The 230,686-nt window shown below is 53.5% G+C and carries 204 protein-coding genes, 3 tRNA genes, 1 other RNA gene, 9 pseudogenes and 1 other annotated feature (2 of these 218 only partly in view); of the genes and pseudogenes, 105 read left to right on the top strand and 112 right to left on the bottom strand.

Annotated features, from left to right (window positions below):
- A protein-coding gene (locus tag C1N64_RS10830; RefSeq protein WP_394514785.1) for an RHS repeat-associated core domain-containing protein crosses the window boundary here: on the top strand, nt 1–1,810 show its end. 2,768 nt of this gene lie to the left of the window's left edge; only the last 1,810 of its 4,578 coding nucleotides appear in the window; its start codon lies off the left edge, out of view; the stop codon is at nt 1,808–1,810.
- Nucleotides 1,810–2,352: a HEAT repeat domain-containing protein gene (locus tag C1N64_RS10835; RefSeq protein ID WP_164481812.1), complete on the top strand. Its 543-nt coding sequence runs from the start codon at nt 1,810–1,812 to the stop codon at nt 2,350–2,352. The genes C1N64_RS10830 and C1N64_RS10835 overlap by 1 nt, the downstream gene beginning before the upstream one ends.
- 32 nt (nt 2,353–2,384) lie before the next feature.
- On the opposite strand, the gene C1N64_RS10840 is transcribed toward C1N64_RS10835, so the two are convergent.
- Nucleotides 2,385–2,972, bottom strand: a complete 588-nt coding sequence (locus tag C1N64_RS10840; protein WP_325991004.1) for a DUF4291 domain-containing protein — start codon at nt 2,970–2,972, stop codon at nt 2,385–2,387.
- A gap of 191 nt (nt 2,973–3,163) precedes the next feature.
- Here C1N64_RS10840 and C1N64_RS10845 point away from each other — a divergent pair.
- Nucleotides 3,164–3,522, top strand: a pseudogene (locus C1N64_RS10845) (Rhs-family protein); the annotation flags it as partial.
- 515 nt (nt 3,523–4,037) lie between these two features.
- Here C1N64_RS10845 and attM read toward each other — a convergent pair.
- From attM to C1N64_RS10860, 3 genes are all read right to left on the bottom strand, one after another.
- The gene (attM, locus tag C1N64_RS10850; RefSeq protein ID WP_394514786.1) at nt 4,038–4,829 is read right to left on the bottom strand and encodes an AttM family quorum-quenching N-acyl homoserine lactonase; all 792 of its coding nucleotides are present in this window, start codon (nt 4,827–4,829) and stop codon (nt 4,038–4,040) included.
- A gap of 61 nt (nt 4,830–4,890) precedes the next feature.
- Nucleotides 4,891–6,051, bottom strand: a complete 1,161-nt coding sequence (locus C1N64_RS10855; protein ID WP_394514787.1) for an iron-containing alcohol dehydrogenase — start codon at nt 6,049–6,051, stop codon at nt 4,891–4,893.
- Nucleotides 6,052–6,079: 28 nt separating this feature from the next.
- A complete protein-coding gene (locus C1N64_RS10860) occupies nt 6,080–7,534 on the bottom strand; it encodes an NAD-dependent succinate-semialdehyde dehydrogenase (protein ID WP_064366685.1) in 1,455 nt (484 codons plus the stop codon).
- A gap of 69 nt (nt 7,535–7,603) precedes the next feature.
- On the opposite strand from C1N64_RS10860, the gene C1N64_RS10865 reads away from it, so the two are divergent.
- From C1N64_RS10865 to C1N64_RS10875, 3 genes are all read left to right on the top strand, one after another.
- The gene (locus tag C1N64_RS10865) at nt 7,604–8,407 is read left to right on the top strand and encodes an IclR family transcriptional regulator (protein ID WP_028722796.1); all 804 of its coding nucleotides are present in this window, start codon (nt 7,604–7,606) and stop codon (nt 8,405–8,407) included.
- Between the two features lie 831 nt (nt 8,408–9,238).
- On the top strand, nt 9,239–9,709 hold the full coding sequence (locus tag C1N64_RS10870; protein WP_394514788.1) for a DUF1203 domain-containing protein: 471 nt from the start codon (nt 9,239–9,241) through the stop codon (nt 9,707–9,709).
- 37 nt (nt 9,710–9,746) lie between these two features.
- Nucleotides 9,747–10,643, top strand: a complete 897-nt coding sequence (locus C1N64_RS10875; RefSeq protein WP_394514789.1) for a DMT family transporter — start codon at nt 9,747–9,749, stop codon at nt 10,641–10,643.
- Between the two features lie 151 nt (nt 10,644–10,794).
- On the opposite strand, the gene C1N64_RS10880 is transcribed toward C1N64_RS10875, so the two are convergent.
- Nucleotides 10,795–11,391, bottom strand: a complete 597-nt coding sequence (locus tag C1N64_RS10880) for a TetR/AcrR family transcriptional regulator (protein WP_375096216.1) — start codon at nt 11,389–11,391, stop codon at nt 10,795–10,797.
- A gap of 97 nt (nt 11,392–11,488) precedes the next feature.
- Between C1N64_RS10880 and C1N64_RS10885 the strand changes: the two genes are divergently transcribed.
- Nucleotides 11,489–12,340, top strand: coding sequence for a DMT family transporter (locus C1N64_RS10885; protein ID WP_394515507.1), 852 nt, complete (start codon nt 11,489–11,491; stop codon nt 12,338–12,340).
- A 193-nt stretch (nt 12,341–12,533) separates the two neighbouring features.
- Here the strand turns inward: C1N64_RS10885 and C1N64_RS10890 are convergent, their stop codons facing one another.
- The gene (locus C1N64_RS10890) at nt 12,534–13,367 is read right to left on the bottom strand and encodes an oxidoreductase (RefSeq protein WP_058702770.1); all 834 of its coding nucleotides are present in this window, start codon (nt 13,365–13,367) and stop codon (nt 12,534–12,536) included.
- Between the two features lie 102 nt (nt 13,368–13,469).
- Between C1N64_RS10890 and C1N64_RS10895 the strand changes: the two genes are divergently transcribed.
- The gene (locus C1N64_RS10895; protein ID WP_054633979.1) at nt 13,470–14,390 is read left to right on the top strand and encodes an AraC family transcriptional regulator; all 921 of its coding nucleotides are present in this window, start codon (nt 13,470–13,472) and stop codon (nt 14,388–14,390) included.
- A gap of 86 nt (nt 14,391–14,476) precedes the next feature.
- Here the strand turns inward: C1N64_RS10895 and C1N64_RS10900 are convergent, their stop codons facing one another.
- On the bottom strand, nt 14,477–15,028 hold the full coding sequence (locus tag C1N64_RS10900; protein WP_033738408.1) for a GNAT family N-acetyltransferase: 552 nt from the start codon (nt 15,026–15,028) through the stop codon (nt 14,477–14,479).
- 308 nt (nt 15,029–15,336) lie between these two features.
- Between C1N64_RS10900 and C1N64_RS10905 the strand changes: the two genes are divergently transcribed.
- Nucleotides 15,337–15,912 (top strand): YceI family protein, encoded by a 576-nt coding sequence (locus C1N64_RS10905; protein ID WP_394514790.1) that lies wholly within the window; start codon nt 15,337–15,339, stop codon nt 15,910–15,912.
- 29 nt (nt 15,913–15,941) lie between these two features.
- On the opposite strand, the gene C1N64_RS10910 is transcribed toward C1N64_RS10905, so the two are convergent.
- From C1N64_RS10910 to C1N64_RS10925, 4 genes are read right to left on the bottom strand one after another with little or no spacing between them, the layout of a single operon-like run.
- On the bottom strand, nt 15,942–16,748 hold the full coding sequence (locus tag C1N64_RS10910) for an anti-sigma factor family protein (RefSeq protein ID WP_058702771.1): 807 nt from the start codon (nt 16,746–16,748) through the stop codon (nt 15,942–15,944).
- Entirely contained in the window at nt 16,745–17,302 is a 558-nt protein-coding gene (locus C1N64_RS10915) for a sigma-70 family RNA polymerase sigma factor (protein WP_164483174.1), read from the bottom strand. Before C1N64_RS10915 ends, C1N64_RS10910 begins: the two co-directional genes overlap by 4 nt.
- On the bottom strand, nt 17,283–17,837 hold the full coding sequence (locus tag C1N64_RS10920; RefSeq protein WP_394514791.1) for a tetratricopeptide repeat protein: 555 nt from the start codon (nt 17,835–17,837) through the stop codon (nt 17,283–17,285). The genes C1N64_RS10915 and C1N64_RS10920 overlap by 20 nt, the downstream gene beginning before the upstream one ends.
- A 13-nt stretch (nt 17,838–17,850) precedes the next feature.
- Nucleotides 17,851–18,435: a cytochrome b gene (locus tag C1N64_RS10925; protein ID WP_284181312.1), complete on the bottom strand. Its 585-nt coding sequence runs from the start codon at nt 18,433–18,435 to the stop codon at nt 17,851–17,853.
- 220 nt (nt 18,436–18,655) lie between these two features.
- Here C1N64_RS10925 and C1N64_RS10930 point away from each other — a divergent pair, with 220 nt between their 5' ends.
- The 4 genes from C1N64_RS10930 to C1N64_RS10945 all read left to right on the top strand — a co-directional run bounded on the left by C1N64_RS10930 (nt 18,656) and on the right by C1N64_RS10945 (nt 21,901).
- Complete coding sequence (locus C1N64_RS10930) at nt 18,656–19,624, top strand: D-2-hydroxyacid dehydrogenase family protein (protein WP_394514792.1); 969 nt, start codon at nt 18,656–18,658, stop codon at nt 19,622–19,624.
- A 318-nt stretch (nt 19,625–19,942) separates the two neighbouring features.
- Nucleotides 19,943–20,272 carry a DHCW motif cupin fold protein gene (locus C1N64_RS10935; protein WP_039340834.1) on the top strand — a complete coding sequence of 110 codons (330 nt, stop codon included), beginning with the start codon at nt 19,943–19,945 and terminating at the stop codon, nt 20,270–20,272.
- Nucleotides 20,273–20,486: 214 nt separating this feature from the next.
- A complete protein-coding gene (locus C1N64_RS10940) occupies nt 20,487–20,942 on the top strand; it encodes a GNAT family N-acetyltransferase (protein ID WP_033738395.1) in 456 nt (151 codons plus the stop codon).
- A gap of 392 nt (nt 20,943–21,334) precedes the next feature.
- Entirely contained in the window at nt 21,335–21,901 is a 567-nt protein-coding gene (locus C1N64_RS10945; RefSeq protein WP_058702773.1) for a hypothetical protein, read from the top strand.
- A gap of 775 nt (nt 21,902–22,676) precedes the next feature.
- On the opposite strand, the gene C1N64_RS10950 is transcribed toward C1N64_RS10945, so the two are convergent.
- From C1N64_RS10950 to C1N64_RS10970, 5 genes and pseudogenes are all read right to left on the bottom strand, one after another.
- A complete protein-coding gene (locus C1N64_RS10950; protein ID WP_367143115.1) occupies nt 22,677–23,009 on the bottom strand; it encodes a hypothetical protein in 333 nt (110 codons plus the stop codon).
- Nucleotides 23,002–24,546: a methyl-accepting chemotaxis protein gene (locus tag C1N64_RS10955; RefSeq protein WP_394514793.1), complete on the bottom strand. Its 1,545-nt coding sequence runs from the start codon at nt 24,544–24,546 to the stop codon at nt 23,002–23,004. The genes C1N64_RS10950 and C1N64_RS10955 overlap by 8 nt, the downstream gene beginning before the upstream one ends.
- A 1,154-nt stretch (nt 24,547–25,700) precedes the next feature.
- A complete protein-coding gene (locus C1N64_RS10960) occupies nt 25,701–26,108 on the bottom strand; it encodes a hypothetical protein (RefSeq protein WP_394514794.1) in 408 nt (135 codons plus the stop codon).
- Between the two features lie 751 nt (nt 26,109–26,859).
- Nucleotides 26,860–27,351 (bottom strand): annotated as a pseudogene (locus C1N64_RS10965) (methyl-accepting chemotaxis protein); the annotation flags it as partial.
- Nucleotides 27,352–27,449: 98 nt separating this feature from the next.
- Nucleotides 27,450–28,327, bottom strand: a pseudogene (locus C1N64_RS10970) (dihydrodipicolinate synthase family protein); the annotation flags it as partial.
- A 1-nt stretch (nt 28,328) separates the two neighbouring features.
- Between C1N64_RS10970 and C1N64_RS10975 the strand changes: the two are divergent.
- A pseudogene (locus tag C1N64_RS10975) lies at nt 28,329–28,710 on the top strand (methyl-accepting chemotaxis protein); the annotation flags it as partial.
- 481 nt (nt 28,711–29,191) lie between these two features.
- On the opposite strand, the gene C1N64_RS10980 reads toward C1N64_RS10975, so the two are convergent.
- On the bottom strand, nt 29,192–29,629 hold the full coding sequence (locus C1N64_RS10980) for a VOC family protein (RefSeq protein ID WP_283787104.1): 438 nt from the start codon (nt 29,627–29,629) through the stop codon (nt 29,192–29,194).
- A gap of 335 nt (nt 29,630–29,964) precedes the next feature.
- Nucleotides 29,965–30,888, bottom strand: coding sequence for an alpha/beta hydrolase (locus C1N64_RS10985; RefSeq protein WP_375092641.1), 924 nt, complete (start codon nt 30,886–30,888; stop codon nt 29,965–29,967).
- 70 nt (nt 30,889–30,958) lie between these two features.
- Here C1N64_RS10985 and C1N64_RS10990 point away from each other — a divergent pair, with 70 nt between their 5' ends.
- Complete coding sequence (locus C1N64_RS10990) at nt 30,959–31,915, top strand: LysR family transcriptional regulator (protein WP_324028526.1); 957 nt, start codon at nt 30,959–30,961, stop codon at nt 31,913–31,915.
- A 174-nt stretch (nt 31,916–32,089) separates the two neighbouring features.
- A complete protein-coding gene (locus C1N64_RS10995; protein ID WP_394514795.1) occupies nt 32,090–33,019 on the top strand; it encodes a flagellin N-terminal helical domain-containing protein in 930 nt (309 codons plus the stop codon).
- A gap of 319 nt (nt 33,020–33,338) precedes the next feature.
- Here C1N64_RS10995 and C1N64_RS11000 read toward each other — a convergent pair whose 3' ends face one another.
- The gene (locus C1N64_RS11000; protein ID WP_162285599.1) at nt 33,339–34,505 is read right to left on the bottom strand and encodes a methyl-accepting chemotaxis protein; all 1,167 of its coding nucleotides are present in this window, start codon (nt 34,503–34,505) and stop codon (nt 33,339–33,341) included.
- A 392-nt stretch (nt 34,506–34,897) separates the two neighbouring features.
- Here C1N64_RS11000 and C1N64_RS11005 point away from each other — a divergent pair, with 392 nt between their 5' ends.
- A complete protein-coding gene (locus tag C1N64_RS11005) occupies nt 34,898–35,473 on the top strand; it encodes a histidine phosphatase family protein (protein ID WP_205951782.1) in 576 nt (191 codons plus the stop codon).
- 152 nt (nt 35,474–35,625) lie between these two features.
- Here C1N64_RS11005 and C1N64_RS11010 read toward each other — a convergent pair whose 3' ends face one another.
- Nucleotides 35,626–37,200, bottom strand: a complete 1,575-nt coding sequence (locus C1N64_RS11010; RefSeq protein WP_394514796.1) for a methyl-accepting chemotaxis protein — start codon at nt 37,198–37,200, stop codon at nt 35,626–35,628.
- A gap of 658 nt (nt 37,201–37,858) precedes the next feature.
- Here C1N64_RS11010 and C1N64_RS11015 point away from each other — a divergent pair.
- The 5 genes from C1N64_RS11015 (at nt 37,859) to C1N64_RS11035 (ending at nt 47,731) form a co-directional block, all read left to right on the top strand.
- The gene (locus C1N64_RS11015) at nt 37,859–39,103 is read left to right on the top strand and encodes a sensor domain-containing phosphodiesterase (protein WP_058701691.1); all 1,245 of its coding nucleotides are present in this window, start codon (nt 37,859–37,861) and stop codon (nt 39,101–39,103) included.
- A 933-nt stretch (nt 39,104–40,036) separates the two neighbouring features.
- Nucleotides 40,037–41,170, top strand: coding sequence for a glutathione-independent formaldehyde dehydrogenase (locus C1N64_RS11020; protein ID WP_039340758.1), 1,134 nt, complete (start codon nt 40,037–40,039; stop codon nt 41,168–41,170).
- A 714-nt stretch (nt 41,171–41,884) separates the two neighbouring features.
- Nucleotides 41,885–44,851, top strand: a complete 2,967-nt coding sequence (gene fdhF, locus C1N64_RS11025; protein ID WP_394514797.1) for a formate dehydrogenase subunit alpha — start codon at nt 41,885–41,887, stop codon at nt 44,849–44,851.
- Nucleotides 44,851–45,333, top strand: coding sequence for a DUF1641 domain-containing protein (locus tag C1N64_RS11030; protein WP_039340755.1), 483 nt, complete (start codon nt 44,851–44,853; stop codon nt 45,331–45,333). Before fdhF ends, C1N64_RS11030 begins: the two co-directional genes overlap by 1 nt.
- 814 nt (nt 45,334–46,147) lie before the next feature.
- Nucleotides 46,148–47,731: an APC family permease gene (locus C1N64_RS11035; protein WP_039340752.1), complete on the top strand. Its 1,584-nt coding sequence runs from the start codon at nt 46,148–46,150 to the stop codon at nt 47,729–47,731.
- A 231-nt stretch (nt 47,732–47,962) separates the two neighbouring features.
- Here the strand turns inward: C1N64_RS11035 and C1N64_RS11040 are convergent, their stop codons facing one another.
- From C1N64_RS11040 to C1N64_RS11055, 4 genes are all read right to left on the bottom strand, one after another.
- A complete protein-coding gene (locus C1N64_RS11040) occupies nt 47,963–48,211 on the bottom strand; it encodes a DUF2543 family protein (RefSeq protein ID WP_367143111.1) in 249 nt (82 codons plus the stop codon).
- 108 nt (nt 48,212–48,319) lie between these two features.
- Nucleotides 48,320–49,012 carry a haloacid dehalogenase type II gene (locus C1N64_RS11045; protein WP_039340748.1) on the bottom strand — a complete coding sequence of 231 codons (693 nt, stop codon included), beginning with the start codon at nt 49,010–49,012 and terminating at the stop codon, nt 48,320–48,322.
- Nucleotides 49,013–49,172: 160 nt separating this feature from the next.
- Nucleotides 49,173–50,651, bottom strand: coding sequence for a SulP family inorganic anion transporter (locus tag C1N64_RS11050; RefSeq protein WP_058708732.1), 1,479 nt, complete (start codon nt 50,649–50,651; stop codon nt 49,173–49,175).
- A gap of 640 nt (nt 50,652–51,291) precedes the next feature.
- Nucleotides 51,292–51,552 (bottom strand): hypothetical protein, encoded by a 261-nt coding sequence (locus tag C1N64_RS11055; protein ID WP_006119675.1) that lies wholly within the window; start codon nt 51,550–51,552, stop codon nt 51,292–51,294.
- A 355-nt stretch (nt 51,553–51,907) separates the two neighbouring features.
- Between C1N64_RS11055 and C1N64_RS11060 the strand changes: the two genes are divergently transcribed.
- Complete coding sequence (locus C1N64_RS11060) at nt 51,908–52,111, top strand: hypothetical protein (protein WP_072209174.1); 204 nt, start codon at nt 51,908–51,910, stop codon at nt 52,109–52,111.
- A gap of 257 nt (nt 52,112–52,368) precedes the next feature.
- On the opposite strand, the gene C1N64_RS11065 is transcribed toward C1N64_RS11060, so the two are convergent.
- The gene (locus C1N64_RS11065; RefSeq protein WP_039340736.1) at nt 52,369–52,644 is read right to left on the bottom strand and encodes a hypothetical protein; all 276 of its coding nucleotides are present in this window, start codon (nt 52,642–52,644) and stop codon (nt 52,369–52,371) included.
- A gap of 90 nt (nt 52,645–52,734) precedes the next feature.
- Nucleotides 52,735–52,968 (bottom strand): regulatory protein YcgZ, encoded by a 234-nt coding sequence (ycgZ, locus tag C1N64_RS11070; RefSeq protein WP_006119672.1) that lies wholly within the window; start codon nt 52,966–52,968, stop codon nt 52,735–52,737.
- A 499-nt stretch (nt 52,969–53,467) separates the two neighbouring features.
- On the opposite strand from ycgZ, the gene C1N64_RS11075 reads away from it, so the two are divergent.
- Nucleotides 53,468–53,965: a glutathione peroxidase gene (locus tag C1N64_RS11075; RefSeq protein WP_394514798.1), complete on the top strand. Its 498-nt coding sequence runs from the start codon at nt 53,468–53,470 to the stop codon at nt 53,963–53,965.
- A gap of 104 nt (nt 53,966–54,069) precedes the next feature.
- Here C1N64_RS11075 and C1N64_RS11080 read toward each other — a convergent pair whose 3' ends face one another.
- Both C1N64_RS11080 and C1N64_RS11085 read right to left on the bottom strand, forming a co-directional pair.
- Complete coding sequence (locus C1N64_RS11080; RefSeq protein WP_394514799.1) at nt 54,070–55,494, bottom strand: alpha,alpha-trehalose-phosphate synthase (UDP-forming); 1,425 nt, start codon at nt 55,492–55,494, stop codon at nt 54,070–54,072.
- Nucleotides 55,495–55,612: 118 nt separating this feature from the next.
- Nucleotides 55,613–56,164: a GNAT family N-acetyltransferase gene (locus C1N64_RS11085; protein WP_054633930.1), complete on the bottom strand. Its 552-nt coding sequence runs from the start codon at nt 56,162–56,164 to the stop codon at nt 55,613–55,615.
- Between the two features lie 686 nt (nt 56,165–56,850).
- Here C1N64_RS11085 and C1N64_RS11090 point away from each other — a divergent pair.
- Entirely contained in the window at nt 56,851–57,969 is a 1,119-nt protein-coding gene (locus C1N64_RS11090) for an alkene reductase (protein WP_367143110.1), read from the top strand.
- A 14-nt stretch (nt 57,970–57,983) separates the two neighbouring features.
- Nucleotides 57,984–58,298 (top strand): ArsR/SmtB family transcription factor, encoded by a 315-nt coding sequence (locus C1N64_RS11095; protein ID WP_058701698.1) that lies wholly within the window; start codon nt 57,984–57,986, stop codon nt 58,296–58,298.
- Between the two features lie 308 nt (nt 58,299–58,606).
- Here C1N64_RS11095 and C1N64_RS11100 read toward each other — a convergent pair whose 3' ends face one another.
- Nucleotides 58,607–60,151 carry a methyl-accepting chemotaxis protein gene (locus C1N64_RS11100; RefSeq protein ID WP_033741048.1) on the bottom strand — a complete coding sequence of 515 codons (1,545 nt, stop codon included), beginning with the start codon at nt 60,149–60,151 and terminating at the stop codon, nt 58,607–58,609.
- A gap of 586 nt (nt 60,152–60,737) precedes the next feature.
- On the opposite strand from C1N64_RS11100, the gene C1N64_RS11105 reads away from it, so the two are divergent.
- Nucleotides 60,738–62,702 (top strand): methyl-accepting chemotaxis protein, encoded by a 1,965-nt coding sequence (locus tag C1N64_RS11105; protein WP_367143108.1) that lies wholly within the window; start codon nt 60,738–60,740, stop codon nt 62,700–62,702.
- A 454-nt stretch (nt 62,703–63,156) separates the two neighbouring features.
- Here the strand turns inward: C1N64_RS11105 and C1N64_RS11110 are convergent, their stop codons facing one another.
- Nucleotides 63,157–65,214, bottom strand: a complete 2,058-nt coding sequence (locus tag C1N64_RS11110) for a UvrD-helicase domain-containing protein (protein WP_394514800.1) — start codon at nt 65,212–65,214, stop codon at nt 63,157–63,159.
- Between the two features lie 165 nt (nt 65,215–65,379).
- Between C1N64_RS11110 and radC (C1N64_RS11115) the strand changes: the two are divergent.
- Nucleotides 65,380–65,751 (top strand): annotated as a pseudogene (gene radC, locus C1N64_RS11115) (DNA repair protein RadC); the annotation flags it as partial.
- A 182-nt stretch (nt 65,752–65,933) separates the two neighbouring features.
- On the opposite strand, the gene C1N64_RS11120 reads toward radC (C1N64_RS11115), so the two are convergent.
- On the bottom strand, nt 65,934–66,479 hold the full coding sequence (locus C1N64_RS11120) for a helix-turn-helix domain-containing protein (RefSeq protein ID WP_263758397.1): 546 nt from the start codon (nt 66,477–66,479) through the stop codon (nt 65,934–65,936).
- 425 nt (nt 66,480–66,904) lie between these two features.
- Between C1N64_RS11120 and C1N64_RS11125 the strand changes: the two genes are divergently transcribed.
- From C1N64_RS11125 to C1N64_RS11150, 6 genes are read left to right on the top strand one after another with little or no spacing between them, the layout of a single operon-like run.
- Nucleotides 66,905–68,155, top strand: coding sequence for an efflux RND transporter periplasmic adaptor subunit (locus C1N64_RS11125; RefSeq protein ID WP_263758395.1), 1,251 nt, complete (start codon nt 66,905–66,907; stop codon nt 68,153–68,155).
- A gap of 53 nt (nt 68,156–68,208) precedes the next feature.
- Nucleotides 68,209–68,925, top strand: a complete 717-nt coding sequence (locus tag C1N64_RS11130) for an ABC transporter ATP-binding protein (RefSeq protein ID WP_209502252.1) — start codon at nt 68,209–68,211, stop codon at nt 68,923–68,925.
- A gap of 1 nt (nt 68,926) precedes the next feature.
- On the top strand, nt 68,927–71,356 hold the full coding sequence (locus tag C1N64_RS11135) for an ADOP family duplicated permease (protein WP_263758393.1): 2,430 nt from the start codon (nt 68,927–68,929) through the stop codon (nt 71,354–71,356).
- A 47-nt stretch (nt 71,357–71,403) separates the two neighbouring features.
- Nucleotides 71,404–72,813: a sigma-54-dependent transcriptional regulator gene (locus tag C1N64_RS11140; RefSeq protein ID WP_394514801.1), complete on the top strand. Its 1,410-nt coding sequence runs from the start codon at nt 71,404–71,406 to the stop codon at nt 72,811–72,813.
- Nucleotides 72,806–74,119, top strand: a complete 1,314-nt coding sequence (locus C1N64_RS11145) for a sensor histidine kinase (protein ID WP_263758389.1) — start codon at nt 72,806–72,808, stop codon at nt 74,117–74,119. Before C1N64_RS11140 ends, C1N64_RS11145 begins: the two co-directional genes overlap by 8 nt.
- Complete coding sequence (locus tag C1N64_RS11150) at nt 74,094–74,756, top strand: 4'-phosphopantetheinyl transferase family protein (RefSeq protein ID WP_394514802.1); 663 nt, start codon at nt 74,094–74,096, stop codon at nt 74,754–74,756. The genes C1N64_RS11145 and C1N64_RS11150 overlap by 26 nt, the downstream gene beginning before the upstream one ends.
- Before the next feature lie 22 nt (nt 74,757–74,778).
- Here C1N64_RS11150 and C1N64_RS11155 read toward each other — a convergent pair whose 3' ends face one another.
- The 25 genes and pseudogenes from C1N64_RS11155 to C1N64_RS11275 all read right to left on the bottom strand — a co-directional run bounded on the left by C1N64_RS11155 (nt 74,779) and on the right by C1N64_RS11275 (nt 98,725).
- Nucleotides 74,779–75,435 (bottom strand): DUF2807 domain-containing protein, encoded by a 657-nt coding sequence (locus C1N64_RS11155; protein WP_263758385.1) that lies wholly within the window; start codon nt 75,433–75,435, stop codon nt 74,779–74,781.
- Nucleotides 75,432–76,505: a MupA/Atu3671 family FMN-dependent luciferase-like monooxygenase gene (locus tag C1N64_RS11160; protein ID WP_394514803.1), complete on the bottom strand. Its 1,074-nt coding sequence runs from the start codon at nt 76,503–76,505 to the stop codon at nt 75,432–75,434. The genes C1N64_RS11155 and C1N64_RS11160 overlap by 4 nt, the downstream gene beginning before the upstream one ends.
- Before the next feature lies 1 nt (nt 76,506).
- A complete protein-coding gene (locus C1N64_RS11165; RefSeq protein WP_263758381.1) occupies nt 76,507–77,820 on the bottom strand; it encodes a cytochrome P450 in 1,314 nt (437 codons plus the stop codon).
- A complete protein-coding gene (locus tag C1N64_RS11170; protein ID WP_394514804.1) occupies nt 77,807–78,763 on the bottom strand; it encodes a beta-ketoacyl-[acyl-carrier-protein] synthase family protein in 957 nt (318 codons plus the stop codon). The genes C1N64_RS11165 and C1N64_RS11170 overlap by 14 nt, the downstream gene beginning before the upstream one ends.
- On the bottom strand, nt 78,754–79,473 hold the full coding sequence (locus C1N64_RS11175) for a hypothetical protein (RefSeq protein WP_263758378.1): 720 nt from the start codon (nt 79,471–79,473) through the stop codon (nt 78,754–78,756). Before C1N64_RS11175 ends, C1N64_RS11170 begins: the two co-directional genes overlap by 10 nt.
- A gap of 143 nt (nt 79,474–79,616) precedes the next feature.
- Nucleotides 79,617–80,726: an acyl-CoA dehydrogenase family protein gene (locus tag C1N64_RS11180; RefSeq protein WP_263758376.1), complete on the bottom strand. Its 1,110-nt coding sequence runs from the start codon at nt 80,724–80,726 to the stop codon at nt 79,617–79,619.
- Between the two features lie 67 nt (nt 80,727–80,793).
- Nucleotides 80,794–81,750, bottom strand: coding sequence for a 3-oxoacyl-[acyl-carrier-protein] synthase III C-terminal domain-containing protein (locus C1N64_RS11185; RefSeq protein WP_263758374.1), 957 nt, complete (start codon nt 81,748–81,750; stop codon nt 80,794–80,796).
- Nucleotides 81,734–82,555: an alpha/beta fold hydrolase gene (locus tag C1N64_RS11190; RefSeq protein ID WP_394514805.1), complete on the bottom strand. Its 822-nt coding sequence runs from the start codon at nt 82,553–82,555 to the stop codon at nt 81,734–81,736. The genes C1N64_RS11185 and C1N64_RS11190 overlap by 17 nt, the downstream gene beginning before the upstream one ends.
- 2 nt (nt 82,556–82,557) lie before the next feature.
- The gene (locus C1N64_RS11195) at nt 82,558–83,049 is read right to left on the bottom strand and encodes a hypothetical protein (protein WP_263758370.1); all 492 of its coding nucleotides are present in this window, start codon (nt 83,047–83,049) and stop codon (nt 82,558–82,560) included.
- The gene (locus tag C1N64_RS11200) at nt 83,049–84,188 is read right to left on the bottom strand and encodes an acyl-CoA dehydrogenase family protein (RefSeq protein WP_263758368.1); all 1,140 of its coding nucleotides are present in this window, start codon (nt 84,186–84,188) and stop codon (nt 83,049–83,051) included. Before C1N64_RS11200 ends, C1N64_RS11195 begins: the two co-directional genes overlap by 1 nt.
- Nucleotides 84,185–84,589 (bottom strand): VOC family protein, encoded by a 405-nt coding sequence (locus tag C1N64_RS11205; protein WP_263758366.1) that lies wholly within the window; start codon nt 84,587–84,589, stop codon nt 84,185–84,187. Before C1N64_RS11205 ends, C1N64_RS11200 begins: the two co-directional genes overlap by 4 nt.
- A gap of 110 nt (nt 84,590–84,699) precedes the next feature.
- A complete protein-coding gene (locus C1N64_RS11210; RefSeq protein WP_394514806.1) occupies nt 84,700–86,217 on the bottom strand; it encodes an AMP-binding protein in 1,518 nt (505 codons plus the stop codon).
- Nucleotides 86,174–87,727 carry an AMP-binding protein gene (locus C1N64_RS11215; protein ID WP_394514807.1) on the bottom strand — a complete coding sequence of 518 codons (1,554 nt, stop codon included), beginning with the start codon at nt 87,725–87,727 and terminating at the stop codon, nt 86,174–86,176. Before C1N64_RS11215 ends, C1N64_RS11210 begins: the two co-directional genes overlap by 44 nt.
- Nucleotides 87,727–87,981, bottom strand: a complete 255-nt coding sequence (locus C1N64_RS11220; RefSeq protein WP_394514808.1) for an acyl carrier protein — start codon at nt 87,979–87,981, stop codon at nt 87,727–87,729. The genes C1N64_RS11215 and C1N64_RS11220 overlap by 1 nt, the downstream gene beginning before the upstream one ends.
- Nucleotides 87,982–88,002: 21 nt before the next feature.
- Nucleotides 88,003–89,583: a class I adenylate-forming enzyme family protein gene (locus C1N64_RS11225; protein ID WP_263758360.1), complete on the bottom strand. Its 1,581-nt coding sequence runs from the start codon at nt 89,581–89,583 to the stop codon at nt 88,003–88,005.
- A complete protein-coding gene (locus C1N64_RS11230; RefSeq protein WP_394514809.1) occupies nt 89,580–90,545 on the bottom strand; it encodes a beta-ketoacyl-[acyl-carrier-protein] synthase family protein in 966 nt (321 codons plus the stop codon). Before C1N64_RS11230 ends, C1N64_RS11225 begins: the two co-directional genes overlap by 4 nt.
- Complete coding sequence (locus tag C1N64_RS11235; RefSeq protein ID WP_394514810.1) at nt 90,536–91,474, bottom strand: hypothetical protein; 939 nt, start codon at nt 91,472–91,474, stop codon at nt 90,536–90,538. The genes C1N64_RS11230 and C1N64_RS11235 overlap by 10 nt, the downstream gene beginning before the upstream one ends.
- On the bottom strand, nt 91,465–92,784 hold the full coding sequence (locus C1N64_RS11240; RefSeq protein ID WP_394514811.1) for a type III PLP-dependent enzyme: 1,320 nt from the start codon (nt 92,782–92,784) through the stop codon (nt 91,465–91,467). Before C1N64_RS11240 ends, C1N64_RS11235 begins: the two co-directional genes overlap by 10 nt.
- Nucleotides 92,765–93,070, bottom strand: a complete 306-nt coding sequence (locus C1N64_RS11245; protein ID WP_263758352.1) for a hypothetical protein — start codon at nt 93,068–93,070, stop codon at nt 92,765–92,767. Before C1N64_RS11245 ends, C1N64_RS11240 begins: the two co-directional genes overlap by 20 nt.
- A gap of 115 nt (nt 93,071–93,185) precedes the next feature.
- Nucleotides 93,186–94,241 (bottom strand): alpha/beta fold hydrolase, encoded by a 1,056-nt coding sequence (locus C1N64_RS11250; RefSeq protein ID WP_263758350.1) that lies wholly within the window; start codon nt 94,239–94,241, stop codon nt 93,186–93,188.
- Nucleotides 94,231–95,583 carry an MATE family efflux transporter gene (locus tag C1N64_RS11255; RefSeq protein ID WP_263758349.1) on the bottom strand — a complete coding sequence of 451 codons (1,353 nt, stop codon included), beginning with the start codon at nt 95,581–95,583 and terminating at the stop codon, nt 94,231–94,233. The genes C1N64_RS11250 and C1N64_RS11255 overlap by 11 nt, the downstream gene beginning before the upstream one ends.
- Entirely contained in the window at nt 95,580–96,209 is a 630-nt protein-coding gene (locus C1N64_RS11260; RefSeq protein ID WP_394514812.1) for an acyl-CoA dehydrogenase family protein, read from the bottom strand. The genes C1N64_RS11255 and C1N64_RS11260 overlap by 4 nt, the downstream gene beginning before the upstream one ends.
- Nucleotides 96,202–96,462, bottom strand: a complete 261-nt coding sequence (locus tag C1N64_RS11265) for a phosphopantetheine-binding protein (RefSeq protein ID WP_394514813.1) — start codon at nt 96,460–96,462, stop codon at nt 96,202–96,204. The genes C1N64_RS11260 and C1N64_RS11265 overlap by 8 nt, the downstream gene beginning before the upstream one ends.
- Nucleotides 96,437–97,390 carry a 3-oxoacyl-[acyl-carrier-protein] synthase III C-terminal domain-containing protein gene (locus C1N64_RS11270; RefSeq protein ID WP_263758343.1) on the bottom strand — a complete coding sequence of 318 codons (954 nt, stop codon included), beginning with the start codon at nt 97,388–97,390 and terminating at the stop codon, nt 96,437–96,439. The genes C1N64_RS11265 and C1N64_RS11270 overlap by 26 nt, the downstream gene beginning before the upstream one ends.
- 237 nt (nt 97,391–97,627) lie before the next feature.
- Nucleotides 97,628–98,725 (bottom strand): annotated as a pseudogene (locus C1N64_RS11275) (IS3 family transposase).
- A gap of 483 nt (nt 98,726–99,208) precedes the next feature.
- Here C1N64_RS11275 and radC (C1N64_RS11280) point away from each other — a divergent pair.
- The 3 genes and pseudogenes from radC (C1N64_RS11280) to C1N64_RS11290 all read left to right on the top strand — a co-directional run.
- Nucleotides 99,209–99,661 (top strand): RadC family protein, encoded by a 453-nt coding sequence (gene radC, locus C1N64_RS11280; RefSeq protein WP_263758341.1) that lies wholly within the window; start codon nt 99,209–99,211, stop codon nt 99,659–99,661.
- Between the two features lie 46 nt (nt 99,662–99,707).
- Nucleotides 99,708–99,959, top strand: a pseudogene (locus C1N64_RS11285) (site-specific integrase); the annotation flags it as partial.
- Nucleotides 99,960–99,985: 26 nt separating this feature from the next.
- Nucleotides 99,986–100,886: pseudogene (locus C1N64_RS11290) on the top strand (IS3 family transposase); the annotation flags it as partial.
- 337 nt (nt 100,887–101,223) lie between these two features.
- Here the strand turns inward: C1N64_RS11290 and C1N64_RS11295 are convergent.
- The 3 genes from C1N64_RS11295 to pth form a co-directional block, all read right to left on the bottom strand.
- The gene (locus C1N64_RS11295; RefSeq protein ID WP_263758339.1) at nt 101,224–102,405 is read right to left on the bottom strand and encodes a tyrosine-type recombinase/integrase; all 1,182 of its coding nucleotides are present in this window, start codon (nt 102,403–102,405) and stop codon (nt 101,224–101,226) included.
- Nucleotides 102,406–102,619: 214 nt separating this feature from the next.
- Entirely contained in the window at nt 102,620–103,711 is a 1,092-nt protein-coding gene (gene ychF, locus C1N64_RS11300) for a redox-regulated ATPase YchF (protein ID WP_033741049.1), read from the bottom strand.
- 107 nt (nt 103,712–103,818) lie between these two features.
- Nucleotides 103,819–104,406, bottom strand: a complete 588-nt coding sequence (pth, locus tag C1N64_RS11305) for an aminoacyl-tRNA hydrolase (RefSeq protein WP_033741051.1) — start codon at nt 104,404–104,406, stop codon at nt 103,819–103,821.
- Between the two features lie 258 nt (nt 104,407–104,664).
- On the opposite strand from pth, the gene ychH reads away from it, so the two are divergent.
- Nucleotides 104,665–104,940 carry a stress-induced protein YchH gene (gene ychH, locus C1N64_RS11310; RefSeq protein ID WP_033741052.1) on the top strand — a complete coding sequence of 92 codons (276 nt, stop codon included), beginning with the start codon at nt 104,665–104,667 and terminating at the stop codon, nt 104,938–104,940.
- Here ychH and C1N64_RS11315 read toward each other — a convergent pair whose 3' ends face one another.
- The 4 genes from C1N64_RS11315 to lolB form a co-directional block, all read right to left on the bottom strand.
- Nucleotides 104,941–106,089, bottom strand: coding sequence for a GGDEF domain-containing protein (locus C1N64_RS11315; protein ID WP_058701701.1), 1,149 nt, complete (start codon nt 106,087–106,089; stop codon nt 104,941–104,943). It abuts the gene before it with no gap.
- Between the two features lie 220 nt (nt 106,090–106,309).
- A complete protein-coding gene (gene prs / locus C1N64_RS11320) occupies nt 106,310–107,257 on the bottom strand; it encodes a ribose-phosphate diphosphokinase (protein ID WP_006118899.1) in 948 nt (315 codons plus the stop codon).
- A gap of 136 nt (nt 107,258–107,393) precedes the next feature.
- Nucleotides 107,394–108,251, bottom strand: a complete 858-nt coding sequence (gene ispE / locus C1N64_RS11325) for a 4-(cytidine 5'-diphospho)-2-C-methyl-D-erythritol kinase (RefSeq protein WP_324028501.1) — start codon at nt 108,249–108,251, stop codon at nt 107,394–107,396.
- Nucleotides 108,248–108,874, bottom strand: a complete 627-nt coding sequence (gene lolB, locus C1N64_RS11330) for a lipoprotein insertase outer membrane protein LolB (RefSeq protein WP_006118901.1) — start codon at nt 108,872–108,874, stop codon at nt 108,248–108,250. The genes ispE and lolB overlap by 4 nt, the downstream gene beginning before the upstream one ends.
- Nucleotides 108,875–109,090: 216 nt before the next feature.
- Here lolB and hemA point away from each other — a divergent pair, with 216 nt between their 5' ends.
- From hemA to kdsA, 6 genes are read left to right on the top strand one after another with little or no spacing between them, the layout of a single operon-like run.
- Nucleotides 109,091–110,347 (top strand): glutamyl-tRNA reductase, encoded by a 1,257-nt coding sequence (gene hemA, locus C1N64_RS11335; protein WP_033741057.1) that lies wholly within the window; start codon nt 109,091–109,093, stop codon nt 110,345–110,347.
- 42 nt (nt 110,348–110,389) lie between these two features.
- Complete coding sequence (gene prfA, locus C1N64_RS11340) at nt 110,390–111,472, top strand: peptide chain release factor 1 (RefSeq protein ID WP_006118903.1); 1,083 nt, start codon at nt 110,390–110,392, stop codon at nt 111,470–111,472.
- Complete coding sequence (gene prmC, locus C1N64_RS11345) at nt 111,472–112,314, top strand: peptide chain release factor N(5)-glutamine methyltransferase (RefSeq protein ID WP_394514814.1); 843 nt, start codon at nt 111,472–111,474, stop codon at nt 112,312–112,314. The genes prfA and prmC overlap by 1 nt, the downstream gene beginning before the upstream one ends.
- A 30-nt stretch (nt 112,315–112,344) precedes the next feature.
- A complete protein-coding gene (locus C1N64_RS11350) occupies nt 112,345–112,743 on the top strand; it encodes a SirB2 family protein (protein ID WP_039340706.1) in 399 nt (132 codons plus the stop codon).
- Complete coding sequence (sirB1, locus tag C1N64_RS11355; RefSeq protein WP_033741062.1) at nt 112,740–113,549, top strand: invasion regulator SirB1; 810 nt, start codon at nt 112,740–112,742, stop codon at nt 113,547–113,549. Before C1N64_RS11350 ends, sirB1 begins: the two co-directional genes overlap by 4 nt.
- A 25-nt stretch (nt 113,550–113,574) precedes the next feature.
- Entirely contained in the window at nt 113,575–114,429 is an 855-nt protein-coding gene (gene kdsA / locus C1N64_RS11360; protein WP_394514815.1) for a 3-deoxy-8-phosphooctulonate synthase, read from the top strand.
- A gap of 63 nt (nt 114,430–114,492) precedes the next feature.
- Here kdsA and chaA read toward each other — a convergent pair whose 3' ends face one another.
- Nucleotides 114,493–115,584: a sodium-potassium/proton antiporter ChaA gene (gene chaA / locus C1N64_RS11365; RefSeq protein ID WP_006118908.1), complete on the bottom strand. Its 1,092-nt coding sequence runs from the start codon at nt 115,582–115,584 to the stop codon at nt 114,493–114,495.
- A 365-nt stretch (nt 115,585–115,949) separates the two neighbouring features.
- On the opposite strand from chaA, the gene chaB reads away from it, so the two are divergent.
- Together chaB and C1N64_RS11375 are read left to right on the top strand one after the other, a co-directional pair.
- Nucleotides 115,950–116,180, top strand: a complete 231-nt coding sequence (chaB, locus tag C1N64_RS11370; protein ID WP_006118909.1) for a putative cation transport regulator ChaB — start codon at nt 115,950–115,952, stop codon at nt 116,178–116,180.
- 427 nt (nt 116,181–116,607) lie between these two features.
- Nucleotides 116,608–117,282: a gamma-glutamylcyclotransferase gene (locus tag C1N64_RS11375; protein WP_162835475.1), complete on the top strand. Its 675-nt coding sequence runs from the start codon at nt 116,608–116,610 to the stop codon at nt 117,280–117,282.
- 29 nt (nt 117,283–117,311) lie between these two features.
- Here the strand turns inward: C1N64_RS11375 and C1N64_RS11380 are convergent, their stop codons facing one another.
- The 7 genes from C1N64_RS11380 to icmH are packed head-to-tail and all read right to left on the bottom strand — an operon-like array spanning nt 117,312 to nt 125,690.
- The gene (locus tag C1N64_RS11380; protein WP_375092620.1) at nt 117,312–118,718 is read right to left on the bottom strand and encodes a serine/threonine protein kinase; all 1,407 of its coding nucleotides are present in this window, start codon (nt 118,716–118,718) and stop codon (nt 117,312–117,314) included.
- Between the two features lie 44 nt (nt 118,719–118,762).
- Entirely contained in the window at nt 118,763–119,704 is a 942-nt protein-coding gene (locus C1N64_RS11385) for a hypothetical protein (RefSeq protein WP_033741071.1), read from the bottom strand.
- Between the two features lie 10 nt (nt 119,705–119,714).
- A complete protein-coding gene (locus C1N64_RS11390) occupies nt 119,715–120,494 on the bottom strand; it encodes a PP2C family protein-serine/threonine phosphatase (protein WP_006118913.1) in 780 nt (259 codons plus the stop codon).
- Nucleotides 120,491–121,618: a type VI secretion system-associated FHA domain protein TagH gene (gene tagH, locus C1N64_RS11395; protein WP_033741076.1), complete on the bottom strand. Its 1,128-nt coding sequence runs from the start codon at nt 121,616–121,618 to the stop codon at nt 120,491–120,493. Before tagH ends, C1N64_RS11390 begins: the two co-directional genes overlap by 4 nt.
- A gap of 34 nt (nt 121,619–121,652) precedes the next feature.
- The gene (gene tagF, locus C1N64_RS11400; RefSeq protein ID WP_006118915.1) at nt 121,653–122,351 is read right to left on the bottom strand and encodes a type VI secretion system-associated protein TagF; all 699 of its coding nucleotides are present in this window, start codon (nt 122,349–122,351) and stop codon (nt 121,653–121,655) included.
- Between the two features lie 13 nt (nt 122,352–122,364).
- Nucleotides 122,365–124,473, bottom strand: coding sequence for a type VI secretion system membrane subunit TssM (gene tssM / locus C1N64_RS11405; RefSeq protein WP_033741079.1), 2,109 nt, complete (start codon nt 124,471–124,473; stop codon nt 122,365–122,367).
- Nucleotides 124,473–125,690 carry a type IVB secretion system protein IcmH/DotU gene (gene icmH, locus C1N64_RS11410; RefSeq protein WP_033741082.1) on the bottom strand — a complete coding sequence of 406 codons (1,218 nt, stop codon included), beginning with the start codon at nt 125,688–125,690 and terminating at the stop codon, nt 124,473–124,475. Before icmH ends, tssM begins: the two co-directional genes overlap by 1 nt.
- Nucleotides 125,691–125,799: 109 nt before the next feature.
- On the opposite strand from icmH, the gene C1N64_RS11415 reads away from it, so the two are divergent.
- From C1N64_RS11415 to cobA, 8 genes are all read left to right on the top strand, one after another.
- Nucleotides 125,800–125,997 (top strand): hypothetical protein, encoded by a 198-nt coding sequence (locus C1N64_RS11415; protein ID WP_155489648.1) that lies wholly within the window; start codon nt 125,800–125,802, stop codon nt 125,995–125,997.
- 633 nt (nt 125,998–126,630) lie between these two features.
- A complete protein-coding gene (locus C1N64_RS11420) occupies nt 126,631–127,854 on the top strand; it encodes a nitrate- and nitrite sensing domain-containing protein (protein WP_375123974.1) in 1,224 nt (407 codons plus the stop codon).
- A gap of 260 nt (nt 127,855–128,114) precedes the next feature.
- Nucleotides 128,115–129,377, top strand: coding sequence for a CmpA/NrtA family ABC transporter substrate-binding protein (locus tag C1N64_RS11425; RefSeq protein WP_375123975.1), 1,263 nt, complete (start codon nt 128,115–128,117; stop codon nt 129,375–129,377).
- Entirely contained in the window at nt 129,377–130,249 is an 873-nt protein-coding gene (gene ntrB / locus C1N64_RS11430) for a nitrate ABC transporter permease (RefSeq protein ID WP_006118920.1), read from the top strand. Before C1N64_RS11425 ends, ntrB begins: the two co-directional genes overlap by 1 nt.
- A 10-nt stretch (nt 130,250–130,259) precedes the next feature.
- Nucleotides 130,260–131,048 carry an ABC transporter ATP-binding protein gene (locus C1N64_RS11435; protein WP_375092608.1) on the top strand — a complete coding sequence of 263 codons (789 nt, stop codon included), beginning with the start codon at nt 130,260–130,262 and terminating at the stop codon, nt 131,046–131,048.
- 10 nt (nt 131,049–131,058) lie between these two features.
- Complete coding sequence (gene nirB / locus C1N64_RS11440) at nt 131,059–135,132, top strand: nitrite reductase large subunit NirB (RefSeq protein WP_394514816.1); 4,074 nt, start codon at nt 131,059–131,061, stop codon at nt 135,130–135,132.
- On the top strand, nt 135,129–137,750 hold the full coding sequence (locus C1N64_RS11445) for a nitrate reductase (protein ID WP_375123977.1): 2,622 nt from the start codon (nt 135,129–135,131) through the stop codon (nt 137,748–137,750). Before nirB ends, C1N64_RS11445 begins: the two co-directional genes overlap by 4 nt.
- Complete coding sequence (gene cobA / locus C1N64_RS11450) at nt 137,747–138,577, top strand: uroporphyrinogen-III C-methyltransferase (RefSeq protein WP_282498713.1); 831 nt, start codon at nt 137,747–137,749, stop codon at nt 138,575–138,577. Before C1N64_RS11445 ends, cobA begins: the two co-directional genes overlap by 4 nt.
- A gap of 34 nt (nt 138,578–138,611) precedes the next feature.
- Here cobA and C1N64_RS11455 read toward each other — a convergent pair whose 3' ends face one another.
- Nucleotides 138,612–139,424: a DeoR/GlpR family DNA-binding transcription regulator gene (locus tag C1N64_RS11455; RefSeq protein WP_033741089.1), complete on the bottom strand. Its 813-nt coding sequence runs from the start codon at nt 139,422–139,424 to the stop codon at nt 138,612–138,614.
- Nucleotides 139,425–139,767: 343 nt separating this feature from the next.
- Here C1N64_RS11455 and C1N64_RS11460 point away from each other — a divergent pair, with 343 nt between their 5' ends.
- From C1N64_RS11460 to C1N64_RS11495, 8 genes are all read left to right on the top strand, one after another.
- Nucleotides 139,768–140,565, top strand: coding sequence for a GolD/DthD family dehydrogenase (locus C1N64_RS11460; RefSeq protein WP_367143101.1), 798 nt, complete (start codon nt 139,768–139,770; stop codon nt 140,563–140,565).
- 55 nt (nt 140,566–140,620) lie between these two features.
- Entirely contained in the window at nt 140,621–141,556 is a 936-nt protein-coding gene (locus C1N64_RS11465) for a D-ribose ABC transporter substrate-binding protein (protein ID WP_033741095.1), read from the top strand.
- A 44-nt stretch (nt 141,557–141,600) separates the two neighbouring features.
- Complete coding sequence (locus C1N64_RS11470; RefSeq protein WP_110267593.1) at nt 141,601–142,212, top strand: DUF2291 family protein; 612 nt, start codon at nt 141,601–141,603, stop codon at nt 142,210–142,212.
- A gap of 10 nt (nt 142,213–142,222) precedes the next feature.
- Entirely contained in the window at nt 142,223–143,749 is a 1,527-nt protein-coding gene (locus C1N64_RS11475; RefSeq protein WP_162285620.1) for a sugar ABC transporter ATP-binding protein, read from the top strand.
- Nucleotides 143,750–143,765: 16 nt separating this feature from the next.
- On the top strand, nt 143,766–144,833 hold the full coding sequence (locus tag C1N64_RS11480; RefSeq protein ID WP_394514817.1) for an ABC transporter permease: 1,068 nt from the start codon (nt 143,766–143,768) through the stop codon (nt 144,831–144,833).
- A 12-nt stretch (nt 144,834–144,845) separates the two neighbouring features.
- The gene (locus C1N64_RS11485; RefSeq protein ID WP_033741098.1) at nt 144,846–145,640 is read left to right on the top strand and encodes a glucose 1-dehydrogenase; all 795 of its coding nucleotides are present in this window, start codon (nt 144,846–144,848) and stop codon (nt 145,638–145,640) included.
- Between the two features lie 164 nt (nt 145,641–145,804).
- Nucleotides 145,805–147,277, top strand: coding sequence for a YchO/YchP family invasin (locus C1N64_RS11490; protein ID WP_133745311.1), 1,473 nt, complete (start codon nt 145,805–145,807; stop codon nt 147,275–147,277).
- 96 nt (nt 147,278–147,373) lie between these two features.
- Nucleotides 147,374–148,279 (top strand): bestrophin family protein, encoded by a 906-nt coding sequence (locus C1N64_RS11495; protein ID WP_394514818.1) that lies wholly within the window; start codon nt 147,374–147,376, stop codon nt 148,277–148,279.
- Nucleotides 148,280–148,347: 68 nt separating this feature from the next.
- Here the strand turns inward: C1N64_RS11495 and C1N64_RS11500 are convergent, their stop codons facing one another.
- Nucleotides 148,348–149,439 carry a porin gene (locus C1N64_RS11500; protein WP_033741100.1) on the bottom strand — a complete coding sequence of 364 codons (1,092 nt, stop codon included), beginning with the start codon at nt 149,437–149,439 and terminating at the stop codon, nt 148,348–148,350.
- Nucleotides 149,440–150,316: 877 nt separating this feature from the next.
- Between C1N64_RS11500 and C1N64_RS11505 the strand changes: the two genes are divergently transcribed.
- The 6 genes from C1N64_RS11505 to spy all read left to right on the top strand — a co-directional run bounded on the left by C1N64_RS11505 (nt 150,317) and on the right by spy (nt 157,183).
- Nucleotides 150,317–151,537, top strand: a complete 1,221-nt coding sequence (locus tag C1N64_RS11505; RefSeq protein ID WP_394514819.1) for an aspartate aminotransferase family protein — start codon at nt 150,317–150,319, stop codon at nt 151,535–151,537.
- Nucleotides 151,534–152,565, top strand: a complete 1,032-nt coding sequence (gene astA, locus C1N64_RS11510; RefSeq protein WP_394514820.1) for an arginine N-succinyltransferase — start codon at nt 151,534–151,536, stop codon at nt 152,563–152,565. Before C1N64_RS11505 ends, astA begins: the two co-directional genes overlap by 4 nt.
- Complete coding sequence (gene astD, locus C1N64_RS11515; RefSeq protein ID WP_394514821.1) at nt 152,562–154,031, top strand: succinylglutamate-semialdehyde dehydrogenase; 1,470 nt, start codon at nt 152,562–152,564, stop codon at nt 154,029–154,031. The genes astA and astD overlap by 4 nt, the downstream gene beginning before the upstream one ends.
- Nucleotides 154,028–155,353: an N-succinylarginine dihydrolase gene (astB, locus tag C1N64_RS11520; protein ID WP_394514822.1), complete on the top strand. Its 1,326-nt coding sequence runs from the start codon at nt 154,028–154,030 to the stop codon at nt 155,351–155,353. The genes astD and astB overlap by 4 nt, the downstream gene beginning before the upstream one ends.
- A gap of 49 nt (nt 155,354–155,402) precedes the next feature.
- A complete protein-coding gene (astE, locus tag C1N64_RS11525) occupies nt 155,403–156,398 on the top strand; it encodes a succinylglutamate desuccinylase (protein WP_375123982.1) in 996 nt (331 codons plus the stop codon).
- Nucleotides 156,399–156,688: 290 nt separating this feature from the next.
- Nucleotides 156,689–157,183: an ATP-independent periplasmic protein-refolding chaperone Spy gene (gene spy / locus C1N64_RS11530; protein WP_058701720.1), complete on the top strand. Its 495-nt coding sequence runs from the start codon at nt 156,689–156,691 to the stop codon at nt 157,181–157,183.
- A 199-nt stretch (nt 157,184–157,382) separates the two neighbouring features.
- On the opposite strand, the gene cho is transcribed toward spy, so the two are convergent.
- The 4 genes and pseudogenes from cho to C1N64_RS11550 form a co-directional block, all read right to left on the bottom strand.
- Entirely contained in the window at nt 157,383–158,246 is an 864-nt protein-coding gene (gene cho, locus C1N64_RS11535; RefSeq protein ID WP_375123983.1) for an excinuclease Cho, read from the bottom strand.
- Nucleotides 158,247–158,313: 67 nt separating this feature from the next.
- A pseudogene (locus C1N64_RS11540) lies at nt 158,314–158,890 on the bottom strand (EamA family transporter).
- A gap of 79 nt (nt 158,891–158,969) precedes the next feature.
- Nucleotides 158,970–159,794, bottom strand: a complete 825-nt coding sequence (gene nadE / locus C1N64_RS11545) for an ammonia-dependent NAD(+) synthetase (RefSeq protein ID WP_033741113.1) — start codon at nt 159,792–159,794, stop codon at nt 158,970–158,972.
- A gap of 128 nt (nt 159,795–159,922) precedes the next feature.
- Complete coding sequence (locus tag C1N64_RS11550) at nt 159,923–161,113, bottom strand: multidrug effflux MFS transporter (RefSeq protein ID WP_006118943.1); 1,191 nt, start codon at nt 161,111–161,113, stop codon at nt 159,923–159,925.
- Between the two features lie 244 nt (nt 161,114–161,357).
- On the opposite strand from C1N64_RS11550, the gene osmE reads away from it, so the two are divergent.
- Nucleotides 161,358–161,693 carry an osmotically-inducible lipoprotein OsmE gene (osmE, locus tag C1N64_RS11555; RefSeq protein ID WP_006118944.1) on the top strand — a complete coding sequence of 112 codons (336 nt, stop codon included), beginning with the start codon at nt 161,358–161,360 and terminating at the stop codon, nt 161,691–161,693.
- Nucleotides 161,694–161,746: 53 nt separating this feature from the next.
- Here osmE and C1N64_RS11560 read toward each other — a convergent pair whose 3' ends face one another.
- From C1N64_RS11560 to hxpB, 4 genes are all read right to left on the bottom strand, one after another.
- Complete coding sequence (locus C1N64_RS11560) at nt 161,747–162,157, bottom strand: DUF6515 family protein (protein ID WP_006118945.1); 411 nt, start codon at nt 162,155–162,157, stop codon at nt 161,747–161,749.
- 193 nt (nt 162,158–162,350) lie between these two features.
- A complete protein-coding gene (locus C1N64_RS11565) occupies nt 162,351–163,742 on the bottom strand; it encodes an L-cystine transporter (protein ID WP_006118946.1) in 1,392 nt (463 codons plus the stop codon).
- A gap of 149 nt (nt 163,743–163,891) precedes the next feature.
- Entirely contained in the window at nt 163,892–164,482 is a 591-nt protein-coding gene (locus C1N64_RS11570; protein ID WP_375123985.1) for a metal-dependent hydrolase, read from the bottom strand.
- A gap of 131 nt (nt 164,483–164,613) precedes the next feature.
- Nucleotides 164,614–165,282, bottom strand: a complete 669-nt coding sequence (hxpB, locus tag C1N64_RS11575) for a hexitol phosphatase HxpB (protein ID WP_205956386.1) — start codon at nt 165,280–165,282, stop codon at nt 164,614–164,616.
- Nucleotides 165,283–165,435: 153 nt separating this feature from the next.
- Between hxpB and C1N64_RS11580 the strand changes: the two genes are divergently transcribed.
- Complete coding sequence (locus C1N64_RS11580) at nt 165,436–165,972, top strand: YniB family protein (RefSeq protein WP_006118949.1); 537 nt, start codon at nt 165,436–165,438, stop codon at nt 165,970–165,972.
- Between the two features lie 4 nt (nt 165,973–165,976).
- Here C1N64_RS11580 and C1N64_RS11585 read toward each other — a convergent pair whose 3' ends face one another.
- On the bottom strand, nt 165,977–166,870 hold the full coding sequence (locus C1N64_RS11585; RefSeq protein ID WP_033741121.1) for a fructosamine kinase family protein: 894 nt from the start codon (nt 166,868–166,870) through the stop codon (nt 165,977–165,979).
- Between the two features lie 79 nt (nt 166,871–166,949).
- Nucleotides 166,950–167,252, bottom strand: a complete 303-nt coding sequence (gene ghoS / locus C1N64_RS11590; RefSeq protein ID WP_394514823.1) for a type V toxin-antitoxin system endoribonuclease antitoxin GhoS — start codon at nt 167,250–167,252, stop codon at nt 166,950–166,952.
- Between the two features lie 351 nt (nt 167,253–167,603).
- Here ghoS and C1N64_RS11595 point away from each other — a divergent pair, with 351 nt between their 5' ends.
- The 15 genes from C1N64_RS11595 to C1N64_RS11665 all read left to right on the top strand — a co-directional run bounded on the left by C1N64_RS11595 (nt 167,604) and on the right by C1N64_RS11665 (nt 181,298).
- Nucleotides 167,604–168,365: a DUF481 domain-containing protein gene (locus C1N64_RS11595; RefSeq protein WP_006118952.1), complete on the top strand. Its 762-nt coding sequence runs from the start codon at nt 167,604–167,606 to the stop codon at nt 168,363–168,365.
- Between the two features lie 247 nt (nt 168,366–168,612).
- On the top strand, nt 168,613–170,541 hold the full coding sequence (gene thrS / locus C1N64_RS11600) for a threonine--tRNA ligase (RefSeq protein ID WP_006118953.1): 1,929 nt from the start codon (nt 168,613–168,615) through the stop codon (nt 170,539–170,541).
- Between the two features lie 3 nt (nt 170,542–170,544).
- A complete protein-coding gene (gene infC, locus C1N64_RS11605; protein ID WP_006118954.1) occupies nt 170,545–171,096 on the top strand; it encodes a translation initiation factor IF-3 in 552 nt (183 codons plus the stop codon).
- A 100-nt stretch (nt 171,097–171,196) separates the two neighbouring features.
- On the top strand, nt 171,197–171,394 hold the full coding sequence (gene rpmI, locus C1N64_RS11610) for a 50S ribosomal protein L35 (RefSeq protein WP_006118955.1): 198 nt from the start codon (nt 171,197–171,199) through the stop codon (nt 171,392–171,394).
- A 44-nt stretch (nt 171,395–171,438) separates the two neighbouring features.
- Nucleotides 171,439–171,795 (top strand): 50S ribosomal protein L20, encoded by a 357-nt coding sequence (gene rplT, locus C1N64_RS11615; protein ID WP_006118956.1) that lies wholly within the window; start codon nt 171,439–171,441, stop codon nt 171,793–171,795.
- Between the two features lie 116 nt (nt 171,796–171,911).
- Nucleotides 171,912–172,037 (top strand) — a sequence feature (Phe leader region).
- Nucleotides 171,917–171,961: a pheST operon leader peptide PheM gene (pheM, locus tag C1N64_RS11620; protein WP_106120997.1), complete on the top strand. Its 45-nt coding sequence runs from the start codon at nt 171,917–171,919 to the stop codon at nt 171,959–171,961. (Overlaps the previous feature by 45 nt.)
- A 71-nt stretch (nt 172,038–172,108) precedes the next feature.
- The gene (pheS, locus tag C1N64_RS11625; RefSeq protein ID WP_033741123.1) at nt 172,109–173,092 is read left to right on the top strand and encodes a phenylalanine--tRNA ligase subunit alpha; all 984 of its coding nucleotides are present in this window, start codon (nt 172,109–172,111) and stop codon (nt 173,090–173,092) included.
- Nucleotides 173,093–173,106: 14 nt separating this feature from the next.
- Complete coding sequence (gene pheT, locus C1N64_RS11630; protein ID WP_058708702.1) at nt 173,107–175,494, top strand: phenylalanine--tRNA ligase subunit beta; 2,388 nt, start codon at nt 173,107–173,109, stop codon at nt 175,492–175,494.
- 4 nt (nt 175,495–175,498) lie between these two features.
- Entirely contained in the window at nt 175,499–175,801 is a 303-nt protein-coding gene (ihfA, locus tag C1N64_RS11635) for an integration host factor subunit alpha (RefSeq protein ID WP_006118960.1), read from the top strand.
- A gap of 99 nt (nt 175,802–175,900) precedes the next feature.
- On the top strand, nt 175,901–176,908 hold the full coding sequence (gene btuC, locus C1N64_RS11640; protein ID WP_033741127.1) for a vitamin B12 ABC transporter permease BtuC: 1,008 nt from the start codon (nt 175,901–175,903) through the stop codon (nt 176,906–176,908).
- A gap of 15 nt (nt 176,909–176,923) precedes the next feature.
- The gene (locus tag C1N64_RS11645; protein ID WP_039340642.1) at nt 176,924–177,469 is read left to right on the top strand and encodes a glutathione peroxidase; all 546 of its coding nucleotides are present in this window, start codon (nt 176,924–176,926) and stop codon (nt 177,467–177,469) included.
- Complete coding sequence (btuD, locus tag C1N64_RS11650; RefSeq protein ID WP_058701725.1) at nt 177,470–178,219, top strand: vitamin B12 ABC transporter ATP-binding protein BtuD; 750 nt, start codon at nt 177,470–177,472, stop codon at nt 178,217–178,219. It abuts the gene before it with no gap.
- Between the two features lie 66 nt (nt 178,220–178,285).
- Entirely contained in the window at nt 178,286–178,744 is a 459-nt protein-coding gene (locus C1N64_RS11655; protein WP_205950383.1) for an NlpC/P60 family protein, read from the top strand.
- Between the two features lie 291 nt (nt 178,745–179,035).
- Complete coding sequence (locus tag C1N64_RS11660; protein WP_006118964.1) at nt 179,036–179,770, top strand: EAL domain-containing protein; 735 nt, start codon at nt 179,036–179,038, stop codon at nt 179,768–179,770.
- A gap of 91 nt (nt 179,771–179,861) precedes the next feature.
- Complete coding sequence (locus tag C1N64_RS11665) at nt 179,862–181,298, top strand: protein adenylyltransferase SelO (protein WP_375123986.1); 1,437 nt, start codon at nt 179,862–179,864, stop codon at nt 181,296–181,298.
- Nucleotide 181,299: 1 nt separating this feature from the next.
- Here the strand turns inward: C1N64_RS11665 and C1N64_RS11670 are convergent, their stop codons facing one another.
- Together C1N64_RS11670 and C1N64_RS11675 are read right to left on the bottom strand one after the other, a co-directional pair.
- The gene (locus C1N64_RS11670) at nt 181,300–182,346 is read right to left on the bottom strand and encodes a 3-deoxy-7-phosphoheptulonate synthase (protein WP_058708700.1); all 1,047 of its coding nucleotides are present in this window, start codon (nt 182,344–182,346) and stop codon (nt 181,300–181,302) included.
- 151 nt (nt 182,347–182,497) lie between these two features.
- Complete coding sequence (locus C1N64_RS11675) at nt 182,498–183,325, bottom strand: posphoenolpyruvate synthetase regulatory kinase/phosphorylase PpsR (protein WP_006118966.1); 828 nt, start codon at nt 183,323–183,325, stop codon at nt 182,498–182,500.
- A 439-nt stretch (nt 183,326–183,764) separates the two neighbouring features.
- Between C1N64_RS11675 and ppsA the strand changes: the two genes are divergently transcribed.
- On the top strand, nt 183,765–186,149 hold the full coding sequence (ppsA, locus tag C1N64_RS11680) for a phosphoenolpyruvate synthase (RefSeq protein ID WP_033741141.1): 2,385 nt from the start codon (nt 183,765–183,767) through the stop codon (nt 186,147–186,149).
- A gap of 204 nt (nt 186,150–186,353) precedes the next feature.
- Here ppsA and rprA read toward each other — a convergent pair.
- Together rprA and ydiK are read right to left on the bottom strand one after the other, a co-directional pair.
- Nucleotides 186,354–186,463: antisense sRNA RprA (gene rprA / locus C1N64_RS11685), an RNA gene on the bottom strand.
- Nucleotides 186,464–186,722: 259 nt separating this feature from the next.
- Nucleotides 186,723–187,817, bottom strand: coding sequence for an AI-2E family transporter YdiK (gene ydiK / locus C1N64_RS11690; protein ID WP_006118968.1), 1,095 nt, complete (start codon nt 187,815–187,817; stop codon nt 186,723–186,725).
- Nucleotides 187,818–188,024: 207 nt separating this feature from the next.
- Here ydiK and C1N64_RS11695 point away from each other — a divergent pair, with 207 nt between their 5' ends.
- On the top strand, nt 188,025–191,078 hold the full coding sequence (locus C1N64_RS11695) for a D-2-hydroxyglutarate dehydrogenase YdiJ (RefSeq protein ID WP_058708699.1): 3,054 nt from the start codon (nt 188,025–188,027) through the stop codon (nt 191,076–191,078).
- A 30-nt stretch (nt 191,079–191,108) separates the two neighbouring features.
- Here C1N64_RS11695 and C1N64_RS11700 read toward each other — a convergent pair whose 3' ends face one another.
- Entirely contained in the window at nt 191,109–191,513 is a 405-nt protein-coding gene (locus C1N64_RS11700; RefSeq protein WP_006118970.1) for a hypothetical protein, read from the bottom strand.
- Nucleotides 191,514–191,904: 391 nt separating this feature from the next.
- Between C1N64_RS11700 and sufA the strand changes: the two genes are divergently transcribed.
- Genes sufA through C1N64_RS11735 form a run of 7 tightly spaced genes read left to right on the top strand, consistent with a single transcriptional unit; the run spans nt 191,905 to nt 198,504 of the window.
- A complete protein-coding gene (gene sufA / locus C1N64_RS11705) occupies nt 191,905–192,279 on the top strand; it encodes a Fe-S cluster assembly scaffold SufA (protein ID WP_006118971.1) in 375 nt (124 codons plus the stop codon).
- Nucleotides 192,280–192,286: 7 nt separating this feature from the next.
- Nucleotides 192,287–193,780, top strand: a complete 1,494-nt coding sequence (gene sufB, locus C1N64_RS11710; protein WP_033741147.1) for a Fe-S cluster assembly protein SufB — start codon at nt 192,287–192,289, stop codon at nt 193,778–193,780.
- 46 nt (nt 193,781–193,826) lie between these two features.
- Nucleotides 193,827–194,573: a Fe-S cluster assembly ATPase SufC gene (gene sufC / locus C1N64_RS11715; RefSeq protein WP_006118973.1), complete on the top strand. Its 747-nt coding sequence runs from the start codon at nt 193,827–193,829 to the stop codon at nt 194,571–194,573.
- Nucleotides 194,548–195,825, top strand: a complete 1,278-nt coding sequence (sufD, locus tag C1N64_RS11720) for a Fe-S cluster assembly protein SufD (RefSeq protein ID WP_205958343.1) — start codon at nt 194,548–194,550, stop codon at nt 195,823–195,825. The genes sufC and sufD overlap by 26 nt, the downstream gene beginning before the upstream one ends.
- Nucleotides 195,825–197,048: a cysteine desulfurase SufS gene (sufS, locus tag C1N64_RS11725; RefSeq protein ID WP_394515508.1), complete on the top strand. Its 1,224-nt coding sequence runs from the start codon at nt 195,825–195,827 to the stop codon at nt 197,046–197,048. The genes sufD and sufS overlap by 1 nt, the downstream gene beginning before the upstream one ends.
- Nucleotides 197,049–197,069: 21 nt before the next feature.
- Nucleotides 197,070–197,486: a cysteine desulfuration protein SufE gene (sufE, locus tag C1N64_RS11730; RefSeq protein WP_006118976.1), complete on the top strand. Its 417-nt coding sequence runs from the start codon at nt 197,070–197,072 to the stop codon at nt 197,484–197,486.
- Between the two features lie 55 nt (nt 197,487–197,541).
- Nucleotides 197,542–198,504 (top strand): L,D-transpeptidase family protein, encoded by a 963-nt coding sequence (locus C1N64_RS11735; RefSeq protein WP_367143090.1) that lies wholly within the window; start codon nt 197,542–197,544, stop codon nt 198,502–198,504.
- A 243-nt stretch (nt 198,505–198,747) separates the two neighbouring features.
- Here C1N64_RS11735 and C1N64_RS11740 read toward each other — a convergent pair whose 3' ends face one another.
- The 6 genes from C1N64_RS11740 to C1N64_RS11765 form a co-directional block, all read right to left on the bottom strand.
- Entirely contained in the window at nt 198,748–198,984 is a 237-nt protein-coding gene (locus C1N64_RS11740; RefSeq protein WP_006118977.1) for a major outer membrane lipoprotein, read from the bottom strand.
- A gap of 306 nt (nt 198,985–199,290) precedes the next feature.
- The gene (gene pykF, locus C1N64_RS11745) at nt 199,291–200,703 is read right to left on the bottom strand and encodes a pyruvate kinase PykF (RefSeq protein WP_110267579.1); all 1,413 of its coding nucleotides are present in this window, start codon (nt 200,701–200,703) and stop codon (nt 199,291–199,293) included.
- 344 nt (nt 200,704–201,047) lie between these two features.
- Nucleotides 201,048–201,124, bottom strand: a tRNA-Val gene (locus C1N64_RS11750).
- 10 nt (nt 201,125–201,134) lie between these two features.
- Nucleotides 201,135–201,211 (bottom strand) — tRNA-Val (locus C1N64_RS11755).
- Between the two features lie 3 nt (nt 201,212–201,214).
- Nucleotides 201,215–201,291 (bottom strand) — tRNA-Val (locus C1N64_RS11760).
- A 152-nt stretch (nt 201,292–201,443) separates the two neighbouring features.
- A complete protein-coding gene (locus C1N64_RS11765) occupies nt 201,444–202,817 on the bottom strand; it encodes an MATE family efflux transporter (protein WP_006118979.1) in 1,374 nt (457 codons plus the stop codon).
- 193 nt (nt 202,818–203,010) lie between these two features.
- Between C1N64_RS11765 and C1N64_RS11770 the strand changes: the two genes are divergently transcribed.
- Complete coding sequence (locus C1N64_RS11770; RefSeq protein WP_033741155.1) at nt 203,011–203,679, top strand: riboflavin synthase; 669 nt, start codon at nt 203,011–203,013, stop codon at nt 203,677–203,679.
- Nucleotides 203,680–203,856: 177 nt separating this feature from the next.
- On the opposite strand, the gene cfa is transcribed toward C1N64_RS11770, so the two are convergent.
- Together cfa and punC are read right to left on the bottom strand one after the other, a co-directional pair.
- The gene (gene cfa / locus C1N64_RS11775) at nt 203,857–205,005 is read right to left on the bottom strand and encodes a cyclopropane fatty acyl phospholipid synthase (protein WP_033741158.1); all 1,149 of its coding nucleotides are present in this window, start codon (nt 205,003–205,005) and stop codon (nt 203,857–203,859) included.
- 284 nt (nt 205,006–205,289) lie between these two features.
- On the bottom strand, nt 205,290–206,492 hold the full coding sequence (gene punC, locus C1N64_RS11780; RefSeq protein ID WP_324019824.1) for a purine nucleoside transporter PunC: 1,203 nt from the start codon (nt 206,490–206,492) through the stop codon (nt 205,290–205,292).
- 108 nt (nt 206,493–206,600) lie between these two features.
- On the opposite strand from punC, the gene punR reads away from it, so the two are divergent.
- A complete protein-coding gene (gene punR / locus C1N64_RS11785) occupies nt 206,601–207,506 on the top strand; it encodes a DNA-binding transcriptional activator PunR (RefSeq protein ID WP_367143089.1) in 906 nt (301 codons plus the stop codon).
- On the opposite strand, the gene purR is transcribed toward punR, so the two are convergent.
- Nucleotides 207,503–208,528 (bottom strand): HTH-type transcriptional repressor PurR, encoded by a 1,026-nt coding sequence (gene purR, locus C1N64_RS11790; RefSeq protein ID WP_006118983.1) that lies wholly within the window; start codon nt 208,526–208,528, stop codon nt 207,503–207,505. The genes punR and purR overlap by 4 nt on opposite strands.
- A 282-nt stretch (nt 208,529–208,810) precedes the next feature.
- Between purR and C1N64_RS11795 the strand changes: the two genes are divergently transcribed.
- Nucleotides 208,811–208,900, top strand: a complete 90-nt coding sequence (locus tag C1N64_RS11795) for a cytochrome bd-I oxidase subunit CydH (RefSeq protein ID WP_100208612.1) — start codon at nt 208,811–208,813, stop codon at nt 208,898–208,900.
- 278 nt (nt 208,901–209,178) lie between these two features.
- Here C1N64_RS11795 and C1N64_RS11800 read toward each other — a convergent pair whose 3' ends face one another.
- Entirely contained in the window at nt 209,179–209,997 is an 819-nt protein-coding gene (locus C1N64_RS11800) for a C40 family peptidase (RefSeq protein WP_394514824.1), read from the bottom strand.
- 364 nt (nt 209,998–210,361) lie between these two features.
- Between C1N64_RS11800 and C1N64_RS11805 the strand changes: the two genes are divergently transcribed.
- On the top strand, nt 210,362–210,697 hold the full coding sequence (locus C1N64_RS11805; RefSeq protein ID WP_170317969.1) for a Grx4 family monothiol glutaredoxin: 336 nt from the start codon (nt 210,362–210,364) through the stop codon (nt 210,695–210,697).
- A 38-nt stretch (nt 210,698–210,735) separates the two neighbouring features.
- Here the strand turns inward: C1N64_RS11805 and rnt are convergent, their stop codons facing one another.
- From rnt to C1N64_RS11825, 4 genes are all read right to left on the bottom strand, one after another.
- Complete coding sequence (gene rnt / locus C1N64_RS11810; RefSeq protein WP_006118986.1) at nt 210,736–211,407, bottom strand: ribonuclease T; 672 nt, start codon at nt 211,405–211,407, stop codon at nt 210,736–210,738.
- A gap of 122 nt (nt 211,408–211,529) precedes the next feature.
- On the bottom strand, nt 211,530–211,937 hold the full coding sequence (gene gloA / locus C1N64_RS11815; protein WP_033741163.1) for a lactoylglutathione lyase: 408 nt from the start codon (nt 211,935–211,937) through the stop codon (nt 211,530–211,532).
- Nucleotides 211,938–212,050: 113 nt separating this feature from the next.
- A complete protein-coding gene (locus tag C1N64_RS11820; RefSeq protein ID WP_039340582.1) occupies nt 212,051–213,148 on the bottom strand; it encodes an alkene reductase in 1,098 nt (365 codons plus the stop codon).
- A 45-nt stretch (nt 213,149–213,193) separates the two neighbouring features.
- On the bottom strand, nt 213,194–213,796 hold the full coding sequence (locus C1N64_RS11825; protein WP_058702005.1) for a TetR/AcrR family transcriptional regulator: 603 nt from the start codon (nt 213,794–213,796) through the stop codon (nt 213,194–213,196).
- 124 nt (nt 213,797–213,920) lie between these two features.
- Here C1N64_RS11825 and C1N64_RS11830 point away from each other — a divergent pair, with 124 nt between their 5' ends.
- From C1N64_RS11830 to C1N64_RS11845, 4 genes are all read left to right on the top strand, one after another.
- Complete coding sequence (locus C1N64_RS11830; RefSeq protein WP_191091045.1) at nt 213,921–214,211, top strand: DUF1289 domain-containing protein; 291 nt, start codon at nt 213,921–213,923, stop codon at nt 214,209–214,211.
- Nucleotides 214,212–214,276: 65 nt separating this feature from the next.
- A complete protein-coding gene (locus C1N64_RS11835; protein WP_033741168.1) occupies nt 214,277–215,173 on the top strand; it encodes an aldo/keto reductase in 897 nt (298 codons plus the stop codon).
- A gap of 82 nt (nt 215,174–215,255) precedes the next feature.
- Complete coding sequence (gene sodC / locus C1N64_RS11840) at nt 215,256–215,774, top strand: superoxide dismutase family protein (RefSeq protein WP_054633889.1); 519 nt, start codon at nt 215,256–215,258, stop codon at nt 215,772–215,774.
- 142 nt (nt 215,775–215,916) lie between these two features.
- Nucleotides 215,917–216,384 (top strand): hypothetical protein, encoded by a 468-nt coding sequence (locus C1N64_RS11845; RefSeq protein WP_039340576.1) that lies wholly within the window; start codon nt 215,917–215,919, stop codon nt 216,382–216,384.
- Here C1N64_RS11845 and C1N64_RS11850 read toward each other — a convergent pair whose 3' ends face one another.
- Genes C1N64_RS11850 through C1N64_RS11860 form a run of 3 tightly spaced genes read right to left on the bottom strand, consistent with a single transcriptional unit; the run spans nt 216,385 to nt 219,487 of the window.
- Nucleotides 216,385–218,385 carry an FUSC family protein gene (locus tag C1N64_RS11850; RefSeq protein WP_394514825.1) on the bottom strand — a complete coding sequence of 667 codons (2,001 nt, stop codon included), beginning with the start codon at nt 218,383–218,385 and terminating at the stop codon, nt 216,385–216,387.
- A complete protein-coding gene (locus C1N64_RS11855) occupies nt 218,382–219,239 on the bottom strand; it encodes an efflux RND transporter periplasmic adaptor subunit (protein WP_203232187.1) in 858 nt (285 codons plus the stop codon). The genes C1N64_RS11850 and C1N64_RS11855 overlap by 4 nt, the downstream gene beginning before the upstream one ends.
- A gap of 5 nt (nt 219,240–219,244) precedes the next feature.
- Nucleotides 219,245–219,487 (bottom strand): DUF1656 domain-containing protein, encoded by a 243-nt coding sequence (locus tag C1N64_RS11860; RefSeq protein ID WP_006118996.1) that lies wholly within the window; start codon nt 219,485–219,487, stop codon nt 219,245–219,247.
- A 143-nt stretch (nt 219,488–219,630) separates the two neighbouring features.
- Here C1N64_RS11860 and slyA point away from each other — a divergent pair, with 143 nt between their 5' ends.
- Nucleotides 219,631–220,068, top strand: coding sequence for a transcriptional regulator SlyA (gene slyA / locus C1N64_RS11865; protein WP_006118997.1), 438 nt, complete (start codon nt 219,631–219,633; stop codon nt 220,066–220,068).
- A 46-nt stretch (nt 220,069–220,114) separates the two neighbouring features.
- Here slyA and slyB read toward each other — a convergent pair whose 3' ends face one another.
- Nucleotides 220,115–220,582, bottom strand: a complete 468-nt coding sequence (gene slyB / locus C1N64_RS11870; protein WP_006118998.1) for an outer membrane lipoprotein SlyB — start codon at nt 220,580–220,582, stop codon at nt 220,115–220,117.
- 282 nt (nt 220,583–220,864) lie between these two features.
- Here slyB and anmK point away from each other — a divergent pair, with 282 nt between their 5' ends.
- Complete coding sequence (anmK, locus tag C1N64_RS11875; protein WP_394514826.1) at nt 220,865–221,986, top strand: anhydro-N-acetylmuramic acid kinase; 1,122 nt, start codon at nt 220,865–220,867, stop codon at nt 221,984–221,986.
- Nucleotides 221,987–222,035: 49 nt separating this feature from the next.
- Here the strand turns inward: anmK and C1N64_RS11880 are convergent, their stop codons facing one another.
- Together C1N64_RS11880 and C1N64_RS11885 are read right to left on the bottom strand one after the other, a co-directional pair.
- Nucleotides 222,036–222,269, bottom strand: coding sequence for a DUF4060 family protein (locus C1N64_RS11880; protein ID WP_006119000.1), 234 nt, complete (start codon nt 222,267–222,269; stop codon nt 222,036–222,038).
- Between the two features lie 228 nt (nt 222,270–222,497).
- Nucleotides 222,498–223,709 carry a diguanylate phosphodiesterase gene (locus C1N64_RS11885; RefSeq protein WP_006119001.1) on the bottom strand — a complete coding sequence of 404 codons (1,212 nt, stop codon included), beginning with the start codon at nt 223,707–223,709 and terminating at the stop codon, nt 222,498–222,500.
- A 702-nt stretch (nt 223,710–224,411) separates the two neighbouring features.
- Here C1N64_RS11885 and C1N64_RS11890 point away from each other — a divergent pair.
- Entirely contained in the window at nt 224,412–224,687 is a 276-nt protein-coding gene (locus tag C1N64_RS11890; RefSeq protein WP_033741176.1) for a hypothetical protein, read from the top strand.
- Between the two features lie 168 nt (nt 224,688–224,855).
- Here the strand turns inward: C1N64_RS11890 and C1N64_RS11895 are convergent, their stop codons facing one another.
- The 4 genes from C1N64_RS11895 to treZ all read right to left on the bottom strand — a co-directional run.
- Nucleotides 224,856–225,620, bottom strand: coding sequence for a meso-2,3-butanediol dehydrogenase (locus C1N64_RS11895; protein WP_033741178.1), 765 nt, complete (start codon nt 225,618–225,620; stop codon nt 224,856–224,858).
- A 138-nt stretch (nt 225,621–225,758) separates the two neighbouring features.
- The gene (gene glgX / locus C1N64_RS11900) at nt 225,759–227,831 is read right to left on the bottom strand and encodes a glycogen debranching protein GlgX (RefSeq protein ID WP_033741181.1); all 2,073 of its coding nucleotides are present in this window, start codon (nt 227,829–227,831) and stop codon (nt 225,759–225,761) included.
- A gap of 59 nt (nt 227,832–227,890) precedes the next feature.
- Nucleotides 227,891–230,422 (bottom strand): malto-oligosyltrehalose synthase, encoded by a 2,532-nt coding sequence (treY, locus tag C1N64_RS11905; protein ID WP_394514827.1) that lies wholly within the window; start codon nt 230,420–230,422, stop codon nt 227,891–227,893.
- On the bottom strand, nt 230,419–230,686 hold the end of the coding sequence (treZ, locus tag C1N64_RS11910) for a malto-oligosyltrehalose trehalohydrolase (protein ID WP_394514828.1). It continues 1,520 nt past the right edge of the window; only the last 268 of its 1,788 coding nucleotides appear in the window; the start codon falls outside the window, past its right edge; it ends in the stop codon at nt 230,419–230,421. The genes treY and treZ overlap by 4 nt, the downstream gene beginning before the upstream one ends.

The raw sequence follows: 230,686 nt of genomic DNA on the forward strand, positions 1-230,686 counted from the left end.
GTTTGAGTATGACGTGCTGGGGCGTCTGACGGCGCGGGAAACCGCTGACCACCGCACCGAATACCGCCACGACACGCTGTCGCTGGAAATCCGCCGGGCCACCCGCGCCGAGTGGCGTCGCGCGCTGCTGGAAGAGCGAGAGCCCGAGTGGGACGCGGTGCTCATCTTCACCCGCAATGCCGCGGGCGAGCTGGTGAGCGAGGAAAACCACGGCGGGACGTTTGAGTATGAGTACGACGCGCTGGGCAACCTCAGCAGCACGCGATACCCGGACGGGCGCGAGCTGGCCAGCCTTCGCTACGGCACCGGGCACCTGCTGGAGATGCAGCTGCGTCATGGCGGGGCGACGCACACGCTGGCGGCATACGGCCGCGACCGCCTGCACCGGGAAATCTCCCGCAGCCAGGGGGTGCTCTCGCAGGAGACTCACTACGATACCGTGGGACGCATCACCCAGCGTACGGTGCTGGATGCGCGCCGGGAGCTGGTGTTCGAACGCCGCTACCGCTGGGACCGTACCGACCAGATAGTCCAGCAGATACACACCGACGCGACACCGACAACTCCCGGTGAAAAATACAGCCAGTATCTGTGGGGCTACGACGCCGCCGGCCAGGTCACAAAGGCCGTCGAACCGCAGAAGGAAGAGCGCTTCTTCTGGGACCCGGCGGGCAACCGCACCGAAGAACACCGTAACCCGGTGTGGCACAACCTGCTGCTGCGCCTCGACGGGCTGAAGCTCGATTATGACGGGTTCGGGCGGCTTGTTAAGCGGCGGGACAGGTCTGGCGTTATCCAGCATTTTGCGTATGACGATGAGCAGCGTGTAAAAGAAATCACCTTCACCGGTCATGCCGAATTCATAAAGGTGGAATACCGCTACGACCCGCTGGGGCGCAGGACGCACAAGATTCTCTGGCGCTACGGTGAAAAAGACCCGGAAACCATCCGCTTCGACTGGCAGGGGTTACAGCTCGCCGGTGAACAGAGCGACCGCGAGCCGGACCACTACGTCCAGTACGTCTATACCGAGGGCAGCTACGAGCCGCTGGCGCGCGTCGACAGCGTCTTCGACGACTGCGAAATTTACTGGTACCACACCGAACTTAACGGCCTGCCGGAGCGGGTAACGGACGCTGACGGCCATACCGTCTGGCGCGGACAGTTCAGCACCTGGGGCAAAACGGAGCGCGAACTCAGCGTACCGCAGTGGCAGGTGCCGCAGAACCTGCGTTTCCAGGGGCAGTATCTCGACCGCGAAAGCGGGCTGCACTACAACCTGTTCCGCTACTACGACCCGGTCGCCGGGCGTTACACGCAGATGGACCCGATTGGTTTAACGGGCGGTATGAATACCTACAGCTATGTGCGTGATCCACTGGTGTGGGTGGATCCGTTGGGGTTGGTTGCATGTTATAAGCCACCGCATGAGAATGTTTTTTACAGGACCATGTCAAAAGAAGATTTTGCTGTTTTACAAAAAACAGGACGGATGCCAGGTACAACCGAAACAACAATATCTCCTACCCGTGAGTTTTCAGAAGACTATGACGGGATATTGGTACAATTCAATCTAAAACCAGGTACACGAGCACAGTTAGAAGGTATTGGCATTAGAGATAAGTCTGATCTGGCTGCTGTAACCCATCCTGATATGCCAAGCCCAATAAAATCAAAAGGTTGGGGATTGATAAATGCTCGATTTAAAGGCGAAAATGACCAGATAAATATTGGTCTTGGTAGGGAAGGGGGCGCTGCTTTAAAAATCTTTAACGATGGTATCGATTCTTTTAATGTGTTGAGGCAATAATGAATTCAGAGCAAAAGAACTTAGTGCTTTCTGTGGTTAATAATCAGCCACTTCGAGCCGGAAAAATAACAGATGAAGAATTTCTAAAACTTTTTCCATGTACTCAGGAAAATGTTGAGGATTTTATAGATGACATTTTAAAAAATGCGCATTCTTCTAAAGACCTGAAAGAAGTTGAATACGCTTTATATATTGGATTTCATTTTGGATTTACAAGCAAGCATGAAGATATCTTGATACATATTTTGGGTGATGATTTTCATTATAAACATGATGATGTTGTGAGGGCTTTAGTTAAAATAAAGGCTAAAAGCGACGATGCAGTAAATGCCCTATATAACTGTGCTTTGTCTGAATATGATTATTTGGCTGATGAAAGAGAGGATGATAATTACATGTTGGCATGGAACTGTATATACGCTTTAGCGAAAATAGGTTCAAAACACGCTGTTGAGAAATTAAAAGCATTATCAAGAAACTCCATTCCTGAAATAAAAAACAAAGCAGTACAGGTTGGGAAATCTTACGGTATTTTAGATTAAAAAATAAATTTATATTTAAGCCGGTTTCCGGCTTAAATTTTATAAGGCCGTTCTAGAGGGAGAAGGGAAATTGCTAAATGTATGTCCCCAGCATCTATACACCCTTTTATTTTTTCGACAAGGCTGGTTACATCTGAAATATTGACAATCCATTTTTTGCAATAATTTTCAACGGCTTGATTACGTAATCCTATTTGTATGGTGCGATAGTTTAGTTTATTTAGATATAAGTCCCTTTCTGGATCCCATTGTATTATTACATCTGATTTTTTTATATCGGTGCGCCAACTGTCTAAGCTATTATGAAGAGACTCGCCATGACTGCTAAGTACGCCGTTTTTTAGTATTTCACGGAATCCTGTGTGGCTTATATCTATTGCCAGAATTCTTTTTTGTCTTGAGTCTTTTTTTGCCCATCCTGAACGGTACATCATCCATAAAAAAGAAGGCTTAATCCATGTCATTCTGCTCATACTGAACGGTGGAGATACGAAGGTTTTGTTCTCAAGAGCGCTTTCTGCTATTTCATCAGAAAACGCCTGATAGACTCGAATGAAATCATCAGTATAATATGCTCTAATTTCATTTGTTGGAGTTAAAGAAGTGGTTATTTTATTCATGATTTTCAATTATAGATTGTAGATATCATTATTTATTATAAGCAATATCCAGTGATAATACCATGTCCCACATTGATACTTCGGGCTGTATTCTGGTAAAAATCAAGAGTAAACCAGACCCTTAAATATTTTGCTGACGGCAGCAACTGGTAATACGGCTACGACGAGCACGGCAACCGGAGCCTCCGGCTGTACGCCACGGCGGGGCCACGCACACGCTGGCGGCATACGGCCGCGACCGCCTGCACCGGGAAATCTCCCGCAGCCAGGGGTGCTCTCGCAGGAGACTCACTACGATACCGTGGGACGCATCACCCAGCGTACGGTGCTGGATGCGCGCCGGGAGCTGGTGTTCGAACGCCGCTACCGCTGGGACCGTACCGACCAGATAGTCCAGCAGATACACACCGACGCGACACCGACAACTCCCGGTGAAAAATACAGCCAGTATCTGTGGGACTACGACGCCGCCGGTCAGGTCACAAAGGCCGTCGAACCGCAGAAGGAAGAGCGCTTCTTCTGGGACGCCGCAGGCAACCGCACGGAAGAGCAGTTGTGTTTGATGTCAACCAAAGAGGGTGTTTCAACGAGGTGTAGTGTTTGCAGATGATGAACGTCCGCTATGAGCGAGGAGCGGACCTTTACAATTTCTGCAGCAGATAGCGATTTTGCTGAGGTAGTTGAAAATTGATTGAGCTGAAGTTGCTCATTTCATGCCCTTCGCATAAGGCAGCAACCTCAAGAAGGGGGGACTTAACTTCACGGGTCATACGATGAAATGAGTCATTGGCACGTCAGTCTCCGGACCATAACTGTTACCAATTCACCAGCAACTACTCGTTGCTCTTGCCGTACCCATCCTGAATTTCTATATGATCTTTAATCTGCAGGCTTTTTCCAAAGGAACGACGCATTACTCTCAGTTATCAGCGCTGTGAGGTGACTCACCCCCCCGGCAACCTTGTCATCAGGGCCATAGAATAAAAATCGAAGCAGTATAAACCCGCCTCGATTTTTGAGAGTGGCTTAACCCACGTGGTTACTGCCCCAACCGGACGGCATTATTCAGGAATAGTATTCAGGGGCTTTTTTGAATTCAGACCAGGCGTCAGGATCGTGACCGGTCACCACCAGCGCACCGGCACGTTCGGCCACGGCACGCAGTTTCTGCACGGAACGCACGGAATCCACCGCTGAGGCCAGAAAACCCGGCAGCGCTTTTTGTTCCCAGTGATCGCGGGTATAGGCCGCATCGATAGTCAGTAACAGCGGCTGGCTGTTGGGTAACCGCACCAGAAAAGACTGATGGCCGGGCGAGTGACCTGGTGAAAATACCGTTGTCAGCGTGCCGTCATCATAGATGTCATAAAAGTCATCGTCGGTGCCGTTCAAAAACTGCCACTCCAATCCGGGGCGATCGTAATCTTTGCGGATGTAGCCGCCGGCCGCGAACCAGTCCGGGGTAAAGGCATATTCATATTCGATGCGCTGGACAATATGGCGTGCATTTGGGAAGCGACCAATCGCACCAGTGTGGTCAAGATGCAGGTGAGACTGCACCACGTATTTAACATCGGCCGGGTCAATGCCCAGTGCTTTGACCTGATCGACACAGCCCTGATCTTTACCGAGTACCGGCCAGTAAACATCACAGATGCCTCCCCAGTAGGCTCTGGGATCGGTTGCCACTTCAACGGCATTGCCACCATCAATAATGGTATGTCCGTCAGGATGGGTGATCAGGAAAAAGGGAACCGGGATTTCATAGTCTGCTCCCGCGCCCTGATTCATCTTAATGTTATGCACCTTACACTTCAGCGTACCGGACTGGAGCATGTAGAGACGGATATCTTTCATACTGAATATTCCTCTGGTCGTTAGCGTGGTTAAAGTGATGCGTTATTTTTAATTATTGAAATCAGAATGCTTCGCGATACAGATTTAGCGCGTCGTGCTCATGAACCTCGACAGGATTGTTGGTCAGTAAACGCGTCTGCAGCATGGCATCCGCAGCCAGACGTGGTAGACTCGCTTCCGTTACCCCGACATCCCGTAACCGGCGAGGCGCGCCACTTTGCTCCATCAGATGCAGCATAAAGTCGACAAATGCGGTTGAGCGAGTTGCTGCATCACCGCTACCGGGTACGTTGAGCACGTCAGCCAGTTCGGCATACAGCGGCGCGGCCGCAGTGGCATTAAAACGAAGCACCGGGCCGAGCATCAGCGCGTTAGAAAGACCATGCGCGATGTGATAATGCCCACCCAACGGATAGGCCAGAGCATGGACGGCAGCGACCGGCGAGTTGGAAAACGCCTGCCCGGCCAGTGTAGCACCCAGTAACATCCCTTCTCGTGCGGCGCGATGGCTCCCATTCTGACAGGCGTGAAGCAGATTCGCGCCCAGCAGGCGTAATGCCTCACGGGCCAGCGCATCAGAAAGCGGGTTTTTCTTGTGCTTACTGGTGTAGGCTTCAATGGCGTGAACCATTGCATCAATACCGGTTGCGGCGGTGTGAATTTGCGGCAGTCCTAGCGTCAGTCCCGCATCAAGCAGCACAAAATCTGCGTAAAGCTGAGGTGAAACAACGCCCATCTTGGTGGTTTCGCCAGTAGTGATAATGGCAATATTGGTGACTTCAGAGCCGGTCCCGGCTGTGGTTGGTATCAGCACCATTGGCAGACGCGACCCGGTGACCTTGCCGATGCCGTACATCTCCGCCAGCGGCTGATCGCTGTGCGCCAGCACCGCGGTGACTTTAGCAATATCAAGCGAAGATCCCCCTCCCAGCCCGATAATAATATCGGCCCCGACCTGTTTAACGACCTCGACACAACGGTACACGACGGCTTCAGGCGGATCGGCCACAACCTCATCAAAAACGGTGACGCTAAAGCCCGCCTCTTCAAGATTTTTTGTGATGGGTGCAATCAGTCCCGCTTTGATTAATCCGGCATCGGTAATCAGCAATGCGTTACGCTGAGTGAACCGTGCCGTCAGATTGGTGCCCAGTTGCTGTGCTCCTCCCCATTTCATTTCAATGGAAGACACCGTACGAAACTCAAATGTATTGATCGTCATATCGCCTCCTGTCAGTCACGTGTGGTTATCAGGCAATCTCTGAGCACAGATATTTAATTTCCAGATACTCATCAATGCCGTGATGCGATCCTTCCCGGCCAAGACCGGATTGTTTAACGCCGCCAAAAGGCGCGACTTCGTTAGAAATCAGTCCCGTGTTATGACCTACCATGCCGTATTCCAGCGCTTCAGTAACTCGCCAGGTACGGCGCACATTTTCGGTGTAAAAATAGGCTGCCAGGCCAAATTCTGTATCGTTCGCCATCGCAATCACCTCATCTTCCGTGGTGAAGCGAAAAAGCGGTGCCACCGGGCCAAAAGTCTCTTCACGGGCGACTTTCATCTGCTGAGTGGCACCAGTCAGTATCGTGGGTTCAAAAAACGTACCGCCCAGCGCGTGTCGTTTTCCGCCCGTAAGCAGCGTTGCCCCTTTTTTCAGCGCATCGGCGATATGCTCCTCCACCTTACTCACCGCAGTGTCATCGATAAGCGGGCCGATCGTCACATCAGGCTGTTGTCCGTCGCCCACTTTCAGGGCCGCCACCCGTTCTGCAAATCGGCTGGTAAACGCCTCATAGATTCCAGACTGAACGTAGATACGATTGGAACAGACACAGGTCTGTCCGGCGTTGCGGTATTTTGAGGCCAGAGCCCCCTCAACGGCGGCATTGATATCGGCGTCATCAAAAACGATAAACGGGGCATTACCGCCCAGTTCGAGCGAAAGTTTTTTAATGGTCGGAGCCGACTGCGCCATCAAAATACGTCCGACTTCTGTTGAACCGGTAAAGGAGAGCTTACTAACAACATGACTGCCGGTAAGTACACCGCCAATCTCGTGCGCATCGCCGGTAATCACCTGAAAGACCCCTGGCGGAATGCCCGCCTGCATCGCCAGCCAGCCAAGTGCCAGCGCAGTGAGCGGCGTCTGTTCTGCCGGTTTGACAATCATGGTGCAGCCAGCAGCCAGCGCCGGTGCGGCTTTACGGGTGATCATCGCGGCAGGGAAATTCCAGGGTGTAATCGCTGCACATACGCCGACAGGCTGCTTGATCACCACAATGCGTTTGTTGGTTGCTGGAGCAGGAATGGTTTCGCCGTAAACACGTTTGGCTTCTTCGGCAAACCACTCAACAAAGGAGGCGGCATACAGCGCTTCGCCACGGGCTTCCGCCAGCGGTTTGCCCTGTTCAGCCGTCATCAGCAACGCAAGATCGTCTACATGGGAAACGATGAGATCAAACCAGCGGCGCAAAAGTGCAGTGCGTTCTTTGGCCGCAAGTTGACGCCAGCCGATGAATGCCGTCTGTGCAGACTTAATAGCGTTGGTGGTATCCAGCGCCGACATCGCGGGCACGGAAGCAATAATGTCACCCGTAGCCGGATTATTGACTTCAATTACGCCACGATCCTGAGCCTGAACCCATTCGCCATTGATCAGACAACGTGTCTGAAGCAGGTCTGGATTTTTCAGTTGAATCATTTACACTCCCCTTTATCTGGTTCAATATATTGAACTGATATCTTGATACTGAACTTTCTACGAGGAATTATGTCAGGGGATTCTTTAACAAAAAGCGATCAACCACACAAAAAAATTGACACAGTTCCTGCTTTGCGTCGTGCGGTTAATATCCTTGATTTGGTCGCTGCGTCAGGTGGCGTGATGTCGGCCACCGACATCACGCGCACATTGTCTCTGCCCAAAAGCACCGTCCACGGGCAACTGCATGCCCTGACAGGTTTGGGTTTGCTGGTAAAGACAGCAGAAGGCACTTACCGCCTCGGCCCTCATCTGATGCGCTGGGCGGAAGGGTTTCTTTCACAGATGGATATCATTTCGTTGTTTCGCGATTATTTTGCTGCGGACACTCTGCTGGCGGGTTACACCATCACCCTTACGGTGCTGGACCTCTACGAAGTGGTTTATGTCGGCTGCCGCGATGCAGAGAAAGCACTCGGTCATACCTTTCGCATCGGCATGCGTCTGCCCGCGCCTTTCACCGCGACAGGTAAAATGATGCTTTCACGGCTTTCTGATGATGAGCTCGATGCACTTTTTACCGCGCACTTCCCTGTACCCATGACAGTGAACAGCGTGGACAGCCTCGAAGCGCTGAAGGAGGAACTGGCTGTTATCCGCAAACGTGGTTTTTCAATCGATAACGGCCAGGTTCATGCCGCCATGACCTGCGTTGGCGCAGCCATATACGATCATTCAGGACGTGCTATTGCGGGTATCGCCACAAGCTTCCTGAGCAACGAGGCGGAAGATGGCTTGCTGGAAAGTCTGGGCCAGAAGATTTGCCATGCTGCTACAGTGCTCTCTGCACGTTGCGGTTACGCGTCAGTCTGATTATCAGGGCGCACACTTAACCCGAATGTCAGCAATGTCCGTTCCTGGCACAAATCTGACTTATGACAGACTAAGGTCCGCTGTGAGCGAATAGCGGACACGCGCAGTTAGCCGAGAGTAGCTGAAGAATTTGTGAATGAAGCCGCGTATTCATTTACAGGAAGCAGGTCACGGTGATTCTGCAATAGAGACATAATCCTTTCTTTTTTAAGGAGTAACTGAGGGAACAGGCTTCAGATCTGATACGGGGTTGTTGCCCGACGAAGCAAAATACATTTTAAACGTTCGCTTCTGACGCCGTGCGGACCACACAGGTGAATGCACAAAGGGCAGGACTTATCTGAATTTTACCCGATTCAAAGGGGATAGTGAGTCACCTTACAGAGAAGAACTCACCTTATCGAAAGCACAAAGCCTCATCGCATCAACTGCGCCTTTGTCAGTTCATGGAGGATTTTTGCGTGTTCAAACAAATTCAGGATGTCAGCTGACCGTACCGACAATGCGTTTTCATACTCCGGGGGGCATTACCACGCTTTCGACCTGGCGGACAGTAGCAATCACTGTGAGCCTGCAAGGCGGCTGCCTGCACTTGATGATGTCGCTTGTGATGCGTCAGGTTACCTACCGGCTGACCGGGCCGACCTGTGAGTGGTTTGTAGCAGACACATGCGTTTGAATGCCAGCATTCCCTCTGATTCCTTCGCCTTTTACCACGGCTTTAACGTAACCCTTTCTCAATCCTGTATGCAGTATTTCCCTGTCCGAAAACAGCGAGCAGTTCCCGTCAATAAAAAGGTACTGTCATTCTGACCAACACGGGAGGCGAAAATGAACTACAAAATTTCGGGGCTTGATGCGGGACAGTTCGTCCATCTTTTTGGCCAGGACGAACACTATTTAACTTTCCACGGTGCTGTAAGAGTCAAGGTCGAGAGTTGCCCGGGGTATCCCGACAGAATCTCGCTGCGCGATATTCCTGCCGGTGAAACAGCGATTCTGATCAACCATACCTATCAGCTCGCAAATACACCTTACCATGGCTCTCATGCCATCTATTTGTGGGAGGGATGTACGGAGCAGGGCATATATCTCAATAACATACCGGAAGTGATGAGCCACAGACTTCTTTCCCTCAGAGCCTATAGTGAAAACCATCTCATGGTAAAAGCTGAAATCTGTCAGGGCGATGCAGCGGAACAATGGCTGAATCATTTTTTCGACGATCCTGCCGTAAGTTATATTCATTTCCACTACGCAAAACGGGGATGTTTCGCCTGTCTTGCCGAACGTGTTCTGTAAATGAGCATGCCGTTTGGGATCGGTCAGGAAAAACCAGATGAAGATTTCTGATGTTGTCAGGCTTGTTTTACTGGCCGCGGTGTGGGGTTCAAGTTTTCTGTTTATGAGAATAGCTGTGCCCGCCTTTGGGTCCATTAACGTGGCTTTTTTACGCGTACTATTAGGATTTACGGGGCTTGCCGCCGTCGTCCTGTTCAACATGCAATTACAGACGTTCAATGGGAAACTGAGGGCAACGCTGGTGCTCGGCATCATCAATTCCGGTCTTCCTTTTCTGATGTACTGTATTGCGGCGAGATGGCTCCCGACGGGCTACTCCGCACTGTTTAACGCGACAGCGCCGATGATGGGAGCACTTATCGGGTACTGCTTTTTTGGGGAAGTCATCACCGTAAGAAAATTGATGGGAATATTAACGGGTCTGGCGGGAATAATGCTTATAAGCAGTCCTGCTTTCTCTGGTTTAGGCGGAATGTTTATAGCAGGCGCGCTGGCCTGTCTGGTGGCGACAACCTGTTACGGACTTGCGGGTTATCTTACCAGACGATGGATTATCGAGCGGGGAGGGCTCGATCCGCTTCTGGTCGCACCTGGAAGTCAGGCTGGGGCATCCGTTTTTCTGTTCCCCTTTTTTGGCTGGAACCTGTTTTCAGCAGGTACCGTTAACGGGTTTCAGCCCTGGGTATGGAGCAGCGTAGTCGCGCTGGGCTTAATCTGTACTGCGCTGGCGTACATTTTGTATTTCAGGCTTATTGCAGATACGGGGCCTCTGAAATCTCTTACGGTCACATTTATTATCCCTCCCTTTGCCTGCTTGTGGGGCTATCTTGCGCTTGACGAGAAAATTGGAGAGAAATTTATTGCAGGCGCCTGCCTCATCGGCATTGCGGTCTGGATGGTGGCGTATTCGGGCAGAAAGAGGCAGACCTCATAACGGGAATATTTCTGCAATGCCGTACAAAGTGCCTGGCGGCGTAAACTGGCTTTTACCGCAAGGTGCCTTTTGTGAGAGTCCGCCCTGTATCAGGCCCGGCGATGCGGTTAGCCATACTATCCCGTCAGCCGTTTTGACGGACTGTAATGCTTTAAACAGCGTCAGGTTCAGCAAAAAGAAGGTCTGGTAGCGTTTGCATCAAGAAAGCATAAGGAGAAAGGCTACGTTCTATGCGAATACGGATCATTACGCCTTCATAACTGTGAATAACCAGCCTTGCCGCGCTTTCCGGAGACATGCGTGGCGATAATGTCTGAGACTGCTGAGCGTCAGTAAAGATGTTAATCAGATCGCGCTCCCAGGCGCTAAAAATTGCCAGCAGCTTCTGACGCATTTTTTCACTGTGTACAGCGCCCGTCTGCCCTATAATTCCTGCCAGACAGCCGCCTGCTTCGGGTTCACGCTCAATATATTCCCTGTGTCCGCTCAGCCAGTTTATCAGACGCTGGCGGGGAACAAGCGCTGTATTCAGCAGTGTATTTTCCCGGAGTGCGTCAAACGTCTTGATATAGACGTCAAGGGCGGCACAGGCAAATTCTTCTTTGCTGGAGAAGAGATTATAAAATGATCCTTTAGGCATTCCTGCTTCACCAAGAATAGTGGTAATACCACTACCTTCATATCCTTCCCTCATGAAAACCCTTACACCGGCATTTAAAAGACGTTTGCGCGTATCACTCTTTGCCATAATAATTAGACCGTTCTACTTTTTTTAAAACTATAGCGAACAAGGATAAGAGATGCCACTGTTTAAAACCGCCAGCAGGCACAGTCTGGGGATAAGCATGGTGTGCCTTTCAGCCGTCATGTGGAGTTCAGCAGGTTTCTTCGTGAGAATGCTCGATATGAACACGTGGGCAATGGTCGCATGGCGGTCACTGTTTGCTTTTCTGTCACTGGTTCTTCTGCTGGCGCTGGGTGGGTATTTGCGCCGTTTTGCATTTCGTCATGATATGGGTATAAAAGGTCTGATCACGGCTGCCGTCATGGCGGTTTCTATGTTTTGTTACGTAGCGGCATTGAAACTCACCAGTGTTGCTGGTGTGATGACGGTTTATGCCACCATTCCCTTTTTTGCCATGGGGCTGGGCTGGCTGATACAGAAGAAAAAAATAACAAAGCGCGCGCTTATCTCGGCGGCACTGAGTCTCGTGGGGGTTATTGTTATGGCGACCTCTGCCTCAGGTACGGGCGATATGGCGGGTAACGCACTGGCACTCATGATGACGGCCGGTTTTGCCGCCAGCATCGTGATGTCCGGGACATGGCCGGATATGAATCTGCCGGCAGTTACGGCACTGGCGTGCGCACTCTGCGGTGCATTCTGTTTTATAATGATGCCGCAGGGCCTTCCACTTCCCGGTTTACATGACATGGTATGGTTATGTGCTTTTGCGCTGGCCACGCAGAGTCTGAGTTATCTCCTTTTCATGGCAGGTAGTCGGTATATTAACCCCGCTGAAGCCAGCCTTATTGCGCAAACTGATATTGTGCTGGGGCCTTTATGGGTCTGGCTCTTCTTCAGTGAATTACCGCCCAGCAATACATTACTGGGCGGGGCAATAACCTTCATTGCGGTAACGGGTTACCTTGCAGGTGAGTATTACCTGAAGACAAGAGCAGCTTCGAAAAACTAATCGTTTTCGTATTTAACAGCGCCTCATTTTGGATTCCAGGTCTGATTCTGGCACAAAGCTATAGAACAATTTCAACGCCCGGGAATAATGGAAATTATCTTCACTCCCGGGTAACCCCTTTATCATACGCACCATCCATCTGTGATGGCTGACCGTCTCAACAGCCACCACAGGGATGTGTTTCAGCAACGAATTAGCCATCTGTTGAAAGTGTCAGAGATTCCCACTGTTCGATTTCATGATGTAAAGCGGCGAGCTTTTGCCGCACCAACGTTAATGCATCACTGCCTAACAACAAGTGCGCGGGTGGGCTCTGGCTTTCAATCAACGTCAGAATCGCCTGCGCTGCTTTTACGGGATCGCCGGGCTGATTTCCGCTTTTTTCCTGGCGCGCCTGGCGAATGGGGTCAAATAACGCGTCATAGTCCGGGAGGGTGCGGGCACTGCGTGACATTGAGCGACCGGCCCAGTCGGTGCGAAACGAGCCGGGTGCGACCGCGGTGACTTTTACATTAAGCGGGGCCAGTTCCTTACCTAAGGTTTCTGATATGCCTTCCAGCGCAAATTTGCTGCCGCAGTAATAGCTGATACCGGGCAGGGTGATAAAACCACCCATTGACGTGATATTGATGATGTGACCGCAGCGTCGCTGACGCATCTCTGGCAGGACGGCTTTTATCATCGCCACTGCGCCAAACACATTTACGTCAAACTGGCGGCGCATTTCTTCCAGCGAGGATTCTTCCAGAATGCCTTCATGACCATAACCAGCATTGTTCACCAGAACATCAACAGGACCAACGGTAGCGACTATCTCCTTAACGGTCTCAGCAATTCGCTCAACGTCTGTCACGTCAAGCAGGCGACCAAATGCCCGCTGCGCATCAAGCGCTTCAAATGCCTGTAATGCGTCAGGGTTGCGCACGGTTCCTATGACCCGATGGCCCGCGAGCAGGGCTTCCTTCGCCAGGGCAAGACCAAAGCCACTACTTACACCGGTGATAAAAATCGTTTTTGCAGATGTCATAATTTATTCCCATGCAGTAAAAGCTGCATGATATTCTCTGCACCGATAGATTTTCAGGCCATATCTTCTGGTTTTATTGCCTGATTTTATGAGGGTGCGATAATGTCCGACATGATTACACGGGTAAAAACACTGGCCGTTCAGGAAGGGTACAACCTTACTGCGCTGCCCGATGTGAGAATTTTGCGCGCCAACCGCCCGCTTGCCAGAACCCCTGTGCTCTATGATCCCGGCCTTGTCATTGTCTGCCAGGGCCGTAAACGCGGTTATTTCGGTCAAAAGACCTATCTGTACGATGAACAGCACTATCTTGCCGTCTCAGTCCCCGTGCCCTTTACCATGGAAACTGACGCATCGGCAGACCATCCGCTACTGGCTATATATATTCATCTGGATTTTCAGCTTGCTGCGGAACTGATGCTGCAGATTGAGCAGCATGGTGCACCGCAACTTTCCGCCGCGCCTGAGAGCATGATATCGAGCCCGATGGATGACACGATAAAAACGGCTGTGTTACGTGTGCTTGACGTGCTGGAGAATCCCGCAGAAGCCGCCATTCTGGGGCACGGGAGGATGCGCGAACTCTATTTTCGTGTATTAACCGGCGCGCAGGGCAACGCAATGCGCGCGGCGCTGGCTTTACAAGGTCAGTTCGGCAAAATCGGCAAAGCCTTACGGCGTATCCATGCTACTTATGCTGATCCTTTAACGCTCACGCAACTGGCGGCGGAAAGCGGTATGAGCGTGCCGACCTTTCATCACCACTTTAAAGCCATAACCCAGCTGCCGCCGATGCAGTATGTAAAATCAGTTCGCCTGCATCAGGCGCGAATGCTGATGGTCCGTCAGCAGCTCACTGCCGCCGCCGCGAGCTACGCCGTTGGCTACGAGAGCCCGTCGCAGTTTAATCGCGAGTTCAAACGGCTGTTTGGCCTGCCACCGGCAGAAGAGATAAAGCGTATGCAACGTAATTTCGCCTTTCCGCCTTTGCAGCAAAACTCTGCATTTGTGTCATCGCACTGAAGCTGTGATGGCATCGCTGACGAGATGCAAAATGAGCAGGTAGAAAACCGCTCTTTTTCTGATTTATCAGTCACATTTAAGCCGTGCTAATACCGGTAGATAACCGTATCATCAATCCGCCCCAGACTATCGAGGCGTTCGTTAACCAGTCTGGCTTCGGGTTTGAAACCGCACTTTAACGCAACAGACTGACTGCGTACGTTACGTCCTGCCGTACGAATTTCGATTCGCTTTGCCTGAAAAAAATCGGCGGCCATGTTTGTGACCAGCTTACAAGCTTCAGACATAATGCCTTTACCCCACATATCAGTGGCGAGCCAGTAGCCGATTTCATAATAAGGAATCGCGCGATTCCTGATAAATAAGCTAATACAGCCTGAGAGGTCATCTGACTGACGATCAATGATCAAAAACTTATATTCAACGTTGTCATTCAGGAAATTCCCGGCCGCCTCCGCCATATTTTTCTCAACAGCATTCAGAGAGTGAAAACCGGGAGACCAGAGCAGGAATTCATGATGAAGGGAACTAAATGCATTCAGTTTTTGCTGCATTTCTTCCGTACGACTCATGTCCGGGGCGATCAGATAAAAGGTTTCATGCTGCCGAAAATTAAGGGGAATATCATCCAGGTACATAACTCATCTCCTGAACTCCGATTAATTTTCTTTCTTATCACAAGCGATGAAAATCTGCATCCGCTTCAGATAACAGGTTGGGCAACCTCCACGCCGGACGCCGCGCCAACAACCCACTCACAGCGGAAAGACGCTCGCGCATCGCCAAAAACCACCGCACTATCCTGCATCCACCTCATATAACCGTGCCGCTTCCCCATCCAAATGCGATCTCCGGCCTCACGAATGTTATATAACTGTAAGTATCAATCGAATAACGTTGTCACCTGGCGCGTTAACGCGTTGTCTGTTTACTGGAGAAGCCTGCTATGACGCGCGCTGTTTCTTTTTTGGTTGCTGGAGTGCTGCTGAGTCCGTTCGCCCATGCGGCCCTGCTTTACTACACGATTTCCACGCCTGACACGGCAATAGGGCTGTCATGGCGTGCCTTTGGCGGGATGTCGCATGCGAAACTGACGGGCGTGACCGGCGAGGTGACGCTGAACCCGGAGAATGAGCTGGATAATCATGTCCGGGTCACCATTCCGGTTTCCACGCTAATCGCCTCAAACAATCTGCTGACCTATCAGCTTAAAAGCAGCATGTTTTTTGATGCGCCGCGCTATCCCAACATCGTCTTTACCAGCACCCGCATCGTGGCGCGCGGCAACGGTAAATACCGGCTTTTTGGTGCGTTAGCGGTGAAGGACGTCCAGCGACCGGTGATCCTTGACGCGACGATGGAAGAGCATGATCGCACCGCAGAGACTGGCGACAGGATCTCGCTGCATGCGATGACCACGATCTCGCGCTCGGCCTACCATATGGATCGCTTTACCTCGCTGGTGGATGACAGGGTGACCATTACTATCGATATTCAGGCAGAGGCCAGCCATGTTCCCTGAACGCGCCTGGCCTAACTGCCGCGTGGTGGTCAGGCGTTAAGCGCGGTTTTCAGGGCACTGGCGCTGGCGGATAACTCCCCGGCCGGATTGCGGCCAATCAGAACAAACTGGTAGCCGCGATGATGCCACCACACCAGGCGCATATCATGGCGCTGTTCGCGCTCAAGCCCGGTTGAGGTCGGATGCGCATCGGGGGAAATGCACAGCGCCATCGGGCCATATTCCGCATGGATCCAGGCAATCTGCGCAATTGACGTACTGTCATAGCGTAGCATGCGCACCATTTTTAACTCTGCGTCGGGCAGCGTGAGCTGCTGCGTATTCAGATGCAGACCGATATCCTGTGCCGTGCGGGCCAGGCCATGCTGCAAGGCGGCAGGGGAGTTATCGGCATCCAGCAGGGTTTCTGCGCTGTAGAGCGACATGTACTGCGCTTCAAGATCGCGAATCTTCTCACTCTCACTCAGCGCGGTTTTGCCGGGGCGCGCCAGATAACCCAGTCCCGAGCCGATCAGCAGAAAACTCAGCGAGGCGGCGATCAGTGAACGACGACTGACGCCCGTAGTGGACGTCATTTTGGGTTCAGGCGTGGGGGGAGCTGAGAGCGCATCCAGCTGGCGCCGCATGTTGGCTTCCGGGGCTTTGTCCAGTAGCGGCGCAAAGGCCGCCTCAAAGTCGAGCTGGCTTTTCATCAGTTCATCAATGCGCTCAGCCAGATCAGAATCCGTCTCCAGCAGCGCTTCGAGCCTGCGCGCGTCAGCCGGATCCATCTCGCCATCCAGCCAGGCGACCAGGGCTTCGTCGCTGTACGGAGGCGTAAATTGCGACGTGTTCATGAGCGTTTCTCCTTTGCGGCATCCCTATCATCAAACGACCTGGCCAGCGCCGAACGCGCGGTGGCCAGCCTGCTCATGATGGTGCCGACAGGCACGACCAGCGTCTCTGCGGCTTCCTGATAGGTAAAGCCTTCTACATAGACCAGAAACACGGTATTACGCTGGGCTTCCGGTAGCGCACTGACGCGCTGCATGATTTTCTGAAAATGCAGGCGTTTTTCATCACGTTCCTGCGCGTCCGGGGCCAGCAGTTCGTCACTGTCAACAAAGCCCTGTCCCAGCCGCACGCGGCGGGCGCGCAGATCAGAAATCCAGATGGAGTGAAGGATCGTGAACAGCCAGCGATCGATGCGCGTGCCGGGCGTATACTGCGCGCTCTTTTCGAGCGCGCGAACGCAGGTCGACTGTACCAGTTCTTCGGCAACGTCGTGGTTTCGGGACAGCACCAGGCCGTAGCGCCACAGGCGCGTCAGATGGGCAGCAAGCTGTTGACGAACTTCGCTGGTCGTAATATCACTGTCCTCGCATTGCGTATCAGGATTCCGGATGGCCAGCAATGGCGGCCTGCAAATCACGATACTCCTCGCAGCCCGTTCCGCACAGGCGGGCGAGAGTATTTAACTGCGCTTTCGCCAGGTCGGGACGACCTTTAATCAGCCACGCTTCGCCGAGATATTCACGTACTTTGGCATAGCGTGGATTGAGCGCCAGCGAACGCTGATAATACCCGATACCTTCATCGGTTCGCCCGAGTTTTCGGGTGGCATAGCCGCGGTAATTCCAGGCTTCGGCGGTGTCAGGCTGTTTCAGCTTATCCAGCAGCGTCAGCGCGGCCTGGTACTCGCCTTTTTTCGCCAGATGATAGGCATAACGGGTTTTGTCTTCGTCAGTCAGACGCGCCGATTTATCGGGGACGCACTGTTTACGCTTGCTGTCATAAACCTGCCCATGCGGACAGTCCGGGATCGTACTGTTGGTGCTGTCATCCCCTGCGGCCAGCGCGGGTGCGGTGTGGATAACCAGCAGCAGCAGCGCCGGAATCCATAGTTTACGGCCTGTATTATGCAGTATCGATGCAATGTTTTTCATGGCAGAGCTCCAGTTAACGGAAGGGGCGAACGGGCAGCATGCGACGCAGCACGTTATCGCGGAAAACAAAGTGATGAAGCAGGTCGGCCAGGGCATGAAACGCGGCCAGAACGATCAGCGCCCAGGCGATGGTGTTATGCCATTCCCTCAATGAATGTTTAAACAGGGGATCGACATGGACCCGCCCGCTCAGCCCGAAGAGACCGAAAAAGTGAAACGGCTCCTGCTGTGCCCAGCGGAACAGAAAGCCCAATACAACCTGTGTGAACAGCAACAGACAGCGCGCGCCGTGCACGCAGTGAGACAGAATGGATGCCGTACGGGATATCGACGCCGCAGGCAGGGCATAACGCAGCGAGCATTGACTCATCACCCGCCAGACCGGACGAACCACCATCACCATCACCAGCGCCAGCAAAATACCGCAGGACATGTGCACTGACTGTAAGCCTTTCCTGAGCGGCGTGCCGCGCTCCAGCCATTGCCAGATGTGGGCGCTGGCGAATAAAAAGAGGAGGCTGGCGGCGGTGATCCAGTGCAGCGCCAGAGTCAGCCGGTCATCGTGCTGTCGGGGTTTTACGGGTTGAGCATGAATCATGACATGGGTTCTCTCGTTCAGGTTTCTGCTGAGTAAACGTGCGTCCTGCGATTTCTATTCACTCTTTTTTTCGCAACCCGTTGGCAGGGTCCGCCTTGCTCAAAAGCGTGGACAGAATGCGGCGAAGTCGATTGACGAAACCCTGTTGGTGTTTTAATGATGTAAGACTGTTTACAGGCGGCAGTGAAAAGCGAATCCGACTTTTGAGGCGCGCGTAACGATGACGATACCGGTATGTATTCCCGACGATTATCAACTGGCTACGGCAGGACTGGACTGCCTGAAACGCCATCCGGCCTTTCACTGTACCGCTGTTGGGGATATCCATTGCGATCCCGCCGCCGCTGAAGCGCTGGCAAGTGCTCAGGCCCTGATCCTGATTCGCGAGCGCACCACCATTGACGAGGCGTTTTTACAGCGTACGCCCCAACTGAAGCTGATCAGCCAGACCGGCAAGATCGCCCGCAATATCGATCTTGCAGCCTGTTCCCGGGCTGGCGTGGCGGTGGTGGAAGGCATGGGTTCGCCCGTTGCGCCGGCAGAGCTGACATGGCTGTTAATCATGGCGGCCCGCAGGAAGTTCGTACAGGCCGTTAACGCCATGCGTGCCGGACACTGGCAGGCAGTACTGGGGCAGGGTGTACACAAACAGACGTTAGGGATTCTGGGCTACGGTAAAATCGGCAAGCGCATTGCGGCTTACGCCCGCGCGTTTGGCATGCAGGTGCAGATTTGGGGCAGCGATCGCGCCCGACAGGAAGCGCAGCAAGAAGGCTTAATCGTGCCAGCCAGCCGTGAGGCGTTTTTTGCGACCAGCGATGTGATAACTGTTCATCAGCGCCTGGTGGCCGCCACCGAGGGCAACATCACGCTGAGCGACCTGGTGCAGATGAAGCCCGATGCGTTGTTTGTGAACACCAGCCGGGCAGAGCTGGTGGCAGAGGGCGCCTTGCTGAGCGCGCTCCGGCAGGGCCGTCCGGGATTTGCCGCGCTGGATGTCTTTGAGACAGAGCCCCTTTACGATCCGGCGCATCCAGTGTTATCGATGCCCAACGTACTTTGCACGCCCCACATCGGCTATGTTGAAAAGGACAGTTACACGCTTTATTTCAGCACCGCGTTTGACAATGTGGTGCGTTTTTTCCAGGGTGACACAAGCCACGTGATCAACCCTGAGGCGCTGGGTTAAACGCAATTTGCTGCGCTAAACCGCTAAGTGGACGCAGTGTCAATACGTACGGGTGTTCAGGGAAAAGATAACACGTTTAAGAAAGCTAAACAGAAAGCCGGAAAGTGATAAAGCCATCCGCTGATCCGTTTAACTATCGCCAGGTTTGTCATCGAGTCCACTCGTATTCACGGCTCACATACCCGAGCGCAGAGGGTAGGAAATGTTTTAATGGCCTGAAGCAGAAGCGTCGCGTTTACTGAGCGAGCCGTTATCTGCCTGCTCCGCTTTAAATACCCCGGGTGACGTCACTCACCCTCGCGAATAAGGCATAAAAAAATGAAGATGGAAAATATCCCTTTTGGCACAACCGACTGGTCACAGATCGAGGAAGAACGCCATGAAGGTGAATGCGGCTTCGCGCTCTGGCGTGTGGCAAAGTTTGGCGCTATCCGGGTGAGAATGGTTGAGTACTCTCCGGGTTATGTCGCCGATCACTGGTGTTTAAAAGGTCACATTCTTCTGTGCCTGAAAGGCGAAATGACCACGGAACTGGACGATGGACGAGTGTTTGTCCTGACGCCTGGCATGAGCTATCAGGTGGCGGACAATGCCGAAGCGCATCGCTCGACGACAACGCAGGGCGCAACGCTGTTTATCGTTGATTGAAGGGAGGTAGGGTGATTTTCTTGTTGTACGCCAGTAAAGGGGGAAGCGCGTTTTTTAAACGTGAGACCGGTTGTTGAAATAATGCGCCAGAACCCGGCATGGAGCACGACAGGTGATGGCCTGCGTCATTAATCATGTGCTGAGTCAGACAAACAATATAAACAGGTCTGAAATATCGTGATGATTTCATCAGACGAAAATGAAAAGGACTATCATGTTCTACCTGTCAGAAATAAATAAAGATGACGCTGCGTTAGCCTGCCTGGTAAGTGAACTTGATGCGTTTCAACGCGCGCTTTATCCTGCAGAAAGTCATCATTGCCTGGACCTTTCCACCGTCAGTAATAAGAAACTGCGCTGCGTCATTGCGCGTGATGCTAATGGGCTGCCCGCTGGTTGTGGCACTTTACTTCTTCAGGACGGCAACGTAGGCGAAATTAAACGGGTTTACATTCGTCCAGAATATCGGGGGCGCCAACTCGGCGAGCAAATTCTGGCCTCACTTGAAAAATTCGCGTCAGAGAACAGCTGTTATCAGCTACGCCTTGAAACCGGCATTCATCAACAGCCCGCTATAGCGCTGTATCGTCGATGCGGCTACAGGCTTTGTGAGGCTTTCCCTCCCTATATCAGCGATCCTTTAAGCGTGTATATGTGCAAGGACCTGTAGAAGTACGGCTTACACTTCATCTCTCCGCTTTTATAACGCGCGGTGACATCTTGAGCGTTTGTCGAGGGAACGGCGTTGCAACTGAGGGTAAATAATTCAGGGAAGACGGTGCAGTAACCGGTTTGTAACCCCGCCATGTTTGCCTGTAAAGGTGGTCGTTCCCCTCTGCCGGGGTAATATCTGCTGCTCTGGCACTGTATCTAATACAAGGTTCGCGAGGAAGGTGTCGCTTGTCTGACGCATAAATGTTTGTGCGGTGGCAGAAGCGGACGTTTCTGACCTGCTTATGTAGTTGTTTGGGGCGCGCAGTCCTGCTCACCCTGTCCCGGTTGCCTTGCTCACCCTCGCTCTGCGTCTATGCTTTTTCATTTAAGCTTTACAGGTAAAGTAAAATGCTTCCTTCTTCCGATCCTCAGATGTTGCTGCTGCTCTACTTTGTTTTGCCTGTCTGGCTTATTGCTGGGTTTGCGGACTGGCTTTGTCACAGAGCCACTGATATCGAAACCACCACCGGTCTGAAAGAAACCTATATTCATATTCTGATGTTTCTGGAGATGGGCCTGCCCTTACTCGCGGCCCTCTTTTTAGAGGTAAACGCGTTAGTCATTGCGTTTATGATAGTGCTGTTTTTCTGCCATGAGGCAACAGCGCTGTGGGATGTGACTTATGCTGTGACCGCAAGGCGGGTCTCACCGGTTGAGCAGCATGTGCACAGTTTTTTGGAAATGCTACCTTTAGTGGCGCTTCTGCTGGTGGTTTCCCGTCACTGGCCGCAGTTTTTGGCACTGTTTGGTTTCGGTGAAGAATCTGCACGATTTGAACTTAAACTCAGAACAGACCCGTTGCCAGGCCACTATATCGTGGCTGTGCTTACAGGAATAGTGGTGCTTGAATTGCTGCCTTACCTTGAAGAGTACTGGCGCGGCAAAAAAGCAAAACAGCGCACACGAAACATCTGACCTGCCATCTGATACATCAGTCGTCCTGATGCACTAAGCGGCGTCCGCTCAGACGCTTAAAGCCGTCGTTTGTTTAATCCTGCCTTGTCGGTATCCGGGGTGCCGATAAGCGTGGCGCAACCGTTATGACGATGACGTGTTTCGTTGCGCTTCAGGGGGAATTTCACTGGGGTTCATGTGGGGTGCAGACAGGAGCGGGAAGTCACAGTGTAAGGAAGATGAGCAGCAATGCGCGCGCTTTATGTTTGAAAAATGCCCGGCCAGCACGGGAGTCAAGGTGCTCATACCGCTATTGATGACGATGCCGCACGGAGTCTTGATGTAGTCAAATCTGGAAGCGTAATGCGCCCACAGGGAGGGATGATCCACATGCTGCTGCTCGGGGGCAGGCGCCTGGCGCAAGCAGAGACAATGCCGTGTCATCGTCAGCCACGGCAGGCTTCGGTTTACCCGACTGTCAGCGAATGCTGCCGGTCTGGAAATGGCGACTAACGCAAATCATAAGGGTAATAGTCGGCCCGGTGAGCCGGTAATGTCTGTTTATTCAGTTCGGTCCAGGGCGTCTTCTGACCGTGAAGAAACACGCTACAGGATCGGACAGGCCGGAGGCAGGGAAGAGCAGGGGAAGTCAGGTGCGGGGGCTGTCTGGCAGACATTATGCCTGTAAAAAAAGCCCGTCGGCATAAACGCGACGGGCCAGCCCGAAGGCGATAAGTATCTTTCTGACAACAACCACATCCATCAGAGTTAACTCGCACTTCATGACAGGCATATTTCAGCCCACGTCAGGTTTCGGCTTCTCCGTTGTTTCTTTTGCGGCCTGACGGGAAAGGCAGTGAATAAAGTTTCCCAGTATGGCGACCGAACTGACGATACCCAGCAGATCTGCCGTGAGCAGCAAATCAGTTCGCGCCAGGCGATCAATAAGACCGGACTGTGCCAGAAAGGGCTCAATATCCTTAACCATTCGCAGCAGATGATGGAGATTGTTGGCAAAGGTATCCGGGCTGCTGTAGTCACCGCTTTTCAGTTGCGTAAAAAGTACATCAACATCTGCTTTTAGTCTCAGGACGAGAGTCATGTACTCGATGTCACCCTTTTCAGACACGGAATGCCTCCACCATGCCGCGCAGGGCATGCGCCTGCTCAGAGAGGGAGCGGGATGCCGACGATGACTCCTCGACCAGCGCCGCGTTGTTCTGCGTCACGCCGTCCATCTGGCTCACCGCCACGCTGACCTGCGAAATCCCCTGCATCTGCTCCGACGAGGCCAGCGCAATCGTGTCCATGGATTCGGCCAGTTCACCGACCATATCCACGATTTTCAGGATGCTCTGCCCGGTGCCAGTGGCAACCTCCACGCCGCTTTCCACCTGGCTCACGGCCTGTTCAATCAGGGCCCTGATGTCCTTCGCTGCCGTGGCGCTGCGCTGCGCCAGCGTACGGACCTCACCGGCCACCACGGCGAAGCCGCGACCTTCCTCCCCGGCGCGCGCCGCTTCAACGGCGGCGTTCAGCGCCAGGATATTGGTCTGGAACGCAATGCTCTCAATCACCGATGTAATATCCCGGACCTTCAGTGCACTTGCCTGAATGTTATGCATCGTCTCCGTCATGTCAGTGACCTTTGCCTTGTCGGCGTCGACCGTGCGCGCGGTTTCGCGGGCGGACTCCGCAGTCTGCTGCGCACCGGCAGTGTTGCTCTTCACTGTGGCGGTCAGCTGCTCCATGCTGGCGGCGGTTTCCTGCAGCGCGGCGGCCTGTTCTTCGGTGCGGGAAGAGAGTTCGGTGTTCCCCTGAGCAATTTCGTCGGCGGCCAGGGCCACGGAGGCGGCGGCATCCTTGATCTGCGACACCAGGCCGCGCAGGTTGGCCTGCATGCTGTCCAGCGAGGCCAGCATGCTGGTTGTGTCGTTGCGGCGAAGGACGACAGGGGTGGTCAGGTCACCTGCGGCGATGCTGGCAGCCAGCGTCTGCGCCTGAGCGGGCTCACCGCCGAGCTGACGCATCAGCAGCCGGGTAATGAAAACACCGGTGCCTGCCGCAACAAGCACGGATGCGACAGCGAGCAACATCAGGATGAATGAGGCATGTGCGATGGCGGCACTGTTTTGTTCTCCGGATGTGACGCTAACCTTCTTCTGTATTTTTACCAGGTCAGTAAGGGCGCTGAGCATCCTGTCCTGAACCGGATTGACCTCTTTTGCAAGATAGGCAATAAAGGCCTTGTCCTGATTGGCGAGTCCGAGCTGTCTGGCATTTTCAAAAACGGTAAAAAAAGCGTTCTGAGCGTCGTTCAGTCTTTTCAGCGCTTCCTGACCCGCTGGCGTTGAGTCTGCTTCCATGATCTGATGCATTTCTGCAAGGCTGGTCAGAAAGTCGGCTTTACTCTTCTGCATAAGTACATCAGCAGGTTTCATGTCTTCAGGAGTGCTGAGCAGGCCGAGTGTCCTCACCGAGATGGCCATGTCTTTCAGTTCACTGAGCATGAGGGTGGCAAGCTGGCTTTTTTTCATTTTGTAACGAACAACATCATCCAGGCTTTCACGCGCTTTAATGAGGGCATGAAGCGCAGTGCCAGTACATATGGCAGACAGGAGGATAAGAAGGCCGAAACCGGCGGCAAGGCGGGTGGAAATTTTCATGCGCTCTCTCTTTTAAGTTGTTATTTTGCTGTGTTTTTAGTTACTAACTACAATTTACTATCGGCACACCGCTCCGCTTGCTCCACACTTGTTTTGTTAAATTAATATTTCACTTTCCATCCGCAGCCGTCCGACACAGGACTGAGCGGACGTCGCTGGGCGGCGTGCTTTAGCGGATCACGCCTTCGCCTGATGCTGTGCTCTTTAACCCTTCTGCGTTCGTTTTCCGGGGACTGAACCCTCTCTGTACGTTAATGCCTGTGCCACATTTGGCGCGTCGAAAATGTTGGCGCACTGTAGGCTGAGCGCTGTCCTGCTCCCCGCCAGCATCTGACAGGCTGTCTGGCCGGACACCGGAAGGTTAAGCGTGCGTCCGAAGCGGGCGGCAGCCTGGCTGGAGCTCATGGACAGACGAGAGGAGGGCGCAGTGCATAAATTCGGCAGAAGCGGCTGGCAATGCTATCAGCAGGCGCGTCGCCTGATTAACATCTTTACTGACGCTCAGCAGACTGCAAACTTTCGCCACCTATGTCTGCGCAAAACGCGGCAGTGTGGGGTAGTCACCGTTATGAAGGAGTGATGATGCGTATTCGCGGAGCATTGATCCGTGTGATTGGCTGATGCAAACGCGATCGTTTATGAATCTGACCCGGAAGGTGGGTTTACAGAGTAAAAGGCGGTTTAAAACGACGCAACCCAGGCCGCTTTACGTCCGATAGTCGAGTTTCATTATCATTAAACCTGCTCTGCTAACGGGCGCAGAGCAGGTGATCAATCATCACACAGACAATGTAAGCGACTTTCGGCGTGCATCCCGGGCACATTGCTTTTCTGCTGCGGAAAACCAGCTTACCTGCAAAAAAGTGTAAGGTGTCGTGCGCAGAATGGCTGCGTATCGCTGACGTTTATCCTCTGTACGCACGGCGCATTTATTAAACGTCCTGGCTGGCATCAGATACACTCGCTCCCCGCCATCTGCGACTTGCGCATGCTGTAAACGTACGGCAAAGGTAAGACCGCGCAAACATGCCGAACCGCTGCTAACAGGTTGCGTATGGCCAACCAGACGGAAAACAGGAGTAAGGAGCTGACGCTGATGGTCGGTGACGTCGCTCCGTCATTTGTCCAGGCGCAGGCAGAAAAGATTGGGGGATTTAGCCCGCAAATTTCATATATGCACACCTGATCAGGTAAGGTTCGACTGAATAATATGCCCAGACTGACGACAGGACATTCCGGTCATGCTGGCTGTCACCTGAGTAGGCTTTTAACAGTTTATCTTTCTTGTCTTTGGACAGAATTACCTCTTCAAGCGTGTCTTTCATCGCTTTCCGGACATCGTCAGGCGCAGCTTTAAAAATCTGGCTTGAAAAAACGCTATCAGACAGCGCTTTCATTTTTTCAGGGTGTCCAAACGCGTCAAAAATAACGGCATCAGAGGCGGCCTGAATTAACGGAATGGACGTGATGTGGCAGTATTCCTGTACTGTTTTAAGGTCTGGCGTCTGAGCGGCGAGAGCATTGCTTGTCATCAATAAGAAAAAATAAATTAATCGTTTCATAACTACCCTAGTGTAAAACCCCTGTTACAGAAACGCGGTCTGCCATAAAGTGAGAACACTCCGTCATCGGGATAAAGTGAAAGGGGAAAGGTGCAATCTTTGCCCGTCGGGTATTAAACGCTGAAATATGAAGTATTCAACGCCTCTGCTCAGCGCTAAAAGCCAATCCCTTGTCGCGATCACAAGACGAATATTAAGTGTAATGCTTTTCGCTTTCGTCCTTATGCGGGTTGACGTCAGGCGCGTATTCATGCCTTAAAACCACAGAAAAAAGGGGCCCGGACGTGAGCCCCAAATGACTGCATTAACTTGCTATCGATTATAGAGTGTTACTCACCGGTTAGCCGGTTCGCTTAATGATAATCGGCAAAGTAAATGTAAATTGCAAGTTTATGATTATGTTGAAATATAATTTATATATTAGTCCGAATATCTCAAGTAATAGTATATTTTGCTGATGATTTGCGTTGCCAAACCATAATGGACCAGTTCTTTATAGAATGTATAAAGCGCCGGGTGACAGACAAGACATAATGCGAAATGGTATCCGCCAGGACCTGGATTCTGATGTAATCCAGGCCTGCGTCAACATAGTTAATCAACGTGCTGTTCGCATCCTCAATAATGCGCTTAATACAGCTGTTTTACTGCCTGTAATATATTGCTGTGCATTCTGATTTGCCTTCGGTGAGCCGATTGCCCTTAGATGGCGGATATACCGCCGGGGCTGGCCGGCGGTATATCCTGTGTGTCAGAACTGCGTCCAGTTATTCTCGCTACTCTGGTATGTTCCCGCCAGCGGCGTTAATGTTACTGGTTGCGCGGCAGATCTGCCCGGATGTGGCTTGATATCGGGCTTTCTGACGTTCCCGTCTGCACCAGGCGTAAACGCGGCGACCAGGCCGTTCAGTGCTTCTGCCTGTTCGGTCAGAGAGCGGGCAGCGGAGGACGCTTCTTCAACCAACGCGGCGTTCTGCCGCGTCACGTCGTCCATCTGATTCACCGCCTGATGCACCTGGCTTATTCCCAGCGACTGCTCCTGCGCTGCAACCGAAATGTCTTCAATCAGATCGGTGAGCTGACGGACTGCATCATCCATTCGCGCCATGTTCTCACCAACGTCACTGGCCTGAGACGCTCCGGCCTCGACAAACGCGATGGATGATTCAATCAGCTCTTTGATTTCACGCGTCGAGGCGGAGGATCGCTGTGCAAGATTTCTGACTTCGCCAGCCACGATCGCAACAGAAGTCGGTAATCGTATTCACTGACAGTCTTTTTGATAAAACATTAACCGGCCCTAAACGTCTGGCCGGCTAATCAAGCCTCAGACAAGGAACACTAATTTACAAGCCCAGGTTCAGCAGAACGCATCGCCGCATGGATTTCTGCTGCTGCGCCATCGCCTAAAGGAAGCAGGGGAGAACGCACTGTCGCATGGTCAAGAATGCCACGTGCAACCAGTGCATGTTTCAGTGCCACCGTGCCTTCCATGTGCGATCCGCGATGGTAAACCGCTTTCGTTACAGGCAGCAGGCGGTCATGGATTTTACGGGCCTTACTGTAATCCTGATCCTTGCCCGCCTTAATCATTTCAATCCGAGGTTCCGGGGCGATATTACCGTAGCCCACTAGCATGCCATCCACATCAAAAACGGTGTGCAACAAATATTCATCGTGGCAGGTCAGCACCTGAAGATCAGGACGCTCCCGGCGAATCAAGGGGATTTCTGTATCCCAGCGACGCATGTTTCTGACACCGTTCTTCATGGCAAAAACCCCGGGCTGCGCTGAGATATCAAGTAAGGTTTTCAGGTTATAAGTCGCTTTGGTCACATCCGGGTACTGGAACAGAATCAACGGTAGCCCGCTTTCCTCATAAACAACGCGATAGCGGTCCTGAGGAGCACCATCCTGATAACCGAACCGGAGCCAGCCATGTGAAGGATAAAGAAGGCCAGCTGAAGCCCCCGCATCAACAGCCCCATAGCTTCAAGCGCTGCCACTTCCGTCCCCTCACCGGTGATACCTGCAATCACAGGAATTTTTCCTTCAACAGACGTAACGAAAGCACGTATTACCGAGGCCTGTTCTTCCTGGGTCAAAAATGTGCCTTCACCCGCACGCCCCAGGACAACACATCCTTTAACACCATTGATGCTGCCCAGCCAGCTCCCCAGGCGCTGAATGGCATCATAATCAATACGTCCGTCGCGCGTTGAAGAAGGCCGTGGTTTTGCCGTGGTGGCTGGCGAGGTGCGTAATCTTGCGCAACGAACCTCCTCCTCGGCAAAGGAAATCAGAGAGCTGATTGATTCGTCGATGCAGTTTATCCATAAAGGTTCGGAACAGACTGAGGGGGTCAGATATAATCTTGACCGCATGAACGATGCGGTGAATCAGGTGAACGACCTTATTAATGAAATATCAGTGGCGGCCAGAGAACAGTCGCAGGGTATCAGCCAGGTTCATCAGGCGGTCAATCAGATGGATGACGTTACACAACAAAATGCTGCACTTGTCGAAGAAGCTTCTGCGGCTGCGCTGTCCCTTAAGGAACAGGCCATGTCACTGAGCAAACTGGTTTCTGCTTTTATTATATCGCCCCGCAAAACCTCAGAAAATAAGAAGCCGGTAATCAGCCCGGAAACGTCAGGGCAGGAGCATGTTTATCCTTCCCCAGGCGAAGCGGGTCGTTCTGATAATAACTGGCAGACATTCCAGGAGCGTGTTCCGTTTAAGTGCCGGGTTGTCACGGTGGATAAATACTTTCCTGTTTATTCAGTAATATGCATCCGCCCTGCGATCAGGATTTGTGTGGATAGCCTGAACTTTATGAAAAGGAAGGATCGGGCCAACGTTAACAGACTCATCTAAGTCAGCTGTTACAGGGAAAAGCAGTGCCGACAGCCTCGCAACACTGCCGGCACAGCTTAACCAGTGTTTATTTTTTTAGAAATTAAGGGGTTATTTGGTAGTGATATACTGATGGCTCATCTTAAATGAGATAACCGGGAGTCTGCTTTGTGCCAGAAGCAAACATTGCAAATATTACTGTTTTAATAAGTCATAACATGTGGGCTTCATTGACTGCGTTCCATCAACTCAAGCGTCTGACCATCGGGGCTTTGTAAATATATTACTCTGGTTCCCTGCATGGGTCCTGACAAAACTGTCTGCGGTTTCCCTGGCGTCTTCCAGCCATAGTCCGATACTTTGCTCAAGAGCACATCAAGATCCTGCACTATAAACGCAAGATGCGCGTAGCCTGGGATATAGGGTGCTGAAGGCTCCTGTGGCTGTTCAATGTTATTGTATTGTAATAATTCAATTTTAATGCCAGCCAGTTCAAGCAAAGCCATTCGGACATCCGCTCCCCTTGCGCCTGTTACTTCATCAATAACAGGTCCAGACATTTTCCCTTCGCGTAATAACTTCCCTCCAAGGATATGGGTCCAAAAGAATAATGAGTCTTCAATATTTTTAACTGAAAAACCGACGTGATCAGCACTTAAAATCATGAGATTACCTGCTGTTTTTGAAAATTGAGCATACAACTATCTTAAATGCCTGTTTTATTTCTTCACGATAAGTGTGAGGGGATTTTTTTCAGGAAAAAAATCACAACCGTGTGTCTGAATAATGTATTTTTCGATTCCTCCATAGCGACAGCTGTACAGGTTAGCTGCTCCCGGTTGACTGATAAGAGGCTGCGTTACAAGTCTTTACCTGATGTAGAAAAACGACGAACGTCCGCTTTTCGCTCATAGCGGACAAAGGAAGAGATCTTAGCGTCCGCTCCGTGCCAGAAGCGGACGTTGGTTTTAAAATGCCGTGCTGATTTATTGTTAGCAGGTTAACCCTCTGTTAAAGCATCATCCAGGAAACGAATCGCATTGCGCAGCGCCTGGTCGGCCTCTGGCAGGGTACCGGCCAGTAAGTGCCATACATGGAACATGCCGGGCCAGACTTCAAGCGACGTGCGCACACGTGCTTCCCCTAAGTTCGAAGCGAGTTGAATCGCCCCACTTAACATAACTTCATTCTCACCCACCTGTATTAGTGTGGGTGCAAGCCCCTGAACATTCGCATAAACCGGAGAGGCATCAGGATGCGTCGGAAGCTCACCTGCAAGAAACTCTCTTGCTAATCGGTTGAGAAAACCAACGCTACAAACAGGATCAATTCCCTCACGGGTCGTGGCTGACAAACCGCTATGAGTGAGATCTGCCCAGGGTGAAATAGCCACTGCCGCAGCGGGGAGCGGAATACCCGCGTCACGCGCCTTGCGCATCACTGTAATTACCATTGCACCTCCCGCTGAATCGCCTGCCAGAACCAGATTCTTGGCATCGATACCACTGTCGAGTAATGACCGATAAGCTGAAAAAACATCATCTACAGTCGTTGGGAAAGGGAAGTCGGGAGCCTGTCGATAGTCTGGGGTATAGACGCTGGCTTTTAACGATGTGGCTATCCTGCCCGTTAATCCCCGATACGCTTCGACACCGCCATGCACATAGCCGCCGCCATGAATGTACAGCGCTACCCGGCTTCCGGCATGTTCTTGATTTTCGCTGATCATTACCGGCACGTTGCCCAATGTGGTGGTGTGACAGGAAACCCCTTCGATAGCAGGAAAAATTTTTTCAAGGTCTTGCATATAGTGTTTACGGATATCAGTCCAGCTGTCTTCAGACTGACCATACAGCTTCTGTACAACCGGGCCAGCGGCAGCTATCCATCCATTCAAGAGCTTTTGTGCATTTTTCGACAGCATTGTTGTGACCTTAATAAGTGAAATTCTACAATTTCACTTTAAAATAATTATTGACGAAAAAGGTTCCCTAATGACGGGCAGGAAAATCGCTTCGACAATGTCTACAGGCTCCGCTCTGGACATCAGGGCAATGCGGATCTTTGTCGCTGTTGCAGAGGCAGGGAGTTTTGTTGCTGGCGGCAAGGCGATGGGGTTAACGCGCTCTGCGGCGGGTAAAGCGATAACCCGGTTAGAAGAGCACCTGCAGACAAGGCTTTTTCAACGCACCACGCGGCGGTTATCTCTGACCACAGAGGGGCATGAATTCTATCACCGCTGCTGCAGATTACTGGAAGACATAGAAGAAGCCGAAGCCAGTATCCGGCATAATTCACCAGTGCCAAAAGGCATTCTGAGACTGACCGTGTCAGAGGGTTATGGCAAAATGGTTATCCTTCCTTTTCTCCAGACGTTTTTACAGAACTCACCAAATATAAACATTGAAGTCAGCTTTAGCGATCGGGTTGTCGATCTGGTGGAAGAAGGATTTGACCTTGCCGTTCGGGTAGGCAGTGCAGCCACAAGCCATCAATACATCACACAGGTGATCGACAGAGCAAGGTCACAGCTATTCGTATCACCGGACTATCTTAAGCAATGGGGTAAACCGGAATCACCCGCTGACCTCAAAGAACATCGTCGTCTTGTTTATGGGTTAGGAGCGGCTTCAGGCGCATGGACACTCTTTGACGAGGAGCATGGGCAAATAACGCTGAACGGCAGGAACCATGTCAGGTTCGACAGCGGCGATGCCATACGCTTAGCTGCCATAGCCGGATTGGGTATCGGTTATTTACCTTCATTCATGATTGAAAAGGATATTTTAGCAGGGCACCTGGTACAGGTATTGGCTGATACCCGAGGCGAGGAGGTTGCTATCCATGCTATTTACCCCACTCGCTTACATCTCTCCCTGAGGGTGCGCATTTTTATTGATGGCCTAAAAAACTTTCTGAGTAATCATAAAAAAAGAAATATCTCTCGTTGAGAATATATATCTCCATTTCTCGCTCAACGCGGGCATTATCAGCAACGAGACCGGGTTAAAAAAGCAGCAGTCTATGACAGTTAAATGATTTCTCTGTGACACAGTTAAAGAAAGTAACTATTGTGGCGATAACGGTATAGCGTGATATACACGCTTTAACTACAAGGACTTAACATGGCCGTCATTAACACCAATACGCTTTCACTGGTTACGCAGAATAACCTGACCAAATCACAGTCTGCTCTGGGCACGGCAATTGAGCGTCTCTCTTCCGGTCTGCGCATCAACAGCGCTAAAGACGACGCAGCCGGCGAAGCCATCGCTAACCGCTTTACCTCTAACATCAACGGTATGACCGTTGCAGCCCGTAACGCCAACGACGGTATCTCTCTGTCGCAGACGGCTGAAGGCGCCCTGACCGAAATCAACAATAACCTGCAACGCGTACGCGACCTGACCGTTCAGGCGCAGAACAGCTCTAACTCAGCGTCTGACATTGACTCAATCCAGGCGGAAGTTAACCAGCGTATGCAGGAAATCGACCGCGTCACCAAACAAACCGACTTCAACGGCATTAAAGTCCTGAACACCGGTTCCGGCAGCACCACCTACAACTTCCAGGTAGGCGCAAAAGACGGTCAGACAATCGGCATTACGCTGAGCGCAAGTGACGGCTTCGACCTGGCGGCAGCGGGGCAGTCTGGCACCACCCAGAATACCGAGACAACCACGGGCCAGACCGTAAACGGCAATGCCCGCAGCACCTCTGCTATCGGCTTCGACGTTCTGAAGGGCGCGGTCACCGGCGGCACTGGCGGGACGGGGTCCAGCAATACGCCGCTGGCCGACATTGATAAAGCGATTAAGGCGGTCGACAACCAGCGCAGCCTGCTGGGTGCGTCTCAGAACCGTTTTGAGTCCACCATCAGCAACCTGAACAACACCGTGACCAACCTGACCGCTGCCCGCAGCCGTATTCAGGATGCGGACTACGCGACGGAAGTGTCAAACATGTCCCGCGCGCAGATCCTGCAGCAGGCCGGTTCTTCTGTACTGGCACAGGCCAACCAGGTGCCACAGACCATGCTGTCTCTGCTTCGTTAACAGACGCCGGTGAGCTGCATTCCGTAATGCAGCTCATCAGCATTCAGCGCCGTGAAGCGTAAGCGCTCTTCCTGCCTGCACACCCTGTGATACAGTCCATAAAACAAGCAAAATCCAGTCCATATTTTGTCTCATCGCGCGTTAACGCATATTCACCGATGACCAGGCCCGGTTTTGGACCCGTAGCAGGGGCAGTAAAGGGTATGATGCGCAATTCAGTCCGAGCCCGGCAAAATGGGATGTTGTGTTGAGTAGTGGGCACACTCCCCGGAAGCCAACCAGAAAGTGTGCGATGAAACTGAAGGGTGCAGTGATGATTTTAAAGGCGCGAAGAGGCATCCAGCCGGATTTGCAGACGGCTTATGTTTTCGGTTATCTCCGCGGTTCTGTCGGCCAGTTCGCGGATTTCGCTGGCAATAACAGAAAACCCTCGTCCCTGCACGCCGGCTCTGGCGGCCTCAATGCTGGCATTCAGTGAGATGAGTTTGATCTGAGCGGCAATATTGGCATTTTCAGAGACTAAATCAGCGATCTCACTGACAGAGGCTGATGCCTCATCTCTTCGCTGGCGTTCATGCTCAGCCTGAACTTCCTGGTCTTTCAGCGTCTGTATATCGATCAGCGCCCCGACCGCCCGCAAAGGTATACCCTCTTTGTCCCGTCGGGTCTGCCCACGTGCACGGAACCACCGGTAATTGCCGTTTTTGAGTTTAACGCGGTATTCAACGTCATAACCTGTTGCGCCCGAATGGTCGTTAAGGTGTTTGATAAAGGCATCCAGCGTGTGCTGACTGTCGTCGGGATGGAGACGGGAAGCCCAGCTGTCAATCACATCAGGAAACTCTTCAACGGTTTCGAATCCAAGCAGTTTTCTGAACTGTGGGGACCACCAGAAAACGTTATTCGGATGTAAAGGGTCACCATTGATGATCTGCAGGTCCCAGAGCCCGTCATTCAGCATTTCACGCGACAGGTTGAAGCGGGTCATGACAATGTCATATTCGCTTTCGTGCGCCACGTCCTCACTGATGTTCAGCAACGTACCTGTCAGCCTCTGGTTATGGCCGTCAGCGCCGCGCTCACGTTTAACGGCTACCTGAAACCATTCGTAGCTGCCGCCTGCCGTCATAAAACGGCATTTATGGGTCACACCGGAAGCGGCAGAGGGCTGAACGGTTCGTAAAAGCTGTCTGAAATGACTTTTGTCTTCATCATGAACAAGCGAGCAAAGCGCCGAGAGAGTCAGAATATTGTTGCCCCCTTGCGGAAAATTAAACGGCGCGGCAGATGAAATCCAGAGCGGAGTGCTGTCGGTGATGTCTTTCCCCTCACAGACCCACAAGAATTCTGGCAGCAGAGCCAAAAAACTGTCCAGACGATCGGATAACGCCCCGCATGGCGGCACTTCTTCGACGGGCACCTCCTGGCGTGGCGGTAAAATGACTTCTGGCGCGGGCGGGGATTTCCTGAATAATTTGCCTAACATAACTGCTCCCTGTGATTAAAATTAATTACAGACTGGTTATCGGCCATGTTGCAGGATGCATAAGTCAGCTAAATGATGAAATTTTCTACTGTTTAGCCGGGCAGCTTTGTCTGCAGATCATGTAGGGTAATGCCCGAATGGGGCTTTTTTTCGCGGGCCGGTCTCTTACAACGCAGAGAAAGGAAACGGGGCAGGCCTTATAATCACAGACCGCCGCCAAAAAATATTCGCGCCTGGCAGACGCAGTACAGCCGATAAATCTGACCACATCAACCGCGATATTTTCGCCAGTCTTTTGCTTTTGCCGTCTTACCCATCATTTACCCCTGGTTATTACAGGCCCACGTGAAGTAGGTTATCCACTCCGCCATCATCGCCAACAGGAAACCCGGATGAAAAACGTTTTCGCGCTGTTGTTTGGTCTTGCAACACTTATCCCGTTGCAGGCTTCGGCTGACAGTACATTTGTGTTTTTCCGTCATGGCGAAAAGCCCGACAACGCCAGCGGGCAACTGACCTGCAAAGGGCTGAATCGCGCCCTGAAACTGCCGAGGGTATTGCTCAGCCGTTACGGCAATCCCGATGCGCTTTATGCCTCGGCACCGAAAGAGGATAAAACCGGCAGTTCACTGCGCCCGCTTTCAACCCTTATTCCTCTGGCGGTACAGGTTTCTCAACCCGTCATACTGCGCTTTCACGCCGACAAGCCCAATAAGCTGGTCGCGGATCTGCTGGCAGAAAAAGCGGTGCCTCTGACGTTTATCTCCTGGGAACACAAAAATCTGGTGACCGCTGCGCGCAGGCTGGTTGAAAAAACGGGTGGGGATGCCGGGCAGGTGCCGGACTGGTCAGCAACCGATTTCGATTCTGTCTATGTGGTGAAAATTGACGACAATCAGCATTTTAAATCCTTTAAACAGGATGCCGAGGGACTGAATGGCGTTTCATCTGACTGTCCTGACCGGTAGAAATGAATGCGCAGGTGGTTTGACATGAAAGCCTGTAACGAAGCCGCTAAAAGACAGCGATGCCTGATGGCTGAGAAACGGGAAAGGGGAGAGCTGAGAGCGGCGCGTTGAGCATGAAAGAGGCCAGCATCTGCATCTGGCCTCTGTCGGGGTCAGACCCTGAACGTTTCCACAATCGCCTGGAGCGCATGCGCCTGATCAGACAGACCGTGAGACGCGGTGGAAGATTCCTCAACCAGGGCCGCGTTATTTTGCGTGACGCCATCCATCTGACTGACGGCGATGCTGACCTGCGAAATACCCTGCATCTGCTCAGTCGATGCCAGTGAAATCTCATCCATGGCGGACGCCAGTGAGCCGACCATACCGACAATCTTCAGAATACTTTCCCCCGTTCCCTGTGCGACGCCCACGCCGCTTTCCACCTGCGTAACCGCCTGCTCAATGAGCTGCTTGATGTCACGGGCTGCCGTCGCACTGCGCTGCGCCAGTGTTCTGACCTCCCCCGCAACGACCGCAAAACCCCGGCCATCTTCACCGGCGCGCGCGGCTTCTACGGCGGCATTGAGCGCCAGAATATTAGTCTGGAAGGCGATGCTTTCAATCACGGCGATGATGTCGCGAACTTTAAGCGCACTGGCCGAAATCGTGTGCATGGTATCCGACATTTTCTGCACGTCAGTTTCCCCCTTACGTGCCAGCAATGCGGTCTCACGGGCAGACTCGGCGGTCTTCTGCGCACTGGCGGCATTGTTTTTCACCGTTGTCGTCAGCTCCTCCATACTGGCGGCCGTTTCCTGTAACGCGGCGGCCTGCTGTTCGGTTCGGGAAGACAGCTCGGTGTTACCTCGTGAGATTTCATCGGCCGCCAGCGAGACGGAAGCGGATGAGGCTTTAATCTGCGATACCAGGTCACGCAGGTTGTCCTGCATGCCTGCCAGTGAGGCCATCAGGCTGAAAGCATCATCGCGGCGAAGTTTAACCGGCGTACTCAGATCGCCGGCGGCAATAGCGGCGGCCAGCGCCTGTGCCTGGGCGGGTTCTGCGCCCAACTGTTTCTTGATACGGCGCGTAATCAGCCAGCTCATGACAAAGCCCAGAGCGATAAACACCACGGTGAGCACGCTCAGCGACAGGAACACGCCTGCCAGCCCCGTTTCGGTCTTCACTGCCGTACCGCCGGTCACACGATCCTGATAAGCCACCATATCGCTGACGGCTGAGCGGTAGTTCGCCAGGTCCGTCAGTAGCGCGTTGTCGATATGTTCACGGACGGCATTGCCGTCCTGTTGCAGGACTCGCGTCGCACTGGCCTTGAAAGGCGGCGATGACGTTTCGATTTTTTTCAAAAAGTCAGAGGCTTCATCCACTTCGCTGAGGTTAATACCCGGAATAGTACGCGCTCCGTTAATCAGCGTGCGGAAGTGGGCGGTGGTGTCATCACTGTTTTGTTGTAATGCCGCAAATTTTGCAGCGATATCCTGTGTGGATGCGTGCCTGTCACCCGAGGATGCCGCCAGAAGCAGCGTAGTTTGCTGTGCAACGTTGTCCTTAATGGTCTGTAAGGTGCGTAAATCATTGAGTCGGGCCACCGTCAGCTTCTGCTGATCTCTGACCGTACTGAGCTTGATACCGGCAAAAAGGGTAATACACACGCCGAGCATGATGACGGTCAGGAAAGCCGCGTTGAGCATCATGTTGAGTGACATTTTTCCTGGTCTGAACATAAGGTTCTCCATAAGAATTGTTTCCGCTAATGCTGCAAAAAGGTTATCGGCAGGCCCGGCCAGACAAGGAATAATTTACATAGTCAGTCTCTGTCTTTACATAACCTCCCACGTGGCGGCTTGTTCAGGATGAAGCAAGGCAGCGGTAGCACCGCGTTTTTGCTGCGGGGACAAGCCAGTCTGCCGTGACGGTGTCCCTCGTCTTCCCGGGGCGTTTGTCAGTGACGCGCCACGCAGGACGAAAAAATTTCGCCCCAGCCCGATCATCACGGTCAATGCGACGCCTGGCTGCGGCTCTTCAGCAGCCTGTCAGCAAGACAGGGCAGGGGCTTGGCGGGGATCATGCGAGGTGATTCGCAACTGAAAAGCATAAATCACTACGGTTCGCTTGTTTAATGCCGATAACACGATCACAGCGCAAGTGCTGGCAGAAGAATGAAAGGCAAAACGCCCGGCGTTTCCCGACGTGCAGCAATATGATGCGGCCGTCTCACGGCGGCTCAACCTTTCATGACTGACTGAAAGAGAGGGTGACGGCAGACATTCCGCCAGCGCGCCTTTTTCAGATATGAAACCTCGTCATTTTATGAGGACTTAACGACTAACCGATCACCCATAACGGCCGGATGAAAACACGCGGCAGGTTGCAGGCACCTGAATGAACACGAAAAGAAAAAATGCGACATTGCATACCTGCTTTAAGAAACGGCTTCAGGCCGGTGAATTTACGCCTTATTTTCAGCCGATTGTGTCGCTCGAGGATGAGCGGGTAGTCGGCTTTGAAATGCTGGCCCGCCGCGTTTTACCGGACGGGCTTATTATCCCGCCCGATCAATTCATTCCCGAAATGGAACGTCAGGGCCTGCTGAATGAACTGACCGCCGTCCTGTTAACCCAGGGCATTCTGACCGCAGGCACCTGGCCCGAACAGCAGTTTTTATCGGTTAATGTTTCGCCTTCCCAACTGAAGGGCCGCCATCTGCCTGACATCATCAAGCACGTGGCAAATCAGTACGCCTTCAGTTTGCCCAGGCTCAAGATAGAAATCACCGAAACGGCTCTGATAGATGATGTGGATTCAGCACGTGCGCAGATTGATTACCTTTCAGATATGGGCTGCATGATAGCAATGGATGACTTTGGCACCGGATTCTCAAGCCTGGCCTGGCTCATTCAGCTTCCTGCCACCACAATCAAAATCGACAGCAGTTTCATTCGCTCAATGCTGCACCAAAAGGACAGTCGCAAGATTGTTTCCAGCGTTGTCGGCCTGGGACGCAGCCTGGATATGGACGTGATCGCCGAAGGGGTTGAAACAGAGGAAGAGGCGGAAATGCTGCGGAAAATAGGCTGCACCTATGCGCAGGGCTATTTATTCGGCAAGCCGCTGACCGCAGATGAGACGCACGCGTTGCTACTCACCCGACCGGGTAAAAAATTTCATCGCAGGGTACAACGCATGTCTCTCGATCAGCGCGCGCATCAGATCTCGTCCATGTACGCTGCGCCCGGGACCTCCATCTGTTTCCTCAACACGGATCTCCGGATCGTGGATGCCAGTGAGACCTTCGCCGAACGCGTCTGCTGGGAGCTGGACGATCTCATCGACCGTTATATCTATGAAGTCATCCCTTCGGAGGCGGATAAACTGTTATGGCTTCAGGACTTCCGCGAAAAAGGGCTGCCTTACCCGCCTTATGAAGTGACGCTGCCGGGCGGTCGAATTGATCTGGTTATCATTACCCGGGTGGAGGATGAAGCCAAAGACTTGCTGGGCTTCTGTGTGTTCGGTATCGACATCAGTAGCCGGATGGGCACAGAACACCCTGTGGAACAGGATTTTTCCGCTAAACAGCAGGGCGCGGAAAGTAAGATATTACCGGGACGTTCAAAACCAAGCTGAATGGGCACGCTGCCGCATCGTAAAAACCTGCGCCCTCGCAGGCACCTCATCGGACGGGGCAGGCCGGAGATCACTTACCTGCTGCCATCTCCCTGCCTGATAGCGTTGTGCACGTTTATGTCTCCACACCGGTCTGACCCGCCAGACCGGCTCAGCACCGAAGGAAAGAACCGTTAGCACACAGGCAGGATCAGCGTATTGCCTGAATCTGTATTGACAGAGTAAGCATCCGGCAGCCTGTAATTAAAGCCCGGCGTGAACGGGCCACAAGCGCGAATACTGCCATGATAAATTAACACGCAGAAAGGTAATATAAGCCAGGCCGTGATAATCCCCTGCCGGGCATAATGCGCAACCTGTGAAAAATAAACACGATTTTCTGTCAGACAGAAGGAATTCATGTTTTCGGATACCGTCTGTAATTAATCTGTTCAGGTTTACGGCCTTGCTGTGCATTAAATCAGCAGGCGGCTTCGCTTTTCTCCTTTGTAACTTCCGTTCACATAATCATCTTCTCAGATAAGTCATTGTAAAAAAAGTCTAAGTTATTTTTATTTGAATTAATTTTCACGATGAGCAGCAATTTTATTTATCTCAGTTACGCTTTTAAGACTGATTTAAAAAGAACATGAAGGCAAATCTTAACCACGAAGGAGAAATGTATCGCAGGTCATTCCAGAGGGAATCTGTCATTATTCCGCCGTAGTTAAATTTGTCGGAAATATCCGAAAATATTGCGCAACCCTAATTATTTTAAAAACAGGGCAGGCAATCACGCTTTTTAGTCACGCGTATTTTAAGCGAACGGCCTCTTTCCACAGCGAACGCACGATTAGCGTCAGGCTGATTAACCAGCCCAGAAAATCCGATGCCGCTCGCCGTCCCGGTCAGGGCCGGTGGGCGCCAAATCATCCATGACCCGAGGGGAAAAATATGAAAGCAGTCGTTTATAACGGACCATACGATGTGTCAGTAAAAGACGTGCCCGATGCCAAAATTGAGCGTCCCACGGATGTTCTGGTTCGTATCACCACCACCAATATTTGCGGATCTGATCTTCATATGTACGAAGGGCGTACCAGCTTCGAACAGGGCCGTATCCTGGGCCATGAAAATCTGGGGCAGGTGGTAGAGATCGGCAGCGGTGTGGAGCGCGTGAAAGTCGGAGATTATGTCTGCCTGCCTTTCAACGTCGGCTGCGGATTCTGCGAAAACTGTGAAAAAGGGCTGACAGGCTTCTGCCTGACGACCAATCCAGGCACGGCAGGGGCGGCGTACGGCTTTGCCGAAATGGGGCCCTGGTCTGGTGGTCAGGCAGAATTATTGCGCGTACCCTTTGCCGATTTTAACTGCCTGGTGCTGCCACCCGATGCGGTTGAAAAGGAAGACGATTACGTCATGCTGTCTGATATTTTTCCCACCGGCTGGCATGCCACTGAACTGGCGGGGCTCAAACCCGGCGAAAGTGTGGCTATCTATGGTGCAGGGCCGGTAGGACTGATGGCGGCGCATTCGGCGATTATCAAGGGTGCCTCCGAAGTGTACGTTGTGGACACGCATGCCGACAGGCTGGCGCTGGCTGAAAAACTCGGTGCCATTGCCATTAATGCCACCGGGACCGATGCGGTAAATAAAATTCTCGACCTGACGGATGGCCGGGGCACCGATTGTGGCTGCGAATGTGTGGGATATCAGTGCTGTAACAAACATGGGGTTGAAGATAACGCCGACACCATGAACAGCCTGGTGGCCTCCACCAAAGCGACGGGCGGCATTGGCGTGGTGGGCGTGTTTGTGCCACAGGATCCCGGTGCTGCCACCGATCTGGCGAAAGAAGGTAAAATGCCTTTCGACTTCGGCAGCTTCTGGTTTAAAGGCCAGTCTGTCCGCACTGGCCAGGCAAACGTCAAAGCCTATAACCGCCAGCTGGCGCGTCTGATCGCGCAGGACAAAGCGAAGCCGGGACAAATCATTTCCCACCGACTACAGCTGACAGAAGCCGCAGAGGGCTATAAACATTTTGACAACCGCGACAGCGGGTGGACAAAAGTGATTTTAAAACCCTGAATAAGTTGCAGTTAACCGGGCCGCCGCAGTCTGGGATCTCGTCTGAGTACCGGGGACCGGACTGTTGGCGGTTAAAGACGGCCCCTGTGGTTAGCTGACTGACCGATGACGTTTTATCTCAACAGCATGGCTGGCAAAGGACGAGGCCGCCTCGCCTTCACCGTGCCAGCGTAAGTCACAGCCCATACCTGCTGTGGAAAGGTCTGGTACAGAGCGGCGTTTATAACGCGAGAGAAACGTGAATATAATCGTTTGGCATCCGAAAGTGTGCACCGAAAAAACGCGGGTCTGTTATATGATGGCGCTACGTCATTTTACTGGCTTTATTTTAGCGAAAAAAAACCGCCGGCGCGGCGGTGAAGTGAAACAGTGAAATTCGGTTTGGGGAAACCTGTCGCTAAGTTAATTTCACAAAATATTTTTTCGCAAGCGTAAGCGGCAACCAAAAACTATTAGGAAGGGAGCAAAAAAAAGAATTTAAGAGTTTTCCTGGTGGCTGGCTGCCTGTTTCATATTCCGTTGGTATAAGAATCCTGTTTCCGATATTGCGCTTACACTTTGTTACCCCTTTTCCCTCAAATTCTCCTGCCGTCTCGCCTGATTTATCGACTGTGCACAACTAGTTTTAACAGGAAATAAAAATTACCTGGCCTTTATACAGGCAGAAAGCCGATGACCGCTTATCCCATCCGCGAAAAGAAAAAAGGTAAAATCATGGAAACATGCACCATTGTCTACAACGGGGAACGGCTGTCAGGTCAGGCAGGTTTGCCCCTGATTGATTTTCTCGAACTGCACGGCAAAAAACTGCCGCATGTCTGTTATCACCCCGCTCTGAAGCCACTGGAAACCTGTGATGTCTGTTGGGTAGAGCATGCGGGCAAACTGGTGCGGGGATGTACGCTAGAAACCGTGCACGACATGGTGGTCAGCAGCGTAGATCCGCAGGCGCAGGCGGCGCAGGAAGAGGGCATGGACCGCGTTTTGGCGCGCCATGAACTTTACTGTACGGTATGCGAACACAATACCGGCGACTGCACCTTACACAACGCGGTCAGCGATATGGCGATACCGATCCAGTATTATCCCTATGAACGTAAACCTGCGGAAAAAGACCATACCAACCCCTTTTATACTTACGATCCTGACCAGTGTATCCTCTGTGGTCGCTGTGTAGAGGCGTGCCAGAACGTCGAGGTAAACGAAACGCTGTCTATCGATTACACCGCCGACCATCCGCGCGTATTGTGGGACGGTGGCGAGCGCATAGCCGGATCAAGCTGTGTGAGCTGCGGCCATTGCGTTACCGTTTGCCCCTGCAATGCGCTGCTGGAAAAAACGATGCAGCCCAATGCCGGTCCCTTCACCAATATGCCGGAAACCGTGAAGCGTCCGCTGATTGACGTGGTTAAAAAACTGGAAAACAGCATCGGCGCGGGACCCGTTACCGGTGTTTCACTGATCGATATGGCGATGCGCCAGTCTGAAATTAAAAAAACGAAAACGGTCTGCACTTATTGTGGCGTAGGCTGCAGTTTTGAAATGTGGACGCGTGATCGCCACATCTTAAAAGTGCAGCCGGTTGCAGATGCACCCGCAAACGGCATTTCAACCTGTGTAAAAGGCAAGTTTGGCTGGGATTTTGTGAATGATCCGCACCGCCTGACTACCCCGCTTATCCGTGAGCAGGGGCGCTTTCGTCCCGCCAGCTGGGATGAAGCGCTGGCGGTTATCGTCCAGCGCCTGACGCAGATTCATCGACAGTCGGGCGGCAACAGCATCGGCTTTATCGGTTCCAGTAAAGCCAGTAATGAAGAAGCCTATCTGACACAAAAAATCGCCCGTTTAATCTTTGGCACCAACAATGTCGATAACTCCTCCCGTTATTGTCAAAACCCTGCCACCCAGGGATTGTTCCGGACCGTCGGGCATGGGGGCGACGCGGGAACCATCAAGGATATGCAGCAGGCGTCGCTGATCATTATCGTCGGCAGCAACATTGCAGAAAATCACCCGGTCATTGCCTCCCATATCAAACAGTCCCATAAACATCACGGGCAGCAGCTTCTCGTTGTGGATCCCCGTCGCCATGAAATGGCTGAGCGCGCGGATCTGTACCTGCGGATTAAGCCGGGTTATGACATGGTGTGGGCATCGGCGATGGCGCGTTACATGTTCGATCACGGCTATGCCGATGAGGCCTTTCTTGCCGAAAAGGTCAATAACGTCGCCGAGTTTCGGGCGTCGCTGGCACCTTTCACGCTCGACTATGCCAGTCAGTTAACCGGTCTGAGCGTGCAGGAACTGACGAACGCGGCAGAAATGATAGGCCAGGCCAAAAGCGCCTGTCTGTTGTGGGCGATGGGCATTACGCAGCACAGTCACGGTTCGGATACCAGCACCGCACTCTCGAATCTGCTGCTGGTGACCGGCAACTATGGTAAGCCAGGCACCGGCGGGTATCCCATGCGCGGCCACAATAATGTGCAGGGGGCCAGTGATTTTGGCTGCCTGAGTAATGTCTATCCCGGCTATGAAAGCGTCACGGATCCGGCCGTGCGGCAAAAATGGGCGGCGGCCTGGGGCGTCGATCCGGAAGCGCTTTCGGCGGAAGAGGGCGCAGATAATTACCGGATGATCGAGCAGGCGCATCAGGGCACGCTGAAAGCGATGTACATCATTGGTGAAGAAACGGCATTTGCGGATGCGCATTCCACAAAAGTCCATGAGGCGTTCAGTCGGCTCGATTTTATGGTGGTGCAGGATATCTTTATGAGCCGGACGGCAGAATTTGCGGATGTCGTGTTGCCTGCCTGCCCGAGCGTCGAAAAAGAGGGGACGTTTGTGAACACCGAACGGCGTATTCAGCGCTTTTACGAGGTGCTACCGCCCTTAGGCGACAGTCGTCCCGACTGGCGGATACTGACCGAACTCGCCAGCCGTCTGGGCCATCCCTGGTATTATCAGCATCCCGCCGACATTATGGCGGAAGCGGCGCGCATCGCCGGTATCTTTGCCGGCGTCAGCTATGACCGGCTGGCGGGCTGGCAGTCACAGCTCTGGCCTGTCAGCGCCGACGGCAGTAGCACGCCGTTGCTCTATACCGACGGTTTTCACTTCCCCGATGGCAAAGCGCGGCTCTATCCGTTGCAGTGGGAAGCGCCTGCCGAGGAGAGCGATGCCCATTATGATCTGCTGCTTAACAACGGCCGCATGCTGGAGCATTTTCAGGCCACCAACCAGACGGGGGCGGGGGGACGAATCACCTCGCTGTCGCCTCACTGGTACGTTGAAATCAGCCCCGCACTGGCGCAGGAGCGTCACTTGCAGGAAGGCGACTGGGTCAGACTGACGTCACGGCGCGGTGCGCTTGAGGTGCCGGTGATCATTACTGAACGCGTGGCAGGTAATATCCTTTTTATCCCGATACACCATGGTAAGCCGGGCGTAAACGGACTCACGGGGGATCATCACGATCCAGACGTGCAGACGCCAGCCTATAAAGAAATTGCCATTCGCCTGGAGAAGCTGGCGCGTCCTCCTCACGCTTCACCGCTGCCGTCGCACAATTTTCGCCATGGGCACCGCACGCCGCGCGATCATCTGCCCGTTGAGGATAAATGGCGTCAGCCAGGTTATACGCTGCCGCCTGAACACACCGCCCATCCGGAGAAGTTTTAATGGCTGAACCGCTAAAGTATGACGTGCCGCCCACGCGCACCGAGCCCACAGCAAACGAAGCCCTTGCCACGCTCCTGGAAAGCCTTCATCAACATGGCTTCCTGCGTCTGGCTACAGATATCGTCAATGCCAATACCCAGATTGCCGGAGTGCTGGTTGACGGCCTGAACCAGCCTGGAGCGCTTAATGCCATGCAGAATCTGTCCCTGGTCTTTAAGGCGCTGGCAACGATTCCCCCCGAAGAGTTCAATCCTGTGCTGTTGGGGATCGTTAATGCCGCAAAAGCGATGCGGGGGGCCGGACTGGCCGGGGAAGACAAAAGCGCACCCGGCATCCGCGGCATCATCCGATTACTGAAAGATGAAGAGTTATGGCGCGGGATTAAACCGGCTCTGGCAGGCGTCCGCGCGTTTGGACGTGAGATGAAACAGCCGTCTGAAAAACCGATCAGCCGGTATAGTGGGAAGCCTACCCAAAGTTGAGTATCGGGTAACGGTGGTTTTCCCGGGAGCCTGTTGTGCCGGTAATCCAGCCCGTCCGGGCTGGATTACCGGATCCGTTCAGGACGCTGGCAACAGGCGCAAAATGTGCCCGTTTAATAAAGATGATTCACTGACATCCGCTGTTTAAATAAGGGCACCGCACTGCGCCATTTTCTCACTTATTCTCCCTTCATGTTGCGGACAGGGTATTAACACACCATCAGCGGGCCAGATAAAAAAGTTCCGTGCCGCCTGACCAATCTGTTTTTATTCCCGGCAGGCCAGAACACATCTTTACGTGTCGGCCTGGTGCAAAAAAACGCCGTCTGTGACTGCCCGCTCTTATTGATCATATTAATGAGGATGAGGAAAGCCTGTTTTTGCGTCTGACGTTCCCGGATCGGATGGCCCGGCAAAATGCGAACGGCGGGCGTACAAAGCCTGACTAAGGCAGGGCAGAAGGTAGGCGCGTCAGTTTCTCAGGGGGCTGTTTCACCGGCTTTCAGGCTCAGAGACGTCCAAAACTGTGTCATGACTTTTTTACCGGTGACGGAATGTTTCAATTACCTTCACAATATATTTTTCGGATCATTGCAGTGCGCCTTGCACCGTGATCTCCTGCTTAATTTTGCCCTGATTGTCGACAGATCTGTTTATTTCCGTAGAAAGCCTCGCCTGAAACCCTTTATCGCCTGCTTATGTGAACCAGAATGTTTCTTACATAAACCATCACGACAGTAAAATAGTGCTGGCACACAATATGCTTTATTCCCACGCACAACATCTAATAATCAAAATCATACAGGGGCATATTATGGCGTCCACGGGACTTAAAAAGAAATTAGGATTGGTCGATCTGTCGTTACTGGGCATCGGCTCCATGATCGGGTCGGGCTGGCTGTATGCCGCCCTTAACAGCTCCGGTTATGCAGGCAGCCATACCGGCTGGGCCTGGGTGCTGGGTGCGGTGATTGTGCTGATGATTGGCCTGGTTTACGCCGAGCTCTCCTCGGCGTTGCCGCGCGCAGGCGGTTTTGTGCGCTATCCCAACTATTCGCACGGCAATATCGTCGGCTTTGTCATTGGTGTCAGTTCTCTGCTGGCGTATACCAGCACCGCCGGAGTGGAAGTGGAGGCTGTTCGTCAGTACGCGATTTACTGGTGGCCTGCCCTGGGGCATACGGACGGCAGCCCAACGGGATTGGGGTTTGTGGTGCAGATTGGGCTGCTGGTGGTATTTTTCCTGCTTAACTACTGGAGCGTGAGTTTCTTTGGTCGTGTGAATACCATTGTTACCACCTTCAAATTTATCGTGCCGGTACTGACCATCATTACGCTCCTGCTTTACTTTCATGCGCCGAATCTTGACGTTCCGCCAGCACCGCCGGGCGGGGCGCATGGTGTTTTTAGCTCACTGACGGGGGCAGGGATTGTCTTTGCCTACCTTGGTTTTCGCCAGGCCGTGGATTTTGCGAGTGAAGCCAAAAACCCACAGCGCAACGTACCGCTGGCGATTGGTATTGCCATTGCTGTCAGCTTCGTGATTTACCTGGCCCTGCAGTATGCCTTTATGGGCGCGGTGCCGGCCGATTTACTGTCACAACATGGCTGGGCCGGGCTGAAGCAGGTGTTCCAGTCGCCCTATGCCGATTTAGCGCGCAGCCTGGGACTGACCTGGCTGATTAACCTGATTCTTATCGACGCCGTGATTTCTCCGGCCGGAACCGGCAACATCTATCTGGCGGGGGCTGCGCGCGTGCTGTTTGCCTGGGCGCGTAACGGTCATCTGTTTAAAGTGTTTGGTGAAGTGGATGCAAAATCGGGCGTACCACGCGGCGCATTGTGGTTATCGCTGCTGCTGGCCATCGCCTGGACGCTGCCTTCTGAGTTTCAGGTCTGGGGCGGATTAATCGGTGCGGTCACCTCGGCCACCGTCTTTACCTATATGCCGGGCCCGATCACGCTGGGCGCATTTCGTCGTCACCTGCCGGACATGCAGCGCCCGTTTCGCCTGCCGATAGCCGGGCTGCTCAGTCCGCTGGCGTTTGTAGCCAGTACGCTCCTGATTTACTGGAGCGGCTGGTCGGTCAATGAGATTCTTATCCCGATCCTGATTATTGCCTGGGTCGCTTACGCCGTCTTTGGTAAGAAGAACAGCGAATTCAGTCAGGATCTGCGTTGCGCCTGGTGGCTGCTGGCTTACTACATTGTGGTGATGGTGATTTCCATGCTCGGTACCTACGGCGGGAGCGGCGTGATTAGCACGCCATTCGACATGATTCTTATCATTGTCGCATCCCTCGTCTGCTACTTTTGGGGCGTAAGCGCCAGCCTGGCGAAACCTAATATTACCAATGAGGAGGAGGAGTCGGTATCCTTCGGCAAACACGCGTCCTAGCGTTTATCGTCTGCGCCTGTGCCCGGCACAGGTGCAGTTTCTCATGACGGCGCTCAGTTGTGACATTCACTTTTTTGACCGCCCAATCCCGCCCACATCAGGCATTGTGCCGTTCTTCTTGCTCCTGCTGAGTGTGAAAAATCCTTTTTTTTGAGCCCATATATAAAAAGAAATAGAAAGCGGACAGGCAGCCCATAAAACTGATGCACGGACGTGCATCAATTATCGACATTAGTCCTCATTGCCCCATTGATTCAGAAAGGTGGCGATCTCGTCAATACGCGCCGCATCAATGCCTGCCTCGGCGGCCATCTCCTGCTGCGCGTCTTCGCTGATCACTTCGTTATTCATCAGCCGGGTAATCAGTAACTGGAAGTAGTGCGCCAGCGCATCATGTTCTGACTCGCTGACCGGCGTTGCTGTCTCTGCCGCGTATTCTTCAGCAATGTCATAATACTTGAGTGGAACATCAGGGGTCATATCAGGTCCTCAGGGAAAGTGCTTACTGCTTTTCAGGCGGCGATCATAGCAGGGTTGCGTGGGTTTTTCTGCCCTGCGGGCTGTCGTTACCGCGGGGCAGGTTCTGTTTCACCGGTGAGTGAACACAGCGGCAAGCGCGCCAATATCCCTGACGATCACATCGGGTTCAGGCGCCAACGGGAAAGGCGTTTGTCCCGGCCGCGCGATAAAGGCGGTTTTCATCCCCGCGCGCTTCGCACCGCCGACATCCCAGCCGTGCGCGGCTACCATCATGCATGATGTGGCTGGCTGTTTCATTTCATCCATTGCCCAGCGATAAACGCGCAAATCCGGCTTATAGACCTGTAATGACTCGACGCTGAGCACCCGGCTGAAAAAAGAGCTTAGCCCCGCCTGACTGAGTTGTTTTTCAGCCAGTGCCTGTGACGAGTTCGTCAACGCCACCAGCGTCAGGCCGTGCGATTTTAATGCGGATAAACCCTCAGCAACGTCAGGAAAAGCCGGCATGGCCGATAAGGCGTCAGCCAGCGAAGTAGCGTCAGGTAAAGGCGTGATCCCATAGCGTTCGGCGGTCATCTGCAGCACGGCTTCTGCAATATCACCAAAGCTGTGCCAGCTGCCTGTGACGGATTCCACCAGCGAGTAATGCAGCAGCGAAGTGAACCAGGCTTCTGCGCGTTCGGGTTTATTGCCCAGGCGACGCACCACACAGGCTTTTAACGGCGCGGTATCCAGGAGGGTTTCATTGACATCAAAAAAAAGCGTGTGGGTATCTTTACGGGTGACAGTCGTGTCTGTCATTTGACCTCCGTTAACCGTTGAATATAAACAGACGGTACAGTAACGCCCATCTGGTCAGGCTTAAGCGTAGAAGGCCCATCCGAAACACTCAACTGCGGGAAAGCGTGGCGCGTCTGGCCACGCCTCCAGTGGCTGGGACAAACAGCCCCAGCCCTGTTTCTCAGTGACCGTTCATCAGTCTTTCGACCTCGTCAGGTTTGTCATGCACGCCGAAGCGGTCAACCAAAGTTTGCGTTGCCGCATTCATTCCCCGCAGCCCGACCTCCGTGCCTTCCCGCCGGAACTTGATCACGATGCGGTCCAGCGCGCTCACTGACGTGATGTCCCAGAAATGTGCATGGGTGACATCAATAATGACGCGTTCCACCTCCTCGCTGACGTCAAAATGGCGGGTGAAGCGATCGGACGAGGCAAAAAAGACCTGGCCCGTCACGGTATAAATACGTGTGTTGCCTTGCCGCTCAGAGGACACCGCCATAAAGCGCGCCACTTTAGTGGCAAAGTTCAGCGAGGCAATCAGTACGCCGATCAGCACACCCAGCGCCAGGTTGTGAGTGGCGACCACAACGACGACGGTGGCCAGCATCACCACGCTGGTGGACATGGGATGGGTGCGCAGGTTGGCAATCGACTGCCAGGAGAAGGTTCCTACAGATACCATAATCATCACGGCGACCAGGGCTGCCATCGGGATCTGAGACACCCACTGGCGCAGAAAGACCACCATCAGCAGTAACACCACGCCCGCTGTCAGGGTAGACAACCGTCCCCGGCCGCCCGACTTCACGTTAATCACCGACTGACCAATCATGGCGCAGCCCGCCATACCGCCAATAAAGGCGGTACAGATGTTGGCGATCCCTTGCGCTTTGCACTCGCGGTTTTTATCGCTGCCTGTATCGGTCATGTCATCCACGATGGTGGCGGTCATCATCGACTCCAGCAATCCCACCACAGCCAGGCCTGCGGCGTAAGGCAGGATGATCAGCAGGGTGTGCAGATTCAGCGGAATGTCCGGGATCAGAAACACGGGCAGGCTGTCGGGCAGCCTGCCCATATCGCCGACGGTGCGCACATCCAGATGGAGCCATACAGAGATTGCAGTCAGAACAATAATGCAGACCAGGGGGGAAGGGATGGCTTTGGTGATCCGGGGGAAAAGATAAATGATGCCGAGCCCGGCAGCGGTCAGGGCATAAACCTGCCAGCTCACATGAGTCAGTTCCGGCAACTGGGCCATAAATATCAGGATGGCCAGCGCGTTGACGAAGCCGGTCACCACCGAGCGGGAGACGTAGCGCATCAGACTGCCTAACCTGAGATAGCCTGCCAGCAACTGCAGAAGGCCGGTCAGCACGGAGGTCGCCAGCAGATACTGCAAGCCGTGCTCTTTAACCAGCGTGACCATCAGCAGCGCCATCGCGCCGGTGGCGGACGAAATCATCGCCGGTCGGCCACCGAGAAAGGCCATAACGAAGGGAATACAGAACGCGGAGTAGAGTCCGACCTGGGGATCTACGCCAGCGATAATCGAAAAGGCGATCGCTTCTGGAATAAGGGCGAGCGCGACCACAATACCGGCAAGGACGTCACCCCGGACGTTACCCAGCCAGTCCTTACGCGTCGAGGACAGCAACATATTGATTTCTCAGTTTTTTAGATGAAAGTAAGCCCATGCGGGCAAAATTTAGTGATGCAAAAGCACATCCGCAGTCGGGATGTTATTGCGTGCGCGATCGGTTAAGCCGGTGCGCCAGGGAAGGGGGAAAACTCAGGGTGGCGTAAGACGCATGATGGTAATTCTCCTTTACGGCCATAAGGGGCTTTCAGGAAGGACATTCCTGCCCGGACGCGATATCCGGGGCAGACGGCGATGCCTGTCAGGTGACGAAATGGTGCTTTCCTGAGCAGAACAGCGACTCACTATAAACAAAACGACACGCAGGTCAACATTAAATCGTCCTGCGTATTCCTGACAGGCTGCAAAGTCAACCCGAAAGTGAGTGTCAGGGGAACACAGTGAGGAAGGGGGGCGGCCGTACTTGAAAGAAAGCGCCACGCGTCGTGAGCCAGCTGTATCCGCGTGTTTGACGCGATCGTTTCGTTTACAGAACGTGTTTTGACCGCACGAGGAGCAAAAGACAACACCGTGGTTATTCACAACATGCCGTGAAGTGTCGTCCCTGACAGTATCTCCGGCCGGTACACGCTCGCGCGAGACCGATGAGGTTATCTCGTATCGTCGTCTTCCGGCCGGGGCCGGACTACGTCCATTGGCGTTATTTCTTTTCTTCGTTCAGGCCTGCAAGTGTCTGCAGGTAGGGCACTGGCTGCTTTACGAGACCGGGCGTTAAAAATGCTCTTAGCCATGTTCTGGCTTCCAGGATTTTACTCAGGCGATCGTCGCTGCAATTGTCTGTTGCCATGCGTCTCAGTTCATTCATCAGAGAAGTAATGTTTATTTCCCTGTCAGCCAGCGCCAGGTGCAATGCTGCTTCGCCAATAATGACGTGGCCTTTCTCGTCGTCTTGAAGTAACACGGTCAATCCTCCATAAGCACGATTTATGACAACCTCACCACTGACTGTAGTCGTCCCCGCAGATAATGCCTGCTTAAAATATTCAGCACTTACCCTGTTCTGTCGTGATGCGCTCAGAAACAGGTACGCGTAACCCAGACCAGGTCTGTTATTCGTGCGTTAAAGGGAACATAATGGCACTGCGACCGGAAGGGAGAAAATCTTTTTCATTTAAAGTTATTACCGTTAGCGTAATCTCTTCGGGTGTTCAGTTTCATTTGCACTGTCTTAACCTGAAAGCGCAAGAAAGAGCCAGGGTTGGGTGGTGGGATGAAAAGTGATAAACTGTATGTTTATACACCTGCCGGGAGGACGATTGAAAAACAATGAGCACGATATTTCACAAGAGGTGCTTGCTCTGGTAGGCAGAACCGTCAGCCAGCTCCTGAGACGGGAGGGCACTGTCATGCCTGAAGACCTGACGAGGGCCTTGCAGACGATGAGTGAACATAGCGTAGAGGCAAAAACGCGCGCGGACTGCGGTGAACTCATTATCCGGCTTATGAAAAAGATGCATTAATATCCGCTTCACGTCAGGCATCTTCTTATCTGCGTCGCAGTCGGGCCTGTCGCCGTAAGCTACGTGCGCAGAATATCGGGCCTTACTCTCTCTGGTGTCGTTCCGGTCACGGTAATACGAAACGTTTTGTCTTCCAGAAAGCCTTGCCTGGCAGGGATAGCGCTTCGACGCTGTTTTCACCCCCAAACAGACAGCCTGCTTGTGTCGTTAATCGTAAATGACTTGCTTTGACAGACGTGTATAACGCTGAGACACGGTCAGTTCCGTGAGGTTTCATCGGCATCTTGTGACAGATGGGCGGCATGGTCATCGTCCCTGTCATCAGGAGAGCGACGAGCGGCCATATCGGCTTTAATTTCACTGATGGCCATGCTTACTGCGCGGCTTTTCTCTTCGCTGTCAGAAGAACGCATGATGGCATCAAGATTTTCCAGCACGCTCTTGAATGTGACGCTGCCCTGATCCTCAAGGGATGCCAGGGCAGCCTCTCCAATGAGTGTGTCACGGAGTTTTTCATCTTTACTGTATGTCATTATTACTCTCTGAATAAGTTTTGCCTGCCCGGCTGTCGTGTATATCAGCCACTGTGCCGCAAAGTCCCTTTCAGAAGGTTCCAGCCAGTATCAGAACAGAAGGCGCAACAGTTCCTGCAGGTGTTCTTCTTCCTGAGGAGAAGAAACATGGCTCATACGTTCAATGAGCGACTTGCAAAGCGCTTTGCGGTTCAGCGTACGACCTGCTCTGAGTATTTCAACCACAACAACGCCCAACGTTTCCTGCTGAGAGGGCAGTGATGCGCGGCTGAAGAAGGATGAAACATCTTTACTTACGCCAGTTACGGGCAGTCTGTGTTGCATAAGTTTCTCCATTGTACAGTTATTATGCTGAGTGTATATATCTAAGTTATACAACAAATCAGTCATTGTACAGGTTTATTTTGGGTTCTGATTTTTAGAGGTCAAATCATCAGGTTTCAAAGTAACTGATCGCCCAATGACGTTGGGAGAAACGGACAGGATGAGCCAGACAGCCGCTCTGATGGGACAGTCAACAAACGCCTGTAAACATGGGGGCCGGGCCTTTTTTCTTCTTAACGCGACATCGTTCCGCTGTACATCGCTGGTTTAATGACAGGCGTATTTCTCTGTTATGCTTTGGCCACGTCTTTATAAATACCCTGGCCAGTGTTATCCCTGGCTAAGCGCGAAGAGGGTGTGCCATAAAACGGGTGGGCCGGGTCACATCCTGTTGCCAGCGCCTTCGCCGCCGATCAAAAGTCGGCTTGCCGGGCCCCTGTGTTGTTATGTACGGCGCGCCAGTCCTGGCGGTAAATGTTTTTTCTCTGAGGATTACACTATGACGGCCTTTTATCAACTCAGTGCTACGCGTTTACATGGCGAGCGCATTACGATGGCCGACTACGCTGGCAAGGTGGTGTTGGTGGTGAATACCGCCAGTCATTGTGGCTTCACGCCCCAATATGCAGGCCTGGAAGCGCTTTACAAAAAGTATGCCGATCAGGGGCTGGTGGTACTGGGCTTTCCCTGCAACCAGTTCGGCAGGCAGGAACCCGGTAATGCCGACGATATCGCACAGACCTGCCATATCAACTATGGCGTGAGCTTCCCGATGTTCGAGAAAGTCGAGGTCAACGGCGCCGCAGCGCACCCGGTGTTTCGTTTCCTGAAACAGGCATTGCCTGGTGTGTTGGGTGGGCGGATTAAGTGGAATTTCACTAAGTTTCTGATCGCGCGTGATGGTAAACCGCTCAGACGATTTGTCCCCATCACTTCTCCTGAAAAAATGGAAGCCGCGATTGTTGCCGCGCTGGAAAGCACAGCGGCTGTGATTTGAAGCGTTGATCTGGCGTGCCAGCAAAGGACAGCGACCCGGTCAGGTTGTCTGCCGTGCCGCAACCGGCGCCAGGAGGCTGACTGGCGCAGCGTTTGCCTGTCACCTCAGTAGCGCACCCGGCTGCTGCTCAGACGCAACGCGGGCGCGGCTGCCATAACCGGGCCCGGAATGACCGGCATGCCACCCAGCACAGACAGAAATGCCTCTGCCCAGTGATGGCTGTCATGCAGATGTAACCCCTTCATCAGGCGCGCGTGCAGGTGTCGCCGTTCACGCAGCGGCATCAGCAGGGCACTGTGAATGGCATCGGCCATGGCATCCGGATCGTAGGGATTGACGATAAGCGCGCCGTCCATCTGCTCCGCCGCGCCCGCGAACTGTGACAGGATCAACACACCCGGGTTTTCCGGATCCTGCAGGGCCACATACATCTTCGCCATCAGACTCATGCCTGACATCAGGGGCGTGGCCAGCGCGACGCGTGAGGCACGATAAATACCCGCCTGCTCCTCACGGCTGTAGGCATGCGTCAGGCAATTCACGGGATACCAGTTCATCATGCCATGCACGCCATTACATTCTCCGCACAGAGTTTCTAACGTGTGCGTGACAGCCGCTGCCCGGTCCGCGTAGCCCGCAGAAGGCGGGGCCAGTTGCAGCAGGGTAATATTTTTTTGATAGACGGCATGTTTGCGCAGTAACACTTCTATCGCGCTGATGCGGTAAGGCAGTCCGGCGCTTTCATCAAGATGACCGCCGCTCAGAACGGTGTTTTCCGGTAAGCTTTCACGACACTGCATTTCCATAAACGCACAGCTGTTGCTGTCACGCAGGCAGCGCACATCGTCCAGATCGATCCCGACAGGAAAGACGCCGAGCTTTACAATCCGCCCCTGCACGCGAACGCTGTCTACGCTCAGGCGCTCGGTGCGGAATTCGCTTTCCAGCCAGACGATAAAGTTGTTCAGGTCCTGAACGGTCTGAAAGCCGAGCAAATCACAGCACAGCAGCGACTGTGTGAGCCAGCGCCAGTCGGGAATCGCCTCAAACATCGTGCCTGAGGGAAAGGGCTGGTGCAGGAAAAAGCCCACAGGAGTAGTCAGTCCGGCCTCACGAAGGTAATGGGCGCAGCCCAGCAGATGGTAATCCTGTATCCAGATGGTGTCTTCGGGCATAGCGTTATCACAGATGACCCGCGCATAGGCTTCGTTAATCTTTTTGTATTCCCGATAGCCGTCAGCAGAAAAGCGGGCCAAATCCGGACGCTGGTGGAAAACCGGCCACAATCCCTGATGAATATAATGGTGATAACCCTCTTTCACTTCGGCGGAAGACAGAGGAAAGGTCAGCGTTTCATAAGGGCCTTTCTGCTGAATGCTCAGCGGCCTTGGTGCATCAGAAGGCAGCATCGTCGTCTCACCATCCCAGCTTATCCAGAGTCCGCCGTGGCGGGAAAGCAGGCCTTCATAAATTGCAGACAGCGTGGAACGTTGTGAATGATTATGTGATACCAGGATAAAACCTGACATGGTGTTTTCCTTATGGGCGGGCAGGGCATCAGTTGCCGTGCCCGGCGTCCAGCCGTGATCGGGTTGAGGTCGGATGAAAAACTGCAGCAGGCCACACATGGCAAAGCGTCCTGTCCGCTTAATGGTGGTGGGCGCGGTCAGCGCTCAACGAGTCGCTCAGGCCGTAAGGCGCAACCGCCCTGAGATAAAGACCCGGCAGAGAGGCATGGCAAATGAATCCGTTGCGTTCAAGAAAGTCCTGGGCGCTGTCGCTCAGTGCAATAATGCGATGACAGCCACTGGCGCCAGGGTGGGTCAGACAGCAGTGGAGCAGCCAGGATCCCAGCCCGATATAGCGATACTCTGGCGAGATAAACAGGTCCTGTATAACCCAGGTTTCGGCCATATCGGTAACGACCCGCGCAAAACCGATCTGCCGGGTATGACGATAGAGGCCAAAGCAAAGACTGCTGTTCAACGCCAGCGTCAGCAGACGTGCATCGGGAATAGCCGAACCCAGCCACTGGGCAATCAGCCGCGGATTGAGCATGGACGGATCGGTGTTGACCTCCATCGTCTCTCTGAACCATTTACGGGGAGAAAGCAGGCGCAGCCGCTGCTGCTCGGCAAGATCCGCAATCACGGCATCACCACAAACCGGCAGGAAAGAGGCCGCATTCACACATTTCATCAACGGTTTCCTTTTACATGGACGCCTCAGCGCCCGGTGCCGTTGATTTAAGCGCCCGGCGTGTAAAAGTGGCGTAAAAAAGATCGGGTGCGGTGTAAAAAGGGTGCAAAGGAAAGGGTGAAGACATGGGGCCTGTGCCAGTGAAGAAGCCCCCGTGGCGCAAAGATTACGTGCCGTCGTATCCCCAGCCTGATATATCCCTGTCTTCTCTCCTGAAAAGGGCGGCATGCATACGCTGAGGACGGGACAGACAAGCAATGTTATGTGAAGGCGACTCGCCTTCGTCTCTGCCCGAGCTGTACCGCAGGTCGCGTTTCAGGTGACCGGTTCTGACGATTTAACAGGGTATAAAGCGGCTATCTTCTGCTTTATGCGCCGATCTGCCATTGTTTTGCTGCGTTCATCATCCAGGCTGCTGCACGCGTTCATACTGCGCTGATAAAGGGCAGTGAGGGATTTTCCTACCGGCGGAGTGATGCTGATTTTTGCCGCAAAAAAGCCGAAACAGCCACCATCAGCCCGGTCGTTCCGCCGTGAGGATAACGGTAACGCTTAGGTGAAGGGCGCGGTGAAGGCAATCTGGCAGAGTCATCATGACAACGGGAGATAACCGCACACATTACATATTTACAAATTTAAATGTGTAAATATAATGCCAGCCCTGTTTCTTTTTAAGGATGTTAATTATGCCGTCTCTTTTCACGCCCCTGACGCTGGGTGATCTCACGTTGCGTAACCGCATTGCGCTTCCACCCCTGACCCGTTGCCGTAGCGAGCAGCCGGGCAACATTCCCGGCAGGATGATGGTGGAGTACTATCGCCAGCGTGCCAGCGCGGGCTTCATGATCACCGAAGGTACGCAAATTGAACCGCGCGGGCAGGGCTATGCCTGGACGCCTGGCATTCACAGCGACGCACAAATTGCGGGATGGCGAAACGTCACCGACGCTGTGCATGCAGAAGGCGGAACGCTCTTTTGCCAGCTCTGGCACGTGGGCCGCGTATCGCACAATGCGTTGCAGCCCGGTAAACAGCCGCCTGTTGCTCCTTCCGCCGTTGCCGCCAGCGGCGTACGGGTCTTTATTGAAACCGGACCAGGTGCCGGTATGCTGACGGAACCCAGCATGCCGCGCGAACTGACCACATCGGAAGTCAAAGCGATTGTGGCGATGTACCGCACGGCAGCAGAGAACGCGAAAAAAGCCGGTTTTGACGGTGTCGAGCTGCATGCCGCCAACGGTTATCTGATCAATCAGTTTATTTCTGAACACACCAATTTCCGTACCGATGAATATGGCGGCTCCCTTGATAACCGCCTGCGCTTTCTGCGTGAAGTCACCGAAGCGGTGAGTGCGGTATTTGGCAGTCACCGTGTCGGCGTACGTTTCGCGCCATTGTTCTCAAGCACAGAGGAAGAACGCGTTTATCTGGGGCTGGTTGAACGCGATCCGCATGCTACCTACATTCGTGCTGCGCAGATGCTAAACGAGCTTGAAACTGGCTATCTGTCTATCGCCGAAGCGGACTGGGACAACAGTCCGGAGATGCCCGAAAGCTTCCGTATTGCGCTGCGTGAAACCTTCCGTTCCCCCATCATGTATTCCGGACGTTATACCAGGGAAAAGGCCGAACGTATGCTGGAAAAGGGATGGGGCGATCTGTTTGGCTTCGGGCGCACGTTTATCGCTAACCCGGATTTACCGGCGCGTTTCAAAATGGGCTACCCGCTGAACAACGCGGATCCTGCCTCACTGTATGGTGGAAGTGAGAAAGGCTATACTGACTACCCTTTCTATTCTGCTTGAGGTTCTGAGACGGCATGACACCTGAAAATGCCATTAAATTACTGGCTAACCCGACACGGGTTGCGGTGCTCAAATGGCTTAAACGCCCTGACGAAGCCTTTGCTGACTATTCTCAGCTGTATCCCTTCGATCAGTACGGTGTCTGTGCCAGTCTTATTCAGGACAAAGCGGGCCTCTCACAGCCCGCCACCTCGTTATGTCTGAAAGCGCTGCATGATGCCGGCCTGCTTGAGGCAAGCAAGGTCGGTAAATGGACATACTATCGCCGGCGTGAAGAGGCGGTTCACGAGATGAATATGTCAATTATCCAGGCCCTGCAGGATCTGTAGGCGGCTTGTCAACGACAGTCATACGGACGTCCGGTAACGCTGCGTTGTGGCACATCAGGACATGCATGAAAATCAGCGCCAGGCTCACGCATTTCGCTGGCGAGGAAGAGAGGGCGCATGAGCGCCACTCTCTTTTACCGTTGCGACGTTTAGGGCAGCCTGAATAAGTCACGATACAAAGCGCCATCCCTTCGCAACACGCGCCGGAATCTGTCGCAGATACCACAGCCTGTGAACCTGCGCCAAGCGGATGTGATTGCCCCTGTACCTTCCTGATGAAGCCTGGAATGCCGGCGTTACCTGAATGTTCAGACGCTAAACGATCCAACAATCTGTCGTAATGTTTGGGCCTGTTCAGACAGCGAACGGGAGGCCATTGACGATTCCTGGACCAGCGCCGCGTTATTCTGTGTGACGCCGTCCATCTGATTCACTGCCACGCTGACTTCTGAAATTCCCTGCAGCTGCTCAGAAGAGGCCCGGGCAATCGAGTCCATCCCTTCAGCCAGGTCGCTGACCATACTCATGACCTTCAGGACGCTCTGCCCGGTTAGCGCGGCAATTTCTACGCCGCTGTCAACGTGTGCGACGGCCTGTTCAATCAGACGCTTGATGTCTTTCGCGGCTGTGGCACTACGCTGGGCAAGTGTCCGCACCTCACCAGCCACGACGGCGAATCCGCGACCATCTTCACCTGCACGCGCGGCTTCCACGGCGGCATTCAACGCCAGGATGTTGGTCTGAAAAGCGATGCTTTCAATCACGGACGTAATATCACGGACCTTGACTGCGCTCTCATGGATGTTGTGCATGGTATCGGTCATGTGGCTGACCTTGGACTTGTCGGCGTTAACGGTCTCTGCTGTTGCCCGGGCAGATTCAGCGGTCTGCTGCGCACCGGCTGTGTTGCTCTTCACCGTGCTGGTGAGCTGCTCCATGCTGGCGGCGGTCTGCTGCAGCGCGGCAGCCTGCTGCTCGGTTCGTGATGAGAGTTCTGTATTTCCCCGGTCGATTTCATCGGCCGCCAGCGCAACGGACGCGGAGGCGTCTTTAATCTGCAACACGATCCCGCGCAGTCTGGCTTGCATCGCGTCGAGAGACGCCATGAGGCTGCGGTCATCATTTTTTCGCAGTTGAACCGTTGAGGTCAGATTCCCTTGTGAAATAGCGTAAGCGAGCCGTTGCGCTGTAACCGGCTCACCGCCGAGTTCACGCATAATCTTGCGAATCAGGTAACTTCCCGTCAGCAAGCCCAAAATGACCGCAATGCCCAGCAGAACCAGCAAAATAATATAGGCCTGCTCCGTTGTCTTACTGTTCTGACTGACGGCATTATCAGAGCGCTGAGTGAGCACTTCGCCCATTGAGGTGAGTCCGTCAATCAGGGGGTTCTGGGCTGGTCTGACGGTATCAAGAAGAAATTTCACTGTTGCTGCGTTATTTTTCCCCAATGCCAGAGGAACAGTATTACTGAAGGAATCCAGGGCATTTTTTTGACTCTTTTCGATTGCCTCAAACGCTTTTTTTTCCTCGTTACTGCCCGACTGGTCAATCATCTGGCCCAGTTGAGAACTGCTGTCAACAAACCGGGCTTTTAATTTTTCAAGACGAGCGGATTGCTCTTCAAGACCTTTTTCATCTGTAAATAAGGACAGATTCCTTACCGTGATTGCCATATCACGCTGAATAAGTGTCAGGTCTGTGATTAATTTTGTTTTCTTCATATCACCCTGAACAATGGCTTCAAGGGTGTTTTTAGACTGGTATAAAGAATGAATGGCTACCACTATGCACAGGGAGAAAAAAATGATTAACGTGCCAAAACCCAAACCGAGCCGTGTTGCGATCTTCATAAATCTATCCTGATAAAGGGAGAGGGGGACGGTGATCTTTCGGCACAGACAGACCAACCTTTATCGAAACCAGGACAATTAAATGTAAGAAAACACGTTATGGTAATTTCTGGAAAAATTAAATTTTGTCAATGAGTTAAGACGCATTATTCATAGGTTTTTCTTATATCCCTCCCGTCATCAAACCATCGGTAAATCGCAGTAAAAAAGTCATGTCTTCCCCTCTGTCGTACGGCGTGACGGGTTTCAGCATGACTTAACAGAAGGACAGATCACTGCGCTGGCCATGAAGGCGTCCGGGCGGAAAGGGCGCGTCAGTTCTGTGCGCATCTTAACCGCGGGCGGGCATCCCAATGAAAATGCAGAGAACCAGCCTGCCGCAACTGTCGCCCTGTCCAGCGCTGACCCATCAATAACAATAATCGCAGTAATCGTTGAAGCAATTGCCTCCTGTGTCGATAACGCATGCTCAGCTCAATGTTGGGGCTGAGCCTGAAGCGTCAAAGCTGATTATTACTCAGTCATTTGTGTGCTTTTTTACGACACCAGTACGTGCATTCCTTTTAATTACAGTGGAAACAACAATATGTCTGTCATCAAGACAATGACCAGAAGCTTAACCGGTTCACGTTTTGCGGGGGGATCTCAGCCCGCCAACGGGATCTTTAACTGTGAAAGCTTACCCACTTCGCTCTCTGCAGCAGGCCTCAGCAGTCGTGCTGCGGGTATTTTGCTGACGTTTGTGCCGCCAGAGGCCGATTTTCATAAGGTCAGTCAGGCATGGCAACGCTTTACATCAACAGATTTGACCGTCATTACGCTCTCCTCTAACGGAGCGCTCAGCGCCAGCGGCAAGCAAACAACGTACTGCAAAGGCGACGGGCAGGAAGGCAGCTGGCTCTGGTTACCCCGTAACCTGATTGCAGAGCATGAAACACATGTGGTCGATCTGCACCTTCATGATACCCACACGGCGACGGACCGCATTCGTGCCATCCAGGATGAGCTGGCTGCGTTGAGGCTGAGCATGCCGCTCTCTGCTGACCGTACCTTTGCCATGATTTACTGTGACGGCCTGTCTGCATCGGAAGGGTTTTTAATGCAGGCCTGGTATAATACGGGCCGCTTTCCCTGCCTGGCAATCGGCGGATCCGCCGGTGGACGCGTCACCTTTGACGGGACATGGATTGGCGCTGGCGGGCGTGTACTGCAGGGGAAAGCCGTTATTGTTTTCTGCAAAATGGCGGCGGGTAAGTCCTTTTCACCCTTTAAGAGTCAGAACTTCGAGCCACTGAACAAGAGCTGGCTGATTGCCGAGGCGGATCCGGTTAAGCGTACCCTGTCTTCCGTGTTCAACCCACAGGGGCAGCAACAGCCCTTCACCCAGGCACTGGCTGAACATCTGGGCTGCAATGAACAGCAGCTGACGGAGCGTCTGAAAGGTTTAACATTTGCGGTGAAGGTAGGTGACGCGTATTTCATTCGTTCTGTAGCGAAGATGGACAGCCACAGTGTACAGTTTTTTTGCGATCTGGAATTTGGCGATCGGCTTTACTTAATGCGTGAAACCGATTTTAAGCAGGCTACGCTGCGGGACTGGCAGGCCTTTACGCAACGTCACGGCAAACCGGCGGCGGTCCTGATGAATGACTGCATACTGCGCCGACAGGGCAATCCCGATAAGCTGCACGATGCGCATTTCTTTAAAGGCATCCCGGCTGCCGGGTTCTCCAGCTTTGGTGAAATTCTGGGCGTACCGATCAATCAGACCTTGTCTGCACTGGTATTCTTCAATCATAACGTAAACGCCATGGCGCAATTTCCGGTGGAATATGCCAGCTATGCCGCGCACTATGCGCAGCGCGCGTTACGTCGCTGGGAAGCGCTAAACCGCGTCCAGTCGGGCGTGCTGGCTCGCGTGGTGAATTATCAGCAGGAGTTGGCACCTATCGTTCAGGCGCTGCCGGTGCTTGAGGCGGCAACCCAGAGCCAGAGCGAAGCGTTGTCGATGGCCGAAAGCAGCATTCGCGCTATCAGCACTCTTGCCAAAGAAAGCCAGCAGGCACAAGGGCGCCTGGGGGACGGGCTGGACGATCTGGAAGCGATATCTAACGGTATCAACGTTATTACGCACGGCATCAGCAATATCGCTTTCCAGACCAATATTCTGGCGCTCAATGCCGCTGTCGAGGCTGCACGCGCGGGGGAAGCTGGCAGAGGATTTGCCGTTGTGGCAGGGGAAGTTCGCCGTCTGGCGCAATCCTCGAAAGAGCAGGCTGAAGCGACCGCAAGCAACATTAATGATGCGGTCGACACGATCTCGCGTATCCGCGATGTCGCGACAAACACGGTACAAACCGCGACGGACATGGCAGACCGCAGTATCCAGGCTGCCGATGCGATTGCCGCCATGAGCGATCGAAGCCGTCATGAACGGGCAGGGATGGCGAAACAGCTGGATAATCTGCGCACCTTAACGGCAGGTATGGATGCCATGCAGGAAGCGGTCGCCGAGCTGAAAGTGCTGCAGACACTTTCCTCGTCACGGTAAGTCACTGCTGGCGCCGCGACCAGGAAGGCCCTGCGCCAGTCTCTGTTAAACAGGGATAACAACTAAGGTAATGGCAAAGTGAACCCGGGCTTTCTTGTTGTTATTTATCATACCTCGTCAGATTGCTTATTTACCGCCTTATTTTCAAGACGGAAAATTCAGCATGGGTTGCGTTTGATCCTCAATGTTTTAGCGGCTTTTTTCAAACCTGTTCTGTGAAGCTTTAAACAAAAAAGCCACGCATTCGCGTGGCTTTTACAACCTTATTCATTCACGTGCAGTTTGTTTTAATTACAGGGATTAGACGTTAAATCGTGTTTTTTTAATCATCACATTGATTTATATGTGTTTTATTTTTAGTGCAGATTCCTGTACTCATGCATGTATTCACTTTGAGTTTTGTGAATATTGACTTCATAATCATCTACTCAACCATGTGTATATTTTCAATAGATTAGATGATGTCTACTTGCCAACCACGCTGCAGAAGCAACTGAATTTGTTCACTAGATATTCGGTCAGAGTGAAGGGCTAGACATAGTAAATGTTTCGGACGACTCATTGCGACATAAAACTGCCGCATAAAAACTTTATTGGGTTTGAATGCTCTAAGTGAATTTGGTTTATCTGGTAGGCTGGCATTGGAATGCTCTACGTTGGGTAGCTCTCCAGTCAAATATGGCAACATAGTTTGTAGATCGAATGTGTGATTTTTTGTCTCAATGACTAGCGTTGCATCATGGGTCTCGCCTTTAACAGCATGTATTGTTGATAGCTCAATATGAAAGCCATCCTCATGGATTAGAGTGTTAACTCTCAAGGGAGTAAGTGAGCTTGCGCGTTCAGCCTGCCTGGCTTCATCTGGATTTGTATCTTCATGAAATGCCATATAATCTGTTGCCTCGGCGGGGATGTTTTCTAACCTTAGCAAGGAAATTAATGTACGGCAGGCAATTTCCCAATGTTGTTGTTTTGTCACTTTAGTCTCGGTGAGTAAATAAAATAACCCTTTACGAAAGCGAGTCCAGTTTCCTATTTTGATTAAATGTTCTCGTAATGTTGTACTGGAAAAATATTTCTCATTGTCATCCATCTTATTGCTCATTCGCATAAGCTTAAGAATACACGTTAGTAGGAGTTTATAATTATCTGCCAAATCGATAGTTGAATTTTCTTGGCACCGGCGAACAACTTCTATAAAAAAATTTTCTTTGAAATGATTTTTTGTTTTGGTTTTATCAAAATCAGGCCAATAATGGCCTATTCTAAACTGTGCTTCATTGGATGTTATTTTAGCTCCGACTGCACCAACAACTTTCACCGTGAATTTTTTATTTTTTTTATATTCTACAGAAAACTGATTTGAAACAATTTGAGCAAAATGCTCAATGACTTCTTCGCAAGTATCGTCATTGAAAATGATAACAGTATCGGAAAATCTATCTCGAGTAGTATGGGCTTGTGCTCTATCTAACAAATTTGCTTCTGTTAACTCCGTTTCCAATGGGATTTCATTGAAACTTAACTTACAGATTTTGTTAGATTGAACTCCATCAAAGCGATGAGATGTATGAATTACATAATCCATCTGGTCTCGCAACTTACCGTTAAAGCTTTGATTAGGCTCTTCTGTTCCAATGTTATTAAAAATAGATTGATCTGGATCGCCAAAACGCTGAACAATGAGTGATGAATTATGCAGGAAGACTTTACTTAAAAGCTCATCTTGGAATTTTTGTGTATCCTGCATTTCATCAATTAAAACAAACGGAAACCTTGCCCGAATGACCTCAGCTAATTCAGGATTGTTTGTGCATGCTTTATCGGAGTGCGTATACATATCACGAAAAAGAAAAACGCCTCGTTCATCCAGATAATTTTTTAATCGGCCAAGGTCGCGTATAGCCCTCTGAAGATTATTATCTTGATTCCAGCTTCTGGGTTTTTTATCAAGATTAATTTCTTCACCATTCTGAGAAATATATCGAAATGTACCTCTGAAGAAAGCCTCTTGTTCTATAGTATTACCTAATCCATTTAATGTCCCTTTAAACCAAGAAAATTGAGCTAATTCGAGCAGTTTAATAGCTTGCTTAGCGTATATGTCATTGTCTACTGTGATATCTTGAATACCACGAGATCTGATATAGGGTAATGCTAAAAAGCGGTGTACAAACTCCTGAATGGTCCCAATAAAATGAGGATATTTCAGTAAACGCTGTGCAGCTTTTGAAGTTGAGCATTCAAGGCGGCTAATGATCTCATCTTTAGCCACATTGGTATGAGATAGGACGCATATCCCTCGGTGTGGAGAGTTCCACTTTTTAGCAAGAAGAATGAGCTTAGTGGCAATTAATGTTGTTTTTCCACTTCCTGGGCACGCTTGTACATCAATAGAGTGCATAGCTTTCAGAATTGAAATACGAATATCATCCTGTAGAATAAGTTTTTCAGATTCGGCTATCTCGGTAATGTCGTCATGCGTAATGAAGCCTTCAAACGACTGCGGCATTCTGCACCTCTTCAGTATCTTCTTCAATTAGCTCTGTTACATATTGAATAGCCTCAATTAGATAGTTTGGAAGCCTCTTTTTGAGTTCGATTGCAAACTCGTTTTTTGCCTTTGTTTGGGCCAACTTAGAAATATCGCTATTATTAGCATCCTCATCACTAAGAGAAGCTATCGTGTCCTGATGATGTCAGACGGTGCGTAATGGTCGAGTTGGCACCGCTTGAACATGAAGAGTTTGGCATCATCCTACTCAATAACCAGAATCAGCTATTACATCGGGAAACTTTGTTCAGGGGCACATTGAATACGGTCAGCGTTCACCCCCGCGAAGTGATCAAGCTTGTGCTGAAACACAACGCCGCCGCCGCTATTCTCGTTCACAACCACCCCAGCGGCGAGCCAGAACCCAGCCGAAGTGATATCAATTTGACTAAAAAGCTAAAGGGGCTGCTGGAGATGCTGGACGTGCGGTTGTTAGATCACTTTATCGTTGCTGGCACTGAAACAGTATCGATGGCTGAACGAGGGCTGGTCTGATGCAAGCAATTACTTGGTTTAATGTACGTTAAAATAATCCAGCTATGCTATTTTACGAAACTTATTGTGTAGTAGAATATATTTTAATTTAGACTAACTTATGACGATTAATCTGCTGTAGACGTCGCCTGAAAGTACAACCCGATAGACACTCTGGTATCCAATCGGGATGTACCTTTTGCTTATATCAGGTGAAGATTATTAATCAGTACATTTTTCGAGAAACTGTTGCGGTCAACGCCAAACATCCTGTCAAACTCCATATGATCTTTTTTATAATCCATTTTCAGTCTTGCGCGTGCTGTTTTTTTAAACTTCATGGGAGACTGCTTATAGGCAAGACTAAAGCTCCGTGAAAAGTGAGGTAGCGAGGTAAAGCCACAGGCACAGCTGATGTCAGTTAAAGACCAGTCGGGTGCCAGATCGATAAATTCTTTTGCCAAGGTGAGTCTGACCTTCCACATCCATTTTATTGGCGTGATGCCATAGAACAGGTTGAAGACGCGGCAGATATCAAAGCGGGTCTTGCCGCTGATGCGTTCGAGATCTTCTAATAAAATGTCTTCAGAGATATTTTCAATGATGTAGTCAATAACTTTGACGATGCAGTGTGCCTTTTCTGCTTTCGCTTGTTTGCCATAAATGACCAGATGCCGATTTTCAAGATCATCCACTATTTTCCGGCTAAATCCCTCTTTTTCTGCTTCTGTCAGTCTGTGTTCTAACATACACACTCCTTATGTTACCGATGATAAGTTGAACCGTGAATTTATTCGGGTGCTGCTTATAGTTTCAATTAGCAATCAACGTGCCAAAAAAGTTAACTAAATAACATGCTGTTTATTATGGTTTTTATTAACTTTCCCTGTTTCGGGAAGGCGGGTTTCCCGGAAGTGGGAAGAAGGAAGCGTGCGGGCTGGTCATTAATCCCATTAGTGGGAATGCCCGTCTGGCACGTCTCAGGCGTGTAACTGTTCTGCTAAACGGCTGTTTTGTCAGAAAGGGACGTTCCGTTAATGAGACGGACAGGAAATCAGAGTGGGAGGATAATAACCCTCTTATTTCAAGCTGATGATTTAAAAAAAGAAAATTAAATTTTTTTTGTGGCACACTCTTTGCTTGAGTCTTACCAGCATTTTCACAGGGTAAGACAATGGATATTTCAATCACACAGCCAGGTCATAAACAGTGGTTCAGAAAGCACGGGATTAAATGGATCTCCGGAGGGCTGGTTTTCGCCACGTTAATTGTGATTTATAACGTAAAGTTTTCTCCTTATAAGGTCCCGCTCAGTAGCCTCTCCGTAGCAGAGGTGAAATTTGGCAATTTTTCGGTGGATGTCAGAGGGAATGGTGTATTGCTTCCACAGGACATTAATTGGGTTTCAGCCAGCGTTGATGCCCGGGTCGAGGCGGTCATCTACAAAGCGGGCACGCGGGTTAAAAAAGGCCAGTTGCTGGTTAAGATGAGTAATCCTACGGTTGAACAACATTACCAGGAAAACAAACTGGAATATGATGCCCTTCAGGCAGAGACTGACGCCAGAAATGCGGAGCTAAAAAATAAAATTCTTAATCAGGAAGCTGTGCTACTGGATGCAAAGTCTCGTTTATCGGGTTCTGAAATGAAGCTTAAAGCGCAGAAAAAGTACATCGCTGCCGTACCCATGCTGGATTATGAGACGACCCGTATTGCGACTGAGCTCAATCGTCATCAGGTTGATTTTGAAGAAAAACGTTTAGCTACCCTAAAGCAGAGTGTTGACGCTGACACCAAAGCCAATCTGATGCGCCTGAGGAAATCTGCCTCCTTGGTCGTCCTGAGCGAAGAGCAAATGCAGTCCCTGAATGTGACCTCCCCGATTGATGGTGTATTGCAGGATGTTGCCGTGCAGGCCGGGCAGCGCATTATAACGGGAAGTAACATTGCCCGGCTGGCCAAAGAAAAAGACCTTTACGCTGAACTGAAAGTCCCTGAGTTGCAGTCGCGGGATTTAGCGGTGGGGCAGCCAGTGATGATCAACACAGGAAGAAGCACGTTTCAGGGGCGGGTATCGAGGGTTGATCCGGCGGTGGTTAATGGTACGGTCAAAGTTGATGTGACGTTTGAGGGGCCTCTGCCGCAGGAAGCCCGACCCGATTTAAGTGTTGATGGCTTGATTGCCGTGGCAAAAATTTCGCAAACGCTGTTTGTGGAAAGACCCCCTTATGCGCAAAACAATCTGCCTTCCACACTCTACAGGCTTGATGAAAAAGAGCAGTCAGCCACCAAAATGAAGGTGGATTTTGGTCAGGGTTCAGTTGATTTCATCCAGATCACCAGTGGCTTGCGCGCTGGCGACAAAATTATTCTGAGCGACAGTTCTGCCTGGCAGGATGCTGATCAGATCGCAATCACGCCCTGAATGCACAACACCCGACAGCAACGATAAAAGGACAATTTATGGACACCGAAACAATGGAAAATTTGGTAGAACTCAACAATATCAACAAGATTTTTCTGACGGATGAAATTGAAACGCATGCGTTAAGCAAAATCAGCTTTACCCTGTCTAAAGGTGAATATGTGGCCATTTCCGGTCCTTCAGGATGCGGAAAATCAACGCTTCTTTCCATTCTTGGTTTACTGGACGTCGCATCTTCCGGCACCTATACCCTGGCCGGACATAATGTCGAAAATATGACTAAGCAGCAGCGTGCCTCTTTGCGTAATCGCGACATTGGCTTTATTTTCCAGTCATTTAATCTGATTAGCGATCTGACCATTGAAGAAAATGTGGCGCTGCCGCTGACCTACCGTAAAGAGATGAGTAAAGCAGAAAGACAAAGCCGGGTAAGTGATGCGCTGGCGAAGGTTCATATGTCGCACCGGGCGCGCCATTATCCTTCGCAGCTGTCAGGCGGTCAGCAGCAGCGCGTTGCAGTCGCGCGGGCAATTGTCGGCTCTCCCTCCGTCCTGCTGGCGGACGAACCGACAGGTAACCTAGATTCAAAAAATGCCGAAGCGGTAATGGATATTCTGGACAATCTGCACAGAGAGGGCGCAACCATCTGTATAGTGACGCATGACCCGCGCTCTGCTGAACGCGCTCAGCGCAGTATCATTCTTTCTGATGGTCAGGTTGTCGCCGATGGTTTACATAACCATGAACTCACGCTGATCAGGGAAGCATAAGATGCTATTTGATATCCGATATGCTTTGCGACTGTTACTAAAAAGCCCCGCTTTTTCTGCCATGACCGTGTTAATTATGTCGTGCGGTCTTGCGCTGACGCTGTATATGGTGTCGGTGATCAATACGTTTATGTTTTCACCTCTGCCGTATACGCATGGCGAGAATATGGTGTTACTCAACCCCGTTGTAAATGGCGCAAGCCTGAGCGACTCCGGGCTTAATTATCTTGATTACGCCGAAATCAAAGCGCACAGCACCGCGCTGGAGAATGTGAGCTACTTTTACGGTGAGCGTGCAGATATCAGCGATGGCAATAAAGCCGTTTCATACATGGCGACGCGCAGTACTGACGATATGTTCTCCTATACGGGCGTGCAGCCTCTCCAGGGCAGGGCGTTCAGCCAGGGCGATACCGAGCCCGGTGCTGAACCGGTCGCGGTGATCAGTTACGCACTGTGGCAAAATTATTTTGCCGGAAGCCCGTCAGTGATTAACCGCAGCATACTGATTAACAGTGTCAGGACACGCATCGTCGGTATCATGCCGAAAGAATTTGCCTTTCCATTTTTTCAGGATCTCTGGCTTCCCTCGCAGCTGAATCCGTCACAGTTTTTGACCCGTAAGGATGCCCCGGAGATTTCCGTCTATGCCCGTCTGAAACCTGGCGTTTCGGCCAGTGCCGCAAATGCGGATCTGAATGCAGTGATGCAAAGTCTGGCGAACCGCTATCCTGAAACCAATAAGGGGCTGTCAGCACAGGTACTGACTTTCCAGGAAAACTTCATGGGCGAAGAGACGGTGACAATTTTCGTCGTCATGCTGGTCGCTGTGGGATTCGTGCTTGTTCTAGCCTGTTGTAATGTCGGCAATCTCCTGCTTGCCCGTACCACGGAGCGCGCCAAAGAAATTGCCATTCGGGTGGCGCTTGGTTCGCCGGCAGCCAGATTGGTGATGCAGATGATGTGGGAAAGTCTGTTCATCTGTCTTCTTTCCGGGGTTATTGCTGTTCTGCTGGCCGCCTGGGGACTGGAAATGACTAATCGCCTCCTGCCCGGCTTCGTCCCTAACAAGATCCCTTTCTGGTGGCATCTGAGTCTGGACAGCGGAATGATCCTTCAGGCGCTGGCTCTGGTCATCCTGACAGTGGTGACGACAAGTGCACTGCCAGCCTGGAAAATTACTCATGGCAACTTCAACGATGTGCTGCGTGACGGAACCCGTGGTGCGCAAAGCCGCAGTGCGGGTCGGATTTCCCGCATCTTGGTGACATTCGAAGTGGGCTTATCCTGTTCGATACTTTGTATCAGTGCCCTGTTAGGTGTGCTGGTTTATCAGGCTACGCGTGCGGATTACGGTGTAAATACGCAGGATTACCTGACGGGGCAGATTCACCTTAACGCCAACCAGTATCCTGATGAAAAAAGCCAAGTCCTGTTTTACCAGAAACTGCAGAATGTCCTGAATACGATTCCGGGAAGCGATCGCTCGGCAATCACAACCAGTACCGTCGGGCAGTTTACTGTTCCACAGCAGGTGGATGTGGATAGTTCAACTGTTAACAGCCGCGATAAGTGGGCCTATCCGCTGGTTAATGATGTTCAGGTGATGCCGGGCAGTCTTTCTGGTATGGGGATCAAAGCGGTGACAGGACGCGAGTTTGCGTTCAGTGATGACAGCGATTCACAGCCGGTCGTTGTTGTCAGTCAGTCTTTTGTAAGTCAGTACTGGCCGGGTGAAAAAGATGTGATCGGCAAGCGACTGCGTCTTCGCAATGCGGAGGATCCGCGCTGGTACAGTGTGATAGGGGTCGTTCCTGACGTTATCCATGGTCGTCCTTTCAGCACCTTCCGGCATCGCGCTACCGTTTATCGCTCCCTGCAACAGCAGACAGCACCATCAGTGAATGTCCTGCTGCACGCCAGAAATCCGGCGTTGTCGGGGCCTGCGCTGATCAACGCCGTCAGACAGATTGACAGTAATCTTTCCGTCAGCCAGATTCAGACCCTGGACCAGCGCCTGGCGCGGAACACAGCCGGACTGCATTTCATTGCCAGCCTGTTCATGCTGTTTGGCCTGATCGCAACGATACTCGCCGCAACGGGCATTTACGCGGTGATGCGTAATGTTATCAACCAGCGCGTGCAGGAAATTGGTGTCCGCATGGCGATGGGAGCGACAGAGAGTATGCTCATGAAAATGCTGATGCTTCAGGGCGGAAAACAGCTACTGGCCGGACTGATCATTGGTCTGCCACTGGCACTGTTTACCGCACCGAAACTGATCCGTATTCTGGGTGATGGCAGCACAGGTTTTATGTTGCTGTTTGCAGGTGTAGCATTAACCATCTCGCTGGTGGTTGCGGTCGCGGTCTGGTTTCCCTCTCGTCGGGCGACACGTTTGTCACCGTCAGAAGCGATCAGACATGAATAAATCTTCTCCATGCCGTTCCGGCATGGTTTGCTGAGCTGAGTCTTTTTATGGATGAAAAAAAACGAATCCTCATCATTGATGACGATACCGGAATTTTAAGCAGCCTTGAATTATTGCTGCGTATGGAAGGCTATGATGTGACCCTTGAAACGCAGGCCAGCCAGCTGATGCGGCATCTCACCAGCAAGCCGTTTGACCTGGTGCTGATGGATATGAACTTCCAGAATGATACGACTTCAGGCAAAGAGGGGCTGCAGCTCCTTGATGAGCTGAAAAAGTTTGACGACTGTCTGCCTGCTGTGGCCATGACCGGGTGGGGCAGTGTGGATATTATCGTCAACGCGATGCGTGCCGGCGCAGCAGACTTCATTCAAAAACCCTGGGATAATGAACGTTTGCTGAGCATTGTTCAGCAGCAAATCGAACTCAGTCGTGCAAGACGTTCAGGAAACTGTTTACGGGAAGAGAATAAACTCCTGAAACGTGCTCGCGATGATGACATGGACAGTGAGTGGGTGGTTCAGTCCCGTTCCATGCAACAGCTGCTGAACATGGTTCAGGCTGTCTCGGGAACGGATACCAGCATTCTTATTCTGGGCGAAAATGGCACGGGCAAAAGTTTGCTTGCGCGCCATATTCACCATCTCTCGTCCCGCAAAGACAATAGCTTGGTTGAGGTCAATACCGGCTGCATTAACGAACATCTGTTTGAGAGTGAAATGTTTGGCCACGTGAAAGGCGCGTTCACCGATGCGCGCGAAAACCGCATCGGACGTTTTGAGCTGGCAGACAAAGGCACCCTGTTTCTGGATGAGATTGGCAACCTGCCGTTGTCACAGCAGGTGAAATTGCTGCGTGTTCTCGAAGAGCGGCAGTTTGAGCGTGTCGGCTCCTCCCGTACGCAAAAAACGAATTGCAGGATAATTGCAGCAACCAATGCCGATCTGGAAAAAGCGGTGGCTAACGGCGCTTTCCGCCAGGATTTACTGTACCGACTTAATGTTATTCAGTTACATCTGCCAGCACTGCGGGACAGGCAGGAGGACATTGAGATTCTGGCAGAGCGCTTTCTGATGCGCTTTGCACGAAAGTACAATAAACCCGTGACGCAGTTATCCCGCCCGGCCATTCAGGGGCTGCATGACTACACCTGGCCGGGTAATATTCGTGAACTAAGCCACCTCATTGAACGGGCCGTCCTTCTCTGCAGGAATAACCGGATCGACATTGAGGATCTCTGTCTGCCTGGAAATGTGGGGATGGAGCCGCGGCGCGTTGAACCCGTGACTGAAGGCGAGTCCGCTGACTCAATGACCCTGGCGGAAGTAGAAAAATCACTGTTGCTGAAACGCCTGCATCAATATGAGGGAAATGCGATTAAAGCCGCAGACTCGCTTGGCCTGAGCCGCAGTGCTTTTTATCGCAGACTGGACAAGCTAAAAATAAGTCATGAGTAAACTTTTCGACACCTTCAGGTTACGGTATTTCATTCTGTGCAGCCTCTCTCCGCTGGGGGGAATACTGGCCTACCTGCTTCTCTGGGGATTTCCGTCGCAGTCTACTTACCTCAAAATATTAACTGTTCTGATTTTAGCGGTAACGTCACTCTATTTTGGCTACCACTTTTTTCTGCAACTGAATAATAAAGTCAATGTGATCTCAAATCTGCTCGAGGCGGTGGAACAGGAAGATTTCAGCCTGCGGGGAAGCACCCAGGGACGGGACATCTTTGACGGCGTAATCAGTCAGATCAACGCTATTGCCATGCAGCTATCACGTCATCGTCAGCAGCAGCGTGAAATGGATTTCCTGTTACAGAAAGTGCTCTCTAATATCAGCATTTCCATTTTCGCTCTCGACAGTCAGCATCGGGTCATCTGGTGTAATGATGCCGCCGCACGAATGCTGGAGCGTCCCATCGAATCGCTGATCGGTGAGGACGGCGAGCAGTGGCAGTCAGGCTGGCTGTTGAAAAATGCCAATACCGGCCATCCTGTTGAGTTCAGTCGTAATGGCCGGCCCGGTCGTTATAAGGTGAACAGCGATACCTATATCGTGGATGGCAAAAAAAACGTGCTTTTATTCATCAATGACGTGGATGAGTTACTGCGACATGAGGAAAAAAAGGCTTGGCAGAATCTGCTGCGCGTAATCAGTCATGAAATCAATAACTCGCTGAGTCCTATCGCCTCCATAAGCCAGATGCTGCAACAGCATTACCGCACCCATGCCGCGCAGGCCCCCGAGGGCTTTGTGGAGGGCGTCGATTTGATTAACCGCAGAGCAAAAGAGCTAATTACCTTCATCAACAGTTATCAGCAGCTGAACAAACTGGCCCCGTCTAACCGGGTGGAAGAGGATCTGGCCGGGCTGATTAAAGAACTGCCTTTACTCTTTATGCACCGTAAGTTTGAGCTCGATGGGCCAGAATCCCTGATGGCCAGAATCGATCGGGGGCAAATTTATCAACTGCTGATTAATCTGGTCAAAAATGCCGATGAGGCGATGGGGGAGAATCCGGGCGCGATTACCCTGACCTGGCAGGCGCAAAATGACCGGGTTCTGATCTCTCTCCTGGACAGCGGGGTCGGGTTGAGCAATCCGGACAATCTCTTTGTTCCTTTCTATACAACCAAGTCAGCAGGCAGTGGAATAGGATTGATATTGTGCCGCCAGATTGCTGAACAGCACGATGGCTACTTAACGTTAAAAAATCGCGACGGGATGCCGGGATGCCATGCCACCATTAGCCTGCAACGATAAAGTATTGCCCGGACCCGAATCCGGACAGGCGTATTGTCTAGTTCGTTCGTTTGAACACACGCCGGACGGCCCGTTAAGGCGTGATGCGATACAGGGCTGGCTACGCGCTACCCTTGCTGACACGCTGCAGATCCCGCATGAAGAGTTACAGCTTGCCAGAACCCCGACCGGTAAGCCCTGGCTGCCAACTCATGCATGGCTGCATTTTAATTTATCTCACAGTAGCACGCTGGCTGCGGTAGCGATGAGCAGCCAGTATCCGGTCGGCGTGGATATTGAGCATGTCACGGGGAACGCTGAGATTAAACGAAGAGTAGCAGACCGTTTTTTTCATCCTGCTGAACGCGCATGGCTGGAGGCGCAGACGGATGATCATCTGATGCACTTCACTACTCTCTGGAGCCTTAAAGAGGCCTGGATCAAAATGTCCGGAGCGGGTCTGGCTCAACCCCTCTCATCTTTTTACGTGTTACCCGGTGAGGAAGGGAGGGCAAGAATCTGTGGGCGTGAAGGCGCGGCGATTGGAGTGGCACACTATCAGACTCTGCAGGACGATCGTTGTTACTCTCTTGCCTGCGTTGCAGGCAGCGCGCTGAAAAACCCGCCGTTACGCTGGCGGATTATTTTTCAGCGGTGAGATGTGAGGCCGGTGCCCATCATTAAGCACAATCAGAGGTGGAGACCTCACTGGCAAACGTGCCAACTGAACCGGTATCTACATTCGCAGAGGGACTGACCGACATCCGCGCTCCGGCTGCAAGCGTGCCGGTAATGCGTGGGATATGACACAGTGCTGTTTCGGCACCCATACTCAACCGCACCGTAGCCGATTTTGCGGAAAAGTCTGCGGGCTTGCGGTTAAAACTGCCGCCCATCGCCAGCTCAAGTTGCAATTCATCTGTTTTGCCTGCAGCGCGAATGTCTGTGCCCATACTTCCTTTGACACTGAGCTGTGCAGGGCTGACTGAGCATGCCTCTGCATCGATTTTCACGCCAGCTTTTCCGGACAAGGCCGTCAGCGGCTGGCTGGTATAGAGAGTAATATTCAGCGTATTTGACACAAAACGATCGTCCTCGGCCGCTCTGTTATTTAACAGCAGATTACCGCTCTGGTTAGTGACCTGGAATTTACTCAGCGTATCCTGAGAACCCGAGACAACCAGCGCGGGAGCAGAGGCACATTTTATCGTCAGGTTTATCCCTTGCTGCGCGCTTACCGCAGTGAATGCTTCAACCGGGATGTTTTTTTCTGCGGCCTGAGCGGTTCCGCAGAAAATCAGGGCCAGGAATGTCATTCCGGCAGTCGTGTTTTTCATGATATTTCCTTATTTATCAGTGATGCCAGAGTGGCAATCGTTGTTCTGACACTCTCTTCAGTCATGCCGAAATCAACCAGGCAGGCGATCTCATCAATGCCTCTTTGCTTCAGCGCGATAAGTTGCTGTCGGCACTCGGCTGCCGAACCAAACAGGCCATACTGAGTAAGATATTTTTCAACACCCCATTTCAGTGTGTACACCTGCCGTTTATGAGTTTCGCCTGTCTGCGGGGAGGAAGGTTGACTGAGATTGTTGGAAAGCTGCATAAATGCAGATAAATACTGATGCAGAGCTGGTCGTAGTTCATCCAGCATCGCTGCTTTCTCAGGACCCGCCTGGGTATGCATCATCAGCGTAACTTTTCCGGTTTTGGGCGCGAAGCCCGCATCGATACGTGCCTGGCGATAACGGGTGCAGTTGATATCCAACTGCTCCCATGTCTGATTGATCAGGTGTGTCAGCACATGGCAGCCCCGTTTTCCTGCTTCGTCGAACATATCAGGGTTGCTGCCAGCGGTGATCCATACGGGGATGTTCGCCTGAAGCGGTGCTGGCCATGAGTGAACTTCAACCGGCTCCGGGCTGCCCGGAAGAGATAATTCATGCCGCAAGAGGTGATCACCGCGCCAGAGTGACTTCACCTGCTCCAGCGAACGGAACAAACTCTGATGGCGGTTTTTATAATTCGCTGCATTCAACACAAAATCATTCCTCTGCCAGCCAGCGGCAAAAGCAACACCGACTCTGCCTTCAGAAAGATTGTCCACCAGCGCCCACTCTTCAGCCACACGCAGTGGGTCGTGAAGGGGCAGGACGACGCTACCTGCACGTATTGCAATGCGGCGGGTTAAAACAGCCAGCGCCGAACTCAGTACTGACGGGCTGGGAAACATGCCACCAAAGGCGTTGAAGTGTCGCTCAGGCGTCCAGATGGCATGAAAATTCAGTTCGTCAGCCTGCTGCGCCATACTGATAAGCTGCTGATACTGCGATGCTGATGTTCCTTTCGTCACGTTTGAAAAGAAAAACAGACTCAAATCAGGTATAGCGGACGTTATCGGGGTCATGTCAGCACACATTGGAAACAACCTTGCTGTGAGGGTGCAGGTTAAAGCGGATATCGCCTCTTGGCATAACATTCAGTTCAAATAGAGGCTTAAGCGCGGCCGGCAGGATGTCCGGTGCCAGAGAAAAGGCGAAATGTTCGCAGAAAGTCACAATCGCGGTTGTCAGCTGATCGAGTGCGAGTGTCATTCCCACGCAGTGGCGTTTTCCCACACCAAAAGGAAAATAGTGTTCGTTGGGTATTTTCGTCCCGGTCAGAAACCGTTCGGGCTGAAAGATTAACGGGTCGGCCCAATATTGCCTGTTACGCTGGACGAGCCACGGGGAGAACACGACGCGCGTTCCCTGAGCAAGGGTTACGCCATCGATCACCAGTTCGCCCGCAGTCCTGCGCTCGAAAAATGCTGTTACGGGAGTCAGCCTCAGCGACTCCTTTACCACGGCAAGCGCAGTGGTCTGTTTTCCCTGGGCATGCTCTTCACGAATGCGGTGCTGGAAGGCCTGATGCTGCGAAAGGTGGGTCAGGGTCCAGAGCAGCGCAATCCCAGTGTTATCGACGCTGGCTGCCAGATTTCCCAGTAAAAGGCTGATAACGCGCTCCCGTTCGTCGTGGCTGGCCTTAACATCCAGAGCCTGGCAAAGACGCTGAAGCATGGTGGTCTGGTGTTGATCAGACGCGCTGCAGCCAATGTGTGGAGAGATCAGTAATCTCACCTCTTTGCGGAACAATGCCAGGGCTGGATGGTGGCACATCTGTTCATAGCTCATCGCTGGCGCGCCGATGATGAGCTGGAGATAGATGCGTCTGAAGTGGTCAATCATGCGATCCAGCTGCACCATACTAATTGCTGACCCAAAAAAGCCGTCTGCAACACACATGAGCGCCCAGTTGAGACAGAGTGAACGCAGTGATGGAGGTTTTCCCTCTGACAGCGTGGCTGCAAGCCAGTGTGCCGACCGTTCGGTCCCCTCTTTCAAGCGTGGCGATCTGGGGTTAACTGCTGGCGTAGTCAGCTTTCTGGCTATTCGCCATTCCTCGCCATCCAGGGAGGTGGTCAACGCCGGCCCCATGATGATTCGTCCCACGGCAGAGGCGGAGGTTACCGATTCAAAATCTTTCAGAAACAGCGACTCCTGCTCAATCATCAGGCGGACATGCCGACCGCCTGCGAGCAGTAGTAAAGGACTCGACGCTTCACCGATCCATACCAGATCGCCGTGCAAACGGTGGGCCGTTTCGGCCTGGTGAAGAAACCCATTCTGGCGGGCGCGGTCTGAGGAAGGAATATAATGCGGAATAGTGTCAGACCCTGGCATGGCTGTTCTCCTCACGACGATGACCAGTGATTCTGGCGGATCCTACCCATCCCCCCAATCCAACGGAGAGCATAATGGCCGGACGGCCTGTAATGGCAGGGGCATAAGTTTTAAGCAGGAGCAGGGGATCAGTGGTGTAACAGTGACCTGTTAGGCCAGTCAGATCGGTAGCGACACGCTGTCGGGCATTCATGGGATAGCGTCGCCACGTCTGCCAGGCCAGTTTATTAATATTGTGAGGAAGCAACCAGGCCTGATCGCGCAATTCGGTCGGGTAGTGATCGAGGGCCAGGCTAATCAGTTCGTCATGAGCGCGGTAAAACCGTTTGGTGTCCTCCTGGCTTCCATCCAGCCCGGGCCAGAATTCAGGTCGATGATAGCAATGGATGTCAGATATCTGGCACGCCCCGGCACCCGCCTCAAGAATGAGGCAGGCAAAAGCATCACCGATCAGTGTGCAGCCAGGCACGTACCGTTCTGCTAAGGTGAAATCGGCCAGGGTATCCCCGGCCAGTAAGGCAACCCGCTTTACATCACCACTGTGCAGCAATCTGTCTGCGAGTTTCAGTCCCCAGAACAGGGTGGCACAGTTGTGCTGATTAATCGTAAACAGTACGGCCTGGTCAGAGATGAACCTGGAGGATGCCCGGATAGCGTCAAGATTTACATCCTGACGCGGAGAGCACGCGGGAAGCCCCTGAACCAGAATGATGGCGTCGATGTGAATATCGTCGTTAAGTGACAGGCAGGCCTGCCGGATCAAATCTTGGAAGCAGGTCTGAGCAGACTCTTCGCCTGCCAGTGAAAATACGCCCGTCAGGCCAAACAACTGACGAAATGTTTTTGCTTCAGAGGGGGTGCCTCCCCGCGCCTCAACCACTGACTCTAGTGAAATGTGCGTTTCCGGCACAAAGGTCTCAAGGCTGACAACATTCATAAGCATGGCTCTGCGGCTGCAAAAGTACTGAGGCTGCATTCGCCCTGATATTCACTGATCAGCAAATAGTGACGTGCAGGTTGCCAGTGTTGTTTGAGCGCTGCAAAAGGGGCAGCGCAAAGCAACGTTTCTTTGTGAGCCTGCGTGTAGAAATCTGTTTTTATCGCCTCAAGCACGTGTGCCGGACCGATGATCGTCGTGTGATTTCCGTCTAATCCGGCGCGGATGAGATGATCTTCAAGCCATGCAGGTGAGAGAGTGGAATGCGGGACCTTTTTATACCCCCTGTAGCTCAAACCCCGCTGTTGTGTGTTCACAACACAGACGCAGGCGGTGTTTTCTGGCTGAAGCTTTGTCATAAGCGGGGAGTGATACATCAGATTTTTTTGTTCAGCGATAAGCAGAAGGCCATCTTCATTTTTGCCGGCCAGGCAGTCCTGCAAACCGTCCAGCGCAAACAGACCGGCATCGGGGCCTCTGTCGCTGATCGCCAGCGCCAGACAATCGGCAAGGCCTAACGCGTGTATCGCGGCATTGACCACAGAAGTGCCCATATGCAGATCGGGCGTCCAGTGTGCCATTAGCACTGTGCTGATACGGGCAGGGGAGATGGCGGCTTGCGCCTCTGGCAGAATTGCCAGCACCATGTCACTGAAAGCGGCCCGTTCCGGGCTGTTAATCCATTCGCTTACCCGATTCTGCTTATCCGTTAGCATAAGACCATTTGAAGCAAAAAAGCATTCGACATAGGATTGCCAGTGAGGAATTTCCTCTTCCCATTCAGGCTGGCTTGTTTCGGTGCAAAAAAATGAGCGGCAAAAGATATCATTGGGGTCGAGGTATATCATGGCGGCACGTTTCATACTGGCTGGGGAGGACGGAGGCTGGTAAGCAGATGAATATTGGATGTTCCTTCCATGTATTCAAATGCGAAGCTGTCACGATATTTTCTGCGTAAAGCGTGGTCTGCTGACCACGTTTTACTGTGAAGCCAGTGCGGAAGATGACGGGCGGTTTCTTCCACCAGCTGCGTGGCAATCAATTTAAGCTGACTGGTCTGAGTATACTGGTGCCTGCCGGATGCAAACCCACTGGCGATGCAGAGCATACTCTGGTACACCGAATGATACTTACGCCATTGTCGTGTTTTCCACTGCGTAGCCGATGCAGAAAGCGTGTAATTCTCCAGGCTCGTCAGCAACCCATAGGTCGTGCCCAGCGCCATCGCTGCCACCATCGGGCGGTGACGTTCAAAAACCAGACTTAATGCATTCAGTCCCTGTTGTAATCCCCGGTGATCGTGTCCCAAAATATCGTCTTTCTGCACCGGACAGTGATTGAAGGTGATTCGCGTCAGTCCGGCACCGTTGAGACCAAAGGTTGTCAGCCGTTCACGCAACATTTTCTCCCCAGCCTGTTCAGGAAAGACCATAACCAGACGCTGACTTTGTGCATAACGGGTAAACACAATGCCAGCACTGGCGTCGGATGCACCACCGATAAACATTTTTGTGCCGTTAATCCATCCACTTTCCTGCTGCAGGGTAAGTTCACAATGAATAGCGGTGGCATCTGAACCTTTTTCAGGTTCAGTAACGGCAAAAAAAGTCCAGGCGGGACGCTGAGCGAAACAGGAGAAAAATCGTGCCTGCTGTGACGGTGTTCCCAGGGTGAGAATGGCACGGGTGCTGAGAGATGCGCCCGGTAACATCATCATGGCGCTGGCATCAGAACGACTCAGATATTCAATGATCTGCAAATGGTGCACATAGTTGATATCAGAACAGGACGCTGCCGGGCAGGGATTGAATTGCCGGGGAATCCCAATGCAGGCAATACTCATCAGCTCCGGATGCGTCAGCAATGCTAAGGCGTCCGGCCGTTGATGTTCAGCTAGGGAACCCGCCTCCAGCAGGTATTTGCCGAGTGTTTTAAGCTGGGGATAGACTCGCGTGATATCAGTTGCCATAAGACAATCAATTCCATCTGGAGAAAGTAACGAATAAACTAATCCAGATGGTGCGGACTATATTGCTTCAGATTGCAATAACGTCTATCGGATGGCTGGAATCTGCCTGAATTAAAAGGGAGGAGAATGTTGCCCCCATTCCCACACTGGCCAGCAATATTCTATCGCCGGACTGGACGCATTTCTGTTGCAGCAAAGTTGAAAGATTAATAAAAGGGTCAGCACCAAAACAGTGTCCATATTTGCTGATATTCTCAAGTAATACTTTATTTTTGGGGAGGTCGATTTCTCCCAGGATTTTATTCCAGGAAGAAATGTTGACATTATGCGGCGCCAGCCAGGAGAGTGTTTCTGGCGTCACGCCAAAATGATTCAGCGCAGCGTGAAGCGCACGTAATATAAAAGGGAAATAATGGTCGCTGAAGTGGGGAACACAATCAGAGGCGTGACCAGACTGACGGTTAAATTCACCTGCCTGCGTAGTAAATCGGCCAAGAACATTGCCTCTGCCCTCCGGGTTCGAAATCAGTACGGCACAGGCGCATTCACCCATAATGGTCGTATCAGCGATCAGCTCTATCCTGGGATGAAACGCTTTTTCGCCAATGATCAATAAAGCATATTCACCCGCTTGTAATTTTCGGGACAGCCAATCCACTGCTGTCAGAGAGGAAGAACAATGCCCCATAGTGAGTGAGCAAAACTCGATGTCATGGCGAAAGCCATACTCCGGGAGCAGCGCACTGATGCTGTCAGGAAAGGGCTTAACGGCGGGCAGTGTGTGAGTATGTACAACATATCTGATGTCCGGGAGCAGGGGCTGGTAACGGGCGGCAAACTGGCTCAGGAGTGGACGAAACAGATCATCGAGTGAGCCTGGTGCGCGGGGAAAACGCGACAGGCCATAAAAGCGGGAATACATCCGGACATCTAGCGGCGTAAGTTCAAGCGAAGGTGCCAGCTCATCTAGAGACTGATACTCATCCGGCATGTAGAGCGTAATAGACTCAATGTGAGCAGGCATCGTCTGTTGCTCCCTGTATTGGCAAGGCCCAGGGGCGTAAATAGTCAGAGACAGCCTGCCGGGTAGCCTGGTGCTGGAGCAGGCCAAGATGCCCCGTACCGTCCACCAGTAACATTCTGCTTCGCGGCACCTGCAGGTTTATGGAATTGGCATCCTGGCAGGGGATTTTGCAGTCGGCGGTTCCATGAAGAATGAGGACATGTGCATCCAGTGCTGAAAACAGGGTTTCAGACATCAGTGCCGGAATCGCCTCGTAGTGGCGGAAAAAAGTGTCATGCAGTGCGGCACGCAGGCCTGGAAATGGCATTATCTCATTAAGTTTATAATCCAGAAGTGCAGGAAATGAGCGGGGCGAGGCCAGTAAAATAAGCTGATGAAGCCTGAATCCCTGAGTCGCGGCCAGAGCAGCGATGACGCCACCCGCAGAGTGTGCAATAACCACATCAAATTCACCCATCTGCTGTTGAAGTTTCAGTAACAACTGAATCTGATCAGGGACAGAACAGGGCGTGGGGTAGTCCAGATCGTGTCCTGATAAAAAGGGTAGATAAATATCAAACCCAAGCTGCTGAAGGATAGCCTTCTGCGGTGTCAGCATAAAAGGATTTCCGCCCCAGCCGTGAATAAGCAGTGCTTTAGGCGCAGCTTTCCTTTTACTCAGCAAGACAAAAACCCGGCTGAGACATCCGCCCGCCTCAATGACATAGCTCTCCATCTGACTCATTTCATTGTGTTCACTTTTGCGCAAAGGAAAAAGATTAGGTTGTCTCAGTGAACGAATAATCGCACTTAGCTGCTCATCCATTGTCAGACGTTATCCCGAAGATGGTAAATAAGAATATTCAGCGTAACGTCCTGCTGAATCGATGAAGGTGACAATCTGCGCAGTGGATCATGAACATACACCAGGCGAAAGCCAGGCAGAATATAATGCGAACTCAGTTGGGTAATGGCCTGAAGTGAAAAAGGCCCACTGTGTACTCCCCAGGCTTCACGATAGCCAGGACAATGATTCAGCAGGCTTTGCAAAAGCGGCGTGGCCCCTCTGGCTGCTGGAAACAGAGCGTCATAGATCAGCATGGCAGGATGCGCTGTTATTAGGTGAGTCTGACAAATTGAGAGCGTTTCAGCGTCATGCAAACGATGCTTGCAAGGGTTTTCCGGCCAGTGATGAAACCAGGATGAAGTCTGCTCAGCGGCCTGAGAGGAAATAAAATGACGGCTGTCAGGCACTACCGGCTGGCACAGGCTGCGAACAGGTAAGGTCTGATGGTCAATCAGTTCGATTACCGAGGCCATCAGTACGCCTCGCTGAGTGGCATGACGGTGTGGTTGAGCAGATGAATCTGCCTTGTACCTTCCGTATATTCAAACGCTTTCACGTCGCGATAAGCCTGCCAGAGTCGATGATGCAGTGTCGTTATCTCAGCAGGCAGAGCGTGAATAAGCCGCGTAATGATAGATTCTGCCACTTTCACACTGTGTGTTTTAGACATACCGGGTGTGCAGTCGGGAGTCAGATGTTCATCGAGTTGCTGGCAAAGACGGCTTGCGCGCAGATAAGCGGCATCGAGTTCACGACCGGCGTGACAGAACATGCCAGAAAGACCAGGGCATGCTGCCAGTGCATGATATTGCCAGTCGTCCAGAGCCCGTCTGGCTACGCCCAGAGCAATCGCACCGACACAAGGACGAAGTGCATCAAAGGTGGCCATTGCTGAACGGGCAAATCGCTCCGTTGGTTTCAGGTGTTGTCCCAGCGCTTGCTCATCCGGAATAAACAGATTGTCGAAGGTCAGCCGGGCCAGGCTGATACCGTCGAGTCCGTTAAGATGTAACCGGCGGCGTCTGACACCCTCGGACTGGGGATGAAAGATAAAGGCATCTACACCCAGGGACCCTTCGGCGGTGCGGGCGAAAACCACACCGATATCAGCAAGTGTGCCATTACCGATCAACATTTTTTCGCCTGACAGACGAAATCCCCCCTTTACGCGTTCAGCCTGACAGCGCATAGCACGGGCATCACTGCCTGTACCGGGTTCTGTCATAGCAAAGCATGACCAGTGAAGACCCTGCCGGAACGGTGCGAAAAATTGACGTTGCTGCTCTGCCGTACCCAGCCCGGCAATAACGAAAGCCGCCATGCCAGGCCCGGGGGCCAGAAAGATCAACGCAGGAGAGACATAGCCAATATTTTCATATAACTTCAGGCGTTGTGTTAATGAAATATCTGCCAGTTGCTGACTCTGGCTATTTTCGCTGGGATCGGCGGGCAGGCCCAGTTGGTTAAGCGCCGACGCAAATGACCACTCTGCAATGATGGAACGTGAGCAATCAGGATCATTCGCCTTCCTGATTCTCTCTGCTATCAATTCGGCATCATCACCTATTTGCAGCAGATTCCGCAGTTGAATTTGTTGATATATTTTTTTCATAATGGATGCGTCATTATTTCAACAATACCCGCAGCAGGATGGTAAAGATGGCTGGCGCGCTGTTCATTTACCATGCCATTAAAGGGCCGGGTTAACGTCGCCCAGCCGGCTTGCTTCATTGACTGATATTGTTTGTCAAAATCGGTTGTCACAAAACAGATATGATAAGGAATGAATTTCCGGTCAGAATTTTTCAACATCTGATTGAGTAATATATTGTCATTCAGAGGTTCAACCAGTTCGATGCGATATAAATGATCCTGTGTTGAAAGCAAACTAATCCGGGCTTTCTGTGAGGGAATTTCTTCTTTATATCGCACTACGATAGGATAAAAAGGTTTCATGGCAGCAATCGTTTCGTCGCTGTCAGCAACCACATAGCCTGAATGATCAAAATGCATTGTATGCTCCTCATTAAACCGACGGCTATCTCGCCGGAATGAACAGATGAGTTATCTGATGAGTGTAATTCTGCTTATTTTTTGTTTTTACCTGGGCTTGCAGTTTGTTTCTATAGTTGGTCTTCAACCGCCTTTATCAGCGCTTTTTTATCGATTTTGGCATGAAGAGTCATGGGGAAATCAGTGCGAAAAATGACCGAGCGTGGGATCATGTTTGCGGGTAAACACTGAGCAAGATGATGACGGAAATCATCATGATATGCCGGGCCGTCATCATGCAGCTGAACAAAAAGATGCAGTGTCTTACCAGCAGGTTGTTTTTCACTAATGGCAAGGCAGCATTGCATAACATTTTGATGCGCGTAGGCTGCGCTCTCGATTTCCGCAACCTCAATGCGATTACCATTCAGCTTGAACTGTCCATCTTCCCGGCCACAAATGAAAAGCGATCCCGCTGCATTGATAAAACCCTTATCGCCGGTTGAATAATAGTGGCCTTTTGCATCACATCCAAATGCCACGTTACAGGGATGTTCATCCGGTAAATAACCGGGCGATACCTGGGGTCCATACAGCCTGACTTCGCCTGTGGTACCCGACGGCAGCGGAAAACCCTGCGCATCAACAATAACTATCTGATTTAAACCGCGTACGTCGCCTAGCGGAAGCCGGCCTGATTCATGCTCCACAGGAGAGGTAACAACATGGGTATGTGTCAGGCAGGTTGTCTCTGTCGGCCCATATCCGTGCAAAATCGTGGCAACCGGGAATCGGCGCTGAAGTTCCTGTACAAGTTTAAGCGATACCCGATCACCGCCCAGGTATATACGGTCGAAATGTGGGAAGTCGCGGGCGCAGAACAGGGGATCTTTCAGCATCAGCTCAGCAAAGCCGGGCGTTGAAAACCAGCTTGTAACAGGCAGTTGGCTATTGCGTAACATGAGCCGGATATTCTGTCTGGGTAACATATTATTTTTATGATCCAGCATTAGAACGGTTTTCCCCCGACACAAAGGTGGGATCAAATCCAGAATACCCATATCAAATGAAAGGCAGGCATGGTTAACATGACAGCCCTCGGGATTCTGCGTCACCTCATCAGCAAACCACGCGTTAAAAGCAGCAAAATTGGCATACGTGATGCGAACCCCTTTAGGTTCACCTGTACTACCAGAGGTAGGAAGGATATAAAACAGCGGCTGACTTAGCGTGCGGGGCAGTTCCAGCAGAGCGATATCTCTTGCTGACAGCTCTGCCGTCATAACCTGCGCATAGATATTGACCCCCTCAAGCGCGCTATTGCTGGTATTTATGATCAGCTGAGTGCCACTCATTAAGGCGATTTTTTGCAGTCGTGAAACCGGATTGGCTTCATCCACAAACGTAAAGCAACAGCTACTGCGTATGCAGGCCAGAATGGCTGCGACGGCATCAATCTGCTTATGACCATAAATCAGAACATTCTTTCCCGACCAGGGGGCAAGGTACTCCGCGATGTCAGCAACACGTTGTCCCAACGCAGCAAAACTGTAATCACCCTGCTGGTTAACAATCGCAGTGGCTCTGTCCTGACGGATCATTTTTTCAAAAAGGGGACTGACCTGAGATAAAAACATAGTGGCACCCATCCGTTAATGCGATTTGTTTAACCGTCTGTTGATCGAGTTTTCCGTTGTGGTTTAGCTGAATGTCAGCAATCCGATACCAGTAACGAGGGACAGACCAGGCTGGAAAATATTCCAACATCTCCTGGGCCAGCAGCGCAAAATTTGTGTCGGTCGCTGTTACGATAAATATCTGAAGCGCTTCAGCCCTGCCTTTACGGAAAAAGGGTTCAACGATAACGCCAGAAATGCCAGGGCAGCTCAGCAGATAGTGTTCAATGGTATGGAGATCAATACGATAGCCTTGGATTTTTACCTCCCGATCACTTCTTCCGAGAAAATAAAAAAAACGTCCATCAAAGGTGCCCGTATCACCGGTGTTGTAGCAGCGGCCTCCTGCCAGATTGGTGAAGCTGGCTTCACGGTCTGCCGGCGCATTAAGATATCCGGCACCCACACTGGCGCCGCGTATTAACAACACGCCGCTGTCGCAGGCGGCATCGTTTATCTCAAGATGAAGGGTAGTACCCGCGCGAGTTTCACCAATCGGAAGCGGTGCTCCGGCACTCATCATTTCCGATGTAATGTGTACCGAGGTGACGGCAACGGTGCACTCTGTCGGTCCGTAGGTATTAATGATGTCAGCCCCTGGAAAACGCGCCCAGAGCAATGAGACAATATCTTTAGTCAGCGTTTCTCCGCAGAAGAGAAATCGTTTGAGATGAGGAAGGGCTTGGTAATTGAAGGTTTTATCCAGCAGGTAGAGCCTGATAATCGAAGGCGTGGACACCCAAAAACTCAGGCCAATTGCTGCATGCTGGGCAATCAATTTGCGTGTATTGATCAACTCAGCATGGTCGAGTACCGATATCGGCTGCAGGCAGCTCCATGCCCCCCACAGCTCAAACAGTGAAACGTCAAAACAGTAGCGAACGTTTCCAGTGATCGGTCCATCAAGCGGAAAATCAGTGCGAATCCACCGGACAAAGTCGGCCAGATTGTCGAGGGTAATTTTGATACCTTTAGGTTCGCCTGTGGTCCCGGATGAAAACATTATGTAAGCCAGCCCATGCCAGTCTGGCCGGGTCTGAGCGTGTAAGGTGCATTGAATGATGCTGTCAGGATTATCCGGATGCCTCTCTATTACCAGGTTCGCTGTAGACAAGACCGGCACCTGATCCAGTGGCAACATAGCAGGCTGCGTATTGATTAACAACCCAGCACCTGTTGTTTGCGCAATACGGCTCAGCCGCGCGGGCGTATTATCGGCTTCAACGGGGATAACCGGACTGCCGCAGAGCAGGCAGGCCCACCAGGCGGCCAGAAAATCAAAGGCTTTGTGACCATAAATTATAACCGGCGTGAACTCACTCTGACATTCCTGCTGTTGCATTTTGACTGAGTGAGCAATATTACAGGCGCGATTATAAAGCGCATGGTAGTTAAATTGTCTGTCGCCAGATTGCCAGGCCAGCCCGGAATTATGTCTGAACCGCAGAAACAGGGTGATAAGTTCATACCAGGAAGCATTCATTATGCCACCTGATTTGCGAGTTGGCGTTCAATGTAGTAGGACAACGCTCCGACCGTCTCGAAATTTTTAAACTCTAACGTCGCCGGGTCCAGAATCAGAGCATCAATTTTCTCTTCGAGATACATAATCAGTTCGATATAAAGGCCGCTTTCAAAGCCTAAATCGCGCTCAAGATGAGTGGACGGATTAAGCTCACTCACATTTGTTGTTTCAAGAACCAGTCCGATAGCTTCAATAATAAGGTTGGTATACATATTTTTTTCCTTGGCTGAGAATTAAAGCGTTTCCTGCTGAGACTGCCTGAATAACGATGTCATCAGTCGGTTCTTGTCGATTTTTCCATTTGGGTTACGGGGGAGCAGCGTGTCCATAAAATAACGATGAGGACATTTATAGGCCTCCAGATGTAATTTGCAGAACGCTTTCAACTGGGTCAGGTCCAGATTATTGTCTGCTTCAACACAGGCTACGATCTCATCGCCATAAATTGCATGGGGCACCCCGATAACCGCCACCTGCGATACGCCAGGAAAACGTTTGATCACGCCTTCGACTTCTTTAGGTGCGACTTTTTCGCCACACGATTTAAGCATATCGTCCAGTCGGGCGACAAAATAGAGCAATCCCTTCTTGTCCAGATGACAGATATCTCCGGTGTAGAGAACCTGCTCACCCGGAATTGGTCCGGGTCGAAGTTTCTTCTTCGTTTGTGCTTCATTCCGCCAGTAGCCGCTCATGACGGTTGCCCCTCTGATAACCAGCTCGCCAGTGGCATCGGCGGTATGGGCATGCCCCTGATCATCCACTACCCACAGCTCAGTATTCGGGATGGCATAGCCCACGCTTTCCTTATTTTCTTTTAGCATGGCCGGCGGGAGCCAGGTGCATCGATGGCATTCAGTCAGGCCGTACATGGAATAAATGTCTGCCTGAGGAAAAATGTGCAATAATTTGTCAATATCGGTAGGGTGCAGGGCAGCAGCCGTGTTAGTGATTTTACGGATTGATGAGAAATCATAACGGCTGGCCAGTGGTGCAATCAGAGCCAGCAGTGACGGCACAATGGGAAACACAGTCGCCCGATATTTCGCAATCTGTGAAAGCGCAAAAATGGGCCGGGTAAAATCGCGTTCAATCACCAGTGAGGCACCCACCCTGGTCGCCATAATCGCCTGATAAAGTCCGTAATCAAAACTCATCGGGATGGTGCAGTAGATTCGATCACTGTGAGCAAGTTCAAGGTAAGTGCTGACAGATGTGGCTGCACTGAGCATGTTACGCTGTGTCAGCATCACGCCTTTAGGATTCCCGGTTGAACCCGATGTATAAATCAGACACGCCAGATCGACGTCCAGGGTTGGGGTACACGGAAATGTTTCAGAAGGCGTCAATGCTGCTAGTTGTTCCAGCGTAAGCAATGACGCGCTGCAATGTTGCTGCGGGTCCAGGCGATCATAAATTCGAATCAGAGTAGTGATATGCGACGATGCATCATCACTCTGCAGCGCATCGAGCAACCCGGCGCGGCACCCATCAGCAATAATGGCCTGCGCCTCTGCATCATTCAGTAGCCATGTCACCCGTTCTGGTGGCGTTTCAGGATTAACGGGTACAAAAACCGCCTGAAGATACTGAGTTGCCCAAAAACTGACAACGAAATCGATGCCATTAGGAAGCCAGACGAGGATCCGGTCACCACGTCTGACGCCACAACTTTTCAGATAGTGAGCCGCACTGAGCGAGCGCTGTTTTAACGCCAGCCATGAGATTTCGTCGCTGGCGGTGATGATGGCAATATTGTCTGGATAAGCGGTACTGGTAGCTGATAACCAGTGTGTCAGATGATTAACACTCATTCTTTAACTCCTGCCTCTGATTCAATAATCATCGCAGCGAATGTTCCCGCTACGCCCGATGCCAGACTGAGAATGGATTTACCCTTCAGTTCTGCGCCGCTTTGCAACACCAGGTCATGCAGGTTGATAAAAGCGTCACTACAGAAGCAGTGTCCAAGCGTATACATATTCTTTTTGTAAATGATGTCGCGGCTGAAACCTGTGCGGTCAGCGAGGCGGTCAAAGGTGACCGGGCTGATATGGTAAGGTAATAAAATACTCAGCTCGCTGCCCCGGCACCCGGCATCCGATAGAGTGAGCTCAATTGTTTTTTGCATCGTCGGCAGAAATTCACGATCATAATGATTCTCATGATCTCGCGTGGTTTCCCGCATTCGTTTCCCGAAGGCGCCCAGTTGGGTAAGGCGGATGGCTTTAATCTTTAAAGCTGACGCCGCTGGCGTTACGCCTATAAGCGTGGCGCTCAATCCCTCACCAAAATATCCGTTCTGATCGACAAACTGCACGGTCTGATGAAAGCATTTCTCCCCGGTAATCATTAATCCGGAGCGCCACTTCTGATTGGCAAGTTTATTCTGAATATATTTCAGCGTGAGTATGCCACTGGCGCAGGATCCCTGAGTAACAGAGAAGCATTCAATATTCGGATTATTAAATATGCGGCTAAACTGGTTCTGAAGCACACGGTTAATATCAAAAGGCAGAACAGCGTGAAGCGAATGCGCCCAGACAATGAAGTCTACTTTTTCAAATAACGCTGGATTGCACTCCTGCCTGAGCTGGCTGAAAAGATTCTCTATCAATACCAGCAAAGCCGTCTCAGGGAATAAACTTGCCGAAACAAAATTGTGAAAGCGACTAAAAATCTTATCGTTACGTTTTCCCCAGCGATATTTTTCACTCATTACGCTGAGCGGTGTCAGGGCCGGCGAGATCAGGCGGGTAATGTGATTTATATACATGCGCTTTGCCCTGAAAAAAACGCAGCAACCCGGTATGCGTCAGGCTCTTCCTGAATAAACAGATAACGCCTTTGCGGTGAGGCACAGTGTTTCAGTTGCGCCCAGGGCGCCACTGACATCAGTGTTTTGTCCCAGATTTGTACGCAGACGTTATCAAACATCGAGGAAGCTGTCATTTGCCTCTCCAGTCTGCTCTCTGTCAGGATTGTCAGCGGAAAACTGCTTTCCGCCGCTGTAAAAAATCTTTCGGGCATCGCGCAAATCTCAAAAAGCGTCCTGGAGTCGGACTTCTGTACTTTTTGATAACCCCTGAAGGTAAAACTACCGTCTGAAGCAGATCCTGAATCCGCTTCGCGACTTCTGAGCAGCACCGCACCTGCGCAGGGCACTGCAGAGATATCTTTCAGATGCTGACTGTTATGCAGAGCGGTGCTTTGATCGGCAATCAGCAGTAAAGCCGTTCGTTCACCCGCTTTACCCTCATCAGCGTCCAGATAATCGTTAATCAATGAGAGCGCGAACCACGAGCAGCTTATTCCGTGATCGCTGAGCGCAATGCCAAAGGCATGCTGAGCATTTATCTCATGGATAACGGCATTCGTCACCGAATGACCTATTATCGTGTCATGCGTCCAGTGCGCCAGCACGACCAAATCCACTGATGACAAACCGTGGCTATCATTCAACCTTGCCAGCAATGGCTTCACCATCATAAAGAAGGTGTTTTTGCGTGCGGTGAGCCAGCTGCTTATTGTGTCATCTGAAGCCTGTTCATTTACGCCATGAGACTTATACAGGGCATTTACGAATGACGTCAGAGCTTCACCTTCACCCTCATTCTGATTTTTATCTGAGACCCGCAGAGTGGCCGGGCAATCATACCGTTGCCAGCAAAGCTCTGATGCCGTAAAGGCCAGTGTCATTGACATTTCTGAGCACCGGACAGCGCTAATGATTGATAAACCTGTGGGGCAAGAATTGTGTCTACATCATCCGGTTTTCGAATCAGCACCGCTTTGTCATGTTCAATCAGCAACTCTGCAGGATGGCCAAAACTTAGAAAATTAACCGGCGATGCACTGGCCCCATAAGCGCCGGAGTGTCCAATACCAATAAGATCGCCAGCCTGCAGGGTATCCAGCAGGATATTTTCACCCAGCATATCTGTTGGCGTACATAACGGCCCAGTGACCTGATAACGTGATTGTTCGCCTGACTCTGCGTTGCCAAGACGCGCCATAGGGAAGTTTCGCCGTATCATCGCGTTAATTCCTGCTGCGCTGCCGTGACAGTTTGCGCCTCCGTCACAGATGGCAAACCATTCATCGCGAGACTGTTTCAGGCAGTTAACCCGGGTGACAAAAATACCCGCACGCGCAATAAGATACCTTCCCAGCTCAAACACAATGTGGGACTGCGGAAAGGCCTGCTGATAGGCCTGAATCACAGGGAGTAAAGCGTGACCCAGTGCGTCGAGATCCAGCTTCTTTTCATGGTCGAAGTAGCGCACACCAAAACCGCCACCCACATCAACAAAATCGAACGTCAGACCATAAGTTTGCTGAATTTTCTCAGCAAGATTGAGAATATTTTGCGTATTACGGACGATCGCCTGCCATTCAAGAATGCGGGTGCCAAGATAGACATGAATACCGGTGAGTCGCAAGCTGGTCTGGTTCTGAAGTTCCTCAATAACTAAGGGCAGTTGCTCCTCATCAATACCAAACTGACGGGGTTTACCACTCATGACCAGTCGGGCTTTTTCACCGCTGAATGCTGGGTTTATACGCAGCGCGATGTTTTGCGTTTTATTCAGGGTTGCCGCAATATCATTCAGCAAATTTAACTCCTGAAGCGATTCTACAACGACGGCTTTGATCCCTGCTTCACAGCAGGCTGTCAGCTCAGGTATATGTTTTCCCGGGCCGACAAAAATGATCTCCTCTGCACTGATACCCAGAGAAAGAGCGGTTTTCAGTTCAGCCAGTGAGCAGACTTCGCAGCCCGCACCCGCCTGATGGAGTAATGCGACCAGTGCTTTATTAGGATTGGCCTTTAGCGAGTAATAAAAAATGAGCCCCTGGGGAAGCGCGATTTTAAGATCGCAAAAGTCTTTCCTGATCTGTGAGGCACTGTAAGCATAAAATGGGGTTGAAACTGACTCGGCAAGTTGTTGATATGTCAGATTTTCAATATGAGAACGATTAATAAACTTACTGTCAGGCGGAAAAGTTGACATTGCCAAACCTCTCACTCAAAAATAATCGGGTGCTTTCTATGTTTTTAAACTGCAAAAAGAGATCGCCATCCAGAATGTCGAATAGTGTGTCTGAACACATATCGGCGCGATCAACAGCATCCCCAATATCAGAAATTAACCCGACCAGGTGAACAGAATCAAGAACGCCAGCCGGGCCATACATATCGGCTCCCCTGACAATATCATTTAATGTTTGAGGCCCGACGCCCATATTTTGCAGTGAGCGTAATATAAAAATTTCAATGGCGGAATGTAATTTGCTCATGTTTTAGCGTCCTGTTTGTTTTTTTTAAATTTAACAAATTTAACGTAAGTAATTTATCTGGGATTGCAGTTTTGTTTGTGGATTTTATTAATAATGTTGAGGTGGGTCGGTTAATTCAGTGTGTACGGCTATTTCGTGATCTGCCGCTGTAGGTTTTTTTTCTGAAAACATGCTTATCAAATGCAAAAAATTCTTCGCTTATCGCACCTGAAATAAAATTTGATATATTCTCCAGTGTTGCCGCGTCCCTTAATGCACCATTGTGACCTTTATTCTGTGTGGTAATGAGTTTACTGCGGCTAAAGGCCTTATGTAACGCTTTAGCACTGTCAAGGCTAATACTCAGGTCCTGCATGTCATGCAAAATTAAAACGGGTTTTTCGATATCCTGATAGAGTGCTGGGCAAATCTGGTCAGGATGAAGACCATAGCGTAGCTGATAGATCCTTTTCATTGAGCTGGCAATGCGGGCAGGCAGACGGTTGGCCGAAACATATTTGTCGACCATGTCGCCATAGCTGCCAGGGCTGCTCATCAGGACAAGACCTTTAAATGACAACCCCTGTAGCGCAGCCATACAGCTGATCAGTCCGCCAGTTGAATGGCCGATGACAATAGAAAATTTGCCGTAATAAGCCTCCAGGTGAAGGACAAAACTGGCCAAGTCATAGAATGAGACTTTACTGCCCTTAGATACACCGTGTGCAGGCAAATCAGGTGCGATGACAGCATAGCCCTGTTGCTGAAGATGCTTAGCTAAATGACGGAACATAATACTGCGGCCGTCCCAGCCATGCAGTAAAAGAACTTTCTCAACAGTCGAGGATGCCTGAGGATAAATAAAAATTTTCACCGCCCGGTTACGCCATTGCAACGTGTTCTGTGTGCAACTGCTTAACAGTTTTAACTCCCCCTGCTTATAGGGAAGCGCCCGTGTTTTCTCAAACAGATGCAATGCGTAAAGTGCCGATAAGTAGGATGACATGACATGCAGCGAGTACATATCAATGAGGCTGATGAGATGACACGCTCTGGAATAATGTGTGGCGGGTCTTATCTTTGCCTTTAACAGCAGCGACGGGCGCAGCCGCATAATAACCAACAGGCGGAGATAGTTCTGGTGGCAAAGGCAAAGAAGTAAAAGAATAGGATATAAAAAACTATAAAACATTTTTATCACCTATTTTATCTGAAAGACGGAAAAACTCCCTGCCAAAAGCAATGAAATAAATAACATTGAAAGCAAGAATCAGGTATAAGACAGCATTAAGCTGATCAAATGCTTTCCAGCCCGTTAAAATAACGGCCACGGTGGCCAGTTCAATCGCCACCGTCAGGATAAGAACACGTTTTGCCTGGTTCAGTTGCTCCAGTAAAGCCTGCAGTGAGGCAACAAAAGGCGTGATGAAAAAAGCGGGCAGTAACATCATCATCATTGCTGTACTGATGTGCTGTATACGCGTATCAACGGAAAGCATACTGACGAGCTGAGACTCCAGCAGATAAACCCCGACCGTGAGAAGTAAATAGAGCGCACCGATAAAGCCCATGCCACGGAGAAGCAGTCGTTTAAGCGCAACTGCTGAATGTGTCGACATTCTTTGATTCAGCATGATGGCCAGTGCCGAACCACAGGCCACCGCAGGGATCACAATGAGCATCCTGATCCGGCTGACGATAAGGAATGCAGAAACATACTGCTCGCCCAACTGGCCCAGTAACGGAATAATCAGGACCGAACCGAAAAAGAGTATCACCAGTGACGCGAATACCGGCAGACCCACATTCAGCATCAATCCGGTCAGGCGTGGAATAAATGCGCCAGGTTTCTGGTCTGTCTCACCTTTACCCGCCTGCCAGACCAGAGCCAGAGCCACAGGAATCAGCACGCTCGATGAAAGCGCGTTAGCGATAATCACTGACCAGAAACCAAGATTTTTCACATGGTAGCAAAAATAGCAGAGAGACGCGTTAAGGCAGATATTCGCTAACACCAGCACCATGCTCGCCGCACTTTTGCTTTGTCCTCTGAGAGCACTATTACACATTTCAAGCATCACAAAGGGCAGCATTGAAAGGAAGAACAGGGGCAGTTTGAGTGAGTAGAATTGGGTGTCAGCCACTGGCAGGAACTTCATCAGGAGCGGCGCACTCAATGAGATCAGGCCCCCGACGCAACCCGTTATAACGATGCCAGCTGTAGCCAGAAGCGATGTCGCTGGCAACAGCTTTTGTCTGGACCACTGGTTCACTGAACGTGCGCTGAACACCTGATTGGTGATGGCGAGACACTCCAGGATCGACAAAAACAAAAAACTAAATGGTTGGGTGAGGGACAAAACATAAAGTGAGGCTGATTCATTCCCATGACCCAGTATTGCTGTCTGCAGATTCTGTGCAAGAGAGACGGCAAAGGCCACCACTACCATAGGCCATGCAAGTCTTATAAGGTCGTTGAGATCTCTGCCGGCAGACGCCGGACGGGGTAGCGCAATGTCAGGTGCCATATTCATACCTGTTGCTCCATGTTTTCGACCTGAGGCAGATGTTCATTGCAGCAGGATTTGCCGTAGAGGCTGTAGATCATCATTGAGAGATAAGAAAGCGAGTGGGTATTACCAAGCAGATAACCATGCCCGCCCATCAGCTTTTCTGCCCGATTGGACAATACGCTAATCTGCCAGTGGTCTTCCTCTACCCCGGCAAAATCTTCCTGAGCAATTCGCAGTTGCCATTGCATAAGCATGGCGTCAATGTGATTGCTGACATCAGCAAACTCGGCCTTAACAAGCTGATGCTTCGTGGTTTTTACCCCAAAGCTTTTTCTGCTGGATAAATGCTGCCAGCTGACAGCCAGCATCCGGGCAAGTAAACCCAGCCGCGCGGCGACAGCGCTTAAGGTCTGATAGTGGTCAACGCGGTTGTTCGGTTGAGCCACGGCTGACGCGAGATACAGGCCCAGCTCCTGCAAAACCGGGTCATTCTCCTCTATTTGCTCAGAAGAGGAGATGACGGCAAGCTGAAACTGAGTGTTCAGCGCACCTTCCTCTGCCAGCCTCAGGCGGAATGCCTGAATGGCCTGAGCAGGAAGCTGATTTTTAAATAACGCATAGATGTCATTAAATAATGCATCAGGCATCTGCGCTCTCCATATCCTGATGTTCGCTTATCCACATCATCAGTTTACCCACGGTTGTAAAGGCATCCTGATTGATCTGGTCGGGTTCGAAGATCAAACCCGGGACTTTATCTTCAAGAAGCAGTAAAAATTGAACAAATAATACAGAGTCCAGGTCCAAGTCATCATTAAAGTCAGTGTTTTCAGTAACGGTAATTTTCGATGGCAGTACATCGTTTAACGCATCATTAATAGCCAGTAACAGAGTTTTCATTGCTTTTATCCCTTTCAATTAAAATGCCTGATAAAGTAATTCCCATTCCCATCGTGACGCACAGTACTCTTTTTCCGCGAAATTTTTTCAGTAACATGCAAAGATTAAATGGGATATCTGAACAATAGGCATGACCATAGTGTGACAGCGTGTCTAGAAATATCTCCCCCTGATAGTTGAGTGCTGAGAACACTCTTCTGAGCTGGGGTAGATCTAAATTACCGGGTACAATTGCATCAATATCATCCAGTTTCAGTTTAAATTTCTTTAACAGAGTCATATAAAATTCAATAAAGTGATTATCCAGAGTAGAGAAAAGCTCTCTCCGCTGCTGCTGCGGCTTATCCCGATGATTATTGTGAAAATCAGATAAATGTATGACACAACTATCTGAAATGGACCATTCTGCTTTTTGATCAGAGTTCAGAAGCATTGCAACCGGAATTTCAGACAGAAGGCTATTGTCCAGTTTATTAATATCCTTATGGAAAGCTTTTTCGCCGGTCAGCAAAATAATGGGCTTGTTTTCCTTCTTTGCTTTTCCTTTTAGAAAGTGAATGGCGGATAACGCCGTTGCACAGTGATTAAGACTAAGCGTAGCTGAATCCCAGTGACCTATACTGTGCCGTCGGGCCAATTCTGATAGCCAGTTATCATCATAGAAAGTATTATGTGTCTGAGTTTTTGCATAAATCAGTAATCCTTCCTTATGTATCAGGTGATTATTTTCTTCAATAACCCTTTGTATTACTTCGCTGAACATCTCTGTATGTGAGCATGGATGTTTGGCGACAGAGATAATTGAATAAAATCGTTGTAAAACTTTTATCTGGCCTGGCCCTAAATCATGTAAGTCGGCTAAATCAGCAAGAGGAACTAACGCAACACGTTCATGCAACCAGCATAAATAGTTAAGAGGAAGCATCATTGTCTCTTCTGGAAAGAAATGATTCGTATTTGTCAGCATCATCATCCCAGATAAGAGACGAGGTTTTTGCCTGAAATTGCTTTATAAGAAAGAAATCCCATTTATGAATCCCATTAATGAAATCAGCTGTTATAACTGCGCTAAACGCAGGAGTTTGTTGTCATTGCATAGGCGCATAAAAGAGCAGTTTTGGCTGACTCCTGCAACCATAGACAAATTCTGTACTCACAACATGGCCTATTCGAAAGCTTCGGGACTGACACCGCCGAGGTCGCTGTGGCGTCGTTCGCGGTTGCAGAACACTTCAACTAAGAGAAGATATCAGCTCGGGCCAAACCCTGGGTTTTGTATATGCGTTTTCTGATACGTTCTTTTTTCAGTAACTGAATAACGACCTGGTTTTCAGTAACTGAATAACGACCTGGCCATCGCATTTTCCAGGCAGAAGCATTGCCAGTCATCGCTGCCGTACTGACTTCCCAAATCCGAATGTACAATGTTTTCGCTTTCCGTTTTCTCAGCCACACAGCCATTATTAACACATTAAGCGTGAATTCGCGTGAAAGCGACGGTTTCATCTACCGGCCTACCACATTATGGGCGAAAAGATCGATGACCACCGCCAGAGACAGCCAGCCCTGCTAGGTACGGATATAGTTAATATCGGTTACCCAGACCTGATTTGCCCGGACGACGGTAAACTGTCGTTGTACGCAACTCAAGCAATGGCTGAAGGTCTGCAAGCAATACGGCATGGGGCTTTTTAGCCAAGTACCGCTTTGATCTGGTTCAGCTGCATAATGCGTCTTACCCGGTTTTTACCGTGAGACTTCCCGATTTCGCTCAGATCACCATGAACCCGGCAGTAACCATATATGCCTCAGCTCATTGAAAAGGAGTCACTGATGAGTGCCAGCAAGCGCTGGTTATCATTTTCTCGCTCAGAAACCGGGTTATGCAGCCACGCATAGAATCCCGCCCGGGCGACACACAACACCCGACACATCGTCATGAATCCCAATACAGTTCTGTGTTCATTGATAAAGCAGTACTTGAGTCGGATCCCTTGCAAAGTACCGCGCGACCCTTTCCAGAATATCCCTTTCTTCTTTAATATTCTTCAGTTACGCCCTGAACTTAAGGATCTCACTTTTCGCCTCCAAAACGTCATGTGCATATTGTTTGCTGTTATCGAATTTAATCGGCCCTAACCATTTATAGAGAATGTGTGCAGAAACGCCCAGACGTTTGAAACTTCAGCGATGGAATAACCGCGTTCCGTTATCTGACGACAGCTTCTTCCTTAAATTCAGATGTAAATCGTGGTGTGCCCATACTATCCTCCTATGCTCAGAATATAGGGCAGGATTGTCTACCGTGGCAGGGACAGTCCAACTACTCATGAACCGTCTTATTCAGACTTATCAGCAGCGCTGGCCTTTGCATGAATGGCTGAGCGAAGGGATTGAAGAAAACTGTTTAGATTAGCTGATGCCTAAGACGTTGCAGAAAGGCAATTATCACCGCCAGTTTCCTGTCTAAATCAGCAAACCTTTTGACAGAAGTCATGGTCTTGTGGAGGGGCGGATTTTCAGTGAGGTGAGGCGGTTTCTGGCGTTAACAGACTACTCACACCTGATTATTCTCAGCGACCAGTTTCACTTGTCCCTTCTGATCAAAATAGATGAAGAAATGCTCTGCTTCTTCGAAAGCAACGGGAGAACCACCATGCCCCGTAATGCCTTTCCCTGCGTGCTGGAGTAACCCGCCGCCAGCTGTTCCATGAAGCCATTTACTTCATTTAACGGAAATTCTGACATGACCATGTTTACCCAGCGTCAAAACCGTATCCTTGACCAGGCGCGTGACATCATCAGCCGGTATTACCAGCGTGGCGTTCAACTCTGTTCCCCTGATGATGTTCGACGGTGCGTAATGGTTGAGCTGGCACCGCTTGAACATGAAGAGTTTGGCATCATCCTGCTCGATAATCAGAATCAGCTGCTGCACCGCGAAATCCTCTTCAGGAGGACGTTAAACTCGGTCAGCGTTCACCCCCGCGAAGTTATCAAACGCGTACTGAAACACAACGCCGCCGCAGCCATCCTTGTCCACAACCACCCCAGCGGCGAGCCTGAACCCAGCCGTTGCGATATCAAGTTGACTAAAAAACTACAGGAGTTGCTGGAAATGCTGGACGTGCGGTTGCTTGATCACTTTATCGTTGCTGGCACTGAAACGGTCTCGATGGCGGAACGAGGACTGGTCTGATGCGAACAGTTACTTGGTTTAATGTACGTTATCACGGGTTTTGCGCATGAGCGGGGCCACGTTACGCCAGGTCATGCCGGAGGTGCAAACCACCGTGTTTGACGCGTATATCAACGGTCTGGCTCCATCGGGGCGACGGGGTATTACCAGCCTGTTAAACCGCAGCGCCAGCATACTTAAACGCGGTGCGAATGCAGAGCACTACCCGTGGGAGCAACTTAACTTCGCCGCCGTTGCAAAAGTGCGTGCGGCACTGCTGGATGACGGGTACGCCGTGTCGTCGGTCAACATTGACCTGCTCCCCGTTGATTAATACACCGTGATGTTAGTAAGGAGGCACTTCAGGTGGCTCTGGGCGAAAGTACTGACGACAGACCAGAAGCGGGAAGCCGTGGAGGTCATGTGTGAGGCAATGGGTCTGTCGCAACGCCGTGCCTGCAGTCTGGCCGGTCTGTCACTTTCAACCTGCCGTTATTCGGCCCAGCGTCCGGCTGCTGACGCGCAACTGTCTCTACGCATCACAGAGCTGGCACTTGAACGCCGGCGATTTGGTTACCGACGGATCTGGCAGTTATTGCGCCGGGAGGGCCTTCACATCAACCACAAGCGGGTTTACCGCATCTGTCACCTTAACGGTCTGTGTGTAAAACGCAGGCGCCGACGTAAGGGTCTGGCGACTGAACGGCTTCCGCTTCTCCGCCCGGAGGCGCCGAACATGACATGGTCAATGGATTTTGTCATGGATGCACTTGCCAGCGGCCGCCGGATTAAGTGCCTGACCTGTGTGGATGATTTCACGAAAGAGTGTCTGACGATCACCGCCGCTTTCGGGATTTCAGGCGTTCAGGTCGCGCTTATTCTGGACAGCATTGCGCTGTTTCGTGGATATCCTGCGACGATAAGAACCGATCATGGCCCGGAATTTACCTGCCACGCGCTGGATCAATGGGCCTTTGAACATAGTGTTGAGCTGCGTTTAATCCAGCCAGGCAAGCCAACTCAAAACGGATTTATTGAGAGTTTTAACGGTCGCTTCCGGGATGAATGCCTGAATGAGCACTGGTTCAGCGATGTTCTTCATGCCCGGAAAATCATTAATGACTGGCGGCAGGACTATAACGAGTCCAGACCTCATTCATCGCTTAATTATCAGACGCCATCTGAATTTGCAGCAGGCTGGCGAAACGGGAAACATGAAGAAAAACCCACCGACATTACTAACTGAAGGTTGTATCTAATACTGGGGGCATGTCAGTCTAACAGGACCAGTCCTGCCTCATCCATCTCATCGGAAGTAGCGATCCCCAGCTTATTAGCCAAAACCTGCTCGCCAGAGTCTTTCTAATACTGGCCTTCACTGCTGGAAACATGGTATCGGCTCGTCGAAATGCCCTGTGTTATTAGCGGGATGGAAAAACAGAAGAATTATAACGCTTGATGAGGATGGCAAACAATATTAGTAAAATCAGATGGTTGTAAAAATGTAGGTTAAAGCGTAGTTTTTATTCTCTGGTGGGAAATAATCTTTAACAATCAGCATTAACACACCAATGCATCACCGTTTACTTAACTTCAGCGCAGCTTACCCATCCATCAAGCTTATTAGCCCATTCCTGCATCATCACTATACGCTCATCAAGATACGTCGCATGGTTGTATGTGCGGCGAACGTTGTTGGTATCAGCGTGCGCAAGCTGAGCTTCGATAGCATCAGGTCGATAGCCCAGCTCGTTTAACCGCGTGCTGCCTGTGGTTCGGGTTGCATGTGGGCTGTAAGTTCCGCTCCAGCCGAGGCTTTTAAGTAGCTGACGCAGCGAGTGTGATGTCATCGGGCCACGTGGGTTATCTCGGCCCGGAAAAAGGTGCTGCCGATGCCCGGTTAATCCCTGTAGTGTTCTGAGCATTTTGACAGCCTGGAAGGGCAGGGGAATAACGTGTTCTCTGCGGGCTTTCATTCGCGCTGCCGGAATGGTCCACAGGGCGTTACCAAGATCGAATTCTGACCATTCAGCCTCGGTGGCTTCAGCTGGTCGCGCCAGCGTCCACCACATTAGCCACATGCAATAATTAACCTGGTATGAGCCGCGACTGTTATCAAAACAGCTTAATAGCTTCCCGATTTGCTGTGGATCCAATGCCTGTTTGTGCTGAGTTTTGTTTGCTGGAATCGCCTTGCGTACTGGCCAGACAGGATCGCTATCTGCTCTGAGCGTCGCTACTGCTAGCTCAAAAACGGATGAAATGGTGCGGCGGGCTTCAGCGGCAACGGTCGGAGCGCCGCGCTTAGCCGTTTCCTGAAGAATTTTCAGAATGTGATGTGGAGTGATTTCTCTGACTGGGAGCTTACCGATTGCAGGGAAAACCACACGTTTAAGCATATCTAGTCGCCGCGTTTTGGTGATTTCGGCCCAGTCTTTCATCTGCAACCACTCTTTAGCGACTAGCTCAAAGGTGTTGGATGCGTCATTGAACTTGCGGATCTTATCTAACTGTCGAGCCTGGGTAGGACTAACTCCATTTGCGACTTGTTTACGCGCTTGCTCGCATTTCTCGCGAGCTTCGGCAAGTTTAACCGCCGGGTACTCACCCAGCGCAAACATGCTGGAATTACCGTTAAGTTTAAACCGATAGCGCCATGCCTTTTTGCCATTAGGTTTAACTTCAAGGTATAAACCATTGAAATCGTTGAGACGATAGAGCTTTTCTTTCGCTTTTGCTGTGCGGCATTGAGTATCAGTGAGCATAACGATTCCTTGTATATTTATTATACCGTTATTGTACTCACTAAAAATAAAGATGAAAGTTTGATGTACTCACCTACGTACTCATTTTTGACTGCGCTTCTACGAAATCATTTGAGACGTTATGAAATGAAAAATCCAAGCAACTGCTTGGATTTAATGAGTTTTTGTGAAGCTCATGACATTCAATGAAACCTCATGAGACAACACATTTAACTTAGACGTTAAACAAGAAATTCATCACATCGCCATCTTTAACGATGTACTCTTTGCCTTCTGAACGCATCTTGCCCGCTTCTTTCGCGCCTTGCTCACCCTTATAGGTAATAAAGTCTTCAAACGCGATCGTTTGTGCGCGAATGAAGCCTTTCTCGAAGTCGGTATGGATTTTACCGGCGGCCTGTGGGGCGGTGGCGCCAACAGGGATAGTCCATGCGCGTACTTCTTTGACGCCGGCGGTGAAATAGGTCTGCAGATTCAGCAGTGCGTAACCGGCACGAATCACGCGGTTCAGGCCTGGCTCTTCGATACCCAGCTCGGCCATAAACTCGTCACGATCTTCGTCTTCCAGTTCGGCGATATCAGATTCGACAGAGGCGCAGACTGGCACAACGACAGAACCTTCTTTGGCGGCGATTTCGCGCACTTTATCCAGGTACGGGTTGTTTTCAAAGCCATCTTCGTTGACATTGGCGATGTACATCGTGGGCTTGAGCGTCAGGAAGCTCAGATAGCGCAGAGCGGCTTTGTCCTCATCGGTCAGATCCAGCGCGCGCAGCATGCCCGCGTTTTCCAGATGAGGCAGACATTTCTCCAGCGCCGCCTGTTCCGCTTTCGCGTCTTTATCGCCGCCTTTGGCTTTTTTCTGCACGCGCTGCAGTGCACGTTCACAGGTGTCCAGATCCGCCAGCGCCAGCTCGGTGTTGATGGTTTCGATATCATCAGCCGGATCGACTTTATTATTCACGTGGATAATATTGTCGTTTTCAAAGCAGCGAACCACGTGGCCGATCGCTTCGGTTTCACGGATATTGGTCAGGAACTGGTTGCCCAGGCCTTCACCTTTTGATGCACCTTTTACCAGACCGGCGATATCGACGAATTCCATGGTAGTCGGAACCACGCGCTGTGGCTTGACGATCTCGGACAGCTGATCCAGACGCAGGTCAGGCATAGGTACAACGCCCGTGTTGGGTTCAATGGTGCAGAAGGGGAAGTTCGCCGCTTCAATACCCGCTTTTGTCAGCGCGTTAAACAGAGTGGATTTACCGACATTTGGCAGGCCCACGATACCGCATTTGAATCCCATGGTTTAATACCCTTTATAGCTGGATGGGCAACGCCTGAACGCAGGCGCCGCCGGAAACGTAAGATAATTTTCGCGCATTATACACAGATTCGCGACAATCGGGGCGATTAGACAGGCTTAAAGGCATGCAGGCGGTTCATTGCCTTAATGCGATCTTCCTTCAACCACAGTTCGGTGCAGCGCGCTGCTTCATCAATGGCGTCATCGATCAGCTTTTGCTCGCTGGCGGGCGGTTTGCCTAACACAAATCCGGTCACTTTGTTGCGGTCACCGGGATGGCCGATACCGATGCGCAGACGATGAAAGTTATTATTATTGCCCAGCTTGCTGATGATGTCTTTCAGGCCGTTATGACCGCCGTGACCGCCGCCTTGTTTGAATTTCGCAATGCCCGGTGGCAGATCGAGTTCATCGTGCGCCACTAAAATTTCTTCGGGCGCAATACGGTAGAAGGTCGCCATCGCCGCGACCGCTTTGCCGCTGAGGTTCATAAAGGTGGTGGGCACCAGCAGTCGGACATCTTCGCCCGCCAGCGCCAGTCGCGCCGTATAACCGAAAAATTTGGCTTCTTCTTTTAACGACTGATTGTGCCGCTCAGCCAGCAAATCCAGATACCACGCACCCGCGTTATGGCGCGTGGCGGCATATTCCGCACCGGGATTCGCCAGGCCGACAATCAGTTTAATGCTGCTCACAAGGGATATCCTGCTGTTATCACCAAAGGGCAGTAGTTTACTGTGCCAGGCTGCGGATCACAAAGTGTGAGCCACGAATTATTAGTGTCGGTGATTAATTGTTTTCCATCTAAATCAATAAGCTGTAATTATGCTTTGGTCACACTTATCCTGCTCTGAGTGTGACGAAGTGCACAAATTAGCCTGCTGTCATTGCCTAAACTACTGACAGGTTAACATTGTGTGCGCTCATCGGACCGCACCGTCAGGAGGTGAAAGATGAAACGTCATCACTCACGTATGGCAGGAAATGCCTTAATGGCACTGGGCTTAGTGACCATGGTACTCGGCGTTGGTTTTTCGATTATCAACCAACTTCCCTCTTTAAATCTGCCGCAGATACTGGCGCAGGGCGCGATGTTTGGGATTTTCTTTGGCGCACTGTTATGGCTGGCCGGTGCCTGCATTAGCGGTCGTGAGAAAGTCGAAGATCGCTATTACTGGGAGCGGCATTATGGCGATAAACGCTGCCGCCGCAGCCATCACTCGTCATAATCACGTTCCCGGCAACGTCAGGCAGGATTGGGTTCGGTTTCTGCCTTTGGCTTTTGCCTGATAGAGCGCTTTGTCAGCCAGCGCCATCAGTTCGCCAAAATCAATGTGGCGATTGTCGGCGGTAGAGAAGCCAATGCTGACGGAATAGGGAATCTGCCCCGGTCGGGAAAGGTGGATCGCCTGGCGCACCTGCTCGCACCAGACGTTAGCCTGTGCTGACATCATCGGCAGAAGGGCGGCAAATTCTTCGCCGCCCAGTCGCGCAAAGCGCGCCCCTTCAGGCAGCATGCCGGACACACGGTGACTGAAATCAATCAGAACCTGGTCGCCCTGATGATGCCCGTAGCGGTCATTAATGCCTTTAAAATGGTCCAGATCGAATAACACCACCGTCAGCGCTTTATTCTGCTTCTGACAGGCTTTAATCATCACCTCGGCCCCGGTAAACAGCGCACGACGGTTCCAGATATTGGTCAGAGGATCGTGCAGTGAAGCCGCTTTCAGCGCATTGCGCGTCCGCTCATTGACCATCGCCAGAATCGTCACGGTAAACCCAATGACAAACAGCATGGATTCCATAATCACATAGACGGAGAAATTCGATCCGCTTATCGCGCCCTGAACGCCGACCGGGCGGGAATTATCCAGAAATATGCGAGCCACATGGAATATCAGGTGAATCCAGAGCAGGAGCTGGGCAGGCCAGAACGTTGCATCCATATTGCGCCGCGCCAGCCAGAGAAAATAGATAAGCGCTCCGGTATACCCGATGCAGAGCAGGCAGAGCACCAGTACGCGCAGCGATAAGCTGTAATAAAATCCCGGAATCAGGCAGAGCAGTGACCAGATCAGCGCCCCGACCAGACCACTCATCCCCGGCTGCTTACCGCAAAAGGTGCGAAACGCGCTGAACAATCCCCCGTAAGCCAGCATAAGCAACACGTTGCTCATGGCCACCGGTAAAAACTGATAGCCCTGGCTGCGCAGGCTACTGAGAATAAAGGCGACCAGCGTCAGTAAAATGGCCACGCAAACATAGCCCAGCGTGCGATCGTAATGCGAACCGACCCAGGCAAATGCCAGGATCAGACTCATAAACCCCAGTACGTAGAGTTCGCAAATAAATAACGTATAGACGTCGAGGTTCATAGTGGAAAACGATCGCAATAAAAAGTGCGGGCAAAGTACCACTCAACGCAGAATGGCAAAAGAGCAGATAAGATAATTTCAGCGAAAGAGTTTTTCGTAGTAAGCGTGACAATAACGGCGGTGACTCATAACGAAAATTTCTGTGAATCAAGCAGCTTTGTCGGAAGGGGAGAGGTACAGACAAAAGAAAAGGCCGGACAGCGTGTCCGGCCTGCGAAGATTAGTGTTCGAACATTGCCGAAATGGACTCTTCGTTACTGATGCGGCGAATGGCTTCTGCCAGCATGCCTGACAGCGTCAGGGTACGGACGTTTGGCAGCGACTTCATCTCTTCGGATAACGGAATGGTGTCACACACGATAACCTGATCGATGACAGATTTACGTAAGTTTTCCACCGCGTTACCGGAGAAGATAGGGTGCGTCGCGTACGCGAAGACGCGCTTGGCACCGCGCTCTTTCAGCGCTTCCGCGGCTTTGCACAGTGTGCCGCCGGTGTCGATCATGTCATCGACCAGCACACAGTCACGGCCCGCTACGTCACCAATGATATGCATGACCTGAGAAACGTTCGCACGCGGGCGACGTTTGTCAATGATGGCCATATCGGTGTCGTTCAGCAGTTTCGCAATAGCACGGGCACGAACCACGCCGCCAATGTCAGGCGAAACAACAATCGGGTTTTCCAGGCCAATCTGTAACATATCCTCCAGCAGAATGGGACTGCCGAAGACGTTATCAACCGGGACGTCGAAGAAGCCCTGGATCTGCTCAGCGTGCAGGTCAACCGTTAAAACACGGTCAACGCCGACGCTGGAAAGAAAGTCAGCCACGACTTTGGCGGTAATAGGCACACGCGCAGAACGCACGCGGCGGTCCTGACGGGCATAACCAAAGTAGGGGATAACAGCGGTAATACGACCAGCTGAAGCACGACGCAGCGCGTCGACCATCACGACCAGTTCCATCAAATTATCATTGGTGGGAGCACAGGTGGACTGGATGATGAAAATATCACCACCGCGTACATTTTCATTAATTTGTACGCTTACTTCGCCATCACTGAAACGACCGACAGCGGCGTCGCCCAGGCTGGTGTAAAGGCGGTTGGCAATACGTTGTGCTAGTTCCGGGGTGGCGTTACCAGCAAAAAGCTTCATATCAGGCACGAGAAGAACCTCAGGCTTTGCGTCCAGAGAATGAACGTCATGACAGTAACCGGCGAATACTGTCGTGATCGTTCACACGGGTATGTGAGTGCGAAACGTGCTGTATCTGGAACAGGGTGACACAGTCACGCTATCGCTAATCGCCTTGCAGAGTGCGCTGTAACGGCGAGACGTTAACGCCTCGGGCTACAAAACCGCGCACCCATGACGGGGCAAGTTCCAGCACCTGGCGAGCAGCGTACTCGGTGTCAAATTCAGCAAACACACAAGCACCTGTCCCTGTCAGGCGCGACGGCGCGTATTCTAGCAGCCATGAAACAAGCTCATCAACCTCACGAAAACGTTTTCTTACTACTGATTCGCAATCGTTAAGAAAGGGGGCCTGTAAAAGTGCTGATAAAGTGCGCACGGGCGTGTCACGGGGAAGTGCCGGATCGTTAAAGACCACTGGCGTGGCCACGCTGACGCCGGGATGGGCAACAAGATACCATTTTTCGGCAGGCGATGCGGGAGAAAGCACCTCGCCGACCCCTTCGGCGAAGGCGGCGTGCCCTTTTACGAACACCGGGACATCCGCACCCAGTTTCACGCCCATCTGTGCCAGTTCCGTCGGCGTAAAACCGGTTTGCCAGAGATGATTAAGCGCCACCAGAACCGTAGCGGCGTCAGAAGAACCGCCACCCAGTCCACCACCCATTGGCAAACGCTTTTCAATGGCGATCCGCGCACCCGCCTGCGCCGGCAGCGTTCCCTTCTCGCGGGCAGCCGCCTTAAGCATGTCGGCGGCACGCACGATCAGGTTTTCAGCATCCGGCACGCCGGACACGGGCGTGAGAAGGGTAATGGCATCGCTCTGATCGGGAACAATCTCCAGACTGTCGCCATAATCCAGAAACTGAAACAGGGTTTGCAGGTTATGGTAACCGTCCGCCCGGCGCCCGGTGATGTACAAAAAAAGGTTCAGTTTTGCCGGAGCAGGCCAGGTGGTGATCATTTCAGCGTCCAGCTATCCATACGTAACTTGATGCGCTGATCGCCTTCTTTCAGCTCCAGGCTGGCGGGCAGCGCAGGGGTGACGTTGCTGTCGTAGCCGGCGATGGTCACCTGCCAGGTCTGGCCATCATGCTGATAGTTCAGGCTGCGCAACTGATACTGATCGTTAAGCTGGTAGTCGGTCGCATCGCCCGGCAGGCCCATCATCCACTGGCGCAGGTTGGTCAGCGGAATATCCATGCCGGTCAGCTGCGAGATCATCTTCTGCGCATCGTTGCTGACATAGCGTTTGCCCTGGCTATCCACGATCTGCACCACAGAACCCTGCGCATCAAGCTGCAGTTCTGTGCTGCCTAACGGGTTGGTTAACAGCAGACGATAACGGTCAGGTGCGGTCTGCTGCCAGTTGAAGCGGGCATAGACTTTTTGTTTGTCCGACAGATAGGCGAACGCGCCGCGCGTCTGGTACTGCGTCACTTTACTGACCGCTTGCTGATGATGTTGCCATTGGGGTGCAGTGGCGCTCGGGCCGGGACCTTGTGGTTTATTGATGCTACAGGCAGCCAGCAGAACAGCACCGGCCAGGGGTAAAAGGCGCAACAGATTGCGTGGGGAAGTAAGCATCAAGTGGTCATCTCCTCGGACTCATTTTTCATTGGTAACAGGTAACGCTAACCATCCGCATTTTAACCGTCAATGCTGTTATACGGCAAAATCGCTATGATCGGCTTAATCTTATTACAGTCATAGCCTTTGTATGGCTTTTCTTGATCTGCTGCATCTTGTAGAATGCGCTTCACAAAACCCTGACATTATTGGGACAACCCAACCTAAATCGCCATGACGCTGCTCGCTCTCGGAATCAATCACAAAACTGCACCCATTGCTCTGCGCGAACGCGTTGCGTTCGGGCCGGAGTCGCTGGAACAGGCCTTAGACAGCCTGTTATCCCAGCCCATGGTGCAGAGTGGCGTCGTGCTCTCCACCTGTAACCGAACCGAACTCTACCTGAGTGTAGAGCAACAGGTCGATCTGCAGGAACGTCTGGTGCGCTGGCTGTGTGACTATCACCAGCTTGATGAAGAGGATGTACGTAACAGCCTCTACTGGCATCAGGACAATGAGGCCGTCAGTCATCTTATGCGCGTCGCCAGCGGGCTGGATTCGCTGGTGCTGGGCGAGCCGCAGATTTTAGGTCAGGTGAAAAAAGCCTTTGCCGATTCGCAGCGCGGTCATGCACTGAGCAGTGAACTGGAACGTATGTTCCAGAAAACCTTCTCGGTTGCCAAGCGCGTGCGTACGGAAACGGAGATCGGCGCGAACGCCGTTTCCGTTGCCTTTGCCGCCTGTACGCTGGCGCGGCAGATCTTTGAGTCCCTCTCCACCGTCAACGTGTTACTGGTTGGCGCGGGGGAAACCATCGAGCTGGTGGCGCGTCATCTGAGCGAACATCAGGTCAAAAAACTGATTATTGCCAACCGTACCCGCGAACGCGCGGACGCTCTGGCGAAAGAAGTGGGCGCGGAAGTGATTGGCCTTGCGGACATCGACGCGCGCCTGGCCGATGCCGACATCGTCATTACTTCCACCTCCAGTCCCTTGCCCATCATTGGTAAAGGCATGATGGAACGGGCGCTCAAAGCGCGCCGTAACCAGCCAATGCTGCTGGTGGATATTGCGGTGCCGCGCGACGTAGAGCCGGAAGTGGGCAAGTTAGCGAATGCCTATCTCTACAGCGTTGACGATCTGCAGGCCATCATTGAGCAGAACCTTGCCCAGCGCAAAGCCGCTGCGGTGCAGGCCGAAAGTATCGTGGTGCAGGAATGCAGCGATTTCATGGCCTGGCTGCGTTCCCAGGGCGCGGTCAACTCTATTCGTGAATACCGTGCTCAGGCGGATGATATCCGCGCTGAACTGGAAGGCCGTGCGCTGCAGGCGCTGCAGCAGGGTGCCGATCCGCAAAAAGTGATGCAGGAACTGGCCCACAAGCTGACCAACCGTTTGATTCATGCACCGACCAAATCTCTTCAGCAGGCCGCGCGCGACGGCGACAGCGAACGCCTGCAGATTTTACGCGACAGCCTGGGTCTCGATTAGGCACACTGCTGTCGTCTTCTGTTACGGGAATCCCACAGTTAAATGAAAACCTCTATTGTTGCGAAACTGGAAGCGCTGCAGGAGCGCCACGAAGAAGTGGAAGCGATGCTGGGCGATGCAGGCGTCATTGCCGATCAGGAACGCTTTCGTGCTTTGTCGCGTGAATATGCTCAGTTGACCGATGTCACGCGCTGCTTCCGCGACTGGCAGCAGAACCAGGATGATATCGAGACGGCTAAAATGTTACTCGACGATCCTGAAATGCGCGATATGGCGCAGGAAGAGCTGCAGGCGGCGCGTGAGAAAACCGACGCGCTGGAGCAACAGTTGCAGCTGTTACTGTTGCCGAAAGATCCGGACGATGAGCGCGACTGTTTTGTCGAAGTCCGTGCCGGTACCGGCGGCGACGAAGCGGCCATTTTTGCAGGTGACCTGTTCCGTATGTACAGCCGTTACGCCGAGTCACGTCGCTGGCGGGTGGAAATCGTCAGCGCTAACGACGGTGAGCACGGTGGCTATAAAGAGGTGATTGCCCGTATTATGGGTGACGGTGCCTATGGCCGACTGAAATTTGAATCCGGCGGCCATCGCGTACAACGCGTACCCGAGACGGAATCCCAGGGCCGTATTCATACCTCTGCCTGTACGGTGGCGGTGATGCCTGAACTGCCGGAAGCGGAGCTGCCCGAGATCAACCCGTCAGATTTAAAAATCGATACTTTCCGCTCCTCCGGTGCCGGTGGGCAGCACGTTAACACCACCGACTCCGCGATCCGTATTACCCACTTGCCGACCGGTATTGTGGTGGAATGTCAGGATGAACGCTCTCAGCACAAGAACAAGGCAAAAGCCTTATCGGTGTTGGGCGCGCGTATCCATGCGGCCGAAATGGCAAAACGTCACGAAGCTGAAGCCAGCACCCGCCGTAACCTGCTGGGCAGCGGTGACCGTTCCGATCGTATCCGCACCTATAACTTCCCGCAGGGCCGTGTGACCGACCACCGCATCAACCTGACGCTTTATCGTCTGGATGAAACCATGGAAGGTAAACTGGACAGCCTGATCGAACCCATCGTTCAGGAATACCAGGCTGACCAACTGGCGGCGCTGGCCGGTCAGGATTAATGGATATTCGCCATTGGCTCAAACAGGCGGTTGCCACGCTGTGTGGGGGCGACAGCCCGAAGCGTGATGCGGAAATCCTGCTGGGTTATGTCACAGGCAAACCCCGCAGCTGGCTGGTGGCTTTTGATGAAACCCTGCTCAGTGACGCGCAGTTACAACAGTTGACGGCGTTGCTGGCACGGCGCGCCCGGGGAGAACCGATCGCCCATTTAGTTGGCGAGCGCGAATTCTGGTCGCTCCCGCTGAGGGTTAGCGACGCCACACTTATCCCGCGGCCGGATACCGAGATCCTGGTTGAACAGGCGCTGGCCCGATTGCCTGCCGCACCTGCGCGCGTGCTGGATCTCGGCACGGGCACCGGTGCCATTGCCCTGGCGATTGCCAGCGAACGGCCCGATTGCACCGTGGTCGGCGTTGATCGTGTCCCTGCTGCCGTTGCGCTGGCGCAGGATAACGCTGCGCATCTGGCGATAGCTAACGCGACGTTTGTGCACAGCCACTGGTTTGCACAGCTCACCCCGACCCGATTTGATCTTATCGTGAGTAATCCGCCTTACATTGATGCCAGCGATCACCATCTGGAGGAGGGCGATGTGCGTTTTGAACCGCGCAGCGCACTGGTGGCAGATGAGGGGGGCATGGCCGATCTCCGGTGGCTGATCGCACAGTCACCCGCCTGGTTACAGCCGGGTGGCTGGCTGCTACTGGAACATGGCTGGCAGCAGGATGAGGCGGTGCGTCAACTGATGTGCCAGCACCACTATCAGGCGGTGGACACGGTGAAGGATTACGGTGGCAATCCCCGGGTCACATTTGGGCAGACCGCGCCGATACCGGTATAGTGCCGCAACGTAAAATCACAGGGATGAATGATGTTTACTTATTACCCACTGCTAAAAAATCTGCATCTGCTGACCGTGGCGATCACGGTTTCGCTGTTTCTGCTGCGCTTCTACTGGCAGCGCGTTGGCGCAGCCATACTGCAACGCCGCTGGGTCCGCATCCTTCCACATGTCAACGACACGTTGCTGCTGCTGAGCGGCGCAGCGCTGGTAATGCTGACCCACTTCTATCCGTTTTCACCTCAGGGAAGCTGGCTGACGGAGAAGCTGTTAGGCGTTATTATCTATATTGCCCTTGGGTCCGTGGCGCTGAGCCGCCGCCCTCGTTCTGATCGCACCCGCTGGATGGCCTTTGTGGTCGCCTTAATCGCGCTGGTGACGATCATTAAGCTGGCACTGAGTAAAATGCCGTTATTGGGGATAGTATGAGCTCCACCGAACAACTCGATTACAGTGAAACACCGCTCTGTGAGGCGGTGATGGGTGCAACCAAAGCCATTCGCACCGATTTTCCGACCCTGTCGGTCGAACAACAGTTAGCGGCGTTAGTGGCTGAAGCCCGGGATTACGTCAGCGACCAACAGGATGCGGATTTAAAGCTCGAAAAGCTGCTGGAGCTGTTTTACAAGCAGTGGAAATTTGGCGGTGCCAGCGGCGTGTATAATCTGTCTGATGCACTCTGGCTGGATAAAGTGCTGAAAACCCGTCAGGGAACCGCCGTGTCACTGGGCGTGATTCTGCTGCATATTGCGGCGGAACTGGAACTGCCCCTGATGCCGGTGATTTTCCCGACGCAGTTGATTCTGCGCGCCGACTGGCTGGATGGCGACAAGTGGCTGATTAATCCGTTCAACGGGGAAACCCTGGATACGCACACGCTCGAAGTATGGCTGAAAGGCAATATCAGCCCGCTGGCGCGTCTGTATGATGACGATCTCGACGAAGCCAAAACCGTCAGCGTAATGCGCAAAATGCTGGATACGCTGAAAGCGGCGCTGATGGAAGAGAAGCAGATGGAGCTGGCCCTGAACGTCAGCCAGGTGTTGTTGCGCATTGACCCGGACGATCCCTATGAAATTCGCGATCGGGGATTAATCTATGCACAGCTTGAGTGCGATCATATCGCGTTAACGGACTTAACCTACTTCGTTGAACAGTGTCCTGAGGATCCGGTCAGCGAAATGATTAAAGTCCAGATTCACGCAATCGAACAAAAACGCGTGACGCTGCATTAAGCGTCACCCCAGATAAGGAAAGGGCATGACACAGAAAGTTGTCAGTATTGGTGATATCAGGGTCGCAAACGATCTGCCATTTGTTCTCTTCGGCGGCATGAACGTGCTGGAATCCTACGACCTCGCGATGCGCATCTGCGAGCACTATGTAAACGTGACCGACAAACTCGGCATTCCTTACGTTTTCAAAGCGTCTTTTGACAAAGCCAACCGCTCCTCCATCCACTCTTACCGTGGCCCCGGCCTGGAAGAGGGCATGAAGATTTTCCAGGCCCTGAAGCAGGCCTTTGGCGTGAAAATCATTACCGATGTGCACGAAGCGGCGCAGGCTCAGCCTGTGGCGGATGTTGTTGATGTGATTCAGCTGCCGGCCTTCCTGGCGCGTCAGACCGACCTGGTTGAGGCGATGGCGAAAACGGGCGCGGTGATTAACGTCAAGAAGCCCCAGTTTGTCAGCCCCGGCCAGATGGGCAACATCGTGGACAAGTTTGCCGAAGGCGGAAACGACAAGGTTATTCTTTGCGACCGCGGCAGTAACTTTGGCTACGACAACCTGGTAGTGGATATGCTGGGTTTCAACGTCATGAAAAAGGTGACGAATAACTCGCCGGTGATTTTCGACGTGACGCACGCGCTGCAAACGCGCGATCCGTTCGGTGCCGCATCAGGCGGACGCCGTGCTCAGGTGGCCGAACTGGCGCGTGCCGGTATGGCGGTGGGCATTGCGGGCCTGTTTATTGAAGCCCATCCGGAGCCGGACAACGCCAAATGCGACGGTCCGTCGGCGTTACCGCTGGATAAACTGGAACCGTTACTGGTGCAGATGAAGGCGATTGACGATCTGGTGAAAAGCTTCCCGGAACTGGACACCAGCAAATAAGCCGCAGTGCAGACGAAAAAAGAGCGAATTCTCGCTCTTTTTTTTCGTCTCAGTTTTGTGAGATTACAGCATGATGGTCATCAGATAGCCGACAAATAAGGCCAGGTGCGCGGCACCATTCAGCACATTCGTTCTGCCGGTTGAGAAGCTAATCTGACACAGGATCAGAGAGGCAATCATAATGACCATCTGCGGCGGTTCCAGGCCGAATATCAATTCCTGGCCTGTCAGCGTCGCAATAATAGAGACCGCCGGTACGGTCAGCGAAATCGTGGCCAGCACTGAGCCAAAGAACAGGTTCATCGCGCGCTGTACCTGGTTCATCAGGACGGCCCGGATGGCACCCAGACCTTCCGGTGAGAGGATCAGTAACGCCACCAGGAAGCCGGTGAACTGCTTCGGTGCGTTGAGGTCGGTCAGCAGATGCTCCAGCGGGTTAGCATTCATCTTGGTGACGGCAATCACCGCAATCAGATGCACGATCAGCCAGATGGCGTGCCAGAGGCTACTGTGCGCAGAGGGTTTACCGTGGTGAGGATCGCCATCATCACTGTCATCTTCGTGCTCATAGACAAACAGGCTCTGGTGCGTTTTGGTCTGAATCAACAGGAAAACGCCATACATCGCGGCAGAAATAGCGGCAATCAGTAAACTTTGCGCAGCGGTGAAATTTCCGCCCGGCAAGGCATTCGGAAACACCAGCACCAGGATGGCTAACGGAAAAATAGCGATCAGGTATTGCTTTACCCCGGCCAGATTCACGTATTGCGTCGCAAACTTTCTGCCGCCCAGCAGTAAGGCAAAGCCCACCAGCCCGCCGGTCACGATCATAATGATTGAGTAGAGCGTATCGCGCATCAGCGCAGGCGCCGCATCGCCGGTGGCCATCAGTGCCGAAATCAGGCTGACTTCCAGAATCACGACAGACAGGCTGAGGATCAGGGAACCATAGGGTTCGCCCAGGCGGTGAGCCAGCACATCCGCATGACGCACCACGCTGAACGCGCTGCTGAGAATAGCAACCAGCGCCAGTAAATTAATGCCGACGACGAGCGGGAGTGAGGTTTGTGCACCAAAAAAATAGAGTACACCCAGGGCAATAAGGGGAAGTATCAGTGAAAACTCTTTGTGACGTGTTTTTTCATGTAAAGGCATTCACTCTCCTCGCTGCTGAATAAAAGGGGCAATTCATTTACCCACCCTGACAGGGAAATATATAAGTCAGGCAGTGTAACTTTTCAATCGAACAGCAGGTGAAAATTTACCGCTTTTTACTTTCACACACATTCAGCCTGAAAAGGGGTTTATAAAAATTTATTCCCGCTTTTGTCAGATAAATCAGTCATCAAGTAAATCCTCTTTCGCGATAATCTTCCGCATTATTGCAAAATACATCCCAATAAGGTGATCGTTAATGCCGGAACAGAGAAATAACAAGCGGAGAGGCGCAGAAACCACAGTTTGCATTTTGGCTTATCTGCGCCAGACTTATAAACCATCATGTTAGAGGAGGATAAACGATGCCTTATGCTAAGCGAAGCGACCTGCCAGAAAGCGTTAAGCACGTCCTGCCAGCGCATGCCCAGGATATCTATCAGCAGGCCTTTAACAATGCCTGGTCACAATATAAGGATCCCGATGACCGACGAGGCAATGAATCACGCGAGGAAGTGGCCCATAAAGTGGCCTGGTCAGCGGTGAAACATGACTATGAAAAAGGGGATGACGATAAATGGCATCCCAAAAAATAGTGTGTTGCGTTGTGGGCCTGAACAGCAGGCCCGTTTATATGTCCCGTCCTGCCAGCGTCATGTCCGTTCTCACGCGCATTTCTTCCCTCTGATCGCCCACGTTTCAGGCTTCTTTTCGCGCCCACGTTACGCATGTTTACTTCACGTTGCGCGAGCAGGGGTTATCCTGAATGCCAAAATGCCGTGAAGAAACTCATCAGCCCTTACCGTTTTACGCGCTGTAAAACACTTTTTTTAGGTGTTATAGCTGCCGCTTTTAATAGTTAAATAAAGGCTATTTTTTAGCGGATATTCCCACTCTTACTTGAAACTGATTTTGTTAATAATTAATGTCAGTTTAATGAATACAGCGTAAATTTGTGAATGTTCACGCAACAGAACCGAGGAGTGTCTTACACAGGACGTGGTGAAAGTCGAGGAGGTCGCATTGCTTACCCGGGAATTTTTATTAAAAGCGGATTGTAAAACATCATTTGGTGATATTGAGGAGACATTACTGTGGAGTTGTGAACAGCGCGCGGCGTCGCTGGCGGCAACCCTGGCATGTCGGCCCGATCACAGCCCGGTATGGATCTTCGGCTACGGTTCTCTGATGTGGAACCCGGTATTTGAAGCCGATGAAGTGGCATCGGCCTCGCTGCACGGCTGGCACCGAGCCTTTTGCTTACGCCTCACAGCCGGGCGCGGCACGGCTTCCCATCCGGGGCGCATGCTGGCGCTGAAAGAGGGCGGCATCACGCAGGGACTGGCATTTCGCCTGCCGGAATCACGGCTGCACGACGAACTGGCATTACTGTGGAAGCGTGAAATGATCACCGGCTGCTATTTGCCGACCTGGTGTGAGCTGGTGCTGGACGATCAACGCCGCGTGACGGCGCTGGTTTTTATTATGGATCCGCGTCATCCGCTTTATGAACCGGATACCTGTCCTCAGGCGGTTGCGCCCCTGATCGCCGCGGCCAGTGGACCGTTAGGCTCGAACGCCCAGTACCTGTTTTCGCTGGAAGAAGAACTGACTAAGCGCGGGATGCAGGAGGACGATCTGATCCGCCTGGCGCACCAGGTGCGTGAACTGCAGCAGCACTGGCCAAGACAGGCGTAATCCGCGCCCGCCAGGCCAGCAGCATCCGGTCACTGGGTTGGGTTAATCAGCCAGGTGCCCGGTCTGTCAATCACCACGGACTGACTGCGCGTCGTATTCCCGGCATGCACATCAATGCGGTACTGGCCTGCCGCCAGGTTCAGCACGGCAAAACCGTTGCTGCTGGCGTGCAAGGCCACGGGCTGACCGTTCAGGACCACCTGTTCATCACCGGCCAGTTTCAGGTAAACCATCGCAAGGCCCGCGGGCACTGTGCCGGTCGCTGGTGCAGCACTGCGTTTCGCCACCTGTGGCACCGAAGCGGTTTGCGAGTTTTCAACCCACACCACCGCGCCGACGGCAATAACGGCAACGGCGGCCAGCGCCAGAAGCCCCGGTGACGGACGACGCACCGTGCGTCCGATCAGCGGTTCCGCCATCGTCGCCCCGTGATTCATCGCCAGGACCACCGGTGGGACCGTGTCGGCCGCGGCTGCGTCCAGTTGGTTTTGCGCGTCATTGCGCTGTTGCAGACTGTTAACGACCGCCTCCACATCGCTGACCGGTAAGGCAATGAGGGCAGCAAACATGTCGATGCTCTGCGGACGATCGTGCGGTTTCATCAATAGCGCACAGTCAATAGCATGCAGCAGCGGCAGCGAATAGCCTGAAGGCTTACGCACCACCAGCGGTTGATAGTTGTCTTCAATGCAGCGCACCACGCTGACCGGCGGCGGGGAGCCGGTAATCAGCGTGTGCAGTACCGCGCCCAGCGCATAGATATCTGTCCACGGGCCTTGTTCACCTTCGCCTTCTTCGCTGTACTGCTCAATGGGGGCAAAACCCGGTTTCAGCATGATTTCGGTTTCATCAGAGAGATTGCCTATCTCTTTGCGGGCAGAGCCAAAGTCGAGCAGCACCGGCAGTTGATTTTCCTGAATCTGAATATTATCCAGCGAAATATCACGATGCAGATAGCCAGCCTGATGAATGGTATTGATAGCCCCCAGCAAGGGCGGCAGTAAGCGGCGAATCCAGTCTTCGGTGATAGACTCATGGCTGGTTAACTGCCACTCTTTCAACGTCATGCCGTTGTAGTAAAGTGTGCCCATATAGGCGGTGCCGTTTTGTTCCCAGAAGCGCAGGACATGCAACAGGCCCGGATGATTGAAGCGTGCCAGCAGTCGGGCTTCCTGAATAAAGCTGTTCAGACCGGCATTAAACAGCTTCTGAAAACGTTCACCGCGCAATTCCAGCGACATATCCGCCGTCCTGACCGCCAGCGAAACAGGCATGTATTCTTTAATGGCAATGGTGCGTTCAAGTTGATGGTCCCATGCGCGATAGACAATGCCGAAACCGCCGCCGCCAATCACTTCTTTGATTTCGAACTCGTTAAAGCGATATCCGTCAGGCAAGGCATTCGGTACTGCTTTCTGATTGTCATTAGCCGACATAGTGGACTCTCTGAACTGGGCCTGCTTGCCAGGCAACGCGATAATTAATGGATGTTACGCCAGGCACCTGCGCCGGGATCAACCTGATCCGCGCGCAAGGTGTCCACAAGTAACACATTCACTTTCTGTTGTGACGGTAAACTGCCTGCCCACCGGCTACGCAGCGTGTCGAGCCGTGCAGACAGGGCGCTGGCATTCTGCTGCGCAGTGGCTTTATCCGCTCTGACCAGAAGGGTGCCCTCAAAGCGCCACAGATGTTGCGTATCGTCGAAAGGCAGCACCAGCCAGCTGTCAGGCGCATCAGCACGGGTCACAATCATGCGCTGTTTATTGACGCTAACGATTTGCAGGGCGTTACCGGCAATGGCCAGACTGGCGATCGGGTAACCCTGGTAAAACGTGACGGCAAGCGTCTGCGGTTGGCCGTGTCCACTGACGGTAATATCACTGTTGCCTTCGAGCCAGCCTTCCGACGAGCAGCGCAACCGACCGCCTTGCGGGACAAAGATCGACAATCCGTTTTCGTCCCATGCGGTGCGAAAGCGGCAGCCATCAGGTAACGCAAAATGCTGTAACGGGGTGCTGTCTGCTGGCCGCGACGCGACAACCGGAACGTTACTGCTTGTGGCGGCATCAGCGTTCACAATCAGACGCCAGTTCTGCAATTTACTGGCGCTGCCGGAAGCCAGCACGCTGCCCTGGCTGTTGGTCATTTGCCAGGGCAGAACGTCCAGTTCATTGCACTGATTCGCTAACAGTGTCCCGACGCGCGGCAGGAACGATTTAAGGATCTCTGCATTCTGGCTCTTACCCGAGACAATACGCAGTGGCAGTGTCTCCTGGCACCAGTCGTCGGGCGTTTTGCCTTCAACGTTGTCGATATACACTTCCAGTTCGAGGCTGGGTGAGTACACCACGCGATAATTTTCTGCCTGCGCAGTAAAGGCCATCAACAAGGTAGCCAGAGCGGGCAACCACACTTTCATAGCGTTTCTTTCATCCATCACGAGAGGGCAGAAAACGGGTTGAGTCAGCCAGCGAATAAAGCAGCGTGGCCTCCTGCGGTTCGCCGATCCACACGGCCAGCGCACTCAGATTATCTTTCTTTACTTCACGGCTCACGGCATGTTCCATCAACGTCAGCCACTCTTCACAGGCATTCACCATGCGCAAGGTCTGCTCCATTTCCCGGGTGGTCAGATTGAGCCAAAACCCGTCGCTACAGACTAAAAACGCATCGCCGTCTTCCAGCAGTATTTCGTCAGAAAAGCTCACAGGATGGGCAGGTTCTGTGCCGAGCGCATTATAAAGTAAATTACTGTTAATTCCGGTATTTTCATAGCCTGCCTCGCTCAGTTTTTGCACAAGGCTGTGGTCGCGGGTGACCGCATTGAGCACGCCATGCCGAAAGTGGTAAACCCGGCTGTCGCCCGCGTGCGCCCACCATGCGCGCTGTCGGGTGCGGTCGATAAACAGGCCCGCCAGCGTGGTGCACATCGTGGCAAAATTCGGATTATTACCCTGTGCGATTTCAAGCACAGAGCGGCACGTTTCTATCGCCTGCTGTGTGAAGGCGAGAGTAAGGTGCGGACAGGTGTGCAACTGAGTCAGCAGGCTGTCGCATACCAGTTGTGCCGCCTGTTCCCCACCGGGCAGTCCCGCTACGCCGTCGCATACCACGAAGCTGGCCTGATGGGCATCCAGTACCACACCGGTGCGATCTGCATGTTCATCACGCTGACCTTGCTGACTTCGCTGGGCAAACGCGATATTCATGCATCATCCGTACGCGTCTGGGAATCTTTGTACTGATTCACCTCCATGTCGTAAGCATGAAGGAAAGCTTCACCAAACAGCGTATGGAAATCGTCTTCGATTTCACCCGCAGTGCGCTGATAGCGGCGAGTGAAATAGTCCCACAGTGCGGCTTTTTGATAAGGCGTAAACGGGACTTTTGACACGGCACCGTCTGACTTCGCCTGCTCCTCCAGCCCCTGCGGATTAAACGACTGCAACATGGCGGCGATGATGGCGCGGATCCCGGCGATCATGCCCAACTGATGTGCCTGCAGATCCACCAGCGCATCCCGTACCGCCTGTTCAGGCTGCATAAAGCCCGGCATCTGGCTCTGGTACATCTGCATCAATACGGTTTTGCCCGAGGGCAGAATCTTGAACGGGTTATTTGCTTCGTTCAGGATCATCGTCATTTCCGCTTTGACGCCCCGTTTAAGGATAGAGCGCGACGACAGCAATGCCACCGTGCCCTGCGAAAACAGACTTAACATGCGGCCAGTGGTCCGCATCTGTTCTTCGTTAATCACCGTATTGTGGCCGTTGCTTAGTCCCATACCGTCAAGCAGCGCCGCGACCAGGTTGTCGTGATCGTGTGCGGCGGGCGAGGGCGCATATCGGGGCTCACCGGCCTGGGGCTCAATGGCCAGTCTGGCATCGCCCCGGTGGTCGTGGCGTCTGGCGACAGGTTCCTGAGCGACCTCTTCGACTTCAGTAAATTCGGGGATATCCAGCGGATTCGTCTGCGGGCCCGCATGGCTAAAAAACGCCAACGGATCGCTGTTGATGCCCTGTACCGCGGGGTCACGTACGTCGATGGCATAGTCGCCAATGCGCAGAGCATCCCCGTGTTTCAGGCTCACCTGCATCCCCCGGCTGAGCGGCACACCGTTGTGTTCGACCGGTGTCACGCTGCCCTGATTAGTCAGGCGGCACTCCCCGTTACAGGACAGGTGCACCAGCGCCTGCAGACGAGAAATAGAACGGGCTTCATCCGGTAACACCAAATCGTTATCCTGACTGCGGCCGATCGTGCCGCCCGGCGGATGAAACGTGACGGTTTTCACCGGCACATCAGACGTGCATTGAACGATGGTAAATTGCATGAGCTATCCCGTTATGAAGGACAAAGGCAACGTCTCACTCGAACATCGGTGGATAGAGGCCGTTGCGTCCCGGCTGTGCACCTGCTGCCGGATTAAACAGTAATGAGAACAGTTCTGCCGTGAGGGTACCGCTATGCTTGTGTGTCGCATGTACGAAACCGTCACTGCGGTTGCTCCACCAGTAACTTATGTGTTGCTGCGGGTCGAAATGTTCGGCGACGTCCTGCCAGCTCAGCGTGCAGGGCAGGTCCGCGAAACCGATTACATCCATAATATCTGACGGCTGCTGGACCGGGACCATCAGCGGAGCCAGGGCCTGGATGTGCTGATCGAGCTGGTCCGGGCTCAGGCCGTGAGTCACGGCATTCAGCAGCGTGGCCCCCAAATCCTGATACCAGTCTCCCGAGATCGTTAACTGTGCCGGATGCCACTGACTGAGCGGAAAGCTCAGCAAGGCCAGCAGCGGCCAGGCGCGCCCCACACGATCGCATGACGGTAACAGGCAGCCCATCTGTACCTGCTGACGCGTTGGCGTGATCGGTAACACAAAATTCCACACCGGCGCGCGCAGAAAATCGGCGCTCACGGCCGCGTCCTGCTGATGCCAGTGAATGAGGCCCTGCTGAAACCAGTGATTCCACGGCGTGATGACCTGTTCAGTGAGCCGATGATGTATAAAGTCCCCTGTTGAGGGCAGTTTGCCAAACCAGCCAGGGGCCAGAGATACAGACATGTTCACCTCGCCATTATGGATTATGCGTTGTCGGGCGCTGTGCCTTCGCGGGGGCAATCGCCAGTACCGCGCCGCCGCGCCCCGCATTGTTCAAATTATCAGCCAGCTTGCGCATCATCAGCGCATTGTCACGCGCATAAGGTGAAGACTGAATTTGCTGATCGAGTAGCTGGCTTAAGTGCCAGTCAAGCTGCTGCAGATCCCGCGCGCTGACCTTTTCAGGTAACGAACGCTGCAGATTTTGCAGTAGCCAGGCCCGTAGAAATTCCCCATCGTAGTTTCTGGGCTGATACAGCATCTGATAAGCGCGGAGCGCATTACGACTGTATTCATTGTCATCACCGGGATCGTTACGCAGCAGGTTGGTGATCTGCTGAGCGACCCGGGGCAGCAGTAAAGACTTAAGCGCATTTTGATAAAGCGCCCAGGCGGCATCGCTGACCTGATTGCCACGATATAAGCCTGCCCGCATAGTAAGCGGCGGATTATCGAGAGAAAACTGGTCGGACACCGGTAACTTCACCAGGTTATTCAGAAAGGGTAGCAGATCAAAAATATTATCAGCGGGCTGATGTATCACTTGCTGACTTTGTGCAGAAATTGCCGGTACGCGCGCGGTAACCTGCTGCAGATAATGCTGGTTCTGATAGTAGCTGATCAACCACAGTCCGCTCATGATCACCAGCGCCCCGGCCAGCATACCGTAGCCAATCCAGTGCAGGAGCTGATTACGGTATTCCCAGCGACGATTGCTGCCCGCCAGGCCACTTTCTTTAAACACCAGATTGCTCAGCAAATCACGAATAAAAAAGCTCTGGCCTTTATTGCCGGGAATAGGGCTGTTGCGGTTGACCCGATCCCAGGCGGCAATCGAGTGAGCCCCCGCCTGACGCAGTTGCAGTTTGCGGCTCAGCTCGCCCATCACGCGGTCAAAAGGCAAACCTTCCTGTGTACCGCTGGTAAAGAACAGCCCACGAGGATTCCAGGCCACGGTCTCAGAACGCGGGGAAAAAATGCTGTCCAGGTATTCGCTGAGCAGGGGACGCAGCGAAGCAAACTCCTGCGGAAACAGAAAACATTCTGCCCGCTCATTGAGGTCGCGCTCATGGGTCATTTGCCCGGCCAGTTGCTGCTGCAGTTGCTGTTCTAACTGCGTAAACTGCCCCTCGAAGTGAAGATGCCAGTCCTGCTTGTGTGGCTTACCGGCTTCCCAGGGAAACGTGAAGCCCCAGATAGCATCGCGGCGGGCCTTCTCCATGCTGCCGAAATAACTCATAAAGCCTTTCAGCAGGTCGGTTTTGGTCACCATGACATAGACGGGAAAATGAATACCGGTGTGCTGATGCAGTTCGTTCAGCCGTTCGCGCAGGGCGTTCGCCTGTTCGTAACGCGCCTCAGCCGAATCGCTGAGTAAATCCGCGACGCTGATGGTCAGGATGACGCCGTTGATCGGCTGCCGCGCCCGATAGCGCTTCAGCAGATTGATAAAACTCTGCCACTCGCTGGCATCGCGTGCCCGCTGGCTTTCCTGTAACGCATAGCGCCCGGCGGTATCGATCAGCACGGCGCTGTCGGTGAACCACCAGTCGCAGTGCCGGGTACCGCCGACGCCGCGAACGGCCTCGTTGCCGAACGTATCGGTCAGGGGAAATTTCAGGCCGGCATTGAGCAGAGCGGTGGTTTTACCGGCACCCGGCGCACCAATCATCAGATACCAGGGAAGCTGATAGAGGTAATTGGCGTTAATCCGTGCCCACAGGCTGCCCTGGCGTCGGCCAAAATGGGTGCGCTTGAGGCGCATGGCCGCCTCACTAAAGCGCTGGCTGAGCAGCGCCTCAGTGGCCTGCCGTTCCGCCGGATCGTCGCTCTCTGCGACCTGCAACCGGTCAAGCAGGCGACTGTTGAACCAGGCACGGTACAGCGCAGGAATCAGCTGGAAACCAATCCAGAGAAGATAAAGCAGACTGACCACAATCTTGCGGTGTAGCGCGGGTTCAAGCGGGCGGGTTTCATTCCACGCGATAAGCGGTCCCAGCATCCACAGCAGGCAACTCAGTGCCGTGACGCCAATAAAGCTCCACAGCAGCCGATGCGTTAAGAATAAGCGGAAAGAAGCGCGCATCAGGGTGTTCCTTGGTGAGTACTCAGTGTTTCAGGTGCGGCAAACAGCGTAATTTCAACACGGCGATTACGGGTACGGTTCTCGCTGCTGTCGTTGGGCAGCAGCGGATCGCTGTCGCCGCGGCCTTCTGACCGGAGCACGTGTGAATCGGCCAGTTGCACCTGCAGTAACTGGCTAATCGCACGGGCACGGGCGAAAGAGAATTCATAGTTTGAGGCAAACCGACTGCCGTCAACAGGCTGATCGTCGGTAAACACCGACACCAGAATGGTGCCTTTGACGTCTTTCATCGCTGCGGAGACGCGCGCCAGAAGCGCCCGGCCCACCGGATTAATCACCGTGCCCTGTTCGGCAAACAGCTTGTCTGCCGGGATAATCACTTTGCTGCCAAACGCACCGTCGCTGACTTCGAGCTGGCCGGCGGCGATCACGTCATTTAACCGCTGACGTAAGTCGAGCAGCGCCTGTGGCGAAGAAGGGCGACGATTCATCATGATTTGTGGCAACGGCATATTATACAGACTGCGCAGCAGAGGCTCAGCCGCGTTGCCGAGCCGCCAGTTGAGTCCGCTGTAAATCAGGCAGCCGATCAGGGCGACCAGCATGGCACAGGCCCAGAGTGGCACCATCGGACGGGCCAGCGTATTAACCAGCGGATGTACCTGCACCAGCGGCGTGGACTCCGTGGTTTGCTGCGCACGGGTTTCGTCGATCAGCGCTTTTAACCTTGCCCGCAGGCTGTCGCACTGCGCCCGGCCTTTTTCACTGCCCCGGTAACGCCCTTCATAACCCAGCAGCAGGCAGTAATGAATAATTTCCAGCAGCCAAAGGTGCTGCTGAGGGCTTTGTGAAATGCGTGAAAGCAGCTGGAAGAACTTTTCGCCGCCCCAGCTTTCATTATGGAAGGTCACCAGCATGCCGTTGCCGGACCAGACGCCGCGCGTGCCCCATGGCGTTTGCGCGGCGGCTTCATCCAGGGCACTGCACACACAGTACCGTGCACCGATGATCATCTCAAACGGCAGGCCTGCCTGCTTGCAGCGTTGTTCAAACAGGCGGATTTCATCAATCAGAGACTGACGTAAACCTGCCGGGTCATCGTGGGTAGCAGCCTGACGAATTTGCACCACCGCATTCAGCAGAGGCGCGGCCGCTTTAAGTAACAAATTTTCGCGACCAGAGGTCGTCACCTCACGCGGTGAAGATTCCACGCTCATGGCTGTGTGTACTTCCCGCGTTGCGTTGCGCGTCCGGCAGCATGCGCAGGACGGCAGGGGTTAAATTTCATCAGTTCATGATCCAGGTTGCCGTCGTGACAGGACCGCAGTGTCTGCTGTCGCCACCCACGTCAACGCACAGGGGTTAAGTTATCTGGCCATGCAAATGCGTGCTGCCTCGCGTGTCACCGTCAGGACGATGGTTCACACCGGTGGTCAGCTCAACCTCGCCGGGAGCCTGCCCGCGGACATCACCGCAATGGCATATCCGTATCGGCAACGTCAGGGTGGACCGGGGCTGTGTTGAGCCTTTGCCCGCGCGGCCTGACTCAGGCAAGGGCGGTGGGCATGTCCCGAACAGGGCGCGCGCGTTCCACTGCACGTCACCGGCGAATCGGCATTGACCGAGGAGGGGGCGTTTTGCTGCCGGACAAAAAATGTGCAGCTAACGGGCAAAACGCTAAATGATTTTTCACCCTTTTCCTCACGTCAGTGTCTCTGCCTGCACGATGTTTATCACACGTATCGCGCCTCCTCATCGGGAGGCGCACAGCCGGGCAGGTGATCTGTTCAGAGACAAGGCCGCTCATGGTCACTCTTTACAGCGCTCAGTCTACCTAAGACTTTTGAGAATTCAAACCATTGCACCCAATGATATAGCATGGTAATGGCCGTTTAGCCCGTTCCTTGTGCAGGGGCTTCAGGGATGGCGCCTCCGGGGCAGTATCGGGCGCATTACTCGCGACATTTCGCCTCAAAAAAGCGGGTGATCCGATCCCTGCCACGGCCCGGCGGCCTGGGTAAAAGAATAAGCCGCGTTAACCACTTTACACCGCAGTGAGAAACGGAAAGGGCGGAACGTGCGGCACAAGCCGTCAGGCTAAGAAAAGACGGCACGGCTTTTGCTTGACTCCTTTTTTGTACGAAAAGGGGGTGAGCAATGGATGACGCACTGAGCTGGGTGCAGGCCTCACGGCAAAGCGATATTGCCAGCCTGCAACGCCTTCGCCAGACCGGTAAACTCATTACCACCGTCAGCGAACTGGTGCATCAGCTTCAGCGTGAGCGGGGGGCGAGCACTCTGTGGATTTGTTCTGAAGGCCGGCTTTACGGTGAGCAGCGGCTCGCCAGTGAGCAGGATGTGGCGCGCTGCCAACGGGATTTTTGCCAGGCCTTACCCAAAGCCGAAGCCCAGCCGGGATACAGCCGGTTCTGTAACCTGATCGCCGCCGCGCTGCAGGCCCTGGCCGGGTTACCGGCGTTGCGCCAGCAGATTACGCAACAACAGATTGCGCACGCGCAGGCCGTTGCGGCATTCAACACAATTATCCGTAGCTTACTGAACCTGGTCTTTGAAGCCGCCGACACCGCCAGCCATCCTGACATTACCCGCGCGCTCATTGCGCTGTTCAGCTTTATGCAGGGCAAAGAGCTGGCGGGACAGGAACGCGCTCTGGGAGCGGCCGGCTTTGCCGCCGGCCAGTTCAGCGCAGAGCAGCGCAGCGCCATGGTGGCCTTAATTGAAGCACAGGAGCAAAGTTTTTCGACGTTCCAGCAGTTTGCCGATGAGGCGGTTTTGCATCACTGGCAGCCGCTGGCGCAGGCCAGTCGCGAGATTGAACGACTGCGGCGCATTGCCTGTACCGACGGGCGGCGGGATGACAGCGGCGCACCGCACTGGTTTTCACTGCTGTCACAGCGTATCGATCAAATGAAACTGCTGGAGGATCAGCTGTCAGCCAAGCTGATGTCGCGCTGCCGCGAGGCGATCGCACTGGCACAGCATCAGGCCGCTGAACCCCTGCATGTGGCACAGTCGGGCTGCAATTTTACGTTATATGTCTCCGGGGCGGACTGGCTGGCTGCCGAGTCCGGTGCGCTGAACAGCGACGGGCTGGCGCCCCAGCTCGGTCGCTCGCTGCTGTCGTTGATCGCGGAGCAGTCCCAGCGTTTGCAGCATCAGGCCAATGAGCTGGCCACTCTGCGCGCCACGCTGGAAGAGCGCAAACTGCTCGACCAGGCTAAAAACTGGCTGATGCAGCAGCATGGGTTGAGTGAAGAGCACGCCTGGCAACGGCTGCGTAAAAGCGCGATGGATCAGAACAAACGGCTGCCGGAAATCGCTCAGGCGATCGTCACGGTGGCCGCCACGATGAAGAGGTAACTCGAAAGCGTTAGCTGCACAATGCTTGTGCGTGATCTGCGTCACCAATGTGCAAAATCGGTTAAAAACTCGCCAGAGGAAACCCTGAAGCGCCACGCGCAGGACCGTTTCAAAGCTGGCACGCGGTTTGCTTTACCTTACTGAGTGTGTGCATTTGCTTTGCCAACGGCGGTAAAGCGAGTGCTTTGGATAAAGGCGTCCATCTCCCTGTGAAAGCAGTGGAGAGGACGCCTTTTTTTATTTCCTGAGGGTGGCAAAAAATGAGCAAATCGCCAGTTTCACTGTCTCGTCGTCAACTGCTGTTATCCAGCGCCGCCGTTGGCGGGCTGTGGCTGTTGCCGGGATTGCGCAACGCCGTATGGGCGGCGGGTTCCGATGCGCCAGAAAAAGCCACCGTGCGGGTGGGATTTATTCCGCTGACCGACTGTGCGCCGGTCGTCATGGCGTCGGTGAAAGGCTTTGACAAAAAATATGGTCTGACGCTACAGCCCAGTAAAGAAGCCAGTTGGGCAGCCGTCCGCGACAAGCTGATCTCCGGTGAGCTTGATGCGGCACACGTTTTGTACAGCCTGATCTATGGCCTGCAACTGGGCGTTGCCGGCCCGCAGCATGCGATGGCGAACCTGATGACGCTCAATAACAATGGCCAGGCGATCTCCCTGTCGAACCAGCTGAAAGCGCAGAAGGTTACCGATGCCGCCAGCCTGAAAAAGACCATCGACAGCCAGGCCAAAGGCAGTCTCACCTTTGCCCATACCTTTCCGACCAGCACCCACGCGATGTGGCTGTACTACTGGCTGGCGAATGCCGGTATCAATCCGTTTGATGACGTGCGCACCGTCGTCGTGCCGCCGCCGCAGATGGTGATGAATATGAAGATTGGCAATATGAGCGGCTTCTGTGTGGGCGAGCCGTGGAACCAGCGCGCCATCAGCGACGATATTGGTTTTACCGTCGTCACCAGTCAGCAGATTTGGCCCGATCATCCCGAAAAAATTCTCGGCACCCGCGCCGCGTGGGTGAAAGAGAACCCCAATACGGCGCGCGCGCTGACGGCGGCTGTCCTTGAGACGGCACGCTGGATCGATGCCTCCGATGATAACCGCCGCGAAACGGCGCAGGTGCTGGCCGGGCGCGCCTGGATCAACACCAAACCTGAGATTCTGCAAGGCCGCATGCTCGGCCAGTACGAAAACGGGCTGGGACAGAAATGGCAGGATCCGCATGCGATGCGCTTCTTCCATGACGGCAGCGTCAGTTTCCCGTATCTGTCCGATGGTATGTGGTTCCTTACCCAGCTTAAGCGCTGGGGAATGCTGACCCAGGATCCGGACTACCTGGCTGTCGCAAAGCAGATCAACCAGATCGATATCTACAAACAGGCTGCCAGCGCTGTCGGCAACGTCACGTTGCCCGGCAATGAGATGCGCAGCAGCACCCTGATGGACGGCAAGGTATGGGATGGCACGAATCCTGCCGCTTACGCCGCCAGCTTTGCCATTAACCATAAAGAGAGGTCGTGATGAAAACCCAGACTCGCTCGCTGGCGCAGCCTGAGACGCTGCCCACCCACGCCACCGTGGTGCCTCTTCAGGTGACGCCGAAAAAGATGCGTTCACCTGCGCGCCTGCGTCCGTTTTTGCAGCGTGCCATTCCCGCGCTGTGCGGTGTGCTGCTTCTGCTCCTGATCTGGCAGATCGCGGCGCTTTCCAGCAAAGGCTTTCCCGGCCCGTACGCCACCTGGGAGGCGGCGAAAGTCCTGTTCGCCGATCCGTTCTATAACAACGGTCCTAACGATCAGGGCATCGGCTGGAATGTGCTGGCCTCGCTGCAGCGCGTGGCTGTCGGCTTTGGTCTGGCCGCGCTGGTGGGGATTCCCGCAGGCTTTCTGCTGGGGCGTTTTACCTTTGTAGCACGCATGTTCAATCCGGTTATCGCGCTACTGCGCCCGGTCAGCCCGCTGGCCTGGCTGCCTATCGGCCTGCTGCTGTTTCAGCGGGCCGAACCGGCCTCCAGCTGGACCATTTTTATCTGTTCCATCTGGCCGATGATTATCAATACCGCAGAAGGCGTACAGCGCATTCCCCAGGATTACCTCAACGTGGCGCGCGTGCTGCAACTGTCGGAATGGACCATCCTGCGCCGCATCCTGTTTCCCGCCGTTCTGCCAGCGGTGCTGACCGGGGTCCGCCTGTCGATTGGCATCGCCTGGCTGGTGATCGTGGCCGCCGAAATGCTGACAGGCGGCCTGGGGATCGGCTTCTGGATCTGGAACGAGTGGAACAACCTCAATGTTGAAAACATCCTGATTGCCATTTTGCTGATTGGCGTCGTTGGCCTGCTACTGGAGCAGGGACTGATGCTGCTGGCGCGTCGTTTTAGCTGGGATAAATAAGGGGAACACTATGCAACCTATCATTCGTGTACAGCAGGTCAGCCAGCGTTTTACCACCTCCGGCGGCGATTTTCTGGCGCTCGATAATGTCAGCTTTGATCTTCATCAGGGGGAAACGCTGAGCCTGATCGGTCACTCTGGCTGTGGCAAATCCACGCTGCTCAACCTGATCGCCGGTTTAACCCGGCCTACCAGCGGCGTCCTGTTATGCGATAACCGCGAAGTCACCGGCCCCGGCCCTGAGCGCGCCGTTGTGTTTCAAAACCACTCTCTGTTGCCCTGGCTGACGGCGTATCAAAACGTTGAGCTGGCGGTCGAGCAGGTGTTCAAAAGCAAGATGAACAAAGCCGAAAGACGTGACTGGATCGAGCACAACCTCAACCAGGTGCAAATGAGTCATGCCATGCATAAGCGCCCCGGCGAGATCTCCGGCGGCATGAAGCAGCGCGTCGGCATCGCCCGCGCGCTGGCAATGAAACCTCGCGTGCTGCTGCTGGACGAACCCTTCGGTGCGCTGGATGCCTTAACGCGCGCGCATCTGCAGGACAGCGTCATGCGCATCCAGCAGGCGCTGAACACCACCATCGTCCTGATTACCCATGATGTGGATGAAGCCGTGTTGCTGTCCGATCGGGTGCTGATGATGACCAATGGCCCGGCGGCGCAGGTGGGCGACATCCTGACGATTGACCTGGCCCGGCCGCGTTCACGCGTGGCGCTGGCGGATGACGTGCGTTATCACCAGCTGCGTCAGAAAGTGCTGCATTTTCTCTACGAAAAACAGACCTCGGCGGCATAAGGACGACACCATGAGACAACGGTTGCTGGTTGTGGGTAACGGGATGGCGGGTATGCACATGGTGGAAACCCTGTTGCAGCTGGCGCCGACGCGTTACGACATCACCGTGATTGGCCGTGAGCCGCACGGCAACTATAACCGTGTGCTGTTGTCGCCACTGCTGGCCGGGGAAACCACCGTTGCGCAAACGCTGATCCACGATCGTGACTGGTATCACCGTCACGGCGTGACCTTGCTGGCGGGAGAGACGGTGGAACAGGTGAATGTCGCTGAGCGGACCTTACGCACCGACCAGCGCCTGCTGCACTGGGACCGCCTGGTACTGGCGACCGGATCGCAGCCCTGCCGGCCGTCTGTCCCAGGCAGCGACCTGCCGCATGTCAGCACCTTTCGCACGCTGCAGGATGTAGACACTTTGCTGGCGGGGCAGGGTCCGGTCGTGGTGGTCGGCGGCGGCTTTCTGGGTATTGAAGCGGCCGCCGGCCTTCAGGCACAGGGGCGTCAGGTTACGCTGCTTCATCGTCAGTCGTGTTTGCTGGACAAACAACTGGACGCCAGGGCAGGGGAATTACTGCTGGCTCAGCTCCGTGCGCGCGGCATTCGCTGTGAACTGAATACCAGCCTTGCGGCGATCCGGACGGATAGCGTGATCCTCCACGATGGCCGGGTGCTGGCGGCGCGGCAGGTGGTGATGGCCATTGGTGTCCAGCCGGCAATCGCCCTGGCGCAGGCCGCCGGGATTCCCTGCCAGCGCGGCATTCTGGTAGATCGCCAGTTGCGCAGTGCGCACGCGGGAATTTATGCCGTAGGCGAATGTTGTGAAATCAGCGGCGAGACCTTCGGTCTGGTCGAGCCCTGTCTGGCCCAGGCGAAGATTCTGGCGGCGCAACTGGCCGATCGGCCTCAGGCGGATTTCTACAGCGCGGCCACGTGCACCCGTCTCAAAGTCAGCGGCATTTCCCTGTTTAGCGCCGGTGACGTTCGCGAAGCACCGTCTGTCACTAGTTTTGACCCGATCGCCGGGCACTATCGCCGCCTGTTCCTCAAAGACGGCCGGCTGAACGGCGTGCTGCTGTATGGCGACTGCCAGCAAAGTGGTGCGCTGCTGAACCAACTCCATAATGCCGGACCGGTTTCTGTGAATACGCTGTTCGGCCTTGATGAACCTGAAACGCAGCCGCTGGCTGCAGGAAACCCTGTGATGAGCCAAACGAAACCTGTATTAGCCGTGGTGGGTCACGGCATGGTCAGCCACCATTTTCTGGAGCAACTGGTCGATCGTAACCTGCATCAACATTATCACGTGGTGGTTTACGGCGAAGAACGCTATCAGGCTTACGACCGGGTTCACCTTTCCGAGTATTTCACCGGTAAAACGGCCACGCAGTTGTCGCTGGTAAGCGAGGAATTTTTTGCCCAAAACGCGATTGAACTGCGTAGCGGTTGCCGGGTAGAGGCGATCGATCGCCAGCAGCGCAGCCTGCGCGACAGCACGGGCCGTGAGCTGGCCTGGGATAAGCTGGTGCTGGCCACCGGCTCGCGCGCCTTTGTCCCCCCGGTCCCCGGCCATGACGGCGAGCGCTGCTTTGTCTACCGCACGCTGGACGATCTGGATGCCATCGCAGCCTGTGCCCGCCAGAGTCAGCGCGGCGTGGTGATCGGCGGCGGGCTGCTGGGCCTGGAGGCCGCCAACGCGCTGAAGCAGCTTGGGCTGGAGACCCACGTGGTTGAGTTTGCGCCGCGCCTGATGGCTGTGCAACTGGACGAAGGTGGGGCGCTGATGCTGCGGCAAAAAATCGACGCGCTGGGCGTGACGGTACATACCGCGAAGCAGACCGAACAAATTGCCAGCCAGCCTGACGGCAGTCTGGTGCTGCACTTTGCCGATGGCGGCGAGCTGGCCACCGATCTGGTGCTGTTCTCTGCCGGTATCCGTCCGCGTGATGAGCTGGCCCGCAGTGCCGACATCAGCGTGGGGCCGCGCGGCGGCATTACCATCAATGACCATTGCCAGACCAGTGACAGCGACATTTATGCCATCGGCGAATGCGCGCTGTGGAACGGGCAGATTTTTGGCCTGGTAGCGCCGGGCTACCAGATGGCGCGAGTGCTGGCCGGGCATCTGGCGGCCGAACCCGCGCAGTTCACTGGTGCCGACATGAGCACCAAACTGAAGCTGCTGGGCGTAGAAGTCGCCTCCTTTGGCGATGCGCACGGCAAAACGCCGGGCAGCCTGAGCTACCACTGGGCCAATGGACCAAAAGGCATTTACAAGAAGATCGTCGTGAGCGCCGACAATACACGACTGCTGGGCGGCGTGCTGGTGGGAGACAGCAGCGACTATGCCACCCTCCTGCAAACGATGTTAAATGACATGCCGCTGCCGGCAGCACCGGAAGCGCTGATTTTGCCTGTATTAAATGGCGCGCCGGCCAAAGGGTTGGGCGTCGCTGCGCTGCCGGACAGCGCCCAGGTGTGCTCCTGTCATAACGTCAGTAAAGGCGATATCTGCCAGGCGGTGCAGAGCGGCTGTGGCGAGATGGCCAGTATTAAAAGCTGCACCAAAGCGGCAACCGGCTGTGGCGGCTGCGCTGCGCTGGTAAAACAGGTAATGGAGTTTCAGCTGGAAAACCAGGGCGTCGCCGTTAAAAAAGACATCTGTGAGCACTTCGCCTATTCCCGCCAGGCGCTGTATGACCTGATCCGTATCAATGGCATCAAAACCTTTGACGAGCTGCTGGCCAGCCACGGACGGGGCTGTGGTTGCGAGGTATGTAAACCGCTGGTGGGTTCGCTGCTGGCCTCGTGCTGGAACGATTACCTGCTGAAACCGGCCCATTTACCCTTACAGGACACGAACGACCGTTACTTTGCCAATATCCAGAAAGATGGCACCTATTCGGTAGTGCCGCGCGTGCCAGGGGGCGAGATCACGCCACAGGGCCTGATCGCCATCGGCGAAGTGGCCGCGCGTTACGATCTCTATACCAAAATCACCGGCGGCCAGCGTATCGATCTGTTTGGTGCGCGACTGGACCAGTTGCCTGCTATCTGGGAAACCCTGCTGGAAGCCGGCTTTGAAACCGGTCATGCCTACGGAAAATCCCTGCGTACAGTGAAATCCTGCGTTGGCTCGACCTGGTGTCGTTATGGCGTGCAGGATTCTACCGCCTTCGCCATCGCGCTGGAGAACCGGTATAAGGGCCTGCGCGCACCACATAAGATCAAGATGGCCGTGTCCGGCTGTACCCGCGAATGTGCGGAAGCGCAAAGTAAAGATATCGGGGTCATCGCCACGGAAAACGGCTGGAACCTGTATGTCTGCGGCAATGGCGGCATGAAGCCACGCCATGCGGAACTGTTTGCCAGCGATCTGGACGATGACACGTTGATCCGGTACGTCGACCGGATTCTGATGTTCTACGTGCGCACGGCGGATCGCCTGCAGCGTACCAGCGTCTGGATGGATAACATGGAGGGCGGGCTGGACTACCTGCGTGAGGTGGTGATTCATGACAGCCTGGGGATCGCCGCCACGCTGGAACAGGACATGCAACAGGTGGTAGACACCTGGCAGTGCGAATGGCAGACCACGCTGGCCGATCCTTCGCGACGTGCGCTGTTTACCGCCACAGTGAACAGCGATCACCCGGATGAAACGCTGCACTATGCGCGCGTGCGCGGACAACGCCAGCCCCACAAGGCCAGCGGTATTCCCCTGATGCATCTGCCCGCCGAACCCTGGAGCGAAATCTGTCCACTGGAGGCCATCCCGCCAGAGGCCGGCATTGGGGCCCGTCTTGGCAGCGTCCGTATTGCTTTATTCCGTCTGGGTGATGACTGTTATGCGCTGGAGGATCGTGAGCCAGGCAGCGAAGCCAGCGTGCTGTCACGCGGCATCCTTGGCGATGTTGCCGGGGAGCCGGTGGTGATCTCTCCGCTTTACAAACAGCGGGTGCGCCTGCGGGACGGACAGAGCCTGGATAACCCTCAGCATCAACTGCGCTGCTGGCCGGTCAAACTGGAGGACGGCCAGGTGTGGGTCGCCAACCGTCCGCTTAACCTGATGGCGCAGGCATCATGAAAACCACCTGCGCTTATTGCGGTGTGGGCTGCGGCGTCGAGGTCACGCAGTCGCAGAGCGCGTCGGCTCAGGTCCGGGGCGATGCCAGTCATCCGGCGAATGCCGGGCGGCTGTGCGTGAAGGGCGCGGCGCTGGGCGAAACCCTGACACAGGCCGGACGGTTGCTGCATCCTCAGCTTCATCACCAGCGCGTCAGCATGGAGGCGGCGCTGGATGCCGCGGCTGACGGACTGCGCAGGATTATCGATACGTACGGCCCGGAGGCGGTGGCTTTTTACGGTTCCGGCCAGTTGCTGACCGAGGATTACTATGTGGCGAACAAGCTGATGAAAGGTTTTCTCGGCGTCGCCAATATCGATACCAATTCACGCCTGTGCATGGCCTCAGCGGTGACGGGCTATAAACGGGCGTTCGGCGCGGATGCCGTGCCGTGCTGTTACGAGGATCTGGATCAGGCCGAGGTGGTTATCCTGGTCGGCTCGAACGCCGCCTGGGCTCATCCGGTGCTGTTTCAGCGCCTGAAGCAGGCAAAAACGCAGCGCCCTGAGATGCAGGTTGTGGTGATCGATCCGCGCCGCACGGCCAGTTGTGAATTCGCCGATCTGCATTTACCGCTCCGGCCGGGCAGCGATCCGGCCCTGTTTTCGGGCCTGTTGCACTGGCTGGAACAGCATGGCGGCATTGACGCCACGATGCTGCCGCATCTGGACGGTGTAGACACAACCATACAGGCCGCGCGGCAGTGGGATTGTGCGACGGTGGCAGCCCATTGTGATATCAGCCACGACATGATCGCCGCGTTCTACCGGTTGTTTACCCGGCATGAGCGCGTACTGACCTTATGGTGTATGGGCATCAACCAGTCACAAAGCGGCAGTGACAACAACAATGCCATTCTCAATGCGCATCTGCTCAGCGGCAAGATAGGCCGACCCGGCTGCGGCCCGTTTTCGCTGACCGGACAGCCGAATGCGATGGGCGGGCGGGAGGTTGGCGGACTGGCCAACCAACTGGCGGCTCATATGAGTTTCACTGCGGAAGACTGCGACCGTTTACAGCGTTTCTGGCGCAGTCCGCGTATGGCGCGTCAGCCCGGCCTGACGGCGGTCGATCTGTTCGACGCCATTGATCGCGGGGCGATCAAAGCCGTATGGATTATGGGCACCAATCCGGCGGTTTCGATGCCAGAAGGCAATCGCATTGCCCGGGCGCTGGCTGCCTGTCCGCTGGTGATAGTGTCAGACGTACTGGCGCAAACGGATACCACCGCCTTTGCGCATATTTTGCTACCCGCGCAGGGCTGGGGGGAAAAGAACGGCACCGTGACCAATTCTGAACGTCGGATTTCCCGCCAGCGCGCGTTTATGCCCCCGGCCGGAGAAGCGAAACCGGACTGGTGGTTACTCGCCCAGGTCGCCCAGCGTCTGGGCTTTCATGAAGGCTTTGCCTGGACGCACCCGGCAGCCATCTTCCGCGAACACGCGGCGTTGTCGGGGTTTGAGAACAACGGCCAGCGCGCGTTTGATATCAGCGGTCTGGCCGGGATGAGCGACGCACAGTGGGATGCACTGACGCCCGTGCAGTGGCCGGTCAACGCCCGCTATCCCCAGGGTTGCGCGCGGCTGTTTAGCGACCGGCACTTTTACCATCCTGATGGTAAAGCCCGCCTGTTGCCACCGGCCACGCCGCAGCCCTTCGCGTGCAGGGCGGCGTATCCGTTATTGATGAACAGCGGACGGATCCGCGATCAGTGGCACACCATGACACGCACCGGTCTGGTTCCCCGGCTCATGCAGCATTGTGATGAGCCGTTTGCAGCACTGCATCCGCAGGACGCACAACGCTATGGCCTGTGCGCGGGGGCACTGGCACGGGTGCAGTCCGACGCGGGCTGGATGACGGTGCGCGTGACGCTGGACAGCGGTCTGCGACGCGGTGAGATCTTTGTCCCTATGCACTGGAACCGACAGTTCAGTCTGCAGGGCACGGTCGGCGGGCTGGTGGCCTCAACCCGCTGTCCGGCCTCGGCACAGCCTGCCTTTAAACAAACCGCCGTGCGTATCCAGCCGCTCCACACCCGCTGGCAGGGCTGGCTCTGGCAGCGCGACGTAAGCCCGCCTGACGGACTGCGCTACTGGGCGCGTACACCCTATGAGGGCGCGCAACGTTTTAGCCTGGCCGGAGACGGTTCCCCAGAACAGTGGCTCACGGCAACGATCCCGCTGGACGGGCTGCAACGGCAAACCGCCCACGCGGCGGAACCGCATTACCGCCTGCTGGCCTGGCGCAACGGTGAGCTGCAGCTGGCCTTTTATACCGGCGCGTCGTTACCCGCGATCGATCATGACTGGGTTGCGCAGGCTTTTCGCCAGGCGCCGGCGAATGCGGCGGAACGGCATGCTCTGCTGGCGGGACAATCGGCACAACGTGCCGTGGCTGGCCGGACGATCTGTAGCTGCTTTGGCGTCGGAGAAAACACGATCTTACAGGCGATTAAACAGGGCTGTCACAGCACCCAGGCACTGGGTAACGCACTCAACTGTGGTACTAACTGCGGCTCCTGTCTGCCGGAGCTAAAACACCTTTTGCTTTCCGTTGCTGTACCGGAGGAAGAATGACGATCGCGATCAACGCTTTAGATAAACTGCTGGCGCCGGAAAACGCGTCCAGCCCGGGCAAGGTCTGGCTGGTCGGGGCCGGGCCGGGGGATGTGGAGCTACTGACAGTCAAGGCGCTGCGTCTGCTGCAATGCGCGGACGTCGTGGTTTATGATCGCCTGGTCAGCGAAGCGGTGATGGCGGAAGTCGCCAGCAGCGCGCTCTGTATCGACGTTGGTAAACAGCCGGGTCATCACGGCCTGAAGCAGGCACAGATCAATCAACTGCTGGTGGATCTGGCCGCCAGCGGGCGCAATGTCGTGCGGTTAAAAGGCGGCGATCCCTTTATCTTTGGCCGTGGCGGCGAAGAGATGGTCAGCCTGCAGCAGGCGAATATTGTCTGCGAGGTGGTACCCGGCATTACCGCCGCCGTGGGCTGTGCGGCTGCCAGCGGCATTCCGCTGACGCACCGTGACTGCGCCCAGTCATTGCGCTTTATCACCGGGCACGGGCGCAGCGGCGAACCGCAGCTGGATGCGGCGGCGCTGACCGCCACCAATCAGACGCTGGTGTTTTACATGGGGTTAAGCTGGAGCAGCGTGATTAGCGCCCGGTTACGGGAATATGGCCGCAGTGAGGCGACGCCGGTGGCAATCATTGAAAACGGTACGCGCCGAGACCAGCGGGTGCTGATCACCACGCTGGCCGGGTTGCCTGATACGGTCGAACAGCAAAAACCGGTGTCGCCGTCGTTACTGATTGTAGGCGACGTGGTGCGCTATTACCGTGCCGATCTTATGGCTGCCCAACCGCGCGGGGCGGCGATGAGCGTGACGGCATCGCACTGACGATGACGGCGTCGGGGGAAAAATCAGGGACAGACTATCCTGACCGGCGGGTCGGAGTAGGCGCAACCAGCACCCTGACGCCCAGCGCTTCAAAGGCCGCAATATGCGACGGGCTGATCCCACTGTCGGTGATCAGATAGTGGATGTGGCTCCAGTCGCAGGGCAGGGCAAACATCGAGACCTTGTCGATTTTGCTGGAGTCCGCCACGACATAAACGGTACTGGCGGAGTTAATCATCGCCATTTTCACTTTAATATCGGTTTCACTGGGAAAGCTCAGGCCCAGCCGCGGCGAAATACAGGCGGTGGCGAGAAACAGCTTTTCCGCCAGCACATTTTCAAAAAAGCTGGCCGCTTTCTCGCCCGACGTTGACAGCGTCGGAAACTTAAAGGTGCCGCCTGTCAGCAACACATTAATGCCGGGCTCACCGCCCAGTTTCAGGGCGATGTTGACGGCGGTGGTGACCACAGACAGACGGCGAATGTGGCTGATGGCATCGGCAATTGCCGTCGTTGTCGTACCGGAATCGAAAATCACCGTATCGCCATTTTCGATGTGCTGTGCGGCCAGACGACCAATGGCGTCTTTCTCTTCCAGATGCGTCTGACGTTCAAGCTGCAACAGGCCGGTGTTCTGCTTGCCTGTCATCAGCGTTGCGCCACCATGATAGCGTTGTACAAATCCCTGTTTTTGCAGCATGCGCAGGTCGGTCCGCAGCGTGGCCTCGGTAAGCCCAAAGGTTTGGGTTAACGCTTTAACCGTTACCGTGCCGTCTTCCCGAATCATCTCTAAAATCTTTTCACGCCGCTGCTGCATTTCAGCTAACTGCTCAGTTTTGCTTTTCAATCGAAATGCTCCCTCTTTTACTTGCATCGGGCTTCGTGCATTCACGCGCTGTGAAAGAGTTTACCTTGCCGGTTTCGCGTTGGCGAGTGAGCGCCGGTTCTCTGTTTGTTTTCGAACGAAAATGAATGTGACTTATTGTCGCCTCCTGTCTCTCACCCTGTCACCGTTTGCACCGCCTGTTTCACGGGATCTGTAATCTGGATCACGGCATTTTAACGGGCCGTAGCTGCCTGAAGGGCATTTTCGCGAAATTTGATCTTAACCACATTAACCATCAATTCGATAGCATATATTTTTGTTCGAAAATGATTGTGGGGAATTAAAAACCTGAGAGGACAGTCGGATGAGCAGTGAATATGACGTTAACCTGCGTTATGGCGTAGACAACAACATGGATCTCAGCGGCAAAGTAGCCGTGGTGACGGGCGGCCTGGGCGGCATTGCCATGGCTAGTAACGAGATGTTGTTGAAGAAAGGGGCTCGCCTGGCGCTGCTTTATCCGCCTTTTGAAGCCGAAAAAGCGGAACACCTGCGTGAGACGTTCGCGGGTCAGCCGGTGCAGCTGGTGTGCTGTGATGTGACGGAACCTGGCGACGTTGAACGGGCGTTCGGGGCGGTGGAAAACCACTACGGACATATCGACATTCTGGTGAACTGCGCGGGCTATGTGATGCTCCAGCCGGTGCTGGACACCGAATTTGCGGAATGGCAAAAGCAGATCGCCGTCAATCTGACCGGGCCTTTTCTGTGCTCGCAGGCAGTGGCGAAACGCATGGTCCGGGCTGGCAACGGCGGCAAGATTATTAATATCGCCTCTCAGGCGGCGTCCATCGCTATCGACAACCATGTGGCCTATACCTCGGCGAAAGCTGGCCTGCTGGGTATGACAAAGGTGATGGCGAAAGAGTTCGCCCCGCACCGCATTAACGTCAATACCTTATCACCGACGGTGGTACTGACGCCCATGGGCGAAAAAGCCTGGCGCGGTGAGAAGGGCACAGAAATGAAAAAACTCATCCCCTTGGGCCGCTTTGCCTATACCGACGAAATTGCCGCCGCCGTCCTGTTCTTTGCCAGCAATGGCAGCGACATGATCACCGGTGCTGACCTGATGATCGACGGTGGATTCACCATCTGGTAAGGCGACCAGCCCCGTCATCTTTTCCCTGCCACAACGATAATAGCGAGACATTACCATGAAAAAAACGACGTTGCTCTGTACTTCGATTGCCGCCTGCCTGTTTTCCCACGCGGCGCTTGCCGTGGAAAAGGGCACCATCATGATTTTGGTTAACTCCCTGGATAATCCCTATTACGCCTCAGAAGCGAAGGGGGCCAATCTGAAAGCGCAGGAACTGGGCTACAAAACCTCGGTGCTGTCTCATGGTGAGGATGTCAAAAAACAAAATGAGCTGATCGATGCGGCCATCGGCAAAAAAGTGCAGGGCATCATTCTGGATAACGCGGACTCGACAGCCAGCGTCGCGGCCATTAAGAAAGCGAAAGACGCCGGGATACCGGTGGTGTTAATCAATCGCGAAATCCCGGTAGACGATGTGGCGCTGGAACAAATCACCCATAACAATTTTCAGGCCGGTTCGGATGTGGCCAACGTGTTTGTCGAGAAAATGGGTGAGAAAGGCAAGTATGCCGAGCTGACCTGTAATCTCGCAGACAACAACTGCGTCACCCGTTCAAAATCCTTCCACCAGGTACTGGAACAGTATCCCGATATGCAAAGCATCGCCCGTCAGGATGCCAAAGGCACGCTTATCGACGGCAAACGCATCATGGACAGCATTTTACAGGCCCACCCGGACGTAAAAGGGGTGATTTGCGGTAATGGTCCGGTTGCGCTGGGCGCGATTGCCGCACTGAAAGCGGCAGGCCGCAACGATGTGGTCGTGGTCGGGATTGACGGCAGCAATGACGAGCGTGATGCGGTGAAAGCCGGGACCTTAAAAGCCACCGTCATGCTGCAGGCCCAGGCGATTGCCGCGCAGGGCATGACTGACCTGGATAACTACATCCAGAAGGGCGTCAAGCCGGAGAAACAACGTGTGATGTTCCGCGGCATTCTGATCACGCCAGACAATGCCAAAAACGTACAAGATTTTAACTACAAGTCGTAATTCACGCGTATTGCGCCCGTCTTTACGGGCGCCAGGGAGAATGTATGTACAACCGACTCTGTCTGATACTGGTGGTTGCCGCGCTGAGTGGCTGCCGTATTGTCTCGCAGCAGGAACTGGCCGATCTCAAGAATCCCCCCAATCCGCACATGGCCAACATCCACGCCCTCTGGCAGCAGAAGCTGGTTCCGCAGATCGTCGCTCAGGCCAGACCGCTGGGCGAGTTGATGCAGCGGCTGCAGGCAGAGAAGGATCTGGACAGCGCCTGTAAGGCGCTCGGCTATCGCTCACAAAGCGAAAACCCCTGTGTCTTTAGCGTCAGTGTCAGCGGCGATGTCACGGCGCTGGAGACCACCTCGCGCAACGGCAAAATGAAAGTCAAAGATGCATCAGGTGACACTGTCACTATTCAGACGGGCCCGATCATTCGTGGTACGGCGCTGCGGGATGCGTATAAAGGCACCAGCTATCAGGACTTCAACAATCAGGATCTGTTCAGTGATTTTGGCAAAGCCATTAATCAGCAGGCCGTCAACATGATGAAGGACAGCCATATCAAAACCGGTGATCACGTCCAGGTGGTAGGTGTGTTCAGTAGCTGGGATATTCCGCGCGCCCTTCCTGCTATCACGCCAGCCCAGATTACGCGTCAGTGAGGAGGTGATCATGCCTGAAGCGCAACCGCAAGACGACGTCATTATTGAAACGCGTGGCCTGTCACGGGTGTATCCCGGTGTGACCGCGCTGGATCAGGTCAATTATCGGGTCTATCGCAACAAAGTAAATGTGCTGATCGGGGAGAACGGCGCAGGCAAATCCACCATGATGAAGATGCTGGCGGGGGTTGAAACGCCCTCATCAGGTGAAATCTGGCTGGATGGCAAGCCGGTTGCGCTCAGTTCCACTCATCAGGCTGAGAAGTTGGGCATCAGCATTATTTTTCAGGAACTGAACCTGTTCCCCAATATGAACGTGATGGACAACATCTTTATCGCCAACGAATTCTTTCAGCGCGGCGTCATCAATGAAAAGTACCAGTATCAGCTGGCCCAGGCGCTGCTGGAGCGGCTGGAGCTGGACGTCGATCCCTGTGCGCCGCTGGATGAGTTGGGCATTGGTCATCAACAACTGGTAGAGATCGCCCGGGCGCTGTCAAAGGACACGCGCGTGCTGATCATGGACGAACCCACCAGCGCCCTGAGTCAGTCGGAAGTCAAAGTGCTGTTCAACGTGATTGAGCAACTCAAGCGACGTGGCGTCACCATCATTTATATCTCCCATCGGCTGGAAGAACTGATGGAAATTGGCGACCACATCACCATTTTCCGGGACGGGCGCTTTATTGCGGAACGGGAGGTGCGCGAGGCCAGCGTGCCCTGGATCATTGCGCAAATGGTGGGCGACAAGACAAAACATTTCGACTATCAGCCTGCCGTACAGGGCGAAACGGTACTGAAAGTCGACGGGCTGACGGCGCTGCATCAGAACGGCGGTTACCGCCTGAATGCAGTCAGTTTTAGCCTGCGCAAAGGCGAGGTGATTGGGATTTATGGTCTGCTGGGTGCCGGGCGAACGGAGCTGTTTAAAGGTCTGATCGGGCTACAGCCCTGTCAGGACGGGCATATCTGTCTGGGTGAGCAGCGACTGGATACCTGCAATTTTCAGCAGCGGCTCAGGCGTGGGATTGCGCTGGTGCCGGAGGATCGCAAGGGCGAAGGCATCGTGGGATTGATGTCGATCACCGCCAACATGACGTTGTCCGATCTCAGCCTGCGCGGGTTTCGACGCGCGCTGGGCCTCGTAAACCCTGAACGGGAGCAGCAGCGGGTGAATGAGATGATTCGGCAGCTGGCCATTAAAGTCAGCGACAGCGAACTGCCCATCACCTCGCTGAGCGGTGGCAACCAACAGAAAGTGGTGCTGGGCAAAGCGCTGATGACCGGTCCTCAGGTCGTTCTGCTTGATGAACCCACGCGCGGCATTGATGTGGGCGCCAAAACCGATGTGTACCACCTGATTGGTCAGCTGGCGCAACAGGGGCTGGCGGTCATGTTTTCGTCGTCTGAACTGGATGAGGTCATGGCGCTGGCCGATCGCATCCTGGTGATGGCCGACGGCCGTATTACTGCCGATCTTCCCCGCGCGGATGCCACGCGCGAAAAACTGATTAGCGCGTCAACCCCGCAAGCCTGAGGTGCCGGAGAACTCCATGAACCAAAAATATCTGCTTTATATGTATATGCTCAAGGCGCGTACCTTTATTGCCTTACTGATCGTCGTCGGTTTCTTTAGCGTCATGGTACCGAATTTTCTGACGCCCTCTAACGTACTGATCATGACGCAGCATGTGGCGATTACCGGCCTGCTGGCGATTGGCATGACGCTGGTGATCCTGACCGGCGGCATTGATCTCTCGGTGGGCGCGGTTGCCGGTATCTGCGGTATGGTCGCGGGGGCGTTGCTGACCGCAGGCATCCCGTTATGGGACGGGAACCGGCTCTTCCTGAACGTGCCGGAGGTGATGCTGGTGGTAGCGCTGTTTGGTGTGCTGGTGGGCATGCTTAACGGGATGATAATTACCCGGTTGGGCGTCGCCCCCTTCATCTGTACCCTGGGCGTGATGTATGTCGCCCGCGGCGCGGCGCTGCTGTTTAACGATGGCGCGACCTATGCCAACCTGGTGGGCCTGCCTGCGTTAGGCAACACCGGCTTCGCGTGGTTAGGATCGGGCACCTTCCTGGGCGTGTACATTCCGATCTGGCTGATGATCGGCTTCCTGCTGCTTGGCCTTTATCTCACCCGTAAAACGCCGCTTGGTCGCTACATCTATGCGACGGGCGGCAATGAACCGGCCGCAAGGCTGGCCGGTGTGCCGATTATCAAAGTGAAAGTATTCGTCTATGCCTTTTCGGGCCTGTGTGCCGCACTGGTCGGCCTGATCGTTGCCTCCCAGTTACAGACTGCGCATCCGATGACCGGCAATATGTTTGAAATGGATGCTATCGGTGCCACGGTGCTGGGCGGTACCGCGCTGGCGGGGGGGCGCGGTCGTCTCTCCGGCTCAATCATCGGGGCCTTTGTTATCGTCTTTCTGGCTGACGGCATGGTCATGATGGGCGTCAGTGATTTCTGGCAAATGGTGATCAAGGGCGTGGTGATAGTGACCGCCGTGGTGATTGACCAGTTCCAGCAGCGCCTGCAGAGCAAAGTGATACTGCTGCGTCGTCATGAAAAAAAGCAGCCGGTCACGCCACGGGCTGATATCAGTCATGGATAACAGGGGAGCAGCATGAACCGCAATTTTAGTGGAAAAACCGTGGTGATCACCGGCGCCTGCCGCGGGATTGGTGCCGGCATCGCCGCCCGCTTTGCCCAGGACGGCGCAAACCTTGTGATGGTCTCCAATGCTGATCGGGTATTTGCCACGGCCGACAGTCTTCGCGCCACCGGGGCCGCTATCCTGGCCCTGCAGGCGGATGTCACGGATGAAGCGCAGGTACAACGCCTGTATCGGCAGGCCGCAGAACGTTTTGGCGGCATTGACGTGTCGATTCAAAACGCAGGGATTATCACCATTGATGCGTTTGATGCGCTGCCGAAAAGCGATTTCGAGCGCGTGCTCGCCGTCAATACCACCGGTGTCTGGCTGTGCTGTCGTGAGGCGGCCAAATACATGGTGCAGCAAAACGGCGGCAGCCTGATCAATACGTCCTCCGGCCAGGGACGCAAAGGCTTTATCTACACGCCGCATTACGCCGCCAGTAAAATGGGGGTAATCGGTATTACACAAAGTCTGGCACTGGAACTGGCGCGCTGGAACATTACCGTGAATGCGTTTTGCCCGGGCATTATTGAAAGTGAAATGTGGGATTACAACGATCGGGCCTGGGGGGCCATTCTCAGCAGCGATAAGAAAACCTATGGCAAAGGCGAACTGATGGCGGAGTGGGTCGACACAATTCCGTTGAAGCGCGCCGGACAGCCGCAGGATGTGGCCGGGCTGGTGGCGTTTTTGGCCTCGGATGATGCGCGCTATATTACCGGGCAAACGATCAATGTGGACGGCGGATTGATTTTCTCCTGATCTTTTCCCCGGCGCGTTACGTCGGTGAAGGGTTATCTTAACCCCGTTTCATGCGGGGTTTGCCGCTTCGCTGAGCACAAATATCGCTTCAAATCATTAATCTGTGTCACATTATGCTAAAATAGTCTGCGCTGGTTTTGTCATTCTCGTTGAGAAACCACCTGATAATGTTTATGCCCGGACCTGATGATGTGATTTACAGACCTGTTCTCCTCGCGTTGACTGTCATGACGGCCATCGCCGCCGCCCCTGTTCGTGCGCTGCAAGCCGACAGTCAGATTCCTGCTACCCCGTTTGGCGATCCCGCTCGTTTCCGGCAGTCGCTTGACGATCTTCCGTCGCTGGGGCATGTCGAAGAGGATCATCAGTGGAGTGAAAAACTGGCGAAGGCGGCGAAAAGCATTGCAGAAGCCAGTGAAAGCAGCAGCGATGTGACCTTTGGTCAGCAGGCCGGGCAGTGGGCGTTTAATCATCTGCGTGACGAAGTTGCGACGCGGGTGGAAACGGAAGGGCAGTCGCTGCTCTCTCCCTACGGCAATGCAGAATTCGACCTGAAAGTCGACATGGACGGCAATTTTGACGGGACCGGCGGTAATCTGTTTAGTCCGCTGGCCGATGAAAACCGCTATCTGACGTTTAGTCAGCTTGGTCTGCACGATACGGTGGAAGGGGTGGTCGGTAATGCGGGACTGGGCCAGCGCTGGGATCTGGGCAACTGGCTGTTAGGCTACAACAGTTTTATCGATCGCAGTTTTCGCAGCGGCCTCCAGCGCGCATCGGTGGGAACGGAAGCCTGGAGCAACAACCTGCGGCTCTCCGCTAATTACTATCATCCGCTTTCAGGATGGCGCAATCGTGACAGCAGCCAGCAATACCGCATGGCCGAAGGTTACGACATCACCACTCAAAGCTATCTGCCTTTTTACCGTCAACTGGGCGTGTCATTCAGTTATCAGCAGTATCTGGGTGAAAAGGTTGATCTGTTTAACAGCGGTAATCGCTACCACAATCCGGCGGCACTCTCGCTCGGGCTGTCTTACACGCCCGTGCCGCTGGTGACCTTCACGGCCAGCCACAAAACCAGCAGTGCCGGCGAGACCCAGGATCAGGTTGGGCTGAAACTGAATTATCGTTTTGGCGTGGCTTTAAGCCGCCAGCTGGATGCCAGTAACGTCGCCGAGATGCGTTCGTTGCGTGGCAGTCGCTACGATACCGTCACGCGCAGCCAAACGCCGGTAATGGCTTACCGGCAGCGCAAAACCCTCTCCGTGTTTCTGGCGACACCGCCATGGCAGCTTAATCCGGGCGAGAGCGTTCCACTTAAGCTGCAGGTACGCGCCAGTCATGCGATTAAGGGGCTGAGCTGGCAGGGCGACACGGCGGCGCTGAGTCTGACTGCTCCTCCGAACAACAGTGCAACGGACGGCTGGAGCGTGATTGTGCCGCCGTGGGACAGCACTCCGGGGGCCAGCAATACTTACCATCTGTCGGTTACGGTCGAAGACAGTAAACAACAGCGCGTCACGTCCAACTGGATCACCCTCAGGGTCCAGCCGCCGTTGTCGCTGGATGAGCCGCCCGCGGAACAGGCGGAGGCGCGCTCGCCGGTTACCGATCCGCTGAGCTTCAGCGACTAACGTCACAATAAAGTGTGATTTTTGTCACACTTTTTCACTGGTAAAAGCACACGCACACTCGCAGAATCGGCAAAAATATCCATTTATCTGCACACCATGATTCTTCGACCCCCCAACCATTGGTTTATCCGCCTGTTTGCCTGGCATGGCTCTGTTCTGCCCGATATCCTGTTCCGCCTGTTTCTTAACCTGTTAATGTCGCTGCTCGCCCTGGCGTTGCTGGACTGGTATGAAACCCTGGGCATTAAGCTCACGCTGGCGCCGTTCAGCCTGTTGGGCGTCTCCATCGCTATCTTTCTGGGTTTCCGTAACAGCGTTTGCTATGCGCGATTCAGCGAGGCCCGCCTGTTACTGGGGGCGTTGCTGATTGCCTGCCGTAATATTTTGCGTCAGGTTATTGCCTTCTGTCCGGCAGATACGGAGCGGGTGCAGGCCATGCTGCTGGCATTCTGTGCCAGTCTGAAACATCAACTCCGTCATACGGATGCACGTGACGACCTGACGCGCCTGCTGGGCAGCGAGGCCGAGGTGCTGCTGGGCCAGCACTCGGCGGCAAATATGCTGCATCTGCAATTGTCGCAGTGGCTGGCAAAGCAGCGACAAATAGGGGTAATCAGCGATATTGTCTGGAGCACGATTGACAACAACCTCAACCAGATTGCGGCAGTGCTGGGAGGATGTGAACGGCTGGCCAGCATGCCGGTGCCGTTTGCCTATGGCTTGCTGCTACGGCGTACCGTTTATCTGTTTTGTGCGTTGCTGCCGTTTGCGCTGGCGCCGGACCTGCATGCGATGACGCCGCTGGTGTCGATGTTTATTTCCTACACCTTTTTGTCACTCGATACGCTGGCGGAAGAGCTGGAAATGCCGTTTGGCTATAAGAATAACCATCTGCCGATGGATGCTATCTGCATCAACATAGAAATCAATTTGCGGGAAATGTCGGGAGAGAAGGATCTGCCCCAACCGATGCAGCCGGACTGTCACTATCGCCTGAGCTGAGAGGACGGGGTAAAGAGAAACGGCCCGTCAGACACAGGCCGGGCCGTTTAACAATGAGGGGGTAACGCTTAGAACTGGTAGACCAGACCTACCGCTGTAATGTCATCTGTTGCCAGACCCAGCGGATTATTTTTCTTCAGCAGGTTAATACGGTATTCGCCGTACACCGACATGTTTTTATTGAAGTAGTAAGTTGCACCCACAGAAGAGTATTTATACAGATCGGCATCACCGATACCTTCAATGTCTTTGCCTTTTGAGGTGACGTAGCTTAATGAAGGGCGTAAGCCATTCAGGAACTGGTATTGCGCAACAAATTCCATGTTCTGTGCTTTGTTAGCGAAACCGGTCGCACTGGAAGGCATCGGTGTGGCGTTAAGCGTTTCACCGTACATTGCTGCCAGGTAAATCTGGTTAGCATCATACTTAACAGATGTTGCCCATACCTGTCCTTTGTCACCGCGACCAAAAGTCGCTGCGTTTTGTGCCTGAGTACGTTGCAGGCTTGAGTAAGCGCCAGCAAAACTCAAACCAAAATCAAAGTCATATGAGGTAGATAAAGCAAAGCCATCGCCATTCGCACGGCTCACCTGCAGACCGGCATTGTTGGTCGAGGTACGATCGTTCTTACCTTCGTACTGTGCCGCAATGTTCCAGCCCTTCACCAGACCAAAGAAGTCTTTATTGCGCCAGGTCAGTACACCACCTGAGCGAGCAGTCAGGAAGGCGTCGTTATAGGCAGAGTCTCCACCCCATACCGGCAACATATCGGTGTAGCTTAATGCGTCATAAACCAGACCGTAGTTACGGCCGTAGTCCAGTGAACCCAGTTCGCCATATTTCAGCCCGGCATAACCCAGGCGGGTTTTGTTACCGGTGTTGGCATCTGCACCTTCAGAGTTTTTGACGCTGAACTGGTACTGCCAGAAACCATAGCCAGTGAGTTGATCGGTGATGGCGGTTTCGCCTTTAAAACCGATGCGGGCATAGGAAGTGAGATCGCCATTATTTGACGGATCATCTGAAAAATAATGCGAAACGTTAACCTTGCCTTGTAAATCCAGCTTATTTCCGTCTTTATTATAAATTTGTGCGGCCTGAGCAGTCGGCAGGCCGATCAGTAACGGCATTAATGCCGCCACTAAAGTGCGCTTCATCATTTATTATTTACCCTGTGGTTGTCTTATTATTTGCCCCTCTGGTGGGGTGAAAAGAAAATGACACAAATTGTTAATCCAGCCTAGCGCAATAAGTGTAACCAAATGTGTATTTCAGGGAACTAAACGATAAAAACGCCTTTGCTGACTGGCTTGTGGCCGGTATCATTGTTTTTTCTTATGAATTATCTGGCAATAAAAAGAAGAAAATATCATATATAACAGTCATTTGATTTATATCATTAACGTGCCCTGTTCAGACCAGTAAAAAAACGAAAGCGCTAGCGACCGTGGTGAAATAATCAACCTTTTATGACTAAAAAATAATCTAAAAAGGACAGGTTTCATATCATTAGTCTGCGTAGTAATTGTAATTCTGGCCTGGTACAGGTTATTAAATTCCTGATAGTCACCCTGGAAATAAAATAAAAAAACAGATGAATAATTATAAATTATGAAATCAGGAGTGATTTATTCCAGTTCATTCTTTTGTCTTTTATTTGAGTTAATTCATCCCGGTCATAATAGTTTTCTTTTGTTTTGCACAACAACCATGCAAGCGCCCCATTGTGAGGCGCACTTTGCACGCTTTTAAACAAATAATTTATCAGCGATCACAAAAGCAATATTTCATATCGCCGTTGCATAATTCCGCTATAAAAAACGCTACTATCCCGTATCCCTCAGACTATTATTCACTATTTATGCATTTTAAATGAATAAGCGCCACTCGTAAGTTATTGATAATTGGTTGTGCGCTCCATTTTATGCATTTTAGTCCTTGGCTGGCACGCTATCTGCAATCTATCGTAGGACGAGTCTTTACATTCTTAACATTTAACAAACAAACAGATTACCCCTGGGGTACAGGAGAAGGACTATGCCACTGCAGGTTTCGCGTCATGATTTTGATCACTGGATGATGCCGGTTTATGCACCCGCCAGTTTTGTACCGGTCCGCGCAGAGGGCTCAACCGTCTGGGATCAGCAGGGAAAAGACTATATCGATTTCGCCGGCGGTATCGCCGTTAATGCGCTGGGCCATGCGCATCCCGCGCTTCAGCAGGCGCTTCAGGAGCAGGCTTCACGTCTGTGGCATACAGGCAATGGATATACCAATGAACCCGTTTTACGTCTGGCGAAACACCTGATCGATGCCACCTTTGCTGACCGTGTGTTCTTTTGCAACTCCGGGGCAGAGGCAAACGAAGCGGCGCTGAAGCTGGCCCGAAAAGTGGCACATGACCGGTTTGGTAACCATAAAAGCGGCATCGTCGCATTTAAAAATGCCTTTCATGGCCGCACGCTGTTTACCGTTTCTACGGGAGGGCAGCCTGCCTATTCAAAAGATTTTGCGCCACTTCCGGCAGATATTCAGCACGCGGAATTTAACGATCTTGCGTCTGCTGCCGCACTGATTTCCGATCAGACCTGTGCCGTCATTGTCGAACCTGTTCAGGGCGAAGGCGGTGTTGTTCCGGCAGAGCCCGCGTTTCTGCGCGGCCTGCGTGAACTGTGCGATAAACATCAGGCCTTGCTGATTTTCGATGAAGTGCAGAGCGGCGTTGGCCGGACCGGCTCGCTGTATGCCTATATGCACTATGGTGTGACGCCGGATGTCCTGACCAGTGCCAAGGCGCTGGGCGGTGGGTTTCCCATTGGTGCCATGTTAACGCGTGAAGACCTGGCGCAGGTGATGGGCGTGGGCACACATGGCACAACCTATGGCGGTAATCCCCTGGCGGGTGCGGTGGCAGGGAAAGTCATGGAACTGATTAACCGGCCTGAAGTGATGGACGGCGTGAAGATGCGCCATGACTGGATTGTGGCGGCGCTGAATGACCTCAATCAACGTCTGCATCTGTTTAAAACGGTGCGCGGGTTAGGGTTATTGATTGGGGCCGTACTGAACGACGACTTTGCGGGGAAAGCCAAACAGATCAACCTCGCCGCCGCTGAACAGGGCGTTATGGTACTGATCGCCGGGGCTAACGTGGTGCGTTTCGCGCCGGCGCTGAATATCAGCGAACAGGAAGTAAAGACCGGTATGGCGCGCTTTGCCCAGGCCTGTGAACAGCTGTTTAAGGGCCAGGCATCATGATGGTGATTCGTCCGGTCGAGCGGGATGATCTGAGTCAGCTGATGGCACTGGCGGCAAAAACAGGCGGCGGACTGACCTCCTTGCCGGTTGACAGCGCCACGCTACAGGCCCGAATCGAACGCTCGCTGCATACCTGGCAGGGCATGCTGCCGCGTGCTGAACAGGGCTATGTGTTTGTGCTGGCTGACAGCCAGGACAATCGCGCGGTGGGGATCTGCGCCATTGAGGTGGCTGTAGGTCTACAGGAACCCTGGTACAACTTTCGGGTCGGCACACAGGTGCATGCCTCAAAAGAGCTGAACGTGTACGCCACGTTGCCGACACTGTCATTAAGCAATGACCACACAGGCAGTAGCGAACTCTGCACGCTGTTTCTGGATCCCGACTATCGTGACGGTAAAAACGGTTATCTGTTATCGAAGTCCCGTTTTCTGTTTATGGCGAACTTTCGCGACTGCTTTATGGCGCGGGTGGTTGCCGAAATGCGCGGCGTCAGCGATGAACAGGGGCATTCCCCGTTTTGGGACAGCGTGGGCATTCACTTTTTCTCGATGGAATTTCGCAAAGCCGATTTTCTGAGCGGTACCGGGCAGAAAACGTTTATTGCGGAACTCATGCCCAAGCACCCGCTTTATCTGCACTATTTAACCCCGGAAGCGCAGGCCGTCATTGGTCAGGTCCATCCTAAAACCGCGCCCGCACGTGCGGTACTGGAGGCGGAGGGTTTCCGCTACCGCCAGTATATTGACATCTTTGATGGCGGGCCGACGCTGGAATGTGACATTGATGACATCCGCGCCGTGCGGGACAGCCGGTTACTGACGGCACGAAAAGGCGAGGCCCGGCAGGATGCGCCACTTTGTCTGGTCGCCAACACCGATTATCACCGGTTTCGTGTCGCACTCATACCGGTCGATCCGAGCGCTGAACATATTCAGCTTAATGACGAACAGTTACAGGCGTTGCAGTGCCAGCCGGGTGACAGCCTGCGCGTAGTGACGCTGTGTAGTGAGGAGAAAAAGGCATGACGCACCTGATTAACGGACAGTGGCTCGCTGGCGAGTCAGATCACTTTTCCAAACAGGACCCGGTCAGCGGCGACACGCTGTGGCAGGGGTGCGCGGCTTCATCGGAGCAGGTTACAGCGGCCTGCCAGGCGGCCCGGCCGGCCTTTCCGGCGTGGGCAAGACAGCCTTTTGCCGCCCGTCAGGCCATCGTTGAACGTTTCGCGGTACAGCTCGAGAACCATAAAACCGCCCTGGCCGACTGCATTGCGCAGGAAACGGGGAAACCGCGCTGGGAAGCGCTGACGGAAGTGACTGCGATGATCAACAAAATTGCGATTTCCGTTAAAGCCTATCACGCTCGCACCGGGGAGCAGCAACAGGGCGAAAATGCCCTGCGTCATCGTCCTCATGGCGTGCTGGCGGTATTCGGCCCGTATAATTTCCCGGGCCATTTACCGAATGGTCACATTGTGCCCGCCTTGCTCGCCGGTAACTGTGTGGTGTTCAAACCCAGCGAGCTGACGCCAGCCACCGCTGAGAGAACGGTACAGCTGTGGCGGGAGGCGGGCCTGCCAGATGGCGTCATGGGACTGCTGCAGGGCGGACGTGAAACCGGCCAGGCGCTGGCGGCTGAGCAGGGCATTGACGGCCTGCTGTTTACCGGTAGCGCACATACCGGTTATCAGCTTCATCGCCAGTTTGCCGGGCAGCCTGAAAAAATGCTGGCGCTGGAAATGGGCGGTAACAATGCACTGATCGTGGACGATCCCGCGGATATCGACGGGGCGGTGCATATCGCCATTCAGTCAGCCTTTATCACGGCAGGCCAGCGTTGTACCTGCGCGCGCCGCTTACTGGTCAAACGGGGCGCGGCCGGTGATGCCTTCCTGACACGGTTGGTTGAGGTGGCCGGGCGGTTGCAACCTGGCGCCTGGAACGCCGATCCGCAACCTTTTATGGGCAGCGTGATCTCCTGCGCCGCTGCCGAAAAAATTTATGCCGAATGGCAGCAGCGCGTCGCGGCGGGCGGCAAGATACTGCTGGCAATGCGCTGGCCCAACCGGCAACAGGCGCTGTTAACGCCCGGCATTATTGACGTGACCGCGGTAGACAATTTGCCGGATGAAGAAGTATTTGGCCCGCTGCTTGCGGTGATGCGTTACGACGATTATCCGCAGGCGATTCAACTGGCTAACCAGACGCGCTACGGCCTGTCGTGCGGGTTAATTTCACCGTCCCGCGAGCAGTTTGACCAGCTGTTGCTGGAAGCGCGTGCCGGTATTGTGAACTGGAATAAGCCGCTGACTGGCGCTGCCAGTACGGCACCGTTTGGCGGGATTGGCGCCTCGGGTAACCATCGCGCCAGCGCCTGGTATGCCGCAGACTATTGTGCCTGGCCGATGGCCTCGCTGGAATCGCCGCAGCTTACGCTTCCGTCAACACTGTCACCGGGCCTGGATTTTTCACCGCAAGGAGGTCGCCCATGAAAGCCACAGAAGCCAACTTTGATGGGCTGGTCGGACTGACGCATCATTACGCGGGGTTGTCATTCGGTAACGAAGCCTCGACGCGCCATCAACACCAGCCGTCGAATCCGCGGCTGGCGGCAAAGCAGGGCTTACTGAAAATGAAAGCGCTGGCCGACATGGGATTTGTTCAGGGCGTGATCCCGCCGCATGAGCGGCCCGGCATTGCCGTGCTGCGTCAGCTGGGTTTCAGCGGCAGCGATGCGCAGGTCCTGGAAAAAGCCTATAAAACGGCCCCCGCGTTACTGTCAGCCGCCAGCTCGGCCTCGGCGATGTGGGTGGCCAATGCGGCAACGGTATCACCCTCAGCCGACAGCGCTGACCGTCGGGTGCATTTCACCGTCGCGAATCTCAACAACAAATTTCACCGTTCCATTGAAGCCCCGCAAACGGCCGCTCTGCTGCGAGCGCTGTTTCGCGATCCGCGACATTTTGTTGTGCATGATGCGCTACCGCAGGTGGCCAGGTTTGGTGATGAAGGTGCGGCCAACCATAACCGTTTGGGCGGCGACTATGGTGACGCGGGTGTACAACTGTTTATCTATGGTCGCGACGGCCAGTCTGATACGGCCCCCCGACGCTACCCGGCCCGGCAAACCCGTGAAGCCAGTGAAGCGGTCGCCCGCCTGCATCAGCTCTCGCCTGAAAAAGTCATTTTTGCGCAGCAAAATCCGGCGGTCATCGATCAGGGCGTTTTCCATAACGATGTCATTGCCGTGAGCAATCAGCAGCTGCTGTTTTGCCATCAGCAGGCTTTTGTTGATCAGCCCGGTTTACTGGCGCAACTGCGCGACCGTGTGCCGGGTTTTGTCGCCCTGGAGGTGCCAACAGCCCGGGTCTCCGTGCAGGATGCCGTCAGTACCTACCTGTTTAACAGCCAGCTGCTGACGCGCCCGGATGGCAGCATGATGCTGGTGCTGCCGGAAGAGTCGCGCCAGCATCCCGGCGTCTGGGAATACCTGCGTGAACAGGTGGAAGGCGGCGGTCCGTTACAGTCCCTGCAGGTGTTTGACCTGCGGGAAAGTATGCACAACGGTGGCGGCCCCGCGTGCCTGCGGTTGCGCGTGGTATTAACCCCCGAGGAGCGCCAGGCCGTTAACCCGGCGGTGCTGATGAACGATCACGTGTTCGCCACGCTGAACCGGTGGGTCGATAAGCACTATCGCGACAGGCTGACGCAAAGCGATTTAGGCGATCCGCAATTACTGGAAGAAGGACGGGTTGCCCTTGATGAATTGACCAGGCTGCTAGACTTAGGAAATGTGTATACATTTCAGCAGTGAAGCAGGTGGTGCCGTCAGGGTTGCCCGCTTCCGCTTTTAAGGAGAAACGATGCAGGACTTTTTGCAGCAAACGCTGTCGGGTGAAGCGCCACGTTTGCGTAGCGGTGAGACGGCGCATCTTCGCTGGCAGTGGTTATACCATGGTCTTTTGCTTATGGAGCCAAAGGCACCGGTTAACCAGGCGCTGGTACTCTCTGCGGGCGTTCACGGAAATGAAACCGCCCCGGTTGAAATCCTTAATCAGCTCATCACGCCTTTACTCCGGGGCGAAAAACCACTTCAGCAGCGTATGCTGGTGGTGTTAGGTAATCCTTCGGCGCTGCGCGCGGGGAAGCGTTATGTGACCTGTGACATTAACCGACTGTTTGGTGGCCGCTGGCAGCAGATTGATGATGGCGATGAAGCGCGGCGGGTGCTGCGGCTGGAACAAACGCTGGAAAACTTCTGGCAGCGGGGGGCATGTGACGAAACCCGCTGGCACCTGGATATGCATACGGCACTGCGCGGCTCTTACCATCCCCGCTTTGGCGTACTGCCGCATAATTCGCGTCCCTGGCCGGACGCGTTTTTACACTGGCTGGGCGCAGCCGGCCTGGAGGCGCTGGTATTTCATCGTTCGCCGGGGGGCACATTTACCCATTTCAGCTGCGAACATTTTGGCGCAGCCAGCTGTACTCTTGAGTTGGGGCAGGCGCGGCCGTTTGGCGAAAACGATCTGTCGCAGTTCAGCGCCGCGTCTCAGGCCCTGGCTGCTCTGCTGTATGGTGAAACATTGCCTGAGCCCGCCGGTCGCCCGCGCCGTTATCGGGTCTGCCAGCAGATCACGCGCTTAAGTGAGGCGTTTCAGTTGCATATGCCGGATGACACGAAAAATTTTACCGCGTTTCCGCAGGGGGCGTTATTAGCTGAGGATGGCGAGACGCGCTACTTTGTCCAGCAGGCGCGGGAATACGTGCTCTTTCCCAATCCCCATGTCGCGCTGGGATTGCGGGCGGGTTTAATGCTGATTGAAGAGAGCGAGCAGACTCAGGCGTTACCTCTCTGAACGGTCTCACCGCGCAGTATAAAAAAAGAGCGGAAGAGACCTTCCGCTTTACTGCTAAAGGCATTACAATTCTCCACGATTTATCCGAAATTTCCTGATTATTCATACTCTTTTGCAATTCCTGACGCCATTCTTCTTATTCCCTCCATGATCGCCTGAAATATGACTTTTGTGCTTTCACGCTTTTACGCTCACTCGCAGTAGTTGACGTTCAACGTCGTATGCTTGTTTCCGAAGACGCGACAGCGCGCTGTCGTAACGAAAGTGAACAAGTAAAAAAGGACACTGTTATGCGTAAACTGACTTCTCTGTTACTGGCTTCTACCCTGGCATTTGGTGCGGCATCTGTAGTGCATGCCGAAGCGGATAACCTGACGCCACCGCCAGCAGGCAGTGAGAAACCGATGCACAAGCCGATGCACCGGGGTGGGATGGACATGATGTTTGGCGGACTGAATCTGACGCCAGAACAAAAAACAAAAATGCATGAAATTATGAAAGCGGGCCGTGGCGAGATGCAGCGCCCGTCAATCGAAGAGCGTCGCGCTAACCATGCGATTATCGCCTCTGACAGCTTCGACAAAGCGAAGGCCGAAGCCCAGGCGGAGAAAATGACCGCCAACGCCAAAGCGAACGCGGTGGCAATGATGGAAACCCAGAACAAACTGTACAACGTACTGACGCCAGAGCAGAAAAAGCAGTACAACGCGAATTTTGAAAAGCATCTGACTGAAAAACGCCCGATGCATGACAAAGCGGCTCCGGCCCCTGCACCTGCTGAATAAGCCTCGGGTTAATCACTAAAGTCGGTCTGAGACCGCCGGCCTTGTCCACGTTGCGTGGGCAGTGCCGGCGGTTTTTTTATGCACGCGCGCCAGCGGGAAGGCGGCTAAGGGAAAGGGCGGTTCTGTCGCGTCATGCGGTCAACTCAGTGTTGCGTTGCAGGTCGCCATCTGTCCGCCTTTTGTGCCGTCAGCAGGCGGTTCAGAGCGGAATGATCGGATACTGGCCGGACAGCACCGGACGGCACAGGATCTTATAACCATCGTGGTCGAACCCGCCTTTACCCCGTTTCAGCCGTCTGGCTTCTTCAAGCGAGTCAACTGAGCCCAGATAGAACCAGTGGTCAATGACATGAATCTGCGTCATCTGTTTCCCTTCTTCCACCAGCGCCACCGCCCCCTGCCAGGGCCAGCAGAAGACGCGGACGTTTTCCAGCGCCGCCAACAGTCGGTCCTGATGATCGCTCACGGACTCTTTGCCACAGCAGGCACCCGCACAGCGGCGTAACGCTGAGCGGAAACAGCCCCGGCTGGGGCTCAGTGCTTCCAGACCTAATAAGCCGTGGCAAAGCTGATACTCATCGGCCAGTTGTTTCAGCCGTTCCAGGGCAGCAAAGCGACTGCGGTATAAACCAAACAGGTTGGGCGACTGACTGAAATCGACATCGCGCGCATACACGACCTGTGGTTTCCCTTCGGGCGTAATTTGCAGCGAGCAGAGCTGGCGATTTTTGCGCAGGCGTTTATTGAAGAGCGGCTGCTGAGTTTTAATCATCTGCGCTTCCAGTAGCAACGCGCCGAGATCGCCCGCCGTGGGGATCCAGCTAACGCGTCGCGACTGGCGCAACATTTTGGCTTCATCAGGTGTTCGGAAATGAGACATGACGCGCGAACGCAGGTTAACGCTTTTGCCAATGTATAACGGCAGCGTGTCGCTTTCGCCATGAAAGGTATACACGCCGGGCAGGTTGGGCAAGCCTTCCAGCCATTCACGCAAATGTTCCGGGTATTCATAAATCGCTGCCGCATCAAATTCGAGGCGGTGGGTTGCTGCACGTCTTGCCAAAACGAACTCCCTATACTGGTTGTCCATACAGCATAACAGGCAGGTTAAATGATCGCCAGCCTCAGATTCATAACCGGTATGTTGCCCGCCAGCCGATCAGCGAGCCTGTGGTGATCAGGGCAACACCTTGCCAGAAGCTGGCGGGCGGTGTCAGGCCCAGCCATAAGCTGGCCAGCAAGGCGGACAGCACGGGCGTAAAACAGGAGGCGGTCGCCAGCAGGGGCAAATTTCCCTGCTGAATGCCGTCGTTCCAGGCAGAGTAGGCCACGGCGGTAGAGGCACCTACGAACAGCACTTGCGCCAGCGCGGCTGCGCTGACGTGCATCGCTTCCTGCTGTGTGCCGAACGCAAATTTAAGCCAGCGCGCCAGCGCGGTGACGATAAAAAACAGTGAAACACCGTTGCTACCGCATGCATAACGGCGTGTCACATTGTTATAAAGCGCCCAGGCCAGGGCTGCCGCCCACCAGCAGATAGCGACGGGGCAGGACACGCGGATCGGGCAGGCCTCTTGTCAGGCACAACAGCAGGGCGGTGATGGAATAGATCAGGGCGGCACCGCCGGTGGGGCCAAAAGCCTCACTGACGCTACGCAGCAGACCCAGGGTGGTGCTCCAGAGTAAAATTGCGCTCAGCCCGGTCAGGGTGGCGTTCGTGTAACGTTACGGACATGGAGTTTCAGCAGTTAAGGCAACCCTTGCCGGGCGGCAAGGGTCGGCGGCGTTATTTCCAGAAATCGTCGAAAACAGTGATAGGCGGTCGACGTTTGTGCTCGGTTTTCAGATACCAGCCTTCAATGATTTTCGCGCTGTCCGGATCGATCGTTTTCCCTTCAAGGTAGTCATCGATCATGTCGTAGGTGACGCCCAGTGCGACTTCATCCTGCAGACCGGGGCGATCGTCTTCTAAATCGGCGGTCGGTTTTTTCAGATACAGATGTTCCGGGCAACCCAGCGTTTTCAGCAGCAGTTTGCCCTGGCGCTTATTGAGGCGGAAGATAGGGTTAATATCGCTGCCGCCATCGCCGTACTTAGTAAAGAAGCCCGTGACGGCTTCAGCGCCATGGTCGGTGCCCACCACCACGCCTTTGGTCATACCGGCAATGCTGTACTGCGCTTTCATACGCTCACGGGCTTTCTCATTGCCGCGGACGAAATCCGACAGCACAATGCCGGCGTCTTTCAGCGCGCGCTCACTGGCCAGCACCGCTTCTTTAATATTGACCACCAGCGAGCGGTCTGGCTGGATGAAGGCCAGCGCATCCTGGCAGTCCTGCTCATCAGCCTGCACGCCGTAAGGCAGACGCACCGCGATAAAGGTGTAGTCGTTATCGCCTGTTTCCTGGCGAAGCTCCGTGATCGCCATCTGGGCCAGCTTGCCCGTCAGGGTAGAATCTTGTCCGCCGCTGATACCGAGTATTAACGCCTTCAGGCCGCTGTGGCGCGTTAAATACGCTTTGAGGAAATCCACGCTGGTACGAATTTCCTGCTGCGGATCGATAGTGGGTTTCACACCCAGTGCGGTAATGATTTCCTGCTGCAGTGACATCAACATCTCCTTAAGTCTTTAGCCAGCCGGCACAATATAAAGCCTGTCTTAAAGCTAACGCGCATCCCCGAAAACAACAAGCCAAAGCGGGTGATGTTTTCTTTTTGCTGGTCTGAATCCGACAATTTTTACCTCAGCGGAGGTTTTTTTGCCAAAACGATAAAGGTCAGTATAGCCAGCATGAAGCAACCAAATATCGTCAACGTCATACTGATTACTGATGTGCCGCCCATCCCGGTTACCGGCACGGCGAGTGCGCCCAGAGTGAACATCGTCACGCCAATGACAGCCGATGCGCTACCGGCACGTTGCCCCTGACTTTGCATCGCCAGTGAGGCGGCGGTGGTGGCAATGACACCATTGCTGGCAATCGAAAAGAACAGCGCAACCAGCAGCAGCGGGAGCGGGGCGTGCGTTAACCCGGCGGCCAGCAGCGCGCTGGAGGCCACGAATGCCAGCATCAGGCCGCCTTTCAGGACGCGATATTCACCCCACAGCGGGCAGAGGCGGGCGCTGGTCTGCGAGGCAATCACTAAACCGATACCGTTGGCGGCAAAGCAAAAGCTGAACGCCTGGGGTGACAGACCATAGATTTCCTGCAGCACGAACGGCGATGCGCCGATATAGGCGAACATGCCCGACATCATAAACCCTTGCGTCAGGCAGAAACCCATAAAGGCACGGTGGGTGATGACCTGCCCCAGCGCAGCATAAGCAGCAAAAACCGAGCCCTGACTCCGCCGATCAACGGGCAGACTTTCATGCAGTTTCCCGCGCGCCAGCAGGATGAGCAAAATGGCGATGCCGCTCAGCACAACAAAAATACCGCGCCAGTCCAGCACGGTCATCAGGGCACCGCCCAGTACGGGGGCGCCAATAGGGGCAAGGCCGTTAACCAGCATCAGCAGCGCAAAAAAGCGCGTCAGTTCATGGCCATTATACATATCGCGCGCAACCGCCCGTGACAGCACCGCACCGCCCGCTCCCGCTAATCCCTGAAACAGACGAGCCAGTAACAGTTGATCGATAGTCTGGGCAAGGGCGCAGCCCAGCGACGCGATAAACAACAACGTCAGTGACAGGGTCAGAGGGCGCAGACGACCAAATTTGTCGCTCATGGGACCAAACAGAAGCTGACCGGCGCCCAGTCCCAGCAGGCCAGCGGTAAGGCTGAGCTGTGCCGTAGACGTTGGCGTAGCCAGGTCACTGGCTAACTGCGGCAGGGCGGGCAGATACAGATCGATGCACAACGGTCCCAGCGCAGCCAGTAATCCCAGGGTGATGGCGTAAACCAGCCGGTTGGGTGAGGAAAGCGTCATTTGGCCTCTGATGATAATGTTTAAGTTACGTTGTCACAAAAGTGCATTCAGCGCGTCTTTTGTGCCTGTAAAAACGGCACTGGCCAACACGCAATGGTGCAGTGAGCCAGCATGCCTGGTCTGTTCTGGCGCATTTTAACAAATCCCGCGAGACAGATTGAGTTTAAGTCTGTCATTAACTTGATAAAAACCGTTTTATGTTCCAGGCTTTTCATCACATGGACAAAAAATGAGGAACAACAAGATGAATAAAGTGATGGGATGTATCGCTGCAGCGCTGACGCTGGCTGCGCTCTCTGGTTGTACGACTTACGATCGTGCGGAAAGCTACGTGACTAAGCCAGTGGTTAAGGACGTCAAAAAAGGCATGACCCGCCAGCAGGTCCGTCAGATTGCTGGCCCTGCTTCAACTGAAATCACCATGGTGCATGCGCGCGGTACCTGTCAGACCTATGTGATTGGCGAGCGTGACGGTAAAGCACAAACTTACTTCGTGAGCTATAACGATATGGGTCGCGTGATGAACTACGGCTTCCAGAGCTGTGCTGAATACGATACCGATCCGCAGGTTAAGCAGTAAATTTTCGCTGACCTGAAAAAACGGCTCGCTTATGGCGAGCCGTTTTTTTATCTCTACAGTCCAGCCGGACGCGGCACTTCAACGTAGCTGCCGTTAATCTCCCGCTGATAGTAATGCCCGTCCTGCACGTAGAAACGTCGGCCATTAAAATCCAGCACCCGCATACCGCCGACGCTGCTGACATAGGTCGGAGCAGGCGGCTCAACAACCACGTACTCATCACCGTGTCGCTGATAATAACTGCCATTCAGCAAATAGTAGGTTAATCCCCCAATCAGAACCGCCGTTGCCGCCAGTGGCAGAACGTGGAAATGGTCAGGACCATGCCAGCGCGGCGCAGGACCATGCCAGCCCGGGCCGGGCCGGTACCAGTGAGGGCCGGGCCCCCAGTCGCCGGGGCGAGCAAACACTGCGCTGGGCGTAATCATCGCTAACGCGAGGAATGAAGCGATAACCGTTTTCATGTGCATTCTCCTGCTGTGACTCGCTGCAGAATTCTCCTTTTAGCATCCAAAAACAAGCAGAAAGCGCACGTATTATTGCCCATTTACCACGCTTAACGTTTCCTTAACGTGAATGTAAAGACAGAGGGGAAATAAGGAGAAACAGGCAGGGAAAAGGGAGAAGACCTGGCACCGGGTGCCAGGTCAGATGTGATTAGCTGTGCTCTAATTCACGGTGTTCGTCTTGCTCAAGAACGCGTCGGTCTGTCAGGCCCAGCCAGCGACTGGTCAGGGAACCTGCGGTCATTGCACCATTCACGTTCAACGCGGTTCTGCCCATATCGATCAACGGCTCGATCGAAATCAGCAGCGCGACCAGCGTGACGGGCAGGCCCATCGCGGGCAGCACGATTAACGCCGCGAAAGTCGCGCCACCGCCGACACCGGCAACGCCTGCTGAGCTCAACGTCACAATGCCCACCAGGGTGGCAATCCACAGCGGATCAAACGGGTTAATGCCCACTGTCGGCGCCACCATCACGGCCAGCATGGTCGGATAAAGACCGGCACAACCGTTCTGCCCGATCGTAGCGCCAAACGACGCCGAGAAACTGGCAATAGATTCCGGCACGCCCAGACGACGGGTTTGCGCTTCCACGTTCAGCGGAATGCTGGCGGCACTGGAGCGGCTGGTAAAGGCAAAGGTCAGCACGGGCCAGACTTTGCGGAAAAAGCGCATAGGGTTGATGCCATTTACGGACAGCAGCAGACCGTGTACCACAAACATAATGCCCAGGCCCAGATAGGATGCGACCACGAAGCTACCCAGCTTAATGATGTCCTGCAGGTTCGATCCGGCAACTACTTTAGTCATCAGCGCCAGCACGCCGTAAGGCGTCAGTTTCATGATCAGGCGCACCAGCTTCATCACCCATGACTGCAGCGTATCGATCGCCGTCAGGACACGCTGGCCTTTCACTTCGTCATCTTTAAGCAGGTGCAGGGCCGCCACGCCTAAAAAGGCTGCGAAGATGACGACACTGATAATCGAGGTGGGGCTGGCACCGGTTAAATCGGCAAAGGGGTTTTTCGGGATAAAGGACAGGATAAGCTGCGGCGCCGTCAGATCGGCCACTTTGCCTACATAGTTATTCTGGATGGCACTCAGACGCGCCGTTTCCTGGGCACCCTGTACCAGGCCGGTTGCATTAAGATGGAACAGCCCGGTCACGAAAACCCCGACCAGCGCCGCAATCGCGGTCGTAAACAGCAGCACGCCAATGGTCAGGAAACTGATTTTGCCCAGCGAAGAGGCGTTATGCAGGCGCGCCACCGCGCTCAGAATTGAGACAAAGACCAGCGGCATTACGATCATCTGCAACAGCTGGACATAGCCGTTACCGACCACGTTAAACCAGCCAATTGACGCTTTGACCGTATCGCTGTTACTGCCGTAAATAAACTGCAGCGCCAGGCCAAACGCGACGCCAAACACTAACCCGACCAGCACTTTTTTTGACAGACTCCAGTTGGCGCGGCTCAGGCGTGACAGCAGAAGCAGCAGCACCACAAAGGCAATGATATTAAGCGTTAAAGGGATATCCATAGAAACTCCGAATCATGCAGCATTCCCCTGGTAAGGAAAGCAAAAGTAGTTATTGTTCATACAGGTGTCCGGAAATGGTATCAGGTGAATTTAGTGCGATCTTATATCCAAATGGAATAGCTTATAACGTTGCCTGAGCGGCCAGTGGCTCAGGAGCCGGAATGCCCCGACAGGAGGCGGCTGACGCCGTTTTGCAAGGTATCAAATACCTGAGTGGGCCAGCCATTTTCGCCAAACGCAGGCATCCCTGGCGGGAACCACAGCGCGTAAGCCATCACGCACAGGCACAGAGCGCGCTCCAGCTGATTGCCTTTTTGGCTGTTCAGAATGGGCAGACGAAAACGCCAGCGACAGGGCCAGAGCAGAGGAACGCCGGCCGGAGTGAGCATATCGGCCACAATGTGGCTCAGGTAACCCAGCGTCATGCCCTGCAGAACATCGGCGGGCACCGGCCAGCTTTTCGGCACGTTAATCTGAAACAGCCACAGGCCAGCCGCGACGGCAAGCAGGCTGTGGGTGAACCCGCGATGACCAAATGCCCGGGCAATGGGATGCGACAACCAGCGCAGGCGCTGGCCCAGCAAGGACTTAGGATGATCGATGTCAGGCAGCAGGCAGGTCAGCAGGCTGGCGGGAATTAAATGCCACCAGTCCGCCTGAGCCATCACCGGGGTGAGCTCGGCCCGTTTCGCAAAAATGGCGCTGGCAACAGCAAAAAAGATATGGCCTTCGGCCGTCATGATAAACCTGGCTGCAAAAGAAACTGTCAATGCATCCAGTATAGGGATTTATCCAGTAAATGAGAACCTGTGACGCTGTAACGAAGCGTTAATTTTTTAAGGGGATGCAACAGGTTACAGCGCCTTTGCCGTCAAGCCTGCAAATGCTCCCGCGTTAACTGTGTCAGGCTGCTCAGCTTCACGTCGGCAAGCGCCCAGCGGGCATCATCCTGATGGCTGGCTGCCGGAATCACAATCGATCGCATTCGTGCGGCTTTGCTTGCTACCATGCCGTTCACCGAATCTTCCAGCGCGACGCAGTGAAGCGGATCAATGCCCAGCGCCTCGGCGGCGTTGAGGTAGACCTGCGGATGCGGCTTGCTGTAGGGCAGATGTTCGGCGGAAGACAGCACATCAAAATAGTGATTCAGGTTAAACATCGTCAGTACCTGTTCCAGCATGAAGCGGGGCGATGCGGAAACCAGGCCGGTCTTCAGGCCGTGCTGTTTGCACAATGAGAGGGCGGACTCGACGCCGGGCAGAAGCGGGCGGTTTATCGCAATCAGTTCCATTGCACGGGCGATGATACGCTGTGTGACCGCTTCCTGACTCGGTCCCGACCAGGGCAACGTTTCGTACCACATGCGCACCGTCTGATCGATACGTAATCCGAGCGTATCGGGTAATTCGTGGCGTCGGGTCAAATCGATATTCAGGGTTGAAAAGATGTCCATTTCAGCCTGATCCCAGAGAGGTTCAGAATCAATCAACAAGCCATCCATATCAAATAAAGCTGCAAAAACAGGGCGGTGGTAAGACATGTTTCGCTCCTTAAAAAGTTCAGGCTACCTTAGCATGAACACAGGGTTGGTGCGCAGATGAGGCGAAACGGGCGCAGACCGCTCTTTTTTTTGGGAAAATTCTGCAAGGGCAGGTAGACTGAAGCAAATGGGATTTTGGGTTCAGGAGATATCATGACCTATCAACAGGCTGGCCGCATTGCCATCCTTAAGCGTGTCGCTGGCTGGGTGATTTTTTTACTCGCGTTGCTGTCTACCATCATTTCACTGCTGAGCTTTTTGTTTAAGCACAGTGAAAAGAAACCCGGTATTGATGCCGTGATGCTGGATTTCATTCATGTCATGGTGGATATGATTCGCTTTAATACGCCGTTTCTGAATGTGTTCTGGCAAAACTCACCGGTGCCCGAGTTCAATGGACAGATGAATCTGGGCTTCTGGTTTATCTATATTTTGATTTTTGTCGGGCTGGCGCTGGAAGCGTCCGGTGCGCGCATGGGACGTCAGGTGCGCCATGTGCGGGAAGGGATTGAAGATCAGATGATTCTTGAGCAGGCAAAAGGCAGCGATGGCCGGACCCGGCAGCAGCTGGAAGAAAAGGTACGGGTCCCGCGCCACACCATTTTTCTACAGATTTTCCCGCTCTACATCCTGCCGCTGGTGATTGCCATCGCCGGTTACTTTCTGCTTTCTCTGCTCGGTTTTCTCTAAACGATCAGGCCGGTTTCACCTGACCGGCTGCCCGTGCATCGTCATCCAGCAACTGGCCCACGGCAAACTGCGCCGCGCCCAGCCAGTTGCCGCCAAACACGTTGGCCCGGTTCAGGAGATAGTAAAGCTGATAAACCGGCTGACGCTGCGAAAAGCCATCGGGTAATGGCCAGCTCTGGTGATAACCGTCAAAGATCGCCTTCGGCAGATCGGTAAACCAGCTCAGCATCGCCAGGTCGCATTCCCGGTCGCCCCAGTAACAGGCAGGATCGAAAATCCAGGGGCCAGTCTCGCTGCCCGCACAGTTAGCTGGCCACAGATCGCCGTGGAGCAGGGAAGGTTGAGGGTGATGGGACGCCAGGGTCCGTTGCACACAATCAATAATCCGTTCGGCATCGCCGTACAGAATGCCTTTCTCAGCGGCAATCTGCAGTTGCCAGCCGATTCGTTGCTCCGCAAAGAAAACTGACCAGCGCCGCAACCAGCTGTTGGGCTGTGGTGTAGAGGTCAGATTATTATCGAAATCAAGCCCGAACTGAGGTTGCTCGCTCCACTGATGCAGACGCGCCAACTGCTGGCCTAACTGGTAGGCGCTCTGCGGATCCAGGGGCTGAGGTTTGATATATTCCAGCAGCAGGAAACTGTAGTCACGATCGCTGCCAACGCCATAAACGTCCGGAACGCGGACCGTCTGGGTACGGCGCAGCAGGGCGAGTTGATCGGCTTCCCAGCTAAACAGGGACACTTTATCGCGGCTGTTGCACTTTACAAACACATCCTGCTCACCATAGCGGATGAGCCAGGCGGGATGAACATCCCCCCCGGGGAGTTCATGACGTTGGGTAATTTCGGCGTTGCCAAATTGCTCGTTTAACAGACGACTAATGGCTGACCACATCGGGTTATCCTCTTTATTCGCTGCCTGAGTTCAATTGTAACGCGGACGCACGCGATAAAAACCTGCGTGTGTGCACAGACTAGTCTGCGGCACCTGTTGCTTGGCGCAGAAAGTCGTCAAGCGTGGTCAACGTCACGTCGGGTTTCTGGCCCAGCGCGCTTTCGCCCGCGGCAAGAGCCTGCTGTTTTAGCGCGGCCTCATCCAGTGTGGTGACAATGCCAAAACTGTTGGTGCCAAGCTCATGGGCGGTGCCACTGTCATCCATTAACGTGGTAGAGAAGCCCCCTGATGTCAGAGCACCGGTCAGGTTCAGAACGTCACCGAGTCCGGCTTCCTGATAATGAAAGGTCACGACATAGCGATGTAGATCTCCACTGCTCATTTTGCACCTCGAAAGGGTTAAATATCACACAGCGTAGTACAGGGTGAAAAAACAGGCGAATAATGAAGGGGATGAGCCAACAATTCGGACTAAACTGTTTACCGTTTGTGCGGATGCTGGCAACCCGAACGTATGTAAATCTTGTAAACGAACAGATGTTATTTGGCAAAAACAACTCTATAATGCGCGCCGAACTCAGGTTAACGTCCAGCAAATACGGGACGTTACGCTAATGCATGATGTTCTGAGCGAATTCATATCTCTTTACAAAAGTTACGGTAAAGGGGATTGATCGCACCGGGAAACCCTTCAGAATCTTCGTTTTCAAAACTGTTGCACGGATCACACTTAATGAACGCCTTTAACAAGCTGTCTGCTGTTCTATTGCTCTCTGCCGGAGCGTTTTGTCACCAGGCGCTGGCCGATAACGCGGTCTTCACCGCGATGGATGACCCTTCAACGGCGAAAAAGCCTTTTGAAGGATCGGCCTCTGCAGGTTACCTGGCGCAAACCGGTAACACCACCAGCTCATCGTTGACCGCACAGACCAACATGACCTGGTATACAGAATCAATGGCCTACAGCTTGTGGGGCAATGCCGCGAATACCTCTGCAAACGATGAGCGCTCGTCCGAAACCTATAACGTAGGTGCGCGTTCGCGTTACAACATGAGCGCCTATGACTACCTGTTTGGTCAGGCAAGCTGGTTAAGTGACCGTTACAATGGTTATGACGGACGCGATGTCCTGACCGCCGGTTATGGTCGTCAGATCCTGAATGGCCCGGTGCATTCACTGCGTGCGGAATTCGGTCCTGGTGTCCGTTACGACGATTACCGCGAAGGTGGCCATAAAACGCAGGCGCTGGCTTACGGTGCGGTGAGCTACCAGTGGCAGCTGACAGATACCACCAAATTCATTCAGGGCGTTTCCGTACTGAGCTCACTGGGTGACGATACGACAGTGAACTCTGAAACGGGATTACAGGTAGCGATTAACGACCATTTCGCCCTGAAACTGGCGTATAACGTCACCTGGAACAACAATCCACCTGAGTCTGCGCCCGACCATACGGATACCAAAACCACGGTCATGCTGACGTACGCGATGTAATCCGCGTTAAGTCTGTCTGACGGAGAAGCGGTCTGGCCTGGTGCCCGGCCGCTTTTTTTTGATCTGTCTGAGAGTTAGCGGAAAGGCATGGGTTTTGCTCACGTCTGAAAACTGCTATTATCCGTGCCGCATCAACTTCCTGGCGACATTCCGACAATGTGGGTCTGATTTCACGCCAGGTGAATCAAACTACTCAATTTTGTATGTAGGCTTTCGTGTGGCTTACCACTGCAACTAAGGACATTCTATGCCTGTAATTACGCTTCCTGATGGCAGCCAGCGCACTTATGATCGCCCTGTCAGCGTGATGGACATCGCGCTTGATATCGGCCCCGGTCTGGCCAAAGCCTGTATCGCCGGACGAGTGAACGGTGAACTGGTCGATGCGGTTGATCCCATCACCGACGACGCGTCTGTCGCCATTATTACTGCAAAAGACGAAGCGGGTCTTGAAATCATCCGTCACTCTTGCGCGCACCTGTTAGGCCATGCCATTAAGCAGCTGTGGCCCGACACGAAAATGGCTATTGGTCCGGTTATCGACAACGGTTTCTACTATGATGTCGACATCGATCGCACGCTGACCCAGGAAGATATTGAGCTGCTGGAAAAACGCATGCATCAGTTGGCTGAGACCAACTACGATGTCGTGAAGAAGAAGGTCAGCTGGCAGGAAGCGCGCGATGTCTTCGCGGCGCGGGGTGAAGTCTATAAGACCACTATCCTGGACGAGAATATCAGCCATGATGATCGCCCTGGGCTGTATCATCATGAAGAATACGTCGATATGTGCCGCGGTCCGCACGTACCGAATATGCGTTTTTGTCACCATTTCAAACTGCAGAAAATTTCAGGCGCCTACTGGCGTGGCGACAGCGACAACAAAATGTTGCAGCGCATCTACGGCACCGCCTGGGCCGATAAAAAGCAGCTGTCTGCCTATCTGCAGCGTCTGGAAGAAGCGGCGAAGCGCGACCACCGTAAGATCGGTAAACAGCTCGACCTCTACCATATGCAGGAAGAAGCGCCGGGTATGGTTTTCTGGCATAATGACGGCTGGACAATTTTCCGTGAACTGGAAGTGTTCGTCCGCAGTAAGCTGAAAGAGTACCAGTACCAGGAAGTAAAAGGTCCGTTCATGATGGACCGCGTGCTGTGGGAAAAAACCGGTCACTGGGAAAACTACAAAGATGCGATGTTTACGACCTCTTCGGAGAACCGTGAGTACTGCATCAAGCCGATGAACTGCCCGGGTCATGTGCAAATCTTTAATCAGGGGCTGAAATCCTATCGCGATTTGCCACTGCGTATGGCCGAGTTCGGGAGCTGCCACCGTAATGAACCCTCAGGTGCGTTACATGGTCTGATGCGCGTTCGTGGCTTTACTCAGGATGATGCCCACATTTTCTGTACGGAAGATCAACTGCGCGCCGAAGTGAACAGCTGTATCCGCATGGTTTACGACATGTACAGCACCTTTGGCTTTGAAAAGATCGTGGTGAAACTGTCTACCCGTCCTGAAAAGCGCATCGGTTCTGATGAAACCTGGGATCGTGCAGAAGAGGATCTGGCTGCGGCGCTCAATGAAAACAACATTGCGTTTGAATACCAGCCGGGTGAGGGCGCCTTCTACGGCCCGAAAATTGAATTTACTTTATACGATTGCCTTGACCGTGCCTGGCAGTGCGGAACAGTTCAGCTAGACTTTTCCCTGCCTAAACGTCTGGATGCCACCTACGTGGGTGAAAACAACGATCGTCAGACGCCCGTGATGATTCACCGTGCGATTCTGGGGTCGATGGAACGCTTTATCGGTATTTTGACCGAAGAGTTTGCCGGTTTCTTCCCTAGCTGGCTGGCACCAGTGCAGGCTGTCGTCATGAATATTACCGACGGTCAGGCAGAATATGTTGAGACTTTGACACGTAAATTGCAGAATGCTGGCATTCGTGTGAAAGCGGACTTGAGAAACGAGAAGATAGGCTTTAAAATCCGCGAGCACACATTACGTCGCGTCCCTTATATGTTGGTCTGTGGTGATAAAGAGGTGGAAGCTGGCAAAGTGGCCGTTCGCACCCGCCGTGGTAAAGACCTTGGGTCGATGGATGTCGATGTGTTTGTTGAGAAGCTGCAGCAAGAGATTCGCAGCCGCAATCTTCACCAATTGGAGGAATAAGGTATTAAAGGCGGAAAACGAGTACAACCTACGCGTCCGAATCGCATCAACAGTGAAATTCGCGCAACAGAAGTGCGCTTAACAGGCGTTGAAGGCGAGCAACTTGGTATTGTCAGTCTACGCGAAGCTTTGGAAAAAGCTGAGGAAGCGGGTGTAGATTTAGTTGAAATCAGCCCGAACGCCGAACCGCCGGTTTGCCGCATTATGGATTACGGCAAGTTCCTCTATGAAAAAAGCAAATCTTCTAAGGAACAGAAGAAGAAGCAAAAAGTTATTCAGGTTAAGGAAATTAAATTCCGTCCTGGAACCGATGATGGCGACTATCAGGTCAAACTACGCAACCTGATTCGCTTTCTGGAAGAAGGCGATAAAGCCAAAATCACGCTGCGTTTCCGCGGTCGTGAGATGGCGCACCAGCAGATCGGTATGGAAGTGCTTAACCGCGTCCGTAAAGACCTGTGTGATGATCTGGATTTGGCTATTGTCGAATCCTTCCCTTCGAAGATCGAAGGCCGCCAGATGATCATGGTGCTCGCACCTAAGAAGAAACAGTAGGCATTCAAGTAGCAATGACCGCGCAGCGCTTGCGTTGTGCGGTTTGTTGTTCGCCTGTCTGGGTCATGTTATCAACAATGCGAAGTGGATATTTTTTAAAATGCCAAAGATTAAAACTGTACGTGGCGCGGCTAAGCGCTTCAAGAAGACCGCTTCTGGCGGCTTCAAGCGTAAACACGCGAACCTGCGTCATATTCTGACTAAGAAGTCTACCAAGCGTAAACGTCACCTGCGTCCGAAAGGCATGGTGTCTAAAGGCGATCTGGGTCTGGTTGTTGCCTGCCTGCCGTACGCATAAGTAAATTTTTTTAATTAATTCAGAATATTAAACAGGAGAGCTAAATGGCTCGTGTAAAACGTGGTGTAGTTGCTCGCGCACGTCACAAAAAAATCTTAAAACAAGCTAAAGGTTACTACGGTGCACGTTCACGTGTTTACCGCGTTGCCTTCCAGGCTGTTATCAAAGCTGGTCAGTATGCTTACCGCGACCGTCGTCAACGTAAGCGTCAGTTCCGTCAGCTGTGGATCGCGCGTATCAACGCAGCGGCGCGTCAGAACGGTATGTCTTACAGCCGTTTCATCAATGGTCTGAAAAAAGCAGCCATTGAAATTGACCGTAAAATCCTGGCCGACATCGCTGTATTCGACAAAGTGGCATTCACTGCACTGGTAGAAAAAGCGAAATCAGCTCTGGCGTAAGTCAGTTGAAAAAGGGAGCTTGCTCCCTTTTTTATTACCTGTAACCTGAGCAAAAGATTGACTTTTTCGCCTCTGCGCTTTTCAATAGTGCCGTTGAGTATCACGACAAGGTAACGCAAGCATGAATGCTGCTATTTTCCGTTTCTTTTTTTACTTTAGCGCCTGACAATCAGGGGCTTTTGCGCATAAGAAAAGAAACGAAAAATCGCGCTGAAAGCCTCCCACGTGGAGGCTTTTTTATTTTTGGCGCTGGCATATTGGACCGGCAGGTCCCAACAAGTACTAACCAGCCTGACTGGAAAAAGAGGAAAACATGTCCCAACTAGCAGAACTGGTGGCGAACGCCACGGCGGCCATCGACGGGGCGACCGATATCGCCGCCCTTGACGCGGTGCGCGTCGAATATCTGGGGAAAAAAGGGCATCTGACTTTGCAGATGACCACGTTGCGTGAGCTGCCAGCAGAAGAGCGTCCAGCAGCCGGTGCCGTGATTAACGAAGCCAAACAGCAGGTGACAGATCGTCTGAATGCCCGCAAAGAAGCGATGGAGTCGGCGGCGCTCAACGCCCGTCTGGCGGCGGAAACCATCGATGTCTCGCTGCCGGGACGCCGTATCGAAAACGGTGGACTGCATCCGGTTACCCGTACTATCGATCGCATCGAAACCTTCTTTGGTGAACTGGGCTTTGCGGTGGTGACCGGCCCGGAAATTGAAGACGATTACCATAACTTTGACGCGCTGAATATCCCCGGCCATCACCCGGCACGTGCCGATCACGACACCTTCTGGTTCGATGCCACTCGCCTGCTGCGTACGCAGACATCCGGCGTACAGATTCGCACGATGAAAAACCAGCAGCCGCCGCTGCGCATTATCGCCCCGGGCCGCGTGTACCGTAACGACTACGATCAGACGCACACGCCGATGTTCCACCAGATGGAAGGCCTGATCGTCGATAAGAACATCAACTTCACCAACCTGAAAGGCACGCTGCACGATTTCCTGAACAACTTCTTTGAGGAAGATTTGCAGATCCGTTTCCGTCCGTCTTACTTCCCGTTCACCGAACCGTCTGCGGAAGTGGATGTGATGGGGAAAAACGGCAAGTGGCTGGAAGTGCTGGGCTGCGGCATGGTGCATCCTAACGTGCTGCGCAACGTCGGTATCGATCCGGAAGTCTACTCGGGCTTCGCCTTTGGTATGGGCATGGAGCGTCTGACCATGCTGCGTTACGGCGTGACCGATTTACGCGCATTCTTCGAAAATGATTTACGTTTCCTCAAACAATTTAAGTAAGGGCAGGTTATCCAATGAAATTCAGTGAACTCTGGTTACGCGAATGGGTAAATCCAGCCCTTGACAGCGCAGCGCTGTCAGAACAAATCACCATGGCGGGTCTGGAAGTGGATGGCGTTGAGCCAGTGGCTGGCGCGTTTCATGGCGTGGTGGTCGGTGAGGTCGTAGAGTGCGGTCAACACCCGAATGCCGACAAGCTGCGTGTGACCAAAATCAACACCGGGGGCGATCGTCTGCTGGACATCGTGTGCGGTGCGCCGAACTGTCGTCAGGGCCTGAAAGTAGCCGTCGCCACCGTGGGTGCCGTTCTGCCGGGCGATTTCAAAATCAAAGCCGCAAAGCTGCGCGGTGAACCCTCGGAAGGCATGCTGTGCTCGTTCTCGGAGCTGGGTATTTCCGATGATCACAATGGCATTATTGAACTGCCTGCCGATGCGCCTGTGGGCACCGATATCCGTGACTATCTGCAGTTAGATGACAACACCATCGAAATCAGCGTGACGCCTAACCGCGCTGACTGTCTGGGCATCATGGGCATCGCTCGGGATGTTGCGGTCCTGAACGGCCTGCCGCTAAATGCGCCCGCCATCGAGCCGGTCACTGCCACGATTCCCGATACCTTCCCGATTCGCGTTGACGCGACCGATGCCTGTCCTCGCTATTTAGGCCGGGTGGTCAAAGGCGTGAACGTTGCCGCAGCAACGCCGCTGTGGATGAGAGAGAAACTGCGCCGCTGCGGTATTCGCTCTATCGATCCGGTCGTGGATATCACCAACTACGTGCTGCTGGAACTGGGTCAGCCGATGCACGCCTTCGATCTGGATCGTCTTGACGGCGGGATCGTGGTGCGCATGGCAGAAGAGGGCGAAGCACTCACGCTGCTGGACGGTACAGAAGCCAGACTCAGCAGCGATACGCTGGTCATTGCTGACCACCAGAAAGCGCTGGCGATGGGCGGCATTTTTGGCGGTGAGCATTCCGGCGTAAACACCGAAACGCAAAATATTTTACTGGAATGCGCCTGGTTTGAGCCGCTGGCGATTACCGGCCGTGCGCGTCGTCATGGTTTGCATACGGATGCTTCACATCGTTACGAGCGTGGTGTGGATTCGGCGCTGCAGCACAAGGCGATGGCGCGGGCGACGCAGCTGCTGCTGAGCATCTGTGGCGGCGAAGCCGGTCCGGTTATCGATCAGACGGTAGAGGCCGCGTTGCCTGTGCCAGCCACCATCACCTTACGTCGTGAGAAGCTGGATCGCTTAATCGGTCATGTGGTCAGCGATGCCCAGGTGACCGACATTCTGACCCGCCTCGGTTGTCAGGTGAACGTAGGCAATCAGGAATGGCAGGCGGTCGCACCGACCTGGCGCTTCGATATGGCTATCGAAGAAGACCTGGTGGAAGAGATTGCGCGCATCTACGGTTACAACAATATCCCGAACGTGCCGGTGCAGGCCGGGCTGGTGATGACGAAGCACCGTGAAGCCAACCTGTCGCTGAAACGCGCGAAGATGCTGCTGGTGGATAAAGGCTATCAGGAGGCCATTACCTACAGCTTCGTGGATCCAAAAGTCCAGCAGTTGCTGCATCCCGGCGAAGAGGCATTGCTGCTGCCAAGCCCGATTTCCAGCGATATGTCCACCATGCGTCTGTCGCTGTGGACCGGTTTGCTGAGCGCCGTGGTCTATAACCAGAATCGTCAGCAGAGCCGCGTGCGCCTGTTTGAGAGCGGCCTGCGTTTTGTGCCTGATACACAGGCAGATTTAGGTATCCGTCAGGATTTGATGCTGGCCGGCGTACTGAGTGGCAATCGCTTCGAAGAGCACTGGGATCTGGCGCGCCAGGCGGTTGACTTCTATGATTTGAAAGGCGATTTAGAGTCATTACTGGATTTAACCGGTAAGCTCGACGCCATCACTTTCCGTGCAGAAGCGAATCCGGCGTTACATCCGGGACAAAGTGCGGCAATTTATTTGCATGATGAACGAATCGGATTTATCGGAGTGGTTCATCCCGAACTTGAACGTAAGCTGGATCTCAACGGTCGCACCTTAGTCTTTGAACTGCTTTGGAATAAGGTCGCAGACCGCGTCCTGCCTGATGCGCAAGAGATTTCGCGCTTCCCGGCAAACCGCCGAGATATCGCCGTTGTTGTGGCGGAAAACGTGCCCGCAGCAGATATCATCGCAGAGTGTAAGAAAGTTGGCGTAAATCAGGTAGTTGGCGTAAACTTGTTTGACGTGTACCGAGGTAAGGGTGTTTCCGAGGGCTATAAGAGCCTCGCAATCAGCCTGATTTTGCAGGATACCAGCCGGACACTCGAAGAAGAGGAGATTGCCGCGACGGTTGCCAAATGCGTTGCGGCATTAAAAGAGCGATTCCAGGCAACCTTGAGGGATTGAACCTATGGCGCTTACAAAAGCTGAGATGTCAGAATACCTGTTTGAGAAACTCGGGCTGAGCAAACGTGATGCAAAAGAGTTAGTGGAGCTGTTTTTCGAAGAGGTTCGCCGCGCTTTGGAAAATGGAGAACAGGTTAAACTGTCGGGGTTTGGTAATTTTGATCTGCGTGACAAAAACCAACGTCCGGGCAGAAACCCAAAAACGGGAGAGGATATTCCGATTACTGCACGTCGCGTAGTCACCTTCCGTCCAGGGCAGAAGCTTAAAAGTCGCGTTGAGAACGCCACACCCAAAGACAGTGACTGATCCCAGTGTTTTAAAAAGGCCGCGCAAGCGGCCTTTTTCATTTCTTTTTTTCGCAATCCTTTTACAATCAATTCCCTGTTACCCAGATCAATTCCGCTTATGTCCCAGCTTGAACAACTTGCACGGCACAGCACACGGCAAAATCAAAAATGGCTGGTGGGCCTGAGTCTGCTGCTGCTGGCGCTTTTTACGGTCAGCCTGTGTGCAGGCGAGCGCTGGATAGGGCCTGCCGCCTGGTGGAGTGAGAGCGGCAGGCTGTTTGTCGGCCAGTTACGTTTACCCCGTACCGTCGCGGTGATGCTGGTGGGGGCGGCGCTGGCGTTGAGCGGGGTGATGATGCAGGCGCTGTTTACCAATCCGCTGGCCGAGCCCGGCCTGCTGGGGGTGTCCAGCGGGGCAGGCATTGGCCTGGTGGCGGGCGTGCTGTTCAGCGGCGGCGCATTATGGAGCCTCTCGCTTTCGGCGATAGCGGGCGCGTTGGTGATTACGCTGATTCTGCTGCACTTTGCCCACCGCCATTTATCCGTCAGCCGTTTGTTGCTCACCGGCGTAGCGTTGGGCATGATTTGCAGCGCGATGATGACCTGGGCGGTGTATTTCAGCAGCAGTCTCGATTTGCGCCAACTGATGTACTGGATGATGGGCGGATTCAGCGGCATCGACTGGCGTTATGGCTGGATGATGCTGGCGTTATTGCCGGTGATTCTGGCCAGCATGACGGCGGCCCGCGCGCTCAATCTGTTGGCCCTCGGTGAGACCTCCGCGCGCCAGTTGGGACTGTCTCTGGTCTGCTGGCGTAATCTGCTGGTGCTGGCCATGGGCTGGCTGGTCGGGGTAAGCGTTGCGCTGGCCGGGGCGATAGGATTTGTCGGGCTGGTCATTCCTCATCTGTTACGCCTGGTGGGATTGCACGATCATCGTGCGTTGCTGCCGGCCTCCGCGCTGGCAGGGGCCAGCGTACTGCTGGGGGCAGATATTATTGCCCGTCTGGCACTGGCCTCGGCTGAGTTGCCTGTTGGCGTGGTCACGGCCACGCTGGGTGCGCCATTGTTTATCGTTCTGTTAGTCAAATCGACACGTCAGCCTGCGCTGACAAACAAGTCTTAACCACAGGAACCCCGTATGAGCATTTATCAAACTGAACTGGTTACGCTGGATGGTGAGAAAACCACGCTGTCTGCCTGGCAGGGCAACGTCCTGCTGGTGGTGAACGTGGCCTCGAAATGTGGTTTAACGCCGCAATACGAAGCCCTGGAAAATATCCATGAAGCCTGGCATGACCAGGGCTTCAGTGTACTGGGTTTTCCGTGCAATCAGTTCCTGGAGCAGGAACCCGGCACCAGCGAAGAAATCAAGACGTTTTGCAGCACCACCTACGGTGTGACCTTCCCTCTGTTCGAAAAATGTGAGGTGAATGGTGAACATCGTCATCCGCTTTATGCGCAGCTGGTGGCCGCAAAACCGGATGCCGTTCGGCCGGAAGAAAGTGGCTTTTATGAGCGTATGGTCAGTAAAGGCCGGGCACCAAAAGCGCCAGGGGATATTTTGTGGAATTTTGAAAAATTCCTGATTGGACGTGACGGCAGCGTGATCCAGCGTTTCTCGCCCGATATGTCGCCAGAAGACCCGATTATTCTGGAAACGATTAAGGTCGCGCTGGCGAAGTAGGTGTTACTCAGCCTGCAAGCGGTCGCCGTTGCCGGACGGCTGCAACCGGTAAGCGGTGCGCTTCATGCCGGGCATCTGATCCATCTGGTGGGGCCGAATGGCGCGGGCAAAAGCACCTTGTTGTCCGCGCTGGCCGGTCTGGAGCCGATAACCGGTCAGATGACTTTACAGGATAAAGCGCTGGCTGACTGGCCCGGACCGGCGCTGGCCCGGGTACGCGGCTGGCTGCCTCAACAGCAGCTGCCACCTGGCATGATGCCGGTTTATCACTATCTTCGTTTGCATCTGGCGTCTTCAGGGCCACACAATGATGCGCGGTTAATGAGCTTACTCGCCCGGCTGCAGTTGACAGAAAAACTCTCCCGACCGCTGAATCAGCTTTCCGGGGGCGAATGGCAGCGCGTCCGGCTCTGTGCGGTCATGGCACAAATCGATCCGCAGATTAATGCGGACGGTAAACTGCTGATTCTTGACGAACCCATGACGGCGCTGGATGTGGCGCAGCAACACGCTGTCGATAATCTGATTCAGGAACTCTGTCGTGCAGGGGTTTGTGTGATTGCCAGCAGCCATGACCTTAACCACAGCCTGTGGCATGCCGATCGGGTCTGGCTGTTGCATCAGGGCGCTGTTGTGGCACAGGGCAAACCCTGTGAAATCCTGCGTCCGGAACAGCTCACGCCACTCTACGGTATCCCTTTCCGACAACTCACCCTGGAAGGCCGTCCGCTGCTAACGGTTTTACCCTGAGACTTGCCACGCAGCGGGCTTTGCCGCTACATTTACCCCGTTATAACTGATTAAGGATGAGCTGTGATGCGCATGGGGTTGCTGTTCGTGGTGTTACTGTTGGTGGGCTGTAGCCATCGTGCACCGCCCGTCAATGGTCGCCTCTCTGACTCCATTACCGTTATCGCGCAGCTCAACGATCAACTGGGGAGCTGGCGGGGAACACCGTATCGCTATGGTGGCATGAGCCGCAAGGGCGTTGACTGCTCGGGTTTTGTCTATCTGACATTTCGGGATAAGTTTGATTTGCAGCTCCCACGCAGTACCGTCGCCCAGAGTGATATCGGCACGCGCATCAGCAAAGAGGACCTTCTGCCCGGCGACCTGGTGTTCTTCAGGACCGGCAGTGGCGAAAATGGCTTACATGTGGGCATTTACGACACGGATAACGCCTTCATCCATGCTTCAACCAGTCAGGGCGTCATTCGGTCCTCGCTGGATAATGTCTACTGGCGGAAAGTGTTTTGGCAGGCGCGACGCATATAATTTGTCAACCTAAGCCCGCCCGGTTAGTGCGGATTAATTCAGAAAATGACCGGATCTAAAAAATATTCCTAATTTGGCTTTAACCAACTCATTTTATTTATAACATTGGGAGCGGGAATCTTTTTCATACTTTACAGAATTGTCCCAAAAATTATTTGGCTTAAAGTTTATTTTCTTAAAACTAAAGCCAGTAATGGCCTAAAAATATCTATCTCATCAGTCCTTTGCTACTATTGCCAGTAAGTTTTTAATCATATACGATGCACTATCGCCACATATACTGGCTGTAAAATGAAAATTCATCTGTCGGCCGACTATGAGTCGGAAATTTGGTTTTATGCCGCCTGTTCCCAGGAAGGGCACTTAACCGCTATTGAGCTGGCTACCCAGTTCGTCCACGAAAGTGCGCCTATCACGTTGCCGCAGGATGTTCTGTTGCCGCAGCTTGATGAGACACAGCGCCTGCGCCTGCTGCAGCGGCAGGTTTCGTTACTGGAAAAGCATCAGACCTTTTTCGAAACGCACAATCTGCTGGCCTTTATGCCCACAGACGAGGGCATGGCAAGCACCCTGCTCGAAAGTGAGTTTCTGACGCGTAAAATAAAACAACTGCCCTTTTTAAGGTTGGATATCAGCGAAACGTTTCTCTCGCTCCATTTGGGAAAAAATAATCCGCTTCTCGCGGCGTTATATGGTGAGTTTAAATTGTCTCTGTCGCATTTTGGCGCGGGGAAATCGTCGACGACTGCCGTTTACGATAATCTGTTTAGCTGTATCAGGCTGGACAAACACTTTATTCAGTCGCTTGCTAAACGTGCTTCTTTTTTACCATTTATGCAAAGCATCATTGATAATTTCCGTAGCCATTGCGATCGGATGATTATTTGTGGCGTAGATGACGAAATTTTACTGGATAAAGTTAGCCATCTAAGTAATGTGCATCTGCAGGGTGCCTTGTTCCCGGTGGTGAAATCTGATGCATTTGAGTCCTTGATCTACTCCGAGCAATTCCTGCACTCTCCCTGATATTTGCACGACTGTCGCCTGTTTAATCCCGGCTATCAACGCTACACTGTGGGTTTTATCATACGATACCCGGTGTCGTTTGGGAGTAGACATGGTCTTTGACAACAGCTGGTTTCGAGAGCTTTCGGGTACTTATACCGCCTTACATCCCACCCCGCTTGCCGGTGGCAGACTGTTATATCACAACGGTCCGCTGGCGCACGAAATGGCGCTGGAGAGCGATCTGTTTACCGGGCAGGGGCACGGTGTCTGGTACGGTGCGTCACTGTTGCCGGGTATGCAACCGCTGGCGCAGGTATACAGTGGCCACCAGTTCGGCGTCTGGGCAGGTCAGCTGGGTGACGGGCGCGGCATTCTGCTGGGTGAGCAGCGCCAGCAAGATGGCAGCCGTCTCGACTGGCATTTAAAAGGCGCAGGGCTGACGCCGTATTCTCGCATGGGCGATGGTCGTGCTGTGGTGCGCTCGACGGTGCGTGAGTTTCTGGCCTCGGAGGCGCTGCACCATCTGGGGATCCCGACCACGCGCGCGTTAACGATAGCCATCAGCGATGAGCCGGTTTACCGTGAAACCGCTGAGCGCGGTGCAATGCTGATGCGGATCGCGCCGAGTCATCTGCGCTTTGGCCATTTCGAACACTTCTTTTACAGCCAGCAGCCTGACAAGGTCAAACAGCTGGCGGAGTATGCCATTCGTCATCACTGGCCGCATCTGACGGAGGACGCCGAACGTTATTATCTGTGGTTCGCCGATATCGTCCTGCGCACAGCACGCCTGATTGCGCAGTGGCAGAGCGTGGGCTTTGCGCATGGTGTGATGAATACCGACAACATGTCGATCCTTGGCCTGACGCTGGATTACGGCCCTTACGGTTTTCTGGATGACTATCAGCCGGACTTTATCTGTAATCACAGTGATTACCAGGGGCGCTACAGCTTCGAGAATCAGCCGATGATCGGTCTGTGGAACCTTAATCGTCTGGCGCATGCCCTGTCAGGATTACTCAGTACAGAGCAGCTAAAGCAGGCGCTGAGCGGTTATGAAAACGAACTGATGCGCGTCTGGGGCCAGCGGATGCGGGCGAAACTGGGCTTTCTGACCGAAGAGGCAGGGGATAACGCGATTCTGACCGGTCTGCTCAGCTTAATGAGTCAGGAACGGCGCGATTATACGCTGACGTTCCGCCTGCTCAGTGAAACGCAGCAGTCAGAACAGCGATCGCCGTTACGGGATGAATTTATCGATCGCGCTGCCTTTGATCGCTGGTATCAGGATTACCGCACCCGTTTGTTGCAGGAGCAGGTCAGCGATGCGACGCGCCAACAGGTGATGAAAGCGGCCAATCCGGCGCTGGTATTGCGAAATTATCTGGCACAGCAGGCGATCGAGGCGGCGGAGCAGGGTGAGAGCGGGGCGCTGGCCCGTTTACATCAGGCGCTTCAGCAGCCCTTCAGTGACGCGACGGCCGCTGAGTATCGTCAACGGCCGCCGGACTGGGGCAAATCACTGGAAGTCAGTTGTTCCAGCTAAGTTATAAACGGTGAGAAACTGCCTCAGCTAACAGGGCCAGTACAGCTTCGCTGTCTTGCCAGTTGAGGCAGGGATCGGTGATGGACTGACCGTACGTCAGGGGCTCACCGCTCACCACTTTCTGATTGCCTTCTTCGATAAAACTTTCGATCATCACGCCCGCTACCGCGCGTGAACCTCCTTTGATCTGTTCAGCCACCTCAGCAGCAACGTCGCGCTGACGACGATGCTGTTTCAGGCAGTTGCCGTGGCTGAAATCAATCACCAACTGTGGCGCTAAGCCGAATTCATTCAGGCAGGCAGTCGCCTCGGCGACATCGGCGGCATGATAATTGGGCTGTTTACCGCCACGTAAAATCACATGGCCGTGCGGGTTGCCGCTGGTCTGGTAAATGGTCATCTGCCCCTGTTTATCCGGCGACAGGAACATATGGCTGGTTCGGGCAGCGCGAATAGCATCCACAGCAATACGCACATTGCCATCGGTGCCGTTTTTGAAGCCGACAGGACAGGAGAGCGCAGAGGCCATTTCACGATGGATCTGGCTTTCAGTGGTGCGGGCTCCAATGGCCCCCCAGCTGATCAGATCGGCAATAAACTGCCCGATCACCATATCCAGAAACTCCGTTGCTGTGGGTAAGCCGAGGGCGTTGATATCAATCAGTAGCTTACGGGCAATGCCGATGCCGCGGTTCACATCAAAGCTACCGTCCAGATCCGGATCGGAGATCAGGCCTTTCCAGCCGACCACCGTACGTGGCTTTTCAAAATAGGCCCGCATCACGATTTCCAGCCGGTCCTGATACTGCTCGCGCAGCGCATTTAAACGCCGGGCATAGTCTAAAGCCGCCACCGGGTCATGCAGGGAGCAGGGACCAATCACGACCAGCAGACGGGGATCGTCGCCCGTGAGGATGCGCGCAATGCGCTTGCGTGCTGCGGTGATATTATCGGCCATGGCGGAGGAAAGCGGATATTCAGCTGCCAGACTGGCAGGAGAGATCAGGCTGCCAATGCGCGCCGTGCGCAGTTCGTCAGTTTTATTCATGGTGTTCTCTAAATGTGTTCTTCGCAGCGGTGGAATACCGGGAAGTGATGAGGGTCACAATAAACCATTAGCTTGTGAATTCAAGCACCAACGTGACAATGGCAGGCAAAATTACGGCAGCGCCACGTTACAGGGCGCTGCCGGCGGCGAATCAGTACATGCGGCGCGTCAGGCCCATAATATCGAGGATCTTGGTAGCGATCTCTTCCACGGAATAGTTGGTACTGTTGAGATAGCGAATCTGGTGGGTACGGAACAGCGCTTCCACTTCGCCCACCTCCAGTCGACACTGACGCAGGGAAGCATAGCGGGTATTTTCCGCGCGTTCCTGACGTATGGCTGCCAGGCGTTCCGGGTCAATTGTCAGACCAAACAGTTTATGCTGATGCTGGCGAAGAGCGGGCGGCAGTTTCAGGTTATCCATATCATCGGCAATAAACGGATAGTTCGCGGCACGAATACCAAACTGCATCGCCAGATAGAGGCTGGTGGGGGTTTTACCACAACGGGAAACGCCTAACAGAATGACCTGCGCGTCTTCCAGGCCGCGCAGTGAAATGCCGTCATCATGTGCCAGGGTGTAATCGATCGCCGCAATACGCGCATCGTATTTGCCCAGATTGCTGGCATCCAGTCCGTGCGTTCGGTGTGCGACCGGAGCCGGTGCGAGACCAAGCTCCTGCTGAAGCGGAGCGACCAGCGCCTGAACAATGTCCTGACAAAACCCGTCACTTTGCAGAATGATGTCGCGCACTTCCGGCGTGACGATAGAAAAAAAGACCAGTGGACGCACGCCGCTTTGCTGAAAAAGGGCATTGATCTGCGCTTTAACCGCCTGCGCGCGCTGAACATTCTCAACAAACGGCAGGGTGACACTGTTGGTGTTAACGGGAAACTGCGATAGCACCGCGTGGCCTAATACTTCGGCGGTAATCGCAGTGCCGTCGGAGATATAAAAAACGCTTCTGTCGGTGGTCATGGAGCATGCCTCGTGCAAGGAAGTCGTGAAAAGACGGAGCAGGGTTAAGTTCAGGCGCGCGAATCCCAGCGGGGGCATGTGAAGTCTGGCTTAACCATTTGTCGTACAGTTTTAGCATAACCGACAGAAAGTATTCCTTTTCTCCGCCACAGATTTGCCATGAAAATCGCGCCTGAAGCTGCCTTTTCCACCCGCCTTGTTGCGCAACAAAAACGACGCTTTAGAGGGCCCTGAAATGAAAAATACTTTTAAATTAGTGGGTTGTGATAAAAACAATCCTTTGCGCAACGTCTTAAAAAAGCGGGTTATAGTCTGAAACTGCCGCGCAGAATCTGCTTTAACGATTCAACAGATCGTGTTTGCCAAAACCTTATGCCAGGCTGATTGTGTTAATAGCAGGATTTTCCATGTGCCCATTCATTAATAAAGGATCAGTTCAATGTCCAATAAAGGCGAACAGCCGTTAGTACTCTGGTACAACCAGCTTGGCATGCATGATGTTGATCGGGTAGGAGGCAAAAATGCGTCTCTGGGTGAGATGATTACCAATTTGTCCTCTCTGGGGGTTTCGGTACCCAATGGTTTCGCGACCACCTCCTGGGCCTTTAATCAGTTTCTTGAGCAGAGCGGTCTGAACCAGCGTATTTATGCATTGCTGGATGACACCAATATTGATGATGTTGATCAACTGGCGAAAGCAGGTAAGCAGATTCGTCAGTGGGTCGTCGAAACGCCCTTCCAGCCTGAACTTGAAGCCGCCATTTTGTCGGCCTACGAACAGCTCTCAGCAGACGATGCCGAGGCCTCTTTTGCCGTACGCTCCTCGGCCACCGCAGAAGATATGCCCGATGCTTCCTTTGCCGGACAACAGGAAACCTTTCTGAACGTGCAGGGCATCGAAGCTGTGATGGTAGCGGTGAAACATGTTTACGCATCCCTGTTTAACGATCGTGCCATCTCTTACCGTGTTCATCAGGGCTACGATCACCGGGGTGTTGCCCTGTCGGCAGGCATACAGCGTATGGTCCGTTCCGATCTGGCCGCATCAGGCGTGATGTTTACCATTGATACGGAATCTGGCTTCGATCAGGTGGTGTTTATCACGGCGGCGCTGGGTCTGGGCGAAATGGTGGTGCAGGGCGCTGTCAACCCGGATGAGTTTTACGTGCATAAACCCACACTGGCCGCGAAGCGTCCGGCAATCGTGCGCCGCAACATGGGCTCGAAAAAAGTGCGGATGGTGTATGCCGATTCACGTGAGCACGGCGAGCAGGTGCGAATCGAGGATGTGCCGGAAACGGAACGCGACCGCTTCTGCCTGAACGACAGCGAAGTTCAGGCACTGGCACAGCAGGCGGTACTGATCGAGCAGCACTATAAGCGCCCGATGGATATTGAATGGGCAAAAGACGGGCATACCGGCAAGCTGTTCATCGTGCAGGCGCGACCGGAAACCGTGCGCTCAAATGGTCAGGTGATGGAGCGTTACACTCTGCAAGGCCAGGGAAATGTGGTCATTGAAGGCCGTGCAATTGGCCATCGTATTGGTGCCGGGCCGGTTAAGGTGATTCATGACATCAGCGAAATGAACCGTATCGAAAAAGGTGACGTGCTGGTGACTGATATGACCGATCCTGACTGGGAACCGATCATGAAAAAGGCCTCTGCCATTGTCACCAATCGCGGGGGGCGTACCTGTCATGCCGCGATTATAGCGCGTGAATTGGGGATTCCGGCGGTGGTCGGGTGCGGCGATGCCACCGAGCGCCTGAAAGAAGGTCATACCGTGACCGTGTCCTGTGCGGAAGGCGATACCGGCTATGTTTACGACGAACTGCTCGATTTTGACGTGACCAGTTCGCAGGTCGATACCATGCCGGACCTGCCGCTGAAGGTGATGATGAACGTGGGTAACCCGGATCGCGCCTTTGATTTTGCCTGCTTACCCAATGAAGGGGTTGGGCTGGCGCGCCTGGAGTTCATCATCAACCGCATGATCGGTGTGCATCCTAAAGCGCTGCTTGAGTTTGACCAACAACCGCCGGCGTTGCAGCAACACATCCGTCAGCTGATGAAAGGCTTTGACGATCCCGTCGAGTTCTATATTGCGCGCCTGACTGAAGGTATCGCGACCCTGGGCGCGGCATTCGCACCCAAACGGGTGATTGTGCGATTGTCCGACTTCAAAACCAATGAATACGCCAATCTGGTCGGCGGGGAACGGTACGAACCGGAAGAAGAGAACCCCATGCTGGGCTTCCGCGGCGCTGGCCGTTACGTGTCAGAAAGCTTCCGCGACTGTTTTGCGCTTGAGTGTGAAGCGGTGAAGCGGGTGCGAAATGACATGGGACTGACCAATGTCGAGATCATGGTGCCGTTTGTACGTACGGTGGACCAGGCGCAGGCGGTGGTCGAAGAGTTAGGTCGCCAGGGCCTGAAACGGGGTGAGAACGGACTGAAGGTCATTATGATGTGTGAAATCCCGTCAAATGCTCTGCTGGCGGAGCAGTTTTTACAGCACTTTGACGGCTTCTCCATTGGCTCGAACGACATGACGCAGCTGGCGCTGGGGCTCGATCGTGATTCCGGCGTCGTGTCTGCCCTGTTTGATGAACGCAATGAGGCGGTGAAAGCCTTACTGTCCATGGCGATCAAGGCGGCGAAAAAACAGGGTAAATACGTCGGTATCTGTGGACAAGGGCCTTCGGATCATCAGGATTTTGCGGCCTGGTTGATGGAGCAGGGCATCGACAGTTTGTCACTTAACCCGGATACCGTCGTGGAAACGTGGCTGAGCTTGGCGGCCCTGAATAAGTCTGCCTGACGCGACGTTTACACTGTTACTTTAAGGCCAGCGCAAGCTGGCTTTTTTATTCCCGGCGGAAAAACAGACGGGGTTGATCAGTGCTGACCCGATCCGGTTGTCGAGATATCACTTGCGCGGAAAGCGTATAAGGGACGAGGTTGCTCTTCGGCCTGTTCATACAACCTGACCGGTAAAAAGAGGGCGCAACCCCTTTTCGACAGGCAAAAAAAAAGCCCATCACAGGGGATGGGCAAAGACTACACACAGCAATTCTTTACGCTACTCAGGGGAAATAAGGGTGTTTAGAAATCAGTGAGTTGATTTCAAACTTGTTAAATATGTTATTCATACCGCTTGCTGGCGTCTTTAAGAATCCTCTTATTAGTTTAAAGGAAATAATATTTTGACCATCATTAAGAGCGTTGAGGAGAGTTGTTATGTATGAAAAATAATCATTTCAGGCCGAAAAATGGGCTTAAAGCGCTAAATATGCGTTTTATCTTAAAAACTACTAATGAAAAAAAGGCTGGTGATATCTTAATCAGCCAGCCTACTTAACCACTACTAATCATATGAAATGCAGAACAGGGCCTATTGATCCGTCTTTTCGTCCAGGGCTTTGAGCGGATCGACCGGTGGTCTGGGCACTTCATTCATCCAGACGGACACCAGGCGATAGGAGACGGCCAGCACGACGGGGCCGATAAACAGTCCGATCATGCCAAACGCGATGAGTCCGCCAATGACACCGGATAAAATCAGAATCAGCGGCAGGTCGGCACCCATACGAATCAGCACGGGACGCAAAATATTGTCCAGTGTTCCGACGACGCAGCTCCACACCAGCAGCACTGTGCCCCAGGTCGTATCGCCGCTCCAGTAGAGATAAACGATGGCGGGCACCAGCACCAGCAGGGGACCAATCTGGACCAGACAGCAGAGGATCATCAGGACGGTCAGCAAGGTCGCATAAGGAATGCCGGAGATGGCCAGCCCGATACCGCCCAGCACGCCCTGTACCAGCGCAGTCACCACCACGCCCAGCGCCACCGCGCGTACGGCTTGCCCGGCCAGCAAAACGGCGGCATCACCGCGACGGCCCGCCATGCGCACAGCGAAATGGCGAATTCCCAGCGCCGCCTGTTCACCGCGCCAGTAGAGCAGCACGCTAAACAGCAGCATCACGGCCAGATGAATCATAAACCGGCCAAAGTGTCCGGCCTGCGCAACAAAGAAGCCTGTTGTACGACCGACGTAAGGCTGAAGCTTGGCCATGATGGCCGCACCGCCGCCGGCCACCAGTTTCTGGTAGCTGGCATACAGTTTTTCCCCGACCACAGGAATGTCATTCAGCCAGCTCAGCGTCGGCAGCATATGGCCCTGCGTCGCCCAGGCAATTACCGGAGCACTGTTATCAATCAGGCTGTTCACCAGCAGGGCAACCGGAATAATAAACAGCAGCAGAAGCAGAATGGTCATCACAATGACGGCCAGAGAACGCCGGCCCCAGAGCAGTCGCTGAATTCTCAGCATCAACGGCCAGGTCGCAATCACTACCATGCTGGCCCAGGCGAAGCCGAGGATAAAAGGTTGCACCACCCATAAGCAGGCGGCAATCAACAGCAAAATGAATATCAGAGTGAACAACATTTGGGGAAGGTCTATCTGCCGTTCCAGGCTTTTCATCTTAAGCATTACCTCTTTGAGATCCGTCAACGCAGGGGATGACAGTGACCCGTCATCATGAGCTATTTGAGGGCGTTTAAACAGGCTTGTAAAGAAATGGTTTCAGCCTTTCCTGAAAAAACGACAGGGCTGACAGAAATGTGATAAAACAGGAGATTAACGCACACGACAGACGCAAACCTACACAACATCTTTGGTCACAGAATCATGATCCCACAGATTTCTCAGGCACCGGGTCTTATCCAGCGGGTGCTGACATTCCTTGAAACCCTCAAAGAACAGGGCTTCACCGGCGACACCGCCACCAGTTATGCCGACAGGCTTTCTCTCTCAACCGACAACAGCATCTATCAGCTGCTGCCCGATGCGGTGCTGTTTCCGCGCTCGACGGCTGATGTCGCGTTGATTGCCCGCGTAGCGGGGGACCCGGCGTTCTCGAGTCTGGTTTTCACCCCGCGCGGTGGCGGGACCGGCACTAACGGCCAGTCACTGAATCAGGGCATTATTGTGGATATGTCCCGCTACATGAACCGTATCCTGGAGGTTAACACCGAGCAGGGATGGGTGCGTGTAGAAGCGGGCGTGGTTAAAGATCAACTTAACGCGTATCTGAAACCGTTTGGTTACTTTTTCTCGCCAGAGTTGTCGACCAGTAACCGTGCTACGCTGGGCGGCATGATCAATACCGATGCCTCCGGCCAGGGATCGCTGGTGTATGGTAAAACCTCTGATCATGTTCTTGGGTTGCGGGCGGTCCTGCTGGGTGGCGATATTCTGGATACCCGGCCCATGCCCACGGCGCTGGCCGAAAGCCTGGCGCAAACGCCCACGCCAGAGGGCCGCATCTATCAGCAGGTCCTGACGCGATGTCGCGAACAGCGTGACCTGATTCTGGAAAAATTTCCCAAACTGAACCGCTTCCTGACCGGCTACGATTTGCGTCATGTCTTTAGTGACGATATGCAAACGTTTGACCTGACGCGCCTGCTGTGCGGCGCAGAAGGCACGCTGGCCTTTATCAGTGAAGCCCGGCTGGACATTACGCCCCTGCCTAAAGTGCGGCGCGTGGTGAATATCAAATACGACTCCTTTGATTCTGCTTTGCGCAATGCGCCTCTGATGGTACAGGCGCAGGCTCTGTCCGTCGAAACGGTGGACTCGAAAGTGCTCAATCTGGCACGGGAGGACATCGTCTGGCACTCGGTGAAAGCGCTGATCACCGATGTTCCCGACAAAACGATGTCAGGGCTGAATATTGTGGAGTTTGCCGGGGATGACGAAGCGAAAATTGAGCAGCAACTGACGCAACTCTGCAGCCGACTTGATGCGCTGATCGCGCAGCAGGAAGGCGGCGTCATTGGCTATCAACGCTGTAACGACCTGGACAGCATCGAACGCATTTATAACATGCGTAAAAAAGCGGTGGGATTATTGGGCAATGCGAAAGGGCGGGCGAAGCCGATTCCGTTTGTCGAAGATACGGCCGTGCCGCCGGAACACCTTGCCGACTACATCGTCGAGTTCCGGGCGCTTCTTGACAGCCATGGACTGAGTTACGGCATGTTTGGCCATGTGGACGCGGGCGTGCTCCATGTCCGGCCGGCGCTGGATATGTGCGATCCGCATCAGGAAATGATGATGAAGCAGATTTCTGATGAGGTGGTCGAACTGACCGCGCGCTATGGCGGTCTGCTGTGGGGCGAACATGGCAAGGGCTTTCGCGCGCAATACAGTCCGGCCTTCTTCGGGGACACCCTGTTCAACGAACTGCGCCGTATCAAAGCGGCGTTCGATCCCGATAACCGGCTGAACCCCGGCAAGATCTGTACGCCTTATAACAGCGATGCGGCGATGATGCAGGTGGATGCCACCAAACGCGGCAGCTATGACCGCCAGATTCCTGTACAGGTGCGTGACACCTGGCGTGGCGCGATGGAATGTAACGGTAATGGCTTGTGCTTCAATTTCGACGTGCGCAGCCCAATGTGCCCCTCGATGAAAATCACGCGCAACCGCATTCATTCACCTAAAGGGCGCGCCACCTTAACACGCGAATGGCTGCGCTTGCTGGCAGAGCAGGGCGTGGATCCGGTGATGCTGGAGAAAAAACTGCCGGAGAAGACACTGTCGTTGCGGGGGCTGGTTGGCCGCATGCGGAACACCTGGTATGCGAATAAAGGGGAATATGATTTTTCGCATGAAGTGAAGGACGCCATGTCAGGCTGCCTGGCCTGTAAGGCCTGTTCAACCCAGTGCCCGATTAAAATTGACGTGCCGGCTTTCCGCTCGCGTTTTTTGCAGCTTTATCATACGCGCTATCTTCGTCCCCTGAGCGATCATCTGGTGGCCGCGGTGGAAAGCTATGCGCCCGTGATGGCAAAAGCGCCTACGGTCTTTAACTTCTTCCTTAAACAGCCCTGGGCCGCATCGTTCAGCAAAACGCACATTGGCATGGTGGATTTGCCCTTGCTTTCCTCACCCACTCTCAAACAGCAGCTGAGCGGCCATCCGGCAATGCAGATGACGCTGGAACAGCTTGAAGGGCTGACGGAGGCGCAGCGGGCGAAAACGGTGCTGGTGGTGCAGGATCCCTTTACCAGCTTCTATGAGGCCCGGCTGGTCAGCGACTTTATCAGGCTGATTGAGAAACTCGGCTATCAACCTGTTCTGTTGCCCTTCTCGCCAAACGGTAAGGCACAGCACGTTAAAGGCTTTTTACAACGCTTTGCCCGCACGGCCAGTAAAACCGCCGATTTTCTCAATCGCGTCGCCCGGCTGGGCATGCCAATGGTCGGCATCGATCCCGCAACGGTCCTGTGTTATCGCGATGAATATCGCCAGACGCTGGGGGAGGCGCGGGGCGATTTCAATGTGCTGTTGGTGCATGAATGGTTGCAGAATGCGGTGCAGGAACGTGACGTCCAGATTGCCAGCGGCGAAGCCTGGTACCTGTTTGCGCACTGCACCGAAGTCACCGCCTTGCCTGCAACGCCCGGTCAGTGGCAGGCGATTTTTTTACGGTTTGGTGCAAAGCTGGAAAACATCAACGTGGGCTGCTGTGGCATGGCGGGCACTTACGGACACGAGAGCAAAAATCTGGACAATTCGCTGGGCATTTACGCGCTCTCATGGCATCCGCAGTTGCAAAAGCTGCCGCGTCAACGCTGTCTGGCAACCGGTTTTTCCTGCCGGAGCCAGGTTAAACGTGTTGAAGGCAATGGTATGCGCCATCCGCTTCAGGCTCTGCTTGAGCTGGTGTAAAAAGGCAGGAGACGTCAACCGCAGGCTGGATTAGAATATCCAGCCTGCATGTTTGACAAAGTTACTCTGGAGCACCGTTGCCTGTTCCCATTCACCTGTAATGGCCAGCTGGTGGCATAGCCGGGTCAGTGACAGTCTTGCCAGCTGGTAAGCCTGAATGCGAAACAGCCGATCCCGGTCGGGATTTTGCATTTCTACGACCAGTCGGTGATGAAGCTTACCCATGGCATGCAAATAACTCTGGTCGTCACCGTTCAGTTGGCAAAGTTCTGCCATATCCAGACAGGTATCATTGAACTGACGTAACTGCTGAACGGTACACTCAGCCCGGTCAAGTCTGGCCTGCGCCAGGTAAAAATCGACAGTGAGATCGCGAACCGAAAAACGGTATTCATCAAGTTTGTGCTGAAGCCAGGCGGAAACCGATAACGACATAACGCATCCTGATGCTGAATGATAATAATTATCATATTCAACTGAACAGCGATTGCAATTGGCAAATGAGAATTTTTTTCCGATTTATTTCACCTGTCGGTATAATCGGAAATAACAATCTGTTTACAACACAGAAAGGCGTAACCTATCAATAAAGGGTTTATCATAAAGTGATGATTTTAAAATTCACCAGTTATTAACAGGTTACGAGGTCATACTTCCTGCCTGTTTTGCGAATGCAAGCCTGGCTGAAGACGCTATGCTTAATAAATGCGCTGTTAAAAACAGCACCTAATGATTATCCCTGCAAAACAAGAGGTTGAAGTGATCAGTGAGATCACTACCATAGGGGGATAGCCTGAAAAGGTCCGGACTCACAAGAGGTAGCAACATGTCATCCGTGAATGCAGACTCTTTCTCACCTGACGAATATGTGTGGAAAGGGTTAACGCTGACCGAAACCGCAGCGAAACAAATTCTAAATCTGGCCGCAGAAAACCCAGAAGTCAAGGGCCTGCGTTTAGCGATTAAACAATCCGGTTGTGCCGGCTTTGGTTATGTCATGGATCTGGTGAAGCAACCAGAAGATGACGACCTGCAGTTTACCTACTACGGCGCAACATTGTTTGTACCGCTTCAGGCGATGCCATTTATCGATGGCACTGAAGTGGATTACGTCCGTGAAGGCCTGAATCAAATTTTTAAATTCAATAACCCTAAAGCTCAACACGCCTGCGGGTGCGGTGAAAGCTTTGGCGTCGAGTAAGTGAAATATGTCACGACACAGCGAAACATCTGACGATGTACAAATGTGGGAAGGCAAGCTCAATTATAAAGAGGGCTTCTTTACCCAGTTGCAAACCGAAGAATTTGCCAACGGCATCAATGAAGATGTCGTGCGCGCAATTTCGGCTAAGCGTAACGAGCCAGAGTGGATGCTGGAGTTTCGGCTTAAAGCTTTTCGTGCCTGGCTGGAAATGGAAGAGCCACACTGGCTGAAAGCGCATTACGAAAAGCTCGACTATCAGGATTACAGTTACTATTCCGCGCCGTCGTGCGGCAATTGTGACGATACCTGTGCGTCGGAGCCGGGAGCCACGCAGGCTTCAGGCGCGGCGCCTGCCAACGATTACCTGACGCAGGAAGTGGAAAACGCCTTCAACCAACTGGGTGTACCGGTGCGTGAAGGCAAAGAAGTGGCGGTTGACGCCATTTTTGACTCGGTGTCGGTGTCCACCACCTATCGTAGCAAGCTGGCGGAACAGGGCATTATCTTCTGCTCGTTCGGTGAAGCCATTCACGATCATCCGGAGCTGGTGAAGAAATATCTGGGCACAGTAGTGCCACCCAACGACAACTTCTTCGCTGCCCTGAATTCAGCGGTTGCGTCAGACGGTACCTTTGTTTACATCCCGAAAGGGGTGCGTTGTCCGATGGAGCTGTCAACCTACTTCCGTATTAACGCGGCGAAAACCGGTCAGTTTGAACGCACCATCCTGATTGCTGATGAAGACAGCTATGTCAGCTACATTGAAGGCTGTTCTGCACCGGTCCGTGACAGCTATCAGCTGCACGCAGCGGTGGTCGAGGTGATCATCCACAAGAATGCGGAAGTGAAATACTCCACCGTGCAGAACTGGTTCCCGGGCGGTGAAGGCGAGGGTGGTATCCTTAACTTCGTGACCAAGCGTGCGCTGTGTGAAGGCGACCACAGTAAAATGTCATGGACGCAGTCGGAAACCGGGTCGGCCATTACCTGGAAATACCCGAGCTGTATCCTGCGTGGCGATCACTCCGTGGGCGAGTTCTACTCCGTCGCCTTAACCAGCGGACGCCAGCAGGCGGACACCGGTACCAAGATGATTCACATTGGTAAAAACACCCGGTCGACCATTATCTCCAAAGGTATCTCTGCCGGTAAAAGCCAGAACACTTACCGTGGCCTGGTGAAAATCATGCCGACGGCCACCAACGCACGTAACTTTACCCAGTGTGATTCCATGCTGATTGGGCCAGATTGTGGAGCACATACGTTCCCGTATGTTGAAACCCGCAACAACACCGCCCAGCTGGAGCATGAAGCGACCACTTCACGTATCGGCGAAGATCAGATGTTCTACTGTCTGCAACGTGGCATCAGTGAAGAAGATGCTATCTCGATGATCGTGAACGGCTTCTGTAAAGACGTATTCTCTGAGCTGCCGCTGGAATTTGCAGTGGAAGCACAAAAACTGTTAGCCATCAGCCTTGAGCACAGTGTGGGCTGATTGACGCCGTCACACGCGTTGCCGGAAGCAATGTGAAGGAATAAGTATGTTAAGTATTAAAGATTTACAGGTTAGCGTTGAAGACAAAGCGATCTTACGTGGTCTGAACCTTGAAATTAAACCGGGCGAAGTTCATGCCATCATGGGACCGAATGGTTCAGGTAAAAGTACGCTGTCTGCAACCTTAGCTGGCCGTGAAGACTATGAAATCACCGGCGGTTCAGTGACCTTTAAAGGCAAAGACCTGCTGGAGCTGGAGCCGGAAGAGCGCGCGGGTGAAGGGATCTTCATGGCGTTCCAGTATCCGGTTGAAATTCCTGGCGTCAGCAACCAGTTTTTCCTGCAGACCTCTGTGAACGCAGTGCGCAAATACCGTCAGCAGGATGAGCTCGATCGTTTTGATTTCCAGGATTTCATCGAAGAGAAAATTAATCTGCTCAAGATGCCTGAAGATCTGCTGACCCGTTCTGTCAACGTCGGTTTCTCCGGCGGTGAGAAGAAGCGTAACGATATTCTGCAGATGGCCGCGCTTGAGCCCGATCTGTGCATTCTGGACGAAACGGACTCCGGTCTCGACATCGATGCCCTGAAAATCGTGGCTAACGGCGTAAACAGCCTGCGCGATGAGAAGCGTGCGTTCATCATCGTCACGCACTATCAGCGTATCCTGGACTATATCAAACCTGATTTTGTGCATGTGCTGTATCAGGGCAAGATCGTGAAATCTGGCGACTTCTCGCTGGTGAAACAGTTGGAGGAGCAGGGTTATGGCTGGCTTACCGACGAAGAGTGATACTGCGCTGCAACAGTGGCACCACCTGTTTGAATCGCGCGGTGAACTGCGCTCCATGCAGGCACAGCAGCACTGGCAGCAGTTAATGCGTCTGGGCTTGCCCACGCGCAAGCATGAAAACTGGAAATACACGCCGCTGGATGGCCTGCTGGCACAGCACTTTGTGTTGCCTGAGTCGCAGGACGTGAGTGCTTCACAGGTTGAAGCGCTCGCTCTGCCGCTGGATGCCATTCGTCTGGTGTTTATCGACGGCAAATTCCAGTCTGCGCTGAGCGCGACCGGGACTGATTTTTTCGAGATTCAGCACAGCGTTGCCGCTGAGCGTCGCGATCTGCCTGCGCCCGTTCAGCCAGAAGTCTTTCTGCATCTGACGGAAAGCCTGGCTGAAGAAGTGACCCATGTTCGTCTGCCGCGCGGTAAGGCGGCTTCACGTCCGCTTTACCTGCTGCACATCACCAGCGGCAAAGATGATGGCATGAACACCGTTCATTACCGTCATCATCTGCAACTGGAAGAGAGTGCAGAAGCGGAAGTCATCGAGCACTATGTCACGCTGAACGACAGCGCGCACTTCACCGGCGGTCGCTTTACCTTTGCTGTCGCTGATAATGCTACGCTGAAGCACACCAAGCTGGCCTTTGAAAGCACTAAAAGTTATCACTTTGCCCATAATGACATCGTGATTAACCGTGATGCGCAGGTGACCAGCACCAGCTTCTTACTGGGTGCGGGTTTAAGCCGTCATAACACCAGTACGCAGCTCAATGGCGAAAACACCCAGCTTTCTTTGAACAGTCTGGTGCTGCCCGTGAATCAGGAAGTGGCGGATACCCGCACCTATCTTGAGCACAACAAAGGCCACTGCCTGAGCCGTCAGATGCACAAAACCATCGTGCGTGACAAAGGGCGTGCGGTCTTTAACGGCCACATCAAAGTGGCGCAGCATGCGTTAAAGACAGATGGTCAGATGACCAACAACAATCTGCTGTTAGGCCGCCTGGCCGAAGTGGATACCAAGCCGCAGCTGGAAATTTATGCCGATGACGTTAAATGCAGCCACGGTGCGACCGTAGGCCGTATTGATGACGAGCAGATGTTCTACCTGCGTTCGCGCGGTATTGAGCAGGATGCCGCGCAGACCATGATCATTCACGCCTTTGCGGCTGAGTTAACCGAAACGCTGGAGAACCCCGTTCTTCGCCAGGCGGTGCTCCAGCGCATTGCTCAGCGTTTTCCAGGAGACAACTCATGATGAACTTCGATCTCGAGCGTATCAGAGCGGATTTTCCGGTTCTGAAGCGTGAGGTCAACGGTCATCCGCTGGCTTACCTTGACAGCGCGGCCAGCGCACAGCGTCCTTTGTCGGTCATCAATGCCGAAAGCCATTTCTACCAGCACGGCTATGCCGCCGTGCACCGCGGTATTCACACGCTCAGCCAGCAGGCAACCAGCGATATGGAAAACGTTCGCGAACAGGCGGCACGTTTTCTGAATGCGACTTCTGCGGAAGAAATCGTTTTTGTTAAAGGTACGACGGAAGGCATCAACCTGGTTGCCAACAGCTGGGCGGGCAGTCAACTGCAACCCGGTGATAACCTGATTATCACGCAGATGGAGCACCATGCGAATATCGTGCCCTGGCAGATGGTGGCTGAACGCTGTGGTGCGGAAATTCGGGTACTGCCCCTGACCGACAACGGTGAGCTGGCGCTGGATCAACTGGCGGGGCTGATTGACAGCCGCACGCGCCTGCTGGCGGTCACCCATGTGTCCAATGTGCTTGGTACGGTGAATCCGGTCAAAGCCATCGTCGCGCAGGCCAGGGCAGCAGGTGTGGTTACCCTGATCGACGGGGCGCAGGCCGTGATGCACAGCGCCGTCGATGTACAGGATATCGGCTGCGACTTCTATGTGTTCTCCGGCCATAAGCTCTATGGCCCAACGGGCATTGGCGTGCTGTATGGCCGCAAGGCGCTGCTGGACATCATGCCGCCCTGGGAAGGGGGCGGATCGATGATTGGTGAAGTCCTGCTGCCCACCGGCACCACCTGGAATACGGCACCGTGGCGTTTTGAAGCCGGAACGCCGAATACCGGTGGCATCATTGGTCTTGGCGCCGCGCTGGAGTATGTTGAGGCGCTGGGACTGGATACGATTCATCAGCGGGAAACAATCCTGATGAATTATGCGCTTGATAAGCTCGCCTCCGTGCCGGATATCCAGATCTACGGTTCGCAGCAGCGTACCGGTGTGATTGCCTTTAACCTGGGCAAACATCACGCCTTTGATGTCGGCAGCTTCCTTGATCAGTACGGTATCGCGATTCGTACCGGCCACCATTGCGCTATGCCGCTGCTGCGCCATTATCAGGTCCCCGCGATGTGTCGCGCTTCTTTCACGTTCTACAATAGTGAAGACGAAGTGGATCGGCTGGCGGCAGGTCTGACGCGTATTCATCGCCTGCTGGGCGGCTGAACAACGTAAACGGAGTGATTCATGGCCACGTTGCCAGAAAAAGAGAAACTGGTGCGCAACTTTAATCGTTGCGCTAACTGGGAAGAGAAGTATCTGTACATCATTGAATTAGGTGCCAAACTCCCGGAATCGTCTGAAACACTGCACCAGCCTGAAAATGCCATTACCGGCTGTCAGAGTCAGGTGTGGATCAAGATGACCCCGCAGGCAGACGGTACGATCGCTTTTGAAGGTGACAGTGATGCAGCTATCGTTAAGGGACTGATTGCTATCGTATTTAGCCTTTATCAGAACCTGCAACCCGCTGAAATCGTGGCACTGGATGTTCGCCACTGGTTCAGCGAACTGGCCCTCGTTCAGCACCTCACGCCGACGCGCTCGCAGGGGCTGGAGGCGATGATTAAGTCAATTCGCCATACCGCTCAGAACCTCAGCTAAGATACACTCCAAAGACGCCATCCGGCGTCTTTTTACTGTCTGATGAGAACATCGCATGAAACCTGCTTTTTATATAGCCGGTGCATTGCTGCTGACCTGTTTTGGGCTCTCTGCACCCGGTTTTGCTACCGAATATCCCTTGCCGCCGCCTGGCAGCCGCCTGACAGGTGAAAATCTTGTTACCCAGGTGCCAGATAATAAACGCCCGCTGGAAGATATCGCTGCGCGTTATCAGGTTGGCCTGCTGGGCATGCTGGAAGCGAACCCAGGCACCGATCCGTGGTTGCCCAAGCCGGGTACGCAGCTGACCATTCCGCTACAGATGATTCTGCCGGATACGCCACGCGAAGGCATTGTGGTAAACCTGGCGGAACTGCGGTTGTACTATTACCCAAAAGGTGAAAACAAGGTCATCGTGTATCCGATTGGTATCGGTCAGATGGGGATCATGACGCCCGTGATGGTGACCAGCATCAGCCAGAAAATCCCTAATCCCACCTGGACGCCTACCGCGAATATTCGTAAGCGCTACGCGAAAGAGGGCATTACCCTGCCTGCAGTGGTGCCCGCAGGCCCGGATAACCCTATGGGGCTGCATGCGTTGCGTATGGCGCGGGGAACCGGGCAATATCTTATCCATGGTACTAATGCCAATTTTGGTATCGGCATGCGCGTGAGTTCGGGTTGTATTCGCCTGCGCACGGACGATATTGAAGCGCTGTTTAATGCGGTGCCGGTGGGAACGCGTGTGCAGGTGATTAACCAACCGGTGAAATATACCGTTGAGCCCGATGGCAAACGTTACGTTGAAGTCCATCAGCCCTTGTCGCGCAGCGAGAAAGACGATCCGCAAACCGCGCCTCTGGCCTTAAGTGCGGGCTTCAGGACGTTTATGAAGAGCGAGAAAAGTGACCAGGCCTTAATTAACGCTACGCTGACGCGCCGTTCGGGCATGCCGGTGCTGGTCAGTGCCGGTGAGCCGGTGCAGGATGAGGCGAGCGTCCTGTCGGCACACTAATTAATGCGGGACAGGGCGCGAGTCCTGTCAGTGTACTAACCGAAGCAGATTGAGGCGACAGGCCTGCCTGGACATAACCGATGCGGAATGGGGCCATCGGACAGTCGCGACAGTAAACGAGGCAGGACAGGGCAAAGTGCTGTCGACGAACGACGCGGCATCAGTGAAAGAGAAGGCGTTAGTTGCGGATCAGCAGACAAAAAAAATGGTGCCACAAGGGCACCATTTTTAAAACCAGAACTCTTACTTACGGTAAGAGTGAGCCTGGTTGTCCAGACGCTGGTTAGCGCGAGCTGCGTCATCTTTAGCAGCCTGAACGTCAGAACGCACTGCGTTCACGTCGTTGCTCAGCTGGTCAACTTTAGCGTTCAGAGTCTGAACGTCTGAAGACAGCTGGTCGATTTTAGCGTTGCTTGAGCAACCAGCCAGCAGAGTTGAACCCAGGATTACCGCGCCCAGTACCAGTTTAGTACGATTCATTATTTATACCCTCTAGATTGAGTTAATCTCCATGTAGCGTTACAAGTATTACACAAAGCTTTTTAACTTGAGAATAATTTTTTGATAAGAACATGCTTAAACATGATCGTTCGCTCAAAGAAACAGCGGATCAAAGAAGAACATAAAAAAATTTAGCTAAAACAGAGAGATTTAATCGGATTAACCTTAATTTCAGGGGCGTTTTTATTGTTGTTTTGGGCTGGCGTTTTCAGGAATCTGTATTACAAAGCCCATAAAAAAAGCGCCTTTTAAGGCGCTTTCGATAATAAAGCCATAAACCCCGTATTACAGCACGTGTACCGATGCGGTATTCGTGGTTCCACTTGGCACCAGCGCGCCAGAAACCAGCACAACAACATCGCCTTTTTGAGCAAAACCGCTTTCCAGCGCCGCTTCTTTACCCAGACGATAGAAATCGTCGGTTGAGGCAATTTCGCTGACCATACGCGTCTCAATACCTTTGCTCAGAATCAACTGACGCGCTGTGGTGGCATTGGTGGTTAAGGCCAGGATGGTGGCGTTAGGGAAGTACTTACGCACGGCCTTCGCTGATTTACCGCCTTCTGTTGCGACAACGATAAGTGGCGCTTCCAGCTTCTCGGCGGTTTCAACGGCACCACGACACACCGCTTCGGTGATACGCAGTTTGCGGTTGTCATTCTGCTCATCAATGCGCGGCTTCATCACGCGGTCGGTACGCTCACAGATGGTCGCCATGATGGTGACCGACTCCAGCGGATAACGGCCTTTCGCACTTTCGCCCGACAGCATGACGGCGTCCGTCCCGTCCAGGATGGCGTTCGCTACGTCGCCGGCTTCTGCGCGAGTAGGGCGTGGATTCTTGATCATGGAATCCAGCATCTGGGTGGCGGTGATAACAACCTTACGCGCCTTATTACATTTTTTGATCATCATCTTCTGCGCGAAGATCACTTCTTCAACCGGGATTTCAACGCCCAAATCGCCACGGGCGACCATGATGCCGTCAGACGCATCCAGGATCTCGTCGAAGTTGTTCAGGCCTTCCTGGTTTTCAATTTTAGAGATGATCTGAATATTTTCGCCGCCGTGCTGCTTCAGGTGCTCACGGATTTCCAGCACGTCAGAGCGCTTACGGATAAAGGACGCGGCAACGAAATCAACGCCTTGTTCACAACCAAAAATCAGGTCGCGTTTGTCTTTCTCGGCCAGCGCAGGCAACTGGATAGAAACGCCTGGCAGGTTAACACCTTTATTCTCACCTAAATCACCGTTGTTCAGGACTTCACAGATGACGCTGTTTTCGGTGACTTCAGTCACTTTCATGCCGATCAGACCATCGTCAACCAGAACGGTATTGCCGATTTTCAAATCGTTGGCAAAGCCAGAATACGTCACCGCAACACGTTCGCTGTTGCCAATCACGCTCTGGTCAGTGGTAAAAGTAAAGGTCTGGCCAGCTCTCAGTGACACATCATTGCCACCTTCCAGCTTCATGGTGCGGATTTCCGGACCTTTGGTATCCAGCAGAATAGCGGCAGGAATGCCAGTTTTTTGGGTGACAGCACGCATATTGGTGATGCGCTGACCGTGTTCTGCATAGTCGCCGTGCGAGAAGTTCAGACGCATCACGTTCATGCCTGCTTCAAGCAGCTGGGTCAACATCTCTTCGGATTCGGTTTTTGGGCCGATAGTACAAACGATCTTAGTCTTTTTCATGACGGGTTATCTGTAAGTTGTGATGGATGATAAATAGGGTTTCGATGACAGCGCACCGAAATGAAAACGCTGGTTGAAAGAGAAAAGGGTGATACAGGATAAGAATAGGTGACGAAGGCCAGGCGTGCAGAGAAGTTGCGTGGTTAGTTGGCTTAACCACCGGGACGTTGTTGCGCAAACAATCTTAATTATCGTCATAAGCACGTAGTCGCTGAAACCTTTCAAGTAAACAACGCGGCCAGTATAATCACTAAGTATGCGAAAACCAATCGAAAAACAGTACGTAAAGGCAATGTAAATCAAGAAATGGGTTGTTGCGCAAGTGAAGAAAGGAAGTAAAAGAGTGGTGCGCTCTAATGGACTCGAACCATCGACCCCCACCATGTCAAGGTGGTGCTCTAACCAACTGAGCTAAGAGCGCAAAATAAATTTGGTGCGTCCGAGTGGACTCGAACCACCGACCCCCACCATGTCAAGGTGGTGCTCTAACCAACTGAGCTACGGACGCACTTGGTGCGCTCTAATGGACTCGAACCATCGACCCCCACCATGTCAAGGTGGTGCTCTAACCAACTGAGCTAAGAGCGCAACATGCTGTCAGGGCGACAGCGGGGACGAATATTAACGACAGCGCAGAAGGCTGGCAAGGGGAAAAACGCAAAATTGCAAATGAATGAACATCATCTGTGCGAAGCGTCGTTTTTTTGAACGTAACGGGCCTGTTACGGCCCGTTCTGCTTTTAACGCGATGCGCGCGAAAGGATTAACGCGGCCGGGAGTTGCTGCAAACGCCGAACCCGCCACAGCATCATGACGGCGGCTGAGGTCAGGCCGACAATAAACCCACACCAGAATCCTGCCGGGCCCATGCGCGGCACCACCCAGTCGGTCAACGCCAGGATATACCCTGAAGGCAGCCCCAGTAGCCAGTAGGCGATAAAGGTTATAAAGAAAATAGACCTTGTGTCTTTGTAACCGCGCAGGATACCGCTGCCAATCACCTGAATGGAATCCGAAATCTGGTAAATGGCGGCCAGCATCATCAGTTGAGCAGCCAGCGTCACTACGTCGGGGTTATCGTTATAGAGCTGCGCAATGTGATGGCGGAAGGTCACCGTAAAGATCGCCGTAAGCACGGCCATACTCACGCCCACGCCCTGCGCGGTCCAGGCGGACACGCGCGCCTGTTCGGTTGATCCCTGACCCAGGCGATAGCCCACGCGAATGGTTGTCGCGACGCCCAGTGACAGCGGCAGCACGAACATCAGCGAGCTGAAGTTCAGGGCAATCTGGTGACCAGCCACATTCACAATGCCCAGCGGGGAGACTAACAGCGCCACCACGGCAAACAGGGTCACTTCAAAAAACAGCGCCAGGGCGACAGGCAGGCCCAGACCGGCCAGACGTTTCAGAATGGCGGCCGAGGGCGATGACCAGCGCTGTTCAGGCCGGATATCCTGCATGCTGCGCATGCGCCGCACCCAAAAGCGCATACAGATAAACATCGCCCAGTAAACGGAGGCGGTGGCGACGCCACAGCCCACACCGCCCAACGCGGGCATACCAAAATGCCCATAGATAAAGACATAGTTGAGCGGAATGTTGAGCATCAATCCCAGAAAGCCCAGCACCATGCCGGGCTTGGTTTTAGACAGCCCTTCGCACTGGTTACGCATCACCTGAAAAAACAGGTAACCCGGCGCGCCAAACAGCAGGGCATGCAGATAACCTTCCGCTTTTTCAGCCAGCAGCGGATCGATATCGTGCATCGAGCGAATAAAATAGCCCGCGTTCCAGAGGACCAGCATAATGAGCAATGAGAGAAAAAACGCCAGCCAAAACCCCTGACGAATCTGTTCAGCGATGCGCTCGCGGCGACCTGAACCATTAAGTTGCGCAATGGTCGGCGTCAATGCCAGTAAAACACCATGACCAAACAGGATGGCGGGAAGCCAAATGGACGTGCCAACAGCGACGGCGGCCATATCCGTGGCGCTGACGGCGCCGGCCATAATGGTATCTACAAATCCCATCGCGGTTTGCGCCACCTGAGCCAGGATAACGGGAATCGCGAGGGCCAGCAATTGACGCGCTTCTGTTAAATACTTCTGCACGTAAACACCTGACTTGTGTGATTAATAAGGAAATGAGGACGACTTCAGGCGAAGTCGGCACTAGTGTAACTGCCGCAGCCGATTTCTCCAATCTTTGTCACGCTTTGCGGTTGCGCATCTCTCAGCACGTTGAAATCTAAAAGTTAAGCGCGCCTGTGATAAACTGGAGGCAAACTTCACAGAGGCAAAGATTATGTTTACCGGTATTGTGCAGGGCACCGCAGAAATCGTGTCCATTGAAGATAAAGGTTTATTCCGTACTCATGTTGTCCGGCTTCCCGCTGAACTGGTGCCAGGACTGGCACTTGGCGCATCCGTGGCCCATAACGGCTGTTGCCTGACCGTTACCGAGATTAACGGTGATTTGGTGAGTTTTGACCTGATCAAAGAAACCTTACGCGTGACCAATCTGGGCGACTTGCGCCAGGGCGACGTGGTGAATATTGAACGCGCGGCCAAATTCAGTGATGAGATTGGCGGACACCTGATGTCGGGCCATATCATGACCACGGCAGAAATTTGCAAAATTATCCGCTCTGAAAACAACCGCGAAGTGTGGTTCAGGATTCAGGATCCTCTGCAGATGAAATACATCCTGCACAAAGGATTTGTCGGCATTGATGGCATCAGTCTGACTGTGGGTGATGTGACAAAAACGAAGTTCTGCGTCCATTTGATTCCTGAAACGCTGGAGCGCACCACCCTGGGTGCCAAAACCTTTGGCGATCGGGTCAACATTGAAATCGATCCCCATACACAGGCCATTGTGGATACGGTAGAGCGCGTGCTGGCGCAGCGTGAAGCCGCTGCCGTGAAGGCGCTTGCGGAGCAGGCCGATCAGCCGGAAGCCGATCACGAATAAGGCCCGCCTGGCAACAATCTTGTTGTCATCCGCATGCGGGTATTGCAAAAAAAGCAGCCCTGATGACAGGGCTGCTTTTTTATCGGGAAACCGCTGACGCGCCGTCGCCCGGGCATCTCAGCCAACCGACCTGAGCCGGTTCGGGCAATGCGCGGCGCCAAACCGCAGCGCGTCCTGTTACCGTGCTACGCGCAATCCCCCCTCTATGCCACGGCTAAACACCACCTGCCATAACTGAATCTCGCGGGCGCGAAACGCACCCGCGCAGGCATTCAGATAGTACGTGAACATGCGGCGAAAGCGTTCGTCATAGCGCCCGGCAAGCTGCGGCCAGGCATGTAAGAAGCGTTCGTGCCAGGCCATCAATGTCGTGTCATAGTCCGCGCCAAAGTTATGCCAGTCTTCCATAATAAAATGGGGTTCGCTGACGTCGGCGATATGGCGCAAAGAGGGCAGGCAGCCGTTCGGAAAGATATATTTGCCAATCCAGGGATCGACGTGCATATCCGTTTTGATCGCGCCTATTGTGTGAAGCAGGAAAATCCCGTCAGGCTTCAGGTTGCGATCGACCGTAGCAAAATAGGTGGGATAATTTTTAGGCCCGACATGTTCAAACATGCCCACGGACACAATGCGATCAAACTGCTGATCGAGATCGCGGTAGTCCTGCAACAGGATTTGGACATCCAGCCCCTCACAGCGCTGTTGAGCCAGTTTTTGTTGCTCTGCCGAGATGGTTACGCCCTGAACGCTCACGCCATAATTTCTGGCGGCAAAGGCCGCCAGGCCGCCCCAGCCGCAGCCGATATCCAGCAGGCGCATTCCCGGTTTGAGTTGCAGCTTGCGGCAAATCATATCGAGTTTGGCTTCCTGCGCCGCCTCAAGCGTGGTGGCGTCTTTCCAGTACGCGCAGGAATACTGCATGTAAGGATCCAGCATCAGGCTGAAGAGATCGTTGCCTAAATCGTAGTGGGCTTTACCCACCTGCCAGGCCCGCTTTTTGGATTGCAGGTTCACCAGACGCGCCAGCGCAATACGCAGGATGTCCTGAATATGATGCGGCAGTTGCTCGTCGAGTTTATGCTTCAGCGCCCGATGAAAAAACATATCCAGCCGCTCGCATTCCCACCAGCCATCCATATAACTCTCGCCCAGGCCCAGGGATCCTTTCTGCAGAACGCGTTTGAAAAAATCGGGGTGTTTGACCTGAATATCCCAGGGCCGCGAACCGTTAATTTCAATATCGGCTTTTTGCAGTAACTCCTGAACGATGCGATACCAATGGTTACGTTCGATGCCTACTTCTTCTACACATGATGAACTCATAGCCACTCCATCACCAGAACCGTCAGAACCTGAGAAAAAGCAGGAGCTGTTTCTCAGGATTATGAGAAAAGTCACAGATGACGCCTTGCGCCAGACAACAAAAAGGGTACAGAGAAGAGAAAACGTCGGTATCCATGCAGCGTTGCTCACACAGATGCCGTCACAGCCTGAAGGCTGTGTGAAACATTTTTATTATGATGACAGTGCGAGTGGGTCTGGCAGAGGAGGCACACTGGCAGACCCTGATTCAGTCAGTGAAAACGGGTAACACGCAAATCGTTGCCTCAGTGATTATCCTGGCAGGGATGTGCAGATGAGGCAATATCAGTTTGTGCGCCGGCGCGGCGCTGTAACTGATAGCCCATCCATGCCAGACCAATCGTCACCATCATAATTAGCGTGGTCGTAAACAGAGCCTGGATCAAGCCTGCGGACACCGCAAGGCTGGCGGCAAAACAGAGTCCGAGCTGAAGCGTGTTCTGCAATGCCGCCGCTTTCCCGGTGGCATTTGGGAAGGGCAGCAGCGCACTGGACACCACAATCGGATAAATCGCGCCATTTGCCAGCGCCATGCCGCAGAACGGCACCAGTAACGCCGTGAGTGACGGGCTTCCCGAAAGCGCGACGGCAAACAGCGCCCCGACACTCAGGCTATAGACGCCGAGCAGCCACGGCAGCAGCGTTGCGCCAGAAAACCGGTTGAGCAGCGCACGGCAGCCAAACCCGCCGATTAAAAAGGCGATGGTTTGGGGAATATAACTGAGCCCGATATCCGCAGGAGACAGACCAATATCAGCCAGGATAAACGGCGAACCCGTCAGCCATGCAAAAAAACTGGCTGAGCAGGCGGAATACATCAGTACGTTACCGCTGTAGGCACGTGCGCGCAGCAGCGTCAGAAACCCAGGCTGCGGAGCAGGGGAACGTTGCTTTTTTTGCGGCGAAGGCAGGCGCAGCGTGACCAGGATGAGCGCCACAGCAATTCCTGTCAGCACCGCAAAAATGGCGCGCCAGTGAAAATGGCCGATCAGCCAGGCGCCCAGTAACGGCGCCAGGGCGGGAGACAGCGCGACGAGCGGCATAATGGTAGCAAAGACTTTATTGGCCTGTGACTGAGGATAGCGATCGACGACCAGCGCCTGCCAGCTGACGGCCGCCGCGCACACGCCGATAGCCTGTACAAAACGCAGTACCAGCATCAGGATCACATTATCTACCCACAACATACCCGCACAGCCCAGAGCAAACAGGACGAGGCCTGCCAGCAGCACCGGCTTACGCCCCAACCGATCAGATAAGGGACCCCAGACCAGTTGACCACAGGCAAAACCGGCCAGAAACAGGCTCATGCTGGCGCTGATCATCCCGGCTGACGTGCTAAAACTTTGCTGCATAGCGCCGAAGGCGGGCAGGTACATATCGGTTGCCAGAAAGCCCAGCATACTGAGCACGGCAAGATAGGGAATAAAGCCTTTTGAAGCGGACATCGGGTTCTCATCAGTTGCAGAATAAACGCGGGGCAGTGTAAAAGCTGTACTTCACGCTGTGAAACGGTAAAATTTGCCTGTTGCTGTTAAAAATTTTGAAGGCAAATTATGTGGTCTGAATATGCGCTGGAAGTGGTGGATGCGGTCGCACGCGGTGGCAGCTTTAGCGCGGCCGCCCAGGAACTGCACCGTGTGCCTTCTGCCATCAGCTATACCGTTCGCCAGCTGGAAACCTGGCTGGCTGTGCCGCTGTTTGAACGCCAGCACCGGGAGGTGATTCTCACCCCGGCGGGCGAGCATTTTGTGCGGGAAGGGCGCAGCGTTATCAAAAAAATGGATGCCACACGACGTCAGTGTCAACAGCTCGCCAACGGCTGGCGCGGTCAGATTGGTATTGCCGTCGACTGCATCGTCAAACCGCAGCGGACCCGGCAGTTTGTCAGGGATTTTTACCGCCATTTTCCCGACATGGAGTTGCACATCAGCTATGAGGTCTTTAACGGCGTCTGGGATGCGCTGGCAGACGGGCGAGTGGATGTGGCGATAGGTGCGACACAGGCGATTCCGGTGGGGGGGCGTTTCGCCTTTCGCGATATGGGCACCCTGAACTGGCGTTGCGTGGTGGCGCGTCAGCACCCTCTGACGCAGGTTGCTACGCTGGGTGATGAGGCGTTGCGCAACTGGCCTTCACTGGTGCTGGAAGATACGTCGCGCGCGTTACCGCGTCGTATGACCTGGGCGCTGGATAACCAACGCCGGCTGGTGGTCCCGGACTGGCAAACCGGTCTGGACTGTGTGCGCGCCGGTTTGTGTGTCGCGATGATACCGGGCCATTTAGCGCGGCCCTTACTGGACAGCGGCGAGATGGCAGAGCTGAACTTACCGCAGGCGTTTCCGGAAAGTCCCTGCTGCGTCAGCTGGGCGGAAGATCGCGCATCACCGGCGCTGGGGTGGTTACTCCAGTACCTGGGCGATGCGCAAACGCTAAATCAGGAGTGGTTGAGCGAGGATTAACGGCGATAATCGCGATAAGGACCATAGCCCACCGAGCGTCGCTCAATAAGCGTCGGGTGGACTTCAATCGTCTGCGACTCTTCCCGCTTACTGGTGATGCGATCTAACAACATCTCCAGCGCCTTCTCACCCAACTGGGCTTTAGGTTGATGCACCGTGGTCAGTGCCGGAGTGAAATAGCGCGCATTGCGCACATTGTCGTAACCAATGACGGAGATATCCTGCGGCACGCGCAGGCCCATTTCGTCGGCCGCGCAGATTGCGCCCATCGCCATGATGTCGCCCCCACAGAATACGGCGCTTGGGCGCTGCTTCTGTGACAGAATCTGCTGCATGGCCTGATAGCCAGATTCGGGTTCAAAGTCACCCTGCACAATCCATTCGGCACGTGGCTGAATACCCGCTTCTTCCAGCGCCTTAAGGAAACCGGCATGGCGACCGCCTCCCGTGTTACGCTCCATCTGGCCGGGAATGGCACCAATATCGCGATGACCACGCTCAATCAAATAACGTCCTGCCAGATAACCGCCCTGGAAAGCATTGTCCAGTACGGTATCGGTAAAGTCGGCACGGGATTCGCCCCAGTCCATCACCACCATCGGAATATTGCGGTTCGCTTCCAGCATTTGCAGCAGATCATCCGGATACTCTGAACACATCACCAGAAGCCCGTCAACGCGCTTTTGCGCCATCATCGACAGATAGGCGCGCTGTTTTTGCAGGTCATTATGTGCGTTGCCCAAAATCAGGGTATAGCCTTTATCGAAGCAGTGATTCTCAATGGCTTCGATAATTTCAGCAAAGTAGGGCGCTTCACTGGACGTGGCGAGCAGGCCCAGCGTTTTGGTGTGATTCACCTTCAGGCTACGCGCGACTGCGCTGGGAGAATAATGCAGTTCCCGAATCGCTTCCCACACCGCTTCGCAGGTATTTTCTGCGACAAAGCGCGTTTTATTGATGACGTGTGAGACGGTCGTGGTGGACACGCCCGCACGCTTCGCCACATCTTTAATTGTTGCCATGTAAATCGAACTCCCGGGCCTATCTAAATTATTGATAAGCATATTGTTAAACGTTTGCGTCAGCGGACGGTTATTTCTGCGAAAAACATCGCTTTTCTGTCCGGTATTGAGTCATCAGGGCAGGAAATAACGTCTGAAAAGGGCGCGGACGCAACCGATATTGCGCGCTGTTGCGCAACAAAGGGGGGATTCTAACAAGGCTGTGCGGATAAAACGAGATTTTTACCCACGCGTATGTGAAAATGCTTTCACCTTACAAACGTCAGGGTTAAAGGAGAGGGGATGAGTACCGATTTGAAACTGTCATTAATGACGACGGCAGCCGCACTGTTAATGATCATCGCGTTTAGCTTCACCGCTATTCTGCACTAGTCGCATTCGTTTGCAGCGAGGCTATACTGGCTGACTGGCTGACTGGCTGACTGGCTGACTGGCTGACTGGCTGACTGGCTGACTGGCTGACTGGCTGACTGGCTGACTGACTCGCTGACTGCGCGTCCAGCCTTGCCGGTGATACGTCCTGTCTGTCAGACCGTATCACCGGCAGGTGCGGCATTTTCGCCCGCAACACCCGGCTGCACAATCGGGGTGAGGTGGGCAATAAAAAAGCCGGGAAGTTGCCTTTCCCGGCTTTTTTGTATGAAGGACGTTTAGCGAACGGTCTTTGGCGTCATAACGCGACGCGCACCAATATAATGGCGCTGCCAGTAATCTTCGCTCAACGCACTGATTTGAATATCTTTACCGGTACGCGGTGACTGAATGAATTTACCGTTGCCCAGGTAAACCCCGACATGATCTGCGGTTCCACGCCCGTTGATGCGGAAGAAAACCAGATCGCCTTTTTCAAGGGATTCGCGGTTGACCGGTGCTGCATCCCGCAGATGGTACATTTCGTTAGCGGTACGGGGGATCTTAAACTTCACGACGTCTTTGTAGGCGTACCATACGAGGCCACTGCAATCAAAACCCGTATGGGGCGATTTGCCTCCCCACTGATAACGCTTGCCAAGTTGCCCCATCAGTTTTGCCATCGCCGTTTCACGCGCTTTCTGGTAACGCTGGCGATGCGCTTTACTCATTTTAATGGTGCCGGTTTCGGTATTGTCTGCCGTTAACGCCTTCGCAGCACGTTGATGACCATACCGTTTTTTGCTGGCGGTATTGGCGGCGACTTTTTTGCTCAGCGTCTTGTGCGAGGCAGTCGTTTTAGCGAGCGTTTTGTGCGTGGTGGTGTGGGAGGTCGTTTTGCTGGTTTTCGTGGTCTTACTGACTTTCTGAACAGCGGAGGTGCGACTTTTTTTAGATGAGGCTTTAACCGCGCGTCGTTTGCGCCGATCATCGTCGCGCGCACTTTTTTTCTCTACCTTATGCAAGCTGGCCTTAACCGTCGCATGCGGGGATGCAGCAGCGATGTTAAAGAAGAGTTGCGCAAAAGCCAGAATAAGAAGCGTAATGATTGAACGCATAGTCCGTTTACTGGTTAAGCTGTCAGATCAAACAGGTCTCTGACAAAGTTAAGAAAAATCTGATCACCGATCAGCGCCGAAGTCATTCTAGTCCAGTTTTTTTTAAAAGAGTAAGTCCTTTTTTTATTAATTGATGGCCTGGATAAAAATCAGGCATAAATCAGGAATTTCAGTCTCTTATAGCAGCAAATTCATTGCAAATTATGAATACATTCATAGTCTTTGTCACAGTTTCCTGCGAATGCCTGACCAGCCTACTTAGCAAACATGGCGATTTAACGTCGGACGAGCCAAAATCTCGTTTTCAGTCCTGGCGTGAAGTCGCTACAATAAAGAAACACGAAGTGACGAATTAAGGAAGGCAATAATGAGTACTGTAGAAAAAATTCAGCGCCAGATCGCAGAAAACCCGATCCTGCTGTACATGAAAGGTTCGCCGAAACTGCCAAGCTGCGGTTTCTCTGCGCAGGCGGTCCAGGCGTTGTCTGCCTGTGGTGAGCGCTTTGCTTACGTGGATATTCTGCAGAACCCGGATATTCGCGCAGAGCTGCCAAAATACGCCAACTGGCCCACGTTCCCGCAGTTATGGGTTGATGGCGAACTGGTCGGCGGCTGCGACATTATTGTTGAAATGTTCCAGCGCGGCGAGTTGCAGCCGTTAATCAAAGAAACCGCTGAGAAGTTTAAAGAAGCGGAATAACTGAAAAAGGCCGACCTCGTCGGCCTTTTTTACGCGCGTTACTCGGTTGTTTCTCCACCCGTCGCCGACGCTTCCGTTACAGCTAACGGCCAGCCTCCCAGCCGTTTCCAGCGGTTAACCAGCTCGCAAAATAAGGTCGCCGTTTGCTGTGTATCATAGAGCGCGGAGTGCGCCTGACTGCTGTCGAACGCCATTCCTGCGGCTTTGCAGGCTTTCGCCAACACGGTCTGGCCCAGCACCAGTCCGCTCAGCGCGGCCGTGTCGAAGGTCGCAAAGGGATGAAAGGGATTGCGTTTCAGGCCCGCACGTTCCGCCGCCGCATTCATAAAGTTCAGATCAAACGTGGCGTTGTGAGCGACCATGATGGCGCGGTTGCATCCGGTCTCTTTGATGCCTTTTCGCACCATTTTAAAAATGGCATGCAGGGCCTCATATTCGCTGACTGCGCCGCGCAAAGGATTCGTGGGATCGATGCCCGTAAACGCCAGCGCTTCCGGGTGCAGGAGCGAACCGACAAAGGGTTCCACATGAAAATGCAGCGTCTCGTCGTGATGAAGCCAACCCTCATCATCCATTTTCAGGGTGATGGCAGCGACTTCCAGCAGCGCATCGGTTTGCGCATTAAAGCCCGCCGTTTCAACATCGATCACGACAGGATAAAAACCACGAAAGCGTTGATTGAGTGCGTTGGGGGAAGACGATTCAGACATCAGGATCTCATTGCAGAAAAAGGGCAGCGCGTAGTATGCCAAAAAAGCGCACTCTCTGCAGCAGATGTGGGCGAGGGAAGTAAGAATCAGCCTGCAGGAGGCAGGCTGATGGGCGGTAACGGTTAGTTACCGAGGCCGTGACCGGCATGTTTGTTTTCGATCAGCTCGATCTTGTAACCGTCAGGATCTTCAACGAAGGCGATGATGGTGGAGCCGCCTTTCACCGGGCCCGCTTCACGGGTCACGTTGCCGCCGTCGTTACGGATACGTTCACAGGTCGCCGCGACATCATCAACGCCCAGCGCAATGTGGCCATAAGCATTCCCCAGGTCGTAGCTGTCTACGCCCCAGTTATAGGTCAGTTCAATCACCGCGCCTTCGCTCTCTTCGGTGTAGCCGACGAACGCAAGTGTATATTTATATTCAGCATTTTCGCTTTGACGCAGCAGGCGCATGCCCAGCACACGGGTGTAAAAATCGATTGAGCGTTGTAAATCGCCAACGCGCAGCATGGTATGAAGTAAACGCATAGTTTCCTCTTTAAAAAAACGTCATCCCCGGATGACATAAATACGCAGTATAGCGACGATCATCGCCAAACAATAACCGCAGCCGTGACACCTTCTCACGGCTGCCTGCTGTTTTACAGCGCAGGATAATCAGTATAGCCCTCTGCGCCACCGCCGTAGAACGATTCCGGACGTTGTGGGTTAAGCGGAGCATCTTTTTGTAAACGCTGTGCCAGATCCGGGTTGGCGATGTAGTCACGACCAAACGCAACGGCATCGATCAGGCCACGGCTGATCAGGTCATCGGCTTTTTCGACGGTGTAGGCGCCGGCACCAATGATGACGCCCGGGAAGGTATCCCGCACTTTCTGGCGGAACGCATCGCTGTAAGGCGTGCCGCCAGCCCAGTCCGGTTCGGACATGTGCAGATAAGCGATGTTGCGTTTCGCCAGCTCAGCGATAAACCACAGCGCATCTTCTTCTTCGTTCGGACCGTTATCCAGGTTCTGGAAACTGCCAACAGGCGACACGCGAATACCTACGCGGTCTGCGGACCAGTTAGCAATGGCGGCATCGACAACCTCCAGCGCAAAACGGCCACGGTTTTCCACGCTGCCGCCGTAGGCATCGGTACGATGGTTAGACGACGGCGACAGGAACTGATGCATCAGATAACCATGAGCAGAGTGCAGTTCCAGCAGGTCGAAATCAGCTTCACGCGCATTGGCGGCTGCCTGACCAAAATCCGCCACAATCTGCTGGATTTCACTGACGCTCAGCTCGCGCGGCATCGAGGTATCTTCGCGATACACGCTGCCGTCTTCAGCACGCAATGAGGTGCGGGTGCCTGCCGGAATGGCGGACGGTGCAACCGGTGCCTTACCTTCAGGCTGAACGCTGTTATGTGAAATGCGGCCGGTGTGCCAAAGCTGGACTGCGCTGTGGCCGCCTGCCTGATGAATGCCCTCATTGATAACTTTCCACGCGGCAATTTGTTCCTGCGTGTGCAGGCCTGGCGCGCCCGCATAACCTTTCGCCTGGAAGGAGACCTGAGTCGCTTCAGTGATAATTAACCCCGCACCCGCACGTTGGCGATAGTATTCGGCCATCAACGGCGTCGGGATATCGCCCGGTTCGATGCTACGTAAACGTGTCAGTGGGGCCATAAAGACACGATGAGGAACGGTAATTGCGCCCACTTTTAACGGACGAAACAACTGAGTACTCGCCATAACAACTCCTTTTAAGTAGACCGGTCGTCTACAAATGGTGGTTTTTTAAACCAGCGGTTTTGTTAGCCACTGTTCGATGGTAATTAAGGCCAGCCGCATAGGCTGTGCATTACGGGATAGCTTGCTCTGTAAACTCGCACCCAGCCAGAGAACATACAGCAGTTCAGCCAGCTGCCCCGGAGGCGAGGGCAGAGATAAATCCTCTTCGTGCTGTGCCTGCGTCAGCGCCTTAACATAGGCGGCGATAACGTGGCTGGCTCCCTGCTGCAAGGCTATGCGCATAGGCTCTGACAGGTCGCAGACTTCGGCTGATAATTTTACGCTCAGGCAGCCCACAATATTGCCCTGCCGTTCAAACAGATCGAGCGCATGGCGAAAATGGGCCAGTAATCGCTCACCCGCCGATCCCGCAGGCTGGAAGAGCTGCTGCTCAAGGTTCTGCAGGTAACGGACGAAGTACCGCTCAAGCAACGCCACGCCAAAAGCTTCTTTAGAGGGAAAATAGTAATAAAACGATCCCTTAGGGATCTGCGCCTGGTTCAGTAGCTGGCTCAGGCCCATGCCGGTAAAGCCCCGTTGCAGACAAAGCGATTCGCCTGTCGTCAGCAGGTGTTCCCGGGTTTCATTACGTTGCGGCATCTTATTCATGGGGTTCATCCTGGTAGACCAATCGGTCTAATGCAAACTTTTATCGCGCGCCAGGCACGCAGTGTTAAATTGAAGGCGATATAGAGTGAATAAATTGTTCAAGTTATGATTATTTCTTGCACAAATGCCGGACTCTGGCTTCAATAGACGTATCACCGTTTCAGTAGAGGCCGTTGTGGCAGAGCAGCTTGAGTTTTTTCCGGTACCCAGTCCCTGCCGGCGTATTTGCGAAACCGATTCACGTGGCTACTGCAAAGGCTGCCTGCGTAGCCGTGAGGAACGTTTTAACTGGCTGCAATACAGCGACAGTCAAAAGCGTGAGGTGCTCCGTCTCTGCCACCAGCGCCGTTTGCGCCTGTTACGTCAGCAGCACAAAGAAGAACCACAGGAACCGCAACAACCCACCTTATTCTGACCGCATGGTGATTTCCGTTATACTCCCTGATACACATCCAGCCTCAAGGCCACAGGGAGAACACCATGCTACAACCGCAAGCCATCGCGCCACAGGGCCCCGACTTTTCACCGCTGATTATGGGCTATTGGCGTTTGATGGAATGGGGCATGACACCACAGCAGCTGGTGGGGTTTATTGAGCACCATCTTTCACTGGGCATTTCGACGGTCGATCATGCCGACATTTATGGTGATTACCGCTGTGAGGCCGCATTTGGTGAGGCGCTCAGACAGGCCCCGGGATTACGTGATCGGCTGCAGATCGTCACCAAGTGCGGTATCGCGACCCGCGCAAAACCTGAACACCAGATTGGCCATTACATTACGGAAAAAGCGCATATTGTGGCCAGTGCCGAACGCTCGCTGGGACATTTCAATACCGATCGCCTTGATCTGCTGTTGATTCATCGCCCCGACCCGCTCATGGCGGCCGATGAGGTTGCCGAAGCCTTTCTGCACCTGCATCAGGCAGGCAAAGTGTTGCATTTTGGCGTGTCCAATTTTACCCCCTCGCAGTTTGCCCTGCTGCAGTCTCGTTTGCCGTTTAGCCTCGTGACCAACCAGCTTGAGATCTCACCCGTTCAGCAACATGTTCTGCTTGATGGATCGCTGGATCACTGCCAGCAGCAGCGTTTGCGCCCAATGGCCTGGTCGTGCCTGGGGGGCGGACGTCTGTTCAGCGATCCGCATTTTCAGCCGCTGCGCGACGAGCTGGAAGCCATTCGTCAGGAGATCGGGGCATCAAGCCTTGAGCAGGTCGTCTATGCCTGGGTGATGCGTCTGCCGAGTAAACCCTTGCCCATCATCGGGTCAGGCAAAACCCATCGCATTACAGAAGCGGCAGGGGCGGCCGGGCTGACGCTCAGTCGGCAGCAGTGGTTCCGCATCCGCAAAGCCGCACTGGGCTATGACGTGCCCTGAGCGTAAACATTCGTCAATTTGCGGCAATCTTTGCGCTACGGGGCCAGGCTTAAGCTGAACCCCAGAGCAAAAAGGAGCCACAATGAAAGTGAACGCAATTGCGATAGCGACGCTGTTAGCCTGCGGTGCCGCGCAGGCGGCCAGCGAACAGGTGACAATTCATGCCGTTTCGGCGCAGGGAATCGGCAATGCCATCGGCACGGTAAATATTGAAGAGACGCAATACGGTTTGCAACTGACGCCCATGCTGGAAGGACTGAAGCCGGGCATTCACGGTTTTCATGTCCATGCGAAAGGCAGCTGTGAACCCGGCGAATCGGAAGGAAAAAGGGTGGCCGCGGGGGCGGCAGGGGGGCATCTTGATCCGGCGAACACCGGCAAGCACCTGGGGCCCTATGCTGAGGGCCATTTAGGCGACCTGCCTGCGCTCTATGTCGATGCGCAGGGTAAAGCCACCTATCCGGTGCTGGCACCGCGCATTAAAACGCTGAGCGAGGTGAAAGGCAAAGCGTTGATGGTGCATGTGGGCGGGGATAACCATGCGGATCACCCACAACCTTTGGGCGGTGGCGGGGCACGGTTTGCCTGCGGTGTTATCTGACGCTGTGTGTCGCTGATGGCGGCAGATTTTGCCGCCATCACGGCTTTTCGCTTGTTGACAATTTGTTGTAGCAACATCGTCTTATTCCCCCCTATGATACTGATTCCCGTTACAAAGCCTGACAAACTGAGGAGCAGTGCAAATGAAATGGAAGGGCGCCTGGCTACTGTGTCTGTTGCTGGCAGGATGCGATAAACCCAATGATACGCAACTGATCACAGAAACAGGACGTGAACTGCAGCGCACCATTGATACCAGTTCAGCACGCCTTCGCTGCGAAGAGATTGCGAAGGGCCGTGAACGGCTCAGTCGGGATGTGCGGCAAAAGCTTGAAGCGCAGCATTGCCAGAATGTTCTGCGCAGCGCCACGGAAACCAATTTCACGGATACCACCATTTACCGGCATAACACGACAATGATTTGTGGTGGCATCCTGGGCAAAAGTTTTACGGGGTCGATGATTTACCGGCGTTTTATCTATTCACCCGACGAAAAAGCCCTGGTGATTGAGCCTGTTTCCGAAGCCGATAAAACCCGGTTCGAAGGGCAAAAAACCGTTCAGCAACTTCAGGATGATTTTAACCGGCAGCACCAGCAGTATTGCCAGTAATCAGTCGGGAATCGCCTGTTTCAGCTGCGCCAGTGAACAGCGCAACCGCCACAGCAGGCCGGCCAGGGTGCTGGCGTCGGCACTGTTGACACTAAGCGCCTCTTCTGTGAGGCCCTGAAGCGCGTCCAGCGCGGTGTCCAGGTGGCGATGCTGCACACCGTGTAAGCTCATAATATTCTGCAGATTGTGCAATGCTTCGCTCCGGTACTGGTTCAGTAGCGTTGTGTCTGTTTGCCAGTCACGCAGTTGCCAGACGAGATGGGAACAGTTAAGCAGAACGACGCCCCAACGCAGTAGCCAGACGCGCGCCGTTTCATCTTTACTGTTACTGAGTTGACCAATTTTATGATAAATCAGCGATTCAAAACGGTTCTGATCCCGATGGGGATGCTGACGAAGCTGATCCAGAAACGCCAGCCTCAACGCCTGGATATGACGACGGCTGCGGCGTGAATCGGAGCTGGGCCGCAGGATCTGGAAAGCCAGCCAGGCCAGCAGCACACCGCAGACTTTCGCTATGTTATCGTTCACGAACCCCTGATAATCCCAGTCGGGCGGATTGGTGACGGCCAGAAACGACCCCAGAAAAACAATAAACTGGCCCCACATCGCCGCCCGCTGTTTTTGCTGTACCCGGAACAGTTGTAGCGTCAGCAGCAGCGGAAACAGGATGGCCAGCAGTTGCCACAGCTGATTAAACTGCACCATCACACCAAATTTAAACAGCACGCTAAAAGCAAACAGCCAGAGCAACGTTTTCAGTAACAGCGTAATGCTGCCTGTGGGCGAAGGGGCCGACGCGTAAAGGACACAGGCAATCGCCGTAAACGTCAGGGCCGAGGCACCCGAGGTCCATTGTGTCGCGATCCAGAATGCGCAGCCTGCCACGATGATGCTGAATGTTCGTAGCGCACTCCAGCCGGCTTCGGCGCTGTCACTTTCGCTGGCCAGCGCAGACACTGCGGGCGGCTGAAAGCGGGTATCGGCATCAGCCTGTTCCAGCTGCCTTATCCAGCGCAACACATTGAGGTACATCCAGCAGAAGTAGCGCAGCCGCTGACAAAACGCCCGTTGCCGGTAATCACCATCGCTGGCAGGGGTGATGCTGCGTAACAAGGCTGCCAGCCGGTACTTATCACAGTCCGGTTTTGCCAGCTCCTGCGTAATGCGTGTTAAAGCCTGATACAGCGCTTCCGGCGCGTCTGGCCAGTTCAGCAGCATGCGCCGCAGGCTGGACAGGACGCTGGTCAGACGAAGCTGCTGATGCAGGATATAGTTCAGGACGTTATTTTGGCGACGAAAGCGGTAATGGCTCCAGAATGCCTGGATACGCAATAAATTCATGGTCAGGATCTGGCCAATCACCGCTTCGTGAGCGTGACGGATCTCGTCGTTCCGGGTGTCCTGCAAGAGCAGCGTGGCGTGATCCAGCAGACGCGTGTGCATCTGCTTCAGGGCGGAGATCAGGGCTTCACCGTCTGACGTACTGGGCAGGATCATCATCATTAAACCCGCACAGAGCAGCCCGGAAATCACCTCACAGACGCGCGCCTGGGCAATGTCCCACAGGCCACTGATATCGGTCAGATTGACACAGCTGAAGGCAATGATCGCCGCAGTGTACCCGGCCAGCGAAAACCCATAGGCGACATTATTTTGATAGTGGTTGGCCACCCAGGTACACAGCGCCAGCCAGCCTGCGATAAAAAAGGCGAACAGCCAGGGTTCATTAAGCGTATGGCCCGCAATCAGCAAGGCGGCCGTTGCCCCCAGCAGGCTTCCAACAATACGTCCCAGACTCTTACTGATCACACCGCCGATTGTCGGGAAGCTTACCACCGCAGCGGAGGTCATGGCCCAGTAGGGTTCGTTAAGATCCAGTCCATAGGCAATGCTCAGGGCCAGGCACATGGCAGCCGCGTTACGCAGAGCATAACGCCACTGATTGCTGTCCGCTTTCAGCCAGGGCAGGTTTTGCCAGGCCAGTCCGTTGAGGTTCATGGCTGTATCGTAATCGTGCAGGTCGTACCGGCGATTAACAGAGCGTTATCCGGGAGAGCAGCGAGACGAATGCGTACAGGAACACGTTGAGCAAGGCGCACCCAGGGCACGTTCGGCTTGATATCGGGCAGCAGCCCACTGTCGGCGTCCAGACTCTGATCGTAAATCGCGCGCCCTATGCTCTCAACCTGACCGGATAACTGCCGGCCCGTACTGTAGAGCGTCACCTGAGCGGCCGCACCCGGACGAATATGGCGCAATTTGGTCTCTTCAAAGTAGCCCACGACATAAAAAGCGTGACTGTCCACCAGCGCAAAAAGCGGAGTGCCAGCCGTGGCGAAATTGCCGGGACGTAGGGTCAGATTGCTGACCCAACCGTCCGTGGGGGCGTTCACGGTGGTTTGCTGTAAATTCCATGCGGCCTGTTCACGCGCGGCCTGCGCGGCCTTGACGTTGGCCTGCGCCGCCGCTGCATTCAGTCGGGCGACATCCAGATCTTCGCCCGAGATGGTATTGCGCGGCAGTTTACTGCGCCGGTTGAATTCATTTTGGGCTTTCGCCATATCGGCCTGTGCCTGGCTCAGCTGTGCGTCGGCTTTATGCAGAGCGATTTGCCAGGGCACAGGATCCAGCGTCAGTAACCGATCCCCTTTATGTACAAACTGATTATCGACCACGTTCAGTGCCGTGATCCGTCCCGAAATTTGCGGGGTGATCGTGACCAGTTCGGCACGTACTTTGCCGTCGCGCGTCCACGGTGACTGCATGTAGTAGTTCCAGGCCCACCAGGCGCTGAGAAGCGCCAGCGTGAAAACAATCAACGTAGAAAAGTACTTTAATCCTGAAAGGTTCATCTTTTTCATCCGTGCGCCATTAACCAGAGTGCGCCTGTTACACACAACACAAATAGCGAGAGATCAAACAAGGTGGGATGCCAGACCTCACCCGACGCAAGCCAGCCGCGCAGAAGCGGGTGGATAAATAACCAGAGAACAAAACCGGCCAGCACCGCTTTAAACAGGGGAGGGAAATAGAGTGAGGCGCCGAAAATCAATTCGGAAAGCGGGCTGATGCTGAAAAATCCTTGGCGAATGATATCCATTGCAGTGCAGTATCCTGGAACCTGTGCGTGAAACAATTTCAGCCGAAACTGTTCACTTGGTTATTTGTAATTTAAACTTCGGGCTTGCAAAATGCTATACAATGCAGCTTGATAGCTGCGTACATACATTATAAGGAGATAGCATGGATACCCCTCTCGGCACGGATCTGTCCAGGCTGGTGCGAATCTGGCGAGCACTGATTGATCAACGTTTGAAGCCGTTAGAGCTGACTCAAACGCACTGGGTAACACTGCACAATATCCATCAACTGCCGCCTGAGCAGTCGCAAATCCAGTTAGCGAAAGCCATTGGTATCGAGCAGCCTTCTCTGGTCAGAACCCTGGATCAACTTGAGGAGAAAGGGCTGATTACCCGGACCACTTGCGCCCACGATCGTCGGGCCAAACGCATTAAGCTGACACAACAGGCAGAGCCAGTCATTCAGCAGGTTGAACACGTGATTGATATTACCCGGGATGACATTCTCTCCGGTATCAGCCGCGACGAAATCAACCAAATGGTGACGCTGATTGCGCGTCTTGAAAAGAATATTCTCGAACTGCAAAACAAAGAGAAATAAGACCGACGCGCAGTGCGACCGGCACCGGCGTCGGTTGGTCACTGCGTTAACGCGGAGAAACGGTAACCTGACTACCGTCGGTGGCCAACGCAACACGTTGTCCGACTGAATAACGGCTGGCTGCCTGTTTCTGCACCACCATAATGGTGTTGCCGTCATCCTTACGGATTTCCAGCTCAACGCCGTCAGTTTTGTTCATTGCGCCTTGTACGCCCTGACCTGCAACGCCACCCAGCACCGCGCCCCCCGCTGTTGCCAGGCTACGTCCTGCACCACCGCCGATGGTATTACCCAGGAATCCACCCAGTACGGCACCGCCAATGGCCCCAATGATGTTGCTGTCGTCTCCACCCTGGATTTTAACCGGGCGAACTGAGACTAAGGTACCGTAAGAAACACTTTGTACCTGCTTGGCCTCACTGGCACTGTAGGTATCGCCCGATAACGTATCGGTATTGCTACAGCCCGCCAGCATCGCACCAGTCAAAGCGACCACAATTAAACGCTTAATCATTTGAAACTCCTTTATTCAAGAATGCGCCATCTCTATCGCGAAATCCTGTAAACAGTATAAGACAGAAACCTGGCGAATTAACCTTCTGCGGAATAAAACATGGCTGTCGACAGCATAGACCGCAAATTTTTAACAATGATTCAATCAATCATAAAAATATCCGGGACGTTAACCACCAGACAGTTTGTTGATTTAAAACAAAGTAATCATGGATTCAGGGCCGATATTTTGTCAGGCTACAGGCAGCGTATTCACTTTTTCACCCCGATGAAAGGAACGGCTATGAAATCAGGACGCTACATTGGCGTGATGTCGGGTACAAGCCTGGATGGGGTCGATGTCGTGCTGGCCGCCATCGACGAAAATATGGTGGCGCAGCAGGCGAGCTATTGCCATCCCATGCCGCCCGATCTGCGCCAGAGCATTCTGGCGATTTGTCAGGGCCAGGCAGTGACGTTGTCGCAACTGGGGCAACTGGACACGCGACTGGGCCAGCTATTCGCTGACGCAGTACTGACGCTTATGCAGCGCGAGGCGCTGGAGATGAGCGATGTGGTGGCGATTGGCTGTCACGGTCAAACGGTATGGCATGAGCCGCACAGCGCGGCACCCAATACCTTACAAATTGGCGATAACAACCAGATAGTGGCGGCAACAGGCGTGACGGTGGTCGGGGATTTCCGTCGGCGCGATATGGCGCTGGGTGGGCAAGGCGCGCCGCTGGTGCCTGCCTTTCATCAGGCCCTGTTAATGGATGCCACGGAACGGCGCATGGTGCTGAATATCGGCGGTATTGCCAATCTCTCCCTGCTGATTCCGGGACAGCCCGTGCGCGGCTTTGATACCGGGCCGGGCAATATGCTGCTGGACGCATGGATATGGCGTAATCAGGGGAAAGCCTATGATAAGGACGCGAACTGGGCGCGAAGCGGTAAGGTCAGTCCTGCGTTACTGGAAGCGCTACTGCGTGAACCCTGGCTGGCGCGGGTGCCGCCCAAAAGTACCGGACGTGAACTGTTTAATCTGGGCTGGCTTGAACAGCATTTGCGCCACTTTCCCGGCATCGCTGCTCAGGATGTGCAGGCCACGCTAAACGAGTTTACCGCCGTGACCATTGCGCAACAGGTACAACTCAACGATGGCTGCGATCGGTTGCTGGTATGCGGAGGCGGCAGCCGGAATCCGTTGCTGATGGCCCGCCTGGCGGCGCATCTGGCCGGAACAGAAGTCACGACAACCGATACCGTCGGGATTAATGGTCACGACATGGAAGCGCTGGCATTTGCCTGGCTGGCTTACCGCACACTGTCTGGTTTGCCGGGCAATTTACCTGCGGTGACCGGGGCGCGGGAGAAAAGCATCATCGGGGCGATTTATCCGGCGAATCCGCGCTTTTACCGCTGAGAGAAAGGGGACAGGTTTGTCCCCTGAGCAGAAGGCGCGTAAAACAGCATCAGGCCACGCCGGGCAGGTGCGTCAGTTTACGCACGCCGGTAATGACGGTGGCGACGATCGTTTCACGTCGTGTAATGACTTCAACCTGGTAGTATTTGCTGCGATAGGCAATTGAATAGATAACCGGATGGTATTTGTTTCCCTCACCATAGCGGGACATATGGGCTTCAAGCGCGCGCGAGGCGGCTACGATATGGACGGGTTCTTTATCACCGCGGATGATTTGCTTCATTCAGTTCCTCAAATGCTGTACCTGTGGGGCGCGCCTGAAGACGGCGCGTGACTTCGGCCTTTAACACTGAACATCTGACTGCTTAACATCTTTGATAATTTAAAAACAGCGTGCACGTCGACTATTGCAATGCGATGACACAATCTGAAACGCGCTTCTAATATTTAGCAGCGCGTTTTCAGTCCGGCAAGGAAGAACGAAAAATTCACTTTCCTGCGGATAACCGTCTTATTTTAACTCAGGCCAGGTAACAGAGGAGACGCCGTTGACTTTCGGCCAGGAGAACAGAAACCCCTGGAATTGTGAAACGCCGGCCGCTTCCAGCCACATCCATTCTTCGGGCTGTTCAATGCCCTCTGCAATCACGGTAATTTCCAGTGACGAACAACAGGCTAAAATAGCGTGCACAATAGCCTGCTTCGGGCCGCTTTTATGCACATTGCTGATAATGCTGCGATCAATTTTTATTTTGTCGGGCTGAATCTGCGTCAGTAAGGATAGCCCGGCATAGCCCGCGCCAAAATCATCCAGTGCCACGCTGATGCCCGCCGCTTTGAGCTGTTTCAGCGCCGCTGCAAAGTCGTCAGGACGGGAAATGATTTCATTTTCGGTAAACTCGACCACGATCTGCTCAGGGACCAGATCGTGGGCGTAGATTTCAGTAAGCAGAAACGTTACGGCATCCGGTACCAGCACCAGCGACATGGGCAACAGGTTGACTGACAGCATAATGCCGTCTATCCCCAGCGCCTTCGCCTGTGCAAAAGCGATGCGTTTGGACTGCAGATCGTCGCGGTAGATGTTCTCCGGCGGGAGGCGTGAAAAGTAATCCTGTTGTGTTTCGCCCTGCGAGCCCCGAAGCAGGGCTTCCAGCGAGACGATTTTACGTGCAAGGGGATCGATAATCGCCTGAAAGGCAAAATTGACGCCTTCGTGATTAATCAGCGCGTCGTCACCTTCGCGCACTTCCTCATCATCACTGATAAAATCCCAGCTTTCCGCTGAGGGAATTTCAAAATAATTCTCTTTTTCCCGTGCTTCGACAAAGGTGCGCAAAAATTTAAGCGCTCTGTCTTCATAGGTCAGCTGATATTTGGTTGTGCCTTTTTCAAGCACGGCATTAAGCACCGTGGTTTTATCGTATTCACGCAGATCAAACAGCTCCATGCCCACGTTACCAAAACGGCGGGAAGGCGCATAATCCCGCATTAATTCCACAATATTATGATGGCTGGTATCACGGCAGATACGTTCGTAAACCGCCAGTACATCATTCTCTGGACCTTCAAGAACCTGAAAAAAATGGGTGCCATTAAATAATAAGATGCCGGTAACGCTTGATGACTCATTAATTTTATTGGCTTTAGCGACCAGGCCTTCCAGCATTTTCAGTGGAACATGATCAGCGATGTGACTGCGATAGATAATTGTCGACAACATAACGTCTTCCAGATTCTTGTTCTTTTTACCGCACACATTGCCAAAACCCAGACCGGGCGGCCCCGAGCCTGCGTGAATGCCGTTGCAAAATGTGTTTGAGCCAGGCGTTTCCAGCATGGCGCAAGGAGGGTGCTTACCTGTGAGGTTCCGTTGTCACAGACGGGTTAATAGCGTTCAGATCACGCTGTCGGGCATCAACCGATTTGCTCTGGTTTTTTTCTTTACCAGCGTGGTATCGCATCGTTTCCATTATATCAGCACTTCGACGTCCGGCGAGGAAATCCTGGTGTCTTTTTTGCAGTTTATGAACGGTTAATAAAGCGGTTTCTCCGCCTCAGCAGTCAGGTTACGCGTGGTAATCAAATTTTTTCTTTCATCTTTTCCTGCACGGGATTTAAAAAGGGTAGTGCCTTGATTTGGTATGATTTTCTCAGCGGGAGGCCAGCCGATAAGGCCGAACGTAATGATTAAGACGGCGAACCGAACTTTTCGTATAAACCGTTTTGTAAAACAGGATGCTGATACAACCTTTACGGAAGGGCGAAGATGGGTTGCGAATAAATCTCAAAACCACCGTTTTATAATTGCCTGCGTAGTTTTAGGCATAATTCTCAGCTAGTGTTAATGACGCTACATTATTAAATAAAATCATACTTTGCTTTTTCTCACCTGATTGATACAGCAACCACCGGGGGCAGTACCATGCTTAAATCAAGCTACTATTATGTGTGTCCATACAACAGAAGCGGATGGATCATTCATAAAGAAGGCTGTGTTCATCTTTATAACAGCCGTGGCCGGGAATTTATTGGTTCACTGTATAGCCGTCAGCAGGCGCTGACAGTGGCAAAAATCCATCATCCCGAAGCGATTCTGTGTACGGTCTGCCTGAGCCATTATGTCTGTCCCACAGCCGGCAACCGTCTCACTTCCCGTGGCCGTCCGCTGCCGACACGACATACGCCAAAATCATCCTGAATAAGGCTGAGTGATAAAGCAGGGGACTATGATGTCAGAAGGCGGAGGGCGCCGGTCAGCCCGACGTGCCAGAAGTTGAAATGGCGGTTGCTGAGCCCGTGAAATAACGGGCAGCGACGCTGTCGTGCAGTCAATAAAAAAGCAGCTGCGAACAGCTGCTTAAGACGGTTAAGCCTGTTTAGGCTGACCGTTTGAGGCGGTCAGGCCGCCATCGACAGGCAGATTCGCCCCGGTAATGTAGCGGGCGTCGTCGCTGGCAATAAACGCAATCGCATCAGCGATATCTTCCGGCTCTCCGGCGCGACGCAGCGGAATACGGTCATAGAAGCGTTCAAGCAGTGCCTGATCGTTCTTAACGCCTTCGGTCAGGTCGGTAAACGTAAAGCCAGGACAAATGGCGTTGACCCGCACGCCGTCGGTGCCGTAGTCCATCGCCAGTGAGCGGGTAAAATTGGTGATTGCGCCTTTCGCCGCGTTATACACACTCATGCCCCAGTCGCCGCCCAGGCCTGATACTGACGAAATGTTCACGACATTGCCCCGGGTTTTCAGCAGGGCAGGCATAAAATAGTGCACGCAGTGGAAGACGCCATCGAGATCAACGCTCATTAGCTTTTTCCAGTCAGCGAGTTCAATCTCGTGAATGCGGCCCTGCACGATGATTCCGGCGTTATTCACCAGCACATCAACGCGGCCATATTTTTCTTCAACGCGGCTTGCCAGGGCCTGAACCTGGTCGGCTTCAGCGACATCACAATCGGCAACCATATGGTCCTGACCCGACAGTTGTGCCGCGACCTTTTCCAGTTTATCCCGGGTACGTCCCACCAGCACAACAGACGCGCCTTCCTCCGCAAAGCGTTTTGCACTCGCTGCGCCAATTCCTGATCCGGCGCCTGTCACTACAACGATTTTTCCTGTAAATCTGGACATGTTGCCTCCTTAATGGCGTTGCTTTTCTGTTGATACGCGTTTAAGCCTGGCAGCCACCAGGCTCAGGTCAAGCGCAGCGCGTCCGGATGCGCAGAGTTTAACCTGAGCAATCGCGGTACGCGTTGCGCTAACGCCGGCCTACGGCCTTCTGAACAGCGCCATACTGCGGCCTTCCAGTTCGAAGTCCTTTTCCTTGGTAATCACCAGACCGCGTTTATCCACATCGCTGGTGGTCAGTTCCAGCACCCAGCCGCCGTCACCGAACTGCGGAATACGGAAGGGCACATTACCCTCGAAAGGATTAATTAACATCAGCACGTCATACCAGATTCCTTCCTGATTCTGCAGGTCGGGCCGACCGATATAAACGCCAAGGGTTGAGCCTTCATCCCACTGTTCAGCCTGTTGCAGACCGCCGCCCGCATTGAACCATTTAATTTCCATGCCATCGCGCCAGCTTTCGCGCCGCAATAACGGCTGGGTTTTACGTAGGGCGATAATGTGACGGGTAAATTCGCGTAACGCTTCGGCGGAAGGAGGCAGATTGTCCCAGTGAACCCAGGAAATTTCACTGTCCTGACAATAGCCGTTATTGTTGCCCATCTGGCTACGGCCAAACTCATCGCCTGCCAGCAGCATGGGCGTACCGTGCGAGAAAAACAGGGTGGCCAGGAAGTTACGCTTCTGACGCTCACGGACGGCATTGATGCCTTCGTCATCCGTCGGCCCCTCAACGCCATAATTGTACGAACGGTTATCGTTATGCCCGTCGTTATTGTCTTCACCATTATCGGCATTATGCTTCTCATTGTACGACACCAGGTCGTTCAGCGTGAAGCCATCATGCGCCGTGATAAAATTGACGCTGGCCCAGGGGCGGCGACCGCGCTGGTCATACAGATCGCCGGAGCCAAGCAACCGCGCCGCAAAGTCGGTAGAGACATTATTGCCTTTCCAGTAATCACGCACCGTATCGCGATACTGATCGTTCCATTCCGCCCAGCCCGGCGGGAAACCACCGACCTGATAACCACCCGGACCAATGTCCCACGGTTCCCCGATCAGTTTTAATCGGGAAAGCAGCGGATCCTGAGTAATGGCGTCGAAGAAGCCGCCGCGTGGATCGAAGCCTTCCGGTTCACGTCCCAGAATTGTACCCAGATCGAAGCGGAAGCCGTCGATATGCATGGATTCTGCCCAGTAGCGCAAGGAGTCCGTGACCATCTGCAACACACGTGGATGCGAGGTGTTGACCGTGTTACCGGTTCCGGTGTCGTTAATGTAGTAACGATGCTGGTCCGGTAATGTGCGGTAGTAGGAGAAGTTATCGATGCCTTTAAACGACAGGGTTGGACCGAGCTCATTGCCCTCAGCCGTGTGGTTATAAACCACGTCCAGAATCACTTCGATACCGGCATCATGGAAGGCGCGCACCATATCGCGGAATCCCTGAATTCCACGCGGGCCGAAATAGCGTGTGGCCGGGGCAAAAAAGTTCAGTGAGTTATAGCCCCAGAAGTTTTTCAGCCCTTTATCCAGCAGGTGTTGATCGTCGGGAAACCAGTGCACCGGCAGCAACTCTACTGACGTAATGCCCAGACTTTTGATATAGCCCACCGTCGACTGATGGCTCATGCCATCGTAGGTGCCGCGCATCTCCGGAGGTAACGCCATGTTCAGTTGGGTGAAGCCTTTCACATGGGTTTCATAAACGATGGTTTCTGACCAGGGAATCTGCGGCCGGTTCTGATCCTGCCAGTCAAATTCGTTCGGATCGATGACGCGACATTTCGGCGTAAAAGGCGCACTGTCGCGATCGTCAAACGTCAAATCTTTATCGTCGTGATACAAATCATATGCGAAGTGCGCCTCATTCCAGGCGATATCTCCGGCCAGTTCGCGCGCATACGGATCGACGAGTAATTTGTTAGGGTTGAAGCGGTGACCGTTTTCCGGGTCGTAAGGGCCATACACCCGGTAGCCATAAAGCGCACCTGGCTGTAAACCCGGCACGTAACCGTGCCAGATCTCATGCGTAAACTCTGGCAGCTCCAGACGGGCGATCTCCTGCTTGCCGCTGGGATCATAAAGACACAGCTCTACGCGTTCTGCATGCGCAGAAAACAGCGCAAAGTTGACGCCTTGCCCATCATAATTTGCCCCAAGCTGATGGGCCGATCCCGACGTAATTTCAAAACGATGATTTGACATCTGTCCCTCTCAATTAACGAACCCAGTAACGGCGTTTTAGTCCTTGTACCAGCCTGTTTCTAGCAAGCTAACAGTGCCAGTGCCCAAAAGTTATTTAATCTGTCCAGCGCAATATGGTCGGTCAGGGTGATTTCCTCGCCGCTCAGCAGATCGCGGTAGCGTCGATGCGCCAGCGCCTCAGGCAGCGGGATCGCGGTGTCATCCCAGCGTCCGGCAGGCGGGGACGTCAGCGTCTGTAGCGTGTTAAAAATCAATCGCGGCGTAATCACGATAATCGCCTCGTCACCCTGCGTGCGGGCAAACGCCAGCAGCGCGTCCTCATGGGCGCCCTGTGCCGTCAGCGGCAGGTACGCGCCCCGGGCAAACAGCGCGGGGTGCGACTGCCGGGCGTTCAGCAAGGCCTGCGTGGCATACTGGTTCACGTGACCACTGAGCCAGCCCTCAGGCGTATCGGGCAGCGCGGTGATGCCAGCATGCAGCATCTTGTCCAGCGCCGCGTAATCGGGCTCACGCCGGTTGTCCGGATCGACCAGGCTGAAGTCCAGCGCTTCACTTCCCTGATAAATATCCGGCACGCCGGGTGCGGTAAGTTTGATGATTCGCTGGCTCAGACTGTTTATCAGCCCGGCCTGAATAAACGGCTGTAATGCGGCGACAAAATCCTGCAGAAAAGCCTGATTATCAGGGGAGAGCAGATGATGAGCGTAATCCAGTACCGCCTGTTCGTAATCCGTATTGTTTTCCGTCCAGTCGGTACGCAGCTTGGCTTCACGCAGGGCTTTTTCAACGTAGCCGGCAAAGCGCTCGGCCAGGGCGGCCAGTCCGGCCCGATCGTCCGGTTGCAACGTCGGCGGCCAGACGCCCGCCAGTGCCTGAAAGAGTAGCCATTCCACGGTGGCTTCGGGTGCCGGACCCTCCGCAAGCGAGCGGACCGCCGGGCGATTCAGCTCACGCCAGCGCGCGACGCAGGCTGCCCACTGCTGCGGTGATTCTGTCAGGGTATAGAGACGGGCACGGGCATCTTCGCCACGCTTGGTATCATGGGTTGAACTGGCGGAAAGAGCATCGGGCTGGCGCGCAAGGCGGTCCTGCATTTCCTCATGAAACTGCGCCGGTGAAAACTGCGCCTGCAGCGGTTCTGCGCCCACTTCATTCAACGCCAGCGCCATGTTTTGACGATAAAACAGCGTGTCTTCGATGGATTTCGCCATCAGCGGGCCGGTCAGTTGCTGGAAACGTGTACGGAAGCTGTCTGCCTGCCCGGTCACCGCATGCGCCACATCACCCTGCATAATGCGCAGCAGGAAATCCAGCGCGTGGCTGTCCGGTGCATGGGCTGATGCCTTGACGTCTGCGGCGACCGCCTGTAACCGTTGCTGATCATCGGCGGTCAGGCCCTGCGTATTGCCATAGGTACGATAAACCGGAAACGCCACCAGCAGCTCACGCAGCGCGTTGCGCAGATCGTCCGGGCGCACGGCGACGTGTTCATCTTCGGCAATAGCCGTGGCCAGCTGCAGCAGACGTGAAAACTCGCCGGCAAAGTTACGGTCTGCCATCAGGCATTTCGCTTTACGCAGTTCCTCTTCCATCTGCACGTCAGCGCCGCTGACGTCTTCCCAGGCCTGACGCAGTGACCCAAGCGTTTTATTATCCACCAGCACATGAGACAACGCGCTGATAAATTCATAGCCCGTGGTGCCCGAGATGGGCCAGTCGGCCGGAAGGTGTTCTCCGGCGCCCAGGATTTTCTCAACGGTGAGATAACAATCTGGCCCGACGGCCTGGCGGAGCTGCTCCAGATAGCCTTTGGGATCGGCCAGCCCATCAACGTGGTCAACGCGCAGTCCGTCAACCGCACCGCTGTGTACGAGGCTCAGAATAAGCCGGTGCGCATCTTCGAACACCGCCGGAGCTTCCACCCGCACGCCCACTAAACCGGTGACCTCGAAAAAGCGACGATAGGAGAGGTCGTGTGCAGCATCGCGCCATGACATCAGCCGCCAGGGCTGCTGCTCATGCAGTGCCGCCAGGTCGCCTTTGCCGCTGAGCTGGAGCACCGCCGCTTCACGACCCTCCCAGCTTGCCGGGGTCAGCGGATAATAGCTTTCGAAATAGGCCAGCGCGGGCTTGCCTGTATCGGGATCGCGCTTTACGCTAATCTCGCCATTTTCCAGCACGGTATCGATATCGTCGCCCAGGAACGGCAGCGTTAAGCGCCGTGACCAGTCAATATCAAAGTAACGTGCATAGCGGCTGTCCTGACCATGCTCAAGGATGTCGCGCCACCAGCCATTTTCCAGCGAGGCCGCCATGTGGTTGGGTACGATATCAATAATCAACCCCAGTCCGGCGGCTTTCAGGGCGCTGACCAGACGATCAAAGCCCGCACGACCGCCAATGGCCGGATCGATCGCGTTGACGTCGGTGACATCGTAGCCGTGGGTGGATCCCTTTGTAGCGGTAAAAATGGGCGAGGCATAAAGATGGCTGATGCCCAGGTCTTTCAGATAGGGCACCAGCGCCGCAGCACGATCAAACGTCATGCCGTTACGAAACTGAATACGGTAGGTAGCGGTTGGAATACTCATTTGCTGTCTCCCGCAGCCAGACGAACCACGATGGAATGTTGGGGCAACCGATCGGCCGCTTTCGGCCAGGCAAAGAGGGTTTCACCGGGCATTTCAGGCAGCGGCTGGGCCTGCTCACCTATGTTCAGCGCCATGGACAGTGTCCCCGCAGGGAAGGTCCAGCTCACGGCAACAAAGCCCTCGGCGGTCGCCAGCACCTGACCGCTGTGACCGCCTGCGGTGGCCAGCAGCGGGACAATGGACTGCTGTCGGATTGCCAGCAGT

The organism is Pantoea sp. SGAir0215 (assembly GCF_043543215.1).

Bases quoted from the DNA above. Each gene is read 5' to 3' on its own strand.
- punC (WP_324019824.1), bottom strand. From the start codon at position 206,492: ATGTCCGCTTCAAAAGGCTTTATTCCCTATCTTGCCGTGCTCAGTATG.
- C1N64_RS11570 (WP_375123985.1), bottom strand. From the start codon at position 164,482: ATGACGGCCGAAGGCCATATCTTTTTTGCTGTTGCCAGCGCCATTTTT.
- chaB (WP_006118909.1), top strand. From the start codon at position 115,950: ATGCCTTATGCTAAGCGAAGCGACCTGCCAGAAAGCGTTAAGCACGTC.
- chaA (WP_006118908.1), bottom strand. From the start codon at position 115,584: ATGCCTTTACATGAAAAAACACGTCACAAAGAGTTTTCACTGATACTT.
- ychH (WP_033741052.1), top strand. From the start codon at position 104,665: ATGAAACGTCATCACTCACGTATGGCAGGAAATGCCTTAATGGCACTG.
- ychF (WP_033741049.1), bottom strand. From the start codon at position 103,711: ATGGGATTCAAATGCGGTATCGTGGGCCTGCCAAATGTCGGTAAATCC.
- C1N64_RS11500 (WP_033741100.1), bottom strand. From the start codon at position 149,439: ATGATGAAGCGCACTTTAGTGGCGGCATTAATGCCGTTACTGATCGGC.
- cobA (WP_282498713.1), top strand. From the start codon at position 137,747: ATGACGATCGCGATCAACGCTTTAGATAAACTGCTGGCGCCGGAAAAC.
- C1N64_RS11585 (WP_033741121.1), bottom strand. From the start codon at position 166,870: ATGTGGTCAGCCATTAGTCGTCTGTTAAACGAGCAATTTGGCAACGCC.
- C1N64_RS11560 (WP_006118945.1), bottom strand. From the start codon at position 162,157: ATGAAAACGGTTATCGCTTCATTCCTCGCGTTAGCGATGATTACGCCC.
- C1N64_RS11040 (WP_367143111.1), bottom strand. From the start codon at position 48,211: ATGACCCCTGATGTTCCACTCAAGTATTATGACATTGCTGAAGAATAC.
- C1N64_RS11250 (WP_263758350.1), bottom strand. From the start codon at position 94,241: ATGTTTTATAGTTTTTTATATCCTATTCTTTTACTTCTTTGCCTTTGC.
- tagF (WP_006118915.1), bottom strand. From the start codon at position 122,351: ATGTCTGTATCTCTGGCCCCTGGCTGGTTTGGCAAACTGCCCTCAACA.
- C1N64_RS11465 (WP_033741095.1), top strand. From the start codon at position 140,621: ATGAAAAAAACGACGTTGCTCTGTACTTCGATTGCCGCCTGCCTGTTT.
- C1N64_RS11435 (WP_375092608.1), top strand. From the start codon at position 130,260: ATGCAACCTATCATTCGTGTACAGCAGGTCAGCCAGCGTTTTACCACC.
- C1N64_RS10995 (WP_394514795.1), top strand. From the start codon at position 32,090: ATGGCCGTCATTAACACCAATACGCTTTCACTGGTTACGCAGAATAAC.
- C1N64_RS11595 (WP_006118952.1), top strand. From the start codon at position 167,604: ATGAACGCCTTTAACAAGCTGTCTGCTGTTCTATTGCTCTCTGCCGGA.
- slyA (WP_006118997.1), top strand. From the start codon at position 219,631: ATGGATACCCCTCTCGGCACGGATCTGTCCAGGCTGGTGCGAATCTGG.
- C1N64_RS11350 (WP_039340706.1), top strand. From the start codon at position 112,345: ATGTTTACTTATTACCCACTGCTAAAAAATCTGCATCTGCTGACCGTG.
- C1N64_RS11800 (WP_394514824.1), bottom strand. From the start codon at position 209,997: ATGCGTTCAATCATTACGCTTCTTATTCTGGCTTTTGCGCAACTCTTC.
- anmK (WP_394514826.1), top strand. From the start codon at position 220,865: ATGAAATCAGGACGCTACATTGGCGTGATGTCGGGTACAAGCCTGGAT.
- C1N64_RS10880 (WP_375096216.1), bottom strand. From the start codon at position 11,391: ATGGCAAAGAGTGATACGCGCAAACGTCTTTTAAATGCCGGTGTAAGG.
- C1N64_RS10885 (WP_394515507.1), top strand. From the start codon at position 11,489: ATGGTGTGCCTTTCAGCCGTCATGTGGAGTTCAGCAGGTTTCTTCGTG.
- C1N64_RS10900 (WP_033738408.1), bottom strand. From the start codon at position 15,028: ATGTACCTGGATGATATTCCCCTTAATTTTCGGCAGCATGAAACCTTT.
- C1N64_RS11855 (WP_203232187.1), bottom strand. From the start codon at position 219,239: ATGAACCTTTCAGGATTAAAGTACTTTTCTACGTTGATTGTTTTCACG.
- C1N64_RS11240 (WP_394514811.1), bottom strand. From the start codon at position 92,784: ATGTCAACTTTTCCGCCTGACAGTAAGTTTATTAATCGTTCTCATATT.
- C1N64_RS11155 (WP_263758385.1), bottom strand. From the start codon at position 75,435: ATGAAAAACACGACTGCCGGAATGACATTCCTGGCCCTGATTTTCTGC.
- C1N64_RS11050 (WP_058708732.1), bottom strand. From the start codon at position 50,651: ATGTTGCTGTCCTCGACGCGTAAGGACTGGCTGGGTAACGTCCGGGGT.
- C1N64_RS11225 (WP_263758360.1), bottom strand. From the start codon at position 89,583: ATGAGTGTTAATCATCTGACACACTGGTTATCAGCTACCAGTACCGCT.
- C1N64_RS11860 (WP_006118996.1), bottom strand. From the start codon at position 219,487: ATGGATATCATTCGCCAAGGATTTTTCAGCATCAGCCCGCTTTCCGAA.
- spy (WP_058701720.1), top strand. From the start codon at position 156,689: ATGCGTAAACTGACTTCTCTGTTACTGGCTTCTACCCTGGCATTTGGT.
- C1N64_RS11080 (WP_394514799.1), bottom strand. From the start codon at position 55,494: ATGTCAGGTTTTATCCTGGTATCACATAATCATTCACAACGTTCCACG.
- C1N64_RS10870 (WP_394514788.1), top strand. From the start codon at position 9,239: ATGAACTACAAAATTTCGGGGCTTGATGCGGGACAGTTCGTCCATCTT.
- C1N64_RS10835 (WP_164481812.1), top strand. From the start codon at position 1,810: ATGAATTCAGAGCAAAAGAACTTAGTGCTTTCTGTGGTTAATAATCAG.
- sufA (WP_006118971.1), top strand. From the start codon at position 191,905: ATGTCATCCGTGAATGCAGACTCTTTCTCACCTGACGAATATGTGTGG.
- C1N64_RS11190 (WP_394514805.1), bottom strand. From the start codon at position 82,555: ATGGATGAGCAGCTAAGTGCGATTATTCGTTCACTGAGACAACCTAAT.
- C1N64_RS11180 (WP_263758376.1), bottom strand. From the start codon at position 80,726: ATGGCAACTGATATCACGCGAGTCTATCCCCAGCTTAAAACACTCGGC.
- C1N64_RS11665 (WP_375123986.1), top strand. From the start codon at position 179,862: ATGGTCTTTGACAACAGCTGGTTTCGAGAGCTTTCGGGTACTTATACC.
- C1N64_RS11460 (WP_367143101.1), top strand. From the start codon at position 139,768: ATGAGCAGTGAATATGACGTTAACCTGCGTTATGGCGTAGACAACAAC.
- astD (WP_394514821.1), top strand. From the start codon at position 152,562: ATGACGCACCTGATTAACGGACAGTGGCTCGCTGGCGAGTCAGATCAC.
- C1N64_RS11820 (WP_039340582.1), bottom strand. From the start codon at position 213,148: ATGGCGAGTACTCAGTTGTTTCGTCCGTTAAAAGTGGGCGCAATTACC.
- C1N64_RS10940 (WP_033738395.1), top strand. From the start codon at position 20,487: ATGTTCTACCTGTCAGAAATAAATAAAGATGACGCTGCGTTAGCCTGC.
- C1N64_RS10960 (WP_394514794.1), bottom strand. From the start codon at position 26,108: ATGAAACGATTAATTTATTTTTTCTTATTGATGACAAGCAATGCTCTC.
- C1N64_RS11660 (WP_006118964.1), top strand. From the start codon at position 179,036: ATGAAAATTCATCTGTCGGCCGACTATGAGTCGGAAATTTGGTTTTAT.
- C1N64_RS10860 (WP_064366685.1), bottom strand. From the start codon at position 7,534: ATGATTCAACTGAAAAATCCAGACCTGCTTCAGACACGTTGTCTGATC.
- C1N64_RS10855 (WP_394514787.1), bottom strand. From the start codon at position 6,051: ATGACGATCAATACATTTGAGTTTCGTACGGTGTCTTCCATTGAAATG.
- C1N64_RS11390 (WP_006118913.1), bottom strand. From the start codon at position 120,494: ATGAATATCGCGTTTGCCCAGCGAAGTCAGCAAGGTCAGCGTGATGAA.
- C1N64_RS11015 (WP_058701691.1), top strand. From the start codon at position 37,859: ATGAACACGAAAAGAAAAAATGCGACATTGCATACCTGCTTTAAGAAA.
- pheT (WP_058708702.1), top strand. From the start codon at position 173,107: ATGAAATTCAGTGAACTCTGGTTACGCGAATGGGTAAATCCAGCCCTT.
- C1N64_RS11235 (WP_394514810.1), bottom strand. From the start codon at position 91,474: ATGTCAATGACACTGGCCTTTACGGCATCAGAGCTTTGCTGGCAACGG.
- sufC (WP_006118973.1), top strand. From the start codon at position 193,827: ATGTTAAGTATTAAAGATTTACAGGTTAGCGTTGAAGACAAAGCGATC.
- C1N64_RS10905 (WP_394514790.1), top strand. From the start codon at position 15,337: ATGACGCGCGCTGTTTCTTTTTTGGTTGCTGGAGTGCTGCTGAGTCCG.
- C1N64_RS11480 (WP_394514817.1), top strand. From the start codon at position 143,766: ATGAACCAAAAATATCTGCTTTATATGTATATGCTCAAGGCGCGTACC.
- C1N64_RS11045 (WP_039340748.1), bottom strand. From the start codon at position 49,012: ATGACAGACACGACTGTCACCCGTAAAGATACCCACACGCTTTTTTTT.
- C1N64_RS11075 (WP_394514798.1), top strand. From the start codon at position 53,468: ATGACGGCCTTTTATCAACTCAGTGCTACGCGTTTACATGGCGAGCGC.
- icmH (WP_033741082.1), bottom strand. From the start codon at position 125,690: ATGAGCGTGGAATCTTCACCGCGTGAGGTGACGACCTCTGGTCGCGAA.
- fdhF (WP_394514797.1), top strand. From the start codon at position 41,885: ATGGAAACATGCACCATTGTCTACAACGGGGAACGGCTGTCAGGTCAG.
- C1N64_RS11170 (WP_394514804.1), bottom strand. From the start codon at position 78,763: ATGCTTATGAATGTTGTCAGCCTTGAGACCTTTGTGCCGGAAACGCAC.
- C1N64_RS11195 (WP_263758370.1), bottom strand. From the start codon at position 83,049: ATGGCCTCGGTAATCGAACTGATTGACCATCAGACCTTACCTGTTCGC.
- C1N64_RS11085 (WP_054633930.1), bottom strand. From the start codon at position 56,164: ATGAAATGTGTGAATGCGGCCTCTTTCCTGCCGGTTTGTGGTGATGCC.
- C1N64_RS11120 (WP_263758397.1), bottom strand. From the start codon at position 66,479: ATGTTAGAACACAGACTGACAGAAGCAGAAAAAGAGGGATTTAGCCGG.
- C1N64_RS10840 (WP_325991004.1), bottom strand. From the start codon at position 2,972: ATGAATAAAATAACCACTTCTTTAACTCCAACAAATGAAATTAGAGCA.
- C1N64_RS11220 (WP_394514808.1), bottom strand. From the start codon at position 87,981: ATGTATACCAACCTTATTATTGAAGCTATCGGACTGGTTCTTGAAACA.
- C1N64_RS11475 (WP_162285620.1), top strand. From the start codon at position 142,223: ATGCCTGAAGCGCAACCGCAAGACGACGTCATTATTGAAACGCGTGGC.
- C1N64_RS11110 (WP_394514800.1), bottom strand. From the start codon at position 65,214: ATGCCGCAGTCGTTTGAAGGCTTCATTACGCATGACGACATTACCGAG.
- prmC (WP_394514814.1), top strand. From the start codon at position 111,472: ATGGATATTCGCCATTGGCTCAAACAGGCGGTTGCCACGCTGTGTGGG.
- lolB (WP_006118901.1), bottom strand. From the start codon at position 108,874: ATGCTTACTTCCCCACGCAATCTGTTGCGCCTTTTACCCCTGGCCGGT.
- C1N64_RS11000 (WP_162285599.1), bottom strand. From the start codon at position 34,505: ATGTTAGGCAAATTATTCAGGAAATCCCCGCCCGCGCCAGAAGTCATT.
- tagH (WP_033741076.1), bottom strand. From the start codon at position 121,618: ATGCAATTTACCATCGTTCAATGCACGTCTGATGTGCCGGTGAAAACC.
- C1N64_RS11095 (WP_058701698.1), top strand. From the start codon at position 57,984: ATGACACCTGAAAATGCCATTAAATTACTGGCTAACCCGACACGGGTT.
- C1N64_RS11255 (WP_263758349.1), bottom strand. From the start codon at position 95,583: ATGAATATGGCACCTGACATTGCGCTACCCCGTCCGGCGTCTGCCGGC.
- C1N64_RS11270 (WP_263758343.1), bottom strand. From the start codon at position 97,390: ATGATGCTTCCTCTTAACTATTTATGCTGGTTGCATGAACGTGTTGCG.
- ghoS (WP_394514823.1), bottom strand. From the start codon at position 167,252: ATGAGCAGTGGAGATCTACATCGCTATGTCGTGACCTTTCATTATCAG.
- pykF (WP_110267579.1), bottom strand. From the start codon at position 200,703: ATGAAAAAGACTAAGATCGTTTGTACTATCGGCCCAAAAACCGAATCC.
- treY (WP_394514827.1), bottom strand. From the start codon at position 230,422: ATGAGTATTCCAACCGCTACCTACCGTATTCAGTTTCGTAACGGCATG.
- C1N64_RS11675 (WP_006118966.1), bottom strand. From the start codon at position 183,325: ATGACCACCGACAGAAGCGTTTTTTATATCTCCGACGGCACTGCGATT.
- slyB (WP_006118998.1), bottom strand. From the start codon at position 220,582: ATGATTAAGCGTTTAATTGTGGTCGCTTTGACTGGTGCGATGCTGGCG.
- C1N64_RS11825 (WP_058702005.1), bottom strand. From the start codon at position 213,796: ATGAATAAGATGCCGCAACGTAATGAAACCCGGGAACACCTGCTGACG.
- C1N64_RS11005 (WP_205951782.1), top strand. From the start codon at position 34,898: ATGAAAAACGTTTTCGCGCTGTTGTTTGGTCTTGCAACACTTATCCCG.
- C1N64_RS11695 (WP_058708699.1), top strand. From the start codon at position 188,025: ATGATCCCACAGATTTCTCAGGCACCGGGTCTTATCCAGCGGGTGCTG.
- C1N64_RS10945 (WP_058702773.1), top strand. From the start codon at position 21,335: ATGCTTCCTTCTTCCGATCCTCAGATGTTGCTGCTGCTCTACTTTGTT.
- C1N64_RS11655 (WP_205950383.1), top strand. From the start codon at position 178,286: ATGCGCATGGGGTTGCTGTTCGTGGTGTTACTGTTGGTGGGCTGTAGC.
- C1N64_RS11425 (WP_375123975.1), top strand. From the start codon at position 128,115: ATGAGCAAATCGCCAGTTTCACTGTCTCGTCGTCAACTGCTGTTATCC.
- C1N64_RS11835 (WP_033741168.1), top strand. From the start codon at position 214,277: ATGCTACAACCGCAAGCCATCGCGCCACAGGGCCCCGACTTTTCACCG.
- C1N64_RS11030 (WP_039340755.1), top strand. From the start codon at position 44,851: ATGGCTGAACCGCTAAAGTATGACGTGCCGCCCACGCGCACCGAGCCC.
- C1N64_RS11160 (WP_394514803.1), bottom strand. From the start codon at position 76,505: ATGACCCCGATAACGTCCGCTATACCTGATTTGAGTCTGTTTTTCTTT.
- C1N64_RS11245 (WP_263758352.1), bottom strand. From the start codon at position 93,070: ATGAGCAAATTACATTCCGCCATTGAAATTTTTATATTACGCTCACTG.
- C1N64_RS10925 (WP_284181312.1), bottom strand. From the start codon at position 18,435: ATGATTCATGCTCAACCCGTAAAACCCCGACAGCACGATGACCGGCTG.
- sufD (WP_205958343.1), top strand. From the start codon at position 194,548: ATGGCTGGCTTACCGACGAAGAGTGATACTGCGCTGCAACAGTGGCAC.
- C1N64_RS11670 (WP_058708700.1), bottom strand. From the start codon at position 182,346: ATGAATAAAACTGACGAACTGCGCACGGCGCGCATTGGCAGCCTGATC.
- rnt (WP_006118986.1), bottom strand. From the start codon at position 211,407: ATGTCTGAATCGTCTTCCCCCAACGCACTCAATCAACGCTTTCGTGGT.
- ycgZ (WP_006119672.1), bottom strand. From the start codon at position 52,968: ATGCAACACAGACTGCCCGTAACTGGCGTAAGTAAAGATGTTTCATCC.
- C1N64_RS11795 (WP_100208612.1), top strand. From the start codon at position 208,811: ATGAGTACCGATTTGAAACTGTCATTAATGACGACGGCAGCCGCACTG.
- C1N64_RS11295 (WP_263758339.1), bottom strand. From the start codon at position 102,405: ATGCTCACTGATACTCAATGCCGCACAGCAAAAGCGAAAGAAAAGCTC.
- C1N64_RS11065 (WP_039340736.1), bottom strand. From the start codon at position 52,644: ATGACATACAGTAAAGATGAAAAACTCCGTGACACACTCATTGGAGAG.
- C1N64_RS11385 (WP_033741071.1), bottom strand. From the start codon at position 119,704: ATGAAAGTGTGGTTGCCCGCTCTGGCTACCTTGTTGATGGCCTTTACT.
- ispE (WP_324028501.1), bottom strand. From the start codon at position 108,251: ATGATCACCACCTGGCCTGCTCCGGCAAAACTGAACCTTTTTTTGTAC.
- C1N64_RS10955 (WP_394514793.1), bottom strand. From the start codon at position 24,546: ATGAAAATTTCCACCCGCCTTGCCGCCGGTTTCGGCCTTCTTATCCTC.
- C1N64_RS11200 (WP_263758368.1), bottom strand. From the start codon at position 84,188: ATGAAAAAAATATATCAACAAATTCAACTGCGGAATCTGCTGCAAATA.
- hemA (WP_033741057.1), top strand. From the start codon at position 109,091: ATGACGCTGCTCGCTCTCGGAATCAATCACAAAACTGCACCCATTGCT.
- C1N64_RS11125 (WP_263758395.1), top strand. From the start codon at position 66,905: ATGGATATTTCAATCACACAGCCAGGTCATAAACAGTGGTTCAGAAAG.
- astA (WP_394514820.1), top strand. From the start codon at position 151,534: ATGATGGTGATTCGTCCGGTCGAGCGGGATGATCTGAGTCAGCTGATG.
- C1N64_RS11145 (WP_263758389.1), top strand. From the start codon at position 72,806: ATGAGTAAACTTTTCGACACCTTCAGGTTACGGTATTTCATTCTGTGC.
- C1N64_RS11010 (WP_394514796.1), bottom strand. From the start codon at position 37,200: ATGTTCAGACCAGGAAAAATGTCACTCAACATGATGCTCAACGCGGCT.
- C1N64_RS11700 (WP_006118970.1), bottom strand. From the start codon at position 191,513: ATGTCGTTATCGGTTTCCGCCTGGCTTCAGCACAAACTTGATGAATAC.
- C1N64_RS11185 (WP_263758374.1), bottom strand. From the start codon at position 81,750: ATGCCTGCTCACATTGAGTCTATTACGCTCTACATGCCGGATGAGTAT.
- C1N64_RS11770 (WP_033741155.1), top strand. From the start codon at position 203,011: ATGTTTACCGGTATTGTGCAGGGCACCGCAGAAATCGTGTCCATTGAA.
- C1N64_RS10985 (WP_375092641.1), bottom strand. From the start codon at position 30,888: ATGCTGTCGAAAAATGCACAAAAGCTCTTGAATGGATGGATAGCTGCC.
- astB (WP_394514822.1), top strand. From the start codon at position 154,028: ATGAAAGCCACAGAAGCCAACTTTGATGGGCTGGTCGGACTGACGCAT.
- C1N64_RS10875 (WP_394514789.1), top strand. From the start codon at position 9,747: ATGAAGATTTCTGATGTTGTCAGGCTTGTTTTACTGGCCGCGGTGTGG.
- C1N64_RS11550 (WP_006118943.1), bottom strand. From the start codon at position 161,113: ATGACGCTTTCCTCACCCAACCGGCTGGTTTACGCCATCACCCTGGGA.
- C1N64_RS11135 (WP_263758393.1), top strand. From the start codon at position 68,927: ATGCTATTTGATATCCGATATGCTTTGCGACTGTTACTAAAAAGCCCC.
- nirB (WP_394514816.1), top strand. From the start codon at position 131,059: ATGAGACAACGGTTGCTGGTTGTGGGTAACGGGATGGCGGGTATGCAC.
- C1N64_RS11890 (WP_033741176.1), top strand. From the start codon at position 224,412: ATGCTTAAATCAAGCTACTATTATGTGTGTCCATACAACAGAAGCGGA.
- tssM (WP_033741079.1), bottom strand. From the start codon at position 124,473: ATGCGCGCTTCTTTCCGCTTATTCTTAACGCATCGGCTGCTGTGGAGC.
- C1N64_RS11150 (WP_394514802.1), top strand. From the start codon at position 74,094: ATGCCACCATTAGCCTGCAACGATAAAGTATTGCCCGGACCCGAATCC.
- sufB (WP_033741147.1), top strand. From the start codon at position 192,287: ATGTCACGACACAGCGAAACATCTGACGATGTACAAATGTGGGAAGGC.
- C1N64_RS11165 (WP_263758381.1), bottom strand. From the start codon at position 77,820: ATGCCAGGGTCTGACACTATTCCGCATTATATTCCTTCCTCAGACCGC.
- C1N64_RS11895 (WP_033741178.1), bottom strand. From the start codon at position 225,620: ATGTCCAGATTTACAGGAAAAATCGTTGTAGTGACAGGCGCCGGATCA.
- pheS (WP_033741123.1), top strand. From the start codon at position 172,109: ATGTCCCAACTAGCAGAACTGGTGGCGAACGCCACGGCGGCCATCGAC.
- C1N64_RS10895 (WP_054633979.1), top strand. From the start codon at position 13,470: ATGTCCGACATGATTACACGGGTAAAAACACTGGCCGTTCAGGAAGGG.
- C1N64_RS11140 (WP_394514801.1), top strand. From the start codon at position 71,404: ATGGATGAAAAAAAACGAATCCTCATCATTGATGACGATACCGGAATT.
- C1N64_RS11380 (WP_375092620.1), bottom strand. From the start codon at position 118,718: ATGTCGGCTAATGACAATCAGAAAGCAGTACCGAATGCCTTGCCTGAC.
- C1N64_RS10910 (WP_058702771.1), bottom strand. From the start codon at position 16,748: ATGAACACGTCGCAATTTACGCCTCCGTACAGCGACGAAGCCCTGGTC.
- sufE (WP_006118976.1), top strand. From the start codon at position 197,070: ATGGCCACGTTGCCAGAAAAAGAGAAACTGGTGCGCAACTTTAATCGT.
- C1N64_RS11505 (WP_394514819.1), top strand. From the start codon at position 150,317: ATGCCACTGCAGGTTTCGCGTCATGATTTTGATCACTGGATGATGCCG.
- C1N64_RS11645 (WP_039340642.1), top strand. From the start codon at position 176,924: ATGAGCATTTATCAAACTGAACTGGTTACGCTGGATGGTGAGAAAACC.
- C1N64_RS11470 (WP_110267593.1), top strand. From the start codon at position 141,601: ATGTACAACCGACTCTGTCTGATACTGGTGGTTGCCGCGCTGAGTGGC.
- C1N64_RS11565 (WP_006118946.1), bottom strand. From the start codon at position 163,742: ATGGATATCCCTTTAACGCTTAATATCATTGCCTTTGTGGTGCTGCTG.
- glgX (WP_033741181.1), bottom strand. From the start codon at position 227,831: ATGTCAAATCATCGTTTTGAAATTACGTCGGGATCGGCCCATCAGCTT.
- attM (WP_394514786.1), bottom strand. From the start codon at position 4,829: ATGAAAGATATCCGTCTCTACATGCTCCAGTCCGGTACGCTGAAGTGT.
- C1N64_RS10980 (WP_283787104.1), bottom strand. From the start codon at position 29,629: ATGATTTTAAGTGCTGATCACGTCGGTTTTTCAGTTAAAAATATTGAA.
- C1N64_RS11175 (WP_263758378.1), bottom strand. From the start codon at position 79,473: ATGCTAACGGATAAGCAGAATCGGGTAAGCGAATGGATTAACAGCCCG.
- C1N64_RS10865 (WP_028722796.1), top strand. From the start codon at position 7,604: ATGTCAGGGGATTCTTTAACAAAAAGCGATCAACCACACAAAAAAATT.
- punR (WP_367143089.1), top strand. From the start codon at position 206,601: ATGTGGTCTGAATATGCGCTGGAAGTGGTGGATGCGGTCGCACGCGGT.
- ydiK (WP_006118968.1), bottom strand. From the start codon at position 187,817: ATGAAAAGCCTGGAACGGCAGATAGACCTTCCCCAAATGTTGTTCACT.
- C1N64_RS11105 (WP_367143108.1), top strand. From the start codon at position 60,738: ATGTCTGTCATCAAGACAATGACCAGAAGCTTAACCGGTTCACGTTTT.
- nadE (WP_033741113.1), bottom strand. From the start codon at position 159,794: ATGTCACTGCAGCAGGAAATCATTACCGCACTGGGTGTGAAACCCACT.
- btuC (WP_033741127.1), top strand. From the start codon at position 175,901: ATGTCCCAGCTTGAACAACTTGCACGGCACAGCACACGGCAAAATCAA.
- C1N64_RS10920 (WP_394514791.1), bottom strand. From the start codon at position 17,837: ATGAAAAACATTGCATCGATACTGCATAATACAGGCCGTAAACTATGG.
- prfA (WP_006118903.1), top strand. From the start codon at position 110,390: ATGAAAACCTCTATTGTTGCGAAACTGGAAGCGCTGCAGGAGCGCCAC.
- C1N64_RS11740 (WP_006118977.1), bottom strand. From the start codon at position 198,984: ATGAATCGTACTAAACTGGTACTGGGCGCGGTAATCCTGGGTTCAACT.
- hxpB (WP_205956386.1), bottom strand. From the start codon at position 165,282: ATGTCTTACCACCGCCCTGTTTTTGCAGCTTTATTTGATATGGATGGC.
- C1N64_RS11035 (WP_039340752.1), top strand. From the start codon at position 46,148: ATGGCGTCCACGGGACTTAAAAAGAAATTAGGATTGGTCGATCTGTCG.
- C1N64_RS11830 (WP_191091045.1), top strand. From the start codon at position 213,921: ATGCCGGACTCTGGCTTCAATAGACGTATCACCGTTTCAGTAGAGGCC.
- C1N64_RS11315 (WP_058701701.1), bottom strand. From the start codon at position 106,089: ATGAACCTCGACGTCTATACGTTATTTATTTGCGAACTCTACGTACTG.
- C1N64_RS10990 (WP_324028526.1), top strand. From the start codon at position 30,959: ATGACGGGCAGGAAAATCGCTTCGACAATGTCTACAGGCTCCGCTCTG.
- ihfA (WP_006118960.1), top strand. From the start codon at position 175,499: ATGGCGCTTACAAAAGCTGAGATGTCAGAATACCTGTTTGAGAAACTC.
- C1N64_RS11445 (WP_375123977.1), top strand. From the start codon at position 135,129: ATGAAAACCACCTGCGCTTATTGCGGTGTGGGCTGCGGCGTCGAGGTC.
- purR (WP_006118983.1), bottom strand. From the start codon at position 208,528: ATGGCAACAATTAAAGATGTGGCGAAGCGTGCGGGCGTGTCCACCACG.
- C1N64_RS11885 (WP_006119001.1), bottom strand. From the start codon at position 223,709: ATGTTGTCGACAATTATCTATCGCAGTCACATCGCTGATCATGTTCCA.
- C1N64_RS10935 (WP_039340834.1), top strand. From the start codon at position 19,943: ATGAAGATGGAAAATATCCCTTTTGGCACAACCGACTGGTCACAGATC.
- C1N64_RS11580 (WP_006118949.1), top strand. From the start codon at position 165,436: ATGACCTATCAACAGGCTGGCCGCATTGCCATCCTTAAGCGTGTCGCT.
- sufS (WP_394515508.1), top strand. From the start codon at position 195,825: ATGAACTTCGATCTCGAGCGTATCAGAGCGGATTTTCCGGTTCTGAAG.
- sirB1 (WP_033741062.1), top strand. From the start codon at position 112,740: ATGAGCTCCACCGAACAACTCGATTACAGTGAAACACCGCTCTGTGAG.
- radC (WP_263758341.1), top strand. From the start codon at position 99,209: ATGACCATGTTTACCCAGCGTCAAAACCGTATCCTTGACCAGGCGCGT.
- rpmI (WP_006118955.1), top strand. From the start codon at position 171,197: ATGCCAAAGATTAAAACTGTACGTGGCGCGGCTAAGCGCTTCAAGAAG.
- C1N64_RS11215 (WP_394514807.1), bottom strand. From the start codon at position 87,727: ATGAATGCTTCCTGGTATGAACTTATCACCCTGTTTCTGCGGTTCAGA.
- C1N64_RS11485 (WP_033741098.1), top strand. From the start codon at position 144,846: ATGAACCGCAATTTTAGTGGAAAAACCGTGGTGATCACCGGCGCCTGC.
- C1N64_RS11880 (WP_006119000.1), bottom strand. From the start codon at position 222,269: ATGAAGCAAATCATCCGCGGTGATAAAGAACCCGTCCATATCGTAGCC.
- ntrB (WP_006118920.1), top strand. From the start codon at position 129,377: ATGAAAACCCAGACTCGCTCGCTGGCGCAGCCTGAGACGCTGCCCACC.
- C1N64_RS11495 (WP_394514818.1), top strand. From the start codon at position 147,374: ATGATTCTTCGACCCCCCAACCATTGGTTTATCCGCCTGTTTGCCTGG.
- kdsA (WP_394514815.1), top strand. From the start codon at position 113,575: ATGACACAGAAAGTTGTCAGTATTGGTGATATCAGGGTCGCAAACGAT.
- C1N64_RS11260 (WP_394514812.1), bottom strand. From the start codon at position 96,209: ATGCCTGATGCATTATTTAATGACATCTATGCGTTATTTAAAAATCAG.
- rplT (WP_006118956.1), top strand. From the start codon at position 171,439: ATGGCTCGTGTAAAACGTGGTGTAGTTGCTCGCGCACGTCACAAAAAA.
- C1N64_RS10930 (WP_394514792.1), top strand. From the start codon at position 18,656: ATGACGATACCGGTATGTATTCCCGACGATTATCAACTGGCTACGGCA.
- sodC (WP_054633889.1), top strand. From the start codon at position 215,256: ATGAAAGTGAACGCAATTGCGATAGCGACGCTGTTAGCCTGCGGTGCC.
- C1N64_RS11100 (WP_033741048.1), bottom strand. From the start codon at position 60,151: ATGAAGATCGCAACACGGCTCGGTTTGGGTTTTGGCACGTTAATCATT.
- gloA (WP_033741163.1), bottom strand. From the start codon at position 211,937: ATGCGTTTACTTCATACCATGCTGCGCGTTGGCGATTTACAACGCTCA.
- C1N64_RS11845 (WP_039340576.1), top strand. From the start codon at position 215,917: ATGAAATGGAAGGGCGCCTGGCTACTGTGTCTGTTGCTGGCAGGATGC.
- C1N64_RS11210 (WP_394514806.1), bottom strand. From the start codon at position 86,217: ATGGGTGCCACTATGTTTTTATCTCAGGTCAGTCCCCTTTTTGAAAAA.
- C1N64_RS11090 (WP_367143110.1), top strand. From the start codon at position 56,851: ATGCCGTCTCTTTTCACGCCCCTGACGCTGGGTGATCTCACGTTGCGT.
- C1N64_RS11265 (WP_394514813.1), bottom strand. From the start codon at position 96,462: ATGAAAACTCTGTTACTGGCTATTAATGATGCGTTAAACGATGTACTG.
- C1N64_RS11420 (WP_375123974.1), top strand. From the start codon at position 126,631: ATGGATGACGCACTGAGCTGGGTGCAGGCCTCACGGCAAAGCGATATT.
- ppsA (WP_033741141.1), top strand. From the start codon at position 183,765: ATGTCCAATAAAGGCGAACAGCCGTTAGTACTCTGGTACAACCAGCTT.
- osmE (WP_006118944.1), top strand. From the start codon at position 161,358: ATGAATAAAGTGATGGGATGTATCGCTGCAGCGCTGACGCTGGCTGCG.
- C1N64_RS11735 (WP_367143090.1), top strand. From the start codon at position 197,542: ATGAAACCTGCTTTTTATATAGCCGGTGCATTGCTGCTGACCTGTTTT.
- astE (WP_375123982.1), top strand. From the start codon at position 155,403: ATGCAGGACTTTTTGCAGCAAACGCTGTCGGGTGAAGCGCCACGTTTG.
- C1N64_RS11205 (WP_263758366.1), bottom strand. From the start codon at position 84,589: ATGCATTTTGATCATTCAGGCTATGTGGTTGCTGACAGCGACGAAACG.
- C1N64_RS10890 (WP_058702770.1), bottom strand. From the start codon at position 13,367: ATGACATCTGCAAAAACGATTTTTATCACCGGTGTAAGTAGTGGCTTT.
- C1N64_RS11230 (WP_394514809.1), bottom strand. From the start codon at position 90,545: ATGTATATAAATCACATTACCCGCCTGATCTCGCCGGCCCTGACACCG.
- C1N64_RS11020 (WP_039340758.1), top strand. From the start codon at position 40,037: ATGAAAGCAGTCGTTTATAACGGACCATACGATGTGTCAGTAAAAGAC.
- cfa (WP_033741158.1), bottom strand. From the start codon at position 205,005: ATGAGTTCATCATGTGTAGAAGAAGTAGGCATCGAACGTAACCATTGG.
- C1N64_RS11850 (WP_394514825.1), bottom strand. From the start codon at position 218,385: ATGAACCTCAACGGACTGGCCTGGCAAAACCTGCCCTGGCTGAAAGCG.
- thrS (WP_006118953.1), top strand. From the start codon at position 168,613: ATGCCTGTAATTACGCTTCCTGATGGCAGCCAGCGCACTTATGATCGC.
- C1N64_RS11130 (WP_209502252.1), top strand. From the start codon at position 68,209: ATGGAAAATTTGGTAGAACTCAACAATATCAACAAGATTTTTCTGACG.